Source organism: Cytobacillus solani, from assembly GCF_006704205.1.
Lineage (GTDB): Bacteria > Bacillota > Bacilli > Bacillales > Cytobacillaceae > Cytobacillus > Cytobacillus solani.
Window position 1 is genome coordinate 634,387 of record NZ_CP041305.1, and the last position, 230,686, is coordinate 865,072.

The window sequence follows — 230,686 nt, forward strand, 5'->3', positions numbered from 1 at the left end:
AAGAACAACAGTGCCGGCACTGACCCAACTAAGATTCAATACAGATGTGTCCATTATCACAAGTCCTCCTAGTCCCGAACCTAGGGCGAATCCAAATTGAATAAATGAAGTGTTCACACTTAAGGCGATATCAGGAGATTTCGGTACCAGCGTAACTAAATATAGTTGCTGTGCTGGAGAGGTACTCCACGTAGCTATCATCCATATCATGATAACGGCAATAATGCCAACTAGATTTCCACCGATTAGTGCCAGTAAAATCAACATGAGTATTTGTAATATTAATCCAGTGAAAATCGTAAACTTTGGACCTTTTTTATCCGCAGCTATCCCTCCAATGCTAGAGCCGATGAAGCTACAGATTCCCGCAAGTAATAAAATACCACTAATTTCTGCAATTGTGAGATTTGCTGAAGCTTGTAAGAATGGTGTTAAATAGGTGAATAATGTGGAATAGCCGCCTACATAAAATAACGTCACTGCAACTGCTAACACAATTCTTTTATCTTTTAATATGGATAATTGCATACCAATCGTAACTGGTTCTTGTTCCTTAATAGCAGGAACACTCCTATAAACAGCGAGTAGTGGAATAATTGTTATCAAACCAATTAATACGAATAATCCCCTCCACCCCATGATCTCACTGAGAAATGTGCCAAGTGGTACTCCAACGACTAAGGAGCTACTTAAACCCATTAAAATGATCCCAATAGCACTTCCTCTTTTTTCATTCTCAACAAGGCGAGTAGCAACAGCCATTGCTACGACAATAGCAATCCCACCACTTAATCCTTGCAAAATTCGTGTGAAAAGAACCATTTCAAAAGAATGACTAAAAAAAGTGATAAAATTACTCAAAATGAAAATGATAAGCATCGATAACAATATTTTTTTGCGGTCAAAATTAATGGTGAGGGCAATGACAATAGGTGCACCAATAGCCGCTGAAAGTGCGAATGAAGTGACCAATAACCCAGCAACAGATGTAGATACACTTAAGTCAGTTGCTACCATTTGAATGATACCTGTGATGATATATTCAATCGTTCCTATTAAAAAGGCTGCTAGGGCAAGCAAATAGATGACTGTTTTATTTTTCATCGAAACATTTCTCCTTCGGACAACCAATTATGTTTTTTTCAAAATAAACAAACAGTAAAACTCTCTTCCAAAAATTAAATGCAGTTTACCTAATTTAGAATTTGTGAAATGAACCACAAATTCATTGGGAATTCTACTTCATAGTTCAATCGGGATTTGAATTTCAATTAATCTATCTTCTTGGTTTTCAGACAATGGTAAATAAATTTCTCTACCCGGCTGATCTTCTTTTACTCGATAGCCATTTTTTTCTATCCATGTCGCCAAATCAATACAAGCAGTTTGTGCAAAAGTTGATTTTGAACGAAATAGCAGCGTAGCCATCGTTGTTTCAGCTGGCAAAGAACGTATATATAACTCCTTTGGAAGAGATGCAATTTCACCTTTGACAGAATATCCCACTTCAAATTCAAAATCACTTTCTTTTTCAGCTGATTCTCTCCATAGCACGATTTGAGGTTCGGTTATCAAATCTCGACTATATTTTCCTAGCAAATGATTAAGGGTTTGAAAGAGAAAGGGAATCTCTTCTACTGATCCGTAAGAATGAAAAGAAATGAGGCGCTCACTTTCAACTGTTTTTATAATAACCTCCTGCTCCCTTTCCGCACTCCCTTCCCGTCCGATTAACTGCATACGTTCTTTAATACGGACTAATTTTTCTTGTTCTTTCTCCAGCAACTGTTGAATTTCGCTCTCTTTCAGCTTAAACATCCCCTGAATCTGTTCTAAAGAAATTTCTTCATGAAGGAGCTGAGCTATTTGTTTTAAGGTAAAACCTAATTCTTTGTATAAAAAGATTCGATTTACTTCAAGAAGCTGCTCTGCTGAATAATATCGATAACCTGTATCTCGATCCGTTTTCTGGGGCTTTAATAGCTCAATTTGGTCATAATAACGTAACGTTTTTACGGGAACTTTACTTAACATAGAAAAATCACCTATTTTAAACATCTTAAATCCTCCATTTTGTTTATTTGATCAGAGTATAAACCCTTTAGTAAGGGGGAAGGTCAAATGATTTTTTGAAAAATTTCCGAATAACTATTTATAAATGACAATACTACAGAACTAAATTGCAGTGCGAATGAAAAAACGAGTATAAAAAAAAGATATTGCTTTTGACACAATACCTTTTTTAATCAACATATTCTAGTTCTATAATTCCTTTAAGATCTATCACTAAAAATTATTTACATAGCACTTTATTCCCTAACCAAACTGCTTCTTCGTATTATAAGGTTAGCCAGAATGCTAAATTTTTCTGGTTGACCTTATTTATATTGGTCTTATTATATCAGTAGCCAGGGTAGAACGTAACTGCTCGTGGGGCTTCGACCCCGTCAACTAAACGGTTCGCCCCCTACTTGTAGAAACATGATTGAGGCTGGTTGGGACTTAGATCTCGTATAACAAGCGAAGCTGTGATACTGCATGGAGGAATTAGGGGTTACTGGCAACTTACTAGTTTAGGAGGAGATTTGAAAATGAATCCAGTCGTTGGTCTGGATGTATCAAAGGGAGAAAGTCAGGTTCAAGCATTTTTGGAAAAAGGAAAACCATTTCGAAAAAGTTTTAAAGTTTCTCATACTCTTGAAGGTCTTGGTTTACTTGTAGAATTTTTGGAGGAAGTTAAGAGAGCAACAGGACAGAAACCACCGATAATCTTAGAATCAACAGGACACTATCATTCCTCAGTTGTTCAATACTTGGAGGACCGTGGATATTTATTGATAATCGTTAATCCATTGATTTCTTATAAGGCTAAAAGTTCAAGTCTCAGGAAAGTAAAAACAGATGCAGCTGATGCTTACCATCTCTGCGAGCTGTTTTATAAAGAGGACTTAGAGCCTTATAAAAAGCGAGGAGTTCAACTTTTAAACCTTCGAAATCTTACCAGACAGCACGAGAATATAACTGGGGTATTAACCCAAACAAAGCTACAATTTCAAGCCATTCTGGACCAGGTCTTTCCTGAATATAGAGGGGTTTTTGGCGACTTATATTCAGTAGTATCACTGTTAACTCTTTCAGAGTTTCCCTCATCTGAAGATATATTAGAGGCAAGTGTTGAAACCTTAGCTGACAAAATCGCTCAATTATGTAAAAGCCGTTCATACAGATGGGCAAATGAAAAAGCTATTCAACTCAAAGCTGCCGCAGACCGAAATCCGTTTGATATGTTTGTGAATATGTAGATGATAAGCTGGATACCCGCTCCCCTTCTACTCTCTATAATTATGTATTAGACTATAAACTTTTTTTTGAATGGTTAATTAAAAAGAAAATTGCTAAATGCATTGAAATCAAAGATGTACCCTACTCAGTTTTAGAAAACTTAAAATTAGAACATGCCAAAGCATTTATAAGGGATCTTAATCGACGCGACATTCAAGTAAACAAGAATGAAACAAAGAAACCTGAAAAAGAAAGCGTAAATCGAAAAATTTCCGCTCTTCGATCTCTTTTTAAATACTTAACTACTCAAACCGAGAAAGACAACGGTGAGCCTTATTTTTATAGAAACGTCATGTTGAAAATTGAAGTAACAAAAGTTAAAGAGACAAAAATATTCCTTGCTTCATTCTTTGTAAGATTCCATATTGATGTTGCAGCCTTTACAAAAGAATTACGTATACCCGATCGAACATTATATAGCATATATTGAATCAATCTCTTCATTTGCATCTTTAGCTAATAATTTTTTTGTGAACTTAAGAATAACTGTATGGGTTCTATCAATCGTTTCAATTTCAAATGATGTTATTTAATATTTCACAGAGTGATTTGACCATGCTTGCAGATCAAATTAGGCACAAAACTATTGATTGCAATAGGTCAACAAATTAGTAAAAAAGTTAATCCGATGTATGGTCAATATCGTTAATATGACAGCAAACCAAAGATTAAGGTTTCTGGATCATGGATAAACGTACGGAAGTACGGGAGGCTTCCCGTCGTTCCGTACGTTTTTTGTGTTAGGCGAGCGCTCGCGAAGCTGGCGATCCTTTAAGCTGCACTGGCAGCGCGGATGAATCTGCTCTGGCTCCGATTAAGCGGACAGATTGGTTATTATCATTATGGAAACAAGTATTCGGGGGGAGTGAGCAAAGCGTTTAGTAACTTGTTAAAGTACATCGACAAATTACCACATACAAAAAGAACTAGTATATCAATGTAAGTAGTTCAGTAGTTATTGTGGAGAAAACCTAAAATAACAATCTAATTAACATTTGAATTCAATGGGCTTTATTTGTAGAAGCCCTACTTGAAAAGACAAGTTAGAGCAATCTGAGCTTTTTTGCGTGCTATTTACTGTGTGATTAACTTTCTTATACATTTCTAGTAAAAAAACATAATTCATGTATATGTTGAAATCCTACTTTCTTATATAAACTTATAGCATTCTGATTACTTGAATTGACACAAAGAGTAATAGATTTGATACTTTCAATAGTAAAGAGCCATTTTAGGGCAATAGTTAATAATTTACTTCCTATTCCTTTTCCTCTCTCACTTTCTTTAACAGCGAAAAATTCAATACTTGCTTCTCCATAGGCTGGTTCTGCTTCTACATAAATATAGCCGCATAATTGACTGTTATCTACTATTATAAAAACTTTCCTTTCCTCATTTAGTCGGTTAATAATTTGTTGACCACTATAATAAGTATTAGGAAAATATTTATCATGCAGCTGTTTCATTTCTGTAAAATACTCTTCCTTTAATTCTAAAATAGAAACCGCATCTAATTCAGTTATTCTATTCCGGTTGAATTTCAATATAGTTTGGTCACTATGTCTATTAAATGAAAGGTCTTTAGCAAGTTGAAGGACTTGTTTGTTTTGTTTATTTGGAAACATACTAATTGAATTTATTTCATCAGGTAGCAATCCAATCATTTTATTCCACAATGTATTAACAACGTCCCATTTATTTTTCTTAACAAATGGTCCCCAAATTTCCGCACTATTATTCTCCAGGTCTGCATCAAATCCTAATACACCAATCAGTTCACCTTCCTCATACACAGTCAAAAAGCTGTTATTATATGGAATATCTGATATATCTTCCCTTAATGCATGAATTATTTCCAAACTATCTTTGCCGCAATAACCTATATTTGATTCTTCAATTTTGTTAATTTCTGAAATGAAATCAGCAACAATATCAACTTCGTTATATTTCATTAACTCTATTTCTGCCATATCCTAATCTCCCTAAATATTAATTTGATTTTATTATAACTAACAATTAAAAGATATTTCTGATTTTTTATTATGACAAAAACCCTAGTTGCTTGTTGAATTATCCTGCTATGTTAACAGAACAGAAGCAATTTTGCTTCTCTCTATTTTAACATAAATTACTTATTAATCTTTATAAAACATCAAATTACAACCTTAATTATTCCCAAAATAACGGAGTGACAATAGTTGTTATTATCCTGTTAATTGGTATGCTATTTCTCCTGTTAATTCGATAACGAAAACAGGGAGAACATTTACATATAATAAAAAATCAAGTATAAAATCTTTACGATTTAATATCCGATTTCGAATGCTAATTCTATTTTTAAGGAATCATCCATTGAATACTCGAAGATTGGTGATAAACAGTCTGTTAATGACGGTCATTCAGTACGTTTTGTGAATTGTGGTGCGTCTAGTCGACAAGAGATTATTGAAATGCCAAGCTCAGTGCTTCGTTCCTCCACTATCCAATTAATGGGTAGTGGTCTAGGAAGTGTACCAATGCCTAAGTTGCTTCATACAATTAGAAATGTTTTTGAGGCAGTTAAGATGGAAAATCTACAAGTTAATACAAATGTTGCACCACTTTCATCTGTTGAGAGCATTTGGGATAACGCTTCTGGTAAACCGCGTGTTGTTTTTACCATTAATTAAAGAGGTACCTCGGTTTCAGCAATCGGGCGCTTAAACGGAGCAACGAAAAAAGCCTAATTTCTCAATATAAATATTGAGAAATTAGGCTTTTTAATATAGGAATTTCCTTAACGTTGTAAATCCGCATTTTCCTGATGCTACCCCTTAAATAAGAAAGAAAAGATAGGTAACGAGAAATTTATAAAATAAATAGGAGCCGCTCCCATGGAAGCGCTTCAAAATAAACGGCAAATGATTATTATTTTCTTCTTTTACCCATTTTAGCTGCAGCATGCTGTGCTTTATCAAGCTCTGGGTTATCATATAAAGCTGCAGTTGTAGTTGAGGTATGACCTAATTGAGACATTAATAGATGAATATCTTTTTCTTGGGCCATGAGATTGGTCGCGTAGGTATGCCTTAGTTTGTGTGGTGACATTGACTTATTAGACTTAAATGCCTTAGTATATTTTTTTACTAACGTTTCTACGGTCCGATTTGATAGTGGGGTAGAGGTATTTTGTGTCTTAGTAACAAATACAAATTCATTTTCATCGTCTGTTGCATTGTACCTTTGACAGCGTACATTCAGATATTCTCTTACATCGATCATTGACTCAGGTGTAACTGGTACAACATCACTTTTATCACCTTTTCTAATCACCGATATTCGATTACTTTCAAAATCTAAATCTTTCAGTTTTAAGTTTGTTAACTCATTAACTCGTATCCCAGAACCAAGAAATAGGGAGATAATAGAATAGTCTCTCTCTTTATCTCGTTTAAAATAGATTTTACTTTTAGAACCTTCACCTAATGTATTTTCATAATGATTCTTTAGATAGTCCAGGAATAAAACGTCATCATCATTATGGAATATCTTCTGAGATATCCGTGCTGCCCTAGCACACTTTGTATCAAAGTCATATTTTGAGTCTAGGTATGTATATTAACATCATTCTTCAATACAAAGAGCACCTATCCAAGTTAGAGTCAGAGATAGATGCCCTCGCTAAAGAAGTTGAAGAATATAATATTATCAAATCTATCCCAGGTATCGGTGAAAAGATCGCTGCAACGATCATTTCAGAAATTGGGGAGATAGATCGTTTTACTGATCCTAAAAAACTCGTAGCTTTCGCTGGAGTTGATCCTAGTGTATTCGAATCTGGTAAGTTCACAGCCACCAAAAACCGAATTACGAAAAGAGGCTCCAGTAGGCTTCGTCACGCCTTATATATGGCTGTTCGTTGTGCGATTCGTGACTGTCGTAAGAGCAAAACAAGCGATGAAATTATTCCTCGAAATAAGAAATTACGAGAGTTCTATGATAAAAAACGTGAAGAAGGAAAACCTTTTAAAGTAGCTGTTATCGCTTGTGTAAATAAGCTCTTACACTGGATATTTGCCCTTTTAAAAAGCAAAACGACTTTCCAAGATATAGATTAGAACCTAAATTAAACCAAATAGAACAAAACCTTCCAAAAATAGACTAAAGGAAGGTTATTTGGCGTGCACATTTTTAGTATAGCATGAGATATTTTAAGTTTTTATTGAAAAATATTGACAAACTATTAGCTGGTTTAGTTAAATACAAATTTTCACAAACATTATTCTGTCAATACCATAAGTATTCAATTTTCTTGATACTCTTCCTCCGTTAAATGCCAAAATTGACCCTCATAAATTTTTAATTATTTTGGACTTACATCATATGCTTTTAAGATAATTTCCATTGATTTTTTGCCTTCTTCACCATTGATTAAAGGCTCAGTGTTGTTGTTAATAGCATCAATGAAATCTTTATAAAGCGGAGTATGACCTTTACCATAAACATTTTCAATTTCCATTTCTTCTTGCTCTTTGTCATAGTCTCTTTCATCTGCAAACTGCCATGTTTTAATTTCGTTAACAGCCAGTCCACCGATAACTACTGTTCCGGTTTCGCCGAAGATACTTAATGTTTCTTCTAAGTTCTTCGGATAAACAACGGCACTACCTTCGATGATGCCGATCGATCCATTTTTAAACCGGATTAAAATCGCACCAAAGTCCTCCATCTCGATGTCTCGTAGGAAGGTTTCTCTTTCAGCATGAATACGTTCTACCTCAGAACCCATCATCCATTGAAGAAGGTCAATGTTATGTATACACTGGTTCATAAGTGTTCCGCCATCTAGTTCAGAAGTTCCACGCCATGGAGCCTGCTTGTAATAATTGTTATCTCGAGTCCAAAGAATTCGAGCTGTTCCATTCATAATTCTTCCGAAACGACCTTCTTCGATCGCTCTTCTTAGCTTTTGAATTGGAGGATTGAATCTATTTTGGTGAGATACACAAATCTTTAGGCACTTCTCTCTTCCTAATGCGATCATATGATCAGCATCTTCTACTGATAGGGCCATTGGCTTTTCAATCAATACATGTGCTCCATCATTCATGCAGTCTATCGCATGCTTTGCATGGTAACCGCTTTCTGTTGCAATCGTAACTACATCAATGTCTTCGTTCTTTATCATTTTCATATAGTCTGTGTAAATCTTCACATTTGCATTTGGAAATGCCTTTTCATATTGATCTTTTCTTTCAATTGCTTTTTCTTCTACGATATCACATGTAGCTACTAATATCGCATCTGGTTCGTTATTTATTAACGCTTCCACATGCTTATAAGAAATTCTTCCGCAGCCTACAATTGCGAATTTTAATTTCGACATTTTTATCACCTCTGTAATATCTTTATAATAACTCATTTTGTTATTTAAAAGTTAGTTTATGCTTTGATTACACTACCATTAATTTTTTATCTTTTTTTTAAGGCTTATATCCATACTTTTTAGCTTTCACTACATTCTTTAGAATCCTTATCTTTGCTTGGTTTACATTAGTAACACAATAATGAGGTTTTCAAAGTATCCCTCCTATTATTCTTCTACTATTTAACCCGTTACTTTAAGACATTGATTCACAATCGCTTCCTAATTTTAGCACATTTTGTGTGCAACGTTATTCAACAATTTGGTCCAATTGTTGAATAACGCTATATTGTTCAACTAAAATGTTCTTAATTATATAAGCCAAATTAAAAAGCCCTTGATATAAAGACAAGTATATAGAGCATGTTTTGAAAAAGATTGATCAAAACATGCTCTTATTTTATGTAATCGATTCATTTCTTTATAAAAAAGTTTGATAATTTTATTAAACCTTGTTCAACTAACGCTTCCAATTGTTTAAGTGTATAGCTGTACAAACTATCACTAACTCATATAATGCTTTCCATTATTAATATTTGTATCTTCCTTTCCATACAATACTTTCTTTGGATTTATAACGATGAGTAGAACAGCTGCTGCTAAATATAAAAATGCGTTATACATAATTAAATCGACTAAGTTTTCGTTTATTATGCCAATAAAAAAATTAAAGGATTGGTGGATGACAATGGAGATGATTAAATTCTGATTTAAATTATAAAATGCCGCTATGATAATCGTAGTGGATAAGATTGAAATCATAAAGAATAGCATATATTTGATTAAATCAATGCCCGTATACCCTGTAGTAAACCATATTGGCAAATGCCACATCCCCCACCAAAAACCTAAGATTATCGCAGCTTTTAATGGCGAATACTTTTTTTGAAGCTCAATTTGAGCGAATCCTCTCCACCCTAGTTCTTCTCCTAATGGCCCTGACAGAAGATTTTTAAAAAAGAAATAGATTAGCATTCCCCATGAAGATTTAGTAAAAATAGAGTCCACTTCACTATTATTAGATACGAAAAATAAAATCAGCAAAAATATGAAGACTTGTATCATACTTACCGTAAAAAGCACATAAAATTTAAGTTTATTCTTAAATTTATCTTTTACAAATTGTATAAAACTCTGCCCAGGATAGATTCTTTTAAATAACACTCCAAAAGCAAAGGTTGAGGACCAAGCAGATATACAGAGCATAATATCAAAGACCCATGCAGGAAATCCTAACATCCTTATGGCTCCTACAAGAAGAAAAAGTGGCCAAAAAATGATATTGGTTAGCAGAATAAAGCTTGCTACTGGTTTATTTAGTTTCTTTTCTCTATTCATGTATAAGCCCCCGATTCAAACTAAGTATTTCGTAAATATAATTACACTCATATTTACGAATACCTTCAGCTTATACCTAGGGGTTACTCACAGGTCAATATATGTCTGCATTATTTTATCCCGCATTAAAGAACAGTAAGAATCCCACCTCAAAATTCAGCAAAAGCCAAGATGGCAGGTGAAGATCAACTGCCCGTGAAAGCCTGATTCGTGAAATAAGAATTTTCTTTGAGCTTCAGCTCTTAGAAAAATCAATCAGACTCAGCGTGACTATAATCAGCGGGGGAGGAAGAAAACCCCCACTGATTGAAGTTTCACTTTATAGGTGCATACATTTCTAAAAATACACGTTCGAGTCCATCTTCATAAGTGGTAAGTAATAGATTTATATAAACTAGCCCCAAAAGCTCATACCCATTTACTATCGCTGCTTTTCTTAAACTAGCCTCCACGTTATCGTCAATATTTTTTCCACCAGTTGACCATCTTCCATCTTCAATAACGGTATACAGACATTTTTGATGAGATACAATTTCACGTTCAATTGCTCTATGATAGTCTTCTACTTTTCTTACAATAATAAACTTATCTTCTAGAACACCTTGATCATTAAACCTTATGACTCTTCTTAAAGAGGTTAGATTAACAGCTTTTTTCAAGCTGTCCGTGTTCACTTTAAGAGCTTCATATTCATCAAACGCATTGAAATGCCCTATTTCTCCTTTTATTTCTAAAGGCTCCATTTCTTTTATTGTGTATTCTCCTAAGAATTGTTTAATTTTTGCGCAATCTTCTTTTACAATCTGAAGCTTTTTTAAAAGAAGCTTTTTATATTCTATTTCTGCTAAAACCTCTTGTTCTTTCTCTTCTAATAATAATTTTATTCCCTCTACACTCTTGCTTTTTCTTATTTCCTGGATTTTTTTTATTTCAATATCCATCTCTCTATAGAAATTTACCGTGGCTATATCATATATATCAAAACGATTATATTTTCTATACCCATTCTCAATATTTTGCTTAGGCTTTACTAATTCCTTTTCTTCATAAAATTTTAAGGTATCTCTAGAAACACCTAAAAATTTAGCTACTTGACCAATTGTGTACATTATACTCTCCCTTATCATTGCTACATCTACCATATTATGAAGTATACCGGGCACACATGTATAAATTCTATCATTTACTCTTAAGTACAAACTTTGGAAATACTGGCTGGGTAGGTTATGCACATAATACGAGTACCGAAAAAGTCGCAAAAGCTGAGGAAAAACGGATTGTAGATGGTGATCCGACTGAATTTTTCGGAGATGTTTATGAATTAACTGAAGAAAGTCCTAATATAATTATAGGGACTTGAAATGATAGAAAGGAATAAGAAAAAAAGAAGTAATCCCTCGTCCAAGGTCGGATCTATCACCCAACCAAAAGCATCAGCGATATACAAAAAACTCATAAAACATAGAATTTTGGTGCAAGACCTCCAGTTCGGTAACACTTTAACTCATCGGGGAGCTGGCACCATTTCCTGAACGAACACTAATGCCACTCTTCAAATGTGACAGATTTGCTCAGGTAGGCGAAACTCTCTTGCTTTACCGCTCCCTTCTTTTTTCTAATAGTTTGCAGTCAATTTTGTGAGAAAAAAGAGCCCTTAAAAAACGACTTTGTCATTCGTACAAAGCCGTTTTTCTACTTTTATCGTATGTACTAACCTTGATATCCTTCAGTATAAATTTGGAAGGTTACACCGAATTTATCTTTAATCACCCCGTAAGCAGGACTAAAACCCGTTTCTGATAGTGGCATTTCAACTTGTCCGCCATCCTGTAAGGCTTCAAAAATTTGGCGAGCTTTGTCTGCATTGTCAAACGTGACACAAATGGTCACTAGATTTCCTTCTTGAGCTGGTTGACCTGGGAATGTATCTGAAAACATAATTACTGACTCTCCAACCCTTATCGTAGCGTGTGAAACAAGGTCTTTTGCATCCTCAGGGAAAGGAAAATCTGGGGTAGTAAGCATTTCACCATATGTAATAACTCCTAAATTTTCTGCATGAAATACCTTTTCGTAAAATCCAATTGCCTCTCTTGCATTTCCGTTCAACTGTAAATAAGGAATACATTGCATTTTTTTCAGCTCCTCTGATTTTATTGGGAGTATGTACTCCAAATTTTATTATAACCAACAAGATCGTGAGTTGTATTAAAATTCCGATAAATTTAATTATTTCGTGCCAGGCTATATCTTTAGTCGTTCGGATAAAGATTCTGATATGTTTCTACTGTATGTATAATTAAATCCTTTAAAACATTGGTATCGATATCAGCTAATTTATTAACATAAATACAAGCCTTACTCTTAGTGTGTTTACCAAAGCTTTCTAATAATTTTTCTCTTTCCTCACTTTCATAGGCCAAATAAAGACTAATTTTCGCCTTTCTTGGTGAAAAACCCACTAAAGGCGCATCCCCTTCATGCCCTGATTCATACTTATAGTGATAGCTACCAAAGCCTATAATACTAGGACCCCACATTTTTGCGTCGTAACCAGTTACCTCTTCAAAAATTTCTACTAACTGATAGGCATCTGCCTTCTTCTTCTCATTTTCCACACTTTCAATAAATTCAATTACACTATTGTCGGTTTCTTTCATCTTCGGTTCATACATATATGCGCTCTCCTATTCTCTGAGTAAATACTTATTTACATTATTTTCATCATTATTACATTCTAAAATACAAGTCCAATTTCCTGCAAAAAAGAATAATCTTTAAATAACCAATTACCCTATTTTACTCAAATATTTTGCAGGAAATCTAAAAGTCTTTGTTACTGAAAACACATGCAAATAACTCTATTGTCTTTACTTCCCCAATATTTTAAATGTCCCTTTACTATCCTCGGCCAATGTTAGATCTATAACAAAACCACTTTCCGGCAAATAGGTAACTGCTATTTTTTTACCTTTTTTTTCTACTAACATATCCTTTTTTCATTATTCGTCCATTAGAATTCACTGGTTCTTTACTAAGCTTGAGATACCCCTATACAGAGGGGGAATACGGTGCAACTTTATTTCAAAGTCACAAAATGAGCGCTAATCCTTTTTTTTCAGGATAGCGCCCGAGTGCATCCAGTACAAAATCGTTTGAGTGAACATAACAGTACAATGACGAACAGCTTATCGGAATCAAAACTGTTCAAGAACAAATTGTGTAGTATTATGCTCTCTTTTCTAAATCCTTTGCTGTCTCACTCGTCTCTACCTCTTTTTCGTTCTTTAATGTACCAAATAATACGTCGACAAATGGAGTCGAAACACCATACCAATAGTTTTCATTTTTATAGTGATGGAGGATGTGCGTCTTTTTCACCCAATTGCCTAGCTTTGTTTTCGGCTTTATTGGCCGATGAGCAACATAATGCTTCCATTCGTATATGAGAAGCATGAGGACTGTCCCGATAATAAACGATACGGTTCCAACCACCGATTGGACGATTAAATAGAAGATGCCAGCTGCAATAAGTAAATTAGGAACACTGTACCAAAGAGGGAGGAACAATAAATGCAAGTCATTTGGATGTTTATGATGATCATAATGGAGACGTTTCAATAATTTTAGGAAAAAGGGGTTTTTGGGTGTTTTTAGGTGAAAAAAATAGCGGTGTGTTAAATATTCTGTGAACATATAAGAGACTAATCCAATTAAAAAATACAGCATGTATACCCAGGTCATTCCTTTTACGAGTACAAATGTTGTTGCTATGCCAAATACGGCAAGCATAATAAGAATATCAAAATGAAGAAAATAATCTCGATACAACCCTTTCTTTTTCATGACTCCTTCTCCCCTTCACTTTTTTTCTTCCATAGCGATAAGCTTTTTTCCATCATCGTTTTTGCAATCTGTTCTGTTCCTTCTACATTCCCCTTCAATAGGGATGAAACAAGATCATCAAAGTATTGTTTTGAGACAATCCTGTGATCTTGTTCACCAAAGTATTTTTCGGCCATGGGAATATATATTTCTGCGAAGCTATTGATAAGTAAGCGATAGATTGGATTTGGGGAGAGCTGAGCCAGATTTTGGTGTAGAGCCCAATCAAAAGCAGCATATGATTTCGCATCGTCCTGAAGCTCATCAAGCTTAGCAAATAATGCAAGGACCTTTAGCCGGTTATGCACTGCTGCCTCTTTCATATAGATCGGAGTAATCGCAATTCTTAGACCTAGCATGTATTCAATAAATACATTTGGAATTTCATCATAGCATTGCAGAATATCCACGATTGTCATTAGATTCCCATGGGACCAATAATCGTTTACAACGGCAGGCATTCCTTTACGGGCAGCTATCCATCCATCCCGTTCTAAACGCTGGAGCGCTTCTCTTATTGTCGGTCTGCCAACTTGAAATTTCACCGCTAATTCCCTTTCTGGCAACAGGGGTTCATTGATTTTATATTCTCCCTCTAAAATGGCTGAGATGACTTTTTTACAAATTAACTCTGAAGATCGTAGCTTCAAACTCTATTCACCTTCCTTCCATTTGGTCATACCAAAAATCACCTTGGTATTACCAATATATTATTGTTTATTAAATTAAGTGTCAATATATTCATAAAATTCAAAATAACAAATCCCCACTGCGGTCTTGCAGTGGGGAGTCAGTTCCCTTCTTTAAAATAGGAACAAAGGGGGGGCACTTGCTTACTGAATAAAAAAGATCAGGTGCTTAGAACACCTGATCAGCGCAACTGCAAGTCGGAAAGTGAGCGGCTCCTATGTAATGATTATTAAAAAATGAAGGAACCACTCTAACCTAGGGCAAGGAAAGCAGTTCCTACTTTTTATGCTAACTTTAAGTTTGATATTTTCCTTTGCAAAAGCCTTCACAGTAATCTTCAGACTCCCCTTTTTTTAAATGGCATGTTTTATTGATATTTATGAAAAAAGTAAATCCGCTTCAAATTGCATAGGTCTATTATTCCGATTTCCGAAAGAAGTTCATTTGTTTTATTTCGAGATTGAGTAGTTTTTCCTTTGTTTCTCATCTTTCTTTTCCTTTGACATGAGAAATATATCTTCGAACTTGTCTTCCACTATAAGAGGATGAGTATTTCTTCAAAAAAGAAGAGTGAAAGAAGCCTTTCAGCTGGTGCAGCGGGGTTGCCATTTTCTTTACTTTATAATGCGAAATTCGTTCCAAACCATATAAAAAAGCAATATTGATAATGGTTATACGGAACGAAATAATCAATTAAAAGGCCAGTTTAGTTCAAACTGAACTCAATCGAGCTCATCGGTTCCCGTTAACGAGTAATTTTTGGATAAACCTAACTCAATCGAGCTCATTGGTTCCCGTTAGCGGGTTATTTTTGAATAAACTGAACTCAATCGAGCTCATTGGTTCCCGTTAGCGGGTTATTTTTGGATAAACTGAACTCAATCGAGCTCATTGGTTCCCGTTAACGAGTAATTTTTGTATAAACTGAACTCAATCGAGCTCATTGGTTCCCGTTAGCGGGTTATTTTTGGATAAACTGAACTCAATCGGGTCTATTGATTCCCGTTAGCGGGTAACTTTAGAAGAAACTGAACTCAATCGGGTCTATTGATTCCCGTTAGCGGGTTATTTTTGGATAAACTGAACTCAATCGAGCTCATTGGTTCCCGTTAGCGGGTAATTTTTGTATAAACTGAACTCAATCGAGCTCATTGGTTCCCGTTAGCCGGTAATTTTTGTATAAACTGAACTCAATCGAGCTCATTGGTTCCCGATAACGAGTAATTTTTGAATAAACTGAACTCAATCAGGTCTATTGATTCCTCCAAATAAGCAATTTTTGTTCAGCGGCAACGAATAGAGTGTAATCATGCTCATGATCGAACAAAAAGCCTATCAGGAGTGAGATTACATAGAAGAAACTAAATTGTTCAAGAATCCTCCCTTTTGGGACAGCCTCTTTATCATAGAATTCCCATCCATTTAGGTATTAAAACGGCTACTAAGCAACCACTCTAACCGAGAGCAAAGAGAGCAGTTACTTCTTTTTATGTTACCTTTATATTATAGATTGCAACAACAATATCTATTAAACGAAGCGATCATCCTTTCACAAATCCCCCTCCCACAGACACTATCTCGATCCCCTTTAAATTCTTCAAATTCGTCAGCATATTAATAAAATTTGCTAGCTATCCTTCTTTAATCTGTCCTTCCTTTCTTCCAAGTATCCCACTTCTAAGAAGTGATTCGTCTCGATTTGCTTTCTCAATATTGCACCCAATACCCCCATAGTATATTGTAGTATTCGAAGATATGGTTCGTTAAATTAAACCATTCAACTGATTATTGGAGGGATTCATTAAATGAATAAACAGGACCAACTAAATATGATCAAAGAAGATTTTATTAATTGTCAAAAAGTACTATTGGCGATTGGTGATGAAACACGTCAAGCGATCTTGTTAGTTTTAATGGGAACGGATTGTCAAACAGGATTGCGTGTAGGTGAAATCACAGAGCAAACACATCTTTCTCGACCTGCCGTGTCACATCATCTTAAAATTTTGCGAGATGCCGGGATTATTTTAATGCGTAAAGAAGGGACAAAAAACTTTTACTATATTAATGTACGTACAGAATTAGGTTTATTAAGAACGCTTGTGTTGGATATTGATAACTTCTTGCAGAACTTTTATTCAAATGATGGAATTTTGGAGGGATAAGCAATGAAAGCAATGGTTATTGATAAATATGGGAAAGTTCCATTGCGTTTGGCAGAAATGCCCACACCTGAAATTGGTGAATATGAGGTTCTAGCAGAAATTCATGCAGCTAGTATGAATCCTATTGATTTTAAGATATGCGATGGGAAAGTGAAATTGTTAGTTAAATATAAAATGCCTCTTATCTTAGGGAATGACTTTTCTGGTGTCGTTACAAAGGTTGGCGCAAAAGTGACTCGTTTTAAAGTTGGCGACGAAATATATGCACGTCCACGTAAAAGTAAAATCGGGACTTTTGCTGAATATATCGCTATTCATGAAGATGACATCGCCTTAAAACCGAAAAATTTGAGCTTTGAAGAAGCAGCATCGATCCCGCTGGTTGGGTTAACCTCCTATCAAGCCTTAATAGACATTATGCAATTACAAAAGGGACAAAAGATTTTAATTCAAGCTGGGGCTGGTGGTGTCGGTACATTTGCTATACAACTGGCTAAAGTAATGGGTGCCACTGTTGCAACGACTGCAAGTGTTGCTGGTACGAATTTAGTAAAATCCCTAGGTGCTGATGAAATTATTAATTACAAGACAGAAAAATTTGATAAGATACTGAAAAACTATGATGCTGTATTTGATACACTTGGGGGCGAGACACTCGAAAAATCATTCGAAGTGATAAAAAGAGGAGGAAAAATTGTTTCCGTTTCGGGATTACCGAATGCTCGTTTCGGCAAAGAATATGGTTCCGGATTTTTTAAAACGTTGTTGTTTTCAGCAGCAAGCAGTAAACTTACTGCACTTGAAAAAAAGCATAATGTTCAATATACGTTTTTGTTTATGAAGCCAAGTGGAGATCAATTACGTATGATCGCAAACCTTATTGAGGCTGGTAAAATCAAGCCTGTAATTGATAGAGTTTTTCCTTTTGAAGATGCACAAAAAGCGATGGAATATGCGGAGGAGGGAAGGGCGAAAGGGAAAATAATTTTGAAAATCAGATAATTATTATACGAAGCAAAAAACATTCATATGGACTATTTATCATTCTGGCACGATTGTTGAAAAAGAAAGGACATTACAGATTAGTATATAAAATATGTAATGTCCTTAATTTATTTATCTTTATTTAATTTAAGTCTTGTTCCCCATTAGTCATTTCTTATGAGACATTGCCCTAACCTAAAAGAAAATATTGGGGCGATTTCCCTGTAAATAATTGAAAAACATACACAGATTAATCCACCAAAATCTCCACCACATCATCCACATACTTCGTTGTATTATATCCATAAATCTCCAGCCTTTTAGGAACTACTTTTTCTCCAGAGTTATTATCGTACAGCTCGATATTTTGTACTGTAATGAAAAAGCGCGGCCACTCCAGTTCCACAAATGGGACAGGTGGTTGATTCATATCGTATTCCTTCCCGCTTTTATCAACGATCACTGCTTCTGTTCTATTTCCCATTGAACTCACTTCCATTTCATCCTCTGCTATAATACGGAAATGAAAGGAATCATATTGTCGATTCTTAATTTGATGATCACTTAGTACCACTTTGCTCGGGGTTCCCACCTCCACCTTGTCGATAGAGATTGTACTCCCTGCATATTCAAACAATTGAGGTTCTTCCTTTGAAGCATCAATTTCAATCGTCTTATGGTCTTCAATCCTTAAATAAATGGATCCAAATTGAACCTTCACTTCTTTTGCCTTTTCTTTAAATAGCGAGTCGAAATGTGCTTGAAGACCATCCTCATTCATGCCTTGCTGTGGATCTACATAAGAGCTGCCAAATGGATCAGTCTTTACTTTCTTCTTGTTCACTTCAAGGCTCTCAAAGTTAACAGATTCTAACCGCTTCTCTAGCTGTACATTATGAATATCATAGTGCAAAATTGTCGTAGTTGGAGCAATCGTTAGTTTATTAAATTGAACCGGAATCCCCTCGATTTCTATTTCTTTATCCAGCGAATATTCGATGGAAGGACGTTTTGTTACAGGAATCTCAAAGTTCCACTCGCCTGTTTCATATTCACTTCCCACGTACCCCCTATAACTAACAAGATTAGAGGGATCATGGATCAATTTCTGCAGTCTTGTAACCTTCAGTTTGATCGTCCCATTTTCCGCTGTGAGCGGCAGAAGACTGATCTTACCCTGATATACGTTCTTTTCTTTATTATTTTGAGCAGGGGGATAGTATTTTGGATGTGCGTTAATGTTCATGATCTCATTTTCGTTCTCTATCCAAACCCCATTTTGATATGTCATCGTATATTGATTGTCTTCATTCGTATCTTCAATTTCATAAAAAAGCAGCGTCTGAATATCATCGGCAATCACACTTTTAATTGTAATTTTCACGCCATTACTTTCCGCTTCCAGATTCAGCCTCTCACCTAGATTATGCTGAAGGTATTGGCGCAGCTCTTGATCTTCTTCCGTCCATGAATAGTAAAGATCGAAGAACCATCCAGTAAGAAAGCCAGTACAAATTAACATGACAATGACACTTGCAGATACGAGTCCAATTTTTTTAAGTTTCCTTGCCCTCAGTTGTCTATGCTTTTCCTTTTCTGCCAGCTTAGCTTTAATCTTCTTCATGAAACCTGATGGCATATGGAAATCTCCAACCATTTCCGTAAGCTCTAACATGTTTAACATGACCTCTTGAAAAGTAGCCAAATCCTCCTGACAGTTTTGACAATGATGAACATGCATCTCGAAATCTACCTTTTCCGGCCGATCGAGCGTTCTTTCTAAATAACCAATGTAAAGCTGATGATATTCCTTGCAGCCATCAAAGTGTGATCCATATCCCGACTTTTCACGAAGTGACTGGATGCCAGAAAACAAACGTGCTTTCATCTCTTCAACTGAAACTTCAAGAATATGTGCGGATTCCTCCAAAGAGATTCCTATTACATATGTAAGAACCATCGCTTCTTTTTCGGACACTTTTAATTGATCAAGTGCTTGAAAAACATCCTTCCGCTGCTCACTTTCCTCTGAAGCTTGTAAACTACTCTCGGCTGAAAGCTCTCTGCACATATGTATGAAAATAGTAGTTATCCAACGATCTAATGAAGTTTCTCTTTTAAATCGAGGCAGTTCCTTATGTATTTTTAAAATCACACGATAAAAAAGCTCTTCCATTTGCCCCTGATTCCTAAGATAGGACCAGCCAAGTGTATAGAACGATTCCTTATGATCATCAAACCAATCAACGGTGGATTCCAGGCTCATTTGGAATTCAGCATTGATTCGATTGGAATCTATTTTTATTGGGATCATCTTGATGTCCCCCCTTTTATATTGATTTAAAACTTCATGCTGGCCTTTTTCCAATCATGTGCTTTTCAGCTATCGTCCTTTCCAGTTCCACCCTATTTTATTCATCATATCATATGGGTGCACAGCCTGTAGTTAGCAATTCATCCAAGGTGATTATATATTGCTTCATTTATTTTTATTATGGATGCTTAATAACTTAGTAAGGAAAATCTATCAAATAAACAGATTGTCAAATTGTGCGAATAGTTCTATTGCACTATACTAATTAAGAAAGAATTCGTTCAGTGGAGGTACATAAAGTGAATAACAATTTTGTTAGTCTTATAGGCTACCAGCTAGAAAAAATCCATACAGGAGTCATCAGATGGATGCTTGATTCCAAGAATACGAATGTATCAGTAGAAACAAAGTACAAAATTCTTAGAAGAATGTTTAATATGACGAAGAACCCTATCAACTTTCAAATCCATGAGATCTCAGCCATTTCGTGTTTCCCTGAGTATTCTTTTGGGCGAAAAAGAAAGATTGATCTCGTAGTGAAAATTGACCTTTTTCAAAAACCAGCAAAATATATTGTTATCGAAATGAAAGTAGACTCGCTGCCATATAGTGCACAATTGGAAGGAACAAAGAATGATTTCTTTGAGTCAACCCACTGTCAGCCTGAGGATGCAACCTTTATTCTCATGTTATTTGGTTCTTCTCAAGTTTGCGAGGTGCCTGAACTTCACCAATTCCATTTGTTCCGTCTGTTTGAAATCATTGAAGTATTTAACGGTCTTCCTATAGAAGATGTCATCTATAAACAGTGGATCGATTCTCTATTTGAAGAGGAGAATAGACGCATCGACATTCTAGCTGATTTAGACGCTGCCCCAGATATTTGGAATATGGAATACTGGAAAGACAAAGGCTATAGAACCCCCTTTCCGCTTTTCTATTATCTATATGACCATTTAAAAATGAAATCAAAGAGATCAAAAGAATGGGAGATTTATAGCGGACAGAATAATCCTGTTATGAACTGGACCAATGGTGCGCTGCACAAAGATATTTTAGGACATCCTGTAAAATTTTATTGGGAATTCAACTATGATGAGTTCGTACTTAAAGTACGATTAAATGAGGATAATAAGCTTCCGCAGGATCAATTGAACTGGCTTCGGGAGGAAATCGCAAAAATTTGCTTCGAGGAAGTTCAAAGCGGGAAACGCACGAAGAAAACATACGGCAAGTTTAATTCCATCTATAAATGGAAATTCGATTTCCATAAGCAGCCGTTTGAAGCAATCATGAAGAAAGTCGATCGCATTCTGGATAAAATCCCGCCGGTGCTTTCTTCCATTTAATAAGGCAGGGAGAGAATCTAATGATACCGCTGAGCAGATTAGTAAGCTTCAAAAAAATTAGAAGGTAAAATGAATCAGCAATAAACTTCTAAATGAATAAAGGGGGAGCTAGAACGCCCCCTCATTTGGTCCTTTGTTTAAAGTCAACATAGAGCTTACTAAGCTACTCTCTGCAATTCCCCTTTCTTCTTCATCTTCCTCTTATTTTTCAAATTGATTCTCTTTATAAATCCTGCCAGCCCAGAAGGAAACACAAGCAGAACCACAATATACAAGAACCCAAGAATAATCGTCCATCTTTCAAAAATAGGGTAAGTCATCGCGAGCTCTGATAGATAATGTCTGAGGAACTCGATAATTCCCGCACCTGCAATAGCACCTGCCAGGGTTCCTAGCCCTCCGATCATCGTCATTAAGAGCGCATCCAGCGTGACTTCGATGGAAAAAACATTTGTATTGATGAACCTTAGGGACACAGCATATAGCGCTCCGCTAAAGGAAGCTGCTACTCCAGCCGTTACGCTCGCAATCAGTTTATAATGAAGCGATTTATACCCTAATGCCTCTGCACGATACTCATTTTGAGAGATGGCTTTTAACACCTTGCCAGTAGATGACTCCGTGAATAGCTTCAGCAGGATGAATACGACTGCAACACTTATGAGCGTTATATAATAGAAGGAAGTACGGTCTTTGAACACATCAGGCACACTGAATGTAAATCCGTCTCCTCCGTGTGTCAGACCGCGCCACTTCTCTGCCAGGACTAGGAACAGTTGTGAAACGGCCAGTGTCAGCATCGCATAAAAATGGCTTTTGAGCCGTAAGGATAATGAGCCAATGATATAGCTCACCAAGGCAGACAGGATGATCCCGATAGCCAAGCCGATCATAAAATTAAGCAGAGTTGCTTCTAAATGATTAAAAATGATAGCTGTACTATAAGCACCGATTCCAAAGAACATACAATGCCCAAAGGACACAATGCCTGTATATCCTAAAAGGATATCAAAGCTCATCGCAAAGATAGCAAAGATGAAGATTTGCGTTAACAAAATCAGCATGCTACGGGAGTCGTTAACAAACGGGAACAGCAGCATAAACAGCATAATCGCAAGTCCCCAATATAGCGGGACTTTATGAAAAAGACCTCTCATACGGCACTCCCCTTTTCTCCCATCAGGCCTGTTGGTTTTACAAGTAAGACGATGGCCAATAGAAGCATATTCAATGCGAGTGACAAATCAGGGATATAGTATGCCATAAATGCTCCAGCAACTCCTACAATCAGAGAAGCGAGTGCCGATCCCTGCAGGCTGCCCATTCCTCCTATGATCACCACAATAAAAGCCAATATAGCGTACTGCATGCCCATTTCCGCAAAGACCACTCCCGAATACGGCGCCAAAAGGGCTCCTCCTAAAGCAGCCAGTGCTGCGCCTAGCAGGAATACGAAGGTAAAAAGTCCCTTTACATTGATTCCAAGCGCCTGAACCATTTCCTTATCCATAACTCCAGCCCTGATCATAAGTCCGATCTGGGTCCTGCTGAGCAGCAGCCATAATGCCAGATACAGAAGCAGTCCAACCACGATTACAAATACGCGGTATTTAATGATGATGATTCCATCAAACTGATAACTACCCTCCAGCCACCCAGGCAGGTTTACCCGTATCGGATTCGGTCCCCAGAAGATTTTGATGCTTTCTGATAATACTAGCATTCCTCCTAAAGTAATCAGCAGCTGCCTGACATGATTTCCGTAAACAGGGCGGATAAGGAATCTCTCTAATACCCAGCCTAATGCCATTCCGATTACAATGGCACCAACAATCGCCAATAGGAAGCTGTTTGTCTCTTTATAAATCCATGCTCCTGAAAAAGCACCCCAGACGAATAGTCCGCCATGGGCAAAATTCAATACACTCATCAGTCCGAAGATTAAAGTAAGTCCAGCAGCCAGAAGGAAAATAAGCAGCCCTGTTGAGACCCCGTTGACCAATAAATTAATAAATACTTCCATTTCCAGCCCCCCCTTCGTTGCTTACGCTATGCCCAAGTATTTCTGGCAGGTTGCCTTGTCTTCTTTTAAGTCCTGCATCAAGCCTTTATGGACAATTTTTCCGTCATCCATAATGTAAAAATAATCACCTATTTCGCTTGCCATCAGAAAGTTTTGTTCAACAAGCAGAATCGTCGTTTTTTCCTTCATTTTTAGAATCGATTCCATCAGCTTTTCAACCATTATCGGGGACAGACCTTTACTTGGCTCATCAATCAGCAGCAATCCATCCCCATTGATATACGCCCTGGCAATCGCAAGCATCTGCTTTTGTCCGCCAGAAAGCAATCCGCTTTTTTTGCGCCAGAATTTCTTTAGATCCGGGAATAGCTCCAGCATCCATTCCATTTTCTCTTCCGTTTCTCCCTTGCTCTTTGCCTTAGCTAGATTTAGCGTTTCCTCCACTGTCAGGGCACTGAATATCCCCTGATTTTCAGGTACATATCCGATTCCCTTTCTCGATATCAGATGGGTAGAAATTCCGCTAATCCGCTGGTTGTTATAATGCACAGAGCCAGTGGTGGATGGATTGAAGCCCATGATGGAGCGGAGTGTTGTCGTTTTGCCCGCTCCATTTCTGCCGAACAGAACAGTGATGCTTCCTTCTTCAACTGACATCGACACTCCCTGCAGGATGTGATATTGCCCTAAATAGGTTTCCAGATTATCCAGTTTTAATAGACTCACGATGCAAGCCTCCTAAGTATGCCGTCTGAACTCTTTGATCCTTAATGATTTCCTGCGGGTTGCCGCTGGCGAGGAGCTCGCCATTGAATAGAACCACAAGGATATCCGACAGATGCATGACCATCTCCATTTTATGTTCGATTAATACAATCGTGTACATGCCGTCCTTCTTAATGTTCTCGATCACTTCCAGAATGGCAGGTATCTCTTCAATCGAGATGCCTGCTGTTGGTTCATCGAGAAGCAGCAGCTCGGTTTTGAGAGCAAGCAGCATCGCCAGCTCCAGTTTTCTTTTTTCCCCGTGCGCTAGATCTTGGGCCAGCACATGTTCCTTGCCATTCAGCATACACTTTTTCATGTAAGCTTTTGCTTCATCCTGTTGCCGGCTCAAAGCAGACAGCCTCGGAAAGATCGAGTAGTAATCTTTGCTTGAGGATTGGATGGCCAGCCTGATATTCTCAAGAACAGTCAGCTCAGGAAAAATATTTGTGAGCTGGAAGGAGCGGCCAATGCCCCTTCTGGCCCGTAATGGTACAGAAAGCTTTGTTACATTTTCGTTCTTAAAATAAATCTCTCCTTTTGTGGAGGTAATCTGGCCGCTCAGCAAATTAAAGAGAGTCGTCTTACCCGCCCCATTTGGACCAATAATGGAGATCAATTTTCCGCGCTCTATTTCCAGGTTCACATCTTTAATGACATCATGCTCACCAAAGGAAACGGATAGGTCTTTCGTTTCTAAAATATTTTCCATCTTGGCGATCCCTCCCTGGTGATTTATATCTAACTATTCTGTAATTTTATTTCCCATTTCTGATCGGTGGCTCTGTTTCCTCCATATTCAATTCCCTGATTAGAACAGGAACTGGATGATCCACGCCTTCCTGCTCCTCAAGGGTTACCGCGTACAGAGACTGCAATGCCTGGTGGTCTTCTGCCCGGAATTTCATCGTCCCTTTCGGTGTCTCGAACTCCATATTCTCCATTGTGCTGATTAAGCCATCTACATCTTTGTCGCCATCTGTTTTCTTAAGAGCTTCCACAATGGAAATGGCAGCCGTCATCCCACCTGCAGTGAACAGATCAGGTATTTCCCCATCAAATTTTTTCTTGTGCTGCTCCACTAACCAGTCATTTATTTTATTATCAGGCAGCGTATGATAGTAAATAGAAAAGCCGCTCATGCCAATTAAAGAATCCATTGTTTTTAAAGAAGCGATATCCTGTGCGGCTGTGGATATCTTGATTCCCTGTTCCTCCAGCTGCATATCTTTTAACTGCTTCCATGGTGCATTGGAACCTGCCCAAACAATATAGAGATAATCAGGCTTTTCATTGATAATGCTTTGAATGTTCGCTGTGAAATCAGTGGAATTTGGATCTGCATATTGTTCATTCACAATTTTGGCTCCAAGCTTTTCTGCTCCCTCTTTAAAAGCCGCGATTCCTTCTCTTCCATAGGCATTATCCTGTGCGAAGGTAGCGATTTTCACATCCTTTTCAGCGATTGCTGCCGCACCTGCAACTGCATCCTGTGAGGAGTTTCTTCCTGTCCTGAAAATGTACTTGTTCCAGTTCTGACCGGTGATGCTATCTGCAACCGCAGGCTCCACCACCATGATTTTTTCGTATTCTTCAGCCAGCGGCAATACGGCCAGCGTGTCTCCTGAGCTTGATGAACCAACTAAGAAATCCACCTCATCCTCTTCCAGCAGCTTAGTCGCCTTTCTTACCGCCACATCTGGTTTCGTTTCGGTATCTTCCACGATAAACTCAATCTTCTTGCCTGCTACTTCATTCGACCCTTCTGTTGCATACTCCAGCCCCAGTTCAAATCCCGCTACTGTTTGCTTTCCGTACGTCTCCAGCGGACCGGTTAAGGAAGCAAGGACACCGATTTTGATCGTTTCTTCATCTGAACTTGCCTTGTCGCCGGAACATCCAGTGATGAATAAAAGAGTGAGTACGACGAAGAGCGTTAATATAGACTTAAAGCCATACAACTTACACTTCACTTCCCATTCCCCCTATCTTTAATTACCTTTATTGAAAAACTGTATTTTATGAAGAAGCCCGTCTGCGATGATGATGTTCCCATTGATGTCTATATCAAGACCCTGAGGTGAGAAGAACTGCCCGTCTTCTCCGCTGAAAGAACCAAATTGTTCTATAAACGTCCCATTCTCATCGTAGACATTCATGCGGTTATTTGAAGTATCGGTCACATAAACACGGTCTTGATCATCAATAGCAATTCCAGTAGGCAAGAACAAATCACCCGGTTCTTCACCCCAATTCTCCAGCGGGTCTAGGTGGCCGCTTCCGTTGTTTGTTCCCCACTTAGCAATAAACTGGCCATTGTTATCGAATTTCTGAACACGATTGTTAATTCGGTCCACAACGTACACATTGTCTTTAGAATCGATCGCAAGCTGCATCGGCTGAGAAAATTTTCCATCGCCAGTCCCTTTTCCGCCCCATTCTTTCATGTATACAAAAAAGGAATTGAACTTTTGGATTCTATTATTTTCAGAGTCTGATACAAAAATATTGCCTTTGCTGTCTACTGCTACTCCACTTGGAAAACGGAAAAAACCGCTTAATGTTCCTAAAGAACCGTAGGCTGCCAGAAAAGTCCCTGAATTGGAGAACTTTTGAATGCGATGATTCACTGAGTCAGCCACATATACATTGTCATAACGGTCAACAGCAATTTGTCTCGGCACGAAAAATTGGCCTGCATAGCTGCCATATCCAAAAGGCCCGCCAGTACCGAACATGCTTCCCCATTTGCTTACCAGACTCCCGCTTGAATTATATTTCAAAATTCTATGATTAAACGAATCTGATACAAACACATTCCCCTTTGAATCGCTTTGAACATCATAAGGCCCTGCATATTGTTTGTCCCCATATCTGCCTAAGCCAATTGTCATTTTGTAAGAGATGCTTAATCCAATCTCCTTGTAAACCTCAATGCGATTATTGCCTGTATCCGTTATGAATAAATCCCCATCCTCATCCGGCAGGATCTGGTTCGGATACACTAAGTTAGGAAAAATCCCCGTTGTGTAGAGAAACCTGTCTGCACTATCAAATTTCATTATTCGGTTATTATAAGTGTCCGCTACATATAAAGCTCCAGACTTAGGCTCAAAGTTAATTCCTCTTGGATGGTAAAACTGATAATAGCCTAAACCAGGTTCAAGACCGCCTATTTTCCGTTTGAAGCTGCCGTTTGGATCAAACACTTGAATACGATTATTGTAAGTATCAGCAACATAAACTTCGCCTTTATCGTTTATGGCAATGCCTTGCGGGAGTGCCATCTGTCCGTTGCCTTTTCCATAGGAACCTATTGTAAGAAGATACTGGCCATCGGAATTATATTTTTGAATACGATGATTAAACTCATCCGTGATGTAATAATTATTCTGCTGGTCTATCGCAATTTCTCTCGGAAAGCCAAATTGATTATCCCCTTCCCCCTTCGTACCCCAGCTTTTTAAATAGTTGAATTGAGAATCGAACTTTTGAATTCGATAGTTTCCCGTATCAGCAACCAGAATGTTCCCTTCGCGATCAACAGCGATTCCAAATGGCATATTGAATTGTCCAGGGGAATCACCGAGCGTGCCAAATGTTTTCAGTATTTTGCCGGAAGAATCCATTTTTACAATTCGATGATTTCCCATATCAGCCATGTAAATATTGCCTGAACGATCCTTAGCCAGAGCTACCGGCGTCCGGAACTCGTTTGCAGGATCGGTCTCATTTCCCCAAGCATGCTGGAAACGATAGGATGCCTCTGCAAACCCGCCGCTACAAAGGGAAAATAGAAGGAGGAAAAGTACTAGTCGCTTTATCCTTTTCATCGTTTCTCTCCTTTCCACTTCACAACAGTCGCAGCCCATGTGTACCCCGTTCCAGCACTGACTGCTACAGCAAGATCGCCAGAATTCAGAAGTCCCTTTTCCTGTGCAAAGTGAAGGCCAATGCATGGATCAAGTGCAGACATATGGCCATGGTGATTAAGATAGATAGCATTTTCTTCAGGAAGTTCTAATGATTGTAAAAGTTCTTTGAACATTGAGCGTTTTGTATGCAGTGGCAATAGAAGTTTAATATCTTGAGGAGTATAACCGCTCTTATGAAGTGCTTTGCGAATAACATGGTCAAAATTTGAGATAGATACAGGATCCAGTCTTTCTTTCATTGATTGTGGATCTTTTACATCAATATAATGAAGATTCTTTTCGACTGTTTCGTGGCTGACAAAATGTTTCGACCCTCCAGCCGGTGTTCTGACATCATCATGAAAGGACCCGTCTGTCAGGATGGCGCTTTCCAGTATTTCGCTCTGGGAGGAATCCCTGGTGACTAGTGCAGCCGTGCCTCCATCCGCAAAGTTAAACATAAACCGTGACCGTGGGTTCTCATAATCCACGATTTGAGATTCTTTGCATCCCCCAACAAGCAGGATGTTTTGGATTGATTGATCGGAAGCAATCATGTCCTTTGCTACCTTTAAGGCAATCGGAAAACAGGAGCTGACATTCATGATTTCAAATGCATAGGCATTTTTCGCACCCAATTCATGCTGAATTTTTGGCGCGCTCGACCAGACATAATAATCCTTATGAGGACTTCCAAAGTAAATCACTACATCGATAGTTAGAGGGTCAATCCCTTCGATCGCCTGCCTTCCTGCAGCAATGGCCAAATCAGATGCATGCAGGCTTTCATCTGCAACATGCTTCTGGACTAAACCGAACTTTTCAATAATCACCTGTTCGGGTATGCCCGTCTTCACAGCCAGATCGGCAGCTGTTTCTATGCCAGGAGGAAAAAAGACACCAGTCGCTTCTATGCCAATTCCCATTAGATTACCCCTCCATCCTCAGGCACCATCATCTTAGCGGTACCCGTCAAAACAAGTGTCCCATCCTGATTAAAGCACTGTGTTAGCAGCGTCAGAATTCGTCTTTCCTCGTCAATTTCCTGAACCGTCCCTTTTGCGGTAATCGTTTCGCCTATAAAAACGGGTGCTTTAAACCTGATGGTTTGCTCGACATAAATGGCCCCTTTTCCTGGAAGATGAACACCCAACAGCTGCGATAATAAGCTTGAAGTTAGAAGCCCATGTGCAATTCGCTGCTTAAACCTCGTTTTTTTGGCATATTCCCCATCTATGTGGATGGGATTAAAGTCACCGCTTAATCCTGCAAACAGGACAAAGTCCGTTTCTGTTATCGTTTTGCTGCAGGAGGCCTGCTGACCGATACTATAACTATTCACCACTTCACCTGCTTTCTATGAGTTTTGTTTTTTGAATTTTTCCGGTGGCATTCTTTGGCAGTTCCTTTAAAAATGTAACTTTCTTTGGAATTTTATATTTTGCCAGATTTCCTTGACAGTATTGAATGATGTCTTCCTCGGCTAAAGCGCTTCCATTTCCCTTTACAATAAACGCTGCAGGCACCTCACCCCAAAGCGGATCCGCTTTTCCGACTACGGCAACTTCATCTACACCTTCCATTTGGCTGATGACCTGCTCCACTTCGAGCGGATAAATATTTTCCCCACCCGAAATGATCATTTCTTTTTTCCTGCCTACGATAAACAGGAAGCCTTCATCATCTGTTTTCGCTAAATCTCCTGTCAGCAGCCACCCTTCTTTCAGTGCATCCTTAGTGGCATCAGACCGGTTCCAATATTCTTTCATTATATTTGGCCCTCTAACAGCTAACTCGCCAACTTCACCCTTGTCAACCTCTTTCCCCTCCGAATCAATCAGCTTGTATTCGGAAAATAACACAGGCTTTCCAATGGAGCCTCTCTTTCTTGGGGCGTCCTCTTTTGATAGCATAAATAGAGTAGGAGACGTTTCAGTCATTCCAAATCCCTGGCCAAATAAGAAGCCTCTATCAAAATAGGCATCTATTAATTCTCTCGGACATGGTGCTCCACCATTATAGAACCAGCGGACTGTACTCAAATCAGCGGAATTGAATGCTGGGCTCGTGAGCAATGCGTGATGGATGGTCGGAACTCCCATCACCACGGTCACCTTATACTTTTCAATCATTAAGAGGGCTTTTTCCGGATCGAACTTTCCGGGGATGACGATCGTTCCGCCTGAAAATAAGGATGGAAACGCGAATAGCCCGATTCCCCCAATATGAAACAATGGAAGGAGCACGATGCAGCGATCCTCTGACGTCAAATCGATAGCAAGCTTGTTATTGACGGCATTCCAGAACATATTACTTTGTGTCAGCACAGCGCCTTTTGGCTTACCAGTTGTCCCTGATGTATAGCAGATAATGTATGGTGCTTCCTCATCAATCGTACACTCAAAAGGAGCACTAGTTTGAGTCCCCTGGCATAAATCCTCCATGAACGCCAAATCTTCAAGTTCACTTTGCTCAACAAGGGATGCAGCAAACTCCGCATTTTCTTTTTCGGCATAGATGATTTTTGAGCCGCTATCATTGAGCTGGAAAATAAGTTCCTTCGCGCTTAACCGAATATTTAACGGGATCGCTACACATTCTGCCTTAGCAATAGCAAATAAAAGGACAATGTATTCCATCCGATTGTGCGACAATATTGCGATGCGCTCCCCATTTCTTCCTTTCAGCTTTTCCTGAATCTTTCTAGCAGCAGAATCTATCATTCTATCCAGCTGCTTATACGACACTTTTTCGTTATCTGTAATAATTGCTGTTCGATCTGGATGTGTGTATGCCCATTTCTCAATCCAATAGGCAATCCCTTTCATCGAACTCCCCCTCTTTACTTTTTTAACCCTTGGAAGATAAGAGTCATCGCAGCATCAAATGCTTCTTCAGGAACTTCTTTCTTTTCCCAATACACCCATCTCATTCCTAAAAACTGTCCAATAGACATTAAACAGTAAGCGACTGTCTCCTGGTCAAGATTCTTAAATTCACCCGCCTCCATTCCTTGTGACAGACTCTTTAAAAATCCATTGGCAAGCTTGCCATAATACCAGCGGAATAGCTCCTGATCCACTACAACAGCCTGTTGTACAATGCTGTACAAATTGGGGTGATTTTTTACCCAGCTGAAGAAAGCGAAGAAGCCGTTTCGCTGTGCTTCCTCAAAAGAAGAGCTTCCTGCCATTCCTTCTTTAATCGCAATGCGCAAATCCCGGCTGTAGCTCCGGATTAACTCATCATAAATATCTTTTTTTGAAGGAAAATAATTATAAAACGTTCCCTGCGCAACTTTGGCTTCCTGTGAAATATTAACAATGGAAGCCTCAAAATATCCCTTCTGACCAAAGACCTCTTCAGCTGCTCTTAAAAGCTTCTCACGTGTTTCGATTCCTCTTGGGGTTAGTGCTTTTTCCTCAGATATATTATTAGTTGACACCTGAATCACCTCTCAACTTTATTATAAATAATATTCTTAAAATTACAACAATAAATTTCTATTTTTAAAATTACTAAATTAATAGGTTGATAAAACAGGGACGGTTCTCCTATTTTTTCAATTCAAAGGAATAATAGAAAAAGAAACACAGAAATTTCTCCTATACTAAAGAAACGATGTTGGAGGGAGAAAATGCTAGAGAGGAATTTAGTTGATCAAATCTAATGAACTAGTAAAAATTTACCTTTTTCAAAAACCAGCAAAAAATAATATTTAAATACAAATAAAGGGGAACACAACATGTCGAAATGTTATGTTCCCCCATTTATGTTCTATGCACCTTAAGAAATCTTATTTATTTACCGTTATATCTACAAGATTAAGAATCGATTCATCCATTGCCTTTCCAAACTCTTCTGGCTCGGTCATCGCTTTCCATCTTGCGTTTCTTACAGCTGCTAAGCCTTCCTCCAGTGCCTCATCCTGTATTCCTGCTTCTTTCAGCAGGTGCAGCGCTTTTTCCATTGAATCGATCATCCGCATTGGTCCGTAGCTATGAGGCTCCCTATATAATCCTTTCGCGCTCGTTAATGTATAGGCAACATAATCTAGAAGGTCTTCTTGTAAAAGCTGGGCAGTCTTAGTATTTTCCGTAGTGATCAAAAGAAATAACCTCCTGTACATGCTTGCTCGTTTTGGGGCGCGGCGGCCTATCAGCATAGCCTAAGCTTATAAGAAGCTCTGGTTCTATTTCAGGTGGCAGGTCAAGTATGCGTTTAATAGACTCCTTATGGAAGGAGCGTACAGGGCAGTTTCCTACCCCATCGGAATGGGCAGTGAGAAGAATGTAGGCTGCTGCTATCCCGAGATTCACAAAACGCAGCACTTCTTCCGAATCCTTCCCGCCCCGAATGAACGACTCATTTGCATTGGAGCATAAGACAACGATCGCGGCAGGATTGCCTGATAATCCAGGGGCAAACCGTTTCATGTTTTTTATTTGTCTTTCATCCTGAACGATCACAAAATGAGATTCTTGTGCATTACTGCCAGAAGGACTATTTAATATCGCATTTTCGATGTCTTTCATTATTTCCGTTGGCAATACACGCGGATCAAAGGACCTGGTACTCCGCCTTGTTTTAACGGCTTCTATTACTTCCATTCTATTCTCACTCCCTTTACCGTATCGAAAATCCAAGTTCTTCAAGGGTTTGTTTTAGATTTTCTCTTAGGCTTGCTGAAACAGCAATTGTTTCAGGGCGGGTGCATCGCCGCGCTGTGTGCTCACACCAGCCGTAATCCACCCCATGTTTTTCGGGTTCTCCTGCTAAAGAAACTCTGCGCCCGTCATACGTTTTTCGTGAAATCATCGTTTGGTCATATTCATTTAGATAGTGATCTCTATTTTCTGTAGAATAGATTTCATCATGAACGGTTAGTTGTTCTGGAAGCCGAGGCTTGACCCCTCTTCTAACACCCTCTCGTTCAAATCCTATGGCTAATCCAGCAACTGCAAAAACACCTTCAGGCAGTTTCAATTCCTTCGCCACAGCTTTTGGATCATTCCTAATGGAACCAACAGGAACACACCCTAGTCCAAGGGATTCAGCGGCAACTAAAGCATTTTGTAAGGCCAATGAAGCATCAACGGCAGAAAGCAGAAACATCTCGAGTGTCTCAGCTGCAAATGTATAGCCTTGTTTAGCCGTTACATATTTTAAGCGATTAATATCAGCACAAAATACTAGATATACAGGGGCTTCTCTAATAAAATGCTGATTGCCTGATAATGTGGCTAATCGATTCTTCCGTTGTTCATTTTTGACGATAATGATACTGTATGCTTGAAGATTGGATGATGTGGGCGCACTGCGTGCAGAAGCTGTAATGGCCTGTAAAGCCCCTTCTGGAATAGGCTTTGATTGAAATCCCCTGACAGATTCATGGCTAGTAAGAGTCTCAATTGTTTGATTGAGACAATCATTTGCCAAATGGAGTTCTTCTAGTTCTAATCGATTGGAAGCATTGATTGGATTAGATATGTTACATCCACCCTTTACTACACTTAGATTTTAAATACTCCTTTTTCCATGAGCAGTTCTTCGTTTATATAAACATCGGGCTGTTTGACTACCCCATCTATGTGCACGCCCGCTGATACGTTTCCGCCAAAGGTATTGTTGCTGCCAAAGGCAACATGAATTGTTCCGTAAACCTTTTCATCCTCAAGCACAACACCTGTAATACGGGCTTTGTTATTTGTACCAATTCCAAATTCCCCTAGAAGTCTGCCGTCGCCTTCACCTAATATCTCTAGTAACTTTGCCCCTTCCTCTCCCTTCGCCTCAACAATCCGTCCATTTTCAATAGAAAGAAGGACTGGTGATTGCAGTTTGCCGATGCCTGCAATGGAGCCGTCAATTAGGATTTGCCCATTTGCCGTTCCCTCGATAGGAGCGATGTACGCTTCTCCAGATGGCAGGTTTCCTGACTCTCCAGCATGTAAATACATCCCCGTACTCGGAATGCCATCCCGTCCCGAAATGGAGAATGAGAGTGAGTATCCATCCTTCTCAATTCTTACTGATTCCCCTTCGGTCAAAATTTCTGTCACACGATCTGTAAGTACTTTTACTTCTGCATAATCAGCGGAAATCGCTCCCTCTAAAAACATATCTTCTGTAATACCCGGCATCGTCGCTAAGCGAGTACCTGAAGCAGCGGCTTTTTTCCTTGCTTCTGTATGGGTTAAGGAATGCTCTGTTATGCATACAGCAACATCTGCCTGCAGCATGGCAGCAGCAACGGCAGCTGGCGGCTCTTCTCCTGATCTTTCTCTTTCCTGCATGACAATCAGCAACGAATCAGCCCCAAGCAGCTTTCCAGCTTCGTACAAAGATTCAGCAAGCTCCTTTTTGACATCATCTGCCACGACAAGGAACTGTTCATCTTGTTTTAAACCGAGGCATTTCGATAGTACATTTTTGCTTGTTTCAATCAATTGTTCTTTCATTGCTACCATCCTTTTCTAAATCATTTCTGAAGTTAATTTTGCCATGATTGCATTCGATAAAATGACAGGAAGTCCCGTTGCCTTTGCAATCATTTCACGCGCCTCTTCCGTGTATCCCATACAATCTAGTAAAATAATGTCCACTTTGTTTTTTAGGTTTTCTGCCGCTTCTGCATAGCCTGTTTGATCATGATGATAGGGAGAGGCTACAGCGAAAAAAGGATCTAAGCCAAAGGGAGAAAATTTTGGATACAGTGTTTCTTTTTGTTCACTAAGCGGGACGATGACCCCAAACCGGCGGTCTCCAACCATCGCCTTTACGGTTGGCGGGATTACATGATCAGGTTCGATCAGATTCGATGATGTAGTTGTCAGTCCTGGAAAAACGCCTGTACATAGAAGAAGAATCTGTTTAATGCCTTGCTTTTCGAGATAAGTTATTTTCTCCTGTAAAATAGGTTTAATTTTTTCACGAGACATAACGACCGACTCATTTGTTACTAAACGAGAGGTTAATACATAATCATCCTTCTCAGGGTACAAATTTTCTTCAATATACGCCTTTGTCATTCCATCTAAAACACCTACCTGCACCAACTCTGCACGTCCATCCAAGTATTTTTCAATAATAGGTGCAACATCTGTACGCGGAGCCTGGCCGATGGTGATCATTCCTAGCTTTTTCATTTCCTTCACCCCTTTATAATAGAAAAAGGAGGGCACCGCCCCCCTCTATTTATTGCTGAGCAGTTTTTTGCCCTAATGTTTGTAATACTTTCATTGAACCATATAATTCTGTGATTTTATTAAATTCATCATTGCTGTAAAATTTACATGTTCCATTTGTCGCTTCTTTAGCCACTTCCACCGCAAACCGAACGGCATCCGCAATGTCTGTTTCATGACTTGCTCCTGTTCCGCATCCAGGAACAATTGACTGAGCTGTAATGGCTACCCCAACAACAGGAGAATCCGTTGCAACCGCAGGCTGTAAGATCGAATTAATATGATAGAGGTCATTTCCATATGGAGTGATATCTTGCGTTGTGATCGGGAAGGTTACAGGCAATTGGCCTGTCGACATCTCCATAATTCTTAGCAAGTCATCACTTACGCGTAAAATGTACCCTTCTTTTACAGTTGGAGAAATCGCAATTCCTTTATGATTGACAACTCGATTCCCTTTCGTTGTATCAATAGAAAGGATTACATCCATTTCAGGCAGTACTTCATATTTATTCATGGTTAAAATATCTACCGGTGAGTCCATGAAATCAACCGGATCATGCGGAAGTGTTGGCGCATCTGGACAGATATGGGTAGTAACCAATACATCTCCAAGGAGTGTGTCCCCCTTTGATTGCATATCAGCAAGTTTCAGGGCTGAAGCGACCGCTGCAACAGCTCCGTCAGCATCTGACACGAGACCAATTCGGCTAGGGCGGGCACCAATGCCTCCAAGACGACCTATAATACCAACTGTCGGTGCATTTCCACCTTTACTCTTCCCCTCTGACCCTAGGATAACAACTTTAACAAAATCTGTGCTTCCCTTTTCACCTGTAACAGTCTGAACCGTTACTTCAACGTTTGCATACGGACTGAATAATTCCTTCACCTTTTCTCCAGTTACGTAAGCACTTTCTAGAGATTCCATCACTGTTAATGTTTGCTTAAGTACCATTTAAAACCTCATCCCTTCTATTTTAGAAACTGTATTCAAGAATCGATTTCTTAATGATTTCTTCTACCGGCTTCATCAATTTTTCATTTCTCATCGTGCTGCTCAAAATTAGATGTTCCTTTGGTACGGAAATGACGGCAATTTGCTGGCCTTTTTGGATGGCTGCTGAGACAATTGGTTCTGCAGTTCTTGCATCCAGAGTCATGATTAGGTCTGGAAACGTGCCAAATCTCTCGCCATTTTTTTCAATCGTCATATATTCATTCCAGAAGGTCATTTCAAAAGCATCATTAATCGTTACCGTTCCAACATCAAAGCCTCCAGTCGTTTCAAGGGTAAAATCGGTTACAAGCCCCTCTGTTACCACTTTCCCTCCAAGCTTCTGCACAACCGCATCAATCGCAGCTTCACCTGTATGACTTAGCAATGCTTGTCCAACCTCAATGGCCTGCTGGATGGCCCCTGCTGCACCATTCGCCTTTGCATAAGCGGCAGTAATTGGATTTCTCGCAACCGCTAATAAACCTCCAGCTTCAACAGAAGCTTTACGAATCAAGGTTGATGCCTTGTCCAGTGATCCAGAAATGCTCAATTCCATATAGTTGGAACCCTTCCCGCCAACAGCTGCTTGATGGGAAACATACTTCTCCTGCTCAGATAGATTCATCGAACCCATTGAGCCAGTTGGATGCGCTCTTCCATTGCAAGGGATATCCACGACTGGAATGCCTGTTATCGCGGATTGGAACCATCCATTCACTGTCGTTCCTGCACCATTTTCATTGGTGATAATTCCTTGAATCGGTTTTCCGATCTTTTGAGCAAGAATTTCAAGCGCTTTTGAATAATGAATCGGTTTCAAATAGGCATCCTTTGCCGCGGGGGCCCCAACTAGTGAAACGGTTACAAGCAAATCTTCATCCTGAACCTCATCTGCTGTAAGGAGGACCGGCTGGCCAATATCAACTGCAAGCCTGCCGATTTGGAGGCCTTCTTCAATCCAGCCTCCTCCTCCGCCTCCTAAGACTGCACCGCCATAGACGGCATATTCTACCATTTTTTTGTCTAATTGAATGTTTGCCATTTTAATTCTCCTCACTTACCCATTTTAAATACGGAATTGAAGAAGCTATACAATGCGTCACCCGCAATAAACCCTGCTGCTAAAATACTCATTGGTGTATCTGCTTCTTTTCCTTTCGCTTTTCTCCAGATGATGCGAATGAGAATCCCTGCTAAAACTGCAAAGCCTGCATAAGGAGTCAAAATTAATAGACCTGTCGCTAGCATGACACCTAACTGACGGCTCGGTCCGCCGATCAATTGAATGATTGCACCTGGGATCGCCCATAGGAGAAGCTGCATAGCTACGTCTTTCGATGTCCCTGCTTCGATCGTTGATACATACACAGCATCAATTGGCGGAACTAAGTTCTGTGCAAAATAGCCTTTGTACGTGACAACTACTGTTAAAAGCGCTACACCAAATGCGATCATGGCAGTAATGTATTGCTGCTTTCTGCCCTTTATTTCAAATTCTCTGTCTTGCCCATTTCCACGCAGGATATGACCTGTTTTAAAGTCATAGCCCATATCTGCAAATGCCGGGCCCGTTGCTGCGCTAAAACCTGCAAGTAAAGCGAGTGCTAGCGGCGGGAAACCAACCATCATCCCGATCAGGAGTGTAATGAAGGCTACTGCAAAGGCAGGGAACCAGCCGGAGTGCATGGCTGCAATACCGACAATTAATTCATGGACGAATGCTGCAAAAGCTGCGAATACTAAGAATCCGATTAACATGCCTGGAGACATATCTGTAATAATTCCAGCTGTAAGAGCGATGATCAAAGCAATGACAACATAAACGATAAAACCTATTCCTAATGTTCTTCGTGCCTCTTTAATTGAACGAGTTAAGCCAGCTTCATCTGCTGTTTCTAGTGCTGCTGCCACCTCTTTATTGGCATTCTTTGGTGTTTTTTGCTTTGAAAAAATCAGCATAGAAACTTGAACCAATGCGACGATACCCGCACCAACCATGATTCCATGTGGGATATATAATGCATTTACATCGATGCCAAACACGGGTACCGAGTATTGGCGTATCAAAAGTCCAATCCCAAACATGGAAAGCGCCCAAATGTTCCCGATAAATGCAACCCCAAACGCTGACATGGGAATATGGAGAAATGAACCTATGATCCCGATTCCTGTACCAAGACCAAGAAGTCCAGCGCGCTTCCCGCCTTTATCTCCCGCTATAATGGCTTCTGCTGTCGCAACCCCAGGCGCCCATGTTCCGGATGCAGGAAATAGCTTGGAGTCAAATATTTTATAAAGGATGCCCGCATCGACAAACATCGCTAATGCTGCACCGATTAACATTGGAACGATTAATTCTGGAGCCCCCATCAGGAAGGGAATCCCAATCGGAATTAATAAACTATTAGCCGCACCGAATGTAGCTGCTGAAATAGAGGTTTGAACCAGGTTTTGACGGTGCATCGATTTGTATCTTTTAAAAAGAGTCATCGGGATTCTAGCAATCAGCATCGCTAAAAGAGCACCAATGATAGAAGTATTCGGTGTTACACCGAGACTAGTAATAATCTGCATCCCAATGATTGCACCGAAAACGGCTGTAACAATCGTCAAAATAAAAGTAACTGGCTCAAAAATACGCGGATGTTTTTTTTCCTTCTCTTCTAGATTCATCGAAATTCCCCCTATAAAGATAGATGTTGGTTCATTTTCTAATCTACTTTTTTCAATTTCTTTTCCATTCCTTCTTTTGTTTTAGACAATGTATAGTTTGTTTGTTTTTTACTAAACGTCTTTTCTGGACAATACTTATAAGAATTCCGGTGAAAACAAATACAGCACCAACTATTTGCTGAAATGTTACGACGTTCTGGTAAATCCAATAATCAAGCATCATCGTCATTAAAGGCTGTAAATTCAGAATAACGGCAGCCTTTACAGCACCTACATCATTCATTGCCTTATTCCAAAGAATGGTCGTAAGCCCTTGTCCAATAAGAACGGATGCGACAGCAAAGGCCCATATAGAAAGGGAATGACTCCAATCAATCGTGGTACTCGATAATATAAAAGGATCAAATATAATCGCACTGATCATAAAACTGTAGGTCGTAATGATAAAGGGTGATAAACGCTTAGAAAGCAAGCGGACAAATATAAGATTGCATGAAAATGTAGCTGTTGCACCAAACAGAAGGACATCCCCAATGTTGAATGCAAATTGTCCTCTCACTGATAGAACCAAATAGATTCCAAAGATAGCGATTAAACTGCCAAGAATCATTTGCATGGTTATCTTTTCTTTAAGAAAAACAGCAGCTAGTACAGCTGTAATTAAAGGAGCTAGGCTAAAAATTAACGAAGCATTCGTAGCTGAGGAATACTTCAATCCAGTAAACAAAAAGACTTGATTGGCGACCAATCCTATTAAACCTGCCAAGCAAAAAAGTAACAGTTCATTCCGTGTAAGCCGAACATAGGATTTCGCAAGGAATGCCACAAAACAAAAGAAAAGAGAAATAACCGTTAAACTAAAGGCTGATAGAAATAATGGCGTATATTCTTTTAATAAAAATTGACGAGCCAGATAGTTTCCTGCCCAAATAAACACACAGAATAAGAGAATTAAATAGGATTTGTTCAACGAACAACCTTCTTTCAAAGCAGCAAGGCTACCCTAGCAATCAATTATTTTCCATTGGAGGCTGTCAATTGCTTATCGAGCGCTGCGGCAAACATTCCCTCTGCTTCGACTGCATCAATAATCGGGACGCCTAATTCTTCTCTTAAAACATTCGCTAATCCAATCGTCGAAAAACCAGTACATGCAAACAATATGACCTTTGCTCCCTGATTGATCAGTGTTTTAGCAGCTTCCAGCCCTTTTTTACGGCCATCAGGGCTTAATAAATCAGTTGTATTCCTTACCCCTTCTGGTCTTTTATAACCCGTATACAGTGGACCTAGAAGACTTTCTATGACTGCTGGTGGTTCATTTGTTATTCCAATAACACCAACGGGTTCACCAATTGCTAATGCGGCAAGGGCAGCTGAACTGCCAGCCCCGATGACTGGGATCGATACTTCCTTTCGAATTTCAGCAACAGCCGGGTCAGCTGCACAGCTGATCACAATCACATGGCAGCCTTGCTGTTCAAGCTCCTTGCCCAGCTTTACGATCTTAGGGATAGCCACTTCTTCTGTTTCATCATTAAAGATCCCTAACGGCTGATCCGGTATACATTTTGTTACCGTTGGAACTTCATAGGTTTTGGTAATAACATTTCCATGCTGTTCAAGAATTTCTTGATCATCAGTTGTAAAAACACGGATAATACCAATCATCCATTCGCTCTCCCCTCATTAACAAATTCGCCAAAAACAATTCTGAATTCATCCAAATCATTGAATATTTATAATTTTAATGAAGTCTATATTTTTAAACAATGTCCCTCAGATATAAAAAAAATGGGAGACTATTATGCTCTGCGCACAATAGACCCCATTCAACTAATCCTTTTTTAACAGGTAATACACAATACAATAGTAATACTCAAATCGTTTTTGATGATTATCTAAATCAATATCAGACAGCTGCTTAATTCGGTCGATTCGATATTTAACTGAATTTCGATGTATAAATAATCGTTTGGCTGTTTCTATTAAACTTCCACCCGTGCTTAAATAATGATATAAGGTGGGCAGCAGATCCATCCCATTCTCTTGATCATATTTATAAAGATGTCCAATCCTTTTCTCTACATAGGCATCCATATCTACATATTCAGATGCATCGATTAATAAATCCAATATTTCTATTTCCTCATAGGTAAATACCCTTGGATTCAAATTCATTCTGACCCCAATCATGAGTGCTTTTTTTGCTTCTAAATAACTCCGATTGATGTTCCATAATTGTGTTTTCCCACCCAGGCCAAGACGAATCCCTTTCCAGTCATTCATAAAAGGAGTAAGGATTTCATTCCAGCAAAAAGACAGGTTTGATTGATGTTTTGGATCTGCATCAAGGCTTTTTGAAGCTAATAATAGAATGTATTTATCCCCTTGCCTGTGAATATGCGACTTCACACGTAATTTTTGAGACTCTAGATGAATGAGGTTCGTAACTTTATCGATGAATAAGGAAATGGATTCGCTATCAGACTCAACAACCGCAATTTCCCAATCGACCTCTGAATTAAATCCTAATTGACTGCCTTTATTGATAATGACTTGTTTAGATAGGGGAAGACCACTCAACAGTTCATCAATAAAATCCCCTCGGATTTTTTTCTCCGTTTCCAGTGCTGTTTTTCTTCTCATTAATTCCAAAGAAAATACTAGCCTTGCCTGCTCCACACAAATAAGCTCCAATTCATCTAATGCTTCCTTTTCTATAAAGAGCCTTCCTTCTATTTGTTTATCTACTGTAATATTCCAAAACTTCGTATGACTAGAGAGTTTATCTGCTGTATCTGATGGCGATTGAACAATGGTTTCTCCAGTCTTATCTACTAACCAGATTGAGGACTTTAATAATCCTGCCACATTGTCTGCAACCGCTTGAATGCCTTGATTTTCTAATACTAAAGTCGTCAATCTTTTGTATATTTCTTCTGATCGGCGAAGAAGAGAGCCTTGTTTATCAATAATCTGCTCCATAACCGCATTCGTAATATCCATATATGGAATATTGTTTGGAAGCTGAATAATAGGCAAATGATAGTTATTGCTCATTTGAAGCATTTCTATCGGCATATCATGTAAAAATCTTTCCGGTTTAATGGCTAATGCAGCTGCATTTGCCTTAGCCAGCTCTTCTACTAATTTAGGCAGTAAAGTGGGATCATGACGAATCGAGTAAGCAGTCGTCAGTAATAACTCCCCTTCTCTCAGCCACCCTTGGACATCCGGTACTTCCATAATATCCACGAATTTAACCATTCGATTTAATCCCTTTTCCCCACTAATCACCTTAGCCTCTTTTAAAACGGGAAGGCGAAGCAATTCAGATAATGTAATACCAGCAGGATTCATTTTTCTCCCCCCATTTCATTTTTTGAATAAAAACTTGTAAGCTTCTCTCTGAATAAAAATTATATTACCAAAGTAATTATAGTTTTAAATAGTTTAACATTTTAATAAGTGAAAAAATATACGATTTGAAATGTTTGGTGTTCACTAAAATATGGGCCTTTGCAAAGTTTAGTATAGAGGATTGGAATTGGACTGCTGAATAATCATCATCAGTTGGAATATTAATCAGCATTTCAAAGTCTAAGTAATCGTGCTCATTATGTAACTGAGTATTTTCACCAAGAGGATTGTCTGCAGCTTCAACTATTACTAATAAAAACCAAAACGTAAATTCATAATATTAAACAACAAATTAACATTATTAATTTTTTTAATAAAAAAATTTGATTTTATTGTTTATATTTTTATTTTCTTGTTGTATAATCAAATCAACTAAAAGGAAGGAATGTCATTATGGCTTATAAAGTAATTACAAATTGTCCTGTCTGCAGTAAAACATTGAAAATTACAAAGCTGCATTGCTCTCATTGTCATACGACGATTGAAAACGAGTTTGAATTATCTAAGCTGGCATCCTTATCAAAGGATCAGCTTCATTTTGTGGAAGTATTTTTAACATGCAGAGGGAATATCAAAGAAGTTGAAAAGGAACTGGGGATTTCGTATCCAACGGTTCGAGGCAAGCTGACAGACATCATTTCATCCCTAGGATATGAGCAGAAGAAGAAAAATGAAGTAGACGAGAAAAAAGTTGTCACCATGCTGGAAAATGGCGAAATCACACCAGAAGAAGCGATTAAGCTCTTAAAAGAGGAATAAGGAGGAATTTATCATGAAAGAGGAAATTACAAGAGTGTTAACGATGGTTCAAGAAGGAAAGATTGATGCAGATAAGGGCTCAGAATTGATTCAAGTATTAAGAGAGAAAGAAGAAACAGGTAATAAGCTTTTTGAAAAACCAACTAAATATTTAGATAAAACATTAAAAATTCGTGTGGTATCAACCGAAAATGATAACGTCACGGTCAATTTGCCTATAAAACTTGTCAGAGCAGTATTAATGGCTGGACACAGCATCGCAGCGAGTATTCCTCAATCGGAAAAATACGTTAAAGATATAGACATAAATCTTATTATTGAAGCAATCGAAAATGAATTAGATGGCCAAATTGTTGATATTAAATCAGCAAATGGGGATACCGTTTCGGTTATCATTGATTAGTGATTCGCTTATGATGCATGTAAAAGTGAAAGCAAAAGACGTTCGATTTACCATCCCCATCCCATATGCTATGTTAAACATGGTTATTTCCATTTTGTCCTCAAAATTTGTTCTGCACCAAGCAAACAAATGGACAAAAGAGCACTTCGAAAGAAAAAAATTGGACCTTGCCATTCCACAAATAGACAAAGAAATGCTAAAGCCTATCGTCCAGGAACTGAAAAATTATAAGGGGCTGGTGCTAGTAGATGTCAAAGCTAAGGACGGGACTGAGGTGAAGGTTAGACTATAGTTTATTAAAGAGTACACCGGCTACTGACAGGTATTTTGAAGAATGAGCTTAATTTCTTGCTCACCATAACGAGTAAATTGTAAAAAGACAATAAAGTTATTTCATTTTAAACGCTCAAACATGCAAAACCCCGTTCTACATTTAGGACGGGGTTCCTTTACTATACTAAATTCTTTAAAAAATCTAAGTTTTATTCAATAAATAGCGCTCTATAACTGAACAATGAAACTTCATTTCATATCATCTTTCAAAAAGATGTGTGATCTATTTTCTTGTTACACAAACCCTGAGTAAATCTTAAGAATGTTATTTTTCCTTATTTAAAGGAACGACCAGTTCTAATTCCTTTATTTCTTCCCTATAACCTTTATTGTTTATCTCAGCAGGCTTGATGATAAATGAATGAGGCATCTCATCCATTGGAGGCAGTACTAATACCATATGGTGTCCGTAATCTCCAGCCATACCAGCTTGTAGCTTTAGCCGATCATATACTTGGCCTTTATCATCGACTACTGCGAATTCAAACCATGGCCACGTATCGTTTTCATCCATTTTAGCAGGATAATCAATCGTTAAGTCTATTCGTGTTGATAGAGGTGAGAATGTTACTTTGTCAGCTGTTATTGCATAATCTTTATCGGTTGTTTTCGTTTTCACCTTTGGATAGAACTCATGAATAACCCCGTCTACTTTTTCAAGTGGAAAAGCTACATTCCATTTTCCTTTATATCCAAATAAATTTTCCCCATGAACCGCAACCTCAATTTTATCACCGTATTCATTATGATTAGATAAAGTAAGTTGATGATGTTCAATGATCGTCTTTGAGTCGATTGCATCTTGGCCTGTGGAGGCAATGGCAGGCTTGACCGACTGTCCGTTAATTGTTAGATCATTTATGCCAACCGTTTCTTCTGTAAGAGAAAGCTTTTTCTGACCTGTATATTCTACTGTTACGATTAATCGGCCCCCGTCGTAAACAGCTTCCTTTACAGTCATCGTTAAGCCATTTTGACTATCTTGTTTTTCAATTTCTGTCGTAAGTTGATCTTGCTGAATTTTATCGGATGCAATGTCACTAAATTTCGCATAAATAGGTCCGATAAGCGGGATATTTGATAATGCTTCTGCCATTCCTGTTGAAACAAAGCCGGAGCCTAGAAGGGTCATACATAATCCGCATGCAATCAATAGGGAATGCCTTGTTGTTCTTCCCATTTTTTTTCTTTTCTTTGCTTGGAGCATTGCCGTCTTTTCCCTAGCAACTAGCTTTTCAAGAGGTATATCAATATTATCAATAGAATGATTAAACTTTTCTTTATTCATAAAAATAGCCCTCCTTTAAAATCGGCCTCAGTTCTTTTTGCGCTCTATTCAAGTGCGATTTCACCGTTCCTTCGGGGTAATTCATGATGTTAGCAATTTCCCTTATGGATAGATCATGGTAATACCTCAGTAAAATAATCGTTTTGTATTTAGGGTCCAAGAACTTAAAGGCTTCAGATAAATCCATCGAATGAGCTATGTAATCTGCGCTTTCTTTAGAAATTAATTCAGCAAATATTTTCTCATCATCAGTAGTAAAATGCCGGGACTCTTTTCGAATAAAATCAATAGACTTGAAGACAAGTATTTTTATTATCCAGCTTTGAAAGCTAACTGGTTTTTTTAATGTTTTCAGTGAAGTGTAGGCCTTATAAATGGTTTCTTGATAAATATCAAGGGCATCTTGCTCATTTCTAACATATGAATAGGCTGTCCGATACAATTTATTACGAACAGAACTGATCAGAAGTTCAAACGCCTCATCATTCCCCTTTTTCGCTTCTTGCACCAATTTCTCAACATCCATTTGAGTATCCCCTCCTTTTCATAATAAAGTCGAATGAGGGAGTTGAATCGTTGCAAAAAAATTTTAAATAACAATCTATTTATTTATGTAATCTCGTTGGAATAATCGTACAATTAATATTTCATGTCACCGGAGGGAAAGGGCTACACCAATTTGATTACGCATAATTAGCATATTATTGATCAATCACATTACGCACCTAATTAAATGTAGGGTTAAAATTTGTTGAGGGTATACCATCTTTTATTCCATTAACCATAAATAAGCGCCATTACTCAATAATGGCGCCCGATTATGGAGAGTTTATAATACTTCTATTTCAGAAATCAAATCTTTTAAGTTCTTTACGGCTTGGTTTATCTCATCAATATCTGTTGAAAGAAGAGAAACAATTTCATCGATTCGATTTTTGTAGTTAACAGGCTTGATTGGAAAATCTTGAATCATAGCTACAGCTTTCTTTTCATTGATACAATACATTTCATTTTTCGCAAAGAGAACTTGATTCAAACAAGACATACTTCGAAAGCAATGACCCATCACATATGAAATATCATCTTTGTTAGCATTAGCTTCCATAAACATAAGAGAAAATGAAGCTTCAAAAGAAAAATATTGAATCATCGCTTCTTTTAATTTCTCAGGATAGGGTTCCGTTTTCTTTTTTAATTCATTTAGCGTGCCTTTGGGATCAGATAATACTTTACAAACTGCTAATTCTCCCATATACATCGCATTCAAATAACCGTGTGGGTGCCCAGTTTGATAATGAATGGACACATTCCCCGATCGACAGTCATCAATGATTTTACTTACTCGCTTGATATCACGAAATAGAAAATCCACTTGGTGTCCACGTACAACTAACCAACCACCACCGTTTACCCACTCGCCCCATTCACCTAAGGAGGTGATTAATTGATCTTTTTTTTCATCATTGAGATTTAATGCCACATTCTCGATATCATTGATATTAAAGCCTTTTGATTCATCATAGTAAATACCGATATCGATATCAGAATCCGGTCTGTGCGTTCCTTTCGCTCTAGAGCCTCCTAAAACGACTCCAACAACTCCAGGCAGTCCTTCTAATTCTTCTTTTATGTCTTGAATGATATTATCAATAGCTGCCATTATGTTTCACTCCGATCTTATTCAATAAAATGGCCCTCAAATAAAAAACGAGTGCTTATTCTTGTTCCAGGATAGCACCTTTAATTGAATAAACATAACACAATCAACCTGTTTTAATTCCAAGCTTAATTGATAAATCCATTTGTTCTTTAAATACCCCAGTCCCATTAATTGTTAGTAAAGTATCTCTTACATCTTGTTCAAATGACTCTACATTATCTCCCAGATAATGCTTAGATCCATACGATGTTGAATATAAATTTCCAAGTATGATTCAATTGTCCAATTAACTTCGTAAATACCTACAATTTTATTGTACCAATCGGAAAACCTGGTTGTTAACTGTCCTGTGCAAACCTTAGATCAAGAAGCTTCTGTTGACCGTTTAGAGAAAACCTATTCACCAAAAATCTCACAAGTGAAGATGGATACATAGGTCTAGACTTCGAATAATACCTAGAAGCTCCTCTAAATAAGTCATTTCCATATTTGTTCAATTAATCTCACCCGTATTAGGCTAGGCATAGCCTTCTAAAAAGATCGCTCCTGTTTGCGTAACAAAAAATTCATTTATGATCGTAAGAAAAGGAGCTATTGGTAGCCCCTTTTCCGATTTTACATTATAAAATTACTTTTTCAATTCCTTTAATCATGTCATAAGCTCCATCAGTTTCATTTGAGCAAACCACAATGGTAAGATGTGTATCAGGATAATGCACAGATCGAAAGTTTACCCCAGGATCATAGCCCATTAAGATATACTTCACAACACCATTTTGATTCGTTTCCATATATACTCCATAGCCATAATAAATATCTTCTACAACCTCCGTATGAGGCGTCAATAAAGTCAGAGTCATTTCTTTCGTTAACAGCTGATGATTCATTAATGCATCCCAAAAAATAATCATATCTTTTGCAGTCACATAGGCTCCCCCATCAGATGCAGGTTTTGCTGGGAGTGAATAGACATTTGTTTTCCAGCCACCATTGGGCTTTTCAATATAACCCAGAGCGACTCTCTCAGGCAATTCATCCATTTCAAAATATCCAGAATCAACCATCCCAGCCTTCTGAAAGATAAATTGCTCGATATAATCACTAAAGATGAGTCCACTAACATGTTCAACAATAAGACCTAAGACTATATAGCCCGAATTATTATAGTGAAAAGAACTACCAACTTCTGCTTTCATTTTTCTATTTTGAAACAATGGCAAGAAATCGTGCAACTTACGGATACGGTACATGGGTGTAGACACCCAAAGTTCTTCATAATCATCCATCTCATCTTCATCAAAATAATCTGGTATTCCAGATGTATGAGTGAGTAAGTGGTGGATCGTCACCCCTTCTTCAAAATGAGGAAAGTCGATATCCAGGCACTCTTCTACTTTCGTATCAAAAGAAATCTTTCCTTCCTCAACCAGTTGGCAAATCGCAATGGATGTGAAGATTTTACAGCCAGAAGCAATTGCATATCGAGTGGTTGTTTGATTTTTGATTTTTTCGGAACGATTAGCAAATCCATAACTTCCCGTTAAAACATTCTCTCTTGATTTTGTATAAAATGTTCCAGAAAATCGAATGCCCTCTTGTACTTTACCTATTCTATTCATTGCATCATTATGATTCATTTAAAGGCCTCCTAAATGTCCTTTTTACAAGTTTTTATTTTACAGATTGGAAAAATAAGAAAAAAGTACATTTAGTTAGACTCTTCACATTTGATAACAGATCATACGCTCATCTCCTTTTATAAAAGGTAGCATAATTCCAAAAATTTTAAAAATAACAAGAAGGTGGAAATTAAAATATTTATATATCCGAAATGATATGTTTTTACTTAAAGTTACTTGAACATCTTATGCCACGAACTGGACGCCCCCGCGAATTGAAAGTTTCTGCGATACGAGGATGACATCGAAAGCAGCCATCGAGCTGGGATTAAGGCGATCTGCAAGGATGCAGACAGAGAGGTCACACCCTCTAGGCTGTCTTTTGGTTTTGTCCGCTGTAAACTGTTCTCCTGAGCAACAACACATTCGAGATATGCTCGCCAAGGAGCGAGAAAAGGTTCACGATTGGATTAATAATTGTATAGAACGGGCCGTAGCAAATGGAGAGTTGCCTGATTCTACGGATATCCACATGCTGGTAACCTTATTTGAAACATTTCTTCGAGGAATTTCGACACAAGCTTAGGACGGTGTTCCATACGAGATAATTGATGCTGCCATTACTCAATTGATGAGCATATGGGATTCATTATCTGCTAGCTAAGCCAAGGGTTTAGAGGATAATTGAAGAAATTATACTAAATGACGGGCAACTTAGTTTAAAACAAAAAGTTTCATTAAAAATGTATTATAAATGATAACTTTTCGATAGAATATACCCTCGTATTTTGAAAAAAATTATATATGAGGGTACTTATTTGTTTTTACTCTTAACTGTTCAATTTTTTGGAAAAGATCGTTCTCAAGTTTTGGGTGTCTGGAAAAATAGAAGGACAGCTGTTCAACTGATTATTTTCGGATTACTCGGCATGCTTGCGGTTCAATACACGTATATGGCATCTATTAAATATGGCAATGCTGCTGTTGCAACACTATTACAATACTTAGCACCTGTAATGATTATCATTTACTTAATTTTACGTAAACAAGCTGTACTAACACGACAAGATTTGTTAACTGTTACGCTTGCTTTAGGAGGCTGCTTTTTCTTATTAACAAACGGTTCAATCTCCAGCTTATCTGTGCCGACACTTGCAATCGTTTGGGGTGTTTTATCTGGACTAGCTTTAGCATTTTACACCTTATATGCAGTTCCTCTCCTTGCGCAATACGATTCCCTTGTCATTGTTGGCTGGGCTATGATGATCGGTGGTTTTACATTAAGTTTTATCCATCCACCTTGGCAAATGGACTTTACAAACTTAACAGTAGAAGCCTATTTTTACTTAGTCTTCGTTATAATATTCGGTACAATGCTTGCATTCTGGTTTTATATAGAAAGCTTACAAAGTCTTTTACCTAAAGAAACAAGCCTTTTAGGCAGTTTAGAACCATTAGCAGCTGTTTTAACAACAGTCTTTTGGCTAAAAGAACCTTTTGGATTTTTTCAATGGGTTGGTACAGCCTGTATCATTGGGATGATATTATTATTGGCTTTGAATAAAAAGTCTTCTTCAAATACTAAGCAATCACAAAAAAATAAAAAGCCTTTCAGAATTAATCTTTTGTTATAAAAACGACCTTCATATGAGAAGGTCGTTTTTTGATTAAACTTAATTTATTTGATTGACAATTTGTCTCTTTGCCGTTATTTTTCCTAAAGACTTAATCTCAGAAGCGGTGAATGATTCTCTTTAGGAGCAAAAGGGGAAGGAATCTCTTCTCCTTTCGAATTTGTAAATTTAATAGAGGAAGGATCAGCCTTTTTGTCCAATGTCCATAGCATTATATTCTCTGCCCCTCTAATTTCCTTTACCTTATTCGTTTCAATTAGAACTTCCTTAATTTCTGTTCCAGTAAGATCAACAACCGTACCTTTTTGTGCAGAGCTTATAACAACTCTTGTTTTCTTTAAGCCTTCCCCTTTAAGGGTAGCTGATTTTTTAAGCCAAATTCCTTCGGTGATTGTTGAAGTTTTATCCATAATAATTAACGTATTGTCCTGACCGATGACAAGTTTTTTTGCTTCGAAATTGACAAGATCGTACACTTTGTCATATTTCGGCTCTTCTGGCTTAACCGGATCCTTTAGAATCGTTTGAATTAATACAGGATCATGGTCGCTTGCACGGCCATGTTCTTCCATAAAGCCGGAATTAATATGAACAATATCCACTTCAGTTGAAGCTGCTAAATTATTCGATACTAAAATATGATCTAAAACCTGTGCATTCCCTTGGTAGTTATAAGTATAACGCTCTTCAGCTGAAACTTTTTCTATCATATTTGTTAATTCTTGTCCTTTTAATGCTTTCAATGGATTAGAAAATTCAAAATCATTAAAGTCACCGAGCAATACAATATTTGCATTCGGGTCCTTTGATTGAATATCCTTGACAAAATTGTTTACAGCCGCAGAAATTTCCATCCGCTGTTTTTCACTATTTAAAACTGGAGGCTGAGTTTTTCCAAACAGAGGAAGATCCCCGCCTTTAGAGTTAAAATGGTTTGCAACAACAATGACATTTTCCCCTTTGAATTCAAACTGTGCTGCAAGCGGTTTGCGGCTTGAATTGAAAGCTGAATTCGCAGGGTCAATACGGCCTGGATTAAGTGTAAGCTTGCCATTCTCATATCCGACTGCTTCAGTTGGAGAGCCTTTTATACCATCCATTAATGATACTCGTTCAGGATTGTATAGGAAGCCAACGCGAATATTTCCACCTGGCTGTCCGCCATCTAATTTATCTACTGGAGCAATATCTGTATAAACATATGTTGGGCCGCCTAAAGACACTATTTTTGCGATTAATTTCGCCGCACTTTGGCTGGCATCAGTCGTTCCGCTGTCCGTTGGCCCATCATTATCCTGAACCTCTGTCAAGCCAATAATATCTGGCTGTTTCATATTCGTCACAATAGCTTCTGCTAGTCTAGTAACCTTTGAATCATCCGTTTTCGTTGAAAAGTTTTCTACATTGTATGATGCTATAGTCAGTTTTTCATCTTCCGGTACGATTGCTGTTGTTTCGCGTTCATTTGCCCCATGCACCAGCGGTGGCAATTTTTCTTTATCACTGAGGATTTTATAATTGCTGTAGCCATAGCTTACAACCCCCTGAATAGATCCATTGAAGCGATCCCCCATTTTAGCAACAAATGATTGATCATTAATATCAATTGTCATTCTTTCTGGGTTAAAATCCGTTTCTGTAATGCGTAATCCACCCGCTTTTGTATTTGTGGGAATATTCTCGGGAACAACGATAATTTCTCCATATTTCTGCGGTGCTACAACCTTAGGATTGTTAATCCGTACGAGCATTCCCTCAAGGCTCTCAAAAAAGTCAACGCCATCCTCCTCAGGATCAAAAGAAGTAAAACCATCGTTGTCGATCACTTCAAAAGGCGGCATACGATCTGCTCCGATTACAACAGGAGCAGGCAGTTCTTGATTGCTTTCAATCATTTGAATATTAGTTGCATTAATTTCAGTGACTGGGAGGTCCGTCTGCAGTTTTTCAGCATACCCTTCCAATACCCATTCTTTCACCTGACCACTAGCTTTTACAACATCTCCCACTTTTACATTATGGGATTTTTTATAAACTAAAATACCTTCAGAAGTGTTTGGGTCGTCATCCGGCTGCCTGTCTTGCATATAAAAATTGCTTCCATCAACTACATAAGTAACGATTCCCTCAATACCTGCCACTTTCTGATCTGCGTATGGAGAATAATGGCCGGCACCCTGAATATCATGAATACGGATAGTATCCTCCTGTTGGATGATATAATCATATTCAGTTACTTCACTGTCTGTTAGACCAGCTTTCACGGCAATCGCTTTAATAGTAACTGGAGCATTTATTTCGATCGGCTCAGTGTAAAGTGTGCTGAATTTAGCAGGCTCAGACCCATCCAAAGTAAAATAGATTTCTGCATCTTTAGTAGCTGTCGCTAATTCAACTTTTGTACCTTTAAAAACCGCACCTCCACCTGGGGAAGCAGTAACAGCTTGAACCTTATCAGGATCCGTGTCCTCGACAAATGAATAAGAAGTAGGGCTTTTCAAACCTGGAACAGCAAAGTAAGCTGCCAAAGTACCAGAAATAGTAATTTTCTTTCCTAAGTTCTCTGGGTGATCTGCTAGATTTAATGCCGTTCTAATAGAGCCTATTGGCAGCTGAACAGGCAAAATTTTTGTTGCATCTGTTTCATCTGCTGAATCTGCAATGGCAATATTGGTGGTAACTGTAAATGGTCCACTATGCTGATATTTGGGACCATTATTTGTGACACCAACAATGTACCCTTCAACCGTGGCCGAACCACTATTATTGGCAATTGCCTCCGCAACTGTAATTGTTGCCGCCGCTCTTGATGTATTCTCAAGGAACGGATTAAACAGGCTAAAAATCATTGTAAAAATCAGAATAAGGCTGAATGTCTTTTTCTGAGGTCTACCTCTCATTTGAACTCCTCCAGATTCTATTAAATTATTTATTCCTTCTTCTCATTTAGTTAAGCACGCCTCTATTATCTTCACAATTATATTTTTGTAAATTTTATATGAAATACCAAAAATAAGAAAAAGAGACTAGTCACTTTATAGGTTTAACTACTCAAATATGTACACAAAATGAAAGCCGCCAATTGACTGAATCTTCAATTGGCGGGCTTATGAACAACTATTTTTTACAGTCCTCCTGGAGTTCTAACGCTTAACGGAATGTTTTCATATTCTTCTGGGTTTAATTGGTAAATAGATCTATCTGTCACACTATTGATAATACCCATGAGGCCTGTTTCAACTGTTTTTACAAGCTGACCTCTCTTCTTTTGGCCGAAGTTTTGCGTTTGCCCGCTTACTTCGAAGAGAACGGCTCCGCTTCCATTTAAAGCAAATGCTCCTAAAGCTGTACCTGGCAAGTCGATAGTTTGGTCATACAACGAAATATTTGTAAATACAGAATTACCCTTTTCCTGAAGTGCATTATATAGGGCGAGATTTAATTGCCTTGAAAAATCATAATTATAGTTTTCTGCGTATTCAGCATATTTTTCCCCGCCAGGGCTGTTTGGATGCTTGACGAACTTTCCTGAAATTGACATTGTTACACGATCATCCGTCCCCTCTACATATGGAAATCCTTGATGGTGAAGATCAATGAAGACGTCTACTTTTCCGAATTGTTCCTTTAAATCCTTATATACATCTCTAAGTGTTTGCGCTTCAGGTGTAATATACCAGCCGTATTTATTCGATGCTCCAGGAAAATCTTCAGGCTTTGGAACATAGTTTAAGTCTGGATTAAAGTCTCGGTTCACATCAAATCCCGGGTTGAGATCATAATTATAACTTCCTGGATAATTGTAATAATTCCAGGAAGGCTGGACATTTGCTAACTGAGGAAATTTCGCAACTACCTCCGCCCAATCCATGTCATTCGCACGGCGGTCAAGCTCGGAGCCATCAGCATTCATCATTGGAATAACGACGATCGTTAATTCATCCAAAATCTTTTTCGCTTCTTTTGAATTACTTGATCCAAGATTTTGCAAAATATTTAATAGCGCAACCGTTCCTGTTTTTTCATTTCCATGAATCTCACTCTCGATTAATACAACCTTGTCGCCATGGCCAACTGTTACCTTATAGATGTCACGCCCTAAATTTGTTTTACCAGCGGATTCGACCTTTACCTTCCCTTGACTCGATTTCTGAATCTGCTCTAATTTTCTTCCTAGCTCTTCATAGCTAATGAATCCTTCAATTGATAAGTTTTCCCCTTGTTGCGGACTTGGCCCTGGTTCAGCAAAACCAACATTAGGTGCAGCCAATAACGATGCAGCTAAAGCCGTTGAACTTAAAACCTTCCAAAGCTTATTCATTCTCCATTCCTCCACCCTTTTATAAGTAAAATCCTTGAAATATTTCTATAATATATCCCCATTTCCTCTTACTTTTTTGAAAATGAATATTAAAGACTAAACAACGAAAAAACAGCTCAGTAACTAAGTATTCGTTATTTTCAGAATTTTTACAAATGCTGGTTCCGTTGAACTATTTCTAGTTACGAAAATTTTAGCTTACGAAAGATGAGGAAGAAATTGTAATGATATAATAGAAGAATAGAAAAGATTAATTCCTAAAAAACGGAAAGGATGAAGAAAGACACTTTCCTTATTTCAGGAAAGCGTCCGATTGCTGAATATTAATCCTTTTTTATTTTATTTTTAATTCTTCAACTAAGAACCGTATATTTATTATGAAATCTTTCTACCTCAATGAAAAGTCTTTACTCCGTTCAATGACTAAAGGTAACCTATTTGATCTGAATTACTGGATCATTTCTTTTAAATTCGATGATTTATGTTTAGAATTTGTACTGGAAGCTATCAAAGAAGCAACAATAGCGATTGCAACCCCCAATGCCCCAATCCAGGTAATGGAATCCAGTGATACCTTCTCTACAAAAATACCTCCTATTCCTGCACCTACAGCCATAGCTAATTGCATCATTGACTGATTAATGCCAAGCAATACACCCGATAATTCTGGTTCTATTGTAGCTAAGTGATATTGTTGCGTCGGGCCTGTAGACCATGCTGCAAACGACCATAATATTAGAATGACCAATACTCCGATATAGGAGTGGGTTACGATTGACAGCATAATCAGCATGATGATATGTAATGCCATTCCACCAATCAGTGTAAAGGACACTCCCCACCGATCGGTGCTATATCCCCCGAACTTTGACCCTACCAAACTTGCTATTCCAAATATAAGTAAAACTCCACTAAGCAGCTTGTCACTTATCCCTGAAATCGTAAGGAGGTATGGTGATAGATAAGTATAAGCAATAGAATATCCTCCTAGCCAGAAAAAAGTGATAGATAATCCAATTGCAACTTTTCGTTTCCTAAAAAGGGAAAATTGTTTAGATAAAGGCACGGGCTTATCCCCTTCTGTATGTGGAAGAATAAAGTATAAAACCAACATTGCTAGTAATCCCAATAAGGCAATTCCACCAAATACAGATTTCCAGCCAAATGCTTCTGCTGTCATTCTTCCAATGGGAACACCAATAATTAGAGAAGCAGTAAATCCCATGACTACAGTAGCGATTGCACTACCCTGTTTACCTTCTGGTGCAATCTTGGATGCGATGGCTAATGAAGTTACAACAACTATACCTGCTCCTAATGCCATAATTACCCGAGCTACAATAAACCAGCCATAGCCAGGCAGGGCATACGCTAGGATATTTCCTATAACAAACAGAAAGAGTGAATACATCATTAACTTGCGTCTATCCATACTTGCTGTCAATGCCATAAGAATTGGTGTGAAAATAGCATAAACAAGGGAAAAGATCGTAATTAACTGGCCCGCAGCAGCTAAAGTTATCCCAAGTGTATGAGCAATATTATCTAAAATACCGGAAATAATGTACTCTGAGGTTCCTACTAAAAAGCTGATAATTGCTAAAATATAAATTCTCCAAGTGTTAGACATAATAGTTAACTCCTTAATATATTTACATATCGAGAAATATAGATTTGTTTATTTTAAAAATAGACAAATCGCAATATGTCGATTTGTATGTCGTAAAAATAAACATCAAGAGATGTTTATTTTTTATGAAATATTAAATTCAATTCTCCTTAAAGTCGGTTTCATTATCATATTTCTTTTTTAAGAATGTCAGCAATTTTTTCAACGGCATTCTCATCTCTTTTGTAGTAAGTATACTTTCCTATTCGTTCAGCCTTAATAAGACCAGCTTTTAAAAGTATGGTGAGATATTGGGAAGCAGTCGATTGTGTCATTTTCAATTTATCTGTTATTTGACTAACACATACCCCTGTTGTGTTCATATCAATCCCTTCATGGGGTATAAAATGACGATCAGGCTCCTTCAGCCATTGCAAAATTTGCAACCTTGATTCATTTGATAGAGCTTTGAAGATTTCAATTGGTTCCATGAGGTTGATTATATCGTTATTTTCCGATATGTCAATATATTTGATTCTTGATCAATATTTTCTATGTAGTTTCGATTATTCCCTTTTCTTATAGACCCATCCTGCCCATTTCTTGAATACTCACAACTTCGAATGTTCCCTTTACACTCGTTTACTCCACAAAAATCTTTATATTCGTTCAACATTCTGGTGTAAAAAGCATGAGAAGCAGCAATCCAATGTTAATTATCTTTATCTACTGCACTTGGTGGGTGTTCAAACCAGCCTTTCTCAATCATAATTTTTGCTGCATCTTGAACAAAATTTGCATTTCTCATTAACGCATTACTATGCTTTAGTGCTATATCATGTCTTCCATTGACAGCTGCTGCATTTCCAAAGGATCTAATTTTAATTGTAAACATATCCATCTTATGAAATAGCATTAACTTATCAGAAAAAGGAGAAAAAGTAGATGATGTTACTAAGTCATTAAGAGAAGATGGGTAAGGCAAATTTTCATTCTCTAACATTTTCATATCTTTTTCAATATTTTTTTGGGTAATGTCTTTTCCTCTTTCAAATAACTTGCGAATCTCTTCATCCTTTACTACTTGGGCAAATGCTGTAATTAGTGCCTTGCTCGTTGTATTATTTTCAATAATATCGTAAAGATGGGTAATTTCTAATGCATGCATTGGTCGTACATGCCCGAAGTATCCATTTAAAAAATCATTATGAACAAATTTCACTTTTTCAGGAACTGGTATTAATGGAGGCTTAATGATTAGCCCTTTATACATTAATATCTCTTTAATTTGACCCATTAAATCCATAGTTGAATCCATACAGTATCTGAAAAATTGTTCTACATCTTTCCTAAATACAAGTGGAAAAGCAACGTTATAAATACTCATTCCTGCTTTTGCCGTATATTTTAAATAATGGACATAAAATTCATCTTGAAATAAACGAGGTGCATGTATATTTACGTCAGCATCAGAAAAACCATGAGGAATAGGGAAGTTCTCTTTTGTGAAAATTCCGGTAATTATTTTCAAAAATTCTTCACTTAATAATAATGCATTTTCCAATAAAGTTTTAATATCTTCATCTTCAACATGTTGCAGATAATAACTCAATATGCATTTCCCCATACTGTTTCCCATATAGGTAGCCCAAAGTTTACCCAATTCTGTCGATGTTAGTTTTTCTGTATTGTTTGTTTTATCTGTACTTAAATTAATTGGTTTAATCTTTTGCATGATACAACCTTCATTCCTTTTTTTTCATAGTATTTCCTCCCCATTCGATTACATGTACTAAGATCTTTAGGTGTTTTGAAAAAAGTTTTGAGGGCAATATGATGTAGGCTGCGGTGGATTTTCCAGTAGGAGTAGGAGTAGAAGCAGGATCATTCAAGCAAAATTTTACTAAATGCTTCGATTGTTTAAGTAAATTTCTCCACAAACACCATACTATCATTACATAAGAATTCAATTTTCCTTGAAATTCATCCTCCATTAAATGACCCTTTTCATGAAGAAAGACGCTTTCCTTATTTCAGAAGTCGAGTAGAAGGGAGCCTTTCTACCTTGCGGTAAATTGGACTCCACCCCCCTCACAGAACCGTGCTTGCACTATTAATGCACACGGCTCCTCCTAGTTATCGTTTACAGAATGTAGCTAATCTCTTTTCTTAAATCATATATATTCACTTTAATTCTTGGTGAAGGTAGTGGATATTTATTAAGAAATAGACTGAATTTATCCCATGTAAAGGATTTCCTTTGACTTCTTCTATTGAGCCATTTAAACAGTAAGTTTTCGATTTTGTCTTTGAAGTTGTTAACATTTTGGGTATTATCAGTGATGCAATAATAGTTGTAATAACCTATTAGTGAACGCTTAAATCTATCCATAAGCATATGAATATCTTTATTTCTATTATTCTTCAGCCATTCTTTCGTTTCTCTTAGTTTGCCTTGGACTTTCTTCCTGCTTGATTTCCGTTTCACTCGAAAGTTTCCTTGTTTACTTTTCCCACAATAGTGTGTGAAACCAAGGAAATCAAAGGTTGCTGGTTTACTCCTCCCCTGTTGATTTGCATTTTTCTCCGCAAACCTCCCGAAGGGAATAATTTTGGTTTTATCCTCAGCTATTTCTAAATTGAATTTCTTTAATCTCAACTTTAATGAATGGAAGAATTGCTGAGCTTCACTTTTATATTGAAAACAACAAACAAAATCATCTGCATATCTCACTATGTAGGCTTGTCCATTGCACTGCTTCCTAACCTTTTTCTCAAACCATAGGTCGAGGACATAATGGAGATATACATTGGCTAATACCGGAGATATTACTCCACCTTGCGGTGTGCCATTGTCTGTCTTATATTTCTTACCTTCCTCCATGTACCCACTTTTAAGAAACCTACCAATTATCCTTAGTAGGTTAGGGTCAGCGATTCGCAGTTTTAAGAACTCCATCATCCATATGTGGTCAACGTTGTCGAAGAATCCTTTAATATCTACATCTACTACATAATTTACTGACCTCTTTTCAATATAATGGTTCAGTATTTTTAAAGCATCGTGGCAGTTACGGTTTGGGCGGAATCCAAAGGAACAGTCTAGAAAGTCATTTTCATAAATGGTATTTAGTATCTTTGTAATGCCTTTTTGAACAATTTTATCTTCATGTTCTGGTATTCCCAATGGTCTTTTCTTGTTGGAATTGAGCTTTGGAATATACATTCTCCTTACTGGAACAGGACGATAGCTTTTGCTTTTAAGCCTACTTACTAAATCCTCTATGTTTTCTTCTAAACTTTCACCGTATTGCTCTTTAGTTGTACCGTTAATCCCAGCTGCCTTCTTATTGGGTAGTTCAAGATGACATTGAACTAATGCTTCCTTATTTAATAGATGAGCAAGAGATGTAAATTTCATTTTAGGATCAGATTTTGCTAATTCTGCTATCCTTAGTAGTTTTGTTTCCATTTATTATACCTACCTCTGTGTGTAGTAAATGTGTCCCTAGTAAGGGTGATAACTGGTAGCTAGCCTTTCCTCCATCGGCATTACCCAACTTCATTGGTACTACGCTGCTATCCGACTCCCTACATCGGCATTTGGTTTCCTTGCTTATTATCGCTTGTTGACCATACTCTTCTAAAAAAGAAAAGACCGGTAGGGTCTCCCGAGTTGCCGTATCATATCAATGTATAACGTGCCAAGGTCTCTGACTCCAGAGAGGTTTTACCCTTCTTGCCTTTAACGAAAGATAAAATGTAGCTTTCTGCTGCGCTTAGGGCATCAGCCCTCTCGATTTACTAACATTATGGAGCTCAATCCCTTCAACCATTTGGCTTTCGGCCCGCTATCTAACTGTCTACGCTTAAAGACTAAAGTTACCTTTATTCCTCCAAGACTCGCTACGAGCGAATGGCTAGTTCTTACTCGACGGGAATCCCACCCGCTATATGATACGACCTAGGCTCGGCCGCACAAGCACCCTTTAGTTGAATAACGATTTAATATAGCTTGGACATATAATATTGATCTTTTAATTTATAAATAAAAGCCGTACATACATAGCAACTGAAACTTATTTATTAGCTAAAAAGCAGCCAGGCATCTCTCCCGACAACTAATACATCACTTAAAGAATACTATCATAGAATTACTTCTTCTCTGTGGAAAAATATAGGATGGCAACGATTGGGAAAGCAATTCCAATCCATAATGCAGTATTCCATCCTCCCACGGCGTATGCCCATCCCCCAATTGCGGATCCGATTGCACCACCAAAAAAGAAAATAGCCATGAATAGCCCATTCAGACGACTGCGAATTTCCGGACTCAATGAGAAAAGCGCGCGTTGTCCGAACACAAGATTTGCGGATACTCCAGCGTCCAATAATAACGATGAAACGACGAGAACAGCTATTCCGATGGGTGAGCTAGTTTGGACAATAAGCGGCAACAAAAGAGAAATAACGACAATAAGGAGAGCTATTCCTGTTGCAGGTCTTGTCAAGCCGCGGTCGGCTAGTCGACCTGCCAGGGGCGCGGCTACTGCACCTGCAACTCCAACAAGCGCAAACACCGCAATGCCTTTCTGAGAAAAATGAAAGGCAGGGCTTGATAACAGTTGTGGAACTGTTGTCCAAAATAAGCTAAAGGACGCAAACACACATGCATGATAGGCAGCCCGACGGCGTAATATCGGGGTTGTTCGCAGCAAGTGCCACATAGAACTGAGTAATACTGCATAGTTTGTGTCCGTGGAAGGCTTTCTTGTAGGTAACACCTTCAAAAGTACGATAGCCAAAATAAAAACAGCTATGGCAGACATAGCGAATACAGCATGCCAGCCAAAAAAGTCAGCTGCCAAGCTAGACAAAGGACGTGAGAGCATGATGCCAAGTAACAAACCGCTCATGACATTGCCGACAACACGACCGCGTGAAGAATCGGTTGCAAGATATGACGCAAAAGGTACGAGTACTTGCGTAGCCACTGAACCTAAACCGATTACAAATGAAGCAGCTAAGAACAGCATAGCTTGTTTCGACACTGCAGTAATTGCTAGGGCAACTGCTGTGAAAAGTAAAGATAGGACAATCAGTCTTCGATTTTCAACAATATCTCCCAAAGGAACAATAAATAGCAAGCCGACTACGTAACCGATCTGCGTTAACGTGACAATGAAACCAGAACTGCTTGCTGACAGCCCGATTGTTGAGCTGATTGCCCCGACTATAGGCTGAGCATAGTAAAGATTAGCTACAATGATACCGCATGCGGTAGCCAGAAGGATTGTAAACCACGTAGGGATGTTTTTCTCGATTGTCTGTTTTTTTACATCATTCATTTCGAACAACTCCTTTTAATAATGCTCTACATTTAGTAACTTCATTAGTTCACACAATTTCAATGTCATGTGGATTACTCCACATGTAAGTTTTTCTCTTCTTTTAAATACTGAACGTTTAGTATATTAAATGGATAACAATATAATATACTGAACGTATGGTTTTGTAAATAGGTGATTCAACTTTCTTTTTTTGTATATTATTGGTATACTGAACGTACAGTTCATTATTTTTGAAGAAAGGTGATATTACGATGAATGGTAAAAGAGGCAGGCCACGTAATGTAGAAGCTCAAAAGTCAATCCTTTCTGCGTCTTATAAGTTATTGTTGGCAAATGGCTTTCAAGCTGTCACAGTTGATAAAATTGCTGATTGTGCCAAAGTTAGCAAAGCCACGATTTATAAATGGTGGCCAAACAAGGCTGCTGTGGTGATGGATGGTTTCCTTTATGCCGCCTCGGAAAGATTGCCCATGCCTAATACGGGTTCGGCATATAATGATATACTTATTCACGCCACGAATTTAACTCGGTTTTTGACAAGTCGAGAGGGGACCGTTATTACGCAGTTATTAGGCGAAGGACAGTTTGATTCAGGTTTGGCAGAGGCCTATCGGGATCGATATTTCCGTCCCCGCCGACTTGAAGCAAGGAGTCTTTTAGAGAAAGGGGTTCAACGCGGAGAATTGAAAAAAAGTCTCGATATTGACATATGCATTGATTTAATTTATGGACCAATTTTCTATCGTTTGCTTGTGACAGGCGAAACGCTGGACGAATCCTATGTGCAACAATTAGTAATAAACGCTTTTGAAGGAATCCGTTCTACCTGAGCCGTAAATTTGATTCGTCTTAAGAGGATCTAATATGTCTCCGTTTTCATCATCTCAGGGTGCGGTTCAACTATAAAGAGAAAAATCCATCCCGCCCTGATCGTTACGATCCTGTTTTCTAACCTATTATATCCAATCTAGTTACCCAGTTTTGATCCATTAAATAGCCCTTAACATACAGAAAGAGCACGATTCCTGCTACAGAATTGCGCCCTTTCGTAAAAGGGCCAGACGATTCTCTCAATCTTGCCCGTATTTAGATAAAACAGGATAAATCCAATCATACAGCTGACTCCCTGCTTTAGTATAAAATTCTGGGCTCCATATTAGCGGGTACCCTGGTAGCTGTACATAAAAAGAAGTCTTAAGATACTGAATGTACAAGTAATGGATAAGACTAATTTATCTAGTCTTTTCAAGTGTGAATTTCCAATGCTGTCGTTCTCCTAATAAGCCGATAAATCTTTACTCATGCTTCTTCACTTTCTAATGAAAACTGCACTGGCTCCTTGCTTTGATCCCCCTTTAAAAAGGAGTGAATCGCCTCTTTATTCTTCACAAAATCAATATTCAGTGCCAGCCCTACTCCCTCATATCTTTCATTGGAAAAAGAATTCTCTATTGGGATAGTCAGTGTTTCAAGTGTTTCAGGCGGGTGCAAAGTAACGCTTTGCATAATATTGAAAAGTTCTCCAGTCTGGAGATTTGTATGGATATAAGACTGTGCTGCCCCGATCAGCTTTGGTAGCTTTGCAACACCATTTACGCTTAAAAGCTCACTCTTTAGGGCATTGATGACTTGCTGCTGGCGCCTGACTCGTCCAAAATCGGCTTCTGCGTCCTTGCGGAAACGGGCATATCCCAGTAATTCCTTCCCATTCAGCCTTTGCAAACCTGGCTCCAGGGAGACGCCGATATTGGCGGACATCTTTTTCTCAACATCGATCTGAATGCCATCAGGCGCAAGGGCATCTACCATTTTTTCAAAGCCTGTAAAGTCGATCAGGGCATAATATTCAATATCCAAGTCAAAGTCCTGCTTTAAGGTTTCGCGTAGTAATTCTGGGCCGCCTAGATAAAAGGCAGTATTGATTTTATAATTCTTATATCCAGGAATTTCTGTGTAAATATCCCGCATGACGGAGATGACCTTAGCCGTTCCTTCCTTCGGATCATATTGTGCGACCATGATGGAGTCAGTCCGGGATCTTCCCTCATCCGGCCGTTCGTCGACTCCCATCAACAGTACATTAATCTTATCGAGATTTTTCTCCCCGTTAAACTCATATTCCTTGTGCTGCTCTTCAGGGTCTGCCATGCTTACCCCCTCTTGATACTGGAAGGTTAAATACCCGGCTGCGGCCACAAGTACCAGAAGAAACGCTGCTGATATTTTACAAAACCTGCTTCTTCTTTTATAAGATTTTTGTCTGCTCATATTCGTTCCAATCCTTTATTTAATCATCTATTCATTTTTTTAGAGGCAGTCCATTCATCACCCAATTGATTACTAGTGCATCGTCAATATACCCGACAGCAAATAAATAATCTGGGATACAGTCAACCGCCGCTATAAAGTAGAGGAGGGCGCCCCCCATCAGGGTTAGCTCCATCTTCGAGCCACTTTTCTGGGAAAAGCTCTCGTACATTTTTTTTAAATATTGAATAATGGGCCCAATACTCCCCACTTTTTCAACTTTCTTCTCAAACTTGTTGAGAATGGTTTCTGCACCTTCCTCTGTTTGAGAAAATTGTTCATACTTTTCTAATTCCTTTTTTACATCTTCCAGCCGGAACTCTTTATCAACTAAATCAATGGATTCAAGGATGACTTGAATATCGCTAATTGAATCATTCCGGTACGATTGCTTTCGATCAACCAGATACCCTGCAGCCTCATACAAATCGATAATTGGAACGCCAAGATGGACTGCAAACTGCTGTAAATGCTCCGGGGTCGCTTTTCGCTTCCCATTGATGATTTTTGAGATGATGGCTGTATCGATCCCCGTTATCTGGCTTAATTTCCTCATGGATAAAGACCGTTCCTTCAGCAAGCCCTTTAGGCGCAAGCCAATTTCGTTACTTTTATTTTCCATACTCATTTTCCTTTCTAACTTAGTAACTCCTAGCAGGACTGCTACAACCGGCCGACAAGGGGAATTGATGATGGACCACCGCCATTCCCCAATATTCTGGACCGAAATAACTTATGAAACTATCTCATTGTCTCCTGTCCTCACTAACCTGTACATAAGTACCAATAATCATGGTTAATTCAAAAATTAAGTTTATTTCTCCTTTTTATCCTCAATATCTTCTGTTATCTCTTTCGTTGCTTTTTTAAATTCTTGTAAAGATTTCCCAAATGATCTGCCGATTTCCGGAAGCTTATTAGGACCAAATACAATAAGTGCTACAGTTAGAATTAATATTAAACCAGGTACACCTATATTTGATAACATTAGATCCTCTCCTATTTCTTGAAAGTCTTACATCCTTTTAGTCATGAACCTTTACTTAGTTAAACCTTAAAGTTTATCAGTAAAATTAAACTTCATATTTGTAGTTAATTCGTTTGACTGCAATAGCATCAACTTTATAACCAATTGGAATAATGTATATGAAATAACTTCACCAGTAAAAATAAAATAGATTAAAAGGTTACAAAGATATCAAACAAAGGGGCTGTTCTTTTCTCAACTTCAATGGTAAAGCCAGCCGTTTGTTTTTAAAAAGGTCAAAAATATAAACTTTTAAATGATCGGTAAATCTTTTAAATGTTATGTATGAGCTTTACGTTTCTCCATTGATGATCCATGAAATTGCAGCGAGCAATGTCATTATCATTAACCCCCAAGTTATCGCATTTATAAAGTACATTCTTCTGCAAATTCTTCCATAACACACCAAGTTTATTAACTACTATTCCTTAAGATACGTGCGACTACTTCCCTTCTGCTTTAGTTTGAAGTTGGCTCTTTTTGTTCGCAAAATTTGTTGTAAATCTCCAACTTAATAATTAAAATATAATTTTATATTGACGATTTGTCAACATCGTCAACGAAAAACTGTAACTATAGTTGAATAAAAAGCGATACTTCGTTATTGAAGTATCGCGCCCGGTCGTAATATAAGGTCAGCCAGTTTTTAAACAGTACCCGTTGTAAAGGACATTTTGAAAAAGGTTATGCCACGTTAAGAAGATGATTTCTGAATTCAACAGGGGTCATCTTCTTTAAATTCCATTGATATCTGAAATTGTTATAGTATTATGCTCTCTTTTAGTTGGTCTTCCTGAATTATCTTTAGATGTACTCGAAGTCCTAATACTCCTGATTCATTATAAACAGCACGCCATCTATAAGCAGCTCTATTTACCCTAACCTAACGATACCAATGATATCGATATCAAAACCATTTTCCTCAAAAATTTGTCGTGGTGATTTCCCATACTCACTTTCAGCTATAAAAATCCTTTTAAAATCATCAGTTAAGTTATTCCTTTTGAACTTACAGATTTGACATAATGCTTCTTGAATACAAAAAACATCTATCTACGCTTGAAGGCGAGATAGATGTTTTAGCAAAGCATATTAAAGAGTGTGAGATTATTCGATCAATCCCCAGCATCTTTGAAAAATAAAACTAAACAATCCAAAACTTTCCAAACATTCGATTCATCAAATTCAACTACATAGATATCATTTTTGTTGCAACTGTCTGCTGAAATGCCTGATCATGCTCAACAAAAACCATTGTGGGATTAAAACTTTGAATAAGCTCTTCAATCTGCATGCGCGAATAAATATCAATAAAATTTAACGGTTCATCCCAAATATATAAATGAGCTTTTTCACATAAACTTTTGGCTATAAGCAGCTTTTTCTTTTGTCCACCAGAATAATGAGATATATCTTTCTCAAATTGAATTCGGTCAAAATCCATCTTGCGTAGAATGGATTTAAATAACGTTTCATCAATCTCATGCAATTCAATAAAGTCCGATAACAGTCCCTTCAAATGAGAAGTATCTTGTTGGACATAGGAGATAATGAGGCCTGAACCTAAATTAATTGTGCCTGTATGCTGTATGGGATTTCCTAGAATTAGTTTTAGAATACTACTTTTTCCGCTTCCGTTCTTTCCATCAAGTACAATTCGGTCACCATGTTCAACGTTAAAGCTAATTGGCTTATTTACTACTTGGTCATCGTACTTAACAGCCACATCAGCCAAAACAATCAATTCATTTGACTGAAATTCCAATGGCTCTAATTTTAATGACTCGGTTTTTTCCATATTTTTTAGCAGTTTTGACTTTTCCTCAATCGCTTTTTGTTGCCTTGATTCAAGGTTCTTTGCTCTCTTCATCATCTTTGCCGCTTTATGTCCTACAAAACCCTTGTCCAGCTTAGAACCCGAATTTGTTGTCCCATTTTTAGATGCTTCTACTTGACTAGACCAACCAGCTGATCGCTTTGAAGATTGTTTTAATCTCCCAATGTCTTTTTGCAAACGCTGATTTGTTGCCTCTTCGTGTTCTTGTTGTCTATCAAAATTTAGCTTCCAAGAAGAATAGTTGCCACTTTGCACTTCAATATTTGCTCTATTTATAGATAAAATATGGTCCACACATCCATCTAAAAAGATTCTGTCATGTGAAATTAAAATAAACCCTTTTTTCTTACGTAGATACTCAGAGACCACCTTTCGAGCATCAGTGTCTAGATGATTGGTTGGCTCATCAATCAATAGAAATTGACCCTCATTCAAAAAAAGTGCAGCAAGCAGCACCTTTGTTTGTTCTCCATTTGATAATGTATTAAATGGTCGGTACATAACCTCAGCATCAACATTTAGATAGGATATTTCACGGAGAAACTCCCAATCTTCTGCTTGGGGACAAATTTCTTCTAAGATTTCATGTGTATACTTGTTTTTATCCGAAACTGGATAAGGGAAATAATTAAATTCTACCGATGAAATGATATTCCCACTATACTCATAATTACCTAATAATAAATTAAAAAATGTAGTCTTCCCTCGTCCATTTCTACCGATAAATCCAAGTTTCCAATCCGTATCTATTTGAAAGTTTACACCTTCAAAAATATTGTCAAAGCTACCTGGGTAAGAAAAAGTTAAGTCTTGAACTTTTATCATTGACATATAAATTCCTCCTTTGTATATCAACACGTATTACTTTTTATACAAAGTCGGTCCACCCATCTATTTAAATAACTCCGTATAAGTTTGATGGATAATAACGACTTATACGGAGTATTACATGCGTAACAATCGTGTCTGAGCTCACTTTATCTCTCCTTTACTCATTAGAAGATAGGTAAATATATGAAAAATATACTTCATATCTGCGAGAGAATCAAAAATCCTCCCCATTTTTAATTGGAAGGATTAGTCATACACTCATATTTAATAAGGCATCAACTGACTTATAAAAAAATGAATAGACTAATCCTATATTTTAAAGTACGAACGTATTCGTTTTTAATAGAATATAGATTAGTTAATCATCATTCATCCATCAGCCCTTTCATATTTTCACTTTAATAGTAACTATTTTTATATGAAATACAATAATTGCAATGTATTCCTTTAACCTCCATTAGGAGGCCTCCTACTTTGTAAACATTACTTTCCCTCAAATTACTGCTTGTCGCTCTTTTGATAATTTGCATACAACTGACCACAAGCAGCATCTATATCAATTCCAAATTGACTTCTAATAGTCACATTGAGCCCTGATGATTTTAATTCTTTATAAAAATTAACAACACGACTTTCGTCCACTTCATCAAACCATAAAGGAGAACGAACGGTATGGTTATATCTAATTAAATTTACATGATATAGACTCCCAGCTTTATATCGGCCTTTTAAAAGACTTACTACTCCTTTAGCATGATCAATTGAATCATTTACACCAGGCAGCATAATATAAGCGATGTAGACTTTTCTGGAAGTAACTCGTATATGCTCATCTAATATATCCAACACATCTAGTAATGGATATCGATTATTAATTGGCATCAACTTACTTCGTTGCTCATTAAAAGGAGAATGTAGCGAAAACGTCAAGTTAACTTGCGGATAATTCTGAGTCATTTTTTTGATGCTTGGTATAATACCAATAGTAGAAATCGTTAGCCTACGAGGGCTTAAAGCAAACAGCGTAGGATCAGTGAGTACATCTATGGCATCGAAAACTTGTACATTGGCTAATGCTTCTCCCATCCCCATAAAAGAAATACTATCAATGGAATGACCTTGTAAGTGAAAATAGAGAATTTGGTCAGTAATTTCATCTGATGTCAAATTCCTTTTTAATCCAATGTCACCTGTTGCACAAAATTTACACCCAAAACTACAACCGCACTGAGAAGATATACAAAATGATTCCCACCCAGCTTTATATTTCATATTAACCGTTTCTACTTTTTCATTTCCCGAAATTTCAAATAAGACTTTAGTGACTTGCTCAGAATGTTGTTCCTTTAAAGGGATAACATCTAAAATAGACTCCCCAAATTCTTTAACCAAAATTCCCCTTAACGATTTTGGAAGTACATTCATTTCATTGTATTTATCTATTCTTTCTTTAAAAATAGCATTCAATATTTGTTTCATTCTAAAATTAGGGCATTTATGTTCCCTTAAGAATTCTTCTATTCTTCTATATTTATTCATTTGTCTTAATTGCATGTTTCTCACCTTCCATATGACTCTCTAATCTTTTGTGAGTAAATAGAAGGGAGTTTATCTATCCTTTAAGTTAAAGAAGAATACAAAAAGCACCGATCAAATTATCGGTGCTAGACATTAATAGCAAATTGTACACAAATAAATAAGTTATTTATTTGTATTTTGTCATAGATGCAATGCTCCGATAACTGTTTTTTATATGGTTGTATAGCATAAAAAAGGACAGACTGCTCCCTTTATGTGCTAATTCATCACCAATTTTCGCATTTTTCCCAAACAAAATTCTAAAAACAGTTAACATCGCTTGCACCTCCCTTTGTCAAATTTATCATTGAGTAATTTAACATAAAAGTAAGTATATGTAAAGTATAATTCGAGAATAGAGATTACGTGTGCAGAAAGTGAGTGATTTGAACAGAGTTTTTGTGTGAGTAGAGAAGTAAAGACTTCTCGAAGAAATACGACAGCTGCCGAATTAAAGCGTTGATTCAGTCCTTCTGAGCTCATAAGTACCCCAGTGGAAGCTTCTAACTGACTGCACAATTGTGTAAGTGATGTGCTAGCAATTTCTTGACTGAGACATATGCTAAGGGCAATGAGTTCGTTTGCTTGATATTTACTAGATCGATTTACAAAGCCAACTTGTCTGGCGATGTCTTGTAGAATTTATTACCTCCCTAACTAACTCATTACATAAATTTGTTTGTCGTTTGTCCCAACAACTACTACTCCTTTAAAGAAGTGTTGAGGCTTTCATAAATGCATTGATTCCTATATGACTAATCAAAATGCCTTGCTCATATGCATATGATATGAGCATTTTTGATTAGGAGGAAGCTATGGACCGTTCAAACCACCATAAAGTGAAGCCATACTTATTGACGCGTAGTTTGTTACCGGAAAATCAGGAAACACCCATTCAATTTATTAATAATGACATGATGATTAATAATTTATTTTATAGGCGGAACCACTTTTCTTATCCAACCCTTTCTTTACGAAACTATTGGCTCCCGATTAATGGGATAGTTTCAAGACCAGTAATACTGTCCATGCAGGACATTCTTCAATTGCCTTCAAAAACAATACAAGTTGTCCTTGAATGTTCGGGAGATAAACGTAGCCTTTTCGAACCAAAAGTATTTGGAGAACAATGGGGAAAGGGTGCTATTAGTCAAGGATATTGGAAGGGTGTACCATTACGAAACCTACTTGATCTTGCTAGAATAAGAGAAGATGCAAAGGAAATTGTCGTGGAAGGATACGACTTTGGAGAAAGAACTGATCTAAATAACGAGGTTTTCACCTACGCAAGAAGTTTACCTATTAGGAAGGCCCTCCACCCTGAAACCATTATTGCATATGAGTATAATAATCAACCAATTCCGTTTAAGCACGGGTATCCACTGAGATTAATTGTTCCACAGTGGTATGCAATGGCATCCGTAAAATGGATCAAGCAAATTAGTGTTATTGATTCTAAATTTACAGGACCCTTTCAGACAATCGATTACGTGTATTACCCAAATAAAGAAAGTAATAAGGATTCCTTCCCTGTTACTACAATAAATGTAAACTCGACTATTCAAAAGCCTTTAGATTTGGAAATTTTACATACTGGTAAGCATTTTATTAAAGGGATTGCTTGGACAGGCAATGGCGTTATTACAAAGGTAGATATAAGCGTAGACGGTGGAAGTAATTGGCTCAATGCAAAAATAGAGCCTTCTAAAAATCCTTGTTACGGCTGGCAATCATGGTCTTATGAATGGAATATATTAAGGAAAGGTGAATATATGATCATGTCAAAAGCAACAGATTCATATGGTCGAAGCCAACCAACTACACCTTTATGGAATAAAAAGGGTTATGGATATAACGCTATTGATAAAATCAAGGTTAAAGTAGAATAGCCGCAATTTACTCTTTCTTTTTAAAAATAATTAGAGCAGGATTTTTTATTTCCTGCTCTAATCTATTTATGGATACATATCAAATTTGTAAGCTGTACCAATATTTGTGATACTGTTCTCTTATTGGTCAAAGTCCTTCTCTTGCTAACGCCTAATACAACAGCTAACTCCGGCAGCTTTGTGATATCCGGCATGGTTTCCCCGTGCTCCCAATTGCTGATGGCCTGGTAAGTAACGCCTAATTTATCCGCCACCCCCATTTGGGTCAACTGATTATCTTTCCTCAATTTTGCACAGTTACTTAAACAATCTGGCCCTTTTCATGAAGAAAGACGCTTTCCTTATTTTGAAGTGACCCCAAAAAGTTAGACATACTATTAAATTAAGCTGCTATGGAGGATTGAATTCGGTACTGTACCGGACTCAATCCTCTTAATTTTCCTTTGATACGTTTGTGATTGTAATATTCGATATACAGTTCAAGCTCAGAAATGACCCCTGATATATAAACTCTAATTTAAATTTAATTCTATTTCACCTATTCCATTTTGATAACGAATGTTTGCTATTGCTCCATTCACTAAGGTTATCTGTGGTGGTAAATGGCTAATGTCCACGTCATAAATAAAAGGAATGTTTGCTTCAGTAAAAATATCCTTTAAAACATCTAATAATTCATAGTCTTTAGATGCTGTATACCCACTAAGTCTTCCAATAAGAACGCCATTCGTGTTTTTAAACCAACCATTTATTTTCATTTGCCATAAAGCACGGTAAATTTCAGCAGCACTCATACCAACGCTTTCGAAATACCATACGGTTCCTACATCAATTGTATAATTCTCTATATAACTTTCAACTTTATCAAAAGGCGTTCGGTGAAGTAATTGCAAAGTATTAAGAACCCCTCCAATTAACCTACCTGAAAAAGAAGTTCGCTCTACGTTACTTTTCCATTCTGTTTTTGTATCTAAATAAAATCCTGTTGCAGGATTTTGAAATACTTTTTCCCATGATGATTGAAATTTTTCAGATGAATTTTGTTTAATTAAATACCCTTTGTTAGCAGTTAATACATCATGCCAACGGCTACTTGTTTCATCTAGCTGCGGGGCAGACATTTCATTAAAATTAATACCATGAGCTGATGCATTACCAGTGGCGGTCGTATAAACAAAATTAAAAGTACTTATGTCTGAGTATCCCAAGATCCATTTTGGAGGTAGTGTTTTTAGGTTCTCCCAATCAATTAATGGAAGAACTTCTATTGCAAACTGACCTCCCCAAGGCGGGATAATAGCTTTTATCATTGGATCAGTGTAAAATTCCATGAACTCTGCTGCTCTAATTTCTTTTGCTGCACTTCTAGCTTTTTCTTCTTTCCAAACGGTGTTTCCTAATACTACTTCATACCCTAAAGATTCAAGGTTCCTTTTAGCTTTTTCTAATAGTATATGTAGAGACTTCTCTACACCACTTGAAAGTGCTGTAACTGCAACTTTATCACCTTTTACCAACCCAATTGGATAGTTAATTTTCATTTTGAGACCTCCTTACTAAATATAAAAAACCTATCATCTCATAAGAGACGACAGGTTTTACCTTCGTGGTACCACTCTTTTTGGTTTGATACTTACATAAACAAACCCACTCTAAACCGATTACGGGGTAAACCGTTAAAACTTAGGTTAAGACAACCTCAGCCTTACCACTCCTAGGTGAGTTCAGGGATTTATTGACTGTTTTACACCAACCAACAGCTCTCTTAATAATAAATGATCCTTACTACTCCTAATCACAGCGTTTAATTATCGTTATTTCTGAATATTATAAATCAATAAATTTTAATGTCAACTGAATTTTATTCACTAACCTGCCAAGTTAAATTAAGTGTAATACTTCACATTTTATCAAAAATAACCTCATCATCTATAAGCTCGATCTTCCACAATCTGATCCTAAAACGGAAAATAAGCGCCTATCCTTGCTACTGATAAGCGCCCGATTCTTGAATAAGCAGCTGCCTACTATTAGCTGGTTTTATTGAACTCTCCAATCTTAAAACTGTAGCCGCCGGTTAGCTACCAAGTATCACCAAGAAGGTGGAGGCCATTCTCCAATTAATTGCCGAATCAGTGCGATCTGTCCGGTATGATAACTGTTATGTGCCATAAGAGTGGTTAAAAGGTCCCCACGAGTCCTTTCCAATCCTAGGTCTTTCAGTTCCGTTAAATCTTTTTTTGCTTCGTTTTCAGCTTCCTTTAACCCCTTACTGAATAGAAGAAGTGTGTCACTCCATTCGGCTTCATTTGACGGAGCTATTTCATCTGGCCATGAGTCTTCATCATGTTCTGGATGTTTGGGCACCTTACCTTTTAGATAGGCAAGATAGAAATCTTGCCAGAAAATCATATGGTTTAGAAGCTGCCACACTGAATATGGACAGTTTGCGGGTTTACCCCCAGCCTTCTCCCAAAGTAAACCCTCAAATACCTCCAAGGGGTCAACATGAGCATTTACGCCATGTAACCCGTTTTCAAAGAAATATGATGACATAAGCATTCCCCCACTTTTACAAAATTGAACAAACTTTTTTCACTCAACAAAATGACCAATTCTTTTGGCCTTCCCACTGTTTCTCAGACCTCTTGTGCTTTTTGTACATTTTCCATGTAACGAAACATAAGAGTGGGAATTTTCTGTATTTTTTATTATAACAAATATTCAACAATCCCGCTCAATTCATTAAGAAAGGCACATTTCCTGTTCCAGAAATGCGCCTGATTGTTAAGTACGTTTTTATAAAAAAACTACCGTCTGTACACTAAATCCAGTAACAGAGGGTGACGTAAATAAAAGGTCAATACTCGTTATGAAAAATTATTTCATATAATCTTCAACCAATTCAAAGCATCTTTCTTCTGTCAGATTAGCTAGCACTGCCACATATTCCAAGTGTTCTAGCGTACCGCCTTTATATTTTAGCGATGCTTCCAATGCACGATCATCTCTATATTTTATCCAATTCCGTTGTTCTTCTCTTAATTGGTTCATCTCTTCTGGTGACAGTTGCTCCTTTAAAACTCCATAAATTTCATTCAACCATTCATCCCAAATATTCCATCTATCGTTTTCCACTTTTTTCAAAGCGTATGTCGATGAATCTTCTGCTTCCAATTCTTCCGTTTCATTTTTAGTATCATATAATTTTTTTAAATACTTTTCCTTCAGACTTCCTTCAGTTTGATTAGTAGACAGGCCTTCTTCTTTTCCAGGTACATTGCTTGATGTATCCACTTTTTTGTTTGTATCATTATTTTCTTGATCAATGGTATCCGTATTAGTGTTGTCGCTATTTAAGGCATTCTCAGGTGAATCTGAATTAAAAGAGTCTTCATTGGTGTTTTGTGATAAGTTACTATTTTGTGAATCGTTGTCCAACACTGCTCCTGACTCGTTAGATGAGTTTCCACAAGCAGCCAATATAACTGATACTCCTATTAATATTCCCATTAAACATTTACGATTATTTTTCATTAAAATACTACCTTTCTTCTAATATAATCTGGGTTTTAAATATATTCTTTATCGTTTTTCACCCATTCTACCGTTCCTAATCAGCTAATATTTCCTCTAGTTTTTCTTTTTCTTCTTCAAATTGTTTAGACCAATTTGGATTGTAGTCTTCAATTGTTATTTCCTTGTCCATTCTTTTCCCCTACTTTTTTTATTAAAACTTTTCTAGTTCAACTAAACTGTGTTTCTAGTTTAAATACATTACTTTACGATCTCTATTTTTTTACTAAACAGTTACTAAACAATCTGTCCCTAAAAAATAAGTACTGATGCTTATTATAGATAGGTACCAAATAATGGAATAACAAAATGACTTTAGACATTTTCAACGGAAACCCTCATCATTAATCGCTTTAATTTATTTTCTGTATCTGTTTCCTCTACTGGTGTATAGATACTGCACCGTAAATCCATATCCCCTTGAACTTGGAGAGAAGTTAAGTTAAACAACATTTTGCCTGCTTTAGCATGCCTAAATTCAATGATCATTTCTGGGGCTTTACTTACTTGACTTTCTCGCCATAAATCATGGAATTCTGAATGTGAACGACTCATTTCTTTAATAAATTGGTTGTACCATTCATCACCTAAATAGTGTCCATAATAGGTACGGAAAATAGCAAGAAAACCTTTTGCAAAATGCTCCCAATTGACAGCCAATGCTTTAAATTCTTTTCTAGTGAACACTAAACGAATTAAATTTCTTTCATCATTCGGTATTTGTTCAAAATCTAAAAAAACATGAGCAGCTGCCGGATTCCAACCCACAATATGGCAATGTCGATCTGTAATGATCGTCGGACAATAGGTTAATTCAGCTAGTATTCGCTTTAAAGAAGGGCTAAGCTCTGATTGCTCCTTTTTCTGATCGGTAATTTCTGATTTTGCTTCTAATGCCAGGTCATATAAGTAGTCTCTTTCATCATTATTTAATTGTAGAGCTGTAGAAATACAATCTAGTACGATAGAAGAAACCTTGATATCTCTTCCTTGCTCTAGCCATGTATACCAAGTGGTACTAACACCTGCTAATTGTGCAACCTCTTCTCTTCGTAACCCTGGTGTCCTTCTCCGTATTCCAGCAGGCAAACCAATAGACTCTGGCTTAATTTGGGCACGCTTGTTTTTCAAGAATGTCGACAACGCTTCAAGCCTCGCTTTATCATTCATTTTTAAAACTCCTCATCTTATCAATTTAACGTAGTAGTAATTATACCAGGATAAACTCCCCCTTGTAATAGGATAAAAGAGATGTAAAATACAAGATAATGATTGATTTGGAGGGATGAAAAGTGGAAAGAGTTGTGATTACCGGTATGGGGATCATGTCTCCTATAGGAAATAGCATCCAAACATTTTGGAACAATCTGATTAACGGGGAATCTGGAATATCCACTATTGATACATTTGATGTTACGAATCATAAGACAAAAATAGCAGGGATCGTCCAAGATTTTGATGCAGAAAGCGTTTTAGGAAAGAATGAAGCTAGACGGTTAGATCGTTTTTCTCAATTTGCATTGGCTGCAGCTGAACAAGCTTGGGCAGATTCTAATTTAGAACTCGATCGTATAGATGCAGAAAGGTTAGGCGTATATGTAGGTTCAGGTATAGGTGGAATTGAAACCTTAATTGAAAATATTGATGCTCTTAGACAAAAGGGGCCAAGAAGAGTCAGCCCGACCCTAGTGCCTGCTATGATTTCGAATGCTGCTGCAGCACAAATTAGTATCAAGTGGAATGCGATGGGACCTTCTATGTCGCCTGTTTCAGCTTGTGCCATTGGAAATACAGCTATCGGAGAAGCCTTTAGACTTATCCGTTATGGAGAAGTTGACGTTATGTTTGCAGGTGGAACAGAGGCAGCAATAACAGATTTATCCATAGCAAGCTTTGGCAATGCTACAGCATTATCAACAAGAAACGATGATCCTACTAAAGCTAGTCGTCCATTTGATGAAAGTCGAGATGGATTTGTCATGTCAGAAGGAGCAGGAATTCTAATTTTAGAATCTTTATCTCATGCTTTACGCAGAGGGACAAAAATTTATGCAGAAGTCATTGGATATGGTGCAAGTTCAGACGCACACCATATCGTAGCTACACATCCGGAAGGGAAAGGTGCCTATCTTGCAATGAGATCCGCTTTAAAAAATGCCAATATAATGCCTGAAGAAATTGATGTTATTAGTGCCCATGCAACAAGTACAAAAGTCGGGGACATCTCTGAAACGATGGCTATTAAGCAGTTGTTTGGACAACAAGCTTATCAGATTCCCGTAACAGCTAATAAATCGATGATTGGTCATATGTTAGGTGCAGCTGGTGGAGTTGAAGCAATTGCTTTAGCAATGAGTTTAAAGGAAGGGATCATCCCTCCGACCATTAACTTAGAAAATCCTGATCCATTATGTGATCTAGATTATGTACCATCTGTTGCTCGCCAAGTGAAAATAAATATGGGTCTATCTAACTCATTTGGCTTCGGAGGTCATAATGCAGCAATTGTTTTAAAGAAATACAGTGAATAAATTTTCTCTCGTCCTAGATTGATTAGTGAGATTGAAGGTTTCATCACCGTCGAGATCATACTGCTAATCTTATTCTATAATCTAGTCCTTCACTTGAAAAAAGAGCTTCATTCCTACGCAGAATTGCGCACAATAGAAAAAAGGGGAAATAACCATCGCCAATACTATTTCATTTTGAAGAACGTATACATTCTCCCATTCACCTGAATAAGATTAGGAATAAGAAGGTTCTTTTTAGGAGCCATCTGTTCTTGTTTATCACTTTTACTAATAAAGTTTCCCAAAAGAAATAATTCATTAGCTATTTTTCTGAAGGAAATAAAGATTTTGTTGAAAATAAAAAGAAGAATGGATATAATAACTTTTACAATATTCATAAAACGATGAACAGGAAAAGTAAGTCATTCCCTTTAACTAAAGAGAGCAATCGGCAGCTGAAAAGATTGTGTTAAATAATGATTGAAAGACACCTGTGAGTGTTATCCTGAAAAAAGTAGGGATAGACGGTTTGCAACCGTTAATAAGCTTTGAGGTGGCTGTGTACGCAGCAATTAGGGTGGTACCGCGAGATAAGCTCTCGTCCCTGACAAATTGTCAGGGGCGGGAGTTTTTTTATTTAAAGGAGGTGAGTGTCCGTGGATGATGATGATGATGATAAAAAAAATCAAAAGTTGAAAAATTTGGGAGGAAAAATCATGTATACAAATCTAAAACGTACACTCGCCAAAGAGTGTGTAAAAAAAGTTGGAGAAACTGTAAAAGTACAAGGTTGGGTTAAAAAAGTAAGACATCTTGGAAACATCAGTTTTTTAGTGATAAGAGATCGAACTGGTGAAATCCAATGTGTATTAGAAGGAGAACTTGCTGGATTCATTGTAGAAACAGAAAGTGTTATAGAAGCTATTGGAGAAGTGGTTTCAACAAATCAAACATCCCTTGGCGTTGAACTGTTATCAAAATCTGTGAAAGTGATGAACAAAAATAGTTTGCTGCCTTTTGAAGTAAATAAAAAAGAATTGAAGGCAGGACTTGAGAATCTTTTAAATCATCGGGTATTATCACTCCGTCATGAAAAAATTGCTTCGATTTTTAAAATAAAAGCAACTCTTGAAGAAGCATTTCGTGAATATTTAACAGACCTGGGTTTCATTAGAATTTTCACACCGAAAATTGTTTCTCAAGGTGCAGAGGGTGGAGCCAATGTTTTTACATTTAATTATTTTGGGAAAGAAGCATTTCTGGCACAATCTCCCCAATTTTATAAACAGATGATGGTGGCTTCAGGTCTTGAGCGCGTATTTGAAATTGGAGCTGTTTACCGGGCAGAAGAACACAACTCCTCAAGACATTTAAATGAATATATTTCTTTGGATGTTGAAATGGGTTTTATTGAAGGCTTTGAAGAATTAATGGAACTTGAAACTGAAGTTTTAAAATATATGTTTGAAAAAGTAAAAGAAAAAAATGAAAATGAGTTATACCTTTTGAAAATTGAGGTGCCAATTATCACGGAAATTCCAAAACTAACAGTACATGATGTAAGTGAAATTTTAAAGAAGCATTATAAAAAAGAAATGCCGGAAGGTGACCTAAATTCTGAAGGCGAAAAACTCATTGCAAAATATATAAAAGAAACAACAGGGAGTGAATTTGTCTTTATTACAGAGTACCCGAAAGAAAATAGACCTATGTATACAATGCCTTCGGAAAACGGATTAACTAAGTCATTTGATCTCTTATTTAAAGGTCTAGAAATTACATCTGGAGGTGAGCGAATTCACGAATATGAAATGCTTGTAGCATCATTCAGAGAAAAAGGGCTTAACGAGGAAAACTTCGAAAATTATTTAAACACGTTCAAATACGGTGTTCCGCCGCACGGAGGTTTTGCTATTGGACTGGAACGTTTAACTGCTAGACTCCTTGGATTAATGAACGTTCGAGAGGCAAGTGCTTTTCCGCGTGACATGAATAGGTTAACACCATAATTGGACTATTAAGCTGTTTATTTTAGCCTGTTCAGTAACAATTAGGCCCACTTCATATAGTGGGTTTTCTTGTTTTTATAACGAAAATTCCCCCACTTTCTCCCCCGTTACTTAAATAAAATAACAGATTTCGTTAAACTTCTCTATGTGAAACAAATCAAATAAAGAAGCCCTCCCATTAGGGGGATCGTCTGAAAATAAGCTTAGCGTTGTAAATCCGCATTTTCCTGAATCCCCCCAATTCCTGCTGCTGAATAGCGCCCTATTTATGGAATACAAGAGGAAATTCAATTAGCCGGTTTGCGGAAAAAATCAGTTGTTTTTTAAAAAACTCAATGTTTCTCTAAATGTATTTTGAGCTAATTCTTCATTGTATTTAGAAGAGTATGGATCACTAAATCCGTGCTCACCCCTACATATACGTGCATCTATATTTGGTTTATCAATCGTTGAAACTAGTTCATTGACATTAAATGATTTTTCCTCATTCGGAAAAAATAACAATACCGGACAATTTGGATTTATATTTACATAGTCCCTAATACGTGAACCATAGTATCCAACAATACCATCAACATATTCTTCCTCACAACACAACCAAGCAACCGTTGCCCCTACACTAAATCCAATGATAAATATTTTTGAATACTCATCTTTAATATCTAATAATATACTTTTTATTTTATTTAATCCGTTTGAGAAACCTACATTATCCATAAAAATTTGGTAAGCTTTTTCCTCTTGAGAATAATCAAAAGGGATTTCCTGTTCTAATAAATCTGGACAAATAATATCAAAATTTTCTTCTGATAGTAATTCACATAAATCCACCATATGTTGGTTAATTCCATATATTTCGTGAACGACTACAATTAATTTATCTGATTTGTTATTTATTTTAAGCATGCTATTCACCCCTTAAATGATATTCACATTGTTAATGATTATATCATTTCAACCTGTCCTTTAATGAAAATTCAATATATCTTCTTTTTTATTCAAGAAAATAGCCCTTTACATAAAGAAAAGGCTTAATTCTTGCTGCAGAATTGCGCCCTTTAATGGAATATCTGGATATCTTCGATTAGCGTATTTTTTCTTTATATTCATCGTAAGCTGCTGTCAAGCTGTTTCGCCACTAATATAAAAAGTGGACCCTAATGGCCCATTAATGCACCACATGAGTCAACTTTTTCATATCAAAGCTATAATTCTTACCTATTTAACAAACTTATACATTAAGACGTCGTCTACATATTCATCATCGCAAAACTTAAACTCTTTTACTTTGCGACCTTCCTCGACAAACCCTAGTTTGTTATATAGCGCTATGGCTCTTGAGTTCGTGGAGAACGTCCCTAACGAAACTTTTTCGATCACTGGATGTTGCGCTGCCCATGAGAGGATCTCATTGAGCAAAAGCTTGCCGATCCCCTTATTTCGATAGTCTTTCTGTAGCATGATGGCGATGGATCCTGTGTGGTGCATCCTTTGTCTCTCTTGTGACAGGAACACGATCCAACCTACTACTCTTCCATTCATTTCTGCAACAAACATCGTTTCTCTATCATGCTCGATGATCTTTGTTATCCATTCTTGGTGCTCTTCCACAGTTTTATTGAACTCTTCTGAAACCGCTATAAAATAGTCCTTTTCTTTAATGACCTCACGTTGAATATCAAGTATTGCTTCAGCATCTTCTATTCGAACCGTCCGAATTATAGCTTTGTAGTCTTGTTTTGATGACATGCTTTTCCCCCTCTATCTTTATAATAAAAATAGTGCCTTTCTCTTTACTATAAATATTTCCCTTCACAATTCACCCTATATTTTAACATAAATATTCATATTTCTTTAAAGGTGTTGTTCAATTATATGGCAATTTCCATGAAGAAAGACGCTTTCCTTTTTTCAGAAACGCCATTTAATTGAATAAGCTTTTGAGCTTTTATTAGCTCATTTAGTTAATCACTTCATCTTTCAATCCCAATAACTGCAAATCCTTAACAAGCAAGAAAGAAAAACCTTTAAGAAGCAGGCTCATTTTCACATTAGAATGTGATGCATATATATTACATTATTAATGTGAATACAGCCGTTTTCCTGGTATTTAGGAAAGCGTTTTTTAGTTGGCTTAAAACTTGACTGATTAATGGGCTCGAACTGTTTATTCTGGGCAAATACTTGAATCTATGTCCTCTACGCCACAAGAAACTCCATTTTTATAACTATCCTTTTATATAAAGGGAGATATGTTGTTTCATTCAACGCCTTTTAAAAAAATTTTAGAAAAACGTTCCATAAGCTCCATTCTCTTTTTTATATCACTTTTAATAGTAAAGGTTATAATTCCATTAATGGTAGTAACTGCAATCTGACTAGCAGATTCTACATCTTCAATATTCCATTCATTTTCTCTATTTCCAGCACTAAATATCTCATAATAAATGTCAGCATATCGCTTTTCATACTCATTTATTTTTTCTTCAATATACGTTGATTCATGTTCTCTAGAATAAAATTCAATACTTGCCATTTGCAGTTGATCCATTTTAACGGATAATTCGTTAATTCGATAAAACTTTTCTCTATTGCTCTGACATTTTTTCTCTTCCTCTTGCCACAATCCAAACCATTTTTCTTCCTCAATATTTAATGTTTCAAAAAAGAGATTCTCTTTTGTTTTAAAATGATAATATGAATTCCCTTTACTTGTGCCAGCATATTCCACAATATCCCCAGTTGTAGTCGCATTGTAACCATTTTTAATAAATAGTTAAAAGGAAAGAACAAAAATAGTTGAAGCAAGTGTAGAAACAGAGGATGATAGGATATAACAGCTTGCTCTCTATGATACAAAAAGCTTTCAGTAGGTAACCAGCTATGGATATGTTTTTCTTTATTCGCTCGATAGCTGCCTAATAAATAGAAAGAAGGATATGATATGAAAATTGACTTTCCAAAAATTTCGCCAGCGTTATCTTCAAGAAATTTTCACGATATTTTTTATGAAGAGGACCCCATTCTCGAGATGTGCACAATCATCGACTCCGCTTTTGAAAATAAAGCGGTAGATAGAGTCCGGTTATATAATGCAGTGATAAAGAATTGCAAGTTCACTAATACAGACTTTAGTAATATTGATATTACAGATGTTTGCTTTGAAAATTGCGATTTATCAAATGTAAATTTAAGCAAATCTTCTGTTCATAGAGTCGAATTTAAAAATTGCAAATTAGTCGGCGTTAATTTTGCAGAATCTAGCGTAGGAAATGTTATGTTTGAGGATTCGGTATTAAACTTGGCAGGATTCGGAAACTCTAAGCTAGAGAAAGTTATATTTAAAGAAGCTTCATTAAATAGTACAGATTTTTATGACTGCAAACTAAAAAAGGTTGAATTCCAAAAATGCATTCTTGATGGAGCGAACTTTGAGCAAACATCTTTAAAAGGAATCGATATTAGTTCGTCTGCTTTTGATACACTTACTATTTCCATCGAAAGCTTAAAGGGATGCAAGGTATCATCCTATCAGGCAATTCAGTTTGCATCGCTAATGGGATTGATTATTAAAGATTAGCATGTCTGAATAAATGGGATAAACAGTACCAAACCAGAAAGAAGACATTCGAATCAACTTATTCGAGTGCCTTCTTTTTTGCGTTTGTACTGTATTTTAGCATTTCTTATTAAACTACCTCTTTAGTTAACTAACCTACTCTCAAAAACTTATTCTTTTACCAACAGGATTACATCAGCATAGAATTCACCATCTATTTCTGCCTCAAATCGCCACAAACCACTTATAGGTATTTTAAAAAAAGCAATAAAACGTTCTAAACTAGGATACCCAGAAGATGGATTAGTTATGATTTTTGGAGGAACAACTGTAATTTTATCTCCTGTCTCTTTGTGGTAGGCATAAATAGCTAATTCTTTTCTATTAAACGTTTCAAATGGTTCAGAGAAACTGAATATATAACCAAAGGATTTTCCCGCCCTCAGACTTGGATCTTCCATAACCTCTAGAATTACTTTTCCGTTTTTTGTATAGGTATTTCGTGTAATCCAATCATCTTTGTTTGAAACTTCTCTCAAACCAGGCACAATTCGTTCTTTAATAACGCCATCCAAGTCTTCCACTTTTAATTCAAGATTGTTAATCTTACTTTTATATTCAGTAAGTAATGAAGTTTGATGAAATAACGCACCCCCGATAACAACGTTCATTATTAACATTAAAATTAAAATGATGTTATAAGGTTTATTCATCTTTTTCCTCCTCATTAATACCTTGTAATCGCTCTATCGAACCTTCATATTTTTCTTAATTTACTAGAAATTTTTATAAATAAGTTTGATCACAAGAATCCATTTATACTCCTAAATTTAGTGCTTCACATCTAAAAGTAATTTTATCTCTTTTATTTGTTCTATATGTCGCTGTTCATGCAAATATATCTGTTCGATCCATTGATCAAGAGGTAATTCACCTAAGGCAGGATGCTTCACTGATTTTTCCTCCAATATGGCTTTATCTTCTATAGTACTAAGAAAAGCCATCAATTTTTTTCTCGAATTGTTTAACAAATCAATTATTTGCAGAACTTCAAATGATTCTACATCTGGTTCAACGATTTTTGGAGCTTTAATCTTTTTCGTTCTATCCAATAATATAAATTGAACATTTTTACGTTCTTTTTGAGTACGATTATTGTCTTTTAATCCCCATGCAATAGCCTTTATAGATGCCTCTTCCACTAAAACTAAGTGATGGCAAACTTGTGCTATACTCCACATATTCATATCAGGCTTACTATTAAGTTCAGTATCACTTAATAAAGTAATTTCTTTTACTAGGTTATTTCTCGTTTCATACAGATTGTCATTTACTAATTTATTCATGAGATTTCCCCCTTCATCCTAAAGTGCCTACTTAGATTTCTATTCTGCTTTTATTAATATTATAAGTTTAGTTGAATAAAAAAATCGCCCTAAATAATATATTTTAATGTAGAAAACATAACAGCATCTTTATTTTAAGCATTCCTTTCCAGTAATCGCGCCAATTTGTTAAAAAACGAAACTAACACTTGATATTATTTTTTATTAACTGGTAAACTATAATTGTTAACCGGTTAATAATAATAAAAAGTAGGTGATATACGATGAATCATATGGATAAAAAAAAAGAAGCACTGAATGCTTTGCAGCAGTTAATTAAAGAGAGAGAAGCTGCTCAAAAAAGAAGGAGTTTCAATATAAAAGAGACAGAAGACTCTATGGTGATGGATTGGACACTCACTCAGTTACACATCGTTTCCGCCATCAAGGAACAGGGATCTGCGAATAACACATCACTTGCCGAAACATTGCATGTGTCCAAGCCAGCTATTACGAAGGCTATTCGAAAAATGCTAGAGAAACACATAATTGTTAAAACCAGACAGGAAGATAATCAAAAGGAAGTACACTACCTCCTTACTGAATTTGGAGAACAACTCGCTTCTATTCATGCAAGGCTGCACGAGCAAGTAAGAAATCGATATTTGAGTTTGCTGGACGGCTTTAATACAGACGAGTTGGATACCATTATCTCCTTTTTAAAAACGATAACCGATAATCTCAAACATAATGACATGTCATTTGGAGAGTAACACATGGCAAGAGATATAGCGCAGGGAAAATTGTTTGTCTTATATGTCTTGAGTATTAGCGCGTTTTTTGCTTCTTTAAGCCAGAACATCTATACACCGATTATCCCCATAATCCGGGATTCCTTTCATGTGCCCATCAGCTCGGTGAATTTCACGGTCAGCAGTTTTATCTTTATTATTGCGGTGATACAAATCCTTCTAGGAACGGTGGTTGATCACAAAGATAAAAAAAGTTTGTTGATGGTCAGCCTTGTGTTGATAGGTGTCTCAGCCGTCATTTGCGCTTATACGGACAGTTTTGCGCTATTTCTGTTGTTCCGGATGGTTCAGGCTGTCGGGGCTGGCATTATCCCTTTGGCTGTCATTAGTATCGTGGCACAACAGTTTGAAGGTGAGGCAAGGGGCAGTGCTATGGGAACCTATCAAATTCTGCTTACCCTTGCCCCTGCCGTTTCACCTGTCTTCGGGGGTTTTATTGGGGAGTATTTCGGCTATGAGGGAGCCTTCCTTTTCCTTTTGATGATCGCAGTTGTGCTGCTTATTTTCATGGCTTATCTCCTGCCAGGCGAGAAACAGACTGAAACGGTTAAAAAACAGCGTAAAGGATTCATGGAGACATATAAAGCAGTTTTTTCTCATTACAATGGCGTCAGTATCATCATGGTTAGCTTTATAGTATTTTTCATCTATTTTGCGATTCTTGTTTATCTGCCCGTCCTGCTCCATGATCATTATCGACTGACTATACAGCTCATTGGATTGTTATATTTACCACTCTCCGTCAGCATGATTGTGGGGAGCATCTTGTTCAAAAAATTACAGAAAAATATATCGTTAAGCAGATTATTGATGCCACTTTTGATCACCATGCCCTTGTTAATCATACTGTTTGGTGTATTTCACACACAATCACTTATTGGGTTAAGCATGATTTTATTTGGATATGGAATCGTGGTAGGATTTTCAGCACCTCTTTTTTCGACGCTTATCAGTAACGAATACATTCAGCATAGAGGAACAGCTTTAGGTTTATTTAATTTCGTGCGTTATTCAGGGATGGCACTTGGAGGAATGGCTCCGGCCTTGTTTCATATCCTGCCTGGACCTGTTTTATTTGTACTGTTTGGTATCTTGCTGCTTTTAGTTTCCATATTGCCATATAAAAGCTTTCAAGGCAGGAATGTTTCTTAAAATAAATAGGCAACGGGTATGAGAGAGGGGTCTAATATCCGTTGTTTGTTTTTACTTCACAATCTGACCCTTTAATTGAGTAACATGCTAGGTAATTCTGAGCAGCCACAAAAGTAAAAAGGGATTTTGTCCATCTTTTTTATAAAAGAACATACTTAATTATAATCAAGCTTTTTACATTGCTACAATAATTCAGGGTAGTAATAATCGCTTTCGAAAATTCATGAATCAAGAAAACTTTTTATGGCAGCTAAGAAGGCTGGTAAATTATCCTCATGCACATGGTGCCCGGCATTCTCTATCGTTACCAGGTCGCAATCAGGAATAAGCTTAGAGACTTCCAGTAATTTATTTTGAGGAATATGACTAGCCCCACCGCCTATAATAAGCGTCGGTATGATAATGTCGGCGAGACGTGCCCACCAATTAGGATTAGGTTCATTAAGTTGGCGTAGAATCGAAGGTACAACCAGCCAATCGAACGGCAGAGGATCAGAAGGTTCGGAAGGAATTTCGATCGGCTTATTTGGAAAAGGAGGAGGAGTGTCTTCAACAATCAACCGCTCTATCCTCGAAGGAAATGTTTCCGCGAAAAGATATGAAACTGTTCCCCCCATGGAATGACCAATTAGCGTAAACCGTTCTAAATTCAACACATCTGCAAAATAAAGCAAGTCATCACACATCAATTCAAAAGAGTATGTACTCGTTCTCGCACTTCCACCATGACCTCTTTGGTCTAAAGCTAAAATGCGGTATTTTTCTGCTAAGCTAGCAGCCACATGATCCCATGATTCTGCACTTTTTCCCAGCGCGTGAAGGGCAACAAGTGGTGGTGCAGAAGGTTCCCCACTCTCACGATATTGAAAAGTGAGTCCATTCAATTCAATTTGATTCACACGTATTTCCATCTCCGGTCAACTCCTAGTGGTTTCGTCATTTGAAACCCGATTTATTTAATTTCTATATCTATATATTCAGCGAATGTGTGAATTTTACCTTCTTAAACGCTTCTTCCCTTTTGTTGAATATTCCTTGCTCATCTTCAAAAATCTGCTCCTTTACAAAATGAAAGAGCGCAATTCTTACTGCCGAATTGCACTCTTTTTGGAAGGATCTTGACCTCGCAGGATTTATTCATTAGCCACACAAACATTGTATTGGCAAATAAGTTGACCTCCTGTCCATTCGTAAACAGAGGCTTTGTTTGTTGGTAGAGCGGAAAGCTTTTTTCTAATACTACGATTGCTCTCCAGGGACATTCACTTGGAAAGTAACGCCGAACTTGTCCTTTACTTGCCCATACAAGGGGCTCCAATCCGTCTTCTGAAGGGGCATAATGACTTGTCCGCCGTCTTCCAAAGCAGCAAAGATTTCTCTAGCTCTAGCCTCTTCTTTCGGATGAATGGCCATCTGAATCGTATTGCCTGGCTGATAAGGCATGCCTTCGTATGTATCGCTGAACATGAGGTCTGCTTCTCCAACTTTCAAATGTGCATGCATAACTCGATTCTTCATATCATCCGTCAACGGGTAATTCGGGTCTGCCGGCATATCTCCGAACGTCATGATACCCATCACTTTTCCGCCAAGCGCTTTCTCGTAAAAATGGACAGCTTCTCTCGCGTTCCCATCAAAAATCAAATACGGATTCAAACTAACTGACATCATTCAACAGCTCCTTAGTCTTAATTTCTTCAATGCTCAAGTAATTTCCAAGTAGGAGTAACTCCCAACTATTATCACCATAAACACACTTTACAATACAGAACACACGTTCGTCAATAAAAACATAATTGAATACTAAAAATTTTTAATGTTCTTATTCATGATATTCAGGCGCTATGCGGTGCTGCCGCTATATCATGCTCCTATATCTTCTTTCTTTGACAAGCCTATCAGCGTCAATGAAAGGCAGTAGTGGCTGTACTTCAGAAAATCCCTGTTTCTCAAGCGCATCCACCGCCAGTTCTTGCAAGAACTCATTTTCAAGAAATGGGGCGATGCTGCAGAGCGAGGAGAGGCCATTACGTTCATCTCCTTATTTACTAAACATCTTGCCCTTACATGAAAAATGAGCTCTTATCCTAGTTTAGGTTAGCAAACTTTAATGATTTTTTATTTCAAATAAACGAATTAACAGTTACACTATGTACAAATATTCATTTTTAGAAAGGATACGTTCAAAAATGAAAATTAAGAATTTAATTAGGGTTTGGAATGACAATAGTCGCTAAATTAATTATTGAGGGAAGGAAATGAGAATTGAAATTAGAACGTTTGATATCCATCATATTCAAGCTCCTAAATAATGAAATTTTATCAGCTTCTAGTTTAGCTGAAGAATTCCAAGTATCATCTCGAACCATATATAGAGACATCGAAGCTATTTGTGCTGCCGGAATACCAGTCGTTTCTTATCATGGTACTAACGGAGGTTTCGGTATCATAAAGGGATACAAATTTGATAAAAGCTTAATGGGTTCCTATGACATATTGAATCTAATCACAGTATTAAGCAGTTTATCACGTATTTTTGAAGATAAGGAAGTTGAACAAACGATAGAAAGATTAAAAACACTGGATACAAGTGGCAACACTAGTGCTTTATTAGTTAACTTGGAAAGCGATAAAACAGAACCGGCTTCATTAATCGATCTGCGAAAAGCTATACAGGAAAAAAGGGTCATCCACTTTGATTATGTAAGTAAAAAAAATGAATTTACATCACGTGAATTAGAACCTGTTCATCTTCATTATAAGTTTCGCAGCTGGTATGTATATGGTTATTGCAGAGAACGTCAGAATTATAGAGAATTTAGAGTATCACGTATGCTGAATATCATTCTGAAACAAGAAAAGTTTCTGCAAACTCACGAAATGAAAGGTGACTCATCTTATTCAGATTTTGATCTAGATGGATTTGAGGATGTGGTAATCCGGGTGAATCCTGATTCCTTAGCAGAAGTATTAGACCAATTCCAAAATTCATCAAAGGTCTTTAACAGTGATGGAAGTATGACACTGACAATTTCTGTTTACCAGCCTCTGCATGCTGGATGGCTTAAATCCATTCTTTTAAGCTTTGGCAGCGGGGCTAAAGTTTTAAAGCCTGTGAAACTGCAATCCATTTTATTAGATGAGGCAAAAAAAATAATGAAAGTTTATAAAGATGTATGACAAGATGCTGTCATATATCTTTTTTTATAATACAAATATCAACTGTTACAAAAACAGAAATTAAGGAGTAGATGTTAAATGAACCATGCAAAAAATATGTATAAGTATCATGTTTGGGCTAATAAGCTGTTACTAGAAAGAATAAAAGAATTACCAAGTAATGTCCTATATGAAGAGGTAAGCAGTTCATATCCAACGATTGCTCAAACGTTTAGTCACATCTATGTAGTAGATGTTATGTGGTTACAAGTACTTAAGGGAATGGATATGCAAGAAGCATTGGCAATTTCTATCGCTCTCCAAGAAAAGTCTAATTTATTTTCCGCAGATGAGTTTGTTAAATCTTATAAGGAATTAGCTTCACAATATGAAGATTGGATCAATAATCAAAACGATTTAGAACAAAAGATTCATTTGAATAATCCTTGGACCGGTGCTAGAGAAACGGCTTACTCGGAAATGTTATTTCATGTTGCTAATCATGGTACTTATCATCGAGGGAACATAACGACTATGTTAAGACAACAAGGGTACGCTTCGACAATGAATGACTACGCTTTATATTGGTACCAGAGTTAAGACAAAATAGTTTAAGAAGACAGATACAAAAAGCCGATTCCTTAGGTTCAGGAATTCGGCTTTTCAGGTTAAAATTTACTTATTCGTTAAAGAAAGGGAACTCCTGAACAAATAAAGAAATGGTTAGAACAAATAGGGAAAAAGAAAAACTCAGCTATATTTGTTGTTGAAAATGAAGACAACCTATTATTCGGTTATTTAGCTGTCATTGGTGGAGATACAATCAGAACAAAACACACAGCTTATGTAATTATAGGGATACTACTGCACCTTTTTACTTAATACCTATTACTTTAAAATTCAATTTCTTTCACAATACAATACTCCAGAATGTGGCCCTGAAAAATAAGCACTTATCCTTATTACAGGAAAGCGCACAATTACGGAACATCAACAATATTAATCAACAAAAGTACAAGTTCGTAAAGAAAATAATTAAATTTGAATAATTCTTTTTCTAAGTAAATATGGTACTGTTGATTTACGTTTTATTAATCCCTTTGAATTGGTTATATGTATGTAATCTTCTGCTTTCTGTGAATCCATCCAAGTGATTTCTTCGATTTCTTCTGGCATTGAAATATTCATTTCTCCCCCGATTATTTTCCCTCTAAAAGTAAAGAAAATAACATGGTGTCCTCTTTCTTCGAAGAATGCTTCACTTACAGAAAAAACACCATCTATCTCTACATCTAAGCCTGTTTCTTCTTTCACTTCACGGATAGCAGCTTCTTCAAGTGTTTCTCCTGGCTCAACTGCTCCTCCAGGAAGTGTATAGTAAGAAGAGTTTTCTCCTTTATTTTTTACCATCAATACATTCTCACCCTGATCATCAAAGAGAAGTACGTATGTTACATCAACTCGTTTCATAAATTAACTTTCCCCCTTTTAAGATTGATATTTATATTTCTTTTTTTATCCAAAGTGCATGCGCACTTTTCTAGAATAGCTAAAATATGATCACAATATTAAAAACAATTTCTTCTTTCTTTAACGCTGCTTCTTTATTTGAAAAAGAAATTTTTATTCTGTTATACAATCACTGACCTTTTTTCTCCAAATCATATGATCATGTCCTTTGTCCCAATAATCCTTAAACAGGTAATCAGGCGCTCCAAATTTCCTTTTCCAAATTTTTTGGGCACTATTATATCCACAATCTAGACAAAATTCTTTGATCCCATTTTTTTGCAAAGTATAATAAATTGCCTTTAGTAATAAATTCCCTACTCTATTCCTTTGAAAATCTGGATGAACAAACACTGTACCTACCTCAATTAGTCCTTTGTAAACATTGTTTGTACATATTTTTATGAGATCACTTACTGGGCCGTATTTGATATTCTTCCTCTAAAATAGCATAGCAATATTCATCCCACCATTGATCACCATGAGGAATGCATTTTTTAAAATAACCTTCTCTTCTCATGCCGATTTTTTCCATGACACGATAAGATGGAATATTTTCTGGCTGACATGTAGCTACAATTCTATGTAACTTTAGATCCTCAAAACCATATTTTAATATGGCAGATGCAGCTTCCGAAGCGTAACCTTTATTGTAATATTCAGGGTTAAATACCCACCCAATTTCATAAGAATGCTCTCCAAAATATTTGAAGAACTCAACATGCCCGATTAAAATATTTTCTTCAGCTAATATTACTGGAAATTTCTCAGCTGAATCACCAATATTTCTATTAATAAACTCCTTTGTATCTTTTTCCGTTAATACACCTTCAGGCATATATTTCATCACATTCTTTTTGGAAGTATACTCATGTACCTCTTTCCAATCATCTAATTCAAAATTACGTATAATTAATCTTTCTGTTTTTATATACATGTTTTTTCCCCTTTAAAAATTCCAAATTTGTTTAAAAAGAAGCTTTATTAAATAAACGCGCCCGATTCTGGAAGAAGAACTAATGATATATGTTAGCTTAATTTCTACCTTGCAAGTAATTTAGTAGTATTTCACGTTCCTCTTCAAATAGCATTTTTATTTCACTAATTTTAGATATAGGTATCCAACTAATATCTAAAATTAACTGATCTGGATCTTGAATTTTCTTTTCTCCCCCTATAAGTTGGACTTCAAAATACTTAACATGGACATCTACCTTATAAGTAATTCCATCACGTTCATGTACTTTTTTAATTACCTTAATCCTATAGCCGGTTTCCTCAAATACTTCACGAGCACAACATTCTTCAAATGTTTCATTTTCTTCTACTCCACCTGAGGGAACAGACCAAAGTTCCGGCTCATTTGGTTTTTCTTGTGCTATCATTAGGATTTCATCTTTTTCATTAATACAAATAGCTGCTGATCCTTCCCACATCATTAATACCCTCCATATTTTCTATACATCGTAAAGGTTATTCTAGAAGGATAATTCAAATCCCTTCAAAATATTAAATAAACAGGCCCTTTACATAAAGAAAGAGCGTAATTCTTGCTGCAGAATTTTGCTCTTATTCGACGTTGTCATCTATTACATCTATCAGTTGCTTGAATACTTTCCCTCTTACAAATTGATTCTACATTCCGTTCTTTTAAAAGCACCATATTTCACCAATTTGCGCTTAAACAAAACTTTTTCGATTAACAAAACCCATGCCTCACGCTCTTTACAACCCTTTATTACTCAATTAGTCTTTAGATTATAGTCTTTTTAAAAATACATAGCTTACTTTGTCATATGCCATTTTATTTTCGTAGAAATGATGGGCTTCTGTCCTTTGTACACCCGATGAAAGCGAAACAATCTTAAACCCATGTTCCTGTGACCAATCATGTACATATTCAAGCAGTTCTTGTCCATAGCCTCTTGATCGTTTAGTTGAATCGGTTACTAAATCACACACCCAGATGAACCTGCCATTATACAATGTCACCATTGGCATAAAGCCAGTAACGGCAACCACTTTTTGGTTATCGTATAGGGCAAAGAGTTTATATTCCTGCTTTTGTTTTGCCTCATTGACTAATGCTAAAAAATCGCTTTCTTCTAAATGGCTCCTTAATTGCTTCATGATTGGAAATGCTTCTCTCCATTCACTCTCATTCATTAATTCCTTAATAACTCTTCTCTGTTCGTTCATCATTTTTCATCCTCCTTTTTTCTAATTAAATCAAAAACTGGTATAATTAAAAGAATCAGATTTATGAATTTCAACAGTACCAGATAACTTAGATTTGAGGTGAAAACATATGATTGAAATAACGCCTATTTTAGATAATAAAAGTAATAAACCATTATACATTCAGTTGACAGATTATATTAAGAAGGAAATTATTGCAGGAAGAATACCTTCTAATGAGAAATTGCCATCAAAGCGCAAACTATCCAGTTATCTTGGAGTGAGTGTAAATACTGTTCAGACTGCATATGACCAGCTATGTGCTGAAGGCTATGTAGAAAGTAAACAGCGTCAAGGTTTGTTTGTTTCCATTCTTGAAGATGACCTATTCTCTAATCCATTCACGTGTGAAATTAATACACAACGCAACAAGGAATCACCAAATGTTAAAATTGATTTCAATTCAGGAAAGGTTGACTTGAAACATTTCCCGTATAATATTTGGAAAAAAATATCTATACGATCATTAAATGAAACGGAGGGGGAACTTTTTTATACTGGAGATCCTCAAGGGGAACTTGAGCTTAGAATGGCAATTGCCAAGTACTTGTTTGAATCTAGAGGAGTAAAGTGTTCTCCTGATCAAATTGTTATTGGGGCTGGTTCTCAAGTTTTGATGATATTATTATGCTTACTAATCGGGAAACAACATACATTTGCACTTGAGAATCCAGGATTCCACAGAATAAGAGCAGTCTTAAAAGATCAGGGAATAAATATAGTTTCTATTCCTCTTAATAAAGATGGAATGGATGTAAATCTTCTTAAATCTAGTGAAGCGAGTATTGCTTATGTGACTCCATCCCATCAATTTCCCGATGGAATGGTCATGCCTATCACTCGAAGAATGGAATTATTAAAATGGGCTGAAGAGAATGATCGTTTCATTATTGAGGATGATTATGACGGTGAGTATAGGTATAAAGGAAAACCGATTCCTTCTTTGCAAGGGTTGGATAATAACGGTAAGGTCGTTTACATGGGGACATTTTCAAAGTCATTAATTCCATCCATTCGCATTAGTTATTTAGTATTGCCAACACCACTCCTACGAAAGTACCAAGATCATTTCACCATTTATAAACAGACCGTATCACGGCTTCATCAACATACACTATATCACTTTATGAACGAAGGTCACTGGCAAACCCATTTAAATAAAATGAGAACACTCTACCGAAGAAAACAAAGCACCTTAATGCAAGCTATCAACACATACATGGGCAGTCATGTTAAAGTAATTGGAGAGAAGTCTGGACTGCATTTGATCATTGAATTGGACAATCAAATGTCGGAAGAAGAACTAGTTACCGCTGCTTTAAATGCAGGGGTAAAAGTCTATCCATTTTCTATCTATTATGATGGACACAAACAAACTAAGGGCTCAAAAATTTTACTAGGGTATGGTGGGTTATCAGAGACAGAAATTGAAGAAGGCATTCAATTATTAAAAGAGACGTGGAGAATTTAAGATTGAAATAGACAGGAAATTTAAATTCCTGTCTCAGATTGACGACAAAAGGCATTTAGGCATACTCATATTCCCAAATGCCTTTTTATTTTTTCCAGAATATCACTAAGGATTCATCATAAACATATTCATGTTTACGCATAAAGCCTTCCTTTGTTTTTAGTCGAGTATAAGGGAGTGCAGGGTTTTTTCTAAAAGGAATTTACAGATAGCAGGTGTCTTATAGGCAGCATCTGCCTTAATAATCATTGTAAATGAAAAATGACGTAAACAAACTCGATGTCTTCGAGTTTGTCTACAGTCTGAGCCCTTCCGATTGGAAGGGCATTTAGATTCTAATTTCTCCTAATAAAATTTAAATGCCATGGTAAGTAAAAAGCATATGCAATAAAGTGGACAGGGGATGACCACAAAATATTCCAATGTCTCATTAATCCAACTCTAGTTGTTAACCATTCAAGTGTAAGTGACAAGATGAAAAATAAGATAACCAAGAACCATTTCCGTTTTTTTTCATATAAGTTTAAATATATTACCGATAAACATGAGGGGATAATTCCAAAAAGGGTTATCTCAGGTAATCCCTCTTTTTGCGGATTACCTATATCGAAAAGATCAAATGGAGCAGCTATTGTCATATCAACCATCCATACGATATAACCAATTACTCCGAAAGTAATATAAACTTCTTTCCAGCTTAATCTTTTCTTGGGCATGAAAAAAACAATTGAAAGGAGAATAATACTTAGAACTGCAGGATACCACCACCCTTGGGTTAAAGCAAAGTCAGGCTGTTTCACAGAACTCGCCACCTTTTTTTCTTATTATTACTCACTATTAATCAAATATTCACATATTAAGAAGGGGATCGAAATCCATGTTTATCTATCCTTCTACCTTGGTTAAACAAGCAAAAAAAGCCCTTCCATTTGGAAGGGCTTAATGAACTTTATTAAATACTTCTTTCTCCATTTTATTAACTGCAATATCTCGTGCTTGCTCAAGTGTTCGACCTACACCAGATGTCAGATGGTTGCGGTAGGGTGGCTGGCCTTGATCATCAAGCAATAAATAGGTTTCAAATCGATTTTTATACTCGATACAAAGCCATAACATTGCTTCTTTTTCCTTGTAAAACATAAGTCCTGATTCCATTTTAATAATCCCTGGCGCGTCTTGCTTCTGGAAGATGATTTTTTCTAATGGTGATTCCATAAAAAATCCCTCCTTTCCCCATATATTAGGCAGATAGGAGGGAAATCCTTGTGACGAATTGGTGAAAAAAATCCCTTCTCTTTTGAGAGAGCTTTTAATGTCTTATTTAAGTAAAACACCAGTTAGTTGGTTAAGAAAGAGAAGCATATTCAACAATTGCGCACTTTAATGGAATAACGAAAATATGTGTTCAATTTTCATTTTAAATAATCAAACTTTGTTTTAAGTGATCCATCTTTTTTATAAAACTAAAAAAGCGCAGCTCTTTTTCTGGAAATGCCGCCCTTTTGCTGAAAATTATTGCTTAAACTTTTTTAAAAATTATGTACTCTCTACTTGACGAAGTATTCACTCAATCGCTTGTTAGAAACACTTTTCCTCTGGCTGTCTTTGAAGATTCAACAGCATCAACAGCCTTTTTTATGTTTGATAAGTCGTATTGAGAATCTTTCTTCATTAGACTCAATTTTTTATCATCTATTAGTCTTATCAAACGATTAAAAGTTTCTTGCCACTTATCTGCCGACACATCTTTATTCCAATTCCGTAAATGAAACATATTCGCATTCACCTTGGCTTTATTTACAATATCGGCCCAGTTTACTAGTACCCCTGATAAAAGACCAATCGTTAAAAAGTTCCCATTAGGGTGAACACAAAAAGCTAAGTCATTTCCAGATGAACCTCCAACGGAATCAATAGCAGCATCTGCACCCTTTCCATTTGTTAACTCCATAACTGTTTCGTGGAGTGGAAAATTAGAAGTATCTATCACATAAGAAGCACCGAGATGAATCAAATCTTCTGTATATTTATTATTTCTTGTCACTGCAATCAATCGAAAACCTAAAACCTTCGATAATTGAGCAAAAATATGCCCAATCGCAGATCCGCACGCATTAACCAAGAGAATATCATTCTGTCCTAGTTTTAATACTTCTGTACAAACCACCCATGCTGTAATTGGATTGATATACATCTGTGCTGCCGTAAAATCATCAATCGAATTAGGGATAGGAACTGCCAATTCTGATGAGGTCTTAACATACTCTTGCCATGTGCCTTCCCCACGCAAAGGTAAAACACGCTTCCCAATAACATGCTGAGAAACGAAAGGACCAACATCTTCTACAATACCAACGCCTTCATATCCCGGAATATTTGGTAAAGAAATCCGATGAGAATATGCCCCTCTAATTGGTATCAAGTCAGAAGGATTGATAGGGCGAGCTAACATTCGAACAAGGACCTCATGATCTCTTGGTCGTTCAATCCTTTTAGACTCAACTCTTAGCACATCTCTAGGGCTGCCGAATTCAGAGAATATAATACATTTTGCATCCAAAATTATAAGTCTCCTTATACAATGAGTTTTATTTAATTATATCATTTTTTCATCCACTGACTCGTTCGTTTAGTTTTCAACAATATGGCCCTTTACATAAAGAAAGAGCGTCAGTCTTGTTATAGAATTGCGCCCGATCGTAGAAAATATAAATTAATCAATTTTTCACCATATGTTTTTGTATTAATCTTTTAATGTTTTTAGGTAAACCATCTTTCTCGTTTGACAAAGGATACCTTTGCCATTATCATCAACTCAAACTTACTTACGGGGAGAGGTAAACATGAAAATTTATGTTGATGCAGATGCTTGTCCGGTAAAAGATATCATTATTTCTGAAGGTACGAATGCTGAAATTCCTGTTGTCCTTGTTACTAGCTTTTCTCATTTTTCTCATGCGGAACAACCATCAGGAGTGGAAACCATTTATGTTGATTCTGGAGCAGATGCTGCTGATTATCGGATTATGAAGTTAGCAGAAAAAGGAGATATAATCGTTACGCAAGATTATGGTCTTGCTTCGCTTGGTTTAGCAAAAGGGTGTGCGGTCCTTCACCATAATGGGTCTAGCTATACAAATGAAAACATCGACCAATTATTGCAAACACGATATTTGAGTGCAATGGCTCGAAAAAGCGGAAAGCGTACAAAGGGGCCAAAACCATTTACATCAGAAGATAGGGAGAAATTTAAGGAGCTTTTTAAAAGAGAGATTTCACATTTAAAAAAAGCCGTTCCTTTTTAAGAAAAACTAGAAAAATAAATTGTCTTAACTATTAAACGAACCTGCCCAGCAGAAAATGAAAAAAGCGAACTCCTTAAAGGAGCTCGCACACGTTGGCTAATTAAATAATTGTATTTATTAGCATTCGTTATAATTTGGATATAAGTAACTTTATCTCTTGCTCGTTGGGGCATTTTCAACTTCCGTTTTTTTTGTACCTTTACTTTTATATGGTTTTGCACTCTTTTTTTTGTTTGCACTAGCTTGCCAACGATTCCACCCCTTCTTGTCTGTTCCTCTCCCTGTTCCACCTTTTCCTTTAGATTTACTCATCAAAACACCCCATTATTATTCCAGTTGAGTTACCTTTCTAGTTAGTGTTGATCATTTTCCTATGTTATTAACAAGCTTATTGCAATCAATAATATCCTTCCATTCACCCATACTATTGTGTAGAAACAATAAGCGAATATCGACTCCACGGAATTTCCTTTTTCACTCCCCCCATTTGTTTAAGTGTTACTCTTCTTTCAATTTTTTCATAAAAACAATCTTCTTTCTTTTTCCTTGTATTAATTTGACTCTTTCAGAGGAATATTTCGTTTGATTTGTTACCCATCTAAAAAACAGAATATGGAACATAAAAACAAGAAGATAAACAAAAAATGAGTACAATATATGCCAATTATGATATTGAAAAACATTGAAACAAGTTGAAATCCATTCAAAAAATGTACTGGAAGCAGCCCACACGATAAGGAGAATCCACGAAGGTATCATATAATATTTATCATAGAAGTAATAAAACAGATATCCGTAAATCGGATAAACGATTGAATACGTAATTTCATCTAATATTTCATGTGTATTCCCATCGAAACTATCGTAAATATTAAAGGGGCGTATAGCAATGGAAGTATCCACAGTACGGCCGATATAAGAATTTATTAAAAATAATAGAATAAATAAATGCAATGGGAAGCGTTTCGGTAAGATTATAAAAAAAAGGAATAGTCCCATTGCAACGAATAATACAAAGATTTCATTCTCATCTAAGCTTTTAGGCATTGTTAATACTTTCATTAACTATTCCTACTCTCCTTAGCAATTTTCTATATCCGAAGAGTAAAAATAAGTTTACAAATAAAACAGCTCCCCAGAAAATAATGGTAAGATCATACGACCAATGGATTAAGTTTACTAATCCTAGCCATTCATTGATGTATAAACATGAAGTATGAACTAATACCGAAATGGAAATAAGTATTATCCTGCTAATAGTAGTTTGAAATATTAAAAAATATGTTAAAAAACAAAGGGATAACATCGGCATTAAATAGATCTTACTTATGAGTAATGTGATAGCGGGTATTGGTTCATTCGGCATTTTAATCACTTTAAGATTAGCTATCGTTATGAGAATAAATTCCTCATTGATCATTGCATTTATCATCCAATATAAAACAATTTCTACAGGATGTAACACCTTATTCATATTTATTAGTAAGAGAATTGTTGCAGCTAAAATATATAAAATAAGTACAAGCAAATATCTCACCTTTCTTCAGATTCATTTACTCTGAAATAGATTGATACTCTATTTTCCCACATTTCCATTTAGCTATTCTCCTCTTTATGGAATCACTTCTAGCTTATATTTTCTCATTAACTTAGATACATAATTGAATCGTATGTTTAGCAAAATATAATCGTATTAAATCAGGAAGAACACTCTAAAAGGATGAGGTGAATACAGGTTGCCTGTGTTGTATATAGGAGAAACAAGTTTGTACTATAATGTACAGGGCAGTGGGGTTCCGATTGTTTTTATTCATCCGCCATTACTCACAAGTGCAAATTTTTTTTATCAAGTGGAAGAGTTGTCTAAGAAATATAAAATTATTACTTTTGATATCAGAGGACATGGCAGGAGTGGGTATTCGAAACATCCTATTACATACTCCCAAATTGTTGAAGATATCATATTCCTTTTGGATTATTTAGGAATAGATAAAGCGTTTATTTGTGGATATTCAACAGGTGGTTCTATTGTATTAGAATATTTGTTGAATCATTCTAGTAGAGCATTAGGCGGCATTATTATTAGCGGGATGTCAGAAGTGGACGATCTGATTTTAAAGCAGAGAATATCTTTAGCAGTAAAAATTGCCAAAACAAAAACAATCCCTTTTCTATCTTTTGCGATTTCGTGGGGGAATTCTGATAATAGAAGCATTTTTAGGAAGATGTATAAAGAAGCATTGCATGGGTATGCAGAGAATATCCAGCAATATTACCGTTATAGCTTACAATATAATTGTACTGCAAAACTTCAACATATTGATTTACCTGTTTTACTTGTCTATGGTATGAAGGATAAATCCTTTCATAAATATGCTCAAATCTTACATGAAAAGCTACCTAATAATCAATTATTGTACTTAGAAAAAGAAAAACATCAAATCCCTACTAAAGCAGCAACTAAATTAAATGAAGTAATTAATCATTTTATTAAGGATTTATTTGAAAAAAGCAGATAAACGAATTTATCGTATTAACATGATTGGAAGGATATTTGCTTGGCATCCCATATTTTAATTCGGATAAAGTAGATCTACGTATAAGGTGGATGCCCCTAAATGAATAGTTTTTCTAATAAAAAAGGAACTGATTTAACAGTTCCTTTTAGACATATTACCCATGATAAACAACTATAGCCACTCTACACTTTCATCAGCTAGTCTTTGGAATTCATTCATAAAAACACTTGCATGATAACCATCACAAACTGCATGATGAATTTGTAACGAAACAGGTAAGAATAATTCCCCATTTACTTGAGAATATTTACCGCCAGTTGTAATTGGTAGAAGATAGTCTCCACCATTATTAATATTCAAATTAAATCCAGTAAAAGAACTCCAAGGAATCATAGATATTGGAATATTATTTTCTGGTATAGGCGTCTTTGGAAACATCCTACCCGTACCATTGTATCTTTCTACATCTTTTTCATATTGAGAATAAAACTCAGAAAAAGTTGTTACATTTGATGACCAAATGCTTGAAAATGTACATGTTTTTTTATCAAAAATGGTATAAGAAGGTAAAACCTCCGTCCAATACCCTAATTTCCCTTCTGAGTTAAAGCTCGTTCTGAATTCTCTATGTGCATTAACGATTTTTGTAATTATAAAAATAAACGCAGGATATAACTTAACATTCTTTTTCTTTAAGTTTTCCATAAGAATAGTAATATTTATTTCATTCGTTATACTAAATGTTGTTTGTTGCTGTAAATAGTGTTCAAAATACTCTTTTCGATGCCAATTTTTACGGTCTATCCTATTAAATTTCATTTTCAACGCCTCCTAAAATGTTCATTACGTTTTTAGGAGGCTATTTTGTCTGCTTTCTTCATCATATTCATCCTTTTGTAAATAAAAATACAGCACCATTATAGGTATATCTATTACTTTAGTCAACCTCATTCTTCTTCAGGTACTAGCATAAATATCTAAATTTTATTATTGAGTAGTATTCAAGAAAATAACCCTAAAATGAAAATGAGTGCTGAGCTTTGCTGCTGAATCGCACTCTTAATGGAACAACTTAAACATGTAACAAGTTCTAAAATCATTTCATGCTTAATCAACTAACACCCTCATTTTAACTTAAGAAGAAAGACTATTCAAACAATAAAATATTTGGGTCTTTTCCATAACAGTGGACAAGCATAGAGTGTAGTTGACCTCTGTGATGATAAACGTGTGCTAAAATCTCTAACAACCACTCAAACCTTGTGTATGTTACTTCCCAATAGGAGGTAATACTTTCTTGAAGTTCAGCTTCTGTAAATTTCATATAGCATTCTTTTAGACATTTATAATTAACAACTAAAGCATCTTTTATATCTTTTATGTCCTTAAATAGAACACTTGAATAGAATTCTTTCATCTCTTCTTGTGTTGCACCGTTTGAAATGAGTAAATCAGCTTTACAGATAATTGCAATATGTTCTAACAGTTCCCCTATCGAACGCTTATTTAAAGAAGGTCTCTTTTGTAAGTCAGCTTCTTCTAATTTATCGATTATCTCGGCAGTAGCTTTTAATGCTATTTTGATTTGATTTAATGCGCTTTTGCAGTATGTACTCAATTATATCCACCTCTCCAAATCGAATATACGTTCGTTTTTATTATATTATTTTTTATGCCCTTCTTCAACCAATTCCCCGATAGTTTGAGTACGAACCTACATAATCTCTTCTGATTTTTAACATAGATATCCCATTTTCTTTTAAGGTGCTGTTCCATATAATGGCCCTAATATGAAAAATGAGCGCCAATCCTTGTTCTAGTTTGTGGAAAAGGTGTTGGATAAAAATATAGTTTGATTCAATTGGGCTGATAAAACCTGATTTACTAAATAGATCAGAGACTGCTTATGAAAAGATGATTGAAGCGTGCCAGAGGGGCAAATAATTAAGTGGGATTCTATGTTACTTATTGTTTTAAAGCTATAATATGATAGGAATTAGGCTGCTCCAATACTGTAGTATTAGAGCAGCCTATTGTTATACATATCTTAACTTATTTACATTATTAAAATTAGAAAAATGTTAAAAAATAGTCGGTACCATTCCACCATCCATACGGATGGGAGAACCTTTAAATGCGGATGCATATGGGCTGCATACAAATGTAGTTAGTCTGCCTATTTCAATTGGCTTGATAAATCGCTGTATTTCAGATTGAGGTAGGTTTGTAGTCATAAATTCTTTCTCTTTTTCTGAAAAAGTCATCTCTTCGTTAGGGTATATACCCTCAATTATTTGATGCACATTTTCAGAGAGTGTTGGTCCTGGCATGATTGTATTGACTGTAACTTCTGTTCCTATTGTTAATTTAGATAAACTTTTTGACAATGATAATAGCATTGATTTGGTCATACAATACTGAGGCATTTGCCCTGAAGGCATAATTGCTTCTTCACTCGCAATAAAGATAATGCGGCCATAATCATTTTTCAACATTTTAGGTAAATAAAATTTAGTTAATCCATTTGCTGCAAGAACATTCGTACGGAAGTAATTTTCCCATACTTCATCGTCAACGTCCTCATATTGCATCATTTCATAAATCCCCATATTGTTAACTAAAATATCAATATGGGGATATTTTTTAAATAACGCTTCTCTTTGTTGCATATCCACAATATCGGCTGTAGCATTCCCAGGAGAGGTAGCCGGGAAATCCGTTTTAATTTCATTTACCATTCGTTCTACCTCTTCATCATTTCGTCCATTAATTAGTACATTAACCCCTTCTTTGGCAAGTTCAATGGCTATTGCTTTACCTATCCCTTTCGTTGAACCTGTCACTAAAGCTGTTTTATTGTTTAATCCCATATCCATCATACATTTCTCCTTCTAACTTACTTATTATGATAATAAAAAATTACTATAAAAACCGTTCCTATTATTTTGTAATTATTATTAGGTTTTCCTCTTTTCGGCTTTTAATATAGTGATAAAAAAATCTACTTTTAAGACAAAGTCAATGTATTGAGTTTGCACCTAAATGTTCTATACGCCAATTTAAAGGGGTATTCCCTTCCCAAAGGCGGAAGGCGCGGTAGAACGAGTTCTGGTCCTCATATCCAATCAGGAAAGCCACTTCTTTAATATCGAGCGAGGGGTCTGCCAAGTACTCTCGTGCCTGCTCATGTCGGACTTTTGTCAATAAATGCTTGAAGCTTGTGCCTTCGTCAGTAAGCCGGCGCTGCAAGGTACGATCGCTCATTCCCAACTCGCTCGCGATAGTCTGAATGTCGGGGCGCCCTCCTGTCAGACTACGTTTCATGATCCACATAACCATCTCGGTGATTGAGTGGCTCCGTTGCTGCTCATCTAACGATTGATCCAGTACGGGAGTCAGAATCTCCAGCAACTCTGCGTTGTACGAGACAAAGGGGCGGTCCAGATCTTCTCGATGCAGTATCAGCCGATTCCCATTTGCACCGATCCGGATACGGCAGCCGAAGTAAGCTTCAAGTGCCTGTACGTCGCCCATTGAGTGCGAAAATTCGACAAACTTCGCCGTCAATGGCTGACCTGTGCCCCGGCGCCCTAGCTCAAGAAGAAAAGCCAGTGTGATACCAACTAGCATCGGCGGTCCAGGTTGCTCGGTATCCAACCAATCTAGTTCGATTGTACAGCGCTCATCTTCCTCGGTGATACGTAAGCTTTCGGGAGGGCACAGTTGTTTGTACCGGACCATTCGCTTTAGAGCGTCGCGGTAGTCACGAGCATGGTAAGTCGCTAAGACGGTCGGTGGGTAATGCGCTGTTTCAAATCCGCTCGTAAGCTGGATGATTCCTTTTGCAGTGTCATCCATGATCTCAGAATAAGCCTGCCAGATCGCGAAGTATTGGGCCGTGGTGACAACTGGTTCAGTAATAATCGTAAGCGGCAGTCGTGCTTTTCGAACCACATCGTTGGCGGAAATTCCTAATTGAAGTAATCCTGACCAGAATCCTGCCGGGATTTTAATACGAGTATGAGACGTCATAATGGGGCCTCCTTTATCTATCTACACATTCATTAGGTTTGATTTCGATTGCGTTCTGCCTTGTTGACGGGATAGTAATTATATTACCTATTCATCATCGCTTTGTAACTAGCAAAGGGCGACATTTCACTTGCCAACTACGTCGACTAAATCAGCTAGAATAGGTGCCATTAACTGGGTTATTCGTCACGGATTACGTTCTCTAGTCAGTTCGGGAGATCAAGAAGCTCTAGGTCTATTGGAAATTCTATGAGTAATGACAAGAACAGGAGAATTACTTTTCATGAAAAGAAGTAGGGAAGAAACTAACGAAACAATTAACCAACTCAAAGAAGTAGCTAGAAAGCATTTTACCGAGCATGGCTACGCAGCTACTGTATTGGATGAAATAGTGAAGGAAGCTAAATTAACTCGAGGGGCAGTCTATCATCATTTTGGGAGTAAAAAAGGGCTTTTTCTTGCAGTACTAGAATCTGTTCAAAGTGAAGTTGCGGAAAAGGTGGAAACTGAGTCAGGCAAGAGCAAGGATGTATGGGACCAGCTAATTCTTGGATGCCGTGCCTTTGTTACTACAGCCGTCGAACAAAAAAATAAGCGAATCATGCTTATAGATGGACCAGCAGTGCTAGGTTGGGAAACTTGGCGAAGCATGGATGAACAAGGCTCTATGCGGCTATTACACGAGCAACTCCAATTGATGCAGCAGCAAGGGTACTTTGAATCGATATCCATTGATGCGTTAACACATATCCTCTCAGGTGCGCTGAATGAATCTACTCTATGGATTGCACAAATGCCAAATGTGATGGAATCGGTGGAGGAAACGATGAAAGTCATTTCTCAGCTGCTGGAAAGATTTAGATTTTGAAACGGATGACTGCGCTGGAGACAATTCTTCAGCGCTATGATTGCTGATCTACCTTTTTGTATTTAACCAAATAGGGTGTAAAAAGAGAACCGATTATTAAAATAGCAATCCCTACCCCCATTGTTGCAAAAGCATGATCAAAGGGTGAAAAGAAATATCCAAATACCAGCATTGGTAAGATCGTCAAAGATACAAATATTATCCTTCCAAGAACTGTTATTCTATGTTCAGTATTACAGGTTTCACATTCAATTGGTTTATATCCCCACCAAAAAGATTTATAAATATTAACCCAACTAAACTGCATGTTACAGTTCTTACACTTTTGCATTGAATACACCACCACACTTTCTTTTTGGGTAGCTATTCTGGCCCATTTCATAAAGAATGACGATTTTCCTTGTTTTAGATCAGCGCCCGATTACAGAAGATCAAACATTATATAAATGTTAATAAAACAACATTATATTTCTTATCTCTCCTTGTTTGAAACGATTTCTAAAAGGTTATGCAAATAGGCAATTCCACGTACTTGCTCAACTAATGCATAATCGATATATTGCATGGATTTAAGAGCAATTTCTTTAGCCTGAGCAACGTTATTTTTATCAAGTTCCGACAATACTGAACGAACGATATCCAAGGAATAAGCTACTCTTTGAATAGTGCGTATAATAAGGACTTTACGAATATCAGCTGGACTATACATTCGGAATCCACTCTCATTGTGACGTTTAGGTTTTATTAACCCCTCCTTTTCCCAATGTCTAATAGAGGAAGTAGAGACTTTTGCTTCTTTAGCAACCTCTCCAATCGTAAATGAATTTTTATTACGATACTTTGGAATATCAGTTAATTCTTTTAAATCTAGCATTTCAACAGTTCGCTGTGCAGTTTCCTTTTCTGCTTGAAGGTCAACTTGTGCCTTGTTAATTAACCACAAAGCATCAAGTTTTTTTTCATTTATAATAAGTGGCATAACCTCTCGAACCAAATCCATCCCAAATCCAGAATATAGTGCACGAATACATTGAAAATAAGCCTCATGTTCCTTTGTATAGATTCGATAACCATTTTCTGCTCTCTCAACTTTAGGAACAAGTCCCCAAGATTCATAATGCCTTAATGCACTCGTGCTTATATTTAATTTGTTCGCTATTTCAATCCCTTTCATTTGAAACCCCTTCTTTAAAACTATAATTAATAATTAAACTACATGACAACTTTTTTTAAAAAACACCTTAATTAAAGGGTTAAAAAACCTCAAACATTATCATTTGCATGAATATTGTATTATAAAAGTATACGTTATTTCACAATCTTAATGGAGGTTGAAATTTTGTGGATAAAATCATTCCAATTTTGCCATGTCAATCAATAAGGGAACAAGTTTCATTTTATGAAAAACTTGGTTTTGAAAACGTTGAGGTTTATACTCGTCCAAATCCATATGCAGTTATGAGATACGGTACACTTGAGATGCATTTTTATGGAAGTAAAAAAACAGTGCCTTCTGAGAATCCCCATATGTGTTATTTAAGAGTAGATGATGTTAATCGTGTTTATGAAACATTTACTACCGGCTTGAAACAAAATATCGGAAAGATTCCACGTTCTGGCATTCCGAGGATTTCAAAATTGAAAGACCTAAAGGATGATAGAAGATTCAATATAACGGATGTTGGCGGCAATACGATTTTTGTTGGAACGCCAAATGCCGAGTTATCTGATGATGGTACTTTTTTTAGAACCATCGAAAGCAAGGAGCATGCCAAAAACTTTGAAATACTCTATGATTTGATTTACTCTAAAGAGGATAGCACTGTTGCACATAATATGTTAATGAAGTTCTTCCCTGCAAATTTAGATTCGTTGAATATTGGGGAATTGGACTTAGCAAAAATATTATTAGTTGCGTTAGAGGTTCATCTTGAGAGAAATAAGATAATAGATAAAGAAATTAATAATAAACTTAAAAAGTTAATTAATGCCTGTGATAAAAAAAGGAATGATTGGAAAAAAATTATCCAGAAATATAATGAAATGATTATGGAAAGTTAAATAAAAGAGCCTACTAACAGATGATCTCGATATTGTGACGGGGTCATCTTATTTAATCTCCACTTATTGAAGTAACCTACATCCTTCAATCCTTCATAAACTCCATACTAACGTTAAGATAAATATCCAATTTCCTTGTTGAATATTATTCCAGAAAATGGCCCTAAAATGGAAAATGAGCGCTATATTAACGGACTGACCAATGCCATTCGAGGGCTTTTTTTTCTATCTTTTTGACAAAATCGTTTTTACCGTCACCATAGCCATCAATGTCAGTGGGATATTTTTCAGCTAATTTACTTTTTAATTCTCCATATTCTTTGCTTATTTCTGGATTTTGGCGAAGATAATCTCTAAACGATAGGTGTCTTTCGATTTCTTGAATATTATCATACTGGAAAGCATGAATTTGATGTGTCCGATTATCTCCGCCTTTACGGAAGTACTTTCTTCCTTCAATTCCAAATTCACCCATGACTTCATAACCAAGATTTTCAAATTGTTCAGAGTAAGTATCTAATTCACTGATGTCTTTGACCACAAGCAGAATATCGATGATAGGTTTTGCTTTTAGACCTGGAACTGATGTACTGCCAATGTGAAAACTATTTACCAGTTCTTCTTGAAGGAAAGTCTTAATAGACAGTTCTTCTTTTTTATACTCATTGTTCCAATTTTTGGTTATAATCTACAACTCTTATATTCATTAGATGCACCCCATTCCTTGATATTTAACATTTTTCCACATAAAAATCCGAATACATATAAAGATAAACCCTTCTTCCTTTGTCACTACTGCTGATTGTTAAAACTCCTACAAGGGTAATGAACAATTCATAAAAACTATTATTTTAAATCATAGAATTTCATATCATTGACTAGTGATAATAGAGAAATGAAAAGACCGACTTGTCTTTGGTCATCCCACCCTTCTTCAAAATCTGCCATCAACCAGATTACTTCATCCAAAAAAACATGTTTTACAACATCTTGCCAATGTTTTCTTTCAATATCAGTAATCTTCACAAACTGAAAATATCCCTTTTTAAACAAGAACCATTGTTTGATATCAAATACACGGCCGGGTGCTGTATCCAATACATTGTGAAAAAGGAGTAATGTTAGTGCTAAATCATAGATTCTTGGTAAAAAGACAGCGTTATCCGGGTCAATGAGATAAGGTTTTACACTGTCATTATAAATAAGATTATCTGCCTTATAATCATAAGGTGTAGCAACTGATGGTAAATCCAAAGCCTTTAAGGTGTCCTGCTTTTCAATAATTCTTAGCATTTGTCTTCTTAAATGACCTTCATCCAGTGACAATCCTCTTTTTTCAGCATAACCTTTTATTTTTTCCAGATCCTCCATTATTTCCTGTTCTTCTAAATCAAACTCATTATAGGTTCTCAGACCTTCTTCGTTATTCGTCGATGATAAGGAATGAATGTGGCCAAGCAGCATACCAGCCTCGTATATTTCCTCATCTTTTCCTGTGTAGGACTTGCCCTTGATAAAAGGATAAACGACCCAGACTATTTCATCTATTTGTTGTGGATTGTCAACACCAATTGGAACTGGGGTAACAATAGGAACACCAAGTTTACGCAATCGCTCAACAAAACTTGCAATCCTCATCGCCTTTTCAATAGGTGCACGCGTATTCTTTACAATGTAAGACTTATCTCCCTGTTCAACCTTGTAAACAGGAGAGAATGGATAAATACTTTTTGGTTCTTCAGTTACATCAAACAGAAATGTTTTTAACACCTTCTCCCCACTCATAAACACACTTCCTTATATTTTATTGGTCTATAAATCTAACAACGAAGATGCATCATGCCCGATGGTTCGTCATTTTTCATGCCGCAGTGATTTGTATAGCGTCTGTTGCCACTGATCTTCTATTGTCCATTCAATTCAGCCTTTGCTTGATCCATGGCTGACCAATAGATTTGATAAAATTCCTTGGATTTCTGTTCTTCAGCTGGCGTTTTGCCGTACAGCCAATGACCATTTACGCTGCTCATCAGCGTCTGGCCACCAACCTTGACTTCATAGTCGTAGCCACCTTGTGAATTGATGCTAGAACTAACGGTACCACCTGCTAGTTGCGTCGTATTTTTAGTATAAATCTCGTCCATTTCATTTAAATAATCGACAAGCGTCAACTCACGTGTCTGAGTCGGTTTTTCTGCTTCATACTGCTTAATCACCCTCATAGCTTGCTCATGTAGCGCTTTTCGATCCGGTGAGACGGGCGACAGATATTGCGTATGCAAGCGATTGAACTGGGCATGTAATTGATCAACATCTTTATGATACGGTGCGTTGGCCATCTTGGTAGCTAGCGCCTTGATTTGCGCAATCAGTTCTTCTTGTGAGGGAACCTGCATCCCTTTCGTCGGAATAAGGCTCCAATCTGGTTTATTAATATCTGTCGGCAACAACAAATTCCGACTATAGGTTGCCGAAACTTCCGTCACTGAATAATTCCACGACGGCTCTTGTGTCGATTTCGTATACGTTTCGTGCTGCACCGTTTGCTGACTTTGTTTAGACTTTTTATGTGCACTATCTATAGTCTGAGACTGTATAGGTAATGAATGTGTAATTTTCATCGCGTTTCCCTCCATTGACATAGTCGGGCTTGGCAAGGATAAATATACCCCTCTATAATCGCTTGATTTAATTAGTCATCAATACATTTTATAGCTGCCCTTTGTTTAACTAATAGACTATCGAAACACTCTTTCTTATTTAAAATAATAAAGCAATCCGGAGCATAGTCCGAGATTAACTCTCGGCACATACCACATGGGCTGACAACCTTTTATTCTCTTTCCTCTTCATCTGAACATGGGTGCCTTACAGCCACAATTGTATCAAAGCCTTTTTCACCATCTGATGCAATTGCCCCTGCATATCCTGTGATACACCCTACATATGCCTCTATATGTACTGCAGAAACTACATTTCCAAATTTTGTTCTTAACGCTGCACCAACATGGTGTCTATCATCCTCATATAGTTGAGTAATCTTGGTTTTGGATTCTTCTAGTCATTCATAATCTATTGATGTTAATGGATAAGTTTTCATTTCTCATCCCCTTTCTTTTGAATTGACTCCCATTCATCTTAACATAAATATCCAATTTCCTTTAGAAAAGATACTCCTCAAAATGGCCCTTTAATGGAATAATTAAAATATGATCTCAATCCCTAAAATCTCTTACCTTCCTATTGAACAAACGCTACCATAGTTTAAGTATTTATCTTCATAAACTTGTGATCAAAAGACCTTTTCTTCATATATGTTTATTAACACAAAAAGGGACCATTGACTGATCCCTTATTTAAAACAAGCTATTTTAGGCAATTTCACCTTATTATTTGCTTAATTGACTTTTCTACAAATGATATTGCAAAATCTTCCGGTACTTTATTTAAAGGAAATGCAAAAACATATACCGTATTATTATCATATTTAAAAGCAAATGACATGTAATTACCTGTTTTATCTTCGGTTATTTTATAAATAACGGTATGTCCTGCGATTGTTTTTTTATCACCATATAAAAAGTAATTAATTAAGCTTCTGGTACTTACTTCTCTGCTTAAAATATGGATATAAGCCTTATGTTTTTCATTTTTTATAAAATCACCGTAAAGTAACTCAATTGGTGCTCCTCCTTTTACTCCTGGTTCTGTTATTTTTTCATATTCTTTAGCATCCGCTTCATCTGCATCTAAATTGCTGTAAGCAAGACCAGCAACTGTTGGCTTTCTTTCTATTATTTTCTCACCTACAATCATACTTTCCATCATGAGAATAGACATTTTTAATGGAAGTTCCTTATGATATGGAATATATACAGGTGTTTTCAATGCATCCGAAAGTTGTTTTTCAAGTTCGGTGTATGGAGATTTAACCTTTTCATCAGCACTTTGATTATCGTTTTCTACAAAAACAGCTAAAAAATAACCTGCAAAAATGATTAATATTCCTGACAGAACAGTTGTTAAAACTGACTGTTTATTCCACTTAACTTTTCGGCTTTTAGCTTTTTCTATCGATTTTATCATCTTAGTATGGATCATACTTTTATCTTCCCCATCTAAATCGATACTTTGAAAACCCTTAAATGCATCATCGAACTTAGTTTCTTCATTGTGTTTATTCATGTACATAACCCTCCTTTAGCATTTGTTTCTTTAAGGCATTTAAAGCTCTATACAAGGTAATTTTTACTTTCCCTTCAGACCAGTCTAAAATTTCTGCTGTTTCTTGGATTGTTAACTCCTTTATTTTCCTTAGAATGATTACCTCTCGATAGGACCTTTTTAATTTTAAAAGTGAATGGTAAAGTTCTTTCTCACTTTCTCCTAATTGTGTAACTTGCTCTGGAAGATAATCGTTTGTCGCAAGGGAGGCGTAGGAATCAACTACAAATCGCAAGGGCTTTCTTTTTCGTGCATCGTCAATTGTTGTGTTCCTTGCAATACGAAACAACCAATTTCTTACACTTGCTTCACCTCTAAAACTTTCCATGCTCTTATACGCTTTAATAAATGTATCATGCGTTAAATCTTTAGCTAATTCATGATCAGCAGTTAACATAAGGATATAGCGATAAATTTCATCGCTATAACTCCAGTACCAATCGTTTAACTTTTGTAATATCAATTCTTCCTCCAAATAATTCACCTCTTTCGAACTGAATTTCTAATAAATTTTTAGTTGCTTTAATGACGTATTAAGATACAAATAGTTACACTTTTAGTTTTAATAAAACTTTTTTGTTTACTTTCACTCAATAAAAAGGGACCGTCAAAAATAACGATCTCTTAATTAGATAAAGTATCGTTTGTGGTTTTACATTAGTTCAATATCCTTTTCTTTACATATTCCGCTATTATAGTGGAATAAAAAAAAGCGATGCTTCATTATTGAAGTATCGCACCTGGATAGAGCCCTTTAGCTGAATGCCCTATCTATATTTTTCTTTGTTGATTCCTTCTTTCAAATAAAAACACTGCTCTAAATTGATATCATATACATTGGCTTCTGAAAATAAGCATTTTTCTGATCAGACTTATAGTCCTTTGCCTTATATACATACATAAAGAAAGAGCGTAATTCTTGCTAATTGTGCAGACTCAGATAGGTATTAAAATTTAAGTAAACTGCAACTTTAGCTCAACAAGTTTCGTTCCAGTAAATTATCCTTTACACAAGGAATCGGCGCATTTCTTATTCCAGAAATGCGCCGATTGTAGAACAAAGAAAATTGAAGTCCTTTAGAATTAATTTTGAACCGCTGTCTCAAAATTGATCCTTTGACCCTTTTAGAAAATTCTCCGCGAATGTCTATATACATTCAAGATAACTAGCCAACTAATGACAATGATTCCTACAATGAGTAATAGTATATTACTGTACAAATAAGTCGATTGATCAACGTCAATAGGTAGCAACCTTCGATCTAGTAAGCGTACAGATAATAATCCGCCTACAATCGCAATACCCGTTCCTTCTAATAAAAAGCTGGAAAAATTAAGCAAACTCATTCCAGCACCAACTTCCTTTTGTTTCAAACTACTTGACACAATTGTAGAAATTACTGTTTTTGTGAACGAAAGCCCACCAAAAACAAAAACTAATATAATTGTCATAAGCCATGGTGTGGCTTCTATAAAAAAGGCAGCGATTATAAAGCTGATAGATAAAATTGCCATCCCAATGTTTAGAACATACAAAGAACCTTTCCTATCAACAAGTAATCCTCCAATGTAACCGAAAATGATGACACTCATTGTTCCGGGAAAGATAATCCCACTTCCAATTGCTGCAGTATTTAATTGGTGAACATCTTTCATCATATAAGGAACCATAGAGACAAATCCTGCTACTGCACCAAATATAATTCCTCCACAAAGGACTCCAATCACAAAAGAAACATTTTTTCCTAGTTCAGGATCAACAAATGGATTTGGTGCTTTCCTAATATGTTTTACAAATATCAGGAAAGACAAAAAACTAATGATCAGAAAAGAAATTCTATATGATGTAGTAAACAGCATAAAAAATACAATACCTACAGACATCAATATAATTCCTGCAATATCAAATTGATTTCTTATTCTTTCTTCCTTTTTCAAGAGTTTTATAAGGAATGGAACAGTAATAATTGTCACTGTTGGAATAAGCAACAAGTACGACCAATGGACATAATGGGCAATCATTCCACCAATAGCTGGTCCAACACCTTCCCCCATAGCTACTATAGACCCAATAAGGCCAAATGCTTTACCCCTGTTTTCTTTTGGAATATAGCGTGCAACTGTAACCATCACGAGTGCTGGAAATGCAGCTGCACCAGTCCCTTGAATAAACCGGGCTAAAATAAGTATAGGAAAGAAAGAGTGTCCAACAAACCCAATTACCGATCCGAAGCAATTTACTATAATCCCAAATAGGAATAGCTTTTTGATGCCCAACTGATCAGATAGCTTTCCATAAACTGCAGTTCCAACGGAAAAGGTTATCATAAAAGCTGTGTTCACCCAGTTTGTACTCGCGGGTAGTTTATTGAAATCATTGGCAATATCAGGTAATGATACATTCAAAACCATTTCATTTAGTACACTGAAAAAAGACAGAACACACAGCCAAATTAAAACTTGGTTGTGTTGCAAAGTTGGTTGTGAATAAGAAATATTCACATATTCCCCTCCAATAATGAGGGTTGACGCAGTTTATAGGGCCTTTGATACGCTTCCCTCTTTTAAATTTACCCTGTCATATTTATTGCACTTCATAAATAACGCCTCCTAAATTTGATTGATATATTTTATCACATATAGACCAAGGTCTAAACTTTTACTATTTATACAATAGTATGACCTTTACATAAAGAAAGAGCGTAATTCTTGCTGCAGAATGGTGCCCTATTACTGAAGATCAATAATATTATTAAAGCTATAATACGATTCATACCTATTGAGAAAATACCCCACATTAACTCTTATCGTTTGTTCTTATTGAGCACTATTGCAGCAAAACGATAAGAAATTCCACCGGGAAATGGCAATAAAGATTTTCAACTTCTAAAAATCCATTGATTTAATAAGAATTTAAAGTTAAGGCATCATTTAATACTAGTTTTAAAAGTTCATGATCATTAATTACAAATGGAACTTCGTCAGGTTCAACCCAAATTCGAGTTATCGATTCATATTCACGAAGAAAAGGTAAGCATTCTGTGATATCCATTCTATAAAAAACTTGATAAGCTATTAATGGATACTTGCCTTTTGGATCGAAAAAAGGATTTTCTTCGTGGCTTACTTCTATTGCACCTATATATTGAATAGTACCCTTCACATACCCCTCCTCATAAACTTCACGACACAAAGCTTCCTCTATTTTTTCACCAGGATCTATGTGTCCACCAGGATAATTAAAACCTCTATTTTTAATATGAGCTAATAAAACATTCCCACCTCTAAAGCATATGGCATGAACACTTGTTACAATTATAGATTTAGTTATTTTCATACGTGGATGCCAAGTTAGCTTCACATAGTTGCCACCCCATTCTACAAAAATAGGATTCATTCCATTTTTGTCACTTGTATCCAAAGGTTCCATCAAAATGTCCCCCATTCACTTAAACATTCTCTGCCAATATAACTTCGATTATTAACCTAAAATCCCTTCTATATCTATTTCAAAACAACTTATACCAAAGCCATATTTTTAACCTTAAAATGTTTATCAATATTGTTCTTCAATATCAAGAGCATCTATCAAAGTTAGCAGCAGAAATAGATGCCCTCGCTAAAGAAATTGAAGAATATCAGATTATCCAGTCTGTCTCTGGTATTGGAGAAAAGATTGCAGCAACAATCATTCTGAAATTGGAGATTTAAAAAGTAAAACAACTTTCCAAAATGAAGTATAGAAAGCATATCTAAGTAAATAAAACAAAACCTTCCAATTAGATTAAGGAAGGTTATTTGGCATATTCAATTTTAGTATATCATGTCAGTTTTATATTTTTTATTGAAAAATGTTGACAAACTATTAGCTGGTTTTGTTGAATAACTGATTCAAATTTATTGCACTTTATCGTCGTTTTCGTATTCACACAATATCTTTTTTCTTCATTTGAAGAAAAACTCGTATATAATTACGGTCATCCTTTGTGGTTTGTACTCATTTCACACTGAATGAGTTCAACTGCTTCTTCAAACATCTCTCTATCATTTCTTTTTAGTCCTCTTAATAATAGTGCCACGTTATCAGCTGTCAGGAAAAAAGAGAGCTTTTCATACTTATGTTGAACGTTTTCTTCCTCTCTCAGTTCTATCACTTTTTTAGTAAATGTTTCTCCACACTCTTCCAACAAATATAAATATTCATAATCAGGGTCACCTATCTTCATGTCACCAAAATCGATGATTCCAGTTATTTCTTGCCTCTTTAGATCAAATAATAAATGGTCCATCGATAAATCAGCATGAAGGAGCTTAGGTGAATATCTGAAATGTTTTTTATCTTCTAGGTATGTTTCGAATCGAAAAGCAATATATGTTTGCATATCTTGATTGATTTTAGTAAAGGCTTTTTCCGTCACCTCATTGAAAGTCTCTAAGTAATATTGATAGAAATTCGTTTCAGGTATATTTAAGTATTTCGCCTGTTCAATACAGAATGAACTGATCTGATCCATAAACTTAGCGATTTGATGGGCGATTTTGCTCTTTGTTTCTGATGGTAATGAGCAAAATAGTTGTTCATCCATAGGCTCTCCTGGCAATAATCTGTAGCCGACAAAGGGATAACCATTATCTTGTTTCCCACAATAAATAAATTCCGGTATTTTTAGAGAAATATGTTTTTTTAGGCTTGGTAACGCCTTTATTTCTTTTTCTGTATCAACAGCTCCGTCTTTTTCCTTCGGAAACCGAAATACTATCTCATGATTGATCAGATAGGCACGACTCATCCAGCCCTCACCAAGTTGCATTATATGAGTAATTTTCAAGTTCTTAAAATTACTCATAATCATTTTTTCAACCCACTCAAACTCAGCATACTCGATACTGTTATCCATCTTAATTAGTCTCCTTTACTAGTATGGGGACTTCTACTTTCAATAAAATCCAATCTTTAATTCAGAAAAACAAAATTCAGAAAAATAGTATTTTTTATCTCTTAATATCTTGAAAAAAAGTATTTCGCTCCACTCCAAAAAGTATTACAAACATCCAAATTCTAAACTTTTACTCAAAATCCTGCTTTTTGCTTAATAACATCTTTATAATAGTTTATTCAACAATCTAGCTCTTTAATCGAATATCGAATCCTAACCGACATATTGAAGAATTAACCGGTATAATGCTAAGAAAAGTCCTAAAATACTCGCTTTTATTTTAGATGGATGGATTCTTTTGCTACTAAACAAGTAAATTAAAACTAGTATAAATCCCAAGGGAACCCACAGTTGAAAGACACCTTCTTTTGTACTGTGAGAAAAAATTGGTGCAATGTAAGTGCTAACCAGAAAGTAAAAGTAAACCGTAAAACGTCGTGTTTCTAATTGTTTGCTCCACCTGACTAAAAAGATAATAATTATTATTGCGATAATTGTAATATGTAAAGGGGGTAGAACAATGGCACCATCTCCAATTTTGAATTCCATTCTTAATTTCCCTCCTTTTTTAAAGTATACCACCATTTATGGTAAATTTAGGGATGCATTTTATTCAAATTCATATTTTTCTCCGTAAGACCATTTAACCATATCCATTCTTCAATTAACCTGCGTCCGTTAGGTAAAAGAGAGTGTCCCTGTTAAACAATCGCGCCCTTTTATATAAAAAAAGAGACTTAAAAAACTTTCCATACTAGCGTTATCCTAATAGTTTCCATTTTTTACACAATCAACTGAATTAGCAATTGTAACCACTCTAGCATTCTAACCCCTTTAATCTGGGAATGCAGATAGATGAACAACAGAAAGTGATTTATAAGATTTTTTCTGTTCTATCTTTGGTAAGCAAAGGAGTTAATGTTACACTAGGAATAGATTAAATGGATATATAATCCAGTAATAGGGGTTGAGAATGAAGATGATGGAAGAAGTTATATTAGAAATTACTGATTTGAAGAAGAATTATGGTTCAAAGTCAGTCTTAAATGGCGTTTCTCTTCAAGTAAAAAAAGGAGAAATCATTGGGTATATTGGTCCGAATGGAGCCGGAAAAAGTACCACTGTTAAAATCATACTTGGCATTGAGGACAATTATTTCGGTGAGATCAAACTCTTCGGTCATGATATTTCTGATGGGAATATCGACTATAAAAGGAAAATTGGTTATGTACCGGAAATCGCCGAAGTTTACGACAATTTAACCGGCCAAGAGTATTTAACCTTTATTGGCGAATTATATGGTCTTGATCTTGAGCTCGCTGATTATAAAGCAAAAAGCCTAATGGAATTATTCGGGATAGGCGAAGTCTATTATTCTCGAATTGCCTCTTACTCAAAAGGGATGCGTCAAAAGCTTTTAATTATCTCGAGCTTATTACATAATCCTGAGCTTTTATTTTTTGATGAACCGATCAACGGGCTGGATGCAAATAGCGTGATGATTTTCAAAGAAATCATGACACAGCTTTCCGAACAAGGAAAAACGATTTTCTACTCCTCTCATATTATGGATGTAGTCGAAAAAATAAGCAGCCGCATCATTCTCCTGCATGACGGTAAGATTGCTGCAGACGGGACATTTGAAGAATTAAAACAGCAAAATACGAAGGGGTCACTTGAACAAATTTTCAACCAGCTTACAGGGTTTAATGAACATAAAGAACTTGGTGCAAGATTTGTATCGGTCGTAAAGGAGATGTAAGCATGCAAGACTTTCGCACGCTGAAACTATTGGATCGTTTTGAGAGAGTTTTCAGCAGCTTTGGCGTAGATTACAAGATAATGAGAAAGATTTTACAAGTTAAGTTAACGATGGATGGCCGGCGGGTGCCCACCATTTTCTCACAAAATGCGAAAAAAAAGGACCAGGAAAGCAACAATCAATATTTAAAATCTTTATGGATTTACGTGATATTTGGCCTGTTTACGATTCCATTTGTCCTTTTGGGTGAAAATTATCTTTTTCAAATGAGTCTCTTCTATGGGATATTCACCTTTTTTGTCATGACATCAATGATTTCGGATTTTTCTTCTGTTTTACTAGACATTCGTGATCGGAACATCCTGTTTCCCAAGCCAGTTAATCGAAAAACAATTAGCACTGCAAAACTGGTGCATGTTGCTATTTATCTTTCTTTCCTTACGATAGCGCTTGTCAGTATCCCTTTGATTGTTGGGCTTGTCAAAAATGGGCTGTTGTTTTTCATAGTTTCAACCTTAAATATCATCCTAATTGACCTGTTGATCATTGGATTAACTGCCCTTATCTATTTATTTATTCTGCGATTCTTTGATGGAGAAAAATTAAAAGATATTATCAATTATGTTCAAATTGGGCTGTCACTTATGATTATGGTTGGGTACCAATTGCTTATTCGTTCTTTTCAGTTCATAGACTTATCCGTCTCGCTTGAACCGCAATGGTGGCAAATATTTATCTTTCCGATGTGGTTTGGGGCAAATATGGAAATGATCATGAATGGTTCCTATCAGCCGTTTTACCTTCTCTTTACTGCTTTAGGAATCCTGATTCCTCTTCTATCCATTTGGATTTATATGAAATTTAATGATGCTTTTGAACAAAATCTTCAAAAGCTCACGTATCATGGAAAGGCAAAAGAAAATAAACAAGGGAAGCTCCGTCAGTTGTTCCTTAAAGTGATATGCCACACGAAGGAAGAAAGAGCCTATTTTCGATTTGCCAGTTCCATGATGAAAAATGAACGAGATTTTAAATTGAAGGTCTATCCATCTTTGGGGTTTTCCATCGTGATTCCTTTTATTTTTATCATGAACGGATTTAACAACAATTTTAATGAACTATCTACTAGCAAATCCTATTTAACTATTTATTCTAGCTTAATCATCATCCCGACCATCATGATCCTCCTAAAGTTTTCAGGAAAATATAAGGGTGCGTGGATCTACCGGGTTGCTCCGATCCAACAGCTAAAGCCAATCTTTAGTGGTACGATCAAGGCGTTCATCTTTAAGCTCTATTTACCCGTTTATTTGCTTCTAAGTGTAGTATTTATCGCATTATTTGGCGTAAGGGTAATGCCCGATCTTGTGATTGTATTTATAAATGCCATAATTTATGCTGTCATTTGTTTTATGGTTCTGAAAAAGTCTATTCCCTTCTCGGAGTCTACTGATCAGTACAATCAAAATAGCAACGCGGCCATTATATTCGGTTTAATGCTATTTGTTGCATTGTTTGCTGGTCTGCATTATGTCAGCACGTTGTTTTCTTACGGAATCTATCTATATATGGTGATTGCCATCATTTGTTTGGCTGCTCTTTGGAAACAGGCTTTCCATATTACTTGGGAAAAGCTTATGGGATAGATTTGTTGGGAACCGAAGCGATATACGCCATACAAGTTAGTATTGAAATCCCAAAACGGAACTGTCCCAATAGTGGACAGCTCCGTTTTAGCTTTCAAATCTTATGTTTGCGTAATTCTTACTACAAAATCGCACCCTTTAATGAAATAGCCTTATTTCTGAATCAATGTTCATTAACTCGTTCAGTGATTTTCTGGCTAGTTGTTATTAAAAACTAATTGCCGGGCAGTTGGATGCCGCGCCAGCCGCTTACTTCGCATTGGCCATATTCATTATCACCCACAGCAACCACCCTGCCGTCCAATTTAAGACCGACGGTATGGGCACAACCCGCCGCTATCGCCACAATACCTCGCCAATCACTTACATTACATTGGCCATACTCATTCCAACCCACTGCCACCACAGTACCGTCTGATTTTAGGCCAACGGTATGATTACTACCAACCGCGACCGTCACAATACCTTGCCAGCCGCTTACATCACGTTGGCCATATTTATTATCACCCGCAGCCGTCACCGTACCGTCCGATTTAAGACCGATTGTATGAAGATAACCCGCCGCGACCGCTTCAATATCATGCCAGCCGCTTACATTGCATTGGCGATACCGATTATTACCCACAGCCATCACTGTGCCGTCCAATTTAAGACCGATGGTATGCCAGTCACCCGCCGCGACCGCCACAATATCATGCCAGCCGCTTACATTGCATTCACCTTCATTATTTCGGCCCACTGCTACCACCGTGCCATCCGATTTAAGCCCAATGGTACGACGCCAACCAGCCGCAACCGCTACAATATCGCGCCAGTCGTTTACATCGCATTGGTTATGTTTATTCCAACCCACAGCCACCACAGTACTGTCTGACTTAAGACCGATGGTATGAGCATTACCCGTGTTCGTCGCCAAATGAACATTACCAGCTGCGACCGCCACAATATCGCGCCAGCCGCTTACATCACATTGGCCATATTTATTATCACCCATCGCTGTCACCGTACCGTCAGATTTAAGACCAACGGTATGACGACGACCCGCCGCTATGGAATCTTTAGGCCATCTTTTTACTTTTAACACCGCTTCTTTCGGTGAAATGTAATCCATGTTTTACCTCCTTGAATATTAGCAACTGTATGGTTGTGTGATAAAGAAACCATATCAAACTGTCCTTTTAGTTTATTCCATTACATAAAGAAGAGCGTAATTCTTGTTGTGATCTGACCCCTGTCAAGTAGACACAAAAATAAGCGCAGTTAAAAAGCCTGACTTCTGTATTCGATAGGAGTCAGGTTGTTTAGCTTGTTTTGAAACCTTTCGTGGTTATAAAAGAGAATGTAGTCTTTAATAGCCCTTCTAACCTCTTGTGAAGTTTTAAAAGAATTCAGGTTAAAACATTCTGTTTTTAAATGACTAAAGAAACTTTCCATACTAGCGTTATCCCAACAGTTACCCTTTCTAGACATACTAGCTTTCATTTTATTTCTTGTGAGTAGCTGATTATAGTTATGGGACGTGTATTGGTATCCTTGATCACTATGGAGAAGGATTCCCTTTACATTTCTTCCTTTTATGGCTTTTTTAAGAGTATCAAAGACTAGTTTATAATCATTGCTTCTACTAATTTGATATGCAACAACTTCGTTATTATATAGGTCTTTGATGGCAGACAAGTTTGTATTCTTCTATAGCCATAGATGCCCTTATATTTCTGATGGCATTCTATTATTTTCTGCTTTAGCTTCTCATCCTCTATCTGCCTTTCCGAAGGAAATGCTTTACGCTTTACCCAATTGTAGTATCCACTTCTTGATACCTTAGCTAGATGGCAGAGCAGCTGTATAGAATGATTAGATAAATCATCAATGATTTGAAATAAATTACTAGGTTCTAAATCAATTCCCCCTTTCACATCTTTAAAAGCTTTTTTAACAGTTCGTTCTCAGCTTCTAATCGCTTTATTTTCTTATGAGGATTTTCAATAGTAGATGAAGAGACTTTACCAGACCCACTTTTTCTTCCGCGTTTCATACAGAATCTCTCTCCACAATGCGATAGGGGATTTTCACTTTTTTTCTAGATTTCTTTATCACTAGGCTACAAGCTTGTTCACCCACTTTCGTTAGCTGGTGATCCACTGTCGTTAGTCCCAAACCGATACCCACTGGCTGATTTTCTTGACCGATAATAGCTAAATCAGCAGGAACCTTCATTTGTTGCGACTTAGCATATAAATACATACCGCCAGCCACTTCATCTCCATTCGCATATATGGCTGTTGGTCTTTCTGGCAGCTGCAAAAACTGCTTTGCTGCTTCATAACCGTCTTCTAAGCATTGACAATCTGAAATATGATAGCCTGGTGGAAGTTCTCCGAAAATCTGATTATAAGCATCAAGCATTTGCTTCGTGCTATTGCTTTCTAGTCTAGCTGTTGTGAAAGCTGCTGCACGATGCCCTTTGTTTTTTAATAATTGAAAGGCATTTAGAAAAGAAGAATACCGGTCTATATAGGAACAGCCAATTTCCGTATGCTCCGTATATTCACAAGATATGATTGAACCATAATTGCTATACGGGATGATTGTTTCCCAATCATTCGCTCTTGAAGTGATAATGATGCCATCAAATAGCTTGCTTTTCAATTTTTCCAAGTACTCCATTTCCTTTTCTTTGCTATATTTTGAAGGAAGTACCGTTATCAAAAAATCATCTTCTAAAGCCTTCGTTAGAATTCCATTTAATAGTTGATCAAATGAGGGGTTGTTGTTGTATGGGATAATCACGCCTATTGTTCTTGTTTCTCCTCGAATTAAATCAATCGCATTTTTGTTTGGTGTATAGTTCATTTCTTCAATAACTTTTAAGACAGATTCTCTTTTAATGCTGGCAACATACTTATAATTGTTAAGGACTCTAGAAACAGTAGAGACAGAAACGCCTGCTAATCTAGCAATATCGTTAATATTTGTCATAACACAGCTCCTACATATACCATAAGTCAAGAAAACCTACACATTCACATTCAATTGCTGAAACATCTTCCTAAAGGTAAGGAGGTTTCCTCTGCAGATCCATCTTACCGTAATCTGATGTTCTCCTACAATGAGTGCAGAATGTCCAATATCTCTCATTTCTCCTTCAAACCACAAAGATTCTTCCACATTTATTAGATTTTTGCTTACTATATATAATCTTTTATTGGTTAAAAACAACTCTCCAAAGTAGACGTTTTGAATTCCATCAAAGATTTCAAATAGCCCTGTAAGGGCAGATAGGACATTTTCATCTTGTTGAAGGGGAATTCTTCTGTTCATCATTTTTCCTCCTTTAGTTGAAAATAGCTTACTTTCACTCTAATTTATGAAATGCATTTCAAGTCAAGGAAAAAAATTAAATTAACTCGATAATAAAAGCGGCTACTCTGAAACAGTATACACTTTGGTTAAGTACTAATGTTAGCCATTCTTAGACAATCCTACCAGATAGTTTTAGCAAAAACTCTCACTTTCATGTTCAGGAATCAAAGGTACCTTCAAGTAAGTCCCCTGCTGAAGATCAAGGATACGTTTTCAAATGCTTATAACTTATTAGTTTACCCATTGTATTTATTACAACCTCATCTTCCCCATAACTGATATGAGCACGATAATAAGGATGTACTTTTAGCGTTAATTCATATAATCCGCCAATCCCATATAACTGCTTTATCTTTAGGATTTCTGTGTCATATGATGCCCAAGTAAGACCTTCTGGTGCATTTTTGTCTTCCTTATAAATTTCAACGATTGCTTTATCAACTGGTTCTCTTAGGCTGTTTATAAGTGCATATTTTAACGTTTCACTTAAATTTGTATCAGCTTCATTTATTGTTTTTGCATTTACAATTGTATTAAAGATTACTAAAAACATTCCTACCAAAAGCACCACTACGAATTTTTTCATAATTTTCACCTCATTTTAGTTTCCTAAAAACTAAAATGATTAATGCAATATCCCAACTGTTGAGTGAAACCAATTATTTCAAAATCAGACATTCAACTCAATTTTTTTCGTAACAAAATATGCTTACCTTACTACAGATAAGCGCCCTTTAGTTGAAGATTATATTTTGTAGAGTTATTAACAGATGAATTAACTCCCATTGTTTAACATAGCCTTTTAGTTAATTTGAAGAACGCCAAAATAATAATAAAGTTAAAGATTAACCCTTCTATATAAATTTAAAGTTATAATATTTTATAAGCCATCTGTACAATCAAAAAGAACATAATTGTAATTAATAATGACTTTGCTATTTTCAATGAAACTTTAGGTAAAACAAGTATGCCTAATTGCGAGCCAATAATGGAACCTATAGCCATTGCTAAAGCATATGACCATTGAATGAATCCAGTTTGATAAAAAATGATAAATGCTCCTGCACAACTTCCAAAAATTAAAACCCTTGTTAGTTGAACAGCTTTTAAATAAGTCTGTTCTTTTTTCATGTAATACAAAATACTAAATGTGGAGGAGCCGGGACCGAATCCTCCATCATAAGCTGCTATAGAAAAGATAACGAAATATGTCCATATTCTTTTAGTTGATTCATGATGAGCACCTTGAGCCGTCTCAATCCATCCCTTATTTTTTAACGTAACAACTAAGGCAAAAAACAGAAGAATAATTGCAATCATATTCATGTTTTTTTCAGAGAGATGTGTCGTAATTAGAGCCCCTCCAACTCCTCCTAAAAATGCTACAAATAAGTTTTGAATAATTGTTTTAATACTTAGTTGCTTCAGTTGGATAAGATAGAATACACTTGAAAATGCAGCAATACCTGAGGAAAATTTATTTGTCGCAATACTAGTCTGAATAGGAATACCAGTTAACATCATCGCAGGAAGTGTAATCAGTCCACCACCACCTGCTAAAGTTCCAATAAAAGAAGAAATGATTCCGATAAAGAATAGGATAATTAAGTGATAGTTTAAGGATGAAGCACTCACTAAATACAGAGCTAAGATAAGTAAAAGTAATATAATTATTTGTTTTTTCATCATGTTCTCCTTTTTAATCGTCATTGATAATAAAAGGATATATAATGATTATTAATAAATCTAATATATATTTTTAACCAATTCATAAATAAAATTTATGAAAGGATTTCGAATATGAATCTTCATGCGTTGCGCCTCCTTATAAAAGTAGCTGAATTAAAAAGTGTTACAAAAGCAGCTGATGCCCTTTCAATCAGCCAACCGGCAGTATCCGTTCAAATTAGAAATTTGGAAAAGGAAACGGGACTAAAACTAATAGAAACAGTGGGAAGAGGGATTAAGCTTACAAAAGAAGGAGAGTTTTTGGTTGAACGTGCTCAAAACTTATTTGATATGGAAAAGGATATTGAAAATAAGCTTTTTCAGCTAAAAAATGGTGAATTACAAGAACTGCGAATAGCCTCCACATATTTGCCAGCTAATTTTTTATTACCTGTATGGCTAGCAAAATTCAAAATGGATTTCCCATCTGTTAATGTGAACCTTTATAGTGGCAATTCCAATCAAGTATTAGAAAACTTACTTCACTATAAGTCTGATATTGCTTTCGTAGTGAAAGAAGAGTGGAATAATCCTGATATTCATCTTGATCACTTAATGGATATCGATTTTTGGTTTATTGTTCCACATGGTCATAAATATGATGGACAAGAAGTTTCATTAAGAGAATTGATGACGGAGCCTTTTTTATTAAGAGAAGACGGAAGTTCTACAAGGGAAATCCTATTTTCATTATGCAAAGTTTATAGTGTCCCTATCCCCAGAATTGGATTGCAATATCATGGCCTAAATGAATCAATTCGTTCTGTCGTTGCTGGATATGGTACTATGCTAGCCCCGGCACTAGCAGTTAGAGGATATTTGGAACGAGGGGAAATAGGCAGAGTGATTGTTAAAGAAATTGAAGTAAGACGACCTGTTTATATTTGTAGCCGTAAAAATGACAAAGAATTTACCATAAATCTCAATAGATTTATTGGTTATGTAAAAAGCAGGTATGAGGTACAAAATTCTATATAAAGTAAAATTATATAGATGAAAACAGTCTGAAGCCGCATTTTCTAAAAAGAATGCGGCTTCTTTGTTATGATAATTTTATCTTAATCCAGTATATGGCCCTATAATGAAATATAAGTTGAGTATTTTTAATAGGTGATTAATGTATGTTTTCTAATTAAATCTGCAAACTCACTTTAAGTAATAAAAAAGGATGGACAATGGAAGATCGTATTTGGTCAAACTTTAACAAATTCTGTTAACTTGTTAGTTGAATATATATTTAAAACAAAAATTGAAGCCACTTATGTTCTGGTTCATGCAATTCTAATGCATACCGAAGCCATTGTTTTTTCTCATTATCGAGATAATCCTTTACAGTCATAAAGTCTTGATTATCTTTTTCTCTTGTATTTTTCGCCTTATATAAAAGGACAATTTCTGGATTCAGATAAGGAATACCTGTTTCAGAATAACTCCATACTGAATCAAGTGGGGATGAAATCCTTAAATCTCTTCTGAATTTCCAATCATTATCTTTTGTTTCATTTAGAAGTACTTCTATTTTATCGCCATTTAACTTATTCCAAGCGTGTATTTCGTGAATGGGTAACTCTAAAAACTCATTTTCCCAAGTCTGGAATTTACCTTTACTTACCTTTTTAAACTCCCATTCTTTAAGATAATCTTTAAGATTTAGTTGGTCTTTTCGGAATAAAGCGAGCTCTATATCATTATGTTCCCTTGTTTCTTTACCAATAAAAAGGTCAATTGCCCATCCACCAGCAAAGAACCATGTTTTATTAAATCCTGCCATGAATGAGGTCATACTCTCGCATTGTTCAAATGACATATAAATCCCCCCAATATTTATTATCATCGAACCTAAAAAAACTGTTATTTTCAGTTTATCTAATGCTACCCATTTGTTTACGTACAATCCTTCATAATCATAAACCATAAGCAAAAACGCCTAAATTAGTTGAATCGGATAATTTATCAGCGGCAATTTATTTGTGATTTTTTAATCTCTTTTCCATCAATTCTGCCATTTGTTTCGAATTTGGATTTCCTTCATTTTGTAATTTATCAATAATGTTACTATAATCTGTCTCACTTCGATTTTGACTTAATTTATAAGCTGCCTGAATTTCTTCCACTTTAATCTTAAAACCAACAATCCCTTTTAGCTGAGTTTCTAATAGTTTAGGAGAAAGATTATCCCACAAAACTGGATTTCCACGATTTTGTTCATATTTTCCCAACATTCTCTTTAAGTCTTCTATTAACTCATCTTTCTCTAAAATACTTCCTTTTCCATACATATGGATAGCCTGATAATTCCAAGTCGGAACATTTTCATGGGAATACCAGGAAGAAGAGACATAAGCATGCGGGCCCTGAAACATAACAAGCACATCTTCACAGGTTTCAAATGTTCTCCACTGAGGATTTCCATAAGCCATATGCCCAGTAATATAGTAATCATCATCCTTTTTATTTAACCCTAAAGGCAAATGCGTGGCTGTTGGTTTCCCTTGATCTGTTGTGATAATTGTACCAAAAGAGTTTTTTTGAACAAAATCCCAAATTTCTTCAGCATTTGTGATCTTGAAATATTTTGGAATATACATTATAATCCACCTTTCCAAAAAGCTATATGAGTGTTTTGGTCATTATATAGTCTATTTGCTCTTCATCACCCATAAAAAATGAGTGGGCTCCTGTTTGAACAAATCCCATTTTCTTATAAAAAGCAATCGCATTTTCATTTTTTTCCCATACACCTAGCCAGATTTTCTTTTTATTACGTTCCATCGCAATTTCCATAGCATGATTTAGCAGATATTTACCAAGCCCATGTTTTTGAAATTTATTCTTAATATAAATCCTCTCGATTTCAAGCGATTCTTCATCCATTTCTTCCGATTGAGCATCATCGGTATTAACCTTTAAATATCCAGCGACTTCATTATTAAAATAAACAAATAAGAATTGCGAAGAAATATTGGCTAATTCTTTTTCTAATTGTTTTAAGTTAAATGCCTTTTCCAAATAGGCATTCATATTTTCAGGTGAATTCTGATGCTTAAAAGTTTCATTAAATGTTTCATAACTAATTTCTTGAAGTTGGCGTGAATCTTCTAGGGCACACTTTTTAATATTTATAGTCATTTTTGTATGTCGCTCCTTTAAATAATCAATAATTTCTCTTGTTTCCCTTCTTTACAAATTCCCAGTCTTTTTCTATATTTTCTCTTACTCTCTGAAGAAGATTGAAAATGGTTTCTGCTTCTCTTTCGGAAAATCCCTCTAATGCAATATTATTGGAATAATCATTTTCTCTTTTGATAAAAGGATAAACATTATTCCCTTTCTCTGTTGGAAAGAGTTTTTTTATTTTTTTGTTATTTTTATCATCTTTTTTTTCAATAAAGCCATTCATTTCAAGTTTTTTTATAGCGCGAGATGCTGTTGTTCGATCTACTTTTATCATCTCTGCTAACTTTTCTTGTATGATTCCTGGGTTTTCACATATTCGCACAAGGTACAAATACTGCCCTTTTGTAAGGTCATATTCTTTAAATTCTATATTACTAATAGAATCTAAAGCCCTTGCTATCATTCCGATTTCACGAAGAATTTCCTTCATCATTAGCTCCCTCAGTTCGTACTTATATTGCAAATGCAACAAAAAGTGGAATATGTTTATTCTATCCTTTTTTTTGTTGCATTTGCAATAAAAAAATAATAAAGAGGTCATAGCTGCTACTGCAGCTATTCTTGCTGCAGAACTGTACCCAATTAGTTGAATAGCAATAATAACCCCTTGCATAAATGGCAGTTCAACTACACTGCGCCGCTAGCCATCCATGAAGTGCAAAAAGCACGCAATTTAGTCATAAAAAAACTGCACCCCCATATAGTGTCTAACGATCGGGGTGCAGTTCAAACGACATAGCAATAACTGCTTCTTTTGTTTTAATTAAATAACCAAACCAACAATTATAGCCGTTAAGATACTAACAAGTGTAGCTCCGTACAACAACTTTAAGCCAAAACGAGCAACTACATTCCCTTGCTTTTCATTCAACCCTTTTACTGCTCCGGAAATAATACCGATAGATGAAAAGTTTGCAAAGGATACAAGAAATACAGAAATAATGCCCAGTGTATGTTCACTCATTGACTTAGCTATTTCTCCAAGGCTTATCATTGCGACAAATTCATTCGTTACTAATTTAGTTGCCATTATTCCTCCGGCAGAAATAGCATCTGCCCATGGTATACCCATTAGGAAAGCTATTGGTGCAAAGATATAACCCAATATTTCTTGAAAAGATATACCGATTAATATTTCAAATAATGAATTGATTAAATCCATTAATGCTACGAAACCGATAAGCATAGCTCCAACAATGATGGCTACTTTAAATCCGTCCATGATATATTCTCCAAGCATTTGAAAGAAAGCTTGCTTATGCTCTTCTTCAATCGTCAAGATATCTTCGTTTTCTTCTACATTATACGGATTAATGATTGAAACAATTATAAATCCACCAAACATGTTCAACACAATTGCCGTTACTACATACTTTGGTTCAATCATAGTCATATATGCTCCAACAACTGACATAGAAACGGTCGACATTGCTGATGCGCATAATGTATACATACGCTGTGGAGCAATCTTATCTAATTGTTTCTTTACAGTAATGAATACTTCAGATTGACCTACCATTGCAGAAGCAACAGCATTGTATGATTCCAATTTTCCCATACCATTTATTTTACTTAAAAGTAATCCTATCCATTTCATAAAGAAAGGAAGAATTTTAAAATGCTGCAAGATCCCTATCAGTACAGATATAAAGACGATCGGTAATAATACACCTAGAAAGAAGGGAGACTCTCCTTTATTCGCTAAACCTCCAAAAACAAATGATATGCCCGTATTTGCGTAAGACAATAAATGATCAAATACATTTGTTATTCCTTTAATTAGAATATAACCAAACGTTGTATTTAGCAGTAAAGCTGCCAATATAAATTGGATGATTAGCATAATAATTATATTTTTATATTTTATCTCTTTTTTGTTTTTACTAATTAACAAAGCTAAAGCAAAAACAAGTAGCAATCCACAAAAAGATATTAAGTATCTCATAAGTTCCTCCATAAATAAACATGATTAATTTTGGGCGTTCGAATCCACGACTACAAATTCATTCCTTTCGCTCATTATGCTCCTATATCAAAAATTTGAAGAACAGCCAAAGATCTTAATTAGAATATAATTGGTCAGACGTCAGACAAACAATTTCACTATAACAGTATTTCTACTATCTATTCAATAGTTAATAGATAAAAAAGTATGCCACATAGCATACAAGTAAGACAAATACTGTATCAGAACAAAATTATCGTTTTATAAGACCTTCATAAATATGATTTCTTGAATGAACGACCTTTCATTCTCCACTCTTTTATTTCTGCAAGGACAACTAAGCTAAAAAAAGAAATAGGCCTTTAAAAACAAACTTCAATCATAGAAAATCTTTTTTTATTGTGTGAAACTTTTGAAATATTATGTCCATCGATTTAAATAAACTAAAATAGGCATAATTAAACAAACCTGCTATGAAAGTACAATAAGAAAAGTAACACTTATTAAATTGAAAATCCGTAGTGCCGGTAATTTTTACGCCTGACTGATTTATCAACAATCTTCCCCTAAAATAAAAATATGCGCTGATCCTTATTACAGGAAAGTGCCCGATTGTTAACATTGCAGATTGAAAGAAAGTTGCATCGATTTGTCTCTTTGAGATAAAATTTTCTAAAAGAGGTGTTATTAGATGACAGCAGATAAAGTTCCCCGTTAAGCCCGTGGTCCCCCTTGGCCATTAATATATTTTCTCATTAATTATTTTTATTAAAAAAAGGAGAAACGGTATGATTGGTCCAAGAAAAGTTACTAGAGAAGAAAGAATGAATATCGCCTATATAATAGCAAATCAATTGTTGGAAAAATACGGTACAGATGTTGAAGCTATTGGCATCTATGGTTCTTTAGCTCGAAAAACAGATGGTCCATTTTCAGATATTGAAATTAAATGTATTTTAAATTCTTTAGAAGATGGCTTTAGCTATGAATGGACTTCAGGAGATTGGAAAGCAGAAGTAAACCTTGATAATAAAGAAAGTATTGTAGAAGAGGCCACTACAGTAGAAGAAGATTGGCCACTTACTCATGGACAATTCTTCACTATACTCCCAATTTATGATCCGAAGGGATTTTTCGAAGAGCTAAGACAAAAAGCAAGTTCTGTGGATCACACCATTTTTAAAGAAGCGATTTGTAAAACATTAGTTGAGGAAATGTACGAATATGTTGGTAAATTGAGAAATATAAAAGTTCAAGGACCTGAGACATTTTTGCCTACTTTGGCTATAAAAATAGCAACTGCTGGTGCCATGATTTTAGGATTACACTATCAACGATATTTTACGACAGCAGCTCAAGTATTGCCAGAAGCTTTAGTATTATCAAATAGGCCGTGTGGGTTTGATAAACTTTGTCAACTGGTGATGTCGGGACACCTTTATGACTCTAAAAGGATACTTGATGCATGTGAAAACTTTTGGAATGGTTTATTGGTCTGGTCGAAAGAGAATGGTTATATTATACGTTTTTCTAACTGTGTACCCTTTTGATTCGTCTAAGAAATGGGATGCTGTTAACAATCCATTATAGTACTTCCAATGAACCATTTAACAGGTAGCGTCAGAAATCACAAGATTTTTAAACCCAATTTCTTAATGTAATGTTGAGAAATTGGGTTTTTTGTAACCTAATAAAATGGCCTTAATCCTGGTTGTTAAACATCCAGACCGTTATTTTAAGTGTATAGCTTCACAATTTTGAATAAAAGCAAGTGTCTTTTCAAAGAGTTTTGGTTGAATTTCTGAATATATAAGATTATTAGGAAGACCATCAAATAGTTTTATTTCATCCATTTCAAAAACTGGCAATAGACCAATCTCTTTTATCCTCCCCAAATATAACCTTCCAAAAGTTTTAGTAACAGAATCATCCATTGAATAGTCGCAAATTGGAGTTAAATCAACATCCATACAACCAGTTTCTTCAAATAACTCTCTTTTTGCTGTTTCTTCGATTGTTTCCCCCTGTTCCCTATGACCACCCGCAATTTCCCATGTTTTTCTTTCTTTATGTCTAACATAAACCCACTTCCCCTCATAAATAGCACTTATTACTGCAAATTTTAACTCTATTTTCATTTACAGAACCTGACTCATAAAATTCGATTTTCATCTTTACACCTCCATTTTAATCATTGTCCAAGAAGTGCCTGATGAACCACAATGTTCAAATCCAAGTCCTTTTCTGGAATATAGCTATTTATGAATAACCTTCCTCTTTCTTACTATAAATTTCATAAGCAACATATCCAAATAATAACCCTACTCCAGCTCCTAAACTAAAAATAATTAGAAGCAAAAAGGATACTAATGGAGTTTTACTTTACCACATAATCATCTTGATTCATTTCGTTATCTTGCTATTACATTCTAATAGTCTTATTTTTTCAAATGTATGAGGTTATATTGTTAGGTATCATGATTAAAGGAGAAATGAAAATGTTTCAGGATATACAAGCGAGAATAAAAAGCCTAAATTGGGAATCCATTCAAAACGAATTAGATGAGCAAGGATTTGCAAAACTTCCAGCAATTTTAACAAAAGAGGAATGCGACTACTTCATAGAACTCTATAGTGAAGAAGGGTCATACAGAACCACCATCAATATGACTAGATATCGATTTGGGAATGGAGAATATAAATATTTTTCATATCCATTACCTGAAGCAATCCAAAGGTTAAGAGAATCTTTTTATCCAGAGCTGTCCAAAACCGCAAATAGATGGTTGGGTTACTTGAAGAAACCTGCACAATTTCCAGATAACCTTCAAGAGTTTCTAAAAAGTTGTGAAGAATACGAGCAAACAAGACCAACACCTTTAATTCTAAAATATGAAAAAGGTGGATTTAATTGCTTGCACCAAGATTTATATGGAGACGTATTTTTCCCGTTTCAAGTAGTATTTGTATTAAATCAAAGAGATAAAGATTATACGGGCGGTGAATCCCTATTAGTGGAACAGATTCCACGCGCTCAGAGCAGGGCGCATGTCATTACGTTGGAACAAGGTGGCGCGCTGATTTTCCCTACTAACCATAGACCTTCTCTAGGCAAAAAAGGATATTACAAGAATACAGTTCGTCACGGAGTAAGTACGGTTACTACTGGAGAAAGATACGGTCTTGGAATTATTTTTCATGATTCTAAATAAATTTCACTATCTTGCTATTTTATCCTTTGTCTAATACGTACTGAATTTACAGAGTGTATAATGTAAGGAGAGGTGAGGTAAATGACGGACAGTGCCAATAGTGGATTTCAAGAGAACCATGATAATGGGATGATGACAGATAAAAAATGGCAAGCAATTATTAACAATGATGCCTCGTATAATAATCAATTTTTCTATGCTGTAAAGACCACAGGGATCTTCTGTAAACCGTCATGCAAATCTCGCGTTCCGAAAAAGGAAAACGTGCGTATTTTTCAAAACGCCGAACAAGCTCTCCAAGCAAATTTCCGCCCTTGTAAACGTTGCAAGCCTACTAATGAGAAGTTGCCTGATAGTGAGTGGGTTGCTCTTATCACTGAATACATTGATAAAACTTTCATTGAAAAACTAACACTAGAAACATTAGCGGATATAGCTCACGGAAGTCCCTATCATTTGCATCGAACGTTTAAAAAGATTACAGGCATCACGCCAGTTGAGTATATACAACAAGTTAGAATAAACGCAGCTAAAGATTACCTGATTCAAACAAATATAGCGATTGCGGATATCTCCATATGTGTAGGAATGCCTAACACGCCCTATTTTATTACTCTATTTAGAAAGAAAACCGGACATACACCAGCACAATATCGTGAATTACATCGGTCAATGAAAAAAACGGAGGAAATTTAATATGAGATCAGAGAATAAACCAACACTTTATTGTTCTTTGCTAAATTATAAAGATTGGAATTTTTATATCGCTTCGACATCCAAGGGGCTAGTGTTTGTTGGTTCACAGAACAAACCATTCGAGGAATTGTCTGAATGGGCTATGAAACGCTTTCCGGGAAGTCCTCTTGTTGAAGATGGTGAAATGCTCAAACCTTATGTGGATGAACTCACCCAGTATCTCGGAGGAAAACGCCAAACCTTTACCATCCCCTTTGATTACAATGGAACAGTCTTCCAGTTGGCAGTTTGGAATGCACTTCGTGAGATCCCATATGGAGAGAAAAAGACTTATTCTGACATCGCAAACTATATTAACAAGCCAACAGCAGTTCGTGCTGTCGGTGCAGCCATCGGAGCGAATCCAGTATTAATCACTGTTCCCTGTCATCGTGTAGTAGGAAAAAATGGAGCGTTAACAGGCTATCGTGGCGGGTTAGAAATGAAGACAAAGCTTTTAGATTTGGAAAGACAGGAGTCATCTAGCAATAAGTAAAATTCTTGTACAATGATTGGAAGCGAGGTTTCCCCATGAAAAGCGAATTGTTCTACAAAAAACCAAAAACCATTTTAAATAAAGGAACAGGCTTTCTTTCGGGATATACTCATTCACTGAATCCTTATACGGGCTGTTCTTTTGGGTGTTCCTATTGTTATGTACGCCAAATGCCTGTATCTCTTTTTCGAGAAGGGGAATGGGGAAATTGGGTTGACGTGAAAATCGGAGCAGCGGCTATACTCGCTAAAGAACTTCAAAGAGCAAAAGCAAAAGGGAAAGTGACGATATTTATGTCGTCAAGCACGGATCCCTATCAACCCATCGAACAGAAAGAAAAAGTCACTCGTTCGTTATTACAGGTGATAGTAGATGACCCACCAGACTTCTTATTAGTGCAGACGAGAAGCCCGCTTGTCAGTCGAGATATCGATTTGCTACAGCACTTAAAAGACAGAGTACGGGTAAGTATAACCCTTGAGACGGACTCGGAAACGATTCGTAAACATTTTACTCCAGAGGCCCCCCCTATTCAGGCACGCTTTAAGGCATTGCAAAAATTAGCAGATGCAGGAATTCCAACCCAAGTTGCAATAGCCCCCGTATTGCCGAGTGGAGAATATTTTCCTGATAAATTGAAACCATTCGTCAATCGAATATGTATTGATGACTATTTTATGGGCGATGGCAGTGGAGGAAAACGCACAAAAAAACTAGAAATGGAAAAAAAATACGCGGAACTTGGCTTAGAAGAATGGTATGGACCACAAGCCTATAAAAAAGTATATAAGAGGTTTTTAGGTATATTTTCGAAAAACCAGATATATGTTAGTCAGTCAGGGTTCGAACCGTAAAGATAACAGGAAGTGATTGCATGTGTAAAAATGATGAAGAAAGTACTGTTAATAGAAATAGCAAAACGACATTCACCTTGTTAGGTTCCGATATGCGTCCCTATCAGAGTGATACATCAGGTGTTTTTGGCGGTAATCGACAAAGCAAATTGTACGGAAGATTAGATTGTCCCTCAGCACTTCGAGCCATAGCAAAAGGTGGATATATAAAACACCGTGTATTTTTCCCCGATGAACAAACGGCGATCTCGGCAGGTTTCAGGCCGTGTGCCGTTTGTTTACCTGAAAAATATGCAGCGTGGAAGAAAAAGTTTTTGAAATGATACAAAGACTTAAAACTTCATGAACCTACATATTTTTCAAGCTACTTTAATTTCATTAACTCAATCTTCGATTCCTACTTCCTTTTCATACTGCGAATGAGAGTTTTCGTTTCCTGATCCACACGATTAGACTCCGAAATTTTTTGTATAGCTTTATTATACGTAAAATCATCGAGCATGTTGTTTCTCAAATATTCCATTGTCGTATCAGGAAATTTCACATAACAGATAGAGACAGCCCAAGCTACCGCCATTTTGGCATAAACCCCATCATGCTTTGCACGATTCAGGAGGATTAACACCCTGTCGATATATTCAGTCTCAATATAGAAGTCTAGGAGCATGACCACTCCAAATCGTATCTCATATTCTTTCTTGGAAGACAAATATGGTTGTAAAAACGTCCATACACGCTCCTTATTTTCCTTTGTAAATTTAAGACCTGTACAAAAGCTATCACACACCGACCAATTATCAATTTTTGGCACCAACGAAGCCACATAAGAAAGAATTTCTTCAATATCCGTCTTAACATAACCAATGACCATGCCTTGCAGCATGATTTCCTCAAAATATTTATCTTCTGCAGTTGCAAGGTAAGTGCGCCAGTCCCCCTTTGCAATTTTTTTAGCTAGTTTACGAAGCTCTGGCAGCCGGACACCTAAAACATTATTTATGTTAGGGATGAGAGCTGCTGAAAACTTTTGATAATCTGGATCAATAAGTTCAAAGATTTGTTCTCTAATTGTATTTTCCATTGGATCCACCTATTTTCCTTATATCTAACAGTTTCACTATAACTGATTACCTTTTGAAAAAGTAAGAAAATGAATGTAAAAGCAAGATATCGAAAGTGTATGGGGCGATGCAATTCTTCAATAGAGATATAATCTTATACAAAAGACCTTTTTTCAATTCGGCACATCTCTCAAAATTCAGTCGCTTCTTTCTTTAGTTTTGAATACGATTCTAATTTACCTATGATGTGTCGTGTTTTCCGGACCGATAGCCTCTTGAACTCAACCATTTGAAAAAAAATAAGAAAAAAACCGAACCATTTTCTGATAGAGAGACAATATAGTGTGTAAGCCGCTTACTCAGGAGGGCCCTCTGAATGCAAAGTGAATATATGTACCAATTACTCACAAAAATGAAAGATGGTGATCAACAGGCGTTTCATACGATATATGATGCCACCTATCAGGATGTCTACCGGACAGTCTGCTTTATGGTGGATCACCAGCAGGATCGAGAAGATATCATGAATGAGATCTATATGCAAATGTGGACCTCACTTGCTAACTATGATACGAACCGTCCTTTCCACTTTTGGCTACACGGATTGGTAATCCGTCAAGTGCAGAGATTTCGGGTCAAGAGCTGGCGGAGATTCCGAATTTTCGAACGCATCCGTGGCTTCTCTCAGGAAGAATCTCATTGGGATCAACCTATGGTGTTGACGGATGGGACAAACCAACTGATATCGCAAGCAATCCAAAAACTGACCGATAAACAACGAGCGGTAATTATCCTCCGCTTTTTTCACGACTACACTCTTGAAGAAATCGCGACATTGCTCGATATTCCGCTGGGTACGGTCAAGTCCAGATATCATGCGGGACTCCAGTCGCTTCGAAAAAATAAATGGATTCTCCCCTCGGAAAGGATGGAAAAGATCAATGACTATTGAACGCAAAATCCGTGAACATCTGCACAAACAGGCAGAAACGATGGAGTGCCCTACGGCCATTTCCAAACGAATAGAACAATCCTATTCTCAATATTTGCAACAAAAAAGGAGCGAAAAAACCATGAAAAAACGATTAATAGGTGGAATAGCTGCTGCTGCAATTTTGATTCCAACCGCTGGATTTGCGGCCCCTCCCCTGATTGAAATGCTTACAAGAACACCAATGACTGCTGAACAAGTCAAGGTGGATGAGGTTGGCGAAGCAACACTTAAAAAGCTGTATAGCGCATTTCCCGAAACAAAATCATTTGAGATTATCGATGCAAGCTACGTTCAAGGTGTCCAAACAAGCATCATACTGCAGGAAAAAGGAGGAACCGGCAAAAAAATTACCCTTCATACAAACGGGATTACGGGTGAGATTGAACACGTGAATCAAGAGAATTGGGAGCCTAAGGAGAAGCCACTCATTACTTTAACTGATCAGGAGATCAAGGCGAAAGTAGATGTTCTCATTGATAAAATGTATGGCAACATCGAAGAGTACGAGTTTGATATGGAGCAAATGGAGAACCCGGATCAAAAAACGTTTATGTTGAATTACATCAAAAAGGGAGAAAAAACACCGTTCTACCAGGTATTTGTTCAGGGCAATTCAATTAGTGCTTCTCTTATCGGAGGTGAGACTGCACCTTCAAACATTCAAGTAGAAGGTTTCTTCTCATTAAATGGCAAGCCTGATTATACTGCTGATGCCTTTATAAACGATGAAAAACTCTTTTCTTTACTAAAAATGAACCCGACAGAATTAAAACAAGAATTAGCCAAAGGGAAATCTGTTGTCGAGATTGCAGCATCTAATAATGTCTCTAAACAACAAGTGATTGATGTAATTGCAAAAACACAGGTTGAAAGACAAATGCAAGCTGAACAAAATGGAGAGATTCCTAAAAATAACCAATCAAATGAACAATTAATAAAAGCGATAGAACCGAAAGTATTACAAGTTATTGAACACAAAACTGAAACACCATGGTAGAAAAAACAAGTCAATGTAAATGAGGTTTGCTAAACATCGCTTGAGAAGCTGTATTCTTTTTTTCTTCTTGGGTAGCATCAGGGATATGAGGATTTATATCAATAAGGAGTTACAATAAATAAAACCCAATTTCTCAGTGTAAAAATTGAGAAATTGGGCTTTATTCTTTACTCAATAATTACGATCTTAAGTTGAACAAGGCCGATTCTAAATAACAGCATTTTTTTGCCAAATTCAGCTATAAAGATGTGAAGAAAATAACTATATAAACTTCAATGAATTTGAAGGTTTCCATGATTTCGTCGATGGTTGCCCCGGCATTTAAGCAGCCTTCTAAGTGAATAGCAAATGCATTTATCGCAGTTGCTGACTATTGATTCCGCTAATCCCATAATAGTATAGTCACCCTAACTGGCGTTTAAATACTTTACTGGCAAAGAAGTAAGCGATGACCATGATACCTACGCACCAGGCAAGTGCGATCCAGATATCGTTGCCAACTGATCCTTTATACAAGAGGGCGCGAATCGCATTCACGATTGAAGTCACGGGCTGGTTCTCAGCGAACGCACGGACAATTTTAGGCATGGTTTCGGTAGGGACAAAGGCCGAACTAATAAACGGCAGGAAAATCAGCGGGTACGAGTAGGCTGTCGCCCCTTCCATAGACCTCGCAGTCAATCCGGGAATGACTGCCAGCCATGTGAGCGCCATCGTAAACAGTCCGAGTATCCCAGCTACGGCGAGCCAATCCAGGATATCAGCGCTGGAACGGAAGCCCATCAAGAAAGCGACGAGGAAAACCACCACGACAGTAAGCGCATTGGAAACAAGCGAAGTCATCACGTGAGCCCACAATACCGACGAGCGCTTGATAGGCATGGTAATGAAACGCGCCATCAAACCGCTCTTTACATCATTAAACAGACGCAGTGAAGTGTAAGCGATGCCTGATGCAATAGCCATCAGCAAGATTCCCGGTAATAAATAATTGACATAGTTGTCCGTTCCTGTCTCTATGGCGCCGCCAAATACGTAGACAAACAGCAGCATCATCATAATCGGTGTAATCGCCACCGTGATAATCGTATCCGGACTGCGCATGATGTTGCGCATTAAACGCCCTAGTAATACTCCTGTTTTGCTTTTCATTTACATTTCCTCCTTTTTGCCGATGATCGCAAGGAAAATTTCCTCCAATATCGGCTGCTTCTCGATGTACTCCACTTTTGCTGGCGGGAACATCTCTTTGAGTTCAGAAAGGGTACCGGTCGTGATGATTTTTCCGCTATGGAGGATGGCGATACGGTCCGCCAGTTGTTCGGCTTCCTCCAGGTACTGGGTCGTCAGCAAGATGGTCGTGCCGCTGCTGGCAAGCTCCTTGACGGTATTCCAGACTTCAATCCGCGCTTCGGGGTCAAGACCTGTCGTCGGTTCGTCGAGAAAAATGACTGCTGGCGTCCCGATTAGGCTCATGGCGATGTCAAGCCGGCGCTTCATCCCGCCGGAATAGGTGTCCGCCCGGCGGTTGGCCGCGTCACGCAGGCTGAATCTTGCAAGCAGATTATCGGCGACCCCGGCGGGATTGGAAGCTCCCCGCAACTTGGCGATCATCAAAAGGTTTTCCCTTCCTGTGAGCATGCCATCTAAAGCTGCGAACTGTCCTGTCAGACTGATGCTCTGGCGAACATGATCCGGTTGACGCTGGACGTCAAAGCCGCAAATACCTACTTCGCCGCCATCAGCCTTCATCAACGTCGAGAGAATGTTGACCGTCGTCGTTTTGCCCGCTCCATTTGAGCCTAGCAATGCGAAAATTTCGCCACGCCTCACCTCAAAATCCACCCCCTTTAAGACTTCCTTGTCTTTAAATGATTTTTTTAACCCTTTTACAGAAATCACTGCATGGTTCATCCTTTTTCCTCCTTATAAAAAGTGCTTGCGAAGCTAAATTGTATACTCTCTTCTATTTAGTCTGACTGATAATCTGTATAACTTAGTACTAAGGTAAAAATTTAACTGAATAGCAATGGTGGCAATTCACATTTATAACCAGCTATTCAGAGTCCGTGTTTACGAAGTTTTGTCTTATAAGCGAGCGGGTTGCTTGCGTTCAGACAAAGCGGAGTAATTATCCGGTCGAGTGCCTTGCGGAGCTAGATTGTATACTCTTCCTCTATTCAGTAAGACTGATAATCCGTACAACTTATTACTAGGTTGAAAATATAACTGAATAGCAAATGTGCAATTCACATTTGTAACCAGCTATTCAGTCTGTATTATTTATTGAATTTATCTTTTCCCAATCGCTTCATGATACTCTGATTCAAATCTTCACGATACTTGGCAACATAGGTTTTAGCGTTTGCCACTAGTTCGTCGGCAAAGGATGCCACGTCGTCCCCAGTGATTTCCAGCACTTGTCTGCCATCCGCCGCACCGGCTTCGAACAACTCGATTAATTCATATTGCATCTGCAGCATATCCATCCCGTTGCCCGCTGTGAAATTCCACATGTAGTTTTGAATTTTCTTAAATACAAACTGGTAGTCCTCTGGCAAGGCATCAACCCGTGCCATCATCATCTTGTATTCTTTTTTATCACCAATCATTTTTTTGAACATTTCCATCATGTTATTTTCCTCCTTTTTTATAATGCTGAACAAGTCACTCCAAAAATATCGGATGGAATATCTTATGAAGCTAGATTGACTTCAAGACGTTGATTTTTGAAGATACAAAGTCCCATTTTTTCCAAAACAATTCAAGTTCCTGTCGACCCTCCTCATTAAGTGAGTAAAACTTACGGGGCGGCCCCATATCTGATGGTTTTTTTTCTATGTTCACCAGCTTTTTCTTTTCTAATCGCACGAGGATGGTGTAGACCGTCCCTTCCACGACTTCGGTAAACCCAAGCTCGTTAAGAAGGCGGGTAATCTCGTAGCCATAGGTTTCATGGCGGCTGATGATTTCCAGTACGCAGCCTTCAAGTGAGCCCTTCAGCATTTCAGTTAAATTTTCCATGTTAGGAACCTCCTCTATTTCGTCTGACTTATATTCGGTATAACTTAGTACTGAGGGAAATTTTACTTAATAGCTTTTCGCTATTAAGTGTCGCTCATTACACATACATCGTAACACTGAGTAGTAAGGATGTCAACAATATTTTTTGAAAATATATTGCAGCATCACTATTCAGTGGTGTTAGTATTAAGTATAACTTACTACAAGTATACTGTAACACGCAGTAGATTGAATGTCAACTGGATTTTCTAAATATTTTTAATATCCTAACTTACAAAAAATATATTAAGTCTCTTTTTGATCTAAAAATTATATTTTTACTATAACCAAAATTAGTTTTTTTATTTTTATGGAGTTTGCTTCTTCTCTTGAGTCACCACTGCAAAAAGGCAATTGGTGCAGTCCGTAGAGACCAATATTAAAGCCCTCTATAGCTCAAATTGGAGTTATAGAGGGCTTTAACTCTTTATTCTTCACTTCGAATGAACCACGATATATACCGAAACGCGGGTACGATGGTACGAGAGATCGGAGTTAAAATCTTCTCTGCCTACTCGATTTGTTTTTATTGTAACTGAGTATTTGCAGGAGATTGATTATTTTGGTTATTTGCACCTTGTCCGCCACTCATATTTGATAGCTGGGGTATCATATTTTGCAGTTGGCCTCCCCTGCCGGTCATCATACTATATGCAGCAGCTCCGATTCCAATGGATGCAATAATTGGCAGTATTTGAATATTATTTCTCATATATAGTCACCTCTGCCTGATTGGTTTGCTCGATGAGCATTAATAGAATTTGTTAATTCCTATTAGAAATTTCATGTATTTCTTGGAGTAAACGGCAGTAACATTCATGAATAAAACCATTAATTTTTTTTAGATTGACATAGTAAAAAATCTTCCCTACATTAAATTTCCACTAATAATATTTCTGTTGAGATAAAAAATATGATAGATCAAACTAATGAAGGCGAGGCTTGGAAAAGTTGAGAGGCTATGTTCTTTCCATATGGAGTATTATTGACCCCCTTTATATTTTTTTTACAAGGCTTACATACCTTCATAATAAATCAGGGGAAACCCAAATTTTAAGAGTGAGATTAACAAAATATAAAGGGAGACCCATTGTTCTTTCAGATGGTACGAAAATTAATAAAGGAGACATATTAGTTAAAATTCATCTCCACAATATTCGACTCTTGAAAGAAATAAGCTTGATAAAAAGCGAGGTAAAAAAAGCAAAAATTATTTACCGCTATGTTTTTACTTCTTTACCAGGAGTAGAGCAGTTTATCCGAAATAATCAGCATGCAAAGGATATTAAAGGAATTATTGGAATCACACTTTTAAACAAAGGATGTGAGCGTTTAGGGTTTGAAGTAATCGAGCCCTCTAACCGATTATATATTTGGTTTAAATGGTTCGCTTTTTTGCCAATAGAGATTCTTTCAAATCAGCATTCCATTGTACATGACCTAAAACACCGTAAACCAAAATATTTATTTATGTCAACGAAAAAGTTAGTAAGCCTATATAAAAAATAGGCTTTGTCATACCTGGCTGAAAACTGCTTCCCGGTGACGAATAACCAAACTTCCCCCATATGCTTCACAGTGGGCTTGTCAGGTTCGTTTTTTTGAAAGAAGTATTATTGATTACTGCTCGAAAATCAGATAAATTTTCCACCTAACACAAAGAAAATAAAAAAAAGCTGCAATTATGAACAGCTTTAAACATTAAATAGCTTTGGATCTTTCTTCTTGAGCTATATTTAAGGAAAATTCATGTAAAGTAATTTCAGGACGGCTGCCAACGCGTATATTTACACCTGTTTGACCAAGCCCCTCGCTTATATAATATGGTTTTCCATCCTGACTATGAAATCCTTTAGTAATATTCATTCTTGGAAGTTTTCCCATCTTCACAAGATGAAAGGCTTTAGGATAACAAATTTGTCCACCATGGAAATGACCAGCAAGCAAATAATCAAAATGATAATCCTTCATATGAAGGACAATGTTTGGATCATGGGTTAATACAAGGTTTGTTCCATCATTAATACCATTATAGGAAGCGTTAAGATTGCTACGATTCGTACTAAAATCATCAATACCAATAATATTAACGGGATTCCCATTTACAACTATTAAATCATTTTCATTTTTAAGGACTTTACAATTATGTTCTTCAAGCATATCAATTAATGTTTGTAGGTGCCGGTCTTTAAGGACATAGTCATGGTTGCCGAGTACCGCATAAATTCCGTATTTAACCTTTAGTTTATTTAAAACCTGTAAATATGGGACGAGCCTCGGGATTGTTCGTTTTCTATCAAGAAAATCACCAGTAATTGCAATTAAATCGATCTGTTCGTTTTTTAACCTATCATAAAGCTCATCGGGAGAAATGGATATATTTTCAAGATGGAGATCGGATAACTGTAATATATTTAAGACCGGACCAGGTCCGTTTATTGTTACTTTATTAAAAACAATATCTTTCGTATTTTTATATGCCTTGAAAAAAAGATAAATAAGAGTCAGCACAAAAGCTGTAAACAGAATGATCTTCATATTATCACTCCTTCCTTAGAACATTATACACGAAAAAATAAGCCATTTTTACAAGCAATAGCTGGTATTCATGCCAAGGAAAAAATAACTAATGAAGAGTTAAATGGGGGTTCATGATGAAGAAATCTATTCTTTTTTTACCTTTTTTACAAATACCTTCTGGCCATCATCATGCTGCTAATGCGTTAATTGAGGGAATTCAACAGATCAATCCAACTATACACTGTGAAAAGGTAGACATCCTTACGTATAGCTATGGAAAAATGGAAGCAATTGTTTCTAAAGTGTATTTGAATTGGATTCATGCCTTCCCGCAAATTTATAATAAGATCTATCAATTTTCAGTTTATAGAAGAATAGAGGATAATAAGCGCTATCAAATATACGAATGGCTATTCCTTCCATTTATGAAAAAACTTATTGAGGAAAAGCAACCCGATTTAATCATATGCACCCATTCTTTACCTGCCTATATGCTGAACTTATTAAAGACTAATAATGAACTTAAGATTCCCGTTATTAATGTGTATACCGATTATTTTATTCACAGTTTTTGGGGAGTCGAGCATATTGATTATCATTTTGTATCTTCCATTGCAATGAAGGAGTTTCTCATAAAAAAAGGAATTCAAAAGGAACGGATTTTTATTACCGGTATACCTATCAATCCTAAAATTTCGAAACAAATTAGAAATAAAGGGCATTTAAAGAAATCTAAATATTCTATATTAGTATCTGGGGGGAACCTTGGGATAGGGGCAATTGAGTGTCTATTTAATACAATTTCCGATACAAAATATGAACAGCAGCTACAATTTTATGTGCTGTGCGGCAAAAACTTAAAATTGTATAAAAAATTAAAAAAACTGAATAATGATTATCTAATTCCTTTTACATATATTGCATGCAGGGAGCAAATGAACCAGCTGTATAATCAAATGGATGCCATCATTACAAAACCTGGCGGGGTGACGATAAGTGAAAGCCTATTTAAAAGAATCCCTATTTTCGTTGTTTATGCTTTACCTGGTCAAGAGGAGATTAATCTTATGCAGTTAAAAGATTTAGGACTAGTATTCCATATAGAAAAAGCTGAAATAGTCGATCAGCTGATTGCAAAGCTGAATGATGAAAATACTCTTCAAGTCTATCAAGCACAAGTAGATCGTTTTCATTCACATCTAGATCAGCAAGAGCCTTCAGAAATTATTATGGAATATATTTTGTCATAGGACGAAGAATACAAAATTAAACCCCTTAAAAGGAATACTGGTTTTATTGTTGTTTTTGTTAATCTAAGTAATAGCTTTTTATCATTAATTGCTAGCAATACGAGGGGACTGTATCCACTAAGGAACTTATTAGCAAAATTTTATTGGGGTATCTTCAGCACTTTTAGGAATAACTACGATTGTAATAGCCACGATATTCAGCGCTTACCTTTAACCCTCATTAAAAGTTAACATGATTAATAAAAATGAGAATACTATAGATATGAATGGCAGATGAAAAACGATACAGGAATGGGGGATTGTATGATCCAAATATCAGGGTTCCCGTTTCAGCCGAATGAAGATTGGCAGCTAGGAAGTATTGAGAAAACCATTATTCAACAGATGGAGAATGCTCCCGATTTTTATTCTTATAATTTCGTGGATGAATTATTGTTTGAACTTAAAGTGCGCAAGAACATTATCCAAAGCGCGAACGAAATGAACAAAAGTCAAGCAGAGTTTACAATCTTTGAATATGCCCGCTGCAATCCAAGATTCTGGCAATTAACAAGGGCAGGTGGGTTCCTTTTGAGACCCGATGTGCAGCCAGCCGATGCTATACTGGATATTTATCGGAACAGTTCACTCTATGCATTTGAATGTGCAACTGCTATTCCAATCATCTATTACCATGCCATATTGAATAGTATTGGCAGTACTTTATTTAATTCACTGTTTCGAAATCTATATATTTACAGCTGGCATACAGATACAGACCTAGGTATCATCACCTTCTATTCCAATCATTTTTTACCCGGAGATGTCGTCTACGTTAATAATCCCGAATTTAATCGAAAAACACCACAGTTCAGAGGTGTTAATGCTGTTCTCCTTAATGATGGAAGATTGTTTGGACATGGATTTAATATTAGAACATCAGAAGAAATGATTCAAATACTTAATGAAAAAAGAGAACCGGGCAGTCATCAATCAGCCTATATAACAAAATTGGTTACAAGGCCATCTTTTAAATATTTATTCAGAGTGGCAAGCTGGTACAGTAATGGTAGAGCATACAAAATACATCGTCCGATCGTGCACCATAACAAAAGTTCCATTTCCTATGTTCACTATCTTTATTACTTAATGTAATTTCTTGTAATTTCTTGTAATTTCTCAAACCATGACATTTACCCATTTTTTTATAGACGGGCTCAAAACCCACCTCCGAGAGTATTATATAGAGAAATTCCTTACTCGAAGGGAAGTGTGATTAGATAATGTATTCAAACCTTAACGCCCCACCGACTCTTGGTGCAAATGTTCCTCCAAATATTGCTCCAAATGTTGCTCCATTCCCGACCTATACAGCTCCTTCTTATGGTTGTGGATATTCAGCTCCTGTTTATAGTTATGAATGCCCTAGTTATGGGAACGATTTTATCTTAATTGTAGTATTGTTTATTTTACTCATCATTGTAGGTGCAGCTTTTTGCGACTTTAGCAAGTGCTAACTTTAAGAGCGCAATTCTTTTTCAGGAATTGCGCCCGATCTGTTGAAAATAATTGTGAAACTAACCCCATTGTTTGTTTAATAAAGCACTATCATCTTTAATTCTTGCACCCATATGAAGACATTCTTTGTTATTTTTTAAGTTTCTTGATACTAAGATATTCCTTTATTCTTTAACCCTCAACAAACGCAATGAATTTAGCACAACAATTAGTGTAGCACCCATGTCTGCAAAGATAGCCATCCATAAGGTTAGCCATCCTGGAACAATTAAGATTAATGCCAATAATTTGAGCCCAAGGGCGAATATAATATTTTCCTTAATAATTCTTAATGCTCTGCGGCTTAACTGGATCGTATAAGGAAGTTTGTTTAAATCATCTGCCATTAATGCAATGTCGGCTGTTTCGATCGCAGTATCGGTCCCAGCTCCTCCCATTGCTATCCCTACAGTTGCAGTCGCTAAGGCTGGTGCATCATTTACCCCATCCCCGACCATTGCCACTTTCCCATATTGTTCTCTTAATGATTTAATGGTTTCTAATTTATCTTGAGGCAATAAATCGGCCTTTACCTCACTTAATCCTACTTGTTTTGCTATTGCTTGACCTGTCGCTTGATTATCACCAGTCAACATTACGGTCTTTTGAATACCAATATCAAGCAATTTTTGAATCACTTTTGAACTGCTGTCTCGTACTTGGTCGGCAACAGCTACCATACCGATGATATCTTGATCTGTGCCTACTAGCATGACGGTTTTACCTTGTATTTGCAATGCTTTTATTTCATCTTCGATGGAAGTGGGAAGATGATTCATCTCCTTAAATAAATTCGGACTCCCAATATAGTACAAATTGCTATTTACTATTGCTTTTGCTCCTTTTCCTGTAATGGATTTGAAATCTTCTGCTTTATAATCATTTAAGGAAATTCCTTTTTCTTCGCCTTTGCGAATAATCGCCGAAGCTAAAGGATGCTGTGAGAATGTCTCAATGGCCATAGAGATTCCTAATAGTTCATCCTCTTCATGTCCTTTTAATACTTTAATATCAGTCACTTCTGGTGTTCCTTTAGTTAATGTGCCGGTTTTATCAAAAGCAATTACTTTTAAACGACCTGCCTCTTCTAAATGAATACCACCTTTGATTAATACCCCTTTTTTCGCTGCATTTCCAATGGCTGTGACAATTGCAACTGGAGTAGAAATGACCAATGCACATGGACAACCGACAACTAAGACAGCAAGCCCGCGATAAATCCATTCGGACCAATCTCCACCAATAAATAATGGAGGAATAACGGCTATTAATAAAGCAATGAACATAATCGCAGGAGTATAGTATTTGGCGAATTTATCTACAAATGCTTGAGAAGGTGCGCGTTCTGCCTGTGCTTCTTCAACTAAGTAGATTATTTTGGAAATCGTTGTATCTTCCACTCGTTTTGTGACTTTTACTTCTAATGATCCTTCTTCATTTAATGTTCCAGCAAATACTTCATCACCAATTGTTTTTAATATAGGGATGGATTCACCTGTAATGGCTGCTTGATTAATGGAAGATTGCCCCTTTATTACTTCTCCATCCATTGCCAGCTTTTGCCCTGGTTTAATAATTAATATATCTTCTAATTCAATGTCTTCTACATCCAATTCCATTTCTTGATTACCACGTCTAATCAAGGCGGTTTTTGGAGCAATATCCATAAGAGAGCGAATGGATTCACGTGCTTTATCCATCGAATAGCTTTCTAAAGCTTCACTTAATGCAAATAAGAAAACGACAACTGCCCCTTCACTCCACTCTCCTATAATGGCAGCGCCAATAATCGCGATTGTCATTAATGTCTTCATATCAAATTGAAGCTTTGTGAGGTTCTTTAACCCCACTTTAAAAAGGTCAAATCCACCGATTAAGATAGATAAAGCAAAGATAAAGATTGTTGCCAAGTGGTCTTCTCCCAATGAGTACATGGAGGCATATCCAAAGATTAAGAAGATAAGTGAAGCAATTGTATTTTTATTTTCGGCTTTCTTCCAGAAAGGGATTTTTTCTTCTTTTACTCTTTGATTCTCCGGAAGCACTTTAATTCCATCAAAAGCCCCGGCTTCTTCTAATTGTTCAATCGTTGCTTCTCCGATAACTGTTAATTTTGAAGCGCCAAAATTTAGTTGTACATCGTTTACTGTTTGAATCTCACGAATATTCTTTTCAAATTTCGCTGCACAGTTTGTACAGGAAAGACCTTGTAAACGGTATATTTCTTTATTATTTTCTAGTGCTTTCCCCATTACTTCCACCCTCTTTAGAATGAATTAATGCGATCGATACTAATTGATGAACATGATCATCAGCTAGTGAATAAAAGACAAGCTTTCCTTCTTTACGGTGCTTGGCTAAACCCAAATCACGTAATAAACGTAAATGATGGCTTGCTGTTGCAGTTGAAGATCCGATAATATTTGCAACGTCACAAACACATAACTCATTTTCTATTGTTAGAGCATAAGCAATTTTAATTCGAGTAGAATCAGACAATGCTTTAAACAATAGCTCTACACCATTTACTTCATCTACTCTCTTTTGAATTCTGTTGACTTTTTCTTCATCAAAGCAAAATGTATCACACGTGTCATGTGTGTTGGACTTTAAATATTGTTGAGTCATTTTAACACCTCATTCAAACGTCCGTTTGATTAATAATTAATATTAGTTTATGTTAGAGTCTTAAAAATGTCAAAAATATATTCAAATATTCGTTTGAATATATTTTTTATTTTGTTAAAATAAGAACTGAAAAATATTTGAAGGTAAGCATGATAAGAAAATTATTTGTCTTTACATTTATTTTCTTCTGTATTTTTACTAGTAGTACCTTTGCTCACACTGGATTAAAAAGAATATACGGATTCTTGGATGCTATCATATGGACAAGCTTTATTGGTTAAGCATTTGCTGATTATCCCTTTATTAATGTTTGCATTCAGTCATCAATGATTGGTTTATTAGAAAGAAATTAACAAAAGACATTCACTTTAATCCTAAACCATGGGCAAAAGTAGAGAGTATCATGATTCTTACTATTTTTTCAGTAACAGCAGCACTTGGGCAAGCTGCACCTCCTCATGATATTGTGACTACTCTAAAAACCGTTGGAGCATCTAAATTATTCACTTTTATGTATCAATGGAACTTCCAGCCAGAAATGACAGTTCCATTCGGGTTAAAAATTAAAAGCTTGGCTTTTGGCACGATTTTAATATAAAAAATTGTCGTATAAATAGAACAAAATAAGGGAGAAGAGAAAATGACTAATAAAGGTAATTCTTCATTTAAATTTGTAGTGATCATCACTCTGCTAATTTTTGTAGCCTTGGCTGCATTTGTTATGTTAAAGAATAAAAATACGGAAACAAATAATGATATAAGCTATGATAAACAACCTTCCATTGAAGGACAGCCAACATTAGGAGAACCGGATGCTCCTGTTACAGTTGTTGAATTTGGGGATTTTAAATGCCCAGCATGTAAAGCATGGAGTGAGCAATATTTTCCACAGTTAATGAAAGACTATGTTGATAAAGGTGACGTCAAATTTTCGTATGTTAACGTACTATTTCACGGTGAAGAGTCAAAGTTAGGTTCTTTAGCTGCAGAAGCGATCTATAAACAAAGTCCAGAAAGTTTTTGGGTTTTTAATAAGGAGCTTTTCAAAGCACAGCCCAATGCTGACCACGATTCTATTTGGATTACGATGGATAAAATTAATGAAATTGCTGGTTCTATTCCTGGCATTAACCTAGAACAGTTACAGAAAGATATGCAGGATCAATCAGTGCTTGACGAAGTAAATAAAGATGCAAAGCTAGTAGAAGAATTTAAGGTTCAGTTAACTCCGAGTATTATGGTAAATGGTACTATGCTTGAAGATCCGTTTGATTACGAAAAGATTAAGGAATTGATAGACCAAGCATTAAAAGGTAAAGACAAATGATAAATAAAAATCAAATATATTTATATGTGTCTTGGCTAGCATCTATTATTGCGACACTTGGAAGTCTTTATTTTAGTGAAATCAGAGGTTTTATTCCATGTGAATTCTGCTGGTACCAACGAATCCTTATGTACCCCTTAGTATTAATACTTGGAATTGGAACATTCCAAAATGACTTTTCAGTGAAAAAGTTTGTATTACCAATGGCACTTATTGGCTGGTGTATTTCCTTTTATCATTACCTACTACAAAAGGTACCTGGTTTAGCTGAAATAAAGCCATGTGCTAATGGTGTTCCTTGTAGTGCACAGTATATTAATTGGCTTGGGTTTATAACCATTCCCTTTTTAGCTCTAATGGCATTTTCTATTATAATAATTCTGATGTTTTTATTAAAAAAGCCATCTGAAGGTATGAGTAAATAATTTTTTCTAAATTAACTACTAGGTACAGAAACTGAATAATGATTACTAATAGAACAATAAATAAAACGGCAGTTCACTGTGAACTGCCGTTTTATTTATTGTTTTTATTTTAAGAATGAGCTTTACTCTACAAAATTAAATTCTGCTTTGGGCATAGTATACATGTCCCTAGCTGTCACATGAGCAATTACAAAGTATTTCCCTGTCTCATTAAAGGTTTCTTTAATGTAATGATTCCCTGTGTAACATTTGCCTGCAACTCTACTTCTTTATTGATCATAATTTCTGAAGGTAATTCAACTTTTACCTCAATTAGTTCAGGCAGTTCACTTTCTTTGCTACAACCCGATTTGAATTTCATTATTTCCAAAATAATTTACTTCGTTAAATGGCTCTTATCCCAAAAACAGAGCGCCAATCCTTATGCAAGAATGGTGCCCTTTAATTGAATAACCAAAACATAATCTCAGTCCAAAAATTTCTTAATTCCTTTTTCATTATTGAATCATTTTATACAGTTATTGGTGTTTTAACTTAAATTATTTCCCCACAAAACATTTAAAACCAAAATATATAGCGTGAAAATAAAAAAATGAGTTAACACAGTTAACCCTTTCTTTTTTAATACTCCTATTGTCTGGAAAGCTATTGAGTTCATTCTTCGGAAAGTATCAGCTTTCTTAACTTCTCTGTCATTTGCGGAGAAGTAAGATAAACAGAGTCATCAGTAATATACATAAACGTACTCTTTTCATTTTCTTTCCCTAGCCATAAATGAATGCCATGTGTTGGCAATTCCCCTTCGTTTGATTCGTATTCCACCATTACATCGTACTCAGGTTCAGATATATCCGCCTTCCCTGGCTGCTTACTAGCAGTTGTTATGGCCTTTTCAAAAATATCTAAGGATTTCTTATCTTTGAAGGACAAAATAATATCTTCATTCATCCCTCCGAATCCCTCTGATTCTGAAATTTTAACCTCTGAAATTTTTTCATCTAAAAGAACCATTGTTTCAGCTTGCTGTGTTTGACAAGCTGCCATAATAATTGCAGCACATATAATTGATAATATTGAAAATATAGCTTTCATGTTGCTACACCACTTTCTTTTTTGTTCACTATTAGATATTTCGTAGCCCTTCTTTACCAAACAGATAATCTTGTTCTTGTGTCATGATCATCAGTGATGTATTGAATATTCTCAAAACCAAGTGACTTTGCATTTTGATACAACGATTCAATATCTTCTTTTTCTTTACAATAAATTGTTACATAGGCACTATCGACAATTAAAAGCACCAATTGGCATTTACTGTTTACAAACTCCTCATATGTCTCAACATTTCTTAAACTTTCTCCACTTGGAAATGCCTTTAAATTTGCCATCACACTCCTTGGGAATGGCTTAGCCCATAAGAGTCCCCCAAGAGAAAATTAGACAATTACAGGCAAAGCCTGATGGCAAGAAATAGAACAAGAAGTTTCAAGTGCAGCACCTCATGTAAGTGATTTTCCTTTATTATATAGCAGTATTCTTTGGAAATCTTGAGGGAAGATCAGAAATGGGGGTTTCTTTATGATTCCAGTTGAGTTTGATGAAAGAAGTGATAATTATGAAGAGAGGAATCAGTTTTGAGATACCAAATAAATATGGAAATTTCCTTGGGAAGATATTAAAACCTATTGAGATGTCCAAATTAAATTGGCATGTTGAGAATGTAGAGTCCTATTTGGTTGTGAAAGACCAATTAGCAGACGAACTTTTTCCACAACAATTAAACGGAATGGCTGGAATGGGTCTTAGAGATTATTTGGAGAATAATACATATTATTTAATATTTGCTGATGTGAAACCGCATCAAAAAAATCGTAGTCGTTCATATTATCGACATCATCGAAACAGAGTCATTCAACGCAAAATAAAGATTGCCAAACAATTAGAATGGCAATCCCGCTTCACAGGATATTTTGCAAAAGGAAAAGTACATTGTTCATGCTGGATGTGTACTCAGAAAACAAATAGAAATGGATATCCTCATTCGCAAATCATGCAACTGGAACGCTTAGAAAGTCTACTATGTGATTATTTTAATGAAGGAGAGTTTTAATCCTTAAACTGGGCAGGGTGATATTTCTCCCTGCTGCTCCTTTATTATCAATAAGCTAACATTTATAACTGGACCATCATCCGTTTATACCTCGATAAAAATTAATCCTTAAAACTAATTGTCCTATAATAAAACTTTAAAAATTGTAAACAAAGAAGTTTAGACAATTGTATTTTGAGATAAAAATAGTTGATACATTAAACATTCTTCATCAATAGATTTTGCAATTTCAAACGCATCTTGCTGATTTTTTTTATTGTTAATGATCTCGTACATAAATCTAATCACAAACATTAACGATGAATTCCCATCAATATAATCGTCTGGTGCTATGTAAGAATGACAGCCACATTCAAGGAATGCATTTGCTAATTTTTCTTCTCCTAACGTACATCCATTTGCAATGATTTTTATATTTTTTAAATTTGTATATCGCTTTACATCATGAAAGTCAAAAAACTCTCCTCTTGGTTCATCAGGCTCATAGACTTCTTCTCCCAATTCTGGCATACACAATCTTCCCTCATCTCCATGAAATGCCAAGATTAAATAATCACACCTTTTATCCAGCTCTTCACCAGATAAGACATCAATTAAATCATTAGGTCTCCCAATCCAATGTACTGTAACCTTTGCTCCAAAATATTCAAGTGTTGAACGCATAGCAAATACCTCCATATCACAATTAGGTCCAACAACTAATGTAATATATAACTCTGGTCTACTCACTTTATCTCACTCCTTGCTTCAAAAAGTTTTTTTACCTATGAACATAACTTTTCACCTAATCTAATTCCCCCACAAACCAAATTTCATTTTCAAACAGTTGCCCATCTTCATCCGTTATTTCTTCTCTTATTCCTAAACAGCTCATACCATGAGGAATTGATAGATCCCATTCACTTGCAATGTTCCTTTCAATGGATAAAGGGATCCACTTTTGGTAATCCTCATTTCTTTCAAAAAAACCTTTAAAATGGCTGTCTCCAGAAAAAACGATGATTTGGCTATTCCATAAATCAGGTAAATCAATTGCCACAACCATCCTAAAACTCTGGTTAGATTGAGGTTTTATTCTCTTTAAATGCTCTGCTCTATCTAGCAATGTCTGTATACATAGGCGTTTTATCGCTTTAGGGGATTTATTTGAAGTGATAGAATCTTGTGCAACTGGTAAATGAAGATGCCAGTATCCATTATAAAATTCAGAAGGGAAATTCATCGTTTCCTGTTCCATTCTGTTTACCATACTTTTCGTTTTACGTTTCAGTCCTCGGATTTTTTTGTCAGACATATTCCGTTCTCCCTATGTTTCTAATAAATCTCAATATAAGTGATATTTTTCTTTTACTAACTATATTAGGAGGTTCATCCTCCTTGTAGTAATAAAAGCCTGTTATACCGTTGAGAAGCATGAACCTCACCTCTCCTTACTCATTCAATCGTCCGTAAAATCTCCATCGCTGTTTCATCAAGCTCTTCTAATTTTTCCCCAGCTGTTGGTCTTTCAACAAGTCTAATTAATTCACTCTTTAAATCCAGCCTTACAACTTCAGGCAATCCTTTGATTAAAATTTCTAGACACCAATACTTCCACACATCATCATGTGTGGCTAAAACCTCTTTAATAAGCGGAACTATATCATTCGGGAATGTTAATAGCAGCTCTGCGACCTCATTGGCAATCGGCCCATTCATATCCTGAATCCATTCCATTAGACCTGGCAGCAAAGGCAAGAGTTCTGTTCGATCCATTTTCTTTAAGTTGTACACGCTATCAAAATCACGCTTATTCTTTGGCAGGAAATCAGCGTAATGATTCATTTTGCCCCCCATATTTTCATGCAATGATGCCTAGCCCACTCCACATAATCTGATGACTGTACTGTATCTGAATATTTCTTGTAAGACAATTCTAAAAGTTCTATTTCTATTCCCCCTCACAGTGGGAACCGTACACTATAATACCGCATCGCTTTCAAATTCCCTTCCATCTCAAAAACGCCTTTTTCTATTAGCTTTCTTAGACGATATTCGAAAAATTCATCCCCCATATATTGGTCTAAATGCCCGATCACTTCTCCTATTAATCTTGCAGATTTCATAAACTCTTCATGTTCTTTTACGCGTTCTCGCTCTATCTGAAGTTTTTTTGCCATATTGATCATATACTGGTCATAGTAGTCCTCACTGACACTCTTTATCTTTTCATTTTGCCAAACTCGCAAGGTTTCCTCAGTTTCCGCAAGATCTATCCACTCATCTTCAAGTGCCTTTCTTTCATCTTTTGACATAGATGCACTTGATTTACTTTCTTCGTAAATAACTTGTAATTTTTCTGGGATGATTTCTCCTGTCTTTATAGCTATGTATTCGATATCAGGCCGATTAAATTTTTCCGCAGCCATCTTGGTTGAATTAATCACTTTAATGTCATTTATTTTAATCTTTAATAAGTGAAGAACATATCGGAGTCCCGTTTGTTCATGGGAATTTTCAGCCACCCATATGGTTATCGGCACATCCTCTGGAATAGAAATTATTTGATTAATCGTCTCATAGAATTTCTTTTGATAATCTCGAAAATCGTCATTTTCATCATTCATAACCTTTTGCATAAAGCCAAATCTTGCTTCCTGTCCTGCCTTTTCATGTAACCTCCAGATTGGACCAACCGAGAACATGTCCCAAAAGGAAATGACCTTTTCTTCTTTAGATACACCCATTTCCTTTAAAGCATATTTTAAAGACCCTGCCGGGGAATCACCGAAAAGAATATGGATCATTTGAAAATTCCCCTCTTGACTCATTTCCGCCCTTTCTCTTGATCTATCGAAAACCATATCATATATATTTTCAATATCACTTACAAACTCTTTCTCCGAATACTCTGTTTCTCTCAAAAGATTCATTCTTAGAAGGACGTGAAAGAGCAGTGATTTCGCTTCCTCTTCTGGCAGCTCCTTGATCGCTTTTTTCAACTTATCTATTTCCATATGCTGTACCTCCTGAATATACCCAATTAATTTAAATCTATCGGTAAAATTAATCTATTAATAATCATTCTATGTTATTATTTGGTATTAAGAAAGTCATTTGTAAAATACTTCAAAATAAATACAGAGGTGATGTTTTGTGGAGGAAAATCATTATATAAGAGGCTTAAAACTAAAACGTGACAGCATCGCTTCTTTTAACAACTATCCCTTTCATTTGCCAAGCATAAAGACATTAGATGAACTATCCTTTCATCCAAATGTAACCTATTTCGTCGGCGAAAATGGGATGGGCAAATCGACCTTATTAGAAGCGATTGCGATTGCAGCTGGATTTAATCCAGAAGGAGGTTCCTTTCATTTTAACTTTACTACCTTTAATTCTCACTCCCCGCTGGAAAAACATATTAAGCTGATCAAAGGAATCGAAAGGCCCCAGGATGGATTTTTCCTTCGTGCAGAGACCTTTTATAATGTGGCAACAAACATAGAGGAATTAGACAGGGAACCAGCACCAGGACAAAAAATTATTGATTCATTCGGAGGAGTATCACTGCATGAGCAGTCACATGGAGAGTCCTTTTGGGCAACATTTGTGAATCGTTTTCGCGGAAACGGCATTTATCTATTAGATGAACCAGAGGCTGCCTTATCCCCTCTAAGACAGCTATCCATGTTAGCCCACATGGATGAATTAGTCCATCAAAATTCACAATTTATTATTGCTACCCATTCTCCAATCATCATGTCCTATCCAAATGCTAAAATTATCGAACTTACAGAGGAAGGGGCAAAAGAATCATCGCTTGAAGAAACAAATCATTATAGCATTATGAAACAATTTTTTGATAACAGAGACAGATTGCTGCATCATTTATTAAAACAATAACATCCCATTCAGCCAGGCATTTTCTACATTGCTTTCTACAGGCTGATTTTTTCTCATTGTATAGAATAGCTATTCTTCCCTTTTTTCCTTTGCTTAACTAAATAAACAATTCCAGCAGCCAAACAAAGGATCATTGCTATTTTGATCCCACCAAGATGTAAAAAGCTTTTCATTATAGCCAATAAAAAATTCAATCCCATCTACTCCCACTCTTCAAAAGATAAATTTGCATGTCACCCAATCGATAAGAAATCCTTTAAAAACTGAGCAATCATATTGCCTGCAAAAAACTTTCCAGCGATAATAGCTGCCGCAAATACGATACCCGTGACAATTCCAACCGTTTGTTTTTTTGAATTAAGCATACCATCCTTCCTTTCATAAACTATTAATCATTCTTCAAATGATAAATTGACAGGCTCATCTAAAAGGTCAGAAGAAAAATCAATGTTCGTTGTCGGTATTTGTTTATCAACTTCCTCAAATTTTAATTCATCTATCCACACTTGCCCATTTCCTGAAAGTAAAACTCCAAATGCGATGACTGCGCTATTGTCTGGCACATCCAGAACAATGTGATAATGATTCCACTCATTATTGCCTACAATTGGGCGATCACTCATATTATCAAATTGCAGTACATCCCCAAGAGAATCATCTACACGCATCCAAAATCCACAGAATCCATCAACATCTCGGGTTTTTATAAACCCTGACAGCTTTAATCTTTTGCCAAGATACTTCTCTGCCTTAAACTCCTGCATCATAGTTGCAAATTCACCTTGAGAATGGACGGTAACTGACTTTAAGAATCCCGATGCCTTCCCTTTATGAAAGATTTCTCTATCAATTCCCATCTGATAGTTAAATGGATGACTACCACTTAATGTCCACCCTTTTAATAGCTGTTCATTTTTCAAGCTAATTTCCTCCTTTTGTAAAGTCAATTTACTCATCATTTTACGATAGTGTCCTGGCGGCAATTGATAAAACTTCTTAAACGAACGAGTAAATGATTCTTGAGTTTCAAAGCGATAATAGAGAGCAATATCGATGATCTTTTCATCCGTATAAAGCAGCATATTTGCTGAGTTAGCTATTCTTCTATATCGAATATATTCAGAAGCAGTCACGCCAACCTCCTTATGAAAAATACGATGATAGTGATACTTTGAAAATCCTGCATACTGAGCAACACGTTCTAAAGATAGCTCTTCATGTAAATTCATTTCTATATACTCAATTGATTTCTGTATGATGGGACTGTAGCTCATTCCATGAACCTCCTTACTAATAAGATAACAAAAGAAAGCACATTTTTTTTGACATATATTGCTTTGTTTAGCCAATCCTGCAATTTTTTTACACAAAAAAAAAGAGAGAGTTCTTACTCCCTCTATTAGTTGAGTATACGCTACGATAGGTTTGGTAAAAAAACCACTTCCCTTATTTTTTAGGAAGTGGTTTTCGCTTTTGAAAATAATAGTTTAATTACTAAGTTCATCCATCCATTCTATTCTGCAATTAAACCGTAAGCAGAAATCTTCTTTATTCTTCGTGATACAATCATTGAGACAATGTTAGCTAAAATAAAGATTCCTGCGCATATCATTAGAATAATAGGTACATGAATGATAAAATCCAACCGTTTTACCCCTGCACTTGAAAGTAATATGGAAAGCATAGGATTAGTAAAAAAATAGCCAAGCAGCCCACCAATGACAACTCCTGTAATGATGACAGGCAGAAAACTGATTGATATTTGATTCATCAGCTGAATCGTTGAATAGCCTATTGCTTTCATCACACCAAACTCTTTTTTACGCTTTATAATCATCGTTTTAATAACCAGGTACAGAATCATCACAACAACTAAAACGGTAATTGCCAAAACCATCAGCATGACAGCAAACACGGCAGCTGTATACATACCTGTTTGGCTCTCTATATTTTCATCGATATCTAATGTTTCAATTATAATATCCCCATACTGTTCATGGACATTTTTGATAAAGTCATTGTTTGATATACCGTCTAGATAGACATAAAGGGTTGACCCTTTATAATCTGAACGTAATTGTTGCATTCCTCCCATTGTTAATGCGGCTACCTGACCTGAATTACCAATGGATTGACTGATGCCAGTTACTAAATAACTGCCTGCTTCATTCCCAAATTCTACTTCAACCGTATCCCCGATCCCTTTATTGATTTGACTTGATACAACCCAGGAGATGGATATTTCATTTTCAAACTTCGGCTGACGCCCTTCATAGACAATATTATTCTCTAACTGGTCATAATGATCAGTAACGTTTGTATAGACAGTTTGCCCATCAATTCTTGTTTCAATTAAGTCGAAAATATTTACTTTCCTTACATGATCCATTTGCTCTATGTTGCTCAAAAGTCCTTTTGTATCTGCATCTGGCTTAACAGCTATATATATATTAGCTGGTTCTGCACCGAATAAGTTAACAAATGCCGTTTTATCTGACGCTATGTTATAATAAAGAACGACTGAAAAGATGGAAGCAAAAGTTAATGCAATCATGATTAAAAGAATCATCACATTTTGTTTTGCATGTGCCAGCATTGATTTAATAGCAAGTAAGAAATGTAGACTCCCTTTTGCTTTCTCCAAAGGAAAGTAGTTTTTTCTAAAGCTGTGAGTTTGAATACCCCCACGAAGTGCCGCAACAGGAAGAATTCTTCGAACTCGAATAGCCGATAGTAATGTAACGACTACAACAGAAAATGTAACAAGGAAAATACTGACTAAGTTAATCATAATATCAACTGTTTGATGCCAGATTAATCCTGATAAGGATGAAATAATCCCTCCGAAGAACGGCATTAGAATATATGACAACGCAATCCCTGCCACACTCGCACTAAATGCAATTAAGATAAATTGTAAAATAATTGATGCTAGAATTTGCCTGCTTGTATAGCCAATCGCTTTTAGTACTCCAATATTCGCCATTCCATCTTCAATGCTATTTGAAACTCGGAATTTAATAACAATTAGGGAAACAAGCACGATAATGGCTGCAAAGGCTACTAATATTGTCGCTACGATGTTAATTGTTAATGTATTTACACTCTTCACCAATTCAACATCTAATCCCTCAATATAAGAATTGGTTTCTTCTGTTGATTGCTGAAATTCTTTTATAAGATCATTTTTTAACTTCGATGATTGAGTTTGGTCTTCCGTCATAACAGATAAGACCATACCTTCAGATTGATGGTCTAATTCGTCTACCAATTTTAGATAGGAAGGTTCGGGTAACATAAATTTCATAACGCCAATGTTGTTCGTACCCATCATCGTTGTTTCAAAGAATCCGCCAATTCGATATTCATATTTCTTGTCTTGATAGGTGATGGTAAAGTTATCACCTAATTCATATCCCCCACTTGTCTTAAAACTGTATGGGACAAAAATTTCATTCGTACTCGATGGTTTTCGTTTTTCAACAAGCTTTAACGGTCCCATTCTTCGTTTAGCATCTGCATTAAAAATAATCACACTACTAGACAATTCACCATCGCCAAAAATAAATTTAGCCATGTCTATATTAATACTCTTCTCTTCTTCTGTTTCTGTTACCCCAGGCTGGTTTGCTGTAAATTCCCTAAAATTCGAATGATAGCTTGCTTGATTCATCATAATCGTTACATGAGGATCGTTTAATTGTTCAACTTTCCTATCAAAAAACGCATTTATTTGCGTAATAACCATTAGACCTATATTTAGAAGCAGCGCAGCAACCACAATAAAAATAAATAAGGAAGCCGCAGCAGATTTACTTTTTCTAATATTAGCCATAGCCAGATACATAATATTCAACTTACCACCCCATTTCTGCAAGGAAATGTTTTAGCTTTTCTTGACGCTCATCATTCTCTTTCTCACTGTATGCACCTAACTGCAAGTCACCGCAAATAACACCATCTCGTAAATATAGAATTCGATTTCCGCGCAAGGCTGTTTGAATATCATGGGTTACCATGACAACGCTTTGCCCATTACGATTTACATTCGTAAATACATCTAAAACGCGCTCACTAGATGCTGAGTTTAATGCACCAGTTGGTTCATCTGCGAATAGTATTTTCGGGCTGTTAATTAATGCTCTAACAATCCCGACTCGCTGGGCCTCACCACCAGAAAGCTGAGCAGGAAATTTAGACCATGAGCTTTCATCGATTCCTACCTGTTTTAGCAGTTCTTTGGATTTCTTTACAAGCTCACGCTTATTTTTATTTACTAAAAGACCGCTTGCTAGTACATTGTCAAGTACGCTCATATTGTCTAGTAAATATATTTGCTGAAAGACAAAGCCGCAGTGATTTCTTCTAAAGACTGCCAGTTGATCATTGTTTAATGTTGATAAATTTTTTCCGGCAAAATCGATATCACCTAATGTTGGTTTATCCATCCCGCTAATTGCGTAAAGTAAAGTGGATTTCCCAGACCCTGAACTCCCCATTATGATCGTAAAATCCTCTTCAACTAAATGGATATCTAGATTTTTTAATACATGCTGCTGTATTCCACTGGTAGAAAAGGTTTTACACAGCTTCTCCGTTTTAATAATGGTCTTTTTCACGATTGATTGGCACTCTCCCTTTATAAAAAAAAGACTGTAAAGTAGATTACAGTCTTAGCATACAAAATAAATTCATAGTAAATCTTTAACCAATTCTTAACTAATTCTAAAATTTTAAACAAGCTTGATTTTCAAGACGACTGTAAAACCATCATTTCGGTTGTGACAGCTAATTTGTCCTTGCATGTTTTCCATGAAGTACTTTGATATATAAAGACCAAGGCCTGAACCATTCTTGCCTTCTACATTTTTCCCACGATAATATTTATTAAATAAGAGTGGCAGTTCTTCTTTACTGATTCCTGGTCCAAAGTCTAGAATGTGCAGTTCGAGATACCCCTGATTTATTTGAGACTTAATTGTAACCCTTGTTCCTGCATACTTATATGAATTACCTATAATATTGTCTATGACCTGCTGCATACGGACGACATCCATTAAAATTAGACATGGCGGGATTGGTTCATAGATGATTTGATTGTCATAATTGGCATTTTCAATGATCCCAGCAAGTACTTCACTCGATTCTTCGGTTATTGTTAATTTTAACTGCTGCAGTTCTTCTAGAGTGGCGTGAAACATATCCGTAACAAGTAAATTAATTTGCTCTGCTTTCGAATAAATGGTATTCACTTGCTTAATAACCTTTTCATCTTTTACTTGCATAAGCATCAATTCACTAACCGCTTTTATCGAAGCAACAGGAGTCTTAATATCATGACTTAATGTCGCTACAAGCTCTTTCTTGCTGCGGTTGGATTCATACTCTCTTTGGCGTGCAGCATGAAGTTCCTCACGCATTAAATCAAAACTTTCCGTGAAGGCACCAAAGTAATTGTTCCGTGTTATATTTAAAGGCAGATCTAGATTGCCTCGAGCTACATTCGCAGCAAAATTTTGCAGCTGTTGAAATGGTTTCAATAACTTTCTATGTATATAGAGAAGATATAAAATACCAATCATCATTAATAGACTAAATATCAAGCTGATAGATACGATCAGTTCATTTTTCATTTGCTGCAATAATTCTTGTTCTTCATTACGGATAATAATTTTCCCTACAATCTTATCGTTTTGCTCCACGTCTATAACTGTATCTCTATTTTTTATTGCTTCGTATAAATTGATAAAATGATTACCTGGTGTTTGATAAATCACATTTCCCAAATGATCTACGATAGAGAATGGTTGTATTATGCTGCTGGTGTTAAAAGCTTCCTCGTTAATATGTCCCCAGTTATTTTCAACAATCTTAACCACTTCATTAATGGCTACAAGATCCACTTCTGAAATATTTTTATTCTTTATTATTACTACGGAGATGCTAATTCCTGCACCAAAAACTGCCAGTATCATGACAATGGCCAATTTTATTCTCATTGACTGATATCCTCTAAAACATACCCTGTTCCCCAAACTGTTTTAATAAATTGCGGATTCCTAGGATCCTCTTCAATTTTCTCTCGTAAATGCCGAATATGTACATTAAGGGTCCCATCACCTACAAAGGAATCTCCCCATACATGTTGAAACAATTCTTCTTTTGTAATAATTCGATTTTTATTATTCACCAAATAAGACAAAAGTTTATATTCCATCGCTTTTAATTGAATATCCTCACCATTTACTCGGACACGATGAAGCTTCGTATCCATTTGGATTTGTCCAAACGCTAAAACTTCTTGCGAATTGTTCATGCTGCCACTATATCTTTTTAATACAGCTTTCACTTTAGCCAGTAAAATACTTAATGTATATGGCTTTTGAATGTAATCGTCTCCACCTATATTTAGAGCAATCAGCACATCGTCATCACTAGAACGTGCACTGATAAATAGAATAGGAATCTGCGTTGATTTACGTAATTCTTTACATAAATCAAATCCAGAAGAACTTCCAAGATTTATATCAAGGAGAATCAATGATGGCTCATTTTCCTCCAAAAAACGTTCGCACTCCTCAGCACTTGTCACAAACGCTGTTTTAACCTCAAACATATTAAAATATTCACAAGTTGTTTCAGCTAAAGCAATCTCATCATCAACAATCAAACAATCTAATTTCATAGCAAATCTCCTAGAAAAATACTATCCTACATTTATTTTCCGGACATTTTCAGTATATCATTACTTTTTATAAGCAAGTGCAAATTTATGGGTCTTAATATTAAAAAAAGACGCTGATTTTTGCTCATAATACGACTATTAATAACAGTGGATTTAGCAAAATTCACTAGTAAATAAACACAAAAAACCGTTCCCCACATTGTGAGAAACGGTTGATATGACGATATTATTCACGTTAAAATTACTGATTGTTACTAAATGTTGATACCGGTGGTCGGGGTCGAACCGACACTCCAGAAGGAACACGATTTTGAGTCGTGCGCGTCTGCCAATTCCGCCACACCGGCATATTAAATTATTTCTTGGAAAGTGCCGAGGACCGGAATCGAACCGGTACGGTAGTCACCTACCGCAGGATTTTAAGTCCTGTGCGTCTGCCAGTTCCGCCACCCCGGCGTATCTATTTCATAAGCTAATGATTAGTAAATTATGGAGGCGGCAACCGGATTTGAACCGGTGATCAGGGTTTTGCAGACCCATGCCTTACCACTTGGCTATGCCGCCATAAAATAAATTGGAGCGGAAGACGGGATTCGAACCCGCGACCCCCACCTTGGCAAGGTGGTGTTCTACCACTGAACTACTTCCGCAAAATGGCTGGGCTAGCTGGATTCGAACCAACGCATGTCGCAGTCAAAGTGCGATGCCTTACCGCTTGGCTATAGCCCAATAGTTATTCATATTATATGTAACAAATGTAGATTATGTGAATCGTAATATGGGGCGACTGATGGGAATCGAACCCACGAGTGTCGGAACCACAATCCGATGCGTTAACCACTTCGCCACAATCGCCATAATCAAATTTATTCATTCATAAAATTATGGGGCGGCTGATGGGAATCGAACCCACGAATGTCGGAACCACAATCCGATGCGTTAACCACTTCGCCACAACCGCCATAAATAATGGCAGGGGTAGTAGGAATCGAACCCACACTGAAGGTTTTGGAGACCTTAGTTCTACCTTTAAACTATACCCCTATAAATAAATGGTGGAGGGGGACGGATTCGAACCGCCGAACCCTAAGGAGCGGATTTACAGTCCGCCGCGTTTAGCCACTTCGCTACCCCTCCGAAAAAGTGTGAGACATGCCGGCCAGAGGACTTGAACCCCCAACCTACTGATTACAAGTCAGTTGCTCTACCAATTGAGCTAGGCCGGCACAATATAAATGGTGGCTCAGGACGGAATCGAACCGCCGACACAAGGATTTTCAGTCCTTTGCTCTACCGACTGAGCTACTGAGCCACTATATAAAAATGGCGGTCCGGACGGGACTCGAACCCGCGACCTCCTGCGTGACAGGCAGGCATTCTAACCAACTGAACTACCGGACCAGATTGCGGGGACAGGATTTGAACCTGCGACCTTCGGGTTATGAGCCCGACGAGCTACCGGACTGCTCCACCCCGCGATAATCTTATTTCCATATGTACCTATCAAGTAAATATGGTGGAGGATGACGGGATCGAACCGCCGACCCTCTGCTTGTAAGGCAGATGCTCTCCCAGCTGAGCTAATCCTCCTAATAATGGTGACCCCTACGGGATTCGAACCCGTGTTACCGCCGTGAAAGGGCGGTGTCTTAACCGCTTGACCAAGGGGCCATATGTAAATGGCGGAGAGCAAGGGATTTGAACCCTTGAGACAGCTATAAACCGCCTACACGATTTCCAATCGTGCTCCTTCGGCCACTCGGACAGCTCTCCTTATGGCTCCGCAGGTAGGACTCGAACCTACGACCGATCGGTTAACAGCCGATAGCTCTACCACTGAGCTACTGCGGAATAATACCAGCTTGGCGGCGTCCTACTCTCACAAGGGGACAGCCCCTAACTACCATTGGCGCTGAGAAGCTTAACTGCCGTGTTCGGGATGGGAACGGGTGTGACCTTCTCGCTATCGCCACCAAACTTTTTTGAAGACAAGTTTTATTATAACGTCTTTTTTAATTTTTTCAAGAGAAAAATTGAAATTTATTCTCTCAAAACTAGATAATGTTAAAGAAGAAGTAGAGTAATCATTTATGGTTAAGTCCTCGACCGATTAGTATTTGTCAGCTCCACGTGTCACCACGCTTCCACCTCAAACCTATCAACCTGATCATCTTTCAGGGGTCTTACTAGCTTGACGCTATGGGAAATCTCATCTCGAGGGGGGCTTCATGCTTAGATGCTTTCAGCACTTATCCCTTCCGCACATAGCTACCCAGCGATGCTCTTGGCAGAACAACTGGTACACCAGCGGTGCGTCCATCCCGGTCCTCTCGTACTAAGGACAGCTCCTCTCAAATTTCCTGCGCCCACGACGGATAGGGACCGAACTGTCTCACGACGTTCTGAACCCAGCTCGCGTACCGCTTTAATGGGCGAACAGCCCAACCCTTGGGACCGACTACAGCCCCAGGATGCGATGAGCCGACATCGAGGTGCCAAACCTCCCCGTCGATGTGGACTCTTGGGGGAGATAAGCCTGTTATCCCCGGGGTAGCTTTTATCCGTTGAGCGATGGCCCTTCCATGCGGAACCACCGGATCACTAAGCCCGACTTTCGTCCCTGCTCGACTTGTAGGTCTCGCAGTCAAGCTCCCTTATGCCTTTACACTCTTCGAATGATTTCCAACCATTCTGAGGGAACCTTTGGGCGCCTCCGTTACTTTTTAGGAGGCGACCGCCCCAGTCAAACTGCCCACCTGACACTGTCTCCTGCCCCGATCAGGGGCATGGGTTAGAATTTCAATACAGCCAGGGTAGTATCCCACCGATGCCTCCACCGAAGCTGGCGCTCCGGCTTCCAAGGCTCCTACCTATCCTGTACAAGCTGTACCGAAATTCAATATCAGGCTACAGTAAAGCTCCACGGGGTCTTTCCGTCCTGTCGCGGGTAACCTGCATCTTCACAGGTACTATAATTTCACCGAGTCTCTCGTTGAGACAGTGCCCAGATCGTTACGCCTTTCGTGCGGGTCGGAACTTACCCGACAAGGAATTTCGCTACCTTAGGACCGTTATAGTTACGGCCGCCGTTTACTGGGGCTTCAATTCAGAGCTTCGCGTAAGCTAACCCCTCCTCTTAACCTTCCAGCACCGGGCAGGCGTCAGCCCCTATACTTCGCCTTGCGGCTTCGCAGAGACCTGTGTTTTTGCTAAACAGTCGCCTGGGCCTATTCACTGCGGCTTTTCAGGGCTATTCACCCTAAAAAGCACCCCTTCTCCCGAAGTTACGGGGTCATTTTGCCGAGTTCCTTAACGAGAGTTCTCTCGCTCACCTTAGGATTCTCTCCTCGCCTACCTGTGTCGGTTTGCGGTACGGGCACCTTATCCTCACTAGAGGCTTTTCTTGGCAGTGTGGAATCAGGAACTTCGGTACTATATTTCCCTCGCTGTCACAGCTCAGCCTTCACGCAAACGGGATTTTCCTCGCTTGCAGCCTAACTGCTTAGACGCACATATCCAGCAGTGCGCTTACCCTATCCTCCTGCGTCCCCCCATTGCTCAAACGGAGTTTGGTGGTACAGGAATATCAACCTGTTGTCCATCGCCTACGCTTTTCAGCCTCGGCTTAGGTCCCGACTAACCCTGAGCGGACGAGCCTTCCTCAGGAAACCTTAGGCATTCGGTGGATGGGATTCTCACCCATCTTTCGCTACTCATACCGGCATTCTCACTTCTAAGCGCTCCACCAGTCCTTGCGGTCTAGCTTCAACGCCCTTAGAACGCTCTCCTACCACGGACATCGTAGATGTCCATCCACAGCTTCGGTGATACGTTTAGCCCCGGTACATTTTCGGCGCAGAGTCACTCGACCAGTGAGCTATTACGCACTCTTTAAATGGTGGCTGCTTCTAAGCCAACATCCTGGTTGTCTAAGCAACTCCACATCCTTTTCCACTTAACGTATACTTTGGGACCTTAGCTGGTGGTCTGGGCTGTTTCCCTCTTGACTACGGATCTTATCACTCGCAGTCTGACTCCCATGGATAAGTCTTTGGCATTCGGAGTTTGTCTGAATTCGGTAACCCGATGGGGGCCCCTAGTCCAAACAGTGCTCTACCTCCAAGACTCTTTCTACATGAGGCTAGCCCTAAAGCTATTTCGGAGAGAACCAGCTATCTCCAAGTTCGATTGGAATTTCTCCGCTACCCACACCTCATCCCCGCACTTTTCAACGTGCGTGGGTTCGGTCCTCCATTCAGTGTTACCTGAACTTCAACCTGGACATGGGTAGATCACCTGGTTTCGGGTCTACGACCACATACTCATTCGCCCTATTCAGACTCGCTTTCGCTGCGGCTCCGTCTATTCAACTTAACCTCGCATGTAATCGTAACTCGCCGGTTCATTCTACAAAAGGCACGCTATCACCCATTAACGGGCTCTAACTACTTGTAGGCACACGGTTTCAGGATCTCTTTCACTCCCCTTCCGGGGTGCTTTTCACCTTTCCCTCACGGTACTGGTTCACTATCGGTCACTAGGGAGTATTTAGCCTTGGGAGATGGTCCTCCCTGCTTCCGACGGGATTTCTCGTGTCCCGCCGTACTCAGGATCCACTCTGGAGGGAACGAAGTTTCAACTACAGGGCTTTTACCTTCTCTGGCCGGCCTTTCCAGACCTGTTCATTTACCTCGTTCCTTTGTAACTCCGTGTAGAGTGTCCTACAACCCCAAGAGGCAAGCCTCTTGGTTTGGGCTAATCCCGTTTCGCTCGCCGCTACTCAGGGAATCGCGTTTGCTTTCTCTTCCTCCGGGTACTTAGATGTTTCAGTTCCCCGGGTCTGCCTTCAATACCCTATGTATTCAGGTAAAGATTCTATCCCATTACGGATAGAGGGTTCCCCCATTCGGAAATCTCCGGATCAAAGCTTACTTACAGCTCCCCGAAGCATATCGGTGTTAGTCCCGTCCTTCATCGGCTCCTAGTGCCTAGGCATTCACCGTGCGCCCTTTCTAACTTAACCTACTTCGGTCAATGATCAACTGCGCATCTCGGCGTCAGCTCTCTCGCTGTGCTCCTCACGTACTGAGTACGTTCCGGTGCTCGCTCGGTCGCTTCCTTGATCTGCTTGTTGCTCATTGCCCTCATGGTTTACACTCTTACTTGGTTTTAAAAACTCAATATAAGAGAAAAAACTAAGATGGCGATTACTCGGTTATCTTCTTTATTGCATTATCTAGTTTTCAAAGAACAAGGCTACTGATTTCAATCACAACGTGATTAAGCTACGTAGCTATTCATCATGCTGCCTTGCGACGAGCTGAGGTTTATCTTCCTCGAACTACTGCGGCGCAGGAGCAAAATAATATGAGAGATTACTCTCTCAAAACTGAACGAACAATGAAACGTCTTTTAATGAAGTTAGACTTCATTTCATCCTTAGAAAGGAGGTGATCCAGCCGCACCTTCCGATACGGCTACCTTGTTACGACTTCACCCCAATCATCTGTCCCACCTTAGGCGGCTGGCTCCTTGCGGTTACCCCACCGACTTCGGGTGTTACAAACTCTCGTGGTGTGACGGGCGGTGTGTACAAGGCCCGGGAACGTATTCACCGCGGCATGCTGATCCGCGATTACTAGCGATTCCGGCTTCATGCAGGCGAGTTGCAGCCTGCAATCCGAACTGAGAATGGTTTTATGGGATTGGCTAAACCTCGCGGTCTTGCAGCCCTTTGTACCATCCATTGTAGCACGTGTGTAGCCCAGGTCATAAGGGGCATGATGATTTGACGTCATCCCCACCTTCCTCCGGTTTGTCACCGGCAGTCACCTTAGAGTGCCCAACTGAATGCTGGCAACTAAGATCAAGGGTTGCGCTCGTTGCGGGACTTAACCCAACATCTCACGACACGAGCTGACGACAACCATGCACCACCTGTCACTCTGTCCCCCGAAGGGGAACGTCCTATCTCTAGGATTGTCAGAGGATGTCAAGACCTGGTAAGGTTCTTCGCGTTGCTTCGAATTAAACCACATGCTCCACCGCTTGTGCGGGCCCCCGTCAATTCCTTTGAGTTTCAGCCTTGCGGCCGTACTCCCCAGGCGGAGTGCTTAATGCGTTTGCTGCAGCACTAAAGGGCGGAAACCCTCTAACACTTAGCACTCATCGTTTACGGCGTGGACTACCAGGGTATCTAATCCTGTTCGCTCCCCACGCTTTCGCGCCTCAGTGTCAGTTACAGACCAGAAAGTCGCCTTCGCCACTGGTGTTCCTCCAAATCTCTACGCATTTCACCGCTACACTTGGAATTCCACTTTCCTCTTCTGCACTCAAGTCTCCCAGTTTCCAATGACCCTCCCCGGTTGAGCCGGGGGCTTTCACATCAGACTTAAGAAACCACCTGCGCGCGCTTTACGCCCAATAATTCCGGACAACGCTTGCCACCTACGTATTACCGCGGCTGCTGGCACGTAGTTAGCCGTGGCTTTCTGGTTAGGTACCGTCAAGGTACCGCCCTATTCGAACGGTACTTGTTCTTCCCTAACAACAGAGTTTTACGATCCGAAAACCTTCATCACTCACGCGGCGTTGCTCCGTCAGACTTTCGTCCATTGCGGAAGATTCCCTACTGCTGCCTCCCGTAGGAGTCTGGGCCGTGTCTCAGTCCCAGTGTGGCCGATCACCCTCTCAGGTCGGCTACGCATCGTCGCCTTGGTGAGCCGTTACCTCACCAACTAGCTAATGCGCCGCGGGCCCATCTGTAAGTGATAGCCGAAGCCATCTTTCAGCTTTTCTACATGAGTAGAAAAGGATTATCCGGTATTAGCTCCGGTTTCCCGAAGTTATCCCAGTCTTACAGGCAGGTTGCCCACGTGTTACTCACCCGTCCGCCGCTAATCTTTAGGAGCAAGCTCCCTCAGATTCGCTCGACTTGCATGTATTAGGCACGCCGCCAGCGTTCGTCCTGAGCCAGGATCAAACTCTCCAATAAAGAGTAAGATTAGCTCTTAAGTTTTAAAACTCGAATTAACGTTGACGTTTTTTGTTCGTTCAGTTTTCAAAGAGCAATTTGTTTATGCCGCCCGGAAGCGACTTTTTAAATATATCATGTGTTAACTTTCAAGTCAATGCTTTTTTGAAAATATCCGTCTCTGTGAAAATGTTTTTCTCACACATCGCAGCGACGGATATTAATATACCAAGTATTATTATAAAGGTCAATAACTTTTATTATTTTTTTAAGATAATTTTTTCCCAAGCTTATAGTACCGATGAAAGACACCTTGCCCTTTTGTCTCCTTCATAACTACTTCAATGATGCCTTTATCAATTAAATACTCAAGAAGCATCGTGAGATCTACACTATATAGCTGGACTTCCTTATGACAAATCATTTCATTAATGGTCCAATACTCTTTTTCAGCTAGCACATCGATTAAATGCTGAATCCCGCTTTTCATTTTGGAATGGATCAAAAACTCACTTGCTAAGAATAGCAGCTCGAGCCTTTTATCCAGCGGCTCATGACTCGTAACCAGTTCTTCATATAACTTAGTTATTTCTGGATCTATTTGCTTCACCTGCTGCCAAACAGTCACTTCAGGATGAAATCCCTGCTCAATCACTGCTAGTCTTGCCAGATGATGAAGTGAATGGACAATATGATTATAGGCATCAAGATATTGGTCATTTTCAAAAAAAGCCTTGCCATTCATATAGCGGCGAATAAGCTTGGCAAATTCCAGTCCCATCTTCAGCTTTCTCCCATAGAACGGAAACTCCATTAATTCAGTTTTAATGTTCTGGATATATTCATTGCGGTCAAACAGAATCTTTCCTTCGTAAAGCCAATCAAAGATTTTCTTATTTGAGCCAAGTAAAAGCCATTCATTCAACTGGTTTTCAGTCACAATATACAAGGCGGCTTTTTTATCATGGTACGTATAATGCTTAATTGACACAGGTGAATCGGCTTCAGTTACTAAAACAAGCAAAACTGCATCAAATGTGTCTGTAACGGGAATATCCTTTAGTCGTTTCTTTATCATTAGTACCCCAAGCGTATTCGCCTGACTTGCACGTTCTTGATAAATAGGACGGAGAATGTCTTCCATCATCATTCCTCCAAATTTATTAATAGAATATATCTTCGACAATTTTTTATTATTTTCCTCCCTCTAGTAACTTAAAATCTCTCGCTTTCTTTTTATTTATCTTCTATTAAGCAATATGATATAGTTATTCTTTAGGAGGGACATGGATGGCTAAATATACAATGTATTCAAGTAAAATTAATAAGATCCGTACATTTGCCCTGGCATTGATATTTGTTGGATTTATCGTCATGTACATAGGCATTTTCTTTAAAAATTCCCCTCTACTCATGACAATCTTTATGTTTTTAGGTTTCGTATTCATGATTGCAAGTGTCGTAGTATATTTTTGGATTGGGATGCTCTCAACAAAAACAGTCCAGGTAGTTTGTCCGAATTGCGGAAAACATACCAAAATACTTGGACGCGTAGACATGTGCATGTATTGCAATGAACCATTAACACTTGATCCAAATCTTGAGGGCAAAGAGTTCGACGAAAAATATAACAAGAAAAGGTAAAAGCTTGGCATTCACGCCAAGCTTTTCCTTTTTTCAAACGGCAAATAGAAAAGCTGACAGCCCTTTTCGGCTAGCAGCTTCATTGCGGCAATATTTATTAATGGGCTTCTTTACTAGCACAATCCGGACAAGTACCGTATATCTCCATCCGATGGTGACTGATTTTAAAACCTGTCACATGTGATGCTAAATGCTCTACTTCATCAAGTCCAGGATAATGAAAGTCAACAATTTTTCCACACTGTTCACAAATTACATGATAGTGGTGGGTTGTGACAAAATCAAAACGGCTTGATGCATCCCCATAGGTTAACTCCTTTACAAGTCCAACCTCACGGAATACTCTCAAATTATTGTAAACAGTTGCAACACTCATATTTGGGAATTTTCCTTCAAGAGCTTTATAAATATCGTCGGCAGTTGGGTGTGACATTGAGTTAATTAAATACTCAAGTATCGCATGACGCTGTGGTGTTATGCGCACTCCAGTATCCTTTAAGGTATCTAATGCTTCCTTTAATTCAATATGTGCCACCGCCATGCACCTCTTTTCTAAAAAGAATTCTTATTTTATAATCTTTATAAATAGTGTACTAATTTATTATCACTTTTGTCAACATAACAAACCAGCTAACAGCAAGTTTATTCCATTACTAACTTTTACACTCACATCCCTTTACCTATTCATTCTTCTTATTAATATATGTATGTGGTTAATGTTTAAAAACCACTTTCTTTTTTTAGCAAAAAAAAAGCAAATCTGTGAAGATTCGCTTTAAAAGTATCTGAGGAGGTATGCCCTAATAAAATGATATTCAAAAACCACTTAAACGCATGGACATACGCCTTGAAACCAAAAAATAGGCTGGAATCGAGGACTTCTTCTTATTAGGAAAGGTTGTCTTCGATAAATTGAAGGGCTTCTTCCACATGCCCCTTCACCTTTACTTTTCTCCATTCCTTTACCAATTTACCCTCTTTATTAATAATAAAAGTCGCTCGTTCAATTCCCATATATTCTTTTCCAAAGTTCTTCTTCAATTTCCAAACATCGTAAGCCTCGGCTACCTGATGATCTTCATCTGCCAACAAAACAAAAGGCAGATCGTATTTCTCAATAAATTTCTCATGGCGGTTAAGCGGATCAGGGCTTACGCCTAAAATAACAGCATTTAGACCAGAAAAACTTTCATATTGATCTCTAAAGTCACAAGCTTCGGTTGTACATCCCGGCGTCATATCCTTAGGATAGAAATAAAGGACCACGTTTTTGCCACGATAATTGGATAATTTAACGATTTCCCCGTTGCTTCCTGCTAATGTAAAATCTGGAGCAAGCTCTCCTACTACAGCTGTCATTCTTTATTCCCTCCTTATTCTTTGCGATAGCTGCTTATTATGCTACTGCTTTTTTATAAGCCTATCCAATTTCTAAAATAAAAACAACTAATCTACTTTGTCTCCAAATCAAATACGGCTTTAAAAACAAAAGCAGCTGGGATTGTATAGCCGATTAACGCTTCAAGAACAGCGATCATTCTTCCAATTCCAACGGGAGAAATATCCCCATACCCAACCGAAAACAAAGTGACTGCACTAAAATAAAAGCCCGTTTCAAGACGATTAAAAAAATTTTCATACCACGCATCCGTCTCTTCTAAAAACACATTAAACCCATTCAATTCCAGAAGTATATATATGAGACCGAACCCGAGCATCACAGTTATATAAATACAAGCCAAATACAAAAAGTTTTCAAAGGATACTTTCTTCCCTTTTATTTTATGCGGCAAGAATAAAGTGCGCAAACTCATAACCATGCAAAATACTATTAAAACCAGGGACAAATAAAACACCATATGGCTCCCTCTTTTCCCTTATGTTCTATCTATTTATACGCGCTTTCATTATTTTGTATGACAAGCTAGATGGAAGGAAAAAAAATTGTCACAATTATAAGTTACAGCATTCTTAACTTGAAAAATGGTAAGATAATAAAGGCGAAAGACTTATTGTGATTTTTCATTTTGTAAGGAGGATTTATATGCAATTCACAAATTCAGAACGCATACATAAAAAAGCACTTGAACATATCGTAGGAGGAGTAAACAGTCCTTCCCGCTCCTATAAAGCAGTTGGCGGTGGCGCACCAGTTGTAATGGAGAGAGCAAAAGGCGCTTACTTCTGGGATGTGGACGGCAATCAATATATCGATTATTTAGCTGCTTATGGACCAATCATAACTGGACATGCTCATCCGCATATTACAGAAGCTATCAAAAAAGCGGCAGAAACAGGTGTCCTTTACGGAACACCTACCCCACATGAAGTAAGGTTTGCGGAAATGTTAAAGGAAGCCATGCCAAATCTTGAAAAGGTTCGATTCGTTAATTCAGGAACGGAGGCAGTAATGACAACCATCCGTGTCGCACGGGCTTACACAGGCAGAGATAAAATCATTAAATTTGCAGGCTGTTACCATGGTCACTCTGATCTTGTGCTCGTTGCAGCGGGTTCAGGCCCATCTACACTTGGCACACCTGATTCAGCAGGCGTACCAAAAAGCATCGCTCAGGAAGTCATTACCGTTCCATTCAATGACATCGAACCATATAAAGAAGCATTAGAAAAATGGGGCGACCAAATTGCTGCCGTTCTAGTTGAGCCGATTGTTGGAAACTTCGGGATTGTTGAACCAAATCCTGGCTTTTTGGAGCAAGTGAATGAGTTTACACATCAAGCAGGTGCACTTGTTATTTATGATGAAGTGATTACCGCGTTCCGATTCATGTATGGAGGAGCACAGGATCTGCTAGGAGTTACTCCTGATTTAACAGCGATGGGGAAAATTATTGGCGGTGGCCTGCCAATTGGTGCTTATGGCGGCAAGAAGGAAATTATGGAGACTGTTGCCCCATTAGGACCAGCGTACCAGGCAGGAACAATGGCAGGGAACCCAGCATCCATTCTTTCAGGAATTGCTTGTCTTGAAGTATTAAAACAAAAAGGCGTGTATGAATACCTTGATCAATTAGGTGCGATGCTAGAAGAAGGAATTACAGCGGCAGCGAAGGAATTCAATATTCCAATAACGATCAACCGCTTAAAGGGCGCATTAACCGTTTACTTCACAGATGAAAAAGTTGTTAATTATGAGCAAGCTGAGAATACGGATGGCGAAATGTTTGCCAAGTTCTTTAAACTCATGCTGATGCAAGGCATCAATCTTGCCCCTTCCAAATATGAAGCCTGGTTCGTTACAATCGCTCATACTGAAGAAGATATCCAAGCAACCCTTCATGCAGTCAATCAAGCATTTGAAGCATTGCAAAACGAAAGATAAATGTAATCCTATTTTAGAAATATTAGTCAGCAAAGGAGCGATATATCGCTCCTTTTTCCTATGTCTTTAAACTTAAAATCCATCTTCAATGAAAAGTTCAAAAAAATGCCCATTGTGCTTCTTCGGATATCCATGTATAGTACATTAATGTCATAGACTTAACAAAAGCTAGAGGCACAATCAAAAAACTTTATTCGATTCTGTCGGATAGGGTAGTATTATTTAAAAAGAAAGGAAATATGTACGTATGAAGCTTGGCGCCCGCATATTAAAAACGGGAATCGCAATCATTTTATCATTATTATTATCGGAATTATTTCAGCTGCCTTCCCCTGTCTTTGCAGCAATTGCAGCGATTTTCGCTGTGCAGCCGACCATTTACCGGTCATTTTTGTCCATAATTGAGCAAATTCAAGGGAATTTTATTGGTGCAATCATTGCTGTAATTTTCGTTTTATTACTAGGAAATCATATCGTCATTATTGGGCTTGCGGCGATTATTGTGATTACGATTAACCTGAAGCTGAAAATCGAAAATACAATCTCACTCTCTCTCGTTACCATGATTGTTATTATGGAAACACCAGGTGATGAGTTTATCCAGTTTGCACTTATTCGTTTTTCAACCATCATGCTTGGGGTATTATCTGCTTTTATCGTTAATTTAGTTTTCTTGCCTCCAAAGTATGAAAAGAAACTATACTATAAGATTTCTGATGTAACAGAAGAAACGACCAAATGGATTCGCCTCACGATTAGGCATGCATCAGAACACCGTCTGCTTAAGAACGATATTGGAAAAATGAAGGAATCCGTTCGAAGCCTCGATCATTTATATGTGATGTATAAGGAAGAACGCAACTACTTCAAAAAAAATACATTAGTGAAATCTCGGAAGCTTGTCATCTACAGGCAGATGATTTCTACTGTAAAAAGATCGCTAGAAATGCTGAGGAGATTGCATCGATTTGAAAATGATCTTCAAGAGATGCCCGCAGAATTCCAGCATGCGGTTCAGCAGCAATTAGATTGTCTTATCCATTATCATGAACATGTCATGCTTAAATTCATAGGAAAAGTAAAGCCTAACGTGACCTTTGAAGAGGGAGACATCATTCTAAACAGCAAGGAACTGCTCAATCTCTTTTTTGCCAATCAAAAGGAAGCAAAAATTGAAGATGAAGCGACACTTTCACATACAGTGCAAATTCTATCAGCAATTATCAATTATGATGAACAAGTCGTCCATCTCGATAAGCTAATCACGAGTTTCCAAACCTATCATAAGAAGACGAGTGAAATTATGATAGAAGAGTAAAAGCAGCTGATTTTCAGCTGCTTTTTCTTTTTTCATGCCTATTAATTTTTCATCCTAGGGTCAAGCGCATCTCTCAGACCATCCCCCATTAAGTTAAAGCCTAATACGGTCAGCATAATCGCAATTCCAGGGAAGAACATCGTCCAAGGAGCTTGCATTAATAGCGGCCTTGCGTCTGAAAGCATTTTCCCCCACTCTGGATTAGGTGCAGTCGCGCCTAATCCAAGAAAGCCTAGTGCAGCTGCTTCAATAATCGCTGTCGCAATAGCCAATGTCCCTTGTACTATAATTGGAGCCATGCTATTTGGAAGCACATGCCGGAATAAAATCCGGCTATCTTTCATTCCGACAGCTTTAGCAGCCATAATATACTCTTCCTGCTTTACACTTAGCACACGGGATCGGATTAACCTTCCAAAATTCGGAATATTAATGACAGCAATCGCTATTAGGGCATTTTTCAAAGATGGGCCTAATACAGCAACAATCGCAATTGCTAATAGAATACTCGGAAATGCAAGCATAATATCAAATAGACGTGAAATAATAGTATCTACCCATTTACCATAATAACCGGCCACGATTCCTAGAAAACAGCCAACGATAATCGATCCCATAACAGCAAGAAAGCCTACCCATAATGAGATTCTTGTCCCATAAATAACCCTCGAAAAAATATCTCTTCCAAAGTCATCCGTACCAAACCAATGCTCACCTGATGGAGCCTGCAATCGTTTTGAAAGCATTTGCTCATTAATTCCTTGGGGAGCAATCACCGGTGCAAATACCGCAATGACGATAAAAAATAGAACAATTAATGTGCCAATCAGTGCTAATTTATTCTTTCGAAAGCTTCTCCATGCCTCAAGCCAAGGGGAAACAACCTTGTCTTCTTCAGGTACAAGCTGTGGCTGTAAGTCTTTTTGAGTTGAAAGTTCCAAGTGTGTTCCCCCCCCTAATTATATTTAATCCGTGGATCAATTACTGCATAGAGCAAGTCCACAACTAAGTTAATCATGACGAAAATAAAGGCAATGATTAATATCCCAGATTGAATAACTGGATAGTCACGGGCATTAATCGCATCATAAATATAGCGTCCCATCCCCGGCCAGCTAAAGATCGTTTCTGTTAGGATTGCTCCTCCCAGCAATAGACCGGTTTGAAGACCGATAATCGTAAGAACTGGAATAATCGCATTTTTTAATGAATGCTTATAAACGACCCAGAACATCCGTAATCCCTTCGCTCTTGCTGTACGAATGAAATCAGATCTCATCACTTCAAGCATGGACGATCGTGTAATCCTTGCAATAATGGCCATTGGAATGGTCGCTAATGCAAATGCTGGGAGAATCAAATGTTTCACAACGTCCCAAAATTGATCCATTCTCCCTTGCAGCAATGTATCAACCATATAAATATTCGTGATGGATGTGACAGGATTTCTAACTTCTTCTCTTCCCGATGTAGGAAGCCAGTCAAGATTAATCGCAAACACCCATTGTTCCATTAATCCAAGCCAAAAGATTGGCATAGAAACCCCAATTAGTGCAAGTACCATCGCAATATAGTCAAACCATGAGTTCTGGTACCATGCACTTATGATGCCGGCATTTACGCCAATAACAATTGCGATCACAATCGCACAAAAGGATAGCTCGATTGTCGCTGCTAAATACGGCCAGACTTCTTGGCTGATCGCAGTCTTCGTCTTTATCGATTCACCTAAATCCCCGGTTAATAATCCCCCGAGATATGTAAAGTACTGAATATACCAAGGCTGATCAAGCCCCAGCTGCTTTGTTAAATCTGCTACTGCCTCTTTTGTTGCTAATTGTCCAAGGATAATCTGTGCTGGATCTCCAGGTATAGCCCGAATCATAAAAAAGACAATCAAGGATAGACCTAGCAAAACTGGCACTAAGGACAATACTCGTTTTATCGTATAGGAAAACATCTTTTTCACCTCACTGGAAGGTTGTCCAATATTCAATGGAGTTGGAATAGAAAAGGGAGTCACTGCTGAACTCCCTTTTCATAAGGCTTATTTTAATTCAACATGAGAAAGTAAGTCAGAGCCTGTTGGATGTGGCTTAAAGTTAGAAATACCAGCTTTACCCGCTAGGATTGGTCTTGAGTGAACAAGCGGAATCCATGGAGCATCATCTTTAATAATGACTTGTGCTTGTTTATAAAGCTCTTCACGTTCTGCTTGATCAGAACTAGCTTGAGCCTTTAATAATAACTCATGAACCTCTGGATTTTTGTAGTACGTATAGTTATTTGAGCCAATTGCATCTTCATCTAGAAGAACATAAAGGAAGTTGTCGGCATCCCCGTTGTCACCAGTCCAGCCAAGCAAGAACGAATCTGCTTCCCCTTTATTTGCCTTTTCTAAATACGTACCCCACTCATAGGAAACGATTTTTGCTTTTACCCCAATGGCTTCAAAGTTTGCTTGTAATGCTTCAGCTACCTTCTGGCCATCAGGCATATACGGACGAGCAACAGGCATAGCCCATAGTTCCATTTCAAAACCGTTTTCATAGCCAGCTTCTTTTAATAATTCCTTCGCTTTTTCTGGATCATACGGATAATCTTCCACTGCATCATTATAGCCTGCTACAACTGGAGGCATTGGGTTAATAGCCGGATCAGCTGCTCCAGCATAGAACGCTTCGATTAACGCTTTTTTGTCTACTGCATGATTAAGTGCTTGACGGACAAGCTTATCCTTAAGCGGTCCGCGCGTATTTGTTAAACCAAGGTAAGCCACGTTCAGTGTTGGACGCTCGAAAACTTGTAAATCTGGATTTCCTTCGATTGTCTCTACATCGCTGAAGTTCACGCCATCGATTAAATCAACCTCGCCTGAAGCTAATGCATTTAGACGAGCAGAGTTTTCTGGAATCGCACGGAAAATGACTTGATCTAACTTTGGAAGACCTTCTTGCCAATAATCAGCATACTTTTCAATCGTAATCCGGTCATTTCGCTTCCACTCTTTAAATACGAATGGACCTGTTCCAACTGGATTTTCCATAAACTTTTCCCCATGCTTTTCAATCGCAGCAGGGCTGGCAATACCGAACGGTGACATCGCTAGGTTTTTGAAGAATGGTGCAATTGGTTTATTTAAAGTAAATTCGACTGTATATGCATCTACCGCCTTTACACTATCAATTTTATCGCCGAATTGAGAATTATAGTAATAGAACTGCTCCGCATTCCCTGCTTTCCAGCGCTCAAAGTTAAAGACAACAGCTTCTGCATTAAAGTCTGTTCCATCATGGAATTTAACGCCTTCACGAAGCTTTAATGTATGCTTTAAGCCATCTTCACTTGTATCCCATTCTGTCGCAAGTCCTGGTTCAATTTCAGTATCTTGCTCCCCAAAGTTAATTAATGTTTCAAATAAATTATCTGTAACCTTGAATGCTTCCCCTTCTGTTGTAATAGCTGGATCAAGAGAAGTGGAATCTCCGCCACGGCCGAATACTAATGTACCGCCACCTGCTCCTTCTTCTGTTTCTTTTGTTCCTTCTGTCCCTGTATCTTTTTCTCCCTCTTCCTTCGTACCCCCAGTTGAGCTGTTACCGCTGCAGCCAACCAATGCGAGAGATAGAAGCAAAGCAAAAACCATAAATAAAATCCCTTTGCGCTTATTCATTGTTTTCCCCCTTTTTCATTTGCCAAAGGCATAATACATTTCTCACTTGCTATCTATCATTCATGCAGCATCACCAAATGAATCGTTTAATTCTTCTTATACAAATGGCATGCAGCAAAATGACCCGGTTCAATTTCCTCTAATTGAGGCCTTTCCGTTTTACAAATGTCCATACATTCCCTGCATCTCGTATGAAATGCACAGCCAGACGGCGGATTTGAAGGACTCGGAATATCACCTGTTAAAAGCTCCCTCTCCTTTTTCAATGTAGGATCAGGAATAGGAACAGCACCTAATAAAGCATTTGTATACGGATGGAGCGGCTTCTCATATAATTTCTCAGCTGTAGTAATTTCTACTAATCTTCCAAGATACATGACACCGACTCGATCACTTATATGTTTAACAACCCCTAAATCATGCGCAATAAATATATAAGTGAGCTGGAATTCTTCTTGCAGATCTTCAAGCAGATTCAACACTTGCGATTGAATCGAAACATCCAATGCAGATACAGGTTCATCGGCAATAATGAGCTTTGGCTTTGTCATTAAGGCACGCGCTATTCCTATCCGCTGTCTTTGTCCTCCGCTGAATTGATGCGGATAGCGTTTTGCATGATAGCTGCTTAGACCAACAACCTCGAGCATTTCTTTTACTCTTTTTTTCCGCTCGTCTTTATCACCTATTCCATGAACGATGAGCGGTTCTTCCAAAATCTTTTCTACTGTATGGCGGGGATTTAAAGAGGCAAAGGGGTCTTGGAAAACCATTTGCATCTCCTTGCGCATTTTTCTCATATCTCCATCGGATAGATTTGTTAACTCTTTCCCCTCAAATAGCACCTTTCCATCCGTTGGTTCAATCAAGCGCATTAGCATTCGGCCTGTTGTTGATTTTCCACAGCCCGACTCACCAACTAGACCGAGTGTTTCCCCTTTGTTAACGAAGAAGCTAATATCATCTACCGCCTTTACTTCTCCAACCCTTTTGCCGAAAACTCCCCCATTTATCGGGAAGTACTTCTTTAATTGATTAACTTCTAACAAGACCTCAGCCACTAACCGCACCCCCTGATTCATGCAGGAAACATCTTACCGTATGCTGATCGGCACCTTCTACCTTGTATAATGGCGGAGTGTCTGAAAGACAGCGTTCATGAACGAATTCACATCTGGCTGCAAAACGGCAGCCCTTCCTTATGGATCCCGGTTTTGGAACATTTCCAGGAATAGAATAGAGACGTTCTTTCTTCTCACGAACATCTGGAACCGACTCCAACAATCCATGTGTATATGGGTGCTTTGGATTTTTGAAAATCTCCATTACTGGTGCCTCTTCTACAACCTTCCCTGCATACATAACTATCACACGTTCACAAACTTCGGCTACTACACCTAAATCGTGGGTAATTAATACGATGGCTGTATCCAGCTTTTCATTCAAATCTTTCATTAAGGCTAGAATTTGAGCTTGAATGGTTACATCTAATGCAGTGGTAGGCTCATCTGCAATAAGCAGCTTCGGATGACAGGAAAGCGCCATGGCAATCATGACCCTTTGCCTCATTCCTCCAGAAAGCTGATGAGGATATTCATGCATAATTTGTTCTGCACGCGGCAGTCCAACTAGCTTTAGCATTTCAACTGCTCGCTGAAAGGCCTCTTTCTTTCCAGCTTTTGTATGTATTTTGATGCCTTCAATCAGCTGATTGCCGATTGTAAACAGTGGGTTTAATGAAGTCATTGGTTCCTGAAAAATCATTGCTACTTCATTACCCCTAATTTCACGCATTCTTTTCTCTGAGGAATAGACGATATTCTCGCCATTAAGCAAGATTTCACCACCGACAATTTTCCCTGGCGGCTGAGGGATCAGCTTCATGATTGATAATGAAGTGACACTTTTTCCACAGCCAGACTCTCCTACAATTCCCAGAATTTCTCCTTTATTTACCGAAAAACTCACTTCATCAACTGCAGGTATTTCTCCATCCGCTGAAAAAAAAGATGTCTTTAACTGCTTTACATCTAATACTGGAGCTTGTGTCACAGTGATACTCCTTTCTAGGTGTCCACCCATTATTAAATTCCGAAAAATCGGAATTCGTTTATCGCTTGCTTTTTATTCTATTAAAAAAGTTTCTCTAAGTCTACTGATTTATTTAAATTATATGAATATATCAATAATTTTATATTTTTCGACAAAAATGAATAAAAATAGACATGTTTACTTCATCATCTCTATTATCTTATGTAGGAGTTAGGCAATAATGACTATTCGTTTCACTACTGGACAAAAAGAAAACTGACCCTATTCATAGGGTCAGCTCAAAGTTAATGCTCTAATTGCTGTACTTGGAAAAGCTTATAATAATTTCCTTGCTTTTTCATTAATTCATCATGGCTGCCGATTTCTACAATTTCGCCATGCTCTATGAGGATGATGCGATCCGCATGTGTGATGGTCGATAAGCGGTGAGCAACAATAAAGGTTGTCCGATCTTTAGCCAATTGCTCAAGTGCCTCCTGAATCAAATGCTCACTTTCTAAATCTAGTGCAGATGTCGCTTCATCCAAAACCAGGATAGGCGGATTCTTTAAAAAGATCCTGGCAATCGCTACCCGCTGCTTTTGCCCACCTGAAAGTTTCACACCCCGTTCTCCTACTTTCGTCTCATAGCCATCTGGCAAATTCATAATAAATTCATGAGCATTGGCAGCCTTTGCAGCTTCAATAACCTCTTCATCCGTTGCATCCGGTTTGCCTAATAAAATATTTGTTTTCACCGATTCACTAAATAAAATATTATCCTGCAGTACCATTCCAATTTTATCTCTTAATGAGCGGACCTTAAATGAGCGAATGTCTTCCCCATCGAGAAGAATCCTTCCGTCTGTGACATCATAAAATCGGGGAATAAGTCCGACTAATGAGGATTTTCCACCTCCACTCATGCCAACAAGAGCGATTGTCTCTCCCTTTTGCACATGGAGTGAAATATTTTTTAAGACATGCTCTTCCTTTTCACTGTAGGAAAAGCTTACCTGTTCAAAATCGATATCTCCCTTCACATGATTACATTCAATCGCATTTGGCGAATCATCGATATCGTATTTCTCATCGATTAAATCGAAAACCCTGTCCATGGATGCAATCGCCTGTGTCATCGTTGTTGAGGAATTCACAAGCCTTCTAAGCGGATTGTATAATCGATCTATATAGGCAATAAACGCCATCATCGTCCCAATCGACAGGTCTCCTTGTATCACCTGGTACCCTGAATAACCGATGACGATTAATGGGGCGATATCTGTAATCGTATTCACAACAGCAAAGGCTTTCGCATTCCATTTCGTATGGTCAATTGCCTTTGTTAAGAAGTTACTGTTTTGCTTATCAAATTGTGTTTGTTCATAATCCTCGATCGCAAAGCTTTTAATCACAGCCATCCCTTGTACTCGTTCATGGAGATAGCCTTGCACCTCAGCGAGTGCCTGTGACCGTCTTCTTGTAAGCTTTCTTAAATTGCCGAAGAAATATTTCACTGAAAATCCGTAGAAAGGGAATAAAATTAATGAAACAATTGTCAGAGTTACATCCATCTGCATCATAATGACCACTGCGATAATGATTGTTGCGATATCCAGCCAAAGGTTCATTAATCCTGTGATGACAAATGTTTTTGTTTGCTCAACATCATTGATGACTCTTGAAATAACTTCCCCTGCTCTTATATTTGCGTAATATTTAAAGCTCAGCTTCTGAATATGCGTAAAAAGCCTATCCCGAATATCGTATAAAATTTTACTTGCAACCCATTGAGCATAGTATTGACGGTAATATTCAATGGGCGGCCGAACGACAACAAATATAATAATCATAATGCCCATAATCATAAACAGCTTGCTCGTTTGTTCCGCACTGCTTAAAGCAGTATTGCCTGCTATATCATCAATCACATATTTGATTAAAAGCGGAATCATCAGCGGGATGGCAAACTTAATAATTCCAATGATGATGGTTACAATAATTTGAAGTCGATATGGTTTCACAAACTGCATGTAACGCTTGATGCTATCCAACTTTTTCCCCCTCTTATCCGTAACTGGCCCCATGGAATCTTGTTAATAGATGCGCATAATTACTATTATTTTCCCACATAAAAACCTGTTGATCTAAGGCTCAACAGGCGTTACGTTTTCGCACATTCATCCATTTAGCGTCTGTATGTTAAATATCTTTCATACCACGTATCAATAAAATCAGGAGCAAATGGGCCTTTTCTTTGTCTAATCCAATGAATCAATTGGTCCACATTATACTTCAGAATCCGGTCGATTGGCTCTGGATAATTCATTTCTTGGCGATGACGTTCATACTCATCTTCATCTAGCAGATTGAAGGTCATGTCTGGAAACACTTTAATATCAAGATCATAATCAATATACTTTACAGCCTCTCCGTCAAAAATAAATGGAGAGCTAAGATTGCAATAATAATAAATGCCATCTTCACGAATCATGCCAATTACATTAAACCAATACTGCGAATGAAAATAACAAATAGCTGGCTCTCTAGTAACCCATGTCCTGCCATCTGATTCCGTAACAATCGTCCGATCATTTCCACCAATTACTAGATTTTGCGTTCCTTTTAATATGGTTGTTTCATCCCAGACGCGATGGATGTGCCCATTGTGTTTATAACTATGAATTTGAATCGGTTCTCCTTCTATGGGTACGGCCATTCTTTCTCCCCTACTTTCATATACCCGGGCTTTGAAACCTAACTGAAATGCTTCTACTCTTAAAAATTTCTAAATCAACTGAAGGCAACAAAGTACGAATCCTTTTTCTATTTATTATAACGGTTTCAGTAGAAATTTAAAACAAAGAGCCATTGAAAATCCTCAATGGCTAATAGAAAAAATATAAACAGTTTCGAAACGAACCTTTTATACCGAAACTTTCACCTCTTGATAAGAACGAATGACTTCCTCTGTTTGGCATTCAAATACACGATGAATCTCTCTTAACTCTTTTTTCATATGAGCAATTTCAGTTTGAAGACTTTCTAGCTCTGTCTCCTGCTGAAGCGATTTTAGCTCTTCTTCAATTTCTTCACAACGCTCAAGCTCACTTTGAAGATATAATAGTTTTTCCATTGTTTGCATTTGTTCTGTTACTAAAAGATCAAAGTTTTTCATCATTCGAGTATCACCGTCCTGTTTGTTTTTTCTGTATTATGTATTCTCTCATTCCTCCGCGATTCCTTTGACTACTTCTGTTGAGCCGAGGGAAGTTTTGTCGAAAGGAACGTGGATTTTTCACATACTCATTATTGCCTTAATTGATAAAACTAAACTAAGAAAAGTACAAGCGCCTTGATTACCACTGATAAGCACAAGAATAGACTCACTGCATCCTTTTTGGGAAGGCTTGATTGAATTGCGGAGGCGACTGTTCAGAGACGACTGCCTATGGCAAGACCTGTAAGCAGGTGTATTTTGCCTTCTGAAATGGATTGGCTTATGACACGAGTCAGTGGGTGCCGCAACTAGACAAGCTTGTGACCTCGAGGTCGACAAAAACGCGACGTCCTCCTAAAAGCTTCACTTTTAGTCGTGCGATGCGTTGCTGACGAAGCTTTCCTTGTCCTGTCGTATTGTCAACACTAGTACGTCCTGTCAGACAGGGATGGGCCGCTTGCGCTAGACAAAAAAGAAAAAGGCACCCTTCCGAATGAAGAGCGCCTTTCTTTGCTATTACTGACCTTGAGAGCCTGAGTTTTTCGCTTTACGAGCTTCTGCTTGTTGGTTTTGTTGTCTTACTTCTTGTGCATTTGTTTCGCTAGCAAATTCTGTTCCGAATTGACCAGCACCTGCACCAGCTGATTGAGCATTTTGTTGTCTTACTTCTTGAATGTTCGTTCCAGCTTGAGATTGATTTGGTTGTTTTGCCATAGTTATCACCTCCACGCCTATTAATTTGTCCAAGCGCAGAGGAAATATCCACATATTTTTAAAAATAAATTTCGGATGGGTAGTATCAATTTATGCTAGGCAGTGGTTCTTCTATTTCTCTTGGATTTTTTAAAATAACTACTCTGAAGTCGGTTCAAGTTCAGACTCCTTCGCTATGAATATCGACCTTCTTGTCCGAAATTGGTCCTGGTTCGGACTCCTTTGCTACAGAACCCGATTTTCTCGTCCAAAGTCCCCCTCTAACTCGAACTCCTTTGCTTTGGGAAGCTTAAACGAGCAGTGATATTCCCCCATCAACAATGATCGTCTGGCCGCGAATCATGCTTGACTCATCTGTTAATAGGAACATGACTGCATTGACCATATCATCAATTTCAACCATTCGTCCTGCTGGTGTTTTCTGTCTTGCCTCAGCAAGCAATTCTTCACGATTAGGGAAATGCTTTAGGGCTTCAGTATCAACCGCTCCCCCTGAAACTGCATTAACTATTATGTTCTTAGGAGCTAGTTCCACAGCTAAATATCTTGTTAATGCTTCTAACGCTGCTTTTGAAACCCCAACAACTGTGTAATTTTCTAAATATCTGATCGAACCTAAAGAGCTGATGCTGACAATTTTCCCGCCATTATTTTTTTCCATTAGCTTTGCCGCTTCCTGCGCACAAAATAATAATGCTTTGCTGTTAATATTCATTGTCCAGTTCCAGTGAGATTCTTCAAGCTCCATCACAGGTCTTTGGACTCCTGATGCGGCGTTATTAACAAATACATCAAGTCTGCCAAACTCATGATCAATTTCCTCAAATAAGTATTTAATTTTTTCCACATCGCCCACATTCGCTTTTACTGGTAAAGCTTTTCTGCCGAGTGCTTCAATTTCTGCAGCTGTTTCTAACGCTGCCGTTTTGCTTCTAGCATAATTAATAACGATGTCATAGCCTTCTTTTGCCAGCCTTAATGCTGTTGCTTTTCCAATACCTCTGCTGCTGCCTGTTACTAATGCTACTTTTTGTGTCATTTGAAAAATCCTTTCTTTTATAGCGATCTCAGTATTTAAATTCTTTCTTGTGCCCATTTTAACTTTTCCATGTATATCAAGCAATCCAGTTCATAACAATAAAGATACTACTATGATTTTGAAAGGAAGTTGCTTATGTATGATGGGCGAGATATGACTGAATTATCGATGATGGCAAAGACAGATTGGAAAAATGATGAACTTGCTTTCTTTCATCACTCTTTCCAGCAAATTGTCCCCTATTTGAATGCAGAAGGTCAAGTGATTCAAAAAGAAATCGTTGAAGAGATCCAAAATCGGGGAGGATTAAAAAATCTTAAGACCGAATGAAAAGGGACACCCCCCTTTTCATTCTTCTTCACTTTCAATAAACTGCTGAAGTATTTTTTGATGTGATACCGAAAAGGAAAATTCCTTCATTTCCTCCGCAGTTACTAACCTTAAGTCCTCCGCTTCCTTTTCCATAAAGTGAACTTGTCCTTTATATGCATTTATATTCCACGTTAAATGTGAGAACACATGCTCAATTTGGCCAATCATTTCATCAATCTCTATATCTGTTTTGAATAATTCTTTTACTGCATCCTTTAATTGTTCTTTTTCATTTATGTGAGGCAGAAGCACCTCTACATTTGGAAATTCCCACAGGTTTGCTAGCAGCCCTTTACTCGGTCTTTTATGAATAAGAAATTTTCCTTCATTATTTCTGAGCACAGCCGCTACAATCTGAACATGCCGATGCTTTTTCGTTTTTGTCTTAATAGGCAAATCTTTTTCGGTTCCTTCATGAAAAGCATGGCAATGTTCCCGAACTGGACATAGTAAGCAGCTAGGTGATGTAGGAGTACAAATTAATGCCCCTAACTCCATTAATGCCTGATTAAAAAAGGAAGGATTGCTGTGAGAAATCAGCTTTCTTACTGCCTCTTCAAATACCTTTCTTGAGGATGCTTTTGCAATATCCTCCCAAATGGATAAAATTCTTGAAAGAACACGCATCACATTTCCATCAACGGCTGGTTCGGGAATGCCGTATGCAATGCTTAAAATAGCCCCTGCAGTATAAGGACCCACACCTTTTAAAGATGAAATCTCCTTGGGATCATTCGGCACTTTTCCATCATATTTCTCATGAACTTCTCTTACGGCTGATTGAAGATTTCGAGCCCTTGAATAATAGCCAAGTCCTTCCCAAGCCTTCAATACTTTCTCTTCATCTGCATTCGAAAGGGCTTCAATCGTTGGAAATTGTTCAATAAAATTGTGAAAATAGGGTATAACAGTATCAACACGTGTTTGCTGCAGCATGATTTCAGATACCCATACTTTATAGGGGTCCTGATCCTTTCTCCATGGAAGATCCCTTTGTTCAGCTTCAAACCAGCCGATTAAGTCTTGCTGAAATTTTGCTGCATCTATCTTGTTCAACTGGCTTATTTCATTATTTATCAAGATTTGTTCCTCCATCATCCTTTGGATATCAAAATGGTTTATTGGGAAAATAACTACAGTTCCTTTTTCAGTTTTTCTTTAAAAATTACTCTTTTCTTCACTAGTGTTTCAAGAGCAATAAGGCTAAAATTATAAATGAAGGCTTTGCAATTTAATATCACAAATAATTTTTCGGTCCCTTTTAGAACATCCTCTAAATGAAGGAGGTCATTCCCCTTGGACACAGGTACACATATCGTTATGGGACTTGCACTAGCAGGCATTGCAACGTTAGATCCGGTTGTTACAGAAAGCACTGCTGCAACAACTAGCGTCATGATTGGAACGATTATCGGTTCACAAATACCCGATATTGATACGGTTTTAAAATTAAAGAGTAATGCGGTTTATATTCGAAATCATCGTGGGATTACCCACTCCATACCCGCTGTTTTACTTTGGCCAATTGCCTTAACAGCGGTCATATATCCGTTTTTCCCTGAGACAAATGTACTTCATCTATGGATATGGACCTTTATTGCGGTTTTTCTTCATGTATTTGTTGATATCTTTAATGCTTATGGAACACAGGCGTTACGGCCTTTTTCTTCCAAATGGGTCGCACTAGGCGTCATTAACACATTTGATCCGTATATTTTCGGGATTCATATTGTCGGTCTTCTAATATGGGCACTTGGTGCAAATCCCGGATATACATTTATTTCAATTTACGCCATTTTATTCATCTACTATATCCTGCGTTTTGTCGCACAGCGTAAAGTAATGAAGGAAGTCAAAACGATGATTCCTGATGCAACTGAAATCATTATTGCTCCGACAATGAAATTTAAGCAGTGGCGTATTGCTGTGATGAATAAGCATCAATTTTTTGTCGGACGTGCGATCGATAGCAAGGTTTGTATTTTAGATCAATTTAATCGCGTACCCATACCGGAGACACCCGTATTAGAGGCTGCCAAAAAAGACAAAAACTTATCTGCCTTTTTATCATTTTCACCAGTCTATCGCTGGGAAATTGACGAATATGATGACTATTATGAAGTTCGTTTCATTGATCTTCGCTATCGAAGCAATGATTATTACCCATTTGTTGCGGTTGTCCAATTAAATCATCAATTAGACATTTTAACATCATATACTGGATGGATTTTTAGTGAAGAAAAGCTGCGGAAAAAACTAGAAATCATTCCGGGTTAAATTGAGCAGGCCGTCTCGCATGAGACAGCCTGTTTTAATGCAGCTTGCTTTGATCCTCAGTAAGCAAATGCTTATACTTCGGATTGTGGGCCACAAATTCATGGAGCTTGTCCCCATAATACTCAATCCATTGACTGACTACCTTTTCAGTCATCTCGCTCCCTTTATACTCTCTGCCTGCTTTTGCATAAGTCGCTTCGAAATCCTCCCATAATAGCTCAACCCAAGTTTGTGCTTGATTTGCTGAGAGCTGATCGTTTAATTCAAGTAATCGTTCAAATAATCTTTTCTGGTTGTCATTCATTTCTTTCACCCCATTTCCATTAACTATCCATCATACCTTTTTTAAGAATAACAAATACTAAATTTACGTGAGATGCATGAATGCTTTCACGGTTTTAAATGAGGGTCTAGGAGGCTGTACATGCGAAACAAAGCAAAGAACTTCCCAAACCAAAACAATAATAAATTCGAGGGCGAGCCTCGTGCAAAGGCTGAGTACAACTCCCTGAGGGCAAATGGAACAATCAATACCCATCCTCAGGAAAGAATGCAGGCTTCATCTAACCGCGACAGTGATACACCTGATTTTTAGTACATGATACATGCTTAAAACGAGGAGGGCTTGATAATGGGAAAACCAAAAAACTTCTTCCATACGAAATTCAACGCACCAAATTTTAGGCCAAAGCATGCACATTCACAGATTAATGGAGAAACACAGCTATCCCAAAATCTTGTGATATTAGAAGCACAAACGAGAAAAAGATCGTAAGAAAAGCGGAAGCGCCTTGGTCATCGCCGCACAAACTGGAGGGGCTCCGACAGAGATAAAGGAAACAAGGTGAGCGTGAGCGAACCGATGTTGACTTATCGTAGGGAGGAGACCTGAAGTTTGATAGGCGATAGGCGCTGGAGCTAGACATTTCCGGAAGAAAGAGGAATTCCCCCCTCTTTCTTCTATTTTTTCAACATCGAAATCGGTATTGCCTCTTCCGCTTTATCCCCGTTTAAGCGGAATCCCCATGCAAATACTCCATTCATATAATCAATCTTAAAGTATGAGCCCGGATCGCCTTCAATTTCATAAAGCTCTCCTGGTTGGTAATCATCTGGATCTAATAAATAGGATTTTGCCATAACTGCCTTTCTTTCCATAACAGCAAACTCATTAACCATCCCCATTTGTTCTGCTTTCCTCGCCTTTTCATTTAAACGGGAAATCTCCTGCTGCAGCTCATATTTTGACATTTCACTATATCTTTTTTCTGGCATGATCCTTCACCCTTCCCATCTTTTCCTTATAGGTGTAACATTAGAAGTAAACACTCACTATAGACTTTAAATGGACATATTAAGTATATTGAATTGTGAGCGCTTAGAAAAGCCTAAAGATTTTACATAAGGAGCAAACATATGAAATCGATTATCATCACAGGTGCAGGATCTGGATTAGGAAAAGAGCTTGCCATCCGTTATAGCAGGCAGGGTTATCATTTGCTTTTGATTGGGAGAACTTTTGAAAAGCTGAAGGAAGTTGAAGAACAAATCCAGGCTGAAAATGGACATGCCGATTCCTTTGCTGTAGATATTAGCAGCCCATCAGAAATCCAAGCATTCATAAGCCAAGCTGCAAAACAATTCACCATTTACGGTCTAATCAACAATGCTGGAATCGGTCATTTTGGACCTTTTGAACAAATGCCTCATGCTGAAATAGAAGAAATGCTTCACGTAAATGTACTAGGAACCATCTATATATCACAAGCAGTCCTGCCATATCTTGTTGAAAAAAATGAAGGATTAGTAATGAATATTATTTCAACTGCTGGCCTTAGAGGAAAGATAAATGAATCCGGTTATGCTGCAAGTAAATTTGCTGTTCGAGGATTTACAGAAAGCTTACAGATCGAGTATGGGCATACAGGTATAATGATAAAAGCGGTCTACATGGGTGGAATGGACACTCCATTTTGGGACCATAACCATTTTATAAAGGACAAATCCAGACTTCGTTCCCCTGCTGAAATTGCAGATAAGATTTTGGCGAATATCGAAAAAGATGCAATTATTATTGAATCAGAAAAGTAGTTTATTTAAAATATAAAAATCACATGGTGGCCATGTGATTTTTAAGTTTCCCTATATTCGGATAAAGTGAAACTTCCATCAGTAGAGGTTTTCTGACCATAGGACGTGCTAGTACCGACGTTGCCACAGGAAGTAGCGTTCTAAGTCGGCTATCATCCCCACTGATGGCTAGTTGAACCAATCGGGCATTTACGGGCAGTTGATCCCCCACTTACAATTTTTCGTTTCCTCGACTTCCTTGAATTGGGGGTCTTACTGCTCGTTAATCTGCGATAAAACCTGTTCAATCAATTCAAAGGCAAAGCCTTTTCGGAAAAGTGCCTGTTTCATTTTCTTTTCATACTCGAAGCCTTCAAGCTTTTCATATTTCCTATGCGCTTTTTCCGCGTGTATTCTCAATGCTGCCATTTCCTGATCCTCAGCTTTTTCCATCTCCATTTCTGATAGAGCAGTCTGAATGATACCTAAAGAATATCCCTTTCGGAAAAGCATTTGTTCAAGCTTTTGTTTCATGACCCTTGAGGAATCTCGTGTGTTTTTTTGGACAAACTTCTCGCAAAGCTTAATCGCTGTATCTAGTTCCTGTTCAAACGGATATTCTTTCAGAGCACGTTCTAAGATATTATCCGAAATCCCCTTTTCCTTTAATTCCCTGCGAATCACATCTGTACCTTTATCAGTCGTATTCATTGCTGTTCGTACAAAGGCAACCGCAAATTCCTCGTCATTTAAAAAGCTGTACTCGTATAATCGCTGAATCACCTCTTGAACGATGCTTTCATCGACTTCTTTATCCTTGAGAGCTTTTCGAACCTCAGCTTCAGAGCGCATTCTTCTTGCTAAATACTGAATCGCTAAGTTGTATGATTTTCTAATATCGTCTTGATAGGCAATTTCAGAAAGTGAAAATTCATCCAGCTCCATTCCTTTTTTGAGCTGATGCTTAATCAACACATCCTCATCCACACTAAATGCATATTTTTCATCTAAAAAAATATTATATCGGTCCGTCTTTTTCTGCTGCACTGTAATTCTTGTTATCGTAGGCATTTTCTTCACCTCCCTTTTAATGTATCACATTTGAAAAAGGGTTTCTGACTAATCTATCGAAAATATATAAACAAATTAGCCAAAAAGCAGCTAGGGGGAATGGGCATGAAAATAGCAGTGACTGGTGGTACCGGTTTTGTCGGTCATGCGTTGACAAAGGAATTTGTACAAAAGGGACATGAGGTATTTATTTTAACGAGAAAAATGGATGTAAAGGAAAATAAAAAACAAGTTACCTATGTTCAATGGCTAAATGAAGGAGACCGACCATGGGAAATCTTAGAAGATGTAGATGTATTCATTAATCTTGCAGGCGAATCGATTAATAGCGGCAGATGGTCGAAAAATCGAAAGAAAAGAATTTTGGAGAGCAGGATTTCAGCAACTAACGAAGTTGAGAAAATACTTAGCAGGCTTCAAAAAAAGCCTGAAGTACTCATACAGGCAAGTGCTGTCGGATTTTACGGCATATCAGATTCGGAAACCTTCACAGAAGACTCAAGGGAAGCAGGTGATGATTTTCTTGCAAGAACGGTTCAGCAATGGGAAGCAACTGCTCATAATGCTGAAGATTTAGGCATTCGAACCGTTTATTGCCGATTTGGCATTATTCTCGATGACACAGATGGTGCCTTACCGCGAATAGCCCTGCCTTATAAAGCTTTTGCTGGCGGCACAGTCGGATCCGGAGATCAATGGGTTTCATGGATTCATCTCAAGGATGTCGTCAATGGCATTCTGTTTGTTGCTGCAAATAAACATGTAAAAGGACCTGTTAACTTCACGGCGCCGAATCCAGTGAAGATGAAAGAGTTTGGACAGACACTCGGAAAGGTTTTACATCGGCCACATTGGATCCCAGCACCTCGGTTTGCTTTAAAAATCGCACTAGGGGAAATGAGTATTCTTGTACTTGAAGGACAAAAAGTGCTGCCTCAAAAGCTTCTAGCACATGGATACACTTTTTTATATAGAGACTTAAAAAATGCCTTAGAAGATATATATTAGTTCAAAAATTTCAATTGGCTGTATCAATCCTATTTGATAAGGGAAAAATAAGGAAGATGTGAAAATGACCTTATGTGGAAAGGATGATCGCAGTGGATAAAAAAACAAAGAATAAAAAGAAACGAACATTATCAAGCATGCAAGAGGTGCTTTATGAACGTGAATTTCAGCGGGCGGATCGTGCAGGCGGTTATGTCGACAATAAATCAAAACATTAATTTCCATTCATAGAGAGATTATTAATGGCAAAAATAAAAGTACGGAACCATGGTGTTCCGTACTTTTATTTTTGAAAGGAGTTTTTATTATGGGTCGTTCACGCGGACAAAGATCTCGAGATAAAAACAAAGCATCACTTCCACAAGTTCCACAAAATATGAAATCTGATGGAATTGACGAAGAGTATTCAGCAGAGCTAGCAGACCAAGCTGATCTAGAAGCACAAGCTCGTGCAAATGCTGCCAATCAAAGAGTTAAAGGAAAGCAAAGAAAAAGTTAGATATATGAATAAAAAAGAAGCAAGCTTCCCATGTCAGGAGCTTGCTTCCTATATTATTAGTGATTATGTGCTGTATTGTTTTCTTCATTTCCTCGTTTTCCAATGAGGTTCTTTACATATGGGATGGCAAAGCGGTCAACGCCCCAGAAGTATGCTCCGCTACCTGTAAAGAGTAAGATAATGGCTGCTGTATAAAGGATTGGATTAGTGCTGACAGTTCCTGCTAATAAGAAGTTAAGGTTCATAAATGCACCTGCAATTAATGCTGGGATTGTTGCTGCTCCAAGAATTAAACCAAGTCCAACAAGAACTTCACCGTATGCAACTAATGTGCTAAATAGATCAGCATTCGGTAATGCGAAGTTTTCTAGAAAGCCTGCATACCAACCTTGCACTGCGGGATTTTCACCAGCTGCCTTCGCAATCGCTCCTTGCATAAATCCACTGGCATCAAATCCATCAACGACCTTATGCCATCCGCCTTGGATCCATTGAATCCCTAGCCAAATTCGTAAAATTGTCCATGCTACCGCTGCTTGAGGAGTTTTCCACCATTTCATAGTAATCATCTCCAATAAATTGATTATATTGTGATCTTATTCACAATATGATGTAAATTTTTTTACCCTCTAAGGGTTCAAGCCGGCCAGCTTATTTTGTAGAAAGGTCTGATTCAGCTTACTTCTTTGTGAAGTGTTTCACTTTCTTTCTACACCTTTAATATACGCTATTCTTACACAATTAACAATCCACTTCACCAATTCTTCACAAAACATCATACGAATTTGTATAACTTGTGAACACAAGGTTATTAACATCTTGTGGGTAACCTAACCAACTGCTGATTAAAACGCCATTTTTAATGTTCATAACTTTGTGGATAACAGACACTCGCATACCTATCATCCTTCTTTAATTTTCATAATACTTATTATCAGCATTATGGTACATTTAAAGCAGTACTTGTCCAAAACTAATCAAGGAGGAAGCTTATGAGCACAATCAGCCTATTAAAAAAATCGGCACGTATCGTTCTTGAGAAAAGGAATTTAACAAATGTAACAGCAAGAGTCGCACTCGTATTAGATATTTCTGGATCCATGCGGCGTTTATATAAAAACGGAACTGTTCAGAAGGTAGTCGAGCGGATTCTTGCTGTCGCAAGCCAATTTGATGATGATGGATCATTAGATGTGTGGGTATATGATAATGAGTTTTCTAGATTGAAACCTGTTACAGAAATTGACTTTGAAGGATATGTGGATCAATATATTTTGAACAACTCTTTAATCCATAAGTTTGGCAGAAATGATGAGCCGCCGGTTATGGAGGATGTCATTCATAAATATACGGTAGAAGACCCAAGTTCAGATCCTGCATTTATTGTATTTATTAATGATGGAGGCTGTAAAAGCACGATCAAAAAGCCAGTTGTTTCTTCCTCTGATAAACCGCTCTTCTGGCAGTTTGTTGGCATTGGAGATTCTAATTTTGATGCCCTTAAAAAACTAGATGAAATGGATGGGCGCTTCATCGATAATGCAAACTTCTTCCATATTCAAAATATTGAAACCATTTCTGATGAGGAATTATACAATCTGCTTCTAAATGAGTTTCCAGAATGGCTAAAAGAAGCGAAAGCTAAAAGAGTGATTCAATAGAAATAGAAAAACCTGTGAAAACGATCAATTTCACAGGTTTTTCTATTTCTATCGGAATGCTCTGCATTTTTTTAGCAACTTTTATAATATTTCAAGCATTTGTTTCCTTTTATCTAGCAATTGCAGCTATTTATCTAGCAGTTCAATCAATATATCTAGCATTCTAACTATTTTATCTAGCAATTGTAGCAGTTTATCTAGCATTCCAATCATTATCGAGTAGTTCGATCAGTTTATCTAGCATTTGCATCGGTTTTTCTAACATTCTAACTATTTCATCTAGCAGTTCGATCCATTTATCTAGCATTTACATCAGTTTATCTAGCTTTACATCAGTTTATCTAGCATTTATATCAGTTTATCTAGCATTCCAGAAACATTAGATTATATCCCTGAAGCAGCTGCCTTCCCATGCAATTGATAGTAAAACCCTTTTTTCTTCAGCAAGGTTTCATGATTGCCTTCCTCTATAATTCTTCCTTCATCAAGGACAAATATCCGATCTGCGTTTTGAATCGTATTTAACCGATGGGCAATTACAAAGCTTGTTCTTCCGTTCATTAATTTCTGCAATGCCGCTTGTATCTTCAATTCTGTGACTGTGTCAATACTGCTTGTTGCTTCATCTAATATTAAGATGGATGGATTGGCAAGAAATGCCCTCGCTATTGATAACAGCTGCTTTTGTCCTTGGCTAATACCGCTACCCTCCTGACTCAAAACGGTGTCATAGCCATCCGGAAGCTTTACAATAAAGGAATGGGCATTGGCCAGCTTAGCTGCTTCAACCACTGCATCATCGCTTGCCGCAAGTCTTCCATAGCGAATATTTTCGCGAACCGTTCCTTGAAACATGAACGAATCCTGTAATACAAAGCCCATATACTTACGTAAGCTTTCTTTTTTTACTTTAGAAAGATCATATCCATCGATAAAAATCCCCCCGCTATCCACTTCATAAAAACGTGAAAGCAAGTTAATTAGGGTTGTTTTCCCAGCGCCTGTAGGTCCAACAAACGCGGCGGTCTCACCAGGATACACATGGAAGTCAATATTCTTAACCGTCTTGCTCTCCTCTTCATAGGAAAAGGTGACGTTCTTAAATTCTACTTCTCCTTTTACTCGTGGAAGTTCCTGAAGCAAGCTTTCATTTTTAAACTCTTCCTCTTCATCTAAAATTTCAAATACCCTTTCTGCACCTGCAACGGCTGATAATAGTGTATTAAATTGATTCGCAAGATCATTTAATGGACGGGTAAATTGACGGGAATACTCGACAAAGATAACGATCACACCGATAGAAATCATATTATTTAATGCGAGGATCCCTCCGATCCCAGCAATAATCGCAAAGCTCAAATTGTTCAAGACATTCATTAGCTTCGGAATAAGGCCAGAATAAGTCTGTGCCCAAAAGCCTGCCGCTTTTAACCGTTCACCCTTTTCCAAAAATTCTGCCGTGACCTTCTTTTCTTGTGAAAACGTCTTAATAATTCGCTGCCCTGAAATCGTTTCTTCAATAAAACCATTCAATTCCCCAAGATTTCGCTGCTGTTCTTTAAATAATGGTCCAGTCCGTTTCGTAATCCACTTCATTCCGAAAAACATGAGAGGAACGATAATCAAGGTTAATAGAGTCAACAACGGGCTTAGCCAAAGCATTACAGCCACTGTCCCAATAAGGGTAAGTAAGCTTGAAAAAATTTGGATGACAGAGCTGTTTAGTGTGGAGCTTACATTTTCAATATCATTTGTGATCCTGCTCATTAATTCGCCATGCTGGCGTTTATCAAAGAATGGAATCGGCAGCTTATGCAAATGCTGAAATAGCCTCATCCTCATCGTATAAACAGTATCCTGCGCAATCCCGATCATCCAGTAGTTCTGGAACCAGATCGTTAAGGAATAGAAAACATAAATCACTCCAAGACTTACTAAGAGAGTCACGAACCCATCCATTTTTCTAGTAACAATATAATCGTCTATCGCCATTCCAACTAAATACGGGCCAAGCAATCCTAGGGCAGAGCTAAGGAATACCATGAATAAGACAAGAAATAAGAGCCCTTTATTCGAAGAAAGAAAATACCAGATTCTTTTTAAAGTAGCAAAATAATTCTTTGATTTTTGTTTATTCTTGCTTTGTGAGTCCTCTATTTTCAAATGCTTCATTTTCTTATATTGAAAAGGTCTAATTATCTCTTTAAGCATAATTTCTGCTCTCCTCTCTCGATTGGGAGCTGAAAATTTCATTATAAAGCTTCGAGGTTTCAAGCAAAGAGTCATGCGTCCCTTTAGCTAATAATTTCCCATTTTCTAGAAGAAGAATCTGATCCGCTTCCATTGCCGTACTAATTTTCTGTGTGATGATTAAGGTTGTGCATGTGTATGCTTTTAGCGCCAGGAGCAATTTTGCCTCTGTTCTTCGATCTAATGCACTTGTGCTATCATCCAGCAGGAGTATTTTTGGCTGTCTAACCAACGCCCTTGCGATGGAAAGCCGCTGTTTTTGCCCTCCAGAAAGATTCACCCCTTTTTGTCCTAGCTTTGTTTCAAATTGATTTGGCAATTTCTTAATTGTTTCATAAATTTGCGCATCTTTTGCTGCTTCCATCATTTCCTCCATGGAAACATTCTCTTTCCCCCACCCAATGTTTTCTTTTACATTCCCGGAAAACAACAAAGCTTCCTGCGGGACAAATCCGATTTGCTTTCGCAAACTCTCCATCTTCATCTCGCGAACATCCATGCCATCTATTAATACTTGCCCGCTATTCACATCATATAGCCGTGGGATCAGTTGAAATAGCGAAGTTTTCCCTGAACCTGTCGCACCCAGAATAGCGACCGTTTGCCCTGGCTGAACTGTAAAGCTAATATCATCAATTGCAGAAGTTTCCGTTTCAGGATATTGAAACATGACATTCTTAAACTCAATCTTCCCTTCTTTCACAGCGAATACGGAGTCAGCATCTTTTCGATCAAGAAGATCAACCGGCGTTTCCATTACCTCCACAATTCGGCTGGAAGAAGCCCTTGCACGTGAAAAAGCCATAATGATAAAAGAAAAGATTGAGAAGGCAGCCGTTATCCGTGTGGCATAGTTAACAATCGCTACTACTTCCCCTACCTTTACTTCGCCTGTATTCAGCTGCATATTCCCAAACCAAAGAACGCCAATAATGCTTACATTCATAATAAATAACAATACTGGCATCGCTACTTCCATGACCCGTAATGCCGTGACCGTTCGATCCTTTAATTCCTTGTTTGCTGTAGCAAACCGGCTGACCTCATATTTTCGTCTGATAAAAGCCTTTATGAGACGAATGCCTGTCAGCGTTTCCCTCATGACGCCATTCACTGAGTCTAATCTTTCCTGCACATTCTTAAATAATACTCTCCCTTTATTCATCACCCAAATAAGAAAAATAAACAAAAAGGGAATTACCGCAGATAAGATCAAGGCAAGCTTTACATTAACAACGAACGCCATCATTAACCCGCCAATAATCAGCAGCGGTGCGCGAAGCATGATCCTCAAGCTCATAAAAACAGTGTTTTGAATTTGCGTAATATCATTCGTCATCCTTGTAATTAAAGAGGATGCAGGGAATTGATTGAAATTCGCAAATGAAAAGGATTGAACCTTTTCAAATAAAGCCTTCCTTACATCGAAACCAAAGTTTTGACTTACATGGGCTGCATAAAAGGAGTTAATCACTCCTGCTGCAAAAGAGATAATTGAAAACACGACCATTATACCGCCCCATTTCATTACCGCGGACAAATTGTTCACTTGGATGCCCTCATCAATAATCTTTGCCATGAAAAACGGCTGAACAAGCTCTACTCCAAGCTCTGTCAGCATTAATATAAGTGCAATGACGACTGCAATCCGGTATGGCTTTAAATAGGTAATGACCTTTAACATATGTTATCCCCCAAGCAGTTTTCCTTCGAATCCCTAAATAAATGATTAGTATTATCATATCTCCTTTTACGGAATTTTTAAATAATTTATTCAAAAAAGACAGGTGAATAATATGAAGGACTGCTTATTTCGATTCTTGATGGGTTCTCTTTTCAGTTAATAATGTTTCCATAACCTTTTAGACTATTTGATTTATATTATTTAAACTTCCTTGAATAGATAAACTCTGTAATCGGAAGTGTAACAAATGTAAGGCCCACTACAATAAGCAAAGGATAATTCTTAATATCATTTAAATTAGATACACCTTCTGAAATAAACAAAATAATACCAGCCAAAATCATTAATACAAAATACCCTATTTTTGCGCTCTGTGTTTCAATATGCCTGTCTAATTCATCTTTCTCTCCACCGCCATCATGTCTGCCCCAATTAAGCCAATTAAAAAAATACGATAATGCAAGAAAACTAAAAAATATAGAACCTCCATCTATCGTACCAAATCGCACCCATTTGTATAACGTGAAGCCTGTGAGAGTACAAAAAACAACAAAAGCTAAAACTGCAATGATTTTTCTAGACTTATCCATTCTTTTTTCCCCCATTCTCTGAATACAGAAATATATCTTCTATCGTTACTTGTAAGTTCCTTGCCAGTTCAAATGCTAACTGTAAACTGGGGTCATACTTGTTGTTCTCGATCGCATTAATTGTTTGCCGGCTTACATTACACAATTCGGCTAATTTCCCTTGTGAAAGATCGTTTTTTTCTCTGTACTCCTTAATTCTATTCTCCATTCCATATGCCTCCACATTCGCAAGGTGTAAAAAACCTTTTACATCTATATGATAAAAAAAGCCAAAGTGGATGTCAAACAAATTTGACACCCACCTTAGCTTTTACACCTATTACTAACTAGACTTCCGCCCAAGGTACGCTTCCATAATCCGTGGATCATTCAGCAAATCCTTTGCTTTCCCATCTGCAACAATTTTTCCGATTTCCATCACATACCCGTAATCTGATATTTTTAACGCTTGCCTTGCATTTTGTTCAACAAGCAGAACGGTTGTACCTGCTTCATTAATTTCTTTAATAATTTTAAAAATATCTGCGACAATGAGCGGTGCAAGTCCCATCGACGGTTCATCGAGCAGCAATAGCTTTGGCCGGCTTAGGATGGCTCTCGCTATCGCCAGCATCTGCTGCTGCCCCCCTGACAAAGTTCCCCCAAGCTGTTTTTCTCTTTCTTTTAAAATGGGGAATCTCTCAAGTACTTTTTCTAGATCCTGTCCAATTTCATTATCTTTCCGATGATAAGCCCCCATCTCCAGATTTTCCATGACTGTCATGCCTGCTAATATTTGCCGTCCTTCTGGCACAAGGGCAATGCCTTTTCGTAATAGCTGATCCGGTCTTAATCCAGTTACATCTTCCCCAAGAAATTCAATCTTTCCTTGCTGGGGTTTTAATAGTCCAGCAACGGTCTTCATCGTCGTTGTTTTCCCTGCTCCATTCGCTCCAAGAATAGTTACTATACTTCCCTCTTCCACTTGCAGATCAATATTTTTTAGTACCTGTATATTTCCGTAAAACGCATGAATGCCGCTTACCTTAAGCATATAGCTCATCCTCCTCACTTCCGAGGTATGCTTCAATTACAACAGGATTATTCTGTATTTCAGCAGGCGTTCCTTCAGCGATTTTCTTTCCAAAATTAAGAACGGCTATCCGGTCACATAGCTTCATCACAAGCGGCATATCATGTTCAATCAGCAGCACGGTGATCCCCTTGGATTGAATTTTTTTGATGAGCTGGAATAAATCACTTGTTTCTGTTTCATTCATCCCTGCTGCAGGTTCATCAAGCAGAAGCAGCTGCGGATCGCTTGCCATCGCTCTTGCGATTTCCAATCTTCTTTGCTGCCCGTATGCCAGATTTTCAGCAGCAACATCTCCATAATCCATCAAGCCAACAAATTCGAGCAGTTCATTTGCTTTACTGCGGATTTTCGCTTCTTCCTTCCGCTGAAATTTCGTCCCAAAAACACTTCTGAACACACCGGATTTTGTCCGGCAATGCTCCCCAACCATGACATTTTCTTGAGCTGTCATTTGTGGGAACAGCCTGATATTTTGAAATGTCCGGCAAATTCCCTTTTTCGTGATTTGATGAGATTTAAGCCCATTAATCGTTTGACCCGAAAAGATAATGTCGCCTGAAGTTAATGGAAACATGGATGTAATTAAATTGAACATCGTCGTTTTTCCCGCACCGTTCGGTCCAATGAGCCCAAAAATTTCCCCTTTATTGATTGTAAAAGAGACATTAGACACTGCACTAAGACCGCCGAAGTTTTTACATACTTTTTGTATTTCCAGTACCATGCTTTTGCCCCCTTTTCTTCCCTTTTGTCTTAACCCAATTTAGAAGATTTACATCAATCAAACCTTGAGGACGAACTGCCATCAGAATAATAATAATTAGACCATAGATCATATAGCGATATTCACTAATAAATCGCAGAACCTCTGGCATTAAAGTTAAGAAGAACGCACCGAATATTGGTCCCCAAATCACTTCACTGCCACCAAAAACAACAAAGATTAAAATTTCTACAGCCCTGTGATAGGCAAAATCAGCAGGACTTATGTAAGCAAGTACATGTGCATAGAGTGCACCAGCAAACCCTGAAAGCAATGCTCCCTGTGCAAAAGCAAGAACCTTATAATACGTAATATTTATTCCCATCGATTCTGCCGCTTTTTCGTCCAGCTTAATTGCCGCAAAGGCCCTTCCAACTCTTGATCGATGCTGTCTCCTAAAGAACCAAATGACGCCAATTGTGATGATGAATAAAAGAAGAAAAATCGATAGAAAAATAAATTGGTTATTCTGTAAACCGATAACCTTTGGATCAAACCCAAAGCCTTTTAGCACTCGCAATATTTCCCGACCAATATGCGGAATGCCTGAGATCCCCACAGACCCTTTCGTTAATGATTCCCAGTTGATAAAAACAACCCGGATGACCTCTCCAAATCCAAGGGTCACTATTGCCAAATAAACCCCTTGCAGTCTAAGGGTTGGGATTCCGATTAATATCCCTAATAATGCCGCTACCAGTGCACCAGCAATAATTCCTAATACTATGGGCAAATCAAAGTGTATGGTCAAAAGAGCCGATGTGTACGCCCCTATCCCCATAAACCCTGCATTCGCAAGTGATAGCTGCCCGGTTGACAAAGTGATATATACACTGATTCCTAGAATGATATTAATCAGAATAAAGGAAGCAACTTGAAAATGATATGGATTAATTAGTTCTGCCAGCATAGGCTCACCTTCTTACGTTGAAATTTTTTGGCCAAACAATCCTTGAGGCCGAATCAGGAGTATGACGATAATGGCCAAGAAGGCAATTGCATCTCGGTAGCCCGAATCTCCGTAAACAACAATGAAGGTTTCTGCCAAGCCAAGGATTAATCCACCTGCCATCGCTCCTTTCACATTGCCCATGCCACCGAGGATGATGATCGCAAGTCCCTTTAATCCCATTGATAATCCCATTTGTGGAGTAACAGAGTTAAAAGCCATCCCAACAAGAATGCCGGCAATGCCCCCCATTGCTGATGCAATGATGACAGTCATCGTAATCATTCTTTTCGTATCAACGCCAAGAAGGCTTGCTGTCTCAAGGTTTTCTGCAGTCGCTCGCAAAGCCTTGCCAGCTTTCGTTTTCCCTAGCCAGAACGAAAGGCCCATCATCAAAATAACTGAGATAACAAAAATGACAATTTGAACTAAGTAGATGGTAATCGAACCAATTTGAAAATTGATTTCTGCAAATGAAGCCCGAAATGGATGATTCCCTGCGCCAAATAGATGGTGGGAAAGGTTTTCTAGCAATATTGATACACCGATCGTGCTTATTAAAGGGGCAAGATGCGAAACCCCCTGCTTACTGCGTAGCGGTCTTAAAGCAAAGCGTTCCAGCATATAGCCCATGATGGCTGTGATAAGGATTGCTGCCAGAAATCCCAGCCAAAGCGGCAATTGCAGGGAGGTTGTAACAATGACACCGATAAAAGCACCAAACATAAAGATTTCGCCATGTGCCATATTAATAATGCCAAGTACCCCGAAAACAAGGGTAAATCCTAAGGCAACGATCGCATAAATGCTGCCAAGGGTTATTCCATTGATTAATTGTTCTATTAGCATGCTGTCTCACCTTCTTACACTATTTTTATCAATCCCTCGAATATGGAAAAATGACCATCAGCGAGGACTTTTTAAGACTCGCTGATGGTATCTTTATGAGAAATAACTATTCAAAAATTTTAAATGCACCATCTTCAATTACTAATACTGTAGGATCCATTACAACATCTCCCTCTTCATCGAAGGAGAAATTCCCTAGGATTCCCTTAAAATCTTTTACTTCTGCTAATGCATCACGAAGAGCATCACGATCTGCTTCACCAGCATTTTTCAGCGCCTCTGCCATAATATATAGCGCATCATAGGCTTGCGCAGCGAACTGGTCAGGCTTTTTGCCGTATTCTTTTTCGAAATTACTAACAAATTCCTTTACTTTAGGATCCTCTTTTTCTCCATACCATGGTGTTGCAACGATTAATCCATCAGCCGCATCCCCCGCAATTTCGATGACTTCTGGAGAGTTAAAGCCATTTCCGCCTACAAACGGTACATCAATGCCCATTTTACGGGCTTGATCCATAATAACTGCCCCTTCATTATAAAGAGCCGAACAAAGAATCATATCAGGGTTTAAGCCTTTAATTTTCGTTAATTGTGCATTATAGTCAGATTGGCCTTTTTGGAACTGTTCGATTGTTAAAACTTCTAATCCCATGTCTTCTGCAGCTTTTTTCATCGTGTCAAAGCCTGACTTTGTAAATACATCATCATTCCCATACAAGATCGCAACTTTTTTCGCATCGTATTTCTCAATCGCTTTCTTCATGGATGCAGGGATCGCCAATGCTTCTGGAATGGAGTTCCGGAAGACATAATCACCAATTTGCGGTATTCCATCAGCTGTTGTTGATGTCCCCATAATCGGCACGCCACTTAAATCTGCCTCAGGTCCGACTACATTCATTTCCGTGCTAAGGGTTGGACCAATAATTGCCGTTACATTTTCGGAGTTTATTAGCTTTTGAGCTGCTGTTAATGCTTGATCCTGCTTACCTGCAGAGTCCTCGATCACGAGATTAATATCCACTTCTCCCTTTGCATTAATCTCCTTCTGTGCTAATTTAAGCCCGCTTGTTATCGCTTCCCCATATGCTGCACCAGGGCCGCTGATATAAGAAACGACTCCGATATCGGCTTTTACTGCTCCGCCGCTTCCGCCTTCTCCCTCTTTCTCCCCAGCTGCCTGTTCTCCCCCGCCGCTGCATGCTGACAAAATGAGCATGCTGGACAATACAGAGAACTGAAACAATTTCTTCATTTTCATTGTCAAACCCCCTAGTTTCACAAATAGTATAAATTTTCAAAATCATATAACTATTAAAGTACAAAACTATTGAAAAGTAAACAAATTCTTCTATTATTTTCCTAAAGCTATTTCCCGATAATATTAACTCTTGTCCATCCTGGAAAAATAAAAAACCCTAAACTGTCTGCGATTGGTGTCTCGCAAGCGACAATTTAGGATCTAGTATCCTTATTGGCACGATAGATGTAACGGTGGTGTTCATTGTTTTATTGCTGTTTAATATATCCGATTTCTTCAACGATCTGCTGTCCTTCGGGACCTGTCATCCACTCAAGAAAGGGGGTGATCACTGGATTTGGATTGTCCTTCAAGGTAATGGCATACAAGGAAGCAGTAAACGGATATTTTCCACTTGATATATTTTCAGGACTAGGTTCTATGCCATCGATGGCAAGTAGTTTAATATCAGGATTAGGATTCATTCCTGTTGCAAAAAAGCGGAAGGAAAAACCAATCGCATGATCATAATTTCGATAATCAGCTACCTGTTCCATTATTCCCCCCATTCCAGCCGGAACTTCTTCCTTTAGCGGCTCCATTATGGCATTATCACCCATAATTTTTTCCAAAAGCGTTTGACTCCCAGAATTTTTAGGCCGTTGAAAAGCGATTATTCTTTCATTTTCCCCTTTAAGTTCTGACCAATTCTTAATTTTCCCAGAATAAATGCCTTGAATCTCAGTAACACTTAGATTATCTATTTTATTATCAAGGTTTACAAAGAACACAAACGCTTCTTTTCCAATCGGTGTCATTACTAGTTCTTTTCCTTCCCTTTCCGCCATTTTCAGCTGCTCCGCAGATGGCTCCGCGCCGAAGTATATATCTACATCTTTTGATAACAGGCGTTCGTATGCATAGATCGTATTTGTAAAGGTGACTTTTTCTCCGCTTACATTACTTTTGCTGATATTTTCATAGGTTACATTTGCAAATGCGGAATAAACTGGAAACGCAGCTTCTGCACCATCTAAAACGGGCATATCCTTTTGATTCATTATCGTAAATGCAGAAGGTGAATCAAGATTAGGCAGCTTATTATTTGGATTTGTTACTTCATAAGGTGTTAAATCTGTACTTGAATATCCCCCACCATAGTCAAAGCCATATGATGGCAATACCGTTTGACTCCGCTGCCATTGAATGGCTGCACCCGTTCCAAAACCCAAGAATGAGACGACTACAATCACCAACAATTGCTTCTTTTTGAATACTGGACGCTCTTTCCTTAAAACAATTGCCAAAAGGGCTCCCAATAAAAATGACAACTCGTATGCTGCTGGTGCCCATATAAATAAACTGCCTACTCCCATGAATGAGGCCATAAAATAGATTGGTGCAAAGGCTATATGGGAGATCGCAAAAATAAACCAGGCATCTGCTCCATAAAAACCACTGCTAATCACCATAAAAATAGCCCATAAAATAGCTGTATATGCAATGGGGATACAAAATATGTTTACCCATGCTCCCAGCTGATCCCTATGTTTCTGCTTATGTACAACAAAATAACCAATTACACTCCCACCAATAATAAGAGGTAACATTGAAGCAATCATTACTTTATCCAGCCCAACACTCATTAATGCAAATGTTAAAAACGATACGCCGAATGGAATGAAACCAAAATACAGCAGTAAAATCCAAGCTTTCTTCATTAGACAAGCACTTCCTCTTCTAGAGATAATTTAGTGTAATTTTACACAAAATAATCACTAATTACAATATTAAATGGAAGTTTCTTCAACGAAAGATAGATACTGGAGCAAAAAAATTGCCACAGATAACTGTGACAATTTCTTCGTTTTATTATAATTTATAGTAAGTTTTTTCTTAATTCCTCTGCTGATTGTGGCGACAGATACACAGGGGGCACTTCAAACACAGATTTCGCCCCAGCCTGACCTTCTTTATTTAAACGATAGGCCGCACGCGCATAAGCAACTAGCACACTTGATGTAAATTCAGGATTGCTGTCTAGGTTCAATGAGAATTCAATAATTTGCTTGTTGCCTTCCCCAGATTGCCCTCCACGAATAACAAATCCGCCATGCGGAAGCTTAGAATGCTTTTCCTTCAATTCCTCTTCGGAAATAAAATTCACTTCTGTTTCATAATCTGCAAAGTAATTTGGCATGGTTATAATTTCTTTTTCAATTTCTCCTTGATCATACCCTTCTTCTGTCACTACATAGCAAACACGAAGATGCTTTTCCGCTGTAGATAATTCAGGATTTATCCCGCTTCTTACTTTTTCAACAGCTTCTTTAATCGGAACGGTGTATTGCACAGCACCCTTTACGCCTTCAATTCTGCGAATGGCATCTGAGTGACCTTGGCTAACCCCATTTCCCCAAAAAGTATATGTTTCACCAGCTGGCAGAATAGCCTCGGCCATTAAGCGATTAATTGAGAATAGACCTGGGTCCCAGCCGACAGAAATAATACTTGTCTTGCCGTTTTCTCTCGCTGCTTTATCTACTGAATCGAAATATTCAGGTATTTTCGCATGCGTATCAAAACTATCCACAGTGTTGAAAGCTCTCGCAAATTGTGGACCTTGCTCTGGCAGATCTGTAGCTGAACCGCCGCATAATATCATTACATCAATCTCGTCCTTATACGCTTCTGCTTGGGAAATATGCAAAACTTTCAAATTAGGATTATTAACAGAGATACTTTCTGGTGCTCTTCTAGTAAAAATACCCTCTACTATCATGTCGCTGCTTTGTTCAATTGCTGAAACTACGCCTCTTCCAAGGTTTCCATAGCCAACAATTCCTATTTTTATTTGTTTGTTCATCTTTTTCCCCCCGTATCTCGATTCATTCTAGGATACTAGTTTCCTATTTTTCTATGTTACCTTTTTTTAATACTTTACTCAACAAAAGAAATTCAAAATTCTCAGCATAATTTCACTTTATTACAATCATTTAATGACAAATAAAAATGCCTGCCTAGTGCCATACATTTGCGTACAGCAAAGACAGACATTTTCGTTTACAACAGCAAGTAAGCAATCGGTGTAACGATAATAAGTGTAAGTATGACACGCTGAACCCAAATGACAACAAGCTGTGGAATTGTAAGAGGTATCTCTGTTGATACGATACATGGGACAACGGCAGAGAAGAAAATAATACTTGAAACAGACACAACAGCGATGACAAACTTTACCACTAATACTGATTCCGTTACAAGCATTGCTGGCAAGAACATTTCTGCAATTCCAAGAGAGCTTGCCTTCGCTACAAGCATTGGATCTGGCAGCTGCAGTGCCCAAGTAAATGGATAGAAGATGTAACCCAGCCAATCAAAGATCGGGGTAAACTCTGCAAGCACCAGCCCTAATAGGCCAATCGATAGGATAGATGGAAGAATGGCCATAGCCATTAGAAGACCATCTTTAATATTAACCCAGATATTATCTATTAATCTTGGAGCATCAGCAACGGTTTCTTGCGCTTCTTTCCAGGCAGACGCCAATAAATTTCCTTTCACCTTTATTTCCGGCTGTGGGGTTGAGCCTTCGTAGTATTCATCTTTTATTTTGGACAAAGGCCAGATTCTAACGGTTACAGCTGTTACAAGAAAAGTCACAATGAGTGTAATCCAAAAATAAGTATTCCAAATATCCATTAATCCCAGGGTTTTCGCTACGACAACCATAAAGGTAGCTGAAACGGTAGAAAAACCAGTGGCTATAATAGCCGCTTCTTTCGCTGTATACTTTCCTTCTTTGTAAATACGATTTGTAATAAGTAATCCCAAGGAATAACTGCCTACAAAAGAAGCAACTGCATCAATTGCTGAACGCCCTGGAGTTTTCCAAACAGGTCTCATAATCGGTTTCATTAATATACCAACATATTCGAGAAGTCCATATCCAACGAGTAAAGCAAGAAAAATAGCCCCAATTGGAACAAGTAATCCAACAGGAATAACAAGCTTATTAAATAAAAACGGCCCCATATCTGGGTCAAACAGCCAGGCTGGCCCAATATTAAACACCAGCATCAGCCCAACAATCAGCCCAATTGCTTTAAAGATAGAAAATACAACATCGACAGCTGACTTTTTCCACTTTCCTGATAAAAATGGGTAGACAGCTCCGGCTGCTATCACAACCAAGGCATAGTATGGCATAGCTGACGAAGCATTTGTCTGAATATAGGAGACGATATGATCTAGCAAAATAGAATTTTTCCCACTAATTGTAACAGGTACAAAAAACATAAATGCACCGATAAAACTGTAAATAAAAAATTTCCACATTCCCTTAGAATGCTGGGTACTAACCTTTGCTTCTGACTGAAACTCTTGCTTATTTGCCATTCCCATTTCCGTTTTCCTCCTCTTTTAATAATGAGTTTATTGTCACTATTTTCATTTTATATTAAAAATTCTGAATTTATATTATGTAATATTGTTATTTTTGTAATTATCAATCATTTAGATTCTTTCCTCATAAAAAATTATGAATGGTTTCAAAGTAAATACTTAAAAATATACCACCTTCCCCTAATTCTGACATAAACTCATGACTATCGCTTTATTTTAATCTTTTAAATCGAATTCCTGATCAAAACCATGTATAATAGGAAACTGCAAGATAATAGATCCAAGTAAGGAAGTGTCATAAACAGATGGGTTGGATGTTAGGTATTTTATTCATGGCAGCTATCGTTCTGCTTGTATTATCGTTTGTTCAGACAAAGCAATCCGCTGCAAAATTAGAGCAGCATATAGATCAGGTTTCTTTTTCAATAATGGACGAAGTAAACCAGCTGCAACAGCAAATTCGCAATGTTGAATTCGATACGGAAATTATCGTGCATGAAACAAAGATTTTCGCAGATTCTCCTGAGCTTCGGACTTTATTGAAAGAAATGCTTGATCTACATAAACGCGGATATTCATTTGAAAGCATTGCAACAGAGAAACAGCTAACGAAAGAAGAGGTAGAGAACTTCCTTTCTCCTTATATAAAAACAAAGGACGAAAGGAGCAATGATGGAAATGAAGGCTGAGAAAATGCGCAGCTTTGCAGCAGGTTTAATGATTGCAGCAAGTTTGTGTGGGGCTGTCTATTACCTAGGTTCAGATGAAACAACAACAGCAACAGAAAATAAGACAGTTACCTCAAAAATGTCAGAGGACGAAATGATAAGCTTATTAGCATCAAAAGGGTTTGTCGTTCACACTGAAGAAGAATGGAATAAGCAGCTTGCTGCCGAAAAAGAAGCCGAAAAGAAACCAAATGAAGAAAAGGTCGTTTACCGGACCGTGCTGACAGTGACTTTAGGGATGACAAGTATCGATGTTGGCAAGGCACTTGAAAAAGCTCATATCATTAAAAGCGCTAAGGAGTTTTTCAATGAAGTTGAGAAACGTGGTGTATCAACTAAGTTACGTCCTGGATCTTATGATTTAGAAAGTGGAATGACGGAAGATCAAATTATAAAAACGATATTCAAATAAAAATGCAGCTGACATTCAGCTGCATTTTTTTATGCTTCTACATGCTATTACTTGGCTAGAATTAATCGAATAGGAAAAATTAATATATATATTGTATTGCGAATGGAGGATTACTTAGTGGAATTATCATGGATGGCCTTTGTTATGATTGTCTTAGCCAGTTATCGATTAACACATTTAATTGTTTTTGATAAAATAGCTGAGCCTTTAAGAGATATGTTTTTAAAGAAAACAGAAACGGAAGCTCATGAGATTAAAAAGGTTCCTAAATCAATGATTGGCTATTTATTAACTTGCTACTGGTGTACAGGGGTATGGTCCGCCATTCTTCTCGGCTTGATATACATCTTGATTCCTTCCATTGCTAAATACTTAATTTTTATTCTTTCGATTGCGGGTGGTCAAGCAATATTAGAAACATTTGTTGGTGTGAATATAAAGAAAACAGAAATGTATAATGAAAAAATTAAACAAAGCAAGAAATAGTATTTGCATATATCGCCATTTTGACCTATACAAATAACAGAATATTCATTATAATTATTCAAATGCTAGAATTTGGAAAGCTACTTCATAAACGATGAATAAAGAAAGGCTGGTGCTGAAGGGAAAACATGTTGAATGGGAATATTCGTTCTACAAAAAATGGAAAGACACTGCTAATGGTAGGAATCATTTTCATCGCTTTCACCTTAAGACCCGCTATTACTGCCGTTGGTCCTTTAGTGGGCTCCATTCGTACTGACACTGGCATATCAAATGGGCTAGCTGGTTTGCTTACCACTCTCCCGCTGCTTGCTTTTGCAATCATGTCGCCTTTTACCCCTAAGTTTGCCGAGAAAATTGGCAACGAATGGTGTGTGCTTATTGGCTTACTGACTCTAGGGACTGGCATTATCACGCGCTCCAGCGAAATGCTCGGTTTTTTATTTACTGGAACGATCTTAATCGGCTTAGGCATCGCTATATGCAATGTGCTTTTACCTGGAATTGTTAAACGAAGCTTCCCTCAAAAGGTGGGATTATTAACAGGAATCTATACTCTCTCCATGGGATTATGGGCAGGAGTAGCTCCTGGGCTTAGCACTCCGCTTGCTGAAGGAATGAATTTAGGCTGGCAAGTGTCTCTTGGAGTTTGGAGCGTTCTTGTGTTCATAGCGGTTATAATTTGGCTTCCACAATTAAAGAGCAAAAAGTTCTCAGTAACACTCCCCCCTTTAGAATCAACAAACTCATCTATTTGGCTCTCACCTATTGCCTGGCAGGTCACCTTTTTCATGGGTCTTCAATCCATGATTTATTTCAGCTTCACCGCCTGGCTGCCTGAAATCCTTCATAGTGAGGGCATGAGCATTTCTGCATCCGGCTGGATGGTCACACTTCTTCAATTCTCTGGTTTACCTGCTAACTTTATTATTCCTGTTCTTGCAGACCGACTTCCGAATCAAAAGGGCATTGCACTTGGAATTGGTGCCTTTAGTTTCATTGGCTTAGCTGGTCTTCTTTCGAGCGGAAATCCCATCATTTCTACCATTAGCATCATTTTCATTGGAGTTGCCCTTGGAGCCGCCATTAGCCATTCCTTAACCCTTATTGGGCTTCGCTCGGCAAATGCGAAACAAGCTGCTGACTTATCAGGCATGGCCCAAAGCGTTGGTTATTTGCTTGCTGCCCTTGGACCATTTCTCATCGGTTATTTATTTGATTTATTTCATTCATGGACAATTCCTTTAATCCTATTAGGAGCTGTGTCCTTATTAATGACTCTTGCCGGTTTTGGCGCCGGCCGTAATCAATACGTTCTTCAGCAAAAAAGAAAAGAAGCCTCGACAACGATTGCTTAGTCGAGGCTTCTATTTATAAAAATTTAATAATTCTTTTTGCCGTCTTTTCTCCATTTTCAATACAGTCAGGAATGCCAACACCATAGTACGAACAGCCTGCAAGGGTAACTCCAGGATAAGCAACTTCTAATTTTTTCTCTAGCGTTTCAACGCTTTGACGATGGGTAATTAAATAATTTGGCATTTGATCAGACCAATTTGTCACTAAACTAGAAACTGGCTCAGCATGAATTTTCAGGCTTTTCCCAATATCCTCTAGCGCCACTTGAAGCAATTCTTCTTCATTCAAATCCATTAATGAATCATAGGCAGAGTGAACACTTTTATAAAATAGTCTTACTAATAAATGGCCATTTTCCGAAGTATGCCCCCACTTCCTGCTGGTCCATGTACAAGCATTGCACTTTAGTTCATTATCGTTCGCTGCGATAAATCCCGTTCCATCCTCTGGAAGAACATGATCAGGTACATCAAAGCCAACGTATACACTAATGAGTGAGCTATTCTCTAAAGTGGCAAATTCACTTTTGATTATCTGGTCATCAATCAAGTTTTCAGCAGCTGAATGCGGAATAGCCAGTACGATATGGTCCGCTTCAACAACTTCTTGATTATTAAAGGTTACTTGATAACGATTGTTGACCCTTTCAATCTTTCTTGCTTCCATATTTTTAATGATTTCTGCTAGTTCAAGCTTTTCTTCAAATGCATCTATGAGTGCGCCTAATCCATTTCTAAACGAAATAAACTTTTGTCCGCCGCCGCTTTGGAATTTCTTATTATTTGCTTCAAAGCCCTTGATAATGCTTCCGTATTCTTCCTTATAATCAAACACATACGGGAGAGTAGAAGCGATGGTTAAATCACTAAGCTTTCCGGAATACACGCCGGAAAGTACTGGTGCAATTTGTTTTTCAACTAATTCCTTTCCAAAGAAAAACTCAAGAAATTCGCCTATGGAATCATTCTTCGTAAATGTTTCATTTTTCGTATAAAAGTCCTTTAATGCCTCTATTTTTCCTTCTGCAGAAATAAGCGTGCTTTTTGCTAAAGATTCTACACTAGCAGGAATGCCAAAAACAGCATCTGCTGGAATAGGTTTTATTTCTCCATCTGTGTAAATGAACGATCGGCCAGAAGCATTATAGACAATTTCACTTTCTAAACCAAGTTCTTCGATAAATGACATCATATTTGCTTTTCGGGTAACGATAGAGTCTGCTCCCGCTTCCATAAGAAAGCCGTGTTCCTTAACCGTTCGTATTTTTCCTCCAAGGTCACTTGAGGCTTCTGTAAGAATCAGTCTCACATCTGATTGGTTTTCTTTCTTCCACTTATGTAACTCATATATCGCGGATAAACCAGTTACACCTCCGCCAATGACTAAGACTGTTTTCATATATGCACACCTCTATTTATATACTGAATTCAACCGCTTCATTATACCATAAGATGTTTGATACACTTCGTGGACATTTTTTGACGTTTTCCTTATGAGACCCACACGAAAACCTGTATTGTTTGTCCTGCTCCATGCATACAGTTGTTTAAAGGAGGGATGTACATGACTACCGAATTATCAACGATTCACTTGATTCGATACTCTGTTGCCTATGTTTTTATAACTTCTGGAGTAATGAAATTAGTAAGTGATGAGCTAGGCAGTTATTTTATCAGTTTAGGGCTGCCTTTTCCTCTCTATCTGATGTATGCCGTTTCATTAATAGAGATTTTCTGCGGCATTCTTATCTTGTCTAATAAACAGGTGAAAAATGCGACCATTCCTTTAATCACCATTATGATTGCAGCACTGCTGCTTACAAAGATTCCAATCCTTCATACCGGATTCATGCTATTTGCTTTTAATGCTAGGCTTGATATCATCATGATTGTCCTACTTTTCATTCTTTATAAACGTCCATAAATACAAAAAAGCTCAGTTCTATAACTGAGCCTTTTTCAAAAATATTTTAATTAAATATAGGCAGCGTAACAATCACCATCATCACAAATAAGATCGTAATATAATTAACCGAGTACAGGAAATTTACCTGTGCCCACTTCATGTCATCTTTTGTGAAAAATCCGCTTATACTGACAGCAAGCCAACCGAGATTAATTAATGTGGCAATCACCATGAATACTGTTCCGAGAGAAGCTAGGAAAAATGGCAATGGAAGCAAGCAAGCGATGTAAATAACCATTTGCCGTTTTGTCATTTCAAATCCATATACAACTGGAAGCATTGCAACCTTTGCCGCCTCATATTCTTTATGCTTCTTCATGGCAATAGCAAACGTATGCGGCATTTGAAAAATAAAGAGGATTAGGAATAAGACGATTGGAACTAAATGAAAACCAGATTCGATGGCAGTCCATCCGATCAGGGGCGTAACTGCTCCCGAAACACTGCCGATGACCGTATTTAATGTGTATTTTCTTTTTGACCACATTGTATATAATACAACATAAACGAACCATCCAATAAAAGCATAGATGACCGCTTCAAAAGTTGTAAAAAGCAAAAAGATAAATCCGATGATGGAAAGGGAAATCCCCATTGCCAAAACTACTTTTAAAGAGATATTCCCCGTCACGGTTGGACGATGCTTTGTTCTGTCCATAATCGTGTCAATATCCACATCATACCAATTATTTATAATGAGAGCACCAGCCATGACTAGTGTACTTCCGATCATTGTTAACAAAAATAATGGCCAATGATCAATAAAAGAAGCACCAGTAAAATAAAGAGCGAGCCAAAATCCGCTAAAAACCGGCAGAACATTAGCAATTAAAACTGGTGCTTTAAAAAGTGCTCTAAGATCAGTAAGCAACGATGAAGTATTTTGATTATTTGATAGAGCAGCCTTCTGTGGAGATGGCGCTATTTCTTTATTCATCTATATCCTCCCCAAAGAACTTGTTTTAAAAATTCATATACAATGTTACTTCATTTTCTTTAAAAAGTCATTTTTATTCGACTAAAAAGATGTTATTTCTATATATTTTTTAATTCCAATTTTTAAGGTGAAGATACTAGTCTATAAACTATATTGATACATTACTAGTTTATGCCTGCAGATAGGTATTCTAAAAAGAATTCTTAACACATCAAAATTTTTGTAAATAAAAAAAGCGGGTGATATAGCCCACTTTTCCTCATTATTATAAGTTGTATGCCTCTTCCAGCGAACAAACAAATGTCCCTTGAAAGTTTACTTCTTTTACACAGTTTTCAACTTGTTTTTTTAAAATCTGTGAATTTGGATTCACAATAACTAGCTTTTTAAACTTTGCTCTTAAATAAATATTTAAGACAGCAATAATATCCCCTATCACATTCTTTTCAACGGGTTCTTGTTCACGAGCATCCACTATTAATTTATAGCACGAAGGATCAATCGTATTTACCATCGTTTGAAACTCACTCATATATACCTTGGCATCTTCTTCTTTAAAGTATCCACTCAATTTTACATATATTGTATCTTTCTCATTATCAAAAGTAAAATCATACAATTTACCCAAGTCTTTTCCTCCAAAGATTACGCCTAATTTGAAATATTTACTATTATTATACATAAAACTGCAAGTTTCGACAAATTCTCCTAAAAATCTTCATAATAAAGACCCGCCATACGTATGACGAGTCATTAGTAAATAGTTATTCAGTCCCGAGTGATACACCTAGTTTTTTAAGATACTGACGATAAGCAATACTCATTCGGTCACATTTTAAAGAAAGTTCTACCTGCAGATCAAGTGGTAAATCCTCTGGTTTCTGATTTTCGACGATTGGCTTATCCTGAGCAAAAATCATATCTTGAAAATCAATAATTTCTTGGTCAGTCGTACCCGTTTCATAGTTAAATGACATGATTCCATAGGCGATAGACTTTCCTTCTGCAACCGGAAGGATGGTAAGTAAAATCGTCATCCTATTGTCCGTATCTGGATCCCTTTTTGTGAAACGAACAGTTAAAGGACGGACAATTTCATAGGTGTAGTAAACATCTTTGGATTGTCCTGTACCATCTGGGTCAGGCTGGAATACAGCAATTTCATCGGAGAAAATCCGATCTTCCTCTGTGTTCACATTGTAATCTCCAATTACCGGGTGCTCCTGTACACCAAGAAATCCTTCATGTATAAATGATAGATGACCAACATCAAGAAAGTTTTCAACAATTCTTGGCGGATTGGCATGTACCTCTTGCGGGCCCCACAATACATTGCGGTAGCTATCATCCGCAAATTCAGGATATGAAATAAACTTCGGATTGTTGTTATTGAAATTAATCCAAACAAATCCATATGCCTCTTTGCATGCGTATTTAATCGCCTTCGCCTTTAATGGAATCGATCTTCCCTCTGGCAGCTGAGGAATTTTTGTGCATGTTCCTTCAGAATTATATTCCCATCCATGATAAGGACAGACCAGATTTCCATCTTTTACACAGCCAAGCGAGAGTGCAGCTCCTCTATGAATACATAGATCCTTGAAGATATGGATGCCCTCTTTATTTCGGAAGAGCACGATTCTCTCACCCATTACGATAACTTGCACGGGCTCTTCTTTTATATCAGCAGATTTACAAGCAACAATCCAATCACTGCGTAAAACATTATCTTCTAAAATCATTTTTACCTTCCCCTCCGTAGTTCATTTATCTCTATTGTATGGAGGACAACTTCTAAAGTCAACAAAAACACGAACGTTGAAATATTTATTTTGATTAATGTACGTATTTTATATTTACATTTACAACATCCTTATTTATAATTCAATTATAGTTTTTAACACACAAACAGTGTTTACGTTCCGATAAACGAGGTAATCTACTGTTATTTCAAGACCTAACATAGCTTCACTATACTTTGTTATGCTTTATCCCTTTCATAAATTAACCAAAACGAGTAATGGAGGAGATTTATACAGTGGAACAAAACAAGCAAAACACGAACAATCTAATAGGAGTAGACGAAAAGATTAGTTGGGGAAAGGCTTTTTTACTTGGTATGCAGCATGTACTTGCAATGGATTTATATATTGCTCCTATTATCATAGCTGGTTTACTCGCATTAGATTCAATGAATACGACCTTTTTCATTCAAATGTGTTTTCTCGCAGCAGGTCTTGCAACACTCATCCAAACAATCGGTGGCCTTCGCTTGCCGGTAGTTCAGGGACCCTCATATGTCCCAATTGGAGCATTGGCTGCAATCGGTGGCAAGCTTGGATTGGGCGCCGTATTTGGAAGTCTTCTTCCGGGTGCATTAATTATTGCCATCCTTGGATACCCACTGAAATGGTTTGCAAAAGCTGTACAAAAGATTATCCCACCTCTAGTAGGTGGTACAGTTATAGTGATTGTCGGAATTTCATTAATGCCAAGTGCATTTAACAGTATATATAGCGCACCAGGAAATATTGGACACAACGTGTTAATCGCATTTGTTTCTGCAGCAGTTTTAATTACTTGTATTCTTCTTGGCCGTAAGAAAAAAGGATATGGTACATTCTTCCGCTTGGTTTCCGTTATCCTTGCCATTATCGCAGGAACAATTACTGCTTCCTTTTTTGGCTCAGTGGATTTCTCCTCAGTTAAAGAAGCAGCTTGGTTTTCACTTCCTAGCTTCTTCCCATTCGGAAAACCTGTTTTTGATTTACAGGCCATCCTTACAATGGTATTTATCTATTTAGTTATTTTAATTGAAACAACTGGCACATGGTTTGTTGTCTCAACTGTTACTGGAAGTGAATTAAATGAAAAAAGATTGAATCGTGCATCTGTCGGAGAAGGAATTGGCTGCTTCGTCGGGTCTCTTTTCGGCGGAACACCGATGACTGGTTATTCCTCCAATGCTGGAATTATCGCTATTACAGGAGTAGCGAGCAGAATGGCCATCATTAGTGCAGGGATTATCCTTGTGGCTTTAGGCTTAATTCCAAAATTATCTGCTGTCATTACATGTGTTCCGGAACCAGTCATCAACGGAATATTCGGTGTTGTTTGTGTGGCCATTGTCATGAATGGATTAAAGGTCATTCAAAATGTAGTGATCGACGACCGCAATATGATGGTAATTGGCGTGCCAATCCTATTGACAATCGGTACGATTGTTCTTCCTAAAGAGCTTTTAAATAGTGTACCTGACTTTGCAAATTATATTTTATCTTCAGGAACAGCTGTTGGTGCGATTGCTACGGTTATTCTTAATCTGATCATTCCAAAGGAACGCGAAAAAGCGGTTGCCGCAGGTGAAATTCATTAAAACAGAAGAAAAGCGCAAGTTCTTTGATCATCCGCACTAGCGCAGAAGGGCTCATCCTTTCAATAATGGAAACACGGTTTGCGATAGCGAACCGATGTTGACGCAATCGTTGCGGAGGAGACCTGATGTTTGATAGGCGATAGGACGCTTGCGCTAGACAATTCTCTAACTCCAAAGTAATACTTTCTTATTTTTCAAGAAAAGACAAGCTTCTAGGGGCTTGTCTTTTCCATTCATATATCATCCATATTCAAATCAGTTAACACGATTACATTCGGATGCTGCAAGAGACTTGTTACTGGTATATCCTCCGTAATTACCCCTTTTAATAATGCCTCCAATGCAAATCTTTTTTTCTCACCAATGGCTATTAGCAGAATACACTCAGCACGAAGGATGGTGGAGATTCCCATCGTAATAGCCATTTTTGGCACCTCTTCAATTGAATCAAAAAACCGTGCATTGGCTTCCCTTGTTGATGCAGCAAGTTCAACAACATGTGATTCACTATCAAACGATGTTCCCGGTTCGTTGAAACCGATATGGCCGTTCTCACCCACACCTACAATTTGCAGGTTAACCGTTAATGATTTTAATAATTCTTCATAATCATTCGCTTCTTTTCGAATATCTTGCGCTTCTCCATTAGGTATAAATGTTACTTTAAACGGCTTCGCATCAAAAAGCTGCCTTTTCATATAAGAATGATAGCTTTCTGGATGCCCTTTTGGAATACCTACATATTCGTCCAAATTGACACTTCGACAATGAGAAAAATCTAATTTGCTGTTTCTTAAACACTCATAAAGCGGAAGCATTGTCCCACCCGTTGCTAATCCGTAAGTTGTTGCACCATTCTTTAAAAAATTAAAAATGATGTCAACTGCCCGATTATACAATTCTTCTTGATTTTGAATGATTTCTAGTTTTATTGCCATCCTCCCCTTCCATTATCTTGAAATAATTCATAATAGTGCTATATATGTATTCCATACTAATACAATAAAAAGGATTGAGCAAATAAACATATGCTCAACCCTTTTTGCCCATTAATCATCAATTTTTTTTAAAACTAAATGATTCCCATGGTTGGATTTCATCAAGTAAATAATGTTCCTCGGGAACTACTTTCGCTACAACATTTGTACAGCCTGCATTTGACATAGCTTTTAAAGCGATTTGCAGCTCCCCTTTATAGCGGATGTCTAAATCATTATCTATTGTGATATCCCCTCTCTCTATATTCCGAGTATCATGAGGCGGAAAGGAACCATTTTTATATTTTACTCGCGGCTGTGTACTTCGAATGACATATTCAGATACATCGCCTCGATTAAAATGTGGTTCATCGAATATCACTTTGTTTTCTAATGAACTTGTCAGAGGGAATGTTTCAACTCTTATCTCAAGCTTATTGCGATTCAAACGCCCCAACGCCTCGATTTCTTCCCTCGAAGCATACATATTTCCAATGATTAAATCATCGATCAAACCCGTGTGCCATAGATCCTTCGCTTGAACAACAATTGGCAGGTGACGATGTTCCTCTAATGTCGGCAAGCCATATGGCGTCTCTTCCCAAGGACCAAATTTCGCATCCTTTGAAGAAATCATCGCTGCTGTCCGAATATGATTCTTCTTAAAAAGCATAGAACTTTTGATAAAATGACTGCGTGAAAGCCCAGTATACTTCCTTGGATAAAAGTTATGACAGCCAACAATATTCTCTAGATTCGGCTTATAAGACAAGACATTTTCCACGTACTTCGTCCCATTGCTGCAATTTAGTTCTATTTTCATATTCGAAGCATCCAGAGACATGAGAGCTTCCTCCTGGCCTGAAAAACCCATATCTAATCGCAAGCCATCTAGATGATAGGATTCCTTCAGCTGCGAAATTTCCCGGAAGGTTAATCCAATTTCCTCCAAGACTGCCGGAGCAACATCTGCAAAAATTTCAAATCCAAGTGTATGCGCGAATTGATTAAGCTGCTGAAGCTTTTCTCTCTGTTCATCATTTTTTAAAGACATTAAGCAGGTAAATATTCGATCAAAACCGTTCGCATGTGCCAGCTCCATATATTCCTTTATGTCATTTAACGTACCATGCTGAGAATAAATAGAAATTCCTAATCTCTTCATCTTATGCCCTCAGGTTACTAGACGATTCGATATGATTGTCTTTTGATTTTCCTGTCTTCGCAGCTTTGTTTGCCATGGCAACAAACGGCAGATAAATGCAGACCGCAACTACAATTAGAACAACACTTAATACTGCTCCCTGCCAGGATTGGGTAACTAGGAAACCATTAATGACTGGCGGCGTTGTCCAAGGTGCAGCAATGGTTGCAGCTGGTACCAGCCCCACTTTTGTTGCAAAATAAGCAATAGAGACATTAACCATTGGCGTCAAAATAAACGGGATAAATAATACTGGATTCAATACGATTGGAAGCCCAAAAAGTAAAGGCTCATTAATATTAAAAAGACCTGGTCCAGCGGATAAATTTCCAACCGTGAGATAATGTTTATTTCTTCTTGCTATTATGAACATTGCGATAATTAATGAGATAGTTGTGCCTGATCCACCCATATTAACAAAGGCATCAAAAAATGGTTTATTAATAATATACGGAGCTACTTCTCCTGCAGAAAGTGCGGCAACGTTCGCATCAATTGCTGGAAGATTAATTGTTTGCATAAATGGATCGATGATGTTAGCCCCGTGAACACCAAAAGTCCAAAGGAATGCAGGGATGAATGCAAGAATCAATGCGGCAAGCCATGTATTCGTTAACCCCATAAATGGTTCTTGAACCGCTGTATAGAATGAACCTATAATATCTGGAATATTGAAGCCTGCTGAAATGATCGTACGAACTAATGCAAATGCAGCAATCGTGATCATTGCTGGCAGCAAAGCAGCGAATGACTTCGAAACAGCTGGAGGTACACTGTCAGGCATCTTAATCAATAAGCGGCGATTGCCTGATAATCGAGAAAATAGCTCTGAAGAAAGTAAAGCAATGATAATTGCAACAAATATACCACCGGTTCCTGTTGTCAGCCCTGATAGACCACCTTCTCCAAATGTTCCAAATGTCATATAACTTGCAAAACCAATTACACCTGCCGAAAGGCCGTCCTTGTCATAGCTTTTAGCTAAGTTATAAGCAATCGTGAAGGATAGCAAAAGGGAAATAATCCCGAATGTCGCTCCCCACATATTCCCTCCCCACTGTGTCCATGTTGCATGATCCCAAATGGAATCAAGGAGGTTCTGATACGCTTTAATGGGCAGGCTATTTATTAATACTGCAAAGGAACCAACAATTGTCAGTGGCATGATTGCAATAAAGCCATCACGAATAGCCACTAAATGACGCTGATTGCCTATTCGTGCTGCAACAGGTACAAACCTTCTTTCTAAAAAACCGAACATTCCCAACACTCCTTTTAAATTTTATATGGCTAACATCTAATTAGATGTTATTCCTTTTCCAATCTTTCATATAATTCAATTATTTCTTTTGCTAAATCACGAAAAGTAATTGAATTCATCAAATGATCCTGTGCATGAATTAACATCATCGACACTTCTACTTTTTCTCCTCGAGCTTCTTGTGTCAGCAATGCTGTTTGGGAATGATGTGCTTCTACAAGTGACTGATTAGCCAGCTCTATTTTTTCTTTAGCTGCGGCAATTTCTCCTTTTTTTGCAAGCTGTATGGCTTCCATACAATCGCTCTTTGTGTTTCCGCTATGCAGGATCAGTCCCATAATTGCTTGCATTAACTCTGACTCTTCCATCTTGTATCCACTCCTTATCCAATTAACCCGAGGGCATGCTTCAAGACATTAGCCCCATTCATCATTCCATAGTCTGCCATATTAATAACATCTATTGGAAAATGCTTATCTTTATATTTTGTTTCAAAAGAACTCTTTAAATAGCGTACTTGCGGCCCAAGTAAGAGCACATCTACATCTTTACTTCCTAGGTTTTTATCAACCTCACTTTCTGAGATCGCAAAAATATCAGCTTCTATATTTTGCTCCTCAGCTGCTTTTTGCATTTTTGTTACGAGTAAACTTGTGCTCATTCCTGCTGCGCAAACTAACATTATACGTTTCATGTTCAAACGCCCCCTTGATTGTTGTAATCGCTTTCTTAGATTGAGAATATCATCTATTGGTATATACCACAATCTATTTTTCAGTATATTCATTCTATTTTGTTCTATGAAAAAATTGGACTAGTTGGTAAATGACTGTAAATCCTGATCTTAATGTGAACTGGTATAGTCCACAAAAAAAGATAAATTTTTTTGTGGTTCTAAAAATATTCATAAAAGACAGGAGGGTTAGTTGGAAGTGCCGACTTCCAATTTTCCTCCTCTTCTTTTCTTACCGGATGATTCGCATATCGCAGTGCCTCACTTACCGATAAATATCCTGCCATCATTGCGGATAATATCGTAATTGGCAATGATAAAACATGCTGCTTTTCAATCAATCTATCTTTAACAATCTCTATCTCCCTATCTTTCGAGATGTGAAATAAACATTCATTCCAGGGGGCAAAAGGATCTTGAACCCTCAAATATAATGAATGCTCATAATGCTCCCATGCATACTTCTTAAGAAAAGCATATACATCAACAATCCTAATCATAACATCCTGCGTAATTTCTTTTTTAAATTGCGGCTGGACAAATTGAAAGCCAAAATGACTCGCAGCAGAAGTTGCCCCTTTAATGGCATGCACACTTGCCTGATGGGATGATATAAAATTCCAAAGGGACTGCTCAGCCTGAATTCCATCCGTAACAAAGTCCCTAATAAAAAATGTTAAATCCTTTATTTCATAGCGAATATAACCAGCTATAGAATCTCCTTTCGTGTAATAAGCAAAATGGCTATCTGGCTCTCTTCTAGCAAGTCTCTGCCACCATGCAGCATCTCTTTGCATTCCTCCATTCGTCTTCAAGGCATGTTCATTATGAAATTGCTGGATCTTACTATAGCCTTCTTCATCCATCCATTCGAAGCTAAACCGTTTCATCCTATTTGACTGAATAGGAAATTGCGGGAAGGATTCTTTTGGTATGGAATAATGCAGTTTATCAAAAAATAACTCCCAGCCAAAATGACGGTAAAATGAGACAGAAAAGGGGGCTAAGACAGATATAGCTTGATTATTTTTCCGCATCTCAGCTAACGATCTGACAATTAGCTTCTTCATTGTCCCTTCATTCCTATATTCTGGATATGTTGCTACGAATCCCATCCCGCCCATTTTATAATTGACTCCATGCACCGTTATATTTAATGGCAATATTAGGAGCTTTCCTACCAAATTCTCCTTATCATATGCGCCTATGGCCGTACTATGCCGAACCCAATATTGAAAATCATCACGACGTGCCCCCGTATATTTAGTAGGGAAGCAATAATCTCTTAATCGATGTGCCTGTTCTTCATCTTCTTGTGATAAAAGCTTAATTTCTATTTCACTATTCAACCCATTTGCCCCTTTCGAAGCTGGAAACTCTAGCATTCCTCTCCAATTCCTTCTGTGGTTATAACTTCTGTCACCCTGTTTATAGCTGCCCCCTCATCTTCTCCTTTAGCAGATATTGTGACAAGCGCTCCCGGAGAAATGCCTTGTGCCATCACACCCATGATTGATTTTAAGTTTACAGTTGTTTCATTATGAGTAAGCTGGACATCTGATGAAAAGGATGAGGCTGCCGTCACTAACAAGGTACAGGGTCTCGCATGAAGACCTTCCTGTGCCGTAATTTTAAATCTCTTTTCCATGAAAAAACCTCCTTCTTAATCATTAGTCAAAATCAATGCGGTCTTTGTACTGATTAATTAGTGCAAGATTAGCCGATTGATTAGCTGATACGTTTGCACTCTGAAATACTGGCAATCTATCCATATCAAGAGACTCTATAACTTGGCTAAATAATGCATGCAAGATAGCAGAACCGATTACAGTAGAGGCCGGCCCATACTGTACACCTTGAAGGCTTAGTATCCCATCGCCAACTGGTATATGTGAATTTAATACGAGGTCAACGACTTCTTCTAAACGGTGCCCGCTTTCATGTCGTGTAAGCTGCTCCATGTACTCTAATGATTGAAGGGATATAACTGTAATCCCAGCTTTTTTCCCTAATAGGGCAACATCGATTGGTACAGGATTACAGCCTGAGGTTGATATAACAATAAGGACATCCTTTTTCTTAAATTCAAAGTTCTCAAGATGATTTTTTATAAAAGCCGGGTCCTTTTCATTTTTTGAAGATGTTAACGCACCATAATGAAGCATTAATGGTTCAATGGTAATTGGACGTATAGGAACAAGCCCTCCTGCTCGATAATAAGTATCCTGAGCCAATAGATGGGAATGGCCGCATCCAAATATTTGGAGAATTCCCCCGTTTTGAAAACACTCTACAATTATTTTTGAAGCGCTTTCAATTTGTCTTTGTTCCTGCTCGCTTACTTTACTCAAGAGGCGCTGAATCTCTGCGAAATAAGACTTCATACCCTTCACCTCTTAATTTCACTAATAAATTTATATCGATCGGCACGATATGTACTGCGTACCAATTCGAATGGAACACCATCCGTTAAAAAACTAGTTCTTTTAATAATGAGCACGGCTTGCGAAGTACTAATTTGTAAATATTTGCTGTCTTCCTTTGAAACAATCGCTGCCTCCATTTGCTGAATTGCATTGCCAATTTTCTGGTGCGATCTTGCCTCAATTAACGCATAGAGAGATCCCATTATTTTCTTTTCATCCAGTTCTGGGAAGATTTTCACAGGAATGTACGTCCTTTCAATAGCCATCGGCTTTAGATCCGCATTGCGTATGCGAATGACATGAAAAACATACTCATCCTGTTCTAGCTGCAGCTCTCTAGCTATATCAACTGGTGGAATCATCTTCTCGAAATTGATTAATTTACTGCTTGGTTCCATTCCTCTTGCTCTCATATCCTCCGTAAAACTAGTTAACCCATTTAAAGGCTGCTCTAGCTTCGGATTGGCGACATATGTGCCTCTTCCTTTTTCCCTGTATAAAAGTCCATTGTTCACAAGATTTGTTATGGATTGTCTGACAGTCATGCGGCTCACATTTAACTGTTCAGATAACTCTCGCTCTGAAGGGATATTTTCACCAATTTTATATTCTTCTAGATAAATGCGCTGCTTTAGCAACTCCTCAATTTGGAGATAGATAGGCACTCGAGATTCTTTATCTATCAAGTCTTTCATTCCTTTCATTGCACTTACTATTTCATTTTCATAAAGTGAAACTCAATCAGTAGAGGTCTTACAGCCGGTTTATCTGTGATAAACAATGCTGCCCCGGCAGATTGTCTTTTGTACATGTAACGCTTGATCCAAGATAACGATATCTGCATCAAAACCTTCCGCAATATAGCCTTTATTTCGAAGCTGCAGCTGTTTAGCAGCGTTAGCAGATGTCATAGAGACGAGCTCCTGTAATGAACAATTTGTAGTCTTTTTGAAGTTGCGAACAGCTTGATCCAACGTTAGAACACTCCCGGCTAACGATCCATTGGAGAGATGTGCCCCATCTTCTGTGACAGACACCGTTTGTCCTCCCAAATCATAGTCGCCATATGGGAGTCCTTTTGCCCGCATAGCATCCGTGATCAGGATGATCCCTGAAGCTCCTTTCAGTCGAAAAGCAAGATTTAAGGCATCTGGGTGACTATGCAAAAAGTCAGCAATTAGCTCAGTTTTTATCCGCTCTTCAAGCAAAACCGCTCCGACAACGCCTGGTTCACGGTGATGAAAAGGGCGCATTCCATTAAATAAATGCGTAGCTTGCCGAGCTCCTAATGCTGCGGTCCTCTCCACTTCCTCTCCTGTTGCATCTGAATGTCCAATCGATACAAGAACCCCCATCTTCCTACACGCTTCTACAAATTCAAATCCATTCCTGGCCTCTGGCGCAATCGTTACTTGCTTGATTCGATCCCCGCTAAGCTCTTGCCATCTATTAAACTGTTCAATGGATGGCTCAATAATATGCTCCATGGGCTGGGCACCAGCCCATCTTCTTGATATAAAAGGACCTTCAACATGAATGCCTAACAGCTCTGCCTCATCCGTATTACTCTTATAATAACTGATATTTTCTAACGCATCCTCAATTGCTTGAATCGATTGAGTCATCGTTGTTGCTAAAAAGCCTGTCGTTCCTTCCTTAACTAATGAGCGAGCCATGCCACGAAGTGCCTCTTCTGTCGCGTCCATCGTGTCAAAGCCTTCTGATCCATGAATATGCATATCAATAAACCCTGGAAATACGACCCATTCTCCCGAAGTACCATCCAGATGTTCATTTGCATCCACTTGTAAATCCTTTCCTACCTTTTCGATTTTGCCATCCTTAAGAAAAATACTGCCTACAAATTCTGCTTGATCATAATTTATGATTGTGACATTGGAAATGAGTATCTTTCTTTCCATTTAAACAGCTCCTAAAAGGCTAAATTTGAAAAAGGAATCCTTTAGCCTTTGATGTCTTAACTCTCCTCTAATAGCATTAATTGGTATAGTTGTCTATACCAATTATAGGGTACATCCATTAAAAAGAAAAGTCTAAATTTTCAATCTTTTAAATCTTTTTTTTAGAAAATGTATATTGGATAAAGCGGTTAATGGTTATAATGAGGTTGTACTATACTGATTATTTTAGAGGAGTGGTAAAGTTGGCTGTAGAAGTCTACCTAACTTTTAATGGAAATTGTCGTGAAGCTGTAGAATATTATGCTGAGGTTTTCGGAGCTGATAAACCTCAAATTATGGCCTTTGGTGATTCAAAGCCAAACCCAGAATATCCGCTTCCAGAGGAAGCCAAAAATTTAGTCATGCATGCACGCTTAACAATAAGCGGGAGCACTGTCATGTTCTCTGACACTTTTCCTGGATCGCCTTTCACCCAGGGAAATAACATCACCCTTGCCATTGTCAGCAAGGACATCGATGAAATTAAATCGGTATTTAATAAATTGAAAGAAGGCGGGACCGTCGGCATGGAGCTTCAAGAAACGTTCTGGAGCAAATGCTATGGTCAATTAACTGATAAATTTGGCATTGGGTGGCAATTAAGCCATGACAGTGGAGAAACAGGCATGTAATCTTAGAAAAGCGCAAGCGCCTTGACCATCGCCGTACAAACTGGAAGGACCGCGACTGAGATAAAGGAAACACGGTGAGCGATAGCGAACCGATGTTGACTTATCGTAGGGAGGGGGCCTGAAGTTTGATAGGCGATAGGCGCTGGAGCTAGACAACTCTCTAACTCCAAAGTTATACTTTCTTATCTTGTAAAAAAGGAAAAAGATCCTCTCATTGAGATTCTATTTCCTTTTTTCTTTTTTTATACATTTTTGTTCATACTGCTATTTACATTCTTCACCTGAAGCAATCCCTTTTTTCACTTACATTTACCTCAACTAAAATTTCCATTTTCAAATGTATTGTCACTATACAGGAAGAAAATGGATAAAAGTGGGTTCTTCATGCTTTTAGTACTTTTTCCTTATACAGTTTCTACTTCACGCTTTGGCTCTTTCCCTTTATCAAGTTCTGGATACACCCTTTTTATAACTGCAGGTCTTGCGAGCAAAAGGACCACTCCGATAAGAAGGGCAGCTGAAAGGATTAGTATCCATTGGGCTGGTAACACATCGTATAAGAACCCATATAGAACCATTCCCAATGGCATGAGAGCCATTGCCATTGTTTCAAATAATGAAAAAACACGTCCTTTATAATCGTCATCTATTTGTTTTTGCATCATTACTTGCAATGGTGTGTTAACAATAATAATGATCGTACCGAAGCCGAACATGAGCACAACATAATAAGCAAATATAGAAAGATTAGATAGTGACATCATTAGTGGAATTGAAATTCCAACCAATATTGCTCCCATCCCTAAAATCCCTCTTTTTGAGACAAGAAGTGGAAATTTCACTTCTTTCCTTACTGAAAAATAAAGTGACATAACTAGCATTCCCACTGCAAACGCACCTTGTGTAAGCCCAAAATGCTGTGAATTCATTTTTAACTTTTCAATAAGAATATAGGAATAGCCAACCTCAAATGCGCCTAAAAGGAAATTAACAAGAAGTGCAATCCAGATGACGATGATTAGTAATGGCTGCAATTTCAAATAATTGAATCCAGCTTTCATGCTTTGCCACATCGATTCTTTTTTCTCCCCTTCAACTTTTCCTTTCCTTTTTGCGAACAGTTTGAAGTTCATTGTTGATTCAAGAACGATAGCTATACTAGAGGCAATCATATAGATAATGAGGAATACCGGCATTGAAACAGCACCGAATAAAAGTCCCCCTACTGCTGGGCTGCCTATCGAGGCAAAAGAAATAGACATCTGGTTTAATGACATGGCTTTCTGGATTCTTGCTTCATCTACAAGTCCTGTAATCGATGAGGAAAAAGTGACACCGGAAAAGGTCGACGTAATGGATAAAATACAGGTAGTTGTATAAATGGCAGCAAGGGAGAGACCCGAATGTAAGCTAACGATAAGGAGTCCTCCAATTGCCATTGTTGTTGCAATCTGTGAGCAAATGACAATTGCCTTACGGGAATAATTATCTGCCACATACCCAACAAATGGTGCGGCGATTGTTCGAGGCAACAAACTGCAAATAAGGTTTGCAGCAAAGTTTGTTGCAGATCCTGTCATTTGCAGAATATAAAAGCTAATCGCAAATGAATACACATTAGCACCGAACGTTGAAATCAGTTTACTAATCGTAAATGTCCATAAATGATAGGTCGCCTTTTTCAGCTTTAATGCATCTTCCACAATAACACACCTTCCAAAATGTTTAATTTAATTAAACAAATCATATCACCTCCCCTCTTTCTTTTCAAGAAAAAGTTTAATATAATTAAACTATATTTAAAAATCAGGAGTGTTTAAAAGCCATGTTAGGTGAACGCATACGTAAATTACGAAAACAAAAGAAAATGACACTAGAAACGTTAGCAGGTGATGCACTCACAAAAGGAATGCTAAGTCTCATTGAGAATAATAAGGCAAAT

The 230,686-nt window shown here is 37.5% G+C and carries 236 protein-coding genes, 17 tRNA genes, 3 rRNA genes, 8 pseudogenes and 2 other annotated features (2 of these 266 running past the window's edge); of the genes and pseudogenes, 67 read left to right on the forward strand and 197 right to left on the reverse strand.

The window, feature by feature from the left end; all coding sequences use genetic code 11:
* Positions 1 to 1,104: the 5' portion of an MFS transporter gene (locus tag FI644_RS03245; RefSeq protein WP_056682969.1), read on the reverse strand. It extends 75 nt beyond the left edge of the window; 1,104 of the gene's 1,179 nt are visible here — the first part of the coding sequence; its start codon is at positions 1,102 to 1,104; the stop codon falls past the left edge of the window.
* A 138-nt stretch (positions 1,105 to 1,242) separates the two neighbouring features.
* Positions 1,243 to 2,058 (reverse strand): MerR family transcriptional regulator, encoded by an 816-nt coding sequence (locus FI644_RS03250; RefSeq protein ID WP_053474761.1) that lies wholly within the window; start codon positions 2,056 to 2,058, stop codon positions 1,243 to 1,245.
* 533 nt (positions 2,059 to 2,591) lie between these two features.
* On the opposite strand from FI644_RS03250, the pseudogene FI644_RS03255 reads away from it, so the two are divergent.
* Positions 2,592 to 3,281: pseudogene (locus FI644_RS03255) on the forward strand (IS110 family transposase); the annotation flags it as partial.
* Positions 3,282 to 4,436: 1,155 nt separating this feature from the next.
* Here the strand turns inward: FI644_RS03255 and FI644_RS03265 are convergent.
* A complete protein-coding gene (locus FI644_RS03265) occupies positions 4,437 to 5,312 on the reverse strand; it encodes a GNAT family N-acetyltransferase (protein WP_142108026.1) in 876 nt (291 codons plus the stop codon).
* Positions 5,313 to 5,792: 480 nt separating this feature from the next.
* Between FI644_RS03265 and FI644_RS03270 the strand changes: the two genes are divergently transcribed.
* Positions 5,793 to 6,011 carry a hypothetical protein gene (locus FI644_RS03270; RefSeq protein WP_142108027.1) on the forward strand — a complete coding sequence of 73 codons (219 nt, stop codon included), beginning with the start codon at positions 5,793 to 5,795 and terminating at the stop codon, positions 6,009 to 6,011.
* 238 nt (positions 6,012 to 6,249) lie between these two features.
* Here the strand turns inward: FI644_RS03270 and FI644_RS03275 are convergent, their stop codons facing one another.
* Positions 6,250 to 6,882 (reverse strand): tyrosine-type recombinase/integrase, encoded by a 633-nt coding sequence (locus FI644_RS03275; RefSeq protein WP_142108028.1) that lies wholly within the window; start codon positions 6,880 to 6,882, stop codon positions 6,250 to 6,252.
* 17 nt (positions 6,883 to 6,899) lie between these two features.
* On the opposite strand from FI644_RS03275, the pseudogene FI644_RS03280 reads away from it, so the two are divergent.
* Positions 6,900 to 7,439, forward strand: a pseudogene (locus tag FI644_RS03280) (IS110 family RNA-guided transposase); the annotation flags it as partial.
* A gap of 245 nt (positions 7,440 to 7,684) precedes the next feature.
* On the opposite strand, the gene FI644_RS03285 reads toward FI644_RS03280, so the two are convergent.
* The 3 genes from FI644_RS03285 to FI644_RS03295 all read right to left on the reverse strand — a co-directional run bounded on the left by FI644_RS03285 (position 7,685) and on the right by FI644_RS03295 (position 11,193).
* Positions 7,685 to 8,707 (reverse strand): Gfo/Idh/MocA family protein, encoded by a 1,023-nt coding sequence (locus tag FI644_RS03285; protein WP_075209096.1) that lies wholly within the window; start codon positions 8,705 to 8,707, stop codon positions 7,685 to 7,687.
* A 543-nt stretch (positions 8,708 to 9,250) separates the two neighbouring features.
* Positions 9,251 to 10,084, reverse strand: a complete 834-nt coding sequence (locus FI644_RS03290; RefSeq protein WP_142108029.1) for a CPBP family intramembrane glutamic endopeptidase — start codon at positions 10,082 to 10,084, stop codon at positions 9,251 to 9,253.
* Positions 10,085 to 10,398: 314 nt separating this feature from the next.
* Positions 10,399 to 11,193 (reverse strand): MerR family transcriptional regulator, encoded by a 795-nt coding sequence (locus tag FI644_RS03295; protein ID WP_053474755.1) that lies wholly within the window; start codon positions 11,191 to 11,193, stop codon positions 10,399 to 10,401.
* A 56-nt stretch (positions 11,194 to 11,249) separates the two neighbouring features.
* Here FI644_RS03295 and FI644_RS03300 point away from each other — a divergent pair, with 56 nt between their 5' ends.
* Positions 11,250 to 11,444, forward strand: a complete 195-nt coding sequence (locus tag FI644_RS03300; protein ID WP_053474754.1) for a hypothetical protein — start codon at positions 11,250 to 11,252, stop codon at positions 11,442 to 11,444.
* Between the two features lie 350 nt (positions 11,445 to 11,794).
* Here the strand turns inward: FI644_RS03300 and FI644_RS03305 are convergent, their stop codons facing one another.
* The 4 genes from FI644_RS03305 to FI644_RS03320 form a co-directional block, all read right to left on the reverse strand.
* Positions 11,795 to 12,217: a VOC family protein gene (locus FI644_RS03305; RefSeq protein WP_053474753.1), complete on the reverse strand. Its 423-nt coding sequence runs from the start codon at positions 12,215 to 12,217 to the stop codon at positions 11,795 to 11,797.
* Positions 12,218 to 12,336: 119 nt separating this feature from the next.
* The gene (locus FI644_RS03310; RefSeq protein WP_053474752.1) at positions 12,337 to 12,759 is read right to left on the reverse strand and encodes a DUF1801 domain-containing protein; all 423 of its coding nucleotides are present in this window, start codon (positions 12,757 to 12,759) and stop codon (positions 12,337 to 12,339) included.
* Positions 12,760 to 13,312: 553 nt separating this feature from the next.
* A complete protein-coding gene (locus FI644_RS03315) occupies positions 13,313 to 13,930 on the reverse strand; it encodes a sterol desaturase family protein (protein ID WP_142108030.1) in 618 nt (205 codons plus the stop codon).
* Entirely contained in the window at positions 13,927 to 14,619 is a 693-nt protein-coding gene (locus FI644_RS03320; RefSeq protein WP_056682961.1) for a GntR family transcriptional regulator, read from the reverse strand. The genes FI644_RS03315 and FI644_RS03320 overlap by 4 nt, the downstream gene beginning before the upstream one ends.
* A gap of 1,845 nt (positions 14,620 to 16,464) precedes the next feature.
* Here FI644_RS03320 and FI644_RS03325 point away from each other — a divergent pair.
* Both FI644_RS03325 and FI644_RS03330 read left to right on the forward strand, forming a co-directional pair.
* A complete protein-coding gene (locus FI644_RS03325) occupies positions 16,465 to 16,824 on the forward strand; it encodes an ArsR/SmtB family transcription factor (RefSeq protein ID WP_053474749.1) in 360 nt (119 codons plus the stop codon).
* A 3-nt stretch (positions 16,825 to 16,827) separates the two neighbouring features.
* Positions 16,828 to 17,826 (forward strand): NADP-dependent oxidoreductase, encoded by a 999-nt coding sequence (locus FI644_RS03330; protein ID WP_053474748.1) that lies wholly within the window; start codon positions 16,828 to 16,830, stop codon positions 17,824 to 17,826.
* Between the two features lie 232 nt (positions 17,827 to 18,058).
* On the opposite strand, the gene FI644_RS03335 is transcribed toward FI644_RS03330, so the two are convergent.
* Positions 18,059 to 20,122 carry a sigma-70 family RNA polymerase sigma factor gene (locus FI644_RS03335; RefSeq protein ID WP_142108031.1) on the reverse strand — a complete coding sequence of 688 codons (2,064 nt, stop codon included), beginning with the start codon at positions 20,120 to 20,122 and terminating at the stop codon, positions 18,059 to 18,061.
* Positions 20,123 to 20,421: 299 nt separating this feature from the next.
* Here FI644_RS03335 and FI644_RS03340 point away from each other — a divergent pair, with 299 nt between their 5' ends.
* On the forward strand, positions 20,422 to 21,471 hold the full coding sequence (locus FI644_RS03340; RefSeq protein WP_053474747.1) for a PD-(D/E)XK nuclease family protein: 1,050 nt from the start codon (positions 20,422 to 20,424) through the stop codon (positions 21,469 to 21,471).
* 158 nt (positions 21,472 to 21,629) lie between these two features.
* Here FI644_RS03340 and FI644_RS03345 read toward each other — a convergent pair whose 3' ends face one another.
* The 21 genes from FI644_RS03345 to FI644_RS03445 form a co-directional block, all read right to left on the reverse strand.
* Positions 21,630 to 22,583: a branched-chain amino acid ABC transporter permease gene (locus FI644_RS03345; RefSeq protein ID WP_053477451.1), complete on the reverse strand. Its 954-nt coding sequence runs from the start codon at positions 22,581 to 22,583 to the stop codon at positions 21,630 to 21,632.
* 41 nt (positions 22,584 to 22,624) lie between these two features.
* Positions 22,625 to 23,494: a branched-chain amino acid ABC transporter permease gene (locus FI644_RS03350; protein ID WP_056682949.1), complete on the reverse strand. Its 870-nt coding sequence runs from the start codon at positions 23,492 to 23,494 to the stop codon at positions 22,625 to 22,627.
* 21 nt (positions 23,495 to 23,515) lie between these two features.
* A complete protein-coding gene (locus FI644_RS03355; protein WP_056682946.1) occupies positions 23,516 to 24,220 on the reverse strand; it encodes an ABC transporter ATP-binding protein in 705 nt (234 codons plus the stop codon).
* Positions 24,198 to 24,971 (reverse strand): ABC transporter ATP-binding protein, encoded by a 774-nt coding sequence (locus FI644_RS03360; protein ID WP_053474744.1) that lies wholly within the window; start codon positions 24,969 to 24,971, stop codon positions 24,198 to 24,200. Before FI644_RS03360 ends, FI644_RS03355 begins: the two co-directional genes overlap by 23 nt.
* Before the next feature lie 46 nt (positions 24,972 to 25,017).
* Positions 25,018 to 26,220 carry a substrate-binding domain-containing protein gene (locus FI644_RS03365; RefSeq protein WP_142108985.1) on the reverse strand — a complete coding sequence of 401 codons (1,203 nt, stop codon included), beginning with the start codon at positions 26,218 to 26,220 and terminating at the stop codon, positions 25,018 to 25,020.
* Positions 26,221 to 26,250: 30 nt separating this feature from the next.
* Positions 26,251 to 28,092, reverse strand: a complete 1,842-nt coding sequence (locus FI644_RS03370; protein WP_056682940.1) for an NHL repeat-containing protein — start codon at positions 28,090 to 28,092, stop codon at positions 26,251 to 26,253.
* Positions 28,089 to 29,099, reverse strand: a complete 1,011-nt coding sequence (locus FI644_RS03375) for a 3-oxoacyl-ACP synthase (RefSeq protein WP_142108032.1) — start codon at positions 29,097 to 29,099, stop codon at positions 28,089 to 28,091. Before FI644_RS03375 ends, FI644_RS03370 begins: the two co-directional genes overlap by 4 nt.
* A complete protein-coding gene (locus tag FI644_RS03380) occupies positions 29,099 to 29,515 on the reverse strand; it encodes a MaoC family dehydratase (protein WP_053474740.1) in 417 nt (138 codons plus the stop codon). The genes FI644_RS03375 and FI644_RS03380 overlap by 1 nt, the downstream gene beginning before the upstream one ends.
* 4 nt (positions 29,516 to 29,519) lie before the next feature.
* On the reverse strand, positions 29,520 to 31,001 hold the full coding sequence (locus FI644_RS03385) for an o-succinylbenzoate--CoA ligase (RefSeq protein ID WP_142108033.1): 1,482 nt from the start codon (positions 30,999 to 31,001) through the stop codon (positions 29,520 to 29,522).
* Positions 31,002 to 31,015: 14 nt separating this feature from the next.
* The gene (locus tag FI644_RS03390; RefSeq protein ID WP_053474738.1) at positions 31,016 to 31,618 is read right to left on the reverse strand and encodes a TetR/AcrR family transcriptional regulator; all 603 of its coding nucleotides are present in this window, start codon (positions 31,616 to 31,618) and stop codon (positions 31,016 to 31,018) included.
* Between the two features lie 351 nt (positions 31,619 to 31,969).
* Positions 31,970 to 32,281, reverse strand: coding sequence for a DUF6092 family protein (locus tag FI644_RS03395; RefSeq protein WP_142108034.1), 312 nt, complete (start codon positions 32,279 to 32,281; stop codon positions 31,970 to 31,972).
* Positions 32,259 to 32,783 (reverse strand): nitroreductase family protein, encoded by a 525-nt coding sequence (locus tag FI644_RS03400; protein ID WP_142108035.1) that lies wholly within the window; start codon positions 32,781 to 32,783, stop codon positions 32,259 to 32,261. Before FI644_RS03400 ends, FI644_RS03395 begins: the two co-directional genes overlap by 23 nt.
* A gap of 16 nt (positions 32,784 to 32,799) precedes the next feature.
* A complete protein-coding gene (locus tag FI644_RS03405) occupies positions 32,800 to 33,612 on the reverse strand; it encodes an NADPH-dependent oxidoreductase (protein ID WP_231690023.1) in 813 nt (270 codons plus the stop codon).
* A 74-nt stretch (positions 33,613 to 33,686) separates the two neighbouring features.
* Positions 33,687 to 34,634, reverse strand: a complete 948-nt coding sequence (locus tag FI644_RS03410; protein ID WP_142108036.1) for an aminopeptidase — start codon at positions 34,632 to 34,634, stop codon at positions 33,687 to 33,689.
* 15 nt (positions 34,635 to 34,649) lie between these two features.
* Positions 34,650 to 35,321, reverse strand: coding sequence for an AroM family protein (locus FI644_RS03415; protein ID WP_142108037.1), 672 nt, complete (start codon positions 35,319 to 35,321; stop codon positions 34,650 to 34,652).
* Between the two features lie 49 nt (positions 35,322 to 35,370).
* The gene (locus FI644_RS03420) at positions 35,371 to 36,318 is read right to left on the reverse strand and encodes a DUF1177 domain-containing protein (RefSeq protein ID WP_142108038.1); all 948 of its coding nucleotides are present in this window, start codon (positions 36,316 to 36,318) and stop codon (positions 35,371 to 35,373) included.
* Positions 36,319 to 36,340: 22 nt separating this feature from the next.
* Positions 36,341 to 37,402 (reverse strand): S-methyl thiohydantoin desulfurase family protein, encoded by a 1,062-nt coding sequence (locus tag FI644_RS03425; protein WP_053474731.1) that lies wholly within the window; start codon positions 37,400 to 37,402, stop codon positions 36,341 to 36,343.
* Positions 37,403 to 37,413: 11 nt separating this feature from the next.
* Positions 37,414 to 39,033: an OPT/YSL family transporter gene (locus FI644_RS03430; RefSeq protein ID WP_053474730.1), complete on the reverse strand. Its 1,620-nt coding sequence runs from the start codon at positions 39,031 to 39,033 to the stop codon at positions 37,414 to 37,416.
* 52 nt (positions 39,034 to 39,085) lie between these two features.
* Positions 39,086 to 40,003 (reverse strand): DMT family transporter, encoded by a 918-nt coding sequence (locus tag FI644_RS03435; protein WP_053474729.1) that lies wholly within the window; start codon positions 40,001 to 40,003, stop codon positions 39,086 to 39,088.
* A 44-nt stretch (positions 40,004 to 40,047) separates the two neighbouring features.
* A complete protein-coding gene (locus FI644_RS03440; protein ID WP_056682932.1) occupies positions 40,048 to 40,704 on the reverse strand; it encodes an aspartate/glutamate racemase family protein in 657 nt (218 codons plus the stop codon).
* A gap of 165 nt (positions 40,705 to 40,869) precedes the next feature.
* Positions 40,870 to 42,396, reverse strand: a complete 1,527-nt coding sequence (locus FI644_RS03445; protein ID WP_142108039.1) for a PucR family transcriptional regulator — start codon at positions 42,394 to 42,396, stop codon at positions 40,870 to 40,872.
* Between the two features lie 453 nt (positions 42,397 to 42,849).
* Between FI644_RS03445 and FI644_RS03450 the strand changes: the two genes are divergently transcribed.
* The 3 genes from FI644_RS03450 to FI644_RS03460 are packed head-to-tail and all read left to right on the forward strand — an operon-like array spanning position 42,850 to position 43,910.
* Entirely contained in the window at positions 42,850 to 43,215 is a 366-nt protein-coding gene (locus FI644_RS03450; RefSeq protein WP_053474726.1) for a DUF2089 domain-containing protein, read from the forward strand.
* A gap of 13 nt (positions 43,216 to 43,228) precedes the next feature.
* A complete protein-coding gene (locus FI644_RS03455; protein WP_053474725.1) occupies positions 43,229 to 43,618 on the forward strand; it encodes an SHOCT-like domain-containing protein in 390 nt (129 codons plus the stop codon).
* Positions 43,619 to 43,628: 10 nt separating this feature from the next.
* Entirely contained in the window at positions 43,629 to 43,910 is a 282-nt protein-coding gene (locus FI644_RS03460; RefSeq protein ID WP_053477450.1) for a hypothetical protein, read from the forward strand.
* 306 nt (positions 43,911 to 44,216) lie between these two features.
* On the opposite strand, the gene FI644_RS03465 is transcribed toward FI644_RS03460, so the two are convergent.
* The 4 genes from FI644_RS03465 to FI644_RS03485 all read right to left on the reverse strand — a co-directional run bounded on the left by FI644_RS03465 (position 44,217) and on the right by FI644_RS03485 (position 48,536).
* Positions 44,217 to 45,239, reverse strand: a complete 1,023-nt coding sequence (locus FI644_RS03465) for a DUF4179 domain-containing protein (RefSeq protein ID WP_053474724.1) — start codon at positions 45,237 to 45,239, stop codon at positions 44,217 to 44,219.
* Positions 45,232 to 45,765 carry a sigma-70 family RNA polymerase sigma factor gene (locus FI644_RS03470; protein WP_053474723.1) on the reverse strand — a complete coding sequence of 178 codons (534 nt, stop codon included), beginning with the start codon at positions 45,763 to 45,765 and terminating at the stop codon, positions 45,232 to 45,234. The genes FI644_RS03465 and FI644_RS03470 overlap by 8 nt, the downstream gene beginning before the upstream one ends.
* Before the next feature lie 303 nt (positions 45,766 to 46,068).
* Positions 46,069 to 46,899, reverse strand: coding sequence for a nucleotidyltransferase domain-containing protein (locus tag FI644_RS03475; RefSeq protein WP_053474722.1), 831 nt, complete (start codon positions 46,897 to 46,899; stop codon positions 46,069 to 46,071).
* A 620-nt stretch (positions 46,900 to 47,519) separates the two neighbouring features.
* On the reverse strand, positions 47,520 to 48,536 hold the full coding sequence (locus FI644_RS03485) for a serine hydrolase domain-containing protein (RefSeq protein ID WP_056682926.1): 1,017 nt from the start codon (positions 48,534 to 48,536) through the stop codon (positions 47,520 to 47,522).
* 328 nt (positions 48,537 to 48,864) lie between these two features.
* Here FI644_RS03485 and FI644_RS27465 point away from each other — a divergent pair, with 328 nt between their 5' ends.
* Positions 48,865 to 49,104 carry a TetR family transcriptional regulator C-terminal domain-containing protein gene (locus FI644_RS27465; protein ID WP_439952622.1) on the forward strand — a complete coding sequence of 80 codons (240 nt, stop codon included), beginning with the start codon at positions 48,865 to 48,867 and terminating at the stop codon, positions 49,102 to 49,104.
* Between the two features lie 232 nt (positions 49,105 to 49,336).
* Positions 49,337 to 50,152 carry a DMT family transporter gene (locus FI644_RS03495; protein ID WP_231690022.1) on the forward strand — a complete coding sequence of 272 codons (816 nt, stop codon included), beginning with the start codon at positions 49,337 to 49,339 and terminating at the stop codon, positions 50,150 to 50,152.
* Between the two features lie 83 nt (positions 50,153 to 50,235).
* Here the strand turns inward: FI644_RS03495 and FI644_RS03500 are convergent, their stop codons facing one another.
* The 7 genes from FI644_RS03500 to FI644_RS03530 form a co-directional block, all read right to left on the reverse strand.
* Positions 50,236 to 53,052 carry a DUF8508 domain-containing protein gene (locus tag FI644_RS03500; protein WP_142108040.1) on the reverse strand — a complete coding sequence of 939 codons (2,817 nt, stop codon included), beginning with the start codon at positions 53,050 to 53,052 and terminating at the stop codon, positions 50,236 to 50,238.
* Positions 53,053 to 53,276: 224 nt separating this feature from the next.
* The gene (locus tag FI644_RS03505) at positions 53,277 to 54,473 is read right to left on the reverse strand and encodes a M14 family zinc carboxypeptidase (RefSeq protein ID WP_053474717.1); all 1,197 of its coding nucleotides are present in this window, start codon (positions 54,471 to 54,473) and stop codon (positions 53,277 to 53,279) included.
* A gap of 448 nt (positions 54,474 to 54,921) precedes the next feature.
* Positions 54,922 to 56,103, reverse strand: a complete 1,182-nt coding sequence (locus FI644_RS03510) for an MFS transporter (protein WP_053474716.1) — start codon at positions 56,101 to 56,103, stop codon at positions 54,922 to 54,924.
* 167 nt (positions 56,104 to 56,270) lie between these two features.
* On the reverse strand, positions 56,271 to 56,573 hold the full coding sequence (locus FI644_RS03515; protein WP_053474715.1) for an ArsR/SmtB family transcription factor: 303 nt from the start codon (positions 56,571 to 56,573) through the stop codon (positions 56,271 to 56,273).
* A gap of 221 nt (positions 56,574 to 56,794) precedes the next feature.
* A complete protein-coding gene (locus FI644_RS03520) occupies positions 56,795 to 57,817 on the reverse strand; it encodes a DUF3231 family protein (protein WP_053474714.1) in 1,023 nt (340 codons plus the stop codon).
* A 408-nt stretch (positions 57,818 to 58,225) separates the two neighbouring features.
* Complete coding sequence (ltrA, locus tag FI644_RS03525) at positions 58,226 to 59,554, reverse strand: group II intron reverse transcriptase/maturase (RefSeq protein ID WP_142108041.1); 1,329 nt, start codon at positions 59,552 to 59,554, stop codon at positions 58,226 to 58,228.
* A 682-nt stretch (positions 59,555 to 60,236) separates the two neighbouring features.
* Positions 60,237 to 61,430, reverse strand: coding sequence for an MFS transporter (locus FI644_RS03530; protein WP_053474712.1), 1,194 nt, complete (start codon positions 61,428 to 61,430; stop codon positions 60,237 to 60,239).
* A gap of 254 nt (positions 61,431 to 61,684) precedes the next feature.
* Here FI644_RS03530 and FI644_RS03535 point away from each other — a divergent pair, with 254 nt between their 5' ends.
* Positions 61,685 to 62,263, forward strand: a complete 579-nt coding sequence (locus tag FI644_RS03535; RefSeq protein WP_053474711.1) for a TetR/AcrR family transcriptional regulator — start codon at positions 61,685 to 61,687, stop codon at positions 62,261 to 62,263.
* A 469-nt stretch (positions 62,264 to 62,732) separates the two neighbouring features.
* On the opposite strand, the gene FI644_RS03540 is transcribed toward FI644_RS03535, so the two are convergent.
* From FI644_RS03540 to FI644_RS03570, 9 genes and pseudogenes are all read right to left on the reverse strand, one after another.
* A complete protein-coding gene (locus tag FI644_RS03540; protein ID WP_053474710.1) occupies positions 62,733 to 63,701 on the reverse strand; it encodes an LCP family protein in 969 nt (322 codons plus the stop codon).
* 31 nt (positions 63,702 to 63,732) lie between these two features.
* Positions 63,733 to 64,368, reverse strand: coding sequence for a DUF1232 domain-containing protein (locus FI644_RS03545; RefSeq protein WP_053474709.1), 636 nt, complete (start codon positions 64,366 to 64,368; stop codon positions 63,733 to 63,735).
* A 186-nt stretch (positions 64,369 to 64,554) separates the two neighbouring features.
* Positions 64,555 to 64,728 carry a twin-arginine translocase TatA/TatE family subunit gene (locus tag FI644_RS03550; RefSeq protein WP_075209095.1) on the reverse strand — a complete coding sequence of 58 codons (174 nt, stop codon included), beginning with the start codon at positions 64,726 to 64,728 and terminating at the stop codon, positions 64,555 to 64,557.
* A gap of 723 nt (positions 64,729 to 65,451) precedes the next feature.
* A pseudogene (locus FI644_RS03555) lies at positions 65,452 to 65,535 on the reverse strand (IS3 family transposase); the annotation flags it as partial.
* A 5-nt stretch (positions 65,536 to 65,540) separates the two neighbouring features.
* Positions 65,541 to 65,792 (reverse strand): annotated as a pseudogene (locus FI644_RS26725) (IS3 family transposase); the annotation flags it as partial.
* A 164-nt stretch (positions 65,793 to 65,956) separates the two neighbouring features.
* Complete coding sequence (locus tag FI644_RS03560; protein WP_053474708.1) at positions 65,957 to 67,435, reverse strand: Lsa family ABC-F type ribosomal protection protein; 1,479 nt, start codon at positions 67,433 to 67,435, stop codon at positions 65,957 to 65,959.
* Between the two features lie 498 nt (positions 67,436 to 67,933).
* Positions 67,934 to 68,989, reverse strand: coding sequence for a Cfr family 23S rRNA (adenine(2503)-C(8))-methyltransferase (locus FI644_RS03565; RefSeq protein ID WP_053474707.1), 1,056 nt, complete (start codon positions 68,987 to 68,989; stop codon positions 67,934 to 67,936).
* A 151-nt stretch (positions 68,990 to 69,140) separates the two neighbouring features.
* On the reverse strand, positions 69,141 to 69,290 hold the full coding sequence (locus tag FI644_RS26230) for a hypothetical protein (RefSeq protein ID WP_172797601.1): 150 nt from the start codon (positions 69,288 to 69,290) through the stop codon (positions 69,141 to 69,143).
* A gap of 80 nt (positions 69,291 to 69,370) precedes the next feature.
* A pseudogene (locus FI644_RS03570) lies at positions 69,371 to 69,655 on the reverse strand (IS4 family transposase); the annotation flags it as partial.
* 173 nt (positions 69,656 to 69,828) lie between these two features.
* On the opposite strand from FI644_RS03570, the gene FI644_RS03575 reads away from it, so the two are divergent.
* The gene (locus FI644_RS03575) at positions 69,829 to 70,902 is read left to right on the forward strand and encodes a sulfite oxidase (RefSeq protein ID WP_053474706.1); all 1,074 of its coding nucleotides are present in this window, start codon (positions 69,829 to 69,831) and stop codon (positions 70,900 to 70,902) included.
* Between the two features lie 62 nt (positions 70,903 to 70,964).
* Here FI644_RS03575 and FI644_RS27290 read toward each other — a convergent pair whose 3' ends face one another.
* From FI644_RS27290 to FI644_RS03610, 7 genes and pseudogenes are all read right to left on the reverse strand, one after another.
* A complete protein-coding gene (locus FI644_RS27290) occupies positions 70,965 to 71,162 on the reverse strand; it encodes a helix-turn-helix domain-containing protein (protein ID WP_142108986.1) in 198 nt (65 codons plus the stop codon).
* A gap of 122 nt (positions 71,163 to 71,284) precedes the next feature.
* Positions 71,285 to 71,389 (reverse strand): annotated as a pseudogene (locus FI644_RS03585) (IS3 family transposase); the annotation flags it as partial.
* 25 nt (positions 71,390 to 71,414) lie between these two features.
* Positions 71,415 to 72,443 carry a S66 family peptidase gene (locus FI644_RS03590; RefSeq protein WP_053474704.1) on the reverse strand — a complete coding sequence of 343 codons (1,029 nt, stop codon included), beginning with the start codon at positions 72,441 to 72,443 and terminating at the stop codon, positions 71,415 to 71,417.
* 40 nt (positions 72,444 to 72,483) lie between these two features.
* Positions 72,484 to 72,710: a binding site (T-box leader), on the reverse strand.
* A 283-nt stretch (positions 72,711 to 72,993) separates the two neighbouring features.
* Positions 72,994 to 73,458: a DinB family protein gene (locus FI644_RS03595; RefSeq protein ID WP_056682910.1), complete on the reverse strand. Its 465-nt coding sequence runs from the start codon at positions 73,456 to 73,458 to the stop codon at positions 72,994 to 72,996.
* Between the two features lie 324 nt (positions 73,459 to 73,782).
* Positions 73,783 to 74,439, reverse strand: a complete 657-nt coding sequence (locus FI644_RS03600) for a lysozyme inhibitor LprI family protein (protein WP_142108043.1) — start codon at positions 74,437 to 74,439, stop codon at positions 73,783 to 73,785.
* 76 nt (positions 74,440 to 74,515) lie between these two features.
* Positions 74,516 to 74,611 carry a GrpB family protein gene (locus FI644_RS03605; protein ID WP_142108044.1) on the reverse strand — a complete coding sequence of 32 codons (96 nt, stop codon included), beginning with the start codon at positions 74,609 to 74,611 and terminating at the stop codon, positions 74,516 to 74,518.
* Between the two features lie 182 nt (positions 74,612 to 74,793).
* Positions 74,794 to 75,648, reverse strand: coding sequence for a helix-turn-helix transcriptional regulator (locus FI644_RS03610; RefSeq protein ID WP_053474701.1), 855 nt, complete (start codon positions 75,646 to 75,648; stop codon positions 74,794 to 74,796).
* Between the two features lie 122 nt (positions 75,649 to 75,770).
* Here FI644_RS03610 and fabF point away from each other — a divergent pair, with 122 nt between their 5' ends.
* A complete protein-coding gene (gene fabF / locus FI644_RS03615) occupies positions 75,771 to 77,009 on the forward strand; it encodes a beta-ketoacyl-ACP synthase II (RefSeq protein WP_053474700.1) in 1,239 nt (412 codons plus the stop codon).
* 374 nt (positions 77,010 to 77,383) lie between these two features.
* Positions 77,384 to 77,597: a binding site (T-box leader), on the forward strand.
* 107 nt (positions 77,598 to 77,704) lie between these two features.
* Entirely contained in the window at positions 77,705 to 78,997 is a 1,293-nt protein-coding gene (aspS, locus tag FI644_RS03620; protein ID WP_142108987.1) for an aspartate--tRNA(Asn) ligase, read from the forward strand.
* A 312-nt stretch (positions 78,998 to 79,309) separates the two neighbouring features.
* Here the strand turns inward: aspS and FI644_RS03625 are convergent, their stop codons facing one another.
* From FI644_RS03625 to FI644_RS03635, 3 genes are all read right to left on the reverse strand, one after another.
* Complete coding sequence (locus FI644_RS03625) at positions 79,310 to 79,903, reverse strand: dienelactone hydrolase family protein (RefSeq protein WP_056682901.1); 594 nt, start codon at positions 79,901 to 79,903, stop codon at positions 79,310 to 79,312.
* Between the two features lie 312 nt (positions 79,904 to 80,215).
* Positions 80,216 to 80,746, reverse strand: a complete 531-nt coding sequence (locus FI644_RS03630; RefSeq protein ID WP_053474697.1) for a GNAT family N-acetyltransferase — start codon at positions 80,744 to 80,746, stop codon at positions 80,216 to 80,218.
* A 511-nt stretch (positions 80,747 to 81,257) separates the two neighbouring features.
* Positions 81,258 to 81,728, reverse strand: a complete 471-nt coding sequence (locus FI644_RS03635; protein ID WP_286676664.1) for a TetR family transcriptional regulator C-terminal domain-containing protein — start codon at positions 81,726 to 81,728, stop codon at positions 81,258 to 81,260.
* A gap of 213 nt (positions 81,729 to 81,941) precedes the next feature.
* Here FI644_RS03635 and FI644_RS03640 point away from each other — a divergent pair, with 213 nt between their 5' ends.
* Positions 81,942 to 82,577, forward strand: coding sequence for a pentapeptide repeat-containing protein (locus tag FI644_RS03640; RefSeq protein WP_053474696.1), 636 nt, complete (start codon positions 81,942 to 81,944; stop codon positions 82,575 to 82,577).
* A 149-nt stretch (positions 82,578 to 82,726) separates the two neighbouring features.
* On the opposite strand, the gene FI644_RS03645 is transcribed toward FI644_RS03640, so the two are convergent.
* Entirely contained in the window at positions 82,727 to 83,269 is a 543-nt protein-coding gene (locus FI644_RS03645) for a hypothetical protein (protein WP_053474695.1), read from the reverse strand.
* A 117-nt stretch (positions 83,270 to 83,386) separates the two neighbouring features.
* Positions 83,387 to 83,902 carry a DinB family protein gene (locus tag FI644_RS03650; protein ID WP_053474694.1) on the reverse strand — a complete coding sequence of 172 codons (516 nt, stop codon included), beginning with the start codon at positions 83,900 to 83,902 and terminating at the stop codon, positions 83,387 to 83,389.
* Between the two features lie 263 nt (positions 83,903 to 84,165).
* Here FI644_RS03650 and FI644_RS03655 point away from each other — a divergent pair, with 263 nt between their 5' ends.
* The gene (locus tag FI644_RS03655; RefSeq protein WP_053474693.1) at positions 84,166 to 84,654 is read left to right on the forward strand and encodes a MarR family transcriptional regulator; all 489 of its coding nucleotides are present in this window, start codon (positions 84,166 to 84,168) and stop codon (positions 84,652 to 84,654) included.
* A gap of 3 nt (positions 84,655 to 84,657) precedes the next feature.
* Positions 84,658 to 85,845: an MFS transporter gene (locus FI644_RS03660; protein WP_053474692.1), complete on the forward strand. Its 1,188-nt coding sequence runs from the start codon at positions 84,658 to 84,660 to the stop codon at positions 85,843 to 85,845.
* Positions 85,846 to 86,066: 221 nt separating this feature from the next.
* On the opposite strand, the gene FI644_RS03665 is transcribed toward FI644_RS03660, so the two are convergent.
* Both FI644_RS03665 and FI644_RS03670 read right to left on the reverse strand, forming a co-directional pair.
* Complete coding sequence (locus FI644_RS03665; protein ID WP_053474691.1) at positions 86,067 to 86,756, reverse strand: alpha/beta fold hydrolase; 690 nt, start codon at positions 86,754 to 86,756, stop codon at positions 86,067 to 86,069.
* A gap of 328 nt (positions 86,757 to 87,084) precedes the next feature.
* Positions 87,085 to 87,513, reverse strand: coding sequence for a VOC family protein (locus FI644_RS03670; protein ID WP_053477448.1), 429 nt, complete (start codon positions 87,511 to 87,513; stop codon positions 87,085 to 87,087).
* Between the two features lie 597 nt (positions 87,514 to 88,110).
* On the opposite strand from FI644_RS03670, the gene FI644_RS03675 reads away from it, so the two are divergent.
* Positions 88,111 to 89,025, forward strand: a complete 915-nt coding sequence (locus FI644_RS03675) for a helix-turn-helix transcriptional regulator (RefSeq protein ID WP_142108045.1) — start codon at positions 88,111 to 88,113, stop codon at positions 89,023 to 89,025.
* A gap of 78 nt (positions 89,026 to 89,103) precedes the next feature.
* Positions 89,104 to 89,604 carry a DinB family protein gene (locus FI644_RS03680; protein ID WP_053474690.1) on the forward strand — a complete coding sequence of 167 codons (501 nt, stop codon included), beginning with the start codon at positions 89,104 to 89,106 and terminating at the stop codon, positions 89,602 to 89,604.
* A 435-nt stretch (positions 89,605 to 90,039) separates the two neighbouring features.
* On the opposite strand, the gene FI644_RS03685 is transcribed toward FI644_RS03680, so the two are convergent.
* The 5 genes and pseudogenes from FI644_RS03685 to FI644_RS03705 form a co-directional block, all read right to left on the reverse strand.
* Positions 90,040 to 90,474, reverse strand: a complete 435-nt coding sequence (locus tag FI644_RS03685; RefSeq protein WP_053474689.1) for an NUDIX hydrolase — start codon at positions 90,472 to 90,474, stop codon at positions 90,040 to 90,042.
* A gap of 153 nt (positions 90,475 to 90,627) precedes the next feature.
* A pseudogene (locus tag FI644_RS03690) lies at positions 90,628 to 90,945 on the reverse strand (GNAT family N-acetyltransferase); the annotation flags it as partial.
* The gene (locus FI644_RS03695) at positions 90,923 to 91,450 is read right to left on the reverse strand and encodes a GNAT family N-acetyltransferase (protein ID WP_053474688.1); all 528 of its coding nucleotides are present in this window, start codon (positions 91,448 to 91,450) and stop codon (positions 90,923 to 90,925) included. The pseudogene FI644_RS03690 and the gene FI644_RS03695, both read right to left, overlap by 23 nt.
* Positions 91,451 to 91,547: 97 nt before the next feature.
* Positions 91,548 to 91,952 (reverse strand): NUDIX hydrolase, encoded by a 405-nt coding sequence (locus tag FI644_RS03700; RefSeq protein WP_142108046.1) that lies wholly within the window; start codon positions 91,950 to 91,952, stop codon positions 91,548 to 91,550.
* A gap of 319 nt (positions 91,953 to 92,271) precedes the next feature.
* Complete coding sequence (locus tag FI644_RS03705; protein ID WP_379997923.1) at positions 92,272 to 92,715, reverse strand: GNAT family N-acetyltransferase; 444 nt, start codon at positions 92,713 to 92,715, stop codon at positions 92,272 to 92,274.
* Positions 92,716 to 92,821: 106 nt separating this feature from the next.
* Between FI644_RS03705 and pdxR the strand changes: the two genes are divergently transcribed.
* Positions 92,822 to 94,222, forward strand: a complete 1,401-nt coding sequence (pdxR, locus tag FI644_RS03710; RefSeq protein WP_053474686.1) for a MocR-like pyridoxine biosynthesis transcription factor PdxR — start codon at positions 92,822 to 92,824, stop codon at positions 94,220 to 94,222.
* 335 nt (positions 94,223 to 94,557) lie between these two features.
* Here pdxR and FI644_RS03715 read toward each other — a convergent pair whose 3' ends face one another.
* From FI644_RS03715 to FI644_RS03725, 3 genes are all read right to left on the reverse strand, one after another.
* The gene (locus tag FI644_RS03715; protein ID WP_053474685.1) at positions 94,558 to 95,022 is read right to left on the reverse strand and encodes a hypothetical protein; all 465 of its coding nucleotides are present in this window, start codon (positions 95,020 to 95,022) and stop codon (positions 94,558 to 94,560) included.
* Positions 95,023 to 95,161: 139 nt separating this feature from the next.
* Positions 95,162 to 95,437 (reverse strand): hypothetical protein, encoded by a 276-nt coding sequence (locus FI644_RS03720; protein WP_056682880.1) that lies wholly within the window; start codon positions 95,435 to 95,437, stop codon positions 95,162 to 95,164.
* A gap of 352 nt (positions 95,438 to 95,789) precedes the next feature.
* Entirely contained in the window at positions 95,790 to 96,785 is a 996-nt protein-coding gene (locus FI644_RS03725; RefSeq protein WP_142108047.1) for a zinc-dependent alcohol dehydrogenase family protein, read from the reverse strand.
* Positions 96,786 to 97,065: 280 nt separating this feature from the next.
* Between FI644_RS03725 and FI644_RS03730 the strand changes: the two genes are divergently transcribed.
* On the forward strand, positions 97,066 to 97,527 hold the full coding sequence (locus FI644_RS03730; RefSeq protein ID WP_142108048.1) for a YaiI/YqxD family protein: 462 nt from the start codon (positions 97,066 to 97,068) through the stop codon (positions 97,525 to 97,527).
* Positions 97,528 to 97,677: 150 nt separating this feature from the next.
* Here FI644_RS03730 and FI644_RS03735 read toward each other — a convergent pair whose 3' ends face one another.
* Together FI644_RS03735 and FI644_RS03740 are read right to left on the reverse strand one after the other, a co-directional pair.
* Positions 97,678 to 97,839 (reverse strand): DUF3934 domain-containing protein, encoded by a 162-nt coding sequence (locus FI644_RS03735; RefSeq protein ID WP_142108049.1) that lies wholly within the window; start codon positions 97,837 to 97,839, stop codon positions 97,678 to 97,680.
* 186 nt (positions 97,840 to 98,025) lie between these two features.
* Entirely contained in the window at positions 98,026 to 98,589 is a 564-nt protein-coding gene (locus FI644_RS03740) for a hypothetical protein (RefSeq protein WP_053474681.1), read from the reverse strand.
* A 674-nt stretch (positions 98,590 to 99,263) separates the two neighbouring features.
* Between FI644_RS03740 and FI644_RS03745 the strand changes: the two genes are divergently transcribed.
* Positions 99,264 to 100,046, forward strand: a complete 783-nt coding sequence (locus FI644_RS03745; RefSeq protein WP_053474679.1) for an alpha/beta fold hydrolase — start codon at positions 99,264 to 99,266, stop codon at positions 100,044 to 100,046.
* A 171-nt stretch (positions 100,047 to 100,217) separates the two neighbouring features.
* Here FI644_RS03745 and catA read toward each other — a convergent pair whose 3' ends face one another.
* From catA to FI644_RS03765, 4 genes are all read right to left on the reverse strand, one after another.
* Positions 100,218 to 100,865: a type A chloramphenicol O-acetyltransferase gene (catA, locus tag FI644_RS03750; protein ID WP_053474678.1), complete on the reverse strand. Its 648-nt coding sequence runs from the start codon at positions 100,863 to 100,865 to the stop codon at positions 100,218 to 100,220.
* A gap of 328 nt (positions 100,866 to 101,193) precedes the next feature.
* A complete protein-coding gene (locus tag FI644_RS03755) occupies positions 101,194 to 101,664 on the reverse strand; it encodes a DinB family protein (RefSeq protein ID WP_142108050.1) in 471 nt (156 codons plus the stop codon).
* Between the two features lie 463 nt (positions 101,665 to 102,127).
* Positions 102,128 to 102,922 (reverse strand): SDR family NAD(P)-dependent oxidoreductase, encoded by a 795-nt coding sequence (locus FI644_RS03760; protein WP_142108051.1) that lies wholly within the window; start codon positions 102,920 to 102,922, stop codon positions 102,128 to 102,130.
* Positions 102,923 to 103,064: 142 nt separating this feature from the next.
* A complete protein-coding gene (locus FI644_RS03765) occupies positions 103,065 to 104,078 on the reverse strand; it encodes an AraC family transcriptional regulator (protein WP_142108052.1) in 1,014 nt (337 codons plus the stop codon).
* 283 nt (positions 104,079 to 104,361) lie between these two features.
* Between FI644_RS03765 and FI644_RS03770 the strand changes: the two genes are divergently transcribed.
* Positions 104,362 to 104,946 (forward strand): TetR/AcrR family transcriptional regulator, encoded by a 585-nt coding sequence (locus FI644_RS03770; RefSeq protein WP_142108053.1) that lies wholly within the window; start codon positions 104,362 to 104,364, stop codon positions 104,944 to 104,946.
* A 34-nt stretch (positions 104,947 to 104,980) separates the two neighbouring features.
* On the opposite strand, the gene FI644_RS03775 is transcribed toward FI644_RS03770, so the two are convergent.
* Both FI644_RS03775 and FI644_RS03780 read right to left on the reverse strand, forming a co-directional pair.
* Complete coding sequence (locus FI644_RS03775; RefSeq protein ID WP_181758172.1) at positions 104,981 to 105,277, reverse strand: TIGR04104 family putative zinc finger protein; 297 nt, start codon at positions 105,275 to 105,277, stop codon at positions 104,981 to 104,983.
* A gap of 141 nt (positions 105,278 to 105,418) precedes the next feature.
* The gene (locus FI644_RS03780) at positions 105,419 to 106,120 is read right to left on the reverse strand and encodes a MerR family transcriptional regulator (RefSeq protein ID WP_053474673.1); all 702 of its coding nucleotides are present in this window, start codon (positions 106,118 to 106,120) and stop codon (positions 105,419 to 105,421) included.
* Between the two features lie 167 nt (positions 106,121 to 106,287).
* On the opposite strand from FI644_RS03780, the gene FI644_RS03785 reads away from it, so the two are divergent.
* The gene (locus FI644_RS03785; protein ID WP_056682865.1) at positions 106,288 to 107,007 is read left to right on the forward strand and encodes a DUF8817 family protein; all 720 of its coding nucleotides are present in this window, start codon (positions 106,288 to 106,290) and stop codon (positions 107,005 to 107,007) included.
* Here FI644_RS03785 and FI644_RS27295 read toward each other — a convergent pair.
* The 9 genes from FI644_RS27295 to FI644_RS03835 form a co-directional block, all read right to left on the reverse strand.
* Positions 107,004 to 107,096 carry an IS3 family transposase gene (locus FI644_RS27295; protein ID WP_075209093.1) on the reverse strand — a complete coding sequence of 31 codons (93 nt, stop codon included), beginning with the start codon at positions 107,094 to 107,096 and terminating at the stop codon, positions 107,004 to 107,006. The two genes, FI644_RS03785 and FI644_RS27295, sit on opposite strands and share 4 nt — an antisense overlap.
* Before the next feature lie 98 nt (positions 107,097 to 107,194).
* Positions 107,195 to 107,695, reverse strand: a complete 501-nt coding sequence (locus FI644_RS03795) for a GrpB family protein (protein WP_369692291.1) — start codon at positions 107,693 to 107,695, stop codon at positions 107,195 to 107,197.
* A gap of 158 nt (positions 107,696 to 107,853) precedes the next feature.
* The gene (locus FI644_RS03800; RefSeq protein WP_142108055.1) at positions 107,854 to 108,792 is read right to left on the reverse strand and encodes a phosphotransferase enzyme family protein; all 939 of its coding nucleotides are present in this window, start codon (positions 108,790 to 108,792) and stop codon (positions 107,854 to 107,856) included.
* A gap of 119 nt (positions 108,793 to 108,911) precedes the next feature.
* The gene (locus FI644_RS03805) at positions 108,912 to 109,628 is read right to left on the reverse strand and encodes a hypothetical protein (RefSeq protein ID WP_056682857.1); all 717 of its coding nucleotides are present in this window, start codon (positions 109,626 to 109,628) and stop codon (positions 108,912 to 108,914) included.
* Positions 109,629 to 110,388: 760 nt separating this feature from the next.
* Entirely contained in the window at positions 110,389 to 111,192 is an 804-nt protein-coding gene (locus FI644_RS03815) for a hypothetical protein (RefSeq protein ID WP_056682856.1), read from the reverse strand.
* Positions 111,185 to 111,694 carry an RNA polymerase sigma factor gene (locus FI644_RS03820; RefSeq protein WP_053477446.1) on the reverse strand — a complete coding sequence of 170 codons (510 nt, stop codon included), beginning with the start codon at positions 111,692 to 111,694 and terminating at the stop codon, positions 111,185 to 111,187. Before FI644_RS03820 ends, FI644_RS03815 begins: the two co-directional genes overlap by 8 nt.
* A 662-nt stretch (positions 111,695 to 112,356) precedes the next feature.
* Entirely contained in the window at positions 112,357 to 113,733 is a 1,377-nt protein-coding gene (tet, locus tag FI644_RS03825; protein ID WP_053474667.1) for a Tet(L)/Tet(K)/Tet(45) family tetracycline efflux MFS transporter, read from the reverse strand.
* A gap of 33 nt (positions 113,734 to 113,766) precedes the next feature.
* Positions 113,767 to 113,829, reverse strand: a complete 63-nt coding sequence (locus FI644_RS27300; RefSeq protein WP_142108989.1) for a tetracycline resistance efflux system leader peptide — start codon at positions 113,827 to 113,829, stop codon at positions 113,767 to 113,769.
* A gap of 304 nt (positions 113,830 to 114,133) precedes the next feature.
* On the reverse strand, positions 114,134 to 114,661 hold the full coding sequence (locus tag FI644_RS03835) for an NUDIX hydrolase (protein ID WP_246067008.1): 528 nt from the start codon (positions 114,659 to 114,661) through the stop codon (positions 114,134 to 114,136).
* 77 nt (positions 114,662 to 114,738) lie between these two features.
* On the opposite strand from FI644_RS03835, the pseudogene FI644_RS03840 reads away from it, so the two are divergent.
* Positions 114,739 to 114,933, forward strand: a pseudogene (locus tag FI644_RS03840) (IS110 family transposase); the annotation flags it as partial.
* Between the two features lie 275 nt (positions 114,934 to 115,208).
* Here FI644_RS03840 and FI644_RS03845 read toward each other — a convergent pair.
* Together FI644_RS03845 and FI644_RS03850 are read right to left on the reverse strand one after the other, a co-directional pair.
* Positions 115,209 to 116,129, reverse strand: coding sequence for a phosphotransferase family protein (locus FI644_RS03845; protein ID WP_142108056.1), 921 nt, complete (start codon positions 116,127 to 116,129; stop codon positions 115,209 to 115,211).
* A gap of 252 nt (positions 116,130 to 116,381) precedes the next feature.
* Positions 116,382 to 116,717, reverse strand: a complete 336-nt coding sequence (locus FI644_RS03850; protein ID WP_142108057.1) for a hypothetical protein — start codon at positions 116,715 to 116,717, stop codon at positions 116,382 to 116,384.
* Positions 116,718 to 117,150: 433 nt separating this feature from the next.
* On the opposite strand from FI644_RS03850, the gene FI644_RS03855 reads away from it, so the two are divergent.
* Together FI644_RS03855 and FI644_RS03860 are read left to right on the forward strand one after the other, a co-directional pair.
* Positions 117,151 to 117,930: an ABC transporter ATP-binding protein gene (locus FI644_RS03855; RefSeq protein ID WP_053477445.1), complete on the forward strand. Its 780-nt coding sequence runs from the start codon at positions 117,151 to 117,153 to the stop codon at positions 117,928 to 117,930.
* A 2-nt stretch (positions 117,931 to 117,932) separates the two neighbouring features.
* Positions 117,933 to 119,576: a hypothetical protein gene (locus FI644_RS03860; RefSeq protein WP_142108058.1), complete on the forward strand. Its 1,644-nt coding sequence runs from the start codon at positions 117,933 to 117,935 to the stop codon at positions 119,574 to 119,576.
* Between the two features lie 214 nt (positions 119,577 to 119,790).
* Here FI644_RS03860 and FI644_RS03865 read toward each other — a convergent pair whose 3' ends face one another.
* From FI644_RS03865 to FI644_RS03890, 8 genes are all read right to left on the reverse strand, one after another.
* Positions 119,791 to 120,687 carry an RCC1 domain-containing protein gene (locus FI644_RS03865; RefSeq protein WP_142108059.1) on the reverse strand — a complete coding sequence of 299 codons (897 nt, stop codon included), beginning with the start codon at positions 120,685 to 120,687 and terminating at the stop codon, positions 119,791 to 119,793.
* A 149-nt stretch (positions 120,688 to 120,836) separates the two neighbouring features.
* On the reverse strand, positions 120,837 to 121,253 hold the full coding sequence (locus FI644_RS27305) for an IS3 family transposase (protein ID WP_142108060.1): 417 nt from the start codon (positions 121,251 to 121,253) through the stop codon (positions 120,837 to 120,839).
* On the reverse strand, positions 121,178 to 121,492 hold the full coding sequence (locus FI644_RS27310; RefSeq protein WP_369692267.1) for an IS3 family transposase: 315 nt from the start codon (positions 121,490 to 121,492) through the stop codon (positions 121,178 to 121,180). Before FI644_RS27310 ends, FI644_RS27305 begins: the two co-directional genes overlap by 76 nt.
* Positions 121,489 to 121,611, reverse strand: coding sequence for a hypothetical protein (locus FI644_RS27095; RefSeq protein WP_256376281.1), 123 nt, complete (start codon positions 121,609 to 121,611; stop codon positions 121,489 to 121,491). The genes FI644_RS27310 and FI644_RS27095 overlap by 4 nt, the downstream gene beginning before the upstream one ends.
* A complete protein-coding gene (locus tag FI644_RS03875) occupies positions 121,608 to 122,555 on the reverse strand; it encodes a LacI family DNA-binding transcriptional regulator (protein WP_142108061.1) in 948 nt (315 codons plus the stop codon). Before FI644_RS03875 ends, FI644_RS27095 begins: the two co-directional genes overlap by 4 nt.
* Positions 122,556 to 122,591: 36 nt before the next feature.
* Complete coding sequence (locus tag FI644_RS03880; RefSeq protein ID WP_246067010.1) at positions 122,592 to 122,900, reverse strand: hypothetical protein; 309 nt, start codon at positions 122,898 to 122,900, stop codon at positions 122,592 to 122,594.
* A gap of 238 nt (positions 122,901 to 123,138) precedes the next feature.
* Positions 123,139 to 123,525 carry a DUF3888 domain-containing protein gene (locus FI644_RS03885; RefSeq protein ID WP_053474660.1) on the reverse strand — a complete coding sequence of 129 codons (387 nt, stop codon included), beginning with the start codon at positions 123,523 to 123,525 and terminating at the stop codon, positions 123,139 to 123,141.
* Positions 123,526 to 123,809: 284 nt separating this feature from the next.
* The gene (locus FI644_RS03890) at positions 123,810 to 124,625 is read right to left on the reverse strand and encodes a sulfite exporter TauE/SafE family protein (protein WP_075209092.1); all 816 of its coding nucleotides are present in this window, start codon (positions 124,623 to 124,625) and stop codon (positions 123,810 to 123,812) included.
* A 114-nt stretch (positions 124,626 to 124,739) separates the two neighbouring features.
* On the opposite strand from FI644_RS03890, the gene FI644_RS03895 reads away from it, so the two are divergent.
* Positions 124,740 to 125,645: a LysR substrate-binding domain-containing protein gene (locus tag FI644_RS03895; protein ID WP_053474659.1), complete on the forward strand. Its 906-nt coding sequence runs from the start codon at positions 124,740 to 124,742 to the stop codon at positions 125,643 to 125,645.
* 259 nt (positions 125,646 to 125,904) lie between these two features.
* Here FI644_RS03895 and FI644_RS03900 read toward each other — a convergent pair whose 3' ends face one another.
* The 5 genes from FI644_RS03900 to FI644_RS03920 form a co-directional block, all read right to left on the reverse strand.
* A complete protein-coding gene (locus FI644_RS03900; protein ID WP_053477443.1) occupies positions 125,905 to 126,474 on the reverse strand; it encodes a nucleotidyltransferase domain-containing protein in 570 nt (189 codons plus the stop codon).
* A gap of 157 nt (positions 126,475 to 126,631) precedes the next feature.
* The gene (locus tag FI644_RS03905; RefSeq protein ID WP_053474658.1) at positions 126,632 to 127,255 is read right to left on the reverse strand and encodes an FMN-binding negative transcriptional regulator; all 624 of its coding nucleotides are present in this window, start codon (positions 127,253 to 127,255) and stop codon (positions 126,632 to 126,634) included.
* Positions 127,256 to 127,277: 22 nt separating this feature from the next.
* Positions 127,278 to 127,796 carry a spermidine/spermine N(1)-acetyltransferase gene (gene paiA, locus FI644_RS03910; RefSeq protein ID WP_053474657.1) on the reverse strand — a complete coding sequence of 173 codons (519 nt, stop codon included), beginning with the start codon at positions 127,794 to 127,796 and terminating at the stop codon, positions 127,278 to 127,280.
* A gap of 25 nt (positions 127,797 to 127,821) precedes the next feature.
* A complete protein-coding gene (locus FI644_RS03915) occupies positions 127,822 to 128,274 on the reverse strand; it encodes a MarR family winged helix-turn-helix transcriptional regulator (protein WP_053477442.1) in 453 nt (150 codons plus the stop codon).
* A 333-nt stretch (positions 128,275 to 128,607) separates the two neighbouring features.
* The gene (locus FI644_RS03920) at positions 128,608 to 129,789 is read right to left on the reverse strand and encodes a NupC/NupG family nucleoside CNT transporter (RefSeq protein ID WP_142108062.1); all 1,182 of its coding nucleotides are present in this window, start codon (positions 129,787 to 129,789) and stop codon (positions 128,608 to 128,610) included.
* Positions 129,790 to 130,577: 788 nt separating this feature from the next.
* On the opposite strand from FI644_RS03920, the gene FI644_RS03925 reads away from it, so the two are divergent.
* The gene (locus FI644_RS03925; RefSeq protein WP_053474655.1) at positions 130,578 to 131,339 is read left to right on the forward strand and encodes an ANT(4')-I family aminoglycoside nucleotidyltransferase; all 762 of its coding nucleotides are present in this window, start codon (positions 130,578 to 130,580) and stop codon (positions 131,337 to 131,339) included.
* A gap of 180 nt (positions 131,340 to 131,519) precedes the next feature.
* Here FI644_RS03925 and FI644_RS03930 read toward each other — a convergent pair whose 3' ends face one another.
* Positions 131,520 to 131,927, reverse strand: a complete 408-nt coding sequence (locus FI644_RS03930) for an NUDIX hydrolase (RefSeq protein WP_142108063.1) — start codon at positions 131,925 to 131,927, stop codon at positions 131,520 to 131,522.
* A 360-nt stretch (positions 131,928 to 132,287) separates the two neighbouring features.
* Between FI644_RS03930 and FI644_RS03935 the strand changes: the two genes are divergently transcribed.
* The 5 genes from FI644_RS03935 (at position 132,288) to FI644_RS03955 (ending at position 135,409) form a co-directional block, all read left to right on the forward strand.
* Entirely contained in the window at positions 132,288 to 133,001 is a 714-nt protein-coding gene (locus tag FI644_RS03935) for a 2OG-Fe(II) oxygenase (RefSeq protein ID WP_053474653.1), read from the forward strand.
* 81 nt (positions 133,002 to 133,082) lie between these two features.
* A complete protein-coding gene (locus FI644_RS03940; RefSeq protein WP_053474652.1) occupies positions 133,083 to 133,697 on the forward strand; it encodes a bifunctional transcriptional activator/DNA repair enzyme AdaA in 615 nt (204 codons plus the stop codon).
* A gap of 1 nt (position 133,698) precedes the next feature.
* The gene (locus tag FI644_RS03945; RefSeq protein ID WP_053474651.1) at positions 133,699 to 134,232 is read left to right on the forward strand and encodes a methylated-DNA--[protein]-cysteine S-methyltransferase; all 534 of its coding nucleotides are present in this window, start codon (positions 133,699 to 133,701) and stop codon (positions 134,230 to 134,232) included.
* A gap of 35 nt (positions 134,233 to 134,267) precedes the next feature.
* Positions 134,268 to 135,086, forward strand: a complete 819-nt coding sequence (locus FI644_RS03950; RefSeq protein ID WP_142108064.1) for an SPL family radical SAM protein — start codon at positions 134,268 to 134,270, stop codon at positions 135,084 to 135,086.
* A gap of 20 nt (positions 135,087 to 135,106) precedes the next feature.
* Positions 135,107 to 135,409, forward strand: coding sequence for an Ada metal-binding domain-containing protein (locus FI644_RS03955; protein ID WP_053474649.1), 303 nt, complete (start codon positions 135,107 to 135,109; stop codon positions 135,407 to 135,409).
* A gap of 74 nt (positions 135,410 to 135,483) precedes the next feature.
* Here the strand turns inward: FI644_RS03955 and FI644_RS03960 are convergent, their stop codons facing one another.
* The gene (locus FI644_RS03960) at positions 135,484 to 136,167 is read right to left on the reverse strand and encodes a DNA alkylation repair protein (protein ID WP_053474648.1); all 684 of its coding nucleotides are present in this window, start codon (positions 136,165 to 136,167) and stop codon (positions 135,484 to 135,486) included.
* A 356-nt stretch (positions 136,168 to 136,523) separates the two neighbouring features.
* Here FI644_RS03960 and FI644_RS03965 point away from each other — a divergent pair, with 356 nt between their 5' ends.
* The gene (locus FI644_RS03965) at positions 136,524 to 137,099 is read left to right on the forward strand and encodes a sigma-70 family RNA polymerase sigma factor (protein ID WP_053474647.1); all 576 of its coding nucleotides are present in this window, start codon (positions 136,524 to 136,526) and stop codon (positions 137,097 to 137,099) included.
* Positions 137,089 to 138,138, forward strand: coding sequence for a hypothetical protein (locus FI644_RS03970; protein ID WP_181758174.1), 1,050 nt, complete (start codon positions 137,089 to 137,091; stop codon positions 138,136 to 138,138). Before FI644_RS03965 ends, FI644_RS03970 begins: the two co-directional genes overlap by 11 nt.
* Positions 138,139 to 138,540: 402 nt before the next feature.
* Here the strand turns inward: FI644_RS03970 and FI644_RS03975 are convergent, their stop codons facing one another.
* The 5 genes from FI644_RS03975 to FI644_RS03995 all read right to left on the reverse strand — a co-directional run bounded on the left by FI644_RS03975 (position 138,541) and on the right by FI644_RS03995 (position 141,913).
* The gene (locus tag FI644_RS03975; protein WP_053474646.1) at positions 138,541 to 139,290 is read right to left on the reverse strand and encodes an ABC transporter permease; all 750 of its coding nucleotides are present in this window, start codon (positions 139,288 to 139,290) and stop codon (positions 138,541 to 138,543) included.
* Entirely contained in the window at positions 139,291 to 140,052 is a 762-nt protein-coding gene (locus tag FI644_RS03980) for an ABC transporter ATP-binding protein (protein WP_142108065.1), read from the reverse strand.
* A 365-nt stretch (positions 140,053 to 140,417) separates the two neighbouring features.
* Positions 140,418 to 140,771, reverse strand: coding sequence for a DUF1048 domain-containing protein (locus FI644_RS03985; RefSeq protein ID WP_053474644.1), 354 nt, complete (start codon positions 140,769 to 140,771; stop codon positions 140,418 to 140,420).
* Between the two features lie 70 nt (positions 140,772 to 140,841).
* A complete protein-coding gene (locus FI644_RS03990) occupies positions 140,842 to 141,162 on the reverse strand; it encodes a PadR family transcriptional regulator (protein ID WP_053474643.1) in 321 nt (106 codons plus the stop codon).
* 565 nt (positions 141,163 to 141,727) lie between these two features.
* Positions 141,728 to 141,913, reverse strand: coding sequence for a hypothetical protein (locus tag FI644_RS03995; protein ID WP_053474642.1), 186 nt, complete (start codon positions 141,911 to 141,913; stop codon positions 141,728 to 141,730).
* Positions 141,914 to 142,152: 239 nt separating this feature from the next.
* Here FI644_RS03995 and FI644_RS04000 point away from each other — a divergent pair, with 239 nt between their 5' ends.
* The gene (locus FI644_RS04000) at positions 142,153 to 142,710 is read left to right on the forward strand and encodes a YkoP family protein (protein WP_053477440.1); all 558 of its coding nucleotides are present in this window, start codon (positions 142,153 to 142,155) and stop codon (positions 142,708 to 142,710) included.
* A gap of 192 nt (positions 142,711 to 142,902) precedes the next feature.
* Here FI644_RS04000 and FI644_RS04005 read toward each other — a convergent pair whose 3' ends face one another.
* A complete protein-coding gene (locus FI644_RS04005; RefSeq protein ID WP_053474641.1) occupies positions 142,903 to 143,739 on the reverse strand; it encodes a metallophosphoesterase in 837 nt (278 codons plus the stop codon).
* 116 nt (positions 143,740 to 143,855) lie between these two features.
* On the opposite strand from FI644_RS04005, the gene FI644_RS04010 reads away from it, so the two are divergent.
* From FI644_RS04010 to FI644_RS27470, 3 genes are all read left to right on the forward strand, one after another.
* Positions 143,856 to 144,971 (forward strand): MGDG synthase family glycosyltransferase, encoded by a 1,116-nt coding sequence (locus FI644_RS04010; RefSeq protein ID WP_342668462.1) that lies wholly within the window; start codon positions 143,856 to 143,858, stop codon positions 144,969 to 144,971.
* Between the two features lie 303 nt (positions 144,972 to 145,274).
* Positions 145,275 to 146,105, forward strand: coding sequence for a spore coat transglutaminase TGL (gene tgl / locus FI644_RS04015; protein WP_053474639.1), 831 nt, complete (start codon positions 145,275 to 145,277; stop codon positions 146,103 to 146,105).
* A gap of 182 nt (positions 146,106 to 146,287) precedes the next feature.
* Entirely contained in the window at positions 146,288 to 146,467 is a 180-nt protein-coding gene (locus tag FI644_RS27470) for a YjcZ family sporulation protein (RefSeq protein ID WP_053477439.1), read from the forward strand.
* Positions 146,468 to 146,632: 165 nt separating this feature from the next.
* On the opposite strand, the gene FI644_RS04025 is transcribed toward FI644_RS27470, so the two are convergent.
* The gene (locus FI644_RS04025; RefSeq protein ID WP_053474638.1) at positions 146,633 to 148,759 is read right to left on the reverse strand and encodes a heavy metal translocating P-type ATPase; all 2,127 of its coding nucleotides are present in this window, start codon (positions 148,757 to 148,759) and stop codon (positions 146,633 to 146,635) included.
* A complete protein-coding gene (locus FI644_RS04030; RefSeq protein WP_056682815.1) occupies positions 148,737 to 149,135 on the reverse strand; it encodes an ArsR/SmtB family transcription factor in 399 nt (132 codons plus the stop codon). Before FI644_RS04030 ends, FI644_RS04025 begins: the two co-directional genes overlap by 23 nt.
* A gap of 403 nt (positions 149,136 to 149,538) precedes the next feature.
* Between FI644_RS04030 and FI644_RS04035 the strand changes: the two genes are divergently transcribed.
* The 3 genes from FI644_RS04035 to FI644_RS04045 are packed head-to-tail and all read left to right on the forward strand — an operon-like array spanning position 149,539 to position 150,887.
* Positions 149,539 to 149,733: a hypothetical protein gene (locus FI644_RS04035; RefSeq protein ID WP_053474636.1), complete on the forward strand. Its 195-nt coding sequence runs from the start codon at positions 149,539 to 149,541 to the stop codon at positions 149,731 to 149,733.
* A gap of 42 nt (positions 149,734 to 149,775) precedes the next feature.
* Positions 149,776 to 150,462 carry a DsbA family protein gene (locus tag FI644_RS04040; protein ID WP_056682812.1) on the forward strand — a complete coding sequence of 229 codons (687 nt, stop codon included), beginning with the start codon at positions 149,776 to 149,778 and terminating at the stop codon, positions 150,460 to 150,462.
* Positions 150,459 to 150,887 carry a disulfide oxidoreductase gene (locus FI644_RS04045; RefSeq protein WP_056682809.1) on the forward strand — a complete coding sequence of 143 codons (429 nt, stop codon included), beginning with the start codon at positions 150,459 to 150,461 and terminating at the stop codon, positions 150,885 to 150,887. Before FI644_RS04040 ends, FI644_RS04045 begins: the two co-directional genes overlap by 4 nt.
* A 187-nt stretch (positions 150,888 to 151,074) precedes the next feature.
* Here FI644_RS04045 and FI644_RS04050 read toward each other — a convergent pair whose 3' ends face one another.
* The 3 genes from FI644_RS04050 to FI644_RS04060 form a co-directional block, all read right to left on the reverse strand.
* Positions 151,075 to 151,248, reverse strand: coding sequence for a hypothetical protein (locus tag FI644_RS04050; RefSeq protein WP_246067018.1), 174 nt, complete (start codon positions 151,246 to 151,248; stop codon positions 151,075 to 151,077).
* A 293-nt stretch (positions 151,249 to 151,541) separates the two neighbouring features.
* On the reverse strand, positions 151,542 to 151,979 hold the full coding sequence (locus FI644_RS04055) for a YhfM domain-containing protein (protein WP_056682804.1): 438 nt from the start codon (positions 151,977 to 151,979) through the stop codon (positions 151,542 to 151,544).
* A gap of 53 nt (positions 151,980 to 152,032) precedes the next feature.
* On the reverse strand, positions 152,033 to 152,275 hold the full coding sequence (locus FI644_RS04060) for a DUF2691 family protein (RefSeq protein WP_142108066.1): 243 nt from the start codon (positions 152,273 to 152,275) through the stop codon (positions 152,033 to 152,035).
* Positions 152,276 to 152,502: 227 nt separating this feature from the next.
* Between FI644_RS04060 and FI644_RS04065 the strand changes: the two genes are divergently transcribed.
* Positions 152,503 to 152,997, forward strand: coding sequence for a DUF2691 family protein (locus tag FI644_RS04065; RefSeq protein ID WP_181758175.1), 495 nt, complete (start codon positions 152,503 to 152,505; stop codon positions 152,995 to 152,997).
* 159 nt (positions 152,998 to 153,156) lie between these two features.
* Here FI644_RS04065 and FI644_RS04070 read toward each other — a convergent pair whose 3' ends face one another.
* From FI644_RS04070 to FI644_RS04085, 4 genes are all read right to left on the reverse strand, one after another.
* The gene (locus tag FI644_RS04070; protein WP_053474632.1) at positions 153,157 to 153,726 is read right to left on the reverse strand and encodes a hypothetical protein; all 570 of its coding nucleotides are present in this window, start codon (positions 153,724 to 153,726) and stop codon (positions 153,157 to 153,159) included.
* A gap of 55 nt (positions 153,727 to 153,781) precedes the next feature.
* Complete coding sequence (locus FI644_RS04075) at positions 153,782 to 154,291, reverse strand: DUF3916 domain-containing protein (RefSeq protein WP_142108068.1); 510 nt, start codon at positions 154,289 to 154,291, stop codon at positions 153,782 to 153,784.
* A gap of 140 nt (positions 154,292 to 154,431) precedes the next feature.
* On the reverse strand, positions 154,432 to 154,821 hold the full coding sequence (locus FI644_RS04080; RefSeq protein ID WP_053474630.1) for a DUF5071 domain-containing protein: 390 nt from the start codon (positions 154,819 to 154,821) through the stop codon (positions 154,432 to 154,434).
* A gap of 116 nt (positions 154,822 to 154,937) precedes the next feature.
* Entirely contained in the window at positions 154,938 to 155,993 is a 1,056-nt protein-coding gene (locus FI644_RS04085) for a DUF1835 domain-containing protein (RefSeq protein ID WP_082620621.1), read from the reverse strand.
* 139 nt (positions 155,994 to 156,132) lie between these two features.
* Here FI644_RS04085 and FI644_RS04090 point away from each other — a divergent pair, with 139 nt between their 5' ends.
* The gene (locus FI644_RS04090) at positions 156,133 to 156,882 is read left to right on the forward strand and encodes an AAA family ATPase (RefSeq protein ID WP_053474629.1); all 750 of its coding nucleotides are present in this window, start codon (positions 156,133 to 156,135) and stop codon (positions 156,880 to 156,882) included.
* A 53-nt stretch (positions 156,883 to 156,935) separates the two neighbouring features.
* On the opposite strand, the gene FI644_RS26235 is transcribed toward FI644_RS04090, so the two are convergent.
* From FI644_RS26235 to FI644_RS04220, 28 genes are all read right to left on the reverse strand, one after another.
* Positions 156,936 to 157,076 carry a hypothetical protein gene (locus FI644_RS26235; protein ID WP_156319081.1) on the reverse strand — a complete coding sequence of 47 codons (141 nt, stop codon included), beginning with the start codon at positions 157,074 to 157,076 and terminating at the stop codon, positions 156,936 to 156,938.
* 39 nt (positions 157,077 to 157,115) lie between these two features.
* Positions 157,116 to 157,247 (reverse strand): hypothetical protein, encoded by a 132-nt coding sequence (locus FI644_RS27100; protein WP_256376282.1) that lies wholly within the window; start codon positions 157,245 to 157,247, stop codon positions 157,116 to 157,118.
* 27 nt (positions 157,248 to 157,274) lie between these two features.
* Positions 157,275 to 158,156, reverse strand: a complete 882-nt coding sequence (locus FI644_RS04095) for a helix-turn-helix domain-containing protein (protein ID WP_053474628.1) — start codon at positions 158,154 to 158,156, stop codon at positions 157,275 to 157,277.
* A gap of 239 nt (positions 158,157 to 158,395) precedes the next feature.
* Positions 158,396 to 160,729 carry an ABC transporter permease gene (locus FI644_RS04100; protein ID WP_231690108.1) on the reverse strand — a complete coding sequence of 778 codons (2,334 nt, stop codon included), beginning with the start codon at positions 160,727 to 160,729 and terminating at the stop codon, positions 158,396 to 158,398.
* Positions 160,730 to 160,739: 10 nt separating this feature from the next.
* Complete coding sequence (locus FI644_RS04105) at positions 160,740 to 161,501, reverse strand: ABC transporter ATP-binding protein (RefSeq protein WP_053474627.1); 762 nt, start codon at positions 161,499 to 161,501, stop codon at positions 160,740 to 160,742.
* Positions 161,502 to 161,615: 114 nt separating this feature from the next.
* The gene (locus tag FI644_RS04110; RefSeq protein ID WP_053474626.1) at positions 161,616 to 162,881 is read right to left on the reverse strand and encodes a HAMP domain-containing sensor histidine kinase; all 1,266 of its coding nucleotides are present in this window, start codon (positions 162,879 to 162,881) and stop codon (positions 161,616 to 161,618) included.
* Positions 162,878 to 163,567 carry a response regulator transcription factor gene (locus FI644_RS04115; protein WP_053474625.1) on the reverse strand — a complete coding sequence of 230 codons (690 nt, stop codon included), beginning with the start codon at positions 163,565 to 163,567 and terminating at the stop codon, positions 162,878 to 162,880. The genes FI644_RS04110 and FI644_RS04115 overlap by 4 nt, the downstream gene beginning before the upstream one ends.
* 265 nt (positions 163,568 to 163,832) lie before the next feature.
* Positions 163,833 to 163,914, reverse strand: a tRNA-Leu gene (locus FI644_RS04120).
* Between the two features lie 23 nt (positions 163,915 to 163,937).
* Positions 163,938 to 164,023, reverse strand: a tRNA-Leu gene (locus tag FI644_RS04125).
* A 34-nt stretch (positions 164,024 to 164,057) separates the two neighbouring features.
* Positions 164,058 to 164,131 (reverse strand) — tRNA-Cys (locus FI644_RS04130).
* An 11-nt stretch (positions 164,132 to 164,142) separates the two neighbouring features.
* Positions 164,143 to 164,217 (reverse strand) — tRNA-Gly (locus FI644_RS04135).
* Positions 164,218 to 164,221: 4 nt separating this feature from the next.
* Positions 164,222 to 164,296, reverse strand: a tRNA-Gln gene (locus tag FI644_RS04140).
* Positions 164,297 to 164,346: 50 nt separating this feature from the next.
* Positions 164,347 to 164,422 (reverse strand) — tRNA-His (locus FI644_RS04145).
* Between the two features lie 30 nt (positions 164,423 to 164,452).
* Positions 164,453 to 164,528: transfer RNA gene (locus FI644_RS04150), tRNA-His, on the reverse strand.
* A 9-nt stretch (positions 164,529 to 164,537) separates the two neighbouring features.
* Positions 164,538 to 164,611: transfer RNA gene (locus FI644_RS04155), tRNA-Trp, on the reverse strand.
* A 9-nt stretch (positions 164,612 to 164,620) separates the two neighbouring features.
* Positions 164,621 to 164,704 (reverse strand) — tRNA-Tyr (locus FI644_RS04160).
* 16 nt (positions 164,705 to 164,720) lie between these two features.
* Positions 164,721 to 164,793: transfer RNA gene (locus FI644_RS04165), tRNA-Thr, on the reverse strand.
* 10 nt (positions 164,794 to 164,803) lie between these two features.
* Positions 164,804 to 164,879 (reverse strand) — tRNA-Phe (locus FI644_RS04170).
* Positions 164,880 to 164,891: 12 nt separating this feature from the next.
* A tRNA-Asp gene (locus FI644_RS04175) sits at positions 164,892 to 164,968 on the reverse strand.
* A gap of 3 nt (positions 164,969 to 164,971) precedes the next feature.
* Positions 164,972 to 165,045: transfer RNA gene (locus tag FI644_RS04180), tRNA-Met, on the reverse strand.
* Between the two features lie 36 nt (positions 165,046 to 165,081).
* Positions 165,082 to 165,157: transfer RNA gene (locus tag FI644_RS04185), tRNA-Val, on the reverse strand.
* A gap of 6 nt (positions 165,158 to 165,163) precedes the next feature.
* Positions 165,164 to 165,238 (reverse strand) — tRNA-Glu (locus FI644_RS04190).
* Between the two features lie 9 nt (positions 165,239 to 165,247).
* Positions 165,248 to 165,340 (reverse strand) — tRNA-Ser (locus tag FI644_RS04195).
* Between the two features lie 3 nt (positions 165,341 to 165,343).
* A tRNA-Asn gene (locus FI644_RS04200) sits at positions 165,344 to 165,418 on the reverse strand.
* Positions 165,419 to 165,427: 9 nt separating this feature from the next.
* Positions 165,428 to 165,544 (reverse strand): 5S ribosomal RNA (gene rrf / locus FI644_RS04205).
* A 113-nt stretch (positions 165,545 to 165,657) separates the two neighbouring features.
* Positions 165,658 to 168,590, reverse strand: a 23S ribosomal RNA gene (locus FI644_RS04210).
* Between the two features lie 420 nt (positions 168,591 to 169,010).
* Positions 169,011 to 170,561: ribosomal RNA gene (locus FI644_RS04215) — 16S ribosomal RNA — on the reverse strand.
* The 16S, 23S and 5S rRNA genes sit together here with 17 tRNA genes alongside, the layout of an rRNA operon.
* A 247-nt stretch (positions 170,562 to 170,808) precedes the next feature.
* Positions 170,809 to 171,684, reverse strand: a complete 876-nt coding sequence (locus FI644_RS04220) for a nucleotidyltransferase-like protein (protein ID WP_053478869.1) — start codon at positions 171,682 to 171,684, stop codon at positions 170,809 to 170,811.
* 146 nt (positions 171,685 to 171,830) lie between these two features.
* Between FI644_RS04220 and FI644_RS04225 the strand changes: the two genes are divergently transcribed.
* On the forward strand, positions 171,831 to 172,184 hold the full coding sequence (locus FI644_RS04225; RefSeq protein WP_053478870.1) for a YgzB family protein: 354 nt from the start codon (positions 171,831 to 171,833) through the stop codon (positions 172,182 to 172,184).
* A gap of 97 nt (positions 172,185 to 172,281) precedes the next feature.
* On the opposite strand, the gene perR is transcribed toward FI644_RS04225, so the two are convergent.
* From perR to FI644_RS04240, 3 genes are all read right to left on the reverse strand, one after another.
* Positions 172,282 to 172,719, reverse strand: coding sequence for a peroxide-responsive transcriptional repressor PerR (gene perR, locus FI644_RS04230; protein WP_165571533.1), 438 nt, complete (start codon positions 172,717 to 172,719; stop codon positions 172,282 to 172,284).
* Positions 172,720 to 173,072: 353 nt separating this feature from the next.
* On the reverse strand, positions 173,073 to 173,543 hold the full coding sequence (gene bcp / locus FI644_RS04235) for a thioredoxin-dependent thiol peroxidase (RefSeq protein ID WP_053478872.1): 471 nt from the start codon (positions 173,541 to 173,543) through the stop codon (positions 173,073 to 173,075).
* A 92-nt stretch (positions 173,544 to 173,635) separates the two neighbouring features.
* A complete protein-coding gene (locus tag FI644_RS04240; RefSeq protein WP_053478873.1) occupies positions 173,636 to 174,043 on the reverse strand; it encodes a potassium channel family protein in 408 nt (135 codons plus the stop codon).
* A gap of 185 nt (positions 174,044 to 174,228) precedes the next feature.
* Between FI644_RS04240 and FI644_RS04245 the strand changes: the two genes are divergently transcribed.
* Together FI644_RS04245 and FI644_RS04250 are read left to right on the forward strand one after the other, a co-directional pair.
* Positions 174,229 to 175,527: a glutamate-1-semialdehyde 2,1-aminomutase gene (locus FI644_RS04245; RefSeq protein WP_056682792.1), complete on the forward strand. Its 1,299-nt coding sequence runs from the start codon at positions 174,229 to 174,231 to the stop codon at positions 175,525 to 175,527.
* 247 nt (positions 175,528 to 175,774) lie between these two features.
* Positions 175,775 to 176,845 carry an FUSC family protein gene (locus tag FI644_RS04250; RefSeq protein ID WP_053478875.1) on the forward strand — a complete coding sequence of 357 codons (1,071 nt, stop codon included), beginning with the start codon at positions 175,775 to 175,777 and terminating at the stop codon, positions 176,843 to 176,845.
* Positions 176,846 to 176,886: 41 nt separating this feature from the next.
* Here the strand turns inward: FI644_RS04250 and FI644_RS04255 are convergent, their stop codons facing one another.
* The 10 genes from FI644_RS04255 to fabL form a co-directional block, all read right to left on the reverse strand.
* The gene (locus FI644_RS04255; protein ID WP_056682789.1) at positions 176,887 to 177,786 is read right to left on the reverse strand and encodes an ABC transporter permease; all 900 of its coding nucleotides are present in this window, start codon (positions 177,784 to 177,786) and stop codon (positions 176,887 to 176,889) included.
* Between the two features lie 14 nt (positions 177,787 to 177,800).
* A complete protein-coding gene (locus tag FI644_RS04260) occupies positions 177,801 to 178,805 on the reverse strand; it encodes an ABC transporter permease (protein WP_056687062.1) in 1,005 nt (334 codons plus the stop codon).
* Between the two features lie 87 nt (positions 178,806 to 178,892).
* Complete coding sequence (locus FI644_RS04265) at positions 178,893 to 180,518, reverse strand: ABC transporter substrate-binding protein (RefSeq protein WP_142108069.1); 1,626 nt, start codon at positions 180,516 to 180,518, stop codon at positions 178,893 to 178,895.
* Positions 180,519 to 180,604: 86 nt separating this feature from the next.
* Positions 180,605 to 181,579 (reverse strand): ABC transporter ATP-binding protein, encoded by a 975-nt coding sequence (locus FI644_RS04270; RefSeq protein ID WP_053478879.1) that lies wholly within the window; start codon positions 181,577 to 181,579, stop codon positions 180,605 to 180,607.
* A complete protein-coding gene (locus FI644_RS04275; protein WP_053478880.1) occupies positions 181,572 to 182,570 on the reverse strand; it encodes an ABC transporter ATP-binding protein in 999 nt (332 codons plus the stop codon). The genes FI644_RS04270 and FI644_RS04275 overlap by 8 nt, the downstream gene beginning before the upstream one ends.
* Before the next feature lie 284 nt (positions 182,571 to 182,854).
* A complete protein-coding gene (locus FI644_RS04280) occupies positions 182,855 to 184,603 on the reverse strand; it encodes an ABC transporter ATP-binding protein (protein WP_053478881.1) in 1,749 nt (582 codons plus the stop codon).
* Between the two features lie 134 nt (positions 184,604 to 184,737).
* The gene (gene ntdP, locus FI644_RS04285) at positions 184,738 to 185,268 is read right to left on the reverse strand and encodes a nucleoside tri-diphosphate phosphatase (protein ID WP_053478882.1); all 531 of its coding nucleotides are present in this window, start codon (positions 185,266 to 185,268) and stop codon (positions 184,738 to 184,740) included.
* 207 nt (positions 185,269 to 185,475) lie between these two features.
* The gene (locus FI644_RS04290; protein ID WP_053479300.1) at positions 185,476 to 185,727 is read right to left on the reverse strand and encodes a YgaB family protein; all 252 of its coding nucleotides are present in this window, start codon (positions 185,725 to 185,727) and stop codon (positions 185,476 to 185,478) included.
* Positions 185,728 to 186,285: 558 nt separating this feature from the next.
* Entirely contained in the window at positions 186,286 to 186,483 is a 198-nt protein-coding gene (locus tag FI644_RS04295; RefSeq protein WP_053478883.1) for a gamma-type small acid-soluble spore protein, read from the reverse strand.
* Between the two features lie 289 nt (positions 186,484 to 186,772).
* Positions 186,773 to 187,522, reverse strand: a complete 750-nt coding sequence (fabL, locus tag FI644_RS04300; RefSeq protein WP_142108070.1) for an enoyl-[acyl-carrier-protein] reductase FabL — start codon at positions 187,520 to 187,522, stop codon at positions 186,773 to 186,775.
* A 135-nt stretch (positions 187,523 to 187,657) separates the two neighbouring features.
* Between fabL and yfhS the strand changes: the two genes are divergently transcribed.
* Positions 187,658 to 187,852, forward strand: coding sequence for a mother cell protein YfhS (gene yfhS, locus FI644_RS04305; protein WP_053478885.1), 195 nt, complete (start codon positions 187,658 to 187,660; stop codon positions 187,850 to 187,852).
* 18 nt (positions 187,853 to 187,870) lie between these two features.
* Here the strand turns inward: yfhS and mutY are convergent, their stop codons facing one another.
* Positions 187,871 to 188,992, reverse strand: coding sequence for an A/G-specific adenine glycosylase (mutY, locus tag FI644_RS04310; RefSeq protein ID WP_082446491.1), 1,122 nt, complete (start codon positions 188,990 to 188,992; stop codon positions 187,871 to 187,873).
* Positions 188,993 to 189,190: 198 nt separating this feature from the next.
* Here mutY and FI644_RS04315 point away from each other — a divergent pair, with 198 nt between their 5' ends.
* Positions 189,191 to 190,171, forward strand: coding sequence for a metal-dependent hydrolase (locus FI644_RS04315; RefSeq protein ID WP_053478887.1), 981 nt, complete (start codon positions 189,191 to 189,193; stop codon positions 190,169 to 190,171).
* Positions 190,172 to 190,205: 34 nt separating this feature from the next.
* On the opposite strand, the gene FI644_RS04320 is transcribed toward FI644_RS04315, so the two are convergent.
* A complete protein-coding gene (locus FI644_RS04320) occupies positions 190,206 to 190,475 on the reverse strand; it encodes a YfhJ family protein (RefSeq protein WP_053478888.1) in 270 nt (89 codons plus the stop codon).
* Positions 190,476 to 190,595: 120 nt separating this feature from the next.
* Here FI644_RS04320 and FI644_RS04325 point away from each other — a divergent pair, with 120 nt between their 5' ends.
* Together FI644_RS04325 and FI644_RS04330 are read left to right on the forward strand one after the other, a co-directional pair.
* Positions 190,596 to 190,766 (forward strand): small, acid-soluble spore protein K, encoded by a 171-nt coding sequence (locus tag FI644_RS04325; RefSeq protein WP_053478889.1) that lies wholly within the window; start codon positions 190,596 to 190,598, stop codon positions 190,764 to 190,766.
* Positions 190,767 to 190,802: 36 nt separating this feature from the next.
* The gene (locus tag FI644_RS04330; RefSeq protein WP_075209089.1) at positions 190,803 to 190,946 is read left to right on the forward strand and encodes a YpzG family protein; all 144 of its coding nucleotides are present in this window, start codon (positions 190,803 to 190,805) and stop codon (positions 190,944 to 190,946) included.
* 185 nt (positions 190,947 to 191,131) lie between these two features.
* Here the strand turns inward: FI644_RS04330 and FI644_RS04335 are convergent, their stop codons facing one another.
* Entirely contained in the window at positions 191,132 to 191,446 is a 315-nt protein-coding gene (locus FI644_RS04335; RefSeq protein ID WP_142108071.1) for a YfhH family protein, read from the reverse strand.
* A 141-nt stretch (positions 191,447 to 191,587) separates the two neighbouring features.
* Between FI644_RS04335 and FI644_RS04340 the strand changes: the two genes are divergently transcribed.
* Positions 191,588 to 192,262, forward strand: a complete 675-nt coding sequence (locus FI644_RS04340) for an SDR family NAD(P)-dependent oxidoreductase (protein WP_053478891.1) — start codon at positions 191,588 to 191,590, stop codon at positions 192,260 to 192,262.
* Between the two features lie 252 nt (positions 192,263 to 192,514).
* On the opposite strand, the gene recX is transcribed toward FI644_RS04340, so the two are convergent.
* Complete coding sequence (gene recX / locus FI644_RS04345; RefSeq protein WP_142108072.1) at positions 192,515 to 193,312, reverse strand: recombination regulator RecX; 798 nt, start codon at positions 193,310 to 193,312, stop codon at positions 192,515 to 192,517.
* Between the two features lie 105 nt (positions 193,313 to 193,417).
* On the opposite strand from recX, the gene FI644_RS04350 reads away from it, so the two are divergent.
* The 3 genes from FI644_RS04350 (at position 193,418) to FI644_RS04360 (ending at position 194,819) form a co-directional block, all read left to right on the forward strand.
* Positions 193,418 to 194,320 (forward strand): TIGR01777 family oxidoreductase, encoded by a 903-nt coding sequence (locus tag FI644_RS04350; protein ID WP_142108073.1) that lies wholly within the window; start codon positions 193,418 to 193,420, stop codon positions 194,318 to 194,320.
* 83 nt (positions 194,321 to 194,403) lie between these two features.
* Positions 194,404 to 194,538 carry a YfhE family protein gene (locus FI644_RS04355; protein ID WP_142108074.1) on the forward strand — a complete coding sequence of 45 codons (135 nt, stop codon included), beginning with the start codon at positions 194,404 to 194,406 and terminating at the stop codon, positions 194,536 to 194,538.
* Between the two features lie 89 nt (positions 194,539 to 194,627).
* Positions 194,628 to 194,819, forward strand: a complete 192-nt coding sequence (locus FI644_RS04360; RefSeq protein ID WP_053478895.1) for a YfhD family protein — start codon at positions 194,628 to 194,630, stop codon at positions 194,817 to 194,819.
* A gap of 56 nt (positions 194,820 to 194,875) precedes the next feature.
* On the opposite strand, the gene FI644_RS04365 is transcribed toward FI644_RS04360, so the two are convergent.
* Positions 194,876 to 195,379, reverse strand: coding sequence for a DoxX family protein (locus FI644_RS04365; protein WP_053478896.1), 504 nt, complete (start codon positions 195,377 to 195,379; stop codon positions 194,876 to 194,878).
* A 432-nt stretch (positions 195,380 to 195,811) separates the two neighbouring features.
* On the opposite strand from FI644_RS04365, the gene FI644_RS04370 reads away from it, so the two are divergent.
* Positions 195,812 to 196,480: a vWA domain-containing protein gene (locus FI644_RS04370; protein ID WP_142108075.1), complete on the forward strand. Its 669-nt coding sequence runs from the start codon at positions 195,812 to 195,814 to the stop codon at positions 196,478 to 196,480.
* A gap of 384 nt (positions 196,481 to 196,864) precedes the next feature.
* Here FI644_RS04370 and FI644_RS04375 read toward each other — a convergent pair whose 3' ends face one another.
* From FI644_RS04375 to FI644_RS04430, 12 genes are all read right to left on the reverse strand, one after another.
* Complete coding sequence (locus FI644_RS04375; protein WP_142108076.1) at positions 196,865 to 198,691, reverse strand: ABC transporter ATP-binding protein; 1,827 nt, start codon at positions 198,689 to 198,691, stop codon at positions 196,865 to 196,867.
* Positions 198,684 to 200,414, reverse strand: coding sequence for an ABC transporter ATP-binding protein (locus FI644_RS04380; protein ID WP_142108077.1), 1,731 nt, complete (start codon positions 200,412 to 200,414; stop codon positions 198,684 to 198,686). Before FI644_RS04380 ends, FI644_RS04375 begins: the two co-directional genes overlap by 8 nt.
* Positions 200,415 to 200,611: 197 nt before the next feature.
* Entirely contained in the window at positions 200,612 to 201,004 is a 393-nt protein-coding gene (locus FI644_RS04385; protein WP_053478899.1) for a DUF2178 domain-containing protein, read from the reverse strand.
* Positions 200,997 to 201,212, reverse strand: coding sequence for a helix-turn-helix transcriptional regulator (locus FI644_RS04390; protein WP_142108078.1), 216 nt, complete (start codon positions 201,210 to 201,212; stop codon positions 200,997 to 200,999). The genes FI644_RS04385 and FI644_RS04390 overlap by 8 nt, the downstream gene beginning before the upstream one ends.
* 114 nt (positions 201,213 to 201,326) lie before the next feature.
* A complete protein-coding gene (locus FI644_RS04395) occupies positions 201,327 to 202,037 on the reverse strand; it encodes an ABC transporter ATP-binding protein (RefSeq protein WP_142108079.1) in 711 nt (236 codons plus the stop codon).
* Positions 202,030 to 202,803, reverse strand: a complete 774-nt coding sequence (locus tag FI644_RS04400; protein ID WP_053478901.1) for an ABC transporter ATP-binding protein — start codon at positions 202,801 to 202,803, stop codon at positions 202,030 to 202,032. The genes FI644_RS04395 and FI644_RS04400 overlap by 8 nt, the downstream gene beginning before the upstream one ends.
* A complete protein-coding gene (locus tag FI644_RS04405) occupies positions 202,775 to 203,752 on the reverse strand; it encodes a branched-chain amino acid ABC transporter permease (protein ID WP_053478902.1) in 978 nt (325 codons plus the stop codon). Before FI644_RS04405 ends, FI644_RS04400 begins: the two co-directional genes overlap by 29 nt.
* 12 nt (positions 203,753 to 203,764) lie before the next feature.
* Positions 203,765 to 204,640, reverse strand: coding sequence for a branched-chain amino acid ABC transporter permease (locus FI644_RS04410; protein ID WP_053478903.1), 876 nt, complete (start codon positions 204,638 to 204,640; stop codon positions 203,765 to 203,767).
* 106 nt (positions 204,641 to 204,746) lie between these two features.
* Positions 204,747 to 205,904: an ABC transporter substrate-binding protein gene (locus FI644_RS04415; RefSeq protein ID WP_246067019.1), complete on the reverse strand. Its 1,158-nt coding sequence runs from the start codon at positions 205,902 to 205,904 to the stop codon at positions 204,747 to 204,749.
* 248 nt (positions 205,905 to 206,152) lie between these two features.
* On the reverse strand, positions 206,153 to 207,604 hold the full coding sequence (locus tag FI644_RS04420) for a PstS family phosphate ABC transporter substrate-binding protein (RefSeq protein WP_142108081.1): 1,452 nt from the start codon (positions 207,602 to 207,604) through the stop codon (positions 206,153 to 206,155).
* A gap of 158 nt (positions 207,605 to 207,762) precedes the next feature.
* Positions 207,763 to 208,749 (reverse strand): diaminopimelate dehydrogenase, encoded by a 987-nt coding sequence (locus tag FI644_RS04425; RefSeq protein WP_053478906.1) that lies wholly within the window; start codon positions 208,747 to 208,749, stop codon positions 207,763 to 207,765.
* A 197-nt stretch (positions 208,750 to 208,946) separates the two neighbouring features.
* The gene (locus tag FI644_RS04430) at positions 208,947 to 210,281 is read right to left on the reverse strand and encodes a YjiH family protein (RefSeq protein WP_142108991.1); all 1,335 of its coding nucleotides are present in this window, start codon (positions 210,279 to 210,281) and stop codon (positions 208,947 to 208,949) included.
* Positions 210,282 to 210,592: 311 nt separating this feature from the next.
* Between FI644_RS04430 and FI644_RS04435 the strand changes: the two genes are divergently transcribed.
* From FI644_RS04435 to FI644_RS04450, 4 genes are all read left to right on the forward strand, one after another.
* Entirely contained in the window at positions 210,593 to 210,976 is a 384-nt protein-coding gene (locus FI644_RS04435; RefSeq protein ID WP_053478907.1) for a hypothetical protein, read from the forward strand.
* A complete protein-coding gene (locus FI644_RS04440) occupies positions 210,957 to 211,427 on the forward strand; it encodes an endolytic transglycosylase MltG (RefSeq protein WP_246067021.1) in 471 nt (156 codons plus the stop codon). The genes FI644_RS04435 and FI644_RS04440 overlap by 20 nt, the downstream gene beginning before the upstream one ends.
* A gap of 102 nt (positions 211,428 to 211,529) precedes the next feature.
* Complete coding sequence (locus FI644_RS04445) at positions 211,530 to 211,913, forward strand: DUF1360 domain-containing protein (RefSeq protein WP_053478908.1); 384 nt, start codon at positions 211,530 to 211,532, stop codon at positions 211,911 to 211,913.
* Between the two features lie 128 nt (positions 211,914 to 212,041).
* A complete protein-coding gene (locus tag FI644_RS04450; RefSeq protein ID WP_053478909.1) occupies positions 212,042 to 213,271 on the forward strand; it encodes a CynX/NimT family MFS transporter in 1,230 nt (409 codons plus the stop codon).
* 13 nt (positions 213,272 to 213,284) lie between these two features.
* On the opposite strand, the gene hemG is transcribed toward FI644_RS04450, so the two are convergent.
* Positions 213,285 to 214,670, reverse strand: coding sequence for a protoporphyrinogen oxidase (gene hemG / locus FI644_RS04455; RefSeq protein ID WP_142108083.1), 1,386 nt, complete (start codon positions 214,668 to 214,670; stop codon positions 213,285 to 213,287).
* Positions 214,671 to 214,835: 165 nt separating this feature from the next.
* Here hemG and FI644_RS04460 point away from each other — a divergent pair, with 165 nt between their 5' ends.
* Complete coding sequence (locus tag FI644_RS04460) at positions 214,836 to 215,195, forward strand: DoxX family protein (RefSeq protein WP_053478911.1); 360 nt, start codon at positions 214,836 to 214,838, stop codon at positions 215,193 to 215,195.
* A gap of 46 nt (positions 215,196 to 215,241) precedes the next feature.
* Here FI644_RS04460 and cyoE read toward each other — a convergent pair whose 3' ends face one another.
* The 3 genes from cyoE to FI644_RS04475 all read right to left on the reverse strand — a co-directional run bounded on the left by cyoE (position 215,242) and on the right by FI644_RS04475 (position 217,916).
* A complete protein-coding gene (gene cyoE, locus FI644_RS04465; RefSeq protein WP_053478912.1) occupies positions 215,242 to 216,174 on the reverse strand; it encodes a heme o synthase in 933 nt (310 codons plus the stop codon).
* A gap of 265 nt (positions 216,175 to 216,439) precedes the next feature.
* The gene (locus tag FI644_RS04470; protein WP_053478913.1) at positions 216,440 to 216,802 is read right to left on the reverse strand and encodes a hypothetical protein; all 363 of its coding nucleotides are present in this window, start codon (positions 216,800 to 216,802) and stop codon (positions 216,440 to 216,442) included.
* Positions 216,803 to 216,938: 136 nt separating this feature from the next.
* Positions 216,939 to 217,916, reverse strand: coding sequence for an aromatic ring-hydroxylating dioxygenase subunit alpha (locus tag FI644_RS04475; protein WP_053478914.1), 978 nt, complete (start codon positions 217,914 to 217,916; stop codon positions 216,939 to 216,941).
* Positions 217,917 to 218,212: 296 nt separating this feature from the next.
* Here FI644_RS04475 and FI644_RS04480 point away from each other — a divergent pair, with 296 nt between their 5' ends.
* Positions 218,213 to 219,550, forward strand: a complete 1,338-nt coding sequence (locus tag FI644_RS04480; protein ID WP_053478915.1) for a uracil-xanthine permease family protein — start codon at positions 218,213 to 218,215, stop codon at positions 219,548 to 219,550.
* 233 nt (positions 219,551 to 219,783) lie between these two features.
* Here the strand turns inward: FI644_RS04480 and FI644_RS04485 are convergent, their stop codons facing one another.
* From FI644_RS04485 to nagA, 10 genes are all read right to left on the reverse strand, one after another.
* Positions 219,784 to 220,488: a glucosamine-6-phosphate deaminase gene (locus tag FI644_RS04485; RefSeq protein ID WP_142108084.1), complete on the reverse strand. Its 705-nt coding sequence runs from the start codon at positions 220,486 to 220,488 to the stop codon at positions 219,784 to 219,786.
* A gap of 118 nt (positions 220,489 to 220,606) precedes the next feature.
* Positions 220,607 to 221,692, reverse strand: coding sequence for a DUF871 domain-containing protein (locus FI644_RS04490; protein ID WP_053478916.1), 1,086 nt, complete (start codon positions 221,690 to 221,692; stop codon positions 220,607 to 220,609).
* A 1-nt stretch (position 221,693) separates the two neighbouring features.
* Positions 221,694 to 223,001: a PTS sugar transporter subunit IIC gene (locus FI644_RS04495; RefSeq protein WP_379998298.1), complete on the reverse strand. Its 1,308-nt coding sequence runs from the start codon at positions 222,999 to 223,001 to the stop codon at positions 221,694 to 221,696.
* Positions 223,002 to 223,039: 38 nt separating this feature from the next.
* A complete protein-coding gene (locus tag FI644_RS04500; protein ID WP_053478918.1) occupies positions 223,040 to 223,360 on the reverse strand; it encodes a PTS lactose/cellobiose transporter subunit IIA in 321 nt (106 codons plus the stop codon).
* 14 nt (positions 223,361 to 223,374) lie between these two features.
* On the reverse strand, positions 223,375 to 223,686 hold the full coding sequence (locus FI644_RS04505) for a PTS sugar transporter subunit IIB (RefSeq protein ID WP_053478919.1): 312 nt from the start codon (positions 223,684 to 223,686) through the stop codon (positions 223,375 to 223,377).
* A 200-nt stretch (positions 223,687 to 223,886) separates the two neighbouring features.
* A complete protein-coding gene (locus FI644_RS04510; RefSeq protein ID WP_231690189.1) occupies positions 223,887 to 225,110 on the reverse strand; it encodes a GNAT family N-acetyltransferase in 1,224 nt (407 codons plus the stop codon).
* Positions 225,104 to 225,373, reverse strand: coding sequence for a phosphocarrier protein HPr (locus FI644_RS04515; protein WP_053478920.1), 270 nt, complete (start codon positions 225,371 to 225,373; stop codon positions 225,104 to 225,106). Before FI644_RS04515 ends, FI644_RS04510 begins: the two co-directional genes overlap by 7 nt.
* A 22-nt stretch (positions 225,374 to 225,395) precedes the next feature.
* The gene (locus tag FI644_RS04520; RefSeq protein ID WP_053478921.1) at positions 225,396 to 226,109 is read right to left on the reverse strand and encodes a sugar isomerase domain-containing protein; all 714 of its coding nucleotides are present in this window, start codon (positions 226,107 to 226,109) and stop codon (positions 225,396 to 225,398) included.
* A gap of 5 nt (positions 226,110 to 226,114) precedes the next feature.
* Positions 226,115 to 226,846, reverse strand: a complete 732-nt coding sequence (locus FI644_RS04525; protein WP_379998305.1) for a GntR family transcriptional regulator — start codon at positions 226,844 to 226,846, stop codon at positions 226,115 to 226,117.
* A gap of 69 nt (positions 226,847 to 226,915) precedes the next feature.
* On the reverse strand, positions 226,916 to 228,073 hold the full coding sequence (nagA, locus tag FI644_RS04530; protein WP_142108085.1) for an N-acetylglucosamine-6-phosphate deacetylase: 1,158 nt from the start codon (positions 228,071 to 228,073) through the stop codon (positions 226,916 to 226,918).
* A gap of 242 nt (positions 228,074 to 228,315) precedes the next feature.
* On the opposite strand from nagA, the gene FI644_RS04535 reads away from it, so the two are divergent.
* The gene (locus FI644_RS04535; protein ID WP_053478924.1) at positions 228,316 to 228,744 is read left to right on the forward strand and encodes a VOC family protein; all 429 of its coding nucleotides are present in this window, start codon (positions 228,316 to 228,318) and stop codon (positions 228,742 to 228,744) included.
* A gap of 404 nt (positions 228,745 to 229,148) precedes the next feature.
* Here FI644_RS04535 and FI644_RS04540 read toward each other — a convergent pair whose 3' ends face one another.
* On the reverse strand, positions 229,149 to 230,447 hold the full coding sequence (locus FI644_RS04540) for an MFS transporter (protein WP_053478925.1): 1,299 nt from the start codon (positions 230,445 to 230,447) through the stop codon (positions 229,149 to 229,151).
* Between the two features lie 122 nt (positions 230,448 to 230,569).
* On the opposite strand from FI644_RS04540, the gene FI644_RS04545 reads away from it, so the two are divergent.
* Positions 230,570 to 230,686, forward strand: the 5' end (the start) of a protein-coding gene (locus FI644_RS04545; RefSeq protein WP_053478926.1) for a helix-turn-helix domain-containing protein. 1,119 nt of this gene lie beyond the right edge of the window; 117 of the gene's 1,236 nt are visible here — the first part of the coding sequence; it begins with the start codon at positions 230,570 to 230,572; its stop codon lies off the right edge, out of view.

What these genes read in the sequence shown, in the direction of transcription:
- FI644_RS03685 (WP_053474689.1), bottom strand. Translation starts at nt 90,474, where the DNA reads ATGAAACGAGTTGATGTAACATACGTACTTCTCTTTGATGATCAGGGT.
- FI644_RS03720 (WP_056682880.1), bottom strand. Translation starts at nt 95,437, where the DNA reads ATGGAATCACCATTAGAAAAAATCATCTTCCAGAAGCAAGACGCGCCA.
- FI644_RS03835 (WP_246067008.1), bottom strand. Translation starts at nt 114,661, where the DNA reads ATGGAACCTTTGGATACAAGTGACAAAAATGGAATGAATCCTATTTTT.
- FI644_RS27290 (WP_142108986.1), bottom strand. Translation starts at nt 71,162, where the DNA reads ATGGGGGTGGCGGATAAATTAGGCGTTACTTACCAGGCCATCAGCAAT.
- FI644_RS03515 (WP_053474715.1), bottom strand. Translation starts at nt 56,573, where the DNA reads ATGGAACCAATTGAAATCTTCAAAGCTCTATCAAATGAATCAAGGTTG.
- aspS (WP_142108987.1), top strand. Translation starts at nt 77,705, where the DNA reads ATGTATACAAATCTAAAACGTACACTCGCCAAAGAGTGTGTAAAAAAA.
- ltrA (WP_142108041.1), bottom strand. Translation starts at nt 59,554, where the DNA reads ATGGAAACAAAACTACTAAGGATAGCAGAATTAGCAAAATCTGATCCT.
- FI644_RS04225 (WP_053478870.1), top strand. Translation starts at nt 171,831, where the DNA reads ATGGCTAAATATACAATGTATTCAAGTAAAATTAATAAGATCCGTACA.
- FI644_RS03865 (WP_142108059.1), bottom strand. Translation starts at nt 120,687, where the DNA reads ATGGATTACATTTCACCGAAAGAAGCGGTGTTAAAAGTAAAAAGATGG.
- paiA (WP_053474657.1), bottom strand. Translation starts at nt 127,796, where the DNA reads ATGACTATAAATATTAAAAAGTGTGCCCTAGAAGATTCACGCCAACTT.
- FI644_RS03905 (WP_053474658.1), bottom strand. Translation starts at nt 127,255, where the DNA reads ATGTATATTCCAAAATATTTCAAGATCACAAATGCTGAAGAAATTTGG.
- FI644_RS04245 (WP_056682792.1), top strand. Translation starts at nt 174,229, where the DNA reads ATGCAATTCACAAATTCAGAACGCATACATAAAAAAGCACTTGAACAT.
- FI644_RS03330 (WP_053474748.1), top strand. Translation starts at nt 16,828, where the DNA reads ATGAAAGCAATGGTTATTGATAAATATGGGAAAGTTCCATTGCGTTTG.
- FI644_RS03605 (WP_142108044.1), bottom strand. Translation starts at nt 74,611, where the DNA reads ATGGACAAGGAAATAACAATTGAAGACTACAATCCAAATTGGTCTAAA.
- FI644_RS04415 (WP_246067019.1), bottom strand. Translation starts at nt 205,904, where the DNA reads ATGAAAATGAAGAAATTGTTTCAGTTCTCTGTATTGTCCAGCATGCTC.
- FI644_RS04295 (WP_053478883.1), bottom strand. Translation starts at nt 186,483, where the DNA reads ATGGCAAAACAACCAAATCAATCTCAAGCTGGAACGAACATTCAAGAA.
- FI644_RS03455 (WP_053474725.1), top strand. Translation starts at nt 43,229, where the DNA reads ATGAAAGAGGAAATTACAAGAGTGTTAACGATGGTTCAAGAAGGAAAG.
- FI644_RS03600 (WP_142108043.1), bottom strand. Translation starts at nt 74,439, where the DNA reads ATGAAAAATAATCGTAAATGTTTAATGGGAATATTAATAGGAGTATCA.
- FI644_RS04075 (WP_142108068.1), bottom strand. Translation starts at nt 154,291, where the DNA reads ATGTCTGACAAAAAAATCCGAGGACTGAAACGTAAAACGAAAAGTATG.
- FI644_RS03735 (WP_142108049.1), bottom strand. Translation starts at nt 97,839, where the DNA reads ATGAGTAAATCTAAAGGAAAAGGTGGAACAGGGAGAGGAACAGACAAG.
- FI644_RS04055 (WP_056682804.1), bottom strand. Translation starts at nt 151,979, where the DNA reads ATGAAAGCTATATTTTCAATATTATCAATTATATGTGCTGCAATTATT.
- FI644_RS04395 (WP_142108079.1), bottom strand. Translation starts at nt 202,037, where the DNA reads ATGCTTAAGGTAAGCGGCATTCATGCGTTTTACGGAAATATACAGGTA.
- FI644_RS03995 (WP_053474642.1), bottom strand. Translation starts at nt 141,913, where the DNA reads ATGAGAAATAATATTCAAATACTGCCAATTATTGCATCCATTGGAATC.
- FI644_RS03985 (WP_053474644.1), bottom strand. Translation starts at nt 140,771, where the DNA reads ATGATGGAAATGTTCAAAAAAATGATTGGTGATAAAAAAGAATACAAG.
- FI644_RS04050 (WP_246067018.1), bottom strand. Translation starts at nt 151,248, where the DNA reads ATGAAATTCAAATCGGGTTGTAGCAAAGAAAGTGAACTGCCTGAACTA.
- FI644_RS03510 (WP_053474716.1), bottom strand. Translation starts at nt 56,103, where the DNA reads ATGTCTAACACTTGGAGAATTTATATTTTAGCAATTATCAGCTTTTTA.
- FI644_RS04025 (WP_053474638.1), bottom strand. Translation starts at nt 148,759, where the DNA reads ATGGGGAAAGCACTAGAAAATAATAAAGAAATATACCGTTTACAAGGT.
- FI644_RS03590 (WP_053474704.1), bottom strand. Translation starts at nt 72,443, where the DNA reads ATGAAAATTAACTATCCAATTGGGTTGGTAAAAGGTGATAAAGTTGCA.
- FI644_RS04515 (WP_053478920.1), bottom strand. Translation starts at nt 225,373, where the DNA reads ATGGAAAAGAGATTTAAAATTACGGCACAGGAAGGTCTTCATGCGAGA.
- FI644_RS03335 (WP_142108031.1), bottom strand. Translation starts at nt 20,122, where the DNA reads ATGATCCCAATAAAAATAGATTCCAATCGAATCAATGCTGAATTCCAA.
- FI644_RS04490 (WP_053478916.1), bottom strand. Translation starts at nt 221,692, where the DNA reads ATGAAGAGATTAGGAATTTCTATTTATTCTCAGCATGGTACGTTAAAT.
- FI644_RS03915 (WP_053477442.1), bottom strand. Translation starts at nt 128,274, where the DNA reads ATGAAGGAAATTCTTCGTGAAATCGGAATGATAGCAAGGGCTTTAGAT.
- FI644_RS26230 (WP_172797601.1), bottom strand. Translation starts at nt 69,290, where the DNA reads ATGTTAACTGTTTTTAGAATTTTGTTTGGGAAAAATGCGAAAATTGGT.
- FI644_RS03955 (WP_053474649.1), top strand. Translation starts at nt 135,107, where the DNA reads ATGTGTAAAAATGATGAAGAAAGTACTGTTAATAGAAATAGCAAAACG.
- FI644_RS04510 (WP_231690189.1), bottom strand. Translation starts at nt 225,110, where the DNA reads ATGCTAGAGTTTCCAGCTTCGAAAGGGGCAAATGGGTTGAATAGTGAA.
- FI644_RS03460 (WP_053477450.1), top strand. Translation starts at nt 43,629, where the DNA reads ATGATGCATGTAAAAGTGAAAGCAAAAGACGTTCGATTTACCATCCCC.
- FI644_RS04360 (WP_053478895.1), top strand. Translation starts at nt 194,628, where the DNA reads ATGGGTCGTTCACGCGGACAAAGATCTCGAGATAAAAACAAAGCATCA.
- FI644_RS03310 (WP_053474752.1), bottom strand. Translation starts at nt 12,759, where the DNA reads ATGTATGAACCGAAGATGAAAGAAACCGACAATAGTGTAATTGAATTT.
- FI644_RS04380 (WP_142108077.1), bottom strand. Translation starts at nt 200,414, where the DNA reads ATGTTAAAGGTCATTACCTATTTAAAGCCATACCGGATTGCAGTCGTC.
- FI644_RS04350 (WP_142108073.1), top strand. Translation starts at nt 193,418, where the DNA reads ATGAAAATAGCAGTGACTGGTGGTACCGGTTTTGTCGGTCATGCGTTG.
- FI644_RS03540 (WP_053474710.1), bottom strand. Translation starts at nt 63,701, where the DNA reads ATGAGCAGACAAAAATCTTATAAAAGAAGAAGCAGGTTTTGTAAAATA.
- FI644_RS03270 (WP_142108027.1), top strand. Translation starts at nt 5,793, where the DNA reads ATGCCAAGCTCAGTGCTTCGTTCCTCCACTATCCAATTAATGGGTAGT.
- FI644_RS03475 (WP_053474722.1), bottom strand. Translation starts at nt 46,899, where the DNA reads ATGGCAGCTATTGATAATATCATTCAAGACATAAAAGAAGAATTAGAA.
- FI644_RS03965 (WP_053474647.1), top strand. Translation starts at nt 136,524, where the DNA reads ATGCAAAGTGAATATATGTACCAATTACTCACAAAAATGAAAGATGGT.
- FI644_RS03940 (WP_053474652.1), top strand. Translation starts at nt 133,083, where the DNA reads ATGACGGACAGTGCCAATAGTGGATTTCAAGAGAACCATGATAATGGG.
- FI644_RS04030 (WP_056682815.1), bottom strand. Translation starts at nt 149,135, where the DNA reads ATGACTCAACAATATTTAAAGTCCAACACACATGACACGTGTGATACA.
- FI644_RS04010 (WP_342668462.1), top strand. Translation starts at nt 143,856, where the DNA reads ATGAAGAAATCTATTCTTTTTTTACCTTTTTTACAAATACCTTCTGGC.
- FI644_RS03285 (WP_075209096.1), bottom strand. Translation starts at nt 8,707, where the DNA reads ATGTCGAAATTAAAATTCGCAATTGTAGGCTGCGGAAGAATTTCTTAT.
- FI644_RS03535 (WP_053474711.1), top strand. Translation starts at nt 61,685, where the DNA reads ATGAATGGTAAAAGAGGCAGGCCACGTAATGTAGAAGCTCAAAAGTCA.
- FI644_RS03370 (WP_056682940.1), bottom strand. Translation starts at nt 28,092, where the DNA reads ATGAAAAGGATAAAGCGACTAGTACTTTTCCTCCTTCTATTTTCCCTT.
- FI644_RS03970 (WP_181758174.1), top strand. Translation starts at nt 137,089, where the DNA reads ATGACTATTGAACGCAAAATCCGTGAACATCTGCACAAACAGGCAGAA.
- FI644_RS03730 (WP_142108048.1), top strand. Translation starts at nt 97,066, where the DNA reads ATGAAAATTTATGTTGATGCAGATGCTTGTCCGGTAAAAGATATCATT.
- FI644_RS03760 (WP_142108051.1), bottom strand. Translation starts at nt 102,922, where the DNA reads ATGGATATGGGATTAAACAATAAAACAGCTTTAGTGACAGGTTCAACG.
- FI644_RS03610 (WP_053474701.1), bottom strand. Translation starts at nt 75,648, where the DNA reads ATGAATGATAAAGCGAGGCTTGAAGCGTTGTCGACATTCTTGAAAAAC.
- FI644_RS03705 (WP_379997923.1), bottom strand. Translation starts at nt 92,715, where the DNA reads ATGATGAACGAACAGAGAAGAGTTATTAAGGAATTAATGAATGAGAGT.
- FI644_RS04475 (WP_053478914.1), bottom strand. Translation starts at nt 217,916, where the DNA reads ATGATTTTAGAAGATAATGTTTTACGCAGTGATTGGATTGTTGCTTGT.
- FI644_RS03505 (WP_053474717.1), bottom strand. Translation starts at nt 54,473, where the DNA reads ATGAATAAGCTTTGGAAGGTTTTAAGTTCAACGGCTTTAGCTGCATCG.
- FI644_RS03420 (WP_142108038.1), bottom strand. Translation starts at nt 36,318, where the DNA reads ATGGTACTTAAGCAAACATTAACAGTGATGGAATCTCTAGAAAGTGCT.
- FI644_RS04085 (WP_082620621.1), bottom strand. Translation starts at nt 155,993, where the DNA reads ATGGAAATAGATAAGTTGAAAAAAGCGATCAAGGAGCTGCCAGAAGAG.
- FI644_RS03385 (WP_142108033.1), bottom strand. Translation starts at nt 31,001, where the DNA reads ATGAAAGGGATTGCCTATTGGATTGAGAAATGGGCATACACACATCCA.
- FI644_RS03655 (WP_053474693.1), top strand. Translation starts at nt 84,166, where the DNA reads ATGAATCATATGGATAAAAAAAAAGAAGCACTGAATGCTTTGCAGCAG.
- tgl (WP_053474639.1), top strand. Translation starts at nt 145,275, where the DNA reads ATGATCCAAATATCAGGGTTCCCGTTTCAGCCGAATGAAGATTGGCAG.
- FI644_RS03315 (WP_142108030.1), bottom strand. Translation starts at nt 13,930, where the DNA reads ATGAAAAAGAAAGGGTTGTATCGAGATTATTTTCTTCATTTTGATATT.
- FI644_RS03470 (WP_053474723.1), bottom strand. Translation starts at nt 45,765, where the DNA reads ATGGATGTTGAGAAATTGGTGCAAGAAGCGAAAAAGGGGAATGATGAG.
- FI644_RS04100 (WP_231690108.1), bottom strand. Translation starts at nt 160,729, where the DNA reads ATGTATCTGGCTATGGCTAATATTAGAAAAAGTAAATCTGCTGCGGCT.
- FI644_RS04005 (WP_053474641.1), bottom strand. Translation starts at nt 143,739, where the DNA reads ATGAAGATCATTCTGTTTACAGCTTTTGTGCTGACTCTTATTTATCTT.
- FI644_RS04340 (WP_053478891.1), top strand. Translation starts at nt 191,588, where the DNA reads ATGAAATCGATTATCATCACAGGTGCAGGATCTGGATTAGGAAAAGAG.
- FI644_RS03800 (WP_142108055.1), bottom strand. Translation starts at nt 108,792, where the DNA reads ATGAGTGGGGAGAAGGTGTTAAAAACATTTCTGTTTGATGTAACTGAA.
- FI644_RS04435 (WP_053478907.1), top strand. Translation starts at nt 210,593, where the DNA reads ATGGGTTGGATGTTAGGTATTTTATTCATGGCAGCTATCGTTCTGCTT.
- catA (WP_053474678.1), bottom strand. Translation starts at nt 100,865, where the DNA reads ATGAAATTTAATAGGATAGACCGTAAAAATTGGCATCGAAAAGAGTAT.
- FI644_RS03450 (WP_053474726.1), top strand. Translation starts at nt 42,850, where the DNA reads ATGGCTTATAAAGTAATTACAAATTGTCCTGTCTGCAGTAAAACATTG.
- FI644_RS03695 (WP_053474688.1), bottom strand. Translation starts at nt 91,450, where the DNA reads ATGTATATAAAAACAGAAAGATTAATTATACGTAATTTTGAATTAGAT.
- FI644_RS03425 (WP_053474731.1), bottom strand. Translation starts at nt 37,402, where the DNA reads ATGGCAAACATTCAATTAGACAAAAAAATGGTAGAATATGCCGTCTAT.
- FI644_RS03545 (WP_053474709.1), bottom strand. Translation starts at nt 64,368, where the DNA reads ATGAGTATGGAAAATAAAAGTAACGAAATTGGCTTGCGCCTAAAGGGC.
- FI644_RS04520 (WP_053478921.1), bottom strand. Translation starts at nt 226,109, where the DNA reads ATGAAGTCTTATTTCGCAGAGATTCAGCGCCTCTTGAGTAAAGTAAGC.
- FI644_RS04080 (WP_053474630.1), bottom strand. Translation starts at nt 154,821, where the DNA reads ATGAATCATTACGCTGATTTCCTGCCAAAGAATAAGCGTGATTTTGAT.
- FI644_RS03670 (WP_053477448.1), bottom strand. Translation starts at nt 87,513, where the DNA reads ATGTCAGTTAGTTTGAATCCGTATTTGATTTTTGATGGGAACGCGAGA.
- FI644_RS03290 (WP_142108029.1), bottom strand. Translation starts at nt 10,084, where the DNA reads ATGAATAGAGAAAAGAAACTAAATAAACCAGTAGCAAGCTTTATTCTG.
- FI644_RS04425 (WP_053478906.1), bottom strand. Translation starts at nt 208,749, where the DNA reads ATGAACAAACAAATAAAAATAGGAATTGTTGGCTATGGAAACCTTGGA.
- FI644_RS03360 (WP_053474744.1), bottom strand. Translation starts at nt 24,971, where the DNA reads ATGGAAAATATTTTAGAAACGAAAGACCTATCCGTTTCCTTTGGTGAG.
- FI644_RS03930 (WP_142108063.1), bottom strand. Translation starts at nt 131,927, where the DNA reads ATGAAAATAGAGTTAAAATTTGCAGTAATAAGTGCTATTTATGAGGGG.
- FI644_RS04290 (WP_053479300.1), bottom strand. Translation starts at nt 185,727, where the DNA reads ATGAAAAACTTTGATCTTTTAGTAACAGAACAAATGCAAACAATGGAA.
- FI644_RS03485 (WP_056682926.1), bottom strand. Translation starts at nt 48,536, where the DNA reads ATGAATCATAATGATGCAATGAATAGAATAGGTAAAGTACAAGAGGGC.
- FI644_RS03465 (WP_053474724.1), bottom strand. Translation starts at nt 45,239, where the DNA reads ATGAATAAAGAAAAGTTTAATCATTCTATTGATAATATTGATATACCT.
- FI644_RS03775 (WP_181758172.1), bottom strand. Translation starts at nt 105,277, where the DNA reads ATGCAAAAGTGTAAGAACTGTAACATGCAGTTTAGTTGGGTTAATATT.
- FI644_RS03595 (WP_056682910.1), bottom strand. Translation starts at nt 73,458, where the DNA reads ATGTCATCATATTTCTTTGAAAACGGGTTACATGGCGTAAATGCTCAT.
- FI644_RS04060 (WP_142108066.1), bottom strand. Translation starts at nt 152,275, where the DNA reads ATGGCAAATTTAAAGGCATTTCCAAGTGGAGAAAGTTTAAGAAATGTT.
- FI644_RS03640 (WP_053474696.1), top strand. Translation starts at nt 81,942, where the DNA reads ATGAAAATTGACTTTCCAAAAATTTCGCCAGCGTTATCTTCAAGAAAT.
- fabL (WP_142108070.1), bottom strand. Translation starts at nt 187,522, where the DNA reads ATGACACAAAAAGTAGCATTAGTAACAGGCAGCAGCAGAGGTATTGGA.
- FI644_RS04240 (WP_053478873.1), bottom strand. Translation starts at nt 174,043, where the DNA reads ATGGTGTTTTATTTGTCCCTGGTTTTAATAGTATTTTGCATGGTTATG.
- FI644_RS03430 (WP_053474730.1), bottom strand. Translation starts at nt 39,033, where the DNA reads ATGAATCTAGAAGAGAAGGAAAAAAAACATCCGCGTATTTTTGAGCCA.
- FI644_RS03415 (WP_142108037.1), bottom strand. Translation starts at nt 35,321, where the DNA reads ATGAAAAAGCTAGGAATGATCACCATCGGCCAGGCTCCGCGTACAGAT.
- FI644_RS03630 (WP_053474697.1), bottom strand. Translation starts at nt 80,746, where the DNA reads ATGTCATCAAAACAAGACTACAAAGCTATAATTCGGACGGTTCGAATA.
- FI644_RS04335 (WP_142108071.1), bottom strand. Translation starts at nt 191,446, where the DNA reads ATGCCAGAAAAAAGATATAGTGAAATGTCAAAATATGAGCTGCAGCAG.
- FI644_RS04445 (WP_053478908.1), top strand. Translation starts at nt 211,530, where the DNA reads ATGGAGGATTACTTAGTGGAATTATCATGGATGGCCTTTGTTATGATT.
- FI644_RS03980 (WP_142108065.1), bottom strand. Translation starts at nt 140,052, where the DNA reads ATGAACCATGCAGTGATTTCTGTAAAAGGGTTAAAAAAATCATTTAAA.
- FI644_RS03250 (WP_053474761.1), bottom strand. Translation starts at nt 2,058, where the DNA reads ATGTTTAAAATAGGTGATTTTTCTATGTTAAGTAAAGTTCCCGTAAAA.
- FI644_RS03350 (WP_056682949.1), bottom strand. Translation starts at nt 23,494, where the DNA reads ATGGAAGTATTTATTAATTTATTGGTCAACGGGGTCTCAACAGGGCTG.
- FI644_RS03400 (WP_142108035.1), bottom strand. Translation starts at nt 32,783, where the DNA reads ATGGAAGTAATAGAAGCCGTTAAAACAAGGCGGAGTACCAGGTCCTTT.
- ntdP (WP_053478882.1), bottom strand. Translation starts at nt 185,268, where the DNA reads ATGGCCGTACCCATAGAAGGAGAACCGATTCAAATTCATAGTTATAAA.
- FI644_RS04450 (WP_053478909.1), top strand. Translation starts at nt 212,042, where the DNA reads ATGTTGAATGGGAATATTCGTTCTACAAAAAATGGAAAGACACTGCTA.
- FI644_RS04095 (WP_053474628.1), bottom strand. Translation starts at nt 158,156, where the DNA reads ATGAGCTACAGTCCCATCATACAGAAATCAATTGAGTATATAGAAATG.
- FI644_RS04410 (WP_053478903.1), bottom strand. Translation starts at nt 204,640, where the DNA reads ATGCTAATAGAACAATTAATCAATGGAATAACCCTTGGCAGCATTTAT.
- FI644_RS03520 (WP_053474714.1), bottom strand. Translation starts at nt 57,817, where the DNA reads ATGCAAAAGATTAAACCAATTAATTTAAGTACAGATAAAACAAACAAT.
- FI644_RS04115 (WP_053474625.1), bottom strand. Translation starts at nt 163,567, where the DNA reads ATGAAATTAGATTGTTTGATTGTTGATGATGAGATTGCTTTAGCTGAA.
- FI644_RS04460 (WP_053478911.1), top strand. Translation starts at nt 214,836, where the DNA reads ATGACTACCGAATTATCAACGATTCACTTGATTCGATACTCTGTTGCC.
- FI644_RS03650 (WP_053474694.1), bottom strand. Translation starts at nt 83,902, where the DNA reads ATGAATAAATTAGTAAATGACAATCTGTATGAAACGAGAAATAACCTA.
- FI644_RS04320 (WP_053478888.1), bottom strand. Translation starts at nt 190,475, where the DNA reads ATGAATGACAACCAGAAAAGATTATTTGAACGATTACTTGAATTAAAC.
- nagA (WP_142108085.1), bottom strand. Translation starts at nt 228,073, where the DNA reads ATGGAAAGAAAGATACTCATTTCCAATGTCACAATCATAAATTATGAT.
- FI644_RS03805 (WP_056682857.1), bottom strand. Translation starts at nt 109,628, where the DNA reads ATGAAAATTACACATTCATTACCTATACAGTCTCAGACTATAGATAGT.
- FI644_RS03665 (WP_053474691.1), bottom strand. Translation starts at nt 86,756, where the DNA reads ATGGAAATACGTGTGAATCAAATTGAATTGAATGGACTCACTTTTCAA.
- FI644_RS03975 (WP_053474646.1), bottom strand. Translation starts at nt 139,290, where the DNA reads ATGAAAAGCAAAACAGGAGTATTACTAGGGCGTTTAATGCGCAACATC.
- bcp (WP_053478872.1), bottom strand. Translation starts at nt 173,543, where the DNA reads ATGACAGCTGTAGTAGGAGAGCTTGCTCCAGATTTTACATTAGCAGGA.
- FI644_RS04040 (WP_056682812.1), top strand. Translation starts at nt 149,776, where the DNA reads ATGACTAATAAAGGTAATTCTTCATTTAAATTTGTAGTGATCATCACT.
- FI644_RS03855 (WP_053477445.1), top strand. Translation starts at nt 117,151, where the DNA reads ATGGAAGAAGTTATATTAGAAATTACTGATTTGAAGAAGAATTATGGT.
- FI644_RS03895 (WP_053474659.1), top strand. Translation starts at nt 124,740, where the DNA reads ATGAATCTTCATGCGTTGCGCCTCCTTATAAAAGTAGCTGAATTAAAA.
- yfhS (WP_053478885.1), top strand. Translation starts at nt 187,658, where the DNA reads ATGTATGATGGGCGAGATATGACTGAATTATCGATGATGGCAAAGACA.
- FI644_RS03375 (WP_142108032.1), bottom strand. Translation starts at nt 29,099, where the DNA reads ATGGGAATTGGCATAGAAGCGACTGGTGTCTTTTTTCCTCCTGGCATA.
- FI644_RS04045 (WP_056682809.1), top strand. Translation starts at nt 150,459, where the DNA reads ATGATAAATAAAAATCAAATATATTTATATGTGTCTTGGCTAGCATCT.
- FI644_RS03565 (WP_053474707.1), bottom strand. Translation starts at nt 68,989, where the DNA reads ATGCAATTAAGACAAATGAATAAATATAGAAGAATAGAAGAATTCTTA.
- FI644_RS04420 (WP_142108081.1), bottom strand. Translation starts at nt 207,604, where the DNA reads ATGAAGAAAGCTTGGATTTTACTGCTGTATTTTGGTTTCATTCCATTC.
- FI644_RS04250 (WP_053478875.1), top strand. Translation starts at nt 175,775, where the DNA reads ATGAAGCTTGGCGCCCGCATATTAAAAACGGGAATCGCAATCATTTTA.
- FI644_RS04365 (WP_053478896.1), bottom strand. Translation starts at nt 195,379, where the DNA reads ATGAAATGGTGGAAAACTCCTCAAGCAGCGGTAGCATGGACAATTTTA.
- FI644_RS03740 (WP_053474681.1), bottom strand. Translation starts at nt 98,589, where the DNA reads ATGAAAGTATTAACAATGCCTAAAAGCTTAGATGAGAATGAAATCTTT.
- FI644_RS03860 (WP_142108058.1), top strand. Translation starts at nt 117,933, where the DNA reads ATGCAAGACTTTCGCACGCTGAAACTATTGGATCGTTTTGAGAGAGTT.
- FI644_RS03410 (WP_142108036.1), bottom strand. Translation starts at nt 34,634, where the DNA reads ATGAAAGAACAATTGATTGAAACAAGCAAAAATGTACTATCGAAATGC.
- pdxR (WP_053474686.1), top strand. Translation starts at nt 92,822, where the DNA reads ATGATTGAAATAACGCCTATTTTAGATAATAAAAGTAATAAACCATTA.
- FI644_RS03925 (WP_053474655.1), top strand. Translation starts at nt 130,578, where the DNA reads ATGATTGGTCCAAGAAAAGTTACTAGAGAAGAAAGAATGAATATCGCC.
- FI644_RS27100 (WP_256376282.1), bottom strand. Translation starts at nt 157,247, where the DNA reads ATGCTTAATTCAAAAAAACAAACGGTTGGAATTGTCACGGGTATCGTA.
- FI644_RS04405 (WP_053478902.1), bottom strand. Translation starts at nt 203,752, where the DNA reads ATGCTGGCAGAACTAATTAATCCATATCATTTTCAAGTTGCTTCCTTT.
- FI644_RS03560 (WP_053474708.1), bottom strand. Translation starts at nt 67,435, where the DNA reads ATGTCAATGATAAAAGTTCAAGACTTAACTTTTTCTTACCCAGGTAGC.
- FI644_RS27465 (WP_439952622.1), top strand. Translation starts at nt 48,865, where the DNA reads ATGCAGACAGAGAGGTCACACCCTCTAGGCTGTCTTTTGGTTTTGTCC.
- mutY (WP_082446491.1), bottom strand. Translation starts at nt 188,992, where the DNA reads ATGATGGAGGAACAAATCTTGATAAATAATGAAATAAGCCAGTTGAAC.
- FI644_RS03845 (WP_142108056.1), bottom strand. Translation starts at nt 116,129, where the DNA reads ATGGATAACAGTATCGAGTATGCTGAGTTTGAGTGGGTTGAAAAAATG.
- FI644_RS03900 (WP_053477443.1), bottom strand. Translation starts at nt 126,474, where the DNA reads ATGTCATTTGAACAATGCGAGAGTATGACCTCATTCATGGCAGGATTT.
- FI644_RS03945 (WP_053474651.1), top strand. Translation starts at nt 133,699, where the DNA reads ATGAGATCAGAGAATAAACCAACACTTTATTGTTCTTTGCTAAATTAT.
- FI644_RS03645 (WP_053474695.1), bottom strand. Translation starts at nt 83,269, where the DNA reads ATGAATAAACCTTATAACATCATTTTAATTTTAATGTTAATAATGAAC.
- FI644_RS03770 (WP_142108053.1), top strand. Translation starts at nt 104,362, where the DNA reads ATGAAAAGAAGTAGGGAAGAAACTAACGAAACAATTAACCAACTCAAA.
- FI644_RS04525 (WP_379998305.1), bottom strand. Translation starts at nt 226,846, where the DNA reads ATGAAAGACTTGATAGATAAAGAATCTCGAGTGCCTATCTATCTCCAA.
- FI644_RS03295 (WP_053474755.1), bottom strand. Translation starts at nt 11,193, where the DNA reads ATGTACACAATTGGTCAAGTAGCTAAATTTTTAGGTGTTTCTAGAGAT.
- FI644_RS03850 (WP_142108057.1), bottom strand. Translation starts at nt 116,717, where the DNA reads ATGGAATTCAAAATTGGAGATGGTGCCATTGTTCTACCCCCTTTACAT.
- FI644_RS04355 (WP_142108074.1), top strand. Translation starts at nt 194,404, where the DNA reads ATGATCGCAGTGGATAAAAAAACAAAGAATAAAAAGAAACGAACATTA.
- FI644_RS04440 (WP_246067021.1), top strand. Translation starts at nt 210,957, where the DNA reads ATGATGGAAATGAAGGCTGAGAAAATGCGCAGCTTTGCAGCAGGTTTA.
- FI644_RS04400 (WP_053478901.1), bottom strand. Translation starts at nt 202,803, where the DNA reads ATGGTACTGGAAATACAAAAAGTATGTAAAAACTTCGGCGGTCTTAGT.
- FI644_RS04390 (WP_142108078.1), bottom strand. Translation starts at nt 201,212, where the DNA reads ATGGAGAATAGAATTAAGGAGTACAGAGAAAAAAACGATCTTTCACAA.
- FI644_RS04385 (WP_053478899.1), bottom strand. Translation starts at nt 201,004, where the DNA reads ATGGATAAGTCTAGAAAAATCATTGCAGTTTTAGCTTTTGTTGTTTTT.
- recX (WP_142108072.1), bottom strand. Translation starts at nt 193,312, where the DNA reads ATGCCTACGATAACAAGAATTACAGTGCAGCAGAAAAAGACGGACCGA.
- FI644_RS27095 (WP_256376281.1), bottom strand. Translation starts at nt 121,611, where the DNA reads ATGAAACGCGGAAGAAAAAGTGGGTCTGGTAAAGTCTCTTCATCTACT.
- FI644_RS04485 (WP_142108084.1), bottom strand. Translation starts at nt 220,488, where the DNA reads ATGGCAATAAAACTAGAAATCATTCAAAATCAAGAAGAATTGTATAAT.
- FI644_RS03765 (WP_142108052.1), bottom strand. Translation starts at nt 104,078, where the DNA reads ATGACGTCTCATACTCGTATTAAAATCCCGGCAGGATTCTGGTCAGGA.
- FI644_RS03575 (WP_053474706.1), top strand. Translation starts at nt 69,829, where the DNA reads ATGGACCGTTCAAACCACCATAAAGTGAAGCCATACTTATTGACGCGT.
- FI644_RS03920 (WP_142108062.1), bottom strand. Translation starts at nt 129,789, where the DNA reads ATGAGATACTTAATATCTTTTTGTGGATTGCTACTTGTTTTTGCTTTA.
- FI644_RS03880 (WP_246067010.1), bottom strand. Translation starts at nt 122,900, where the DNA reads ATGATGAACAGAAGAATTCCCCTTCAACAAGATGAAAATGTCCTATCT.
- FI644_RS03265 (WP_142108026.1), bottom strand. Translation starts at nt 5,312, where the DNA reads ATGGCAGAAATAGAGTTAATGAAATATAACGAAGTTGATATTGTTGCT.
- FI644_RS04265 (WP_142108069.1), bottom strand. Translation starts at nt 180,518, where the DNA reads ATGAATAAGCGCAAAGGGATTTTATTTATGGTTTTTGCTTTGCTTCTA.
- FI644_RS03325 (WP_053474749.1), top strand. Translation starts at nt 16,465, where the DNA reads ATGAATAAACAGGACCAACTAAATATGATCAAAGAAGATTTTATTAAT.
- FI644_RS03950 (WP_142108064.1), top strand. Translation starts at nt 134,268, where the DNA reads ATGAAAAGCGAATTGTTCTACAAAAAACCAAAAACCATTTTAAATAAA.
- FI644_RS03700 (WP_142108046.1), bottom strand. Translation starts at nt 91,952, where the DNA reads ATGATGTGGGAAGGATCAGCAGCTATTTGTATTAATGAAAAAGATGAA.
- FI644_RS03625 (WP_056682901.1), bottom strand. Translation starts at nt 79,903, where the DNA reads ATGCTTAAAATAAATAACAAATCAGATAAATTAATTGTAGTCGTTCAC.
- FI644_RS03305 (WP_053474753.1), bottom strand. Translation starts at nt 12,217, where the DNA reads ATGCAATGTATTCCTTATTTACAGTTGAACGGAAATGCAAGAGAGGCA.
- FI644_RS03300 (WP_053474754.1), top strand. Translation starts at nt 11,250, where the DNA reads ATGTATAAATTCTATCATTTACTCTTAAGTACAAACTTTGGAAATACT.
- FI644_RS04375 (WP_142108076.1), bottom strand. Translation starts at nt 198,691, where the DNA reads ATGCTTAAAGAGATAATTAGACCTTTTCAATATAAGAAAATGAAGCAT.
- FI644_RS04220 (WP_053478869.1), bottom strand. Translation starts at nt 171,684, where the DNA reads ATGGAAGACATTCTCCGTCCTATTTATCAAGAACGTGCAAGTCAGGCG.
- FI644_RS04065 (WP_181758175.1), top strand. Translation starts at nt 152,503, where the DNA reads ATGAAGAGAGGAATCAGTTTTGAGATACCAAATAAATATGGAAATTTC.
- FI644_RS03550 (WP_075209095.1), bottom strand. Translation starts at nt 64,728, where the DNA reads ATGTTATCAAATATAGGTGTACCTGGTTTAATATTAATTCTAACTGTA.
- FI644_RS04330 (WP_075209089.1), top strand. Translation starts at nt 190,803, where the DNA reads ATGGGAAAACCAAAAAACTTCTTCCATACGAAATTCAACGCACCAAAT.
- FI644_RS03890 (WP_075209092.1), bottom strand. Translation starts at nt 124,625, where the DNA reads ATGAAAAAACAAATAATTATATTACTTTTACTTATCTTAGCTCTGTAT.
- FI644_RS03935 (WP_053474653.1), top strand. Translation starts at nt 132,288, where the DNA reads ATGTTTCAGGATATACAAGCGAGAATAAAAAGCCTAAATTGGGAATCC.
- FI644_RS03815 (WP_056682856.1), bottom strand. Translation starts at nt 111,192, where the DNA reads ATGAATAAACACAATGAAGAAACTAAGTTCGATGATGCATTTAAGGGT.
- FI644_RS03660 (WP_053474692.1), top strand. Translation starts at nt 84,658, where the DNA reads ATGGCAAGAGATATAGCGCAGGGAAAATTGTTTGTCTTATATGTCTTG.
- cyoE (WP_053478912.1), bottom strand. Translation starts at nt 216,174, where the DNA reads ATGAATAAAGAAATAGCGCCATCTCCACAGAAGGCTGCTCTATCAAAT.
- FI644_RS03780 (WP_053474673.1), bottom strand. Translation starts at nt 106,120, where the DNA reads ATGAAAGGGATTGAAATAGCGAACAAATTAAATATAAGCACGAGTGCA.
- FI644_RS04035 (WP_053474636.1), top strand. Translation starts at nt 149,539, where the DNA reads ATGATTCTTACTATTTTTTCAGTAACAGCAGCACTTGGGCAAGCTGCA.
- FI644_RS04505 (WP_053478919.1), bottom strand. Translation starts at nt 223,686, where the DNA reads ATGAAACGTATAATGTTAGTTTGCGCAGCAGGAATGAGCACAAGTTTA.
- FI644_RS04260 (WP_056687062.1), bottom strand. Translation starts at nt 178,805, where the DNA reads ATGTTTTCCTATACGATAAAACGAGTATTGTCCTTAGTGCCAGTTTTG.
- FI644_RS03990 (WP_053474643.1), bottom strand. Translation starts at nt 141,162, where the DNA reads ATGGAAAATTTAACTGAAATGCTGAAGGGCTCACTTGAAGGCTGCGTA.
- FI644_RS04110 (WP_053474626.1), bottom strand. Translation starts at nt 162,881, where the DNA reads ATGAGAATAAAATTGGCCATTGTCATGATACTGGCAGTTTTTGGTGCA.
- FI644_RS04430 (WP_142108991.1), bottom strand. Translation starts at nt 210,281, where the DNA reads ATGGCAAATAAGCAAGAGTTTCAGTCAGAAGCAAAGGTTAGTACCCAG.
- FI644_RS04325 (WP_053478889.1), top strand. Translation starts at nt 190,596, where the DNA reads ATGCGAAACAAAGCAAAGAACTTCCCAAACCAAAACAATAATAAATTC.
- FI644_RS03445 (WP_142108039.1), bottom strand. Translation starts at nt 42,396, where the DNA reads ATGAATCCTGCTGGTATTACATTATCTGAATTGCTTCGCCTTCCCGTT.
- FI644_RS03885 (WP_053474660.1), bottom strand. Translation starts at nt 123,525, where the DNA reads ATGAAAAAATTCGTAGTGGTGCTTTTGGTAGGAATGTTTTTAGTAATC.
- FI644_RS04370 (WP_142108075.1), top strand. Translation starts at nt 195,812, where the DNA reads ATGAGCACAATCAGCCTATTAAAAAAATCGGCACGTATCGTTCTTGAG.
- FI644_RS03440 (WP_056682932.1), bottom strand. Translation starts at nt 40,704, where the DNA reads ATGATTGGTATTATCCGTGTTTTTACAACTGATGATCAAGAAATTCTT.
- FI644_RS03875 (WP_142108061.1), bottom strand. Translation starts at nt 122,555, where the DNA reads ATGACAAATATTAACGATATTGCTAGATTAGCAGGCGTTTCTGTCTCT.
- FI644_RS03960 (WP_053474648.1), bottom strand. Translation starts at nt 136,167, where the DNA reads ATGGAAAATACAATTAGAGAACAAATCTTTGAACTTATTGATCCAGAT.
- FI644_RS03530 (WP_053474712.1), bottom strand. Translation starts at nt 61,430, where the DNA reads ATGAATGATGTAAAAAAACAGACAATCGAGAAAAACATCCCTACGTGG.
- hemG (WP_142108083.1), bottom strand. Translation starts at nt 214,670, where the DNA reads ATGAAAACAGTCTTAGTCATTGGCGGAGGTGTAACTGGTTTATCCGCG.
- FI644_RS03680 (WP_053474690.1), top strand. Translation starts at nt 89,104, where the DNA reads ATGAACCATGCAAAAAATATGTATAAGTATCATGTTTGGGCTAATAAG.
- FI644_RS04500 (WP_053478918.1), bottom strand. Translation starts at nt 223,360, where the DNA reads ATGGAAGAGTCAGAGTTAATGCAAGCAATTATGGGACTGATCCTGCAT.
- FI644_RS03500 (WP_142108040.1), bottom strand. Translation starts at nt 53,052, where the DNA reads ATGAGAGGTAGACCTCAGAAAAAGACATTCAGCCTTATTCTGATTTTT.